The organism is Curtobacterium sp. PhB130 (assembly GCF_003755165.1).
Taxonomy (GTDB): Bacteria; Actinomycetota; Actinomycetes; order Actinomycetales; family Microbacteriaceae; genus Curtobacterium.
In genome coordinates this window covers 676437-904051 of record NZ_RKII01000007.1, presented here as the reverse complement: position 1 = coordinate 904051, position 227615 = coordinate 676437, and the positions used below count along the sequence as shown (strand labels likewise).

The window sequence follows — 227615 nt, the reverse complement described above, 5'->3', positions numbered from 1 at the left end:
GAATTGTCTCCGGACGTCCCACAAGTGGAACGCCACGGGGTCAATAAATTGGCATTGACAATGTGCACGCTGTTGAGTTCTCAAGGACCAGACGCGCCGAGCTTCTTCTCCCCTGGAGGAATGCCCGCTCGGGCAACTTCGGTACTGTACCACTACTTCAGTGGCGGTCGAATCGACCGGCTTCATTGGAGTGGGTGGTCCCGCTTGAGGTCGGCGTGGTCGGACTGCATCTTCCGGGGCTTTCGCTCCGGGTGACCGTCTCGGCTTCTCCGCCGCACCTTTGGGGTGACGAGTAAGAACTCTACGGGCGATCGGCGGATCCGGCAAACCGAGCGCGCACGACGGCGTGTCGCCCGGAACGACGGGGATCGTGTCTCGGGAACGACGAAGGGCCCGCCATCCGGGTGGATGACGGGCCCTCGGTCGAACGCAGAAGGAATGCTCAGCGACGCGCGATGACGGGGTTCTTCAGCGTGCCGATGCCGGAGATCGTGACCTCGACGACTTCGCCGTCGCGGATCTCCCCCACGCCCGACGGGGTCCCCGTGAGGATCACGTCCCCGGGCAGCAGGGTCCAGATCGCCGACACGAACTCGATGAGCGACGGGATGTCGTGCACCATCTCGCTCGTCGAGGCGACCTGGCGCAGGTCACCGTCCACACGGGTCTCGAGCCGGATGTCCGACGGGTCGATCTCGGTCTCGATCACCGGACCGAGCGGGCAGAACGTGTCGAACCCCTTCGCGCGGGTCCACTGGCCGTCCCGCGCCTGGAGGTCACGGGCGGTCACGTCGTTCGCGATCGTGTACCCGAGGATCACGCTGGCGAAGTCCTCACGCTTGACGTTCTTCGCGAGGGACCCGATCACGATGGCGAGTTCGCCTTCGTGGTCGACGCGTCCGATGCCCTCGGGCAGGCGGATCGGGTCGTCCGGACCGATCACCGAGGTGTTCGGCTTGAGGAACACCACGGGGTCGTCGCCCGAGACGTCGTCCATCTCGGCGGCGTGTTCGGCGTAGTTGAGCCCGACGCCGATCACCTTCGACCGCGGGATCACCGGGGCCAGGAGCTTCGCCTCGGACAGGGGCACCCGCTCCCCCGTGGTCTCGAACCCCTGGTACATCGGGTCCCCCGCGAGCACCACCAGAGCGCGCTCGTCGAGGATGCCGTACCGGGGGTCTTCACCCTTGCTGCTGAACCGTGCGATCTTCACCGTTCGACCCTACCGACGCCCGAGCCCGGATCAGGACGCGTCGGTCAGCTTGGTCATCCACCCGTGCGGGTCGGGACGACGGCCGGACTGGATGTCCGTGAGCTCTGCGCGCAGGGACATCGTGAGTTCGCCGGCACCGACGGTCGGCGAACCGATCGTGAAGCCGTCGCCGCGGAGCTCCGCGATCGGGGTCACCACGGCGGCGGTGCCGCACGCGAAGGCCTCGGTGATGGAGCCGTCCGCGACGCCGTCCCGCCACTCGTCGAGGGTCACCCGACGGCGCTCGACCTGCAGGCCGCGGTCCTCCGCGAGCTGCAGGATCGAGTCACGGGTGATGCCTTCGAGGATGGACGGGGAGTCCGGGGTGACGAGCGTGCCGTCGGACTTCACGAGCACGACGTTCATGCCGCCGAGCTCCTCGAGGTACTTGCCTTCTTCGGAGTCGAGGAACATCACCTGCTGGCAGCCGTGCTCGTACGCCTCTTGCTGCGGGAGCAGGGACGCCGCGTAGTTGCCACCGGTCTTGGCCGCACCCGTGCCGCCACGGCCCGCGCGGGCGTAGTTCGACGACAGCCAGATGGACACCGGCTTCGGCCCGGACGTGAAGTACGCGCCGGCCGGGCTCGCGATGCAGTGGTACGCCACCGCCTGGGCCGCACGGACCCCGAGGAAGGACTCCGTCGCGATCATGAACGGCCGCAGGTACAGGCTGGTCTCCGGCGCCGAGGGCACCCAGTCCACGTCGGTCTGCACGAGCTGGCGGATGGACTCGACGAAGACCTCCACCGGGAGCTCCGGCAGCGCCAGTCGCCGGGCCGACCGCTGGAAGCGACGGGCGTTGGCATCCGGGCGGAACGTCCACACCGAGCCGTCGGCGTGCCGGTAGGCCTTCAGCCCCTCGAAGATCTCCTGCGCGTAGTGCAGGACACTGGCGCTCGGGTCGAGCGAGAGCGGACCGTACGGGTGGATCGAGGCATCATGCCACCCGGCGTCGATCGTCCACTCCACCGTGGCCATGTGGTCCGTGAAGTGCTTGCCGAACCCGGGGTCCGCCAGGATCACGTCACGCTCCGCCTCCGCCCGACGCTCGGCAGACGGGGTGGTGGAGAACTCGAGCCCGAAGACGGTCTCGGGGTTCGCGGTCTCGGTGCTGGCGGTGTCGGTGCTCATCGGTGTGGCTCCCTTTCAGGCGGTGGTGGTGCGCTCCGTGGCCGCGGCGGCGATGGCGTCGCCGATCTCGGCCGTGCTGCGCTGCGATGTGCCCCGGTCAGCCAGGTCCGCTTCGACGGCCCGCGTCACCGCCGTCGCCAGGTCCCCACGACCGATGTGGTCGAGGAGGAGGGCGACGGAGAGGATGGCGGCCGTCGGATCGGCCTTCTGCTGACCCGCGATGTCCGGCGCGGATCCGTGCACCGGCTCGAACATGCTGGGGAAGGTGCCGTCCGGGTTGATGTTGCCCGAGGCCGCCAGACCGATGCCGCCGCTGATCGCGCCGGCCAGGTCGGTGATGATGTCGCCGAAGAGGTTGTCGGTGACGATGACGTCGAACCTAGCAGGCTCCCGCACCATGTGGATGGTGACCGCGTCCACGTGCTGGTAGTCCACGGTGACGTCCGGGTACTCCTGCCCGACGGCCGCCACGGTCCGCTGCCAGAGCGCTCCGGCGTGCACGAGCACGTTGCTCTTGTGCACGAGCGTCAGGTGCTTCCGTGGGCGCCGGTTCGCCAGGTCGAAGGCGTACCGGACCGTGCGCTCCACCCCGTACGCGGTGTTCAGGGAGACCTCGGTCGCGATCTCGTGCGGGGTCCCGACGCGGATCGCCCCGCCGTTGCCGACGTAGGGCCCCTCGGTCCCTTCGCGGATGACGACGAAGTCGACGGCCCCGGGTGCCGCGAGCGGCGTCACCACGGAGTCGTAGACCTTCGTCGGACGCAGGTTGACGTAGTGGTCGAACGCGAACCGGAGCTTCAGCAGCAGTCCGCGCTCGATGATCCCGCCGGCCAGGCGCGGGTCGCGGGGGTCCCCGCCGACCGCGCCGAGCAGGATCGCGTCGTGCGACGCCACGGCCGCCATGTCGTCCTCAGTGAGGATGTCGCCGGTCTCGAGGTACCGGGTGGCACCGAGCGAGAACGGGGTCTCGTCGATCACGAGGTCGTCCGGGGTGACGGCGTGCAGGACCTTGAGGGCCTCGTCGACCACTTCCGGTCCGATGCCGTCACCGCGGATGACCGCGAGCTTGAGCGTCTGCGTCATGTGGGTGCTCCCCTACAGCGTGATGTCGATCTCGCGGAGCGAGGAGGCGTCGATCGTCTTGCGGACGTGCTCGAGGATCTCCGCGGGCACCGGCGAGTCGACGGTGAGGACGCTGAGCGCCTGTCCGCCGGCGGCCTGGCGCGCGATCTGCATGGCGGCGATGTTGATGCCCGCCTCGCCGAACTCCTTGCCGTAGACCGCGACGATGCCCGGGCGGTCCGTGTAGTCCATGACCACGTGGTGCTTGTCGAGGGCGACCTCGACGTCGTAGCCGTTGATCTCGACGAGCTTCTCGACCTGCTTGGGGCCGGTGAGCGTGCCCGAGACGCTGATCGCCGGGCCGTCGGACTGGGCGCCGCGGATCGTCAGGACGTTGCGGTACTCCGGGCTGTCCGAGTCGGTGATGAGCCGGACGCTGACCCCGCGCTGCTCCGCGATGAGCGGGGCGTTGACGTAGGAGACCTGGTCGCTGACGACGTCCGTGAAGACGCCCTTCAGCGCTGCGAGCTTCAGCACGCTGACGTCGAACTCGGCGAGCTCGCCGTGGACCTCGACGTCGATGCTGGTGACCGGGGAGGTGGCGAGGGCCGTGAAGACCTGACCGAGCTTCTCGACGAGCGGGATGCCCGGACGCACGTACGGGTCGATGACGCCACCGGCGACGTTGACCGCGTCCGGGACGAGCTCGCCGCCGAGCGCGAGGCGCACGGACTTGGCGACCGAGACGCCCGCCTTCTCCTGCGCTTCGTCGGTGGAGGCGCCGAGGTGCGGCGTGACCACGACGTTCGGCAGGGACACCAGGGGCGAGTCCGTCGGGGGCTCGGACACGAAGACGTCGAGGCCGGCGCCGGCGATCTGGTTGCTGGTGAGCGCACGGTGCAGTGCGTCTTCGTCGATCAGGCCGCCGCGGGCCACGTTCACGACGAACGCGGTCGGCTTCATGATCGCGAACTGCTCGTCCGAGATCATGCCGAGGGTCTCCGGCGTCTTCGGCATGTGGATCGTGACGAAGTCCGCGCGCTTGAGCAGGTCGTCGAGGGAGACGAGCTCCACCCCGAGCTGCTGCGCACGGGCCGTGGTGACGTAGGGGTCGTACGCGATGACCGAGACGCCGAACGCCTGTAGGCGCTGGGTGATCAGGGCACCGATGCGGCCGAGGCCGATGATGCCGACCGTCTTCTCGTAGAGCTCGACGCCGGTGTACGCGGAGCGCTTCCACGCGCCGGCCGCGAGCGATGCGTGCGCCGCCGGGATGTGGCGCGCGAGCGACAGGATGTGACCGACCGTGAGCTCGGCCGCCGAGATGATGTTCGACGTCGGCGCGTTCACGACCATCACGCCGGCCGTGGTGGCCGCCTTGATGTCGACGTTGTCGAGGCCGACGCCGGCACGGGCGACGACCTTGAGGTTCGGTGCTGCGGCGATCGCTTCGGCGTCGACCTTGGTGGCGGAACGCACCAGGATGGCGTGCGCGTCGGCGAGGGAGGCCAGGAGTGCGGGGCGGTCGGTGCCGTCCACGTTCCGGATCTCGAAGTCGGGCCCGAGGGCGTCGACTGTGGCGGGCGAGAGTTCTTCGGCGATCAGGACGACCGGCTTCGGCACAGCTGCTGTTTCCTCACACGAGACGGGCGGTATCCCACCATCGTATCGACGCGAGCAGGCCGTTACGACCGCAACCGGGGGCTCTGTGGAGAACCACATGACGGACGGGAGGGTCGTGGCGGTGTCGCCACGAGCCTCCCGTCCGTCATGTGGTTCCGTCAGGAACCGATCCGCAGTGTCGAGGACACGTACTGCAGGAGCGTGAACCAGAGCGCGGAGACCGCGCAGAGCGCGGCGACGAAGACCACGACGGTCCGGACGAGCTCCATCCGCCGCGACACCAGCCACGCGGCGACGAACCCCGCCGGTGCGATCGCGACGTCGAGGACGAGGGCCGGCCACGGGGTGGAGGTCTCAAGTCCCGAGCCGCCGTTCTTCCGGACGAACTCGTTGAAGGCGGACACCGACTGCGTGACACCGACCAGGTTGCCGACGGCCTGCCAGGTGACGTAGGCGAGACAGACGGCGGCGACGATCCAGACCGCGAGCTTGCCGACGGTGAACACGCGCGGCTGCTCGGAGACGGCGGCGCTCATCCGAAGCTCCTGGTCAGGATGAAGGGCCACGGGATGAGGACGACCGCGCCCACGAGCAGCCAGATGAACTTCGTGCGGTTGCGGGTGCCCTGCCCGAGCCAGAGGGTCGCGGCGAACCAGAACGCCGGGGCCATGATCGCGAGGACGCGCATGATCTCCGACACGATGCTCGCGACGCCGGTGCCGGTGACCGTCAGGAGGCTCGCGCTGACGAGCCAGGCCACCGTGTAGAGCAGGTAGACGCCGCCGAAGACGCCCATGCCGACGAGCGCCCCGGAGCCGAGCGGCTCTTCGGTGTCGTGCTCGCGGCGCGCCTTCACCCGGACGGGGTTGTGGGCGGCGTCGACGTGGGTGGCGTCGTCCGCGTCGTCCCAGGAGAGGGCGGCTTCGTCGTCGTGGTCGACCGCGCCGTCCGGCGGGGACGCCGCGGCGCCGTCGTGTGCGGGAGGTGCCGGGGTCATGCCCTCGATTCTACGAGAGCACGGCGCGACGCGAGACCGCGAGGTCGCTCAGGCGTCGCCGCGGCTCAGGCGTCGGCGGCCTGGGACTCGAGGACCTCGGCGACGACGTCGCGCACCGCCGGGAACAGCGGGTGGCTCTCCATGAGTCCGGTGAGGATCTCGGTGAGCGCGTGTGCGGTCGCGCCGGAGCGGAGCAGCGCGTGCAGCTCGATCGACTCGGGGTCGTCCTGGTCGTCGAAGGCGAGGGCCACGCGGATCGCGCCGACGAGGTGCTCGACGGGCATCCCGCGTTCGGCGAGCTGCGCGGCCGGGCCGACGAAGCGTTCCCGCCGGCCGAGCTTCCGGAGCGGGTTCCGGCCGACGCGGACGGTGGTGTCCGGCAGGTGCGGGTTCGCGATGCGGGACAGGTTCGCGGCGACGTAGCGCGCGTGCTCGTCCGGGTCGAAGCCGTGCTTGGCGATGAGGAGCTCGGTGGTCTCCGCCAGGACGCCGTCGACCTCGGCGCGGACGGCGGTGTCCTCGAGGGCTTCGCGGATGAGCCGGATCCCGCGGACGTAGCCGTGGTAGGCGGCCGTCGCGTGGGCGGTGTTCACCGTGTAGAGCTTCCGCTCGACGAACGGCTGCAGGTCGTCGACCCACGTCACGCCGTCGATCTCCGGCGGCTCGGCATCGGAGGACGCGAACGGCGTGCGCTCGATGACCCACTCGTAGAAGGGCTCGAGGACCACGTCGAGGCCGCCGGACTGGCCGAGGACGCCGGACTGGTCCGGGACGATGCGGTCGATCGCGCAGTTCGCGAAGACCGCGGCGATGTCCCGGTCTTCGAGGATGGGCGCACGGCGGATGCTGGCGTGCAGCGAGTCCGTCGCGTTGTAGGCGTTCTCGCACGCCACGATCGTGACGTCGCCGCGCTCGAGCGGGCGGGCGGCGAGGCCCTCCGCGATCACCGGGGCCACCAGCGGCAGCGTGCGTGCACCGACCGCGGTGGTGACGACGTCGGCTTCCGCGATGGCCTGGATGACGCGTTCACGGTCGGTCTTGCTGCTCAGCGCACTGAACCCGTAGACCAGGTGCTCGACGGGCATGTCGCCGACTTCGTGCACGACGAACTTGCCGGCTTCGTTGAGGGCCGCGACCACACGTTCGTCGACGTCGACGAAGGTCAGCTCGTAGCCGCTCGCCACGAGGAACTGGCCCACGAAGCCGCGCCCGATCTTGCCGGCGCCGATGTGGACCGCTCGCTTCGTCACCGCCATCCGATGATCATCCCATGCCGATCGGTACGGTTCTGCCACGTCGTGAGCGGTGCGCGCAACGCCTGTCGTGCAACGCCCCGGGGGTCGCCGGAGGGACGCCGGTCCGCGGCGTCGGGGGTGGTGAAGAGATGGTTCATGTCGTTCGGGTCACATCGAGAAGCGGCGGTGCACGGGTGCACACCGCCGCCTCGTCGTCGAGTGGTCTGGGGAAGACTACCGCGCGGCGGAACCGTCGACGTAGTCCGAGTCCGACTGCTTCCACGCGAAGAGCTTGCGGAGCTCGCGGCCGGTGGCCTCGATCGGGTGGCCCTCGCCCTTCTCGCGCAGCGCCTTGAACTCCGGAGCACCGGCGTCCTGGTCGTCGATGAAGCGCTTCGCGAAGGTGCCGTCCTGGATGTCGGCGAGCACGGCCTTCATGTTCTCCTTCACCTCCGGCGAGATCACGCGGGGGCCGGAGACGTAGTCACCGAACTCGGCCGTGTCGGAGATCGACCAGCGCTGCTTGGTGAGGCCGCCCTCCCAGATGAGGTCGACGATCAGCTTGAGCTCGTGGAGCACCTCGAAGTAGGCGATCTGCGGCTGGTAGCCCGCCTCGACGAGGGTCTCGAAGCCGTACTGGATGAGCTGCGACGTGCCACCGCAGAGGACGGCCTGCTCACCGAACAAGTCGGTCTCGGTCTCCTCGGTGAAGGTGGTCTTGATGCCGCCGGAGCGGAGGCCACCGATCGCCTTGGAGTAGGACCAGGCGAGGTCCCATGCGCTGCCGGACGCGTCGACCTCGACGGCGACGATCACGGGGACGCCACGGCCGGCCTCGTACTCGCGGCGCACGGTGTGGCCAGGGCCCTTCGGTGCGACGAGGGACACGTCGACACCGGCGGGCGCCTCGATGTAGCCGTAGCGGATGTTGAAGCCGTGTCCGAAGACGAGGGTCGCGCCCTGCTTGAGGTTCGGCTCGATGTCGTCCTTGTAGACGATGCGCTGGACCTGGTCCGGCGCGAGGATCACGACGACGTCGGCCCACTTGGTGACCTCGGCGGGCGTGAGCACCTCGAAGCCGGCCTCTTCGGCCTTCTGGCGGCTCTTCGAGCCCTCCTTGAGGCCGATCTTGACCTCGACGCCGGAGTCGCGGAGGTTGAGGGCGTGGGCGTGGCCCTGCGAGCCGTAGCCGATGACCGCGACCTTCTTGGCCTGGATGAGGGACAGGTCGGCGTCGGCGTCGTACACGATGTCAGTCACGGTGCGTGATCTCCTTGGTAGTGGTTCGTTCGGAGCCGGGTGGCGCTCAGCGCACCCGGTCGGTGATGCTCTTGGGCCCGCGGCCCACACCGAGGAGGCCGGCGCGCGCCAGCTCCTTGATGCCGTAGGGCTCGAGCACGCGGAGGATCGCCTGGATCTTGCCGGGGTCGCCGGTCACCTCGACGATGAGCGAGTCGTTCGCGACGTCGACGACCTGGGCGCGGAACAGGTTCACTGCTTCGAGCACGGCCGAGCGCGTCTGGTTGTCGACACGGACCTTCACGAGCATGTGCTCGCGCTGGACCGACTGCGAGAAGTCGAGTTCGACGATCTTGATGACGTTGACGAGCTTGTTGAGCTGCTTGGTCACCTGTTCGAGCGGCAGGTCCTCGACGTCGACGACGACCGTGATGCGGGACAGTCCCGCGACCTCGGTGTTGCCCACGGCGAGCGACTCGATGTTGAAGCCGCGTCGGGCGAAGAGCCCGGCGACACGGGTCAGGAGGCCCGGCTTGTCCTCGACGAGGAGGGAGAGGACGTGGCTCATGCGGTTTCCCCCGTCATGTCGGCGTCTTCGTCGTCCCAGGTGGGTGCGATCGTCTGGGCGTACTCGATGGACGAGTTGCTGACCCCCTGCGGGACCATCGGCCAGACCATCGAGTCACGGCTCACGACGAAGTCGATGACGACCGGACGGTCGTTGGTGGCGAGGGCGAGCTGGATCGCGGCGTCGACCTCGTCCTCCTTCTCGACGCGGATGCCGAGGGCGCCGTACGCCTCGGCGAGCTTCACGAAGTCGGGGACACGGCGTGAGGAGTGGCCGGTCTCCAGGTCGGTGAACGAGTGACGGCCGTCGTAGAACAGCGTCTGCCACTGGCGCACCATGCCGAGCGAGGAGTTGTTGATGATCGCGACCTTGATCGGGATGTCGTTGATGACACAGGTCGCGAGCTCCTGGTTCGTCATCTGGAAGCACCCGTCGCCGTCGATCGCCCAGACCACACGGTCCGGTTCGGCGACCTTGGCGCCCATGGCAGCGGGGACCGAGTAGCCCATCGTGCCGGCGCCGCCGGAGTTCAGCCACGCGTTCGGGCGCTCGTACTTGATGAACTGCGCCGACCACATCTGGTGCTGCCCGACACCGGAGGCGTAGATCGCCTCGGGGCCGGTGAGCTCACCGATGCGGCTGATGATCGCCTGCGGTGCCAGCAGTCCGTCCTGCGGCGGAGCGAAGCCGAGCGGGAAGTCCGCGCGGACCTGCTCGAGCCGGCTCCACCACGTCGCGATGCTCGCGCGGGAGTCCGTGGGGATCCCCTGCCAAGCGTCGAGGAGGTCGACCAGCACGTCCTTCGCGTCGCCCACGATCGGGACGTCGGCGAAGCGGATCTTGGAGATCTCCGCCGGGTCGATGTCGACGTGCACGACCTTGGCGTCGGGCGCGAACTCGTCCACCTTGCCGGTGACGCGGTCGTCGAAGCGGGCGCCGAGGGCGATGATGAGGTCGCTCTCCTGCAGCCCGAGGACCGCGGGCACGGTGCCGTGCATGCCGGGCATGCCGAGGTGCTGCTGGTGCGAGTCCGGGAACGCGCCGCGGGCCATCAGCGTCGTCACGACGGGGGCCCCGGTGGCCTCGGCGAAGGCGATGAGCTCGGCGGTCGCACGGGAGCGGATCACGCCGCCGCCGACGTAGAGCACCGGACGGTTCGACTCCGCGAGGAGCTGGGCGGCCGCGGTGATCTGCTTGCCGTGCGCCTTGGTCACCGGACGGTAGCCGGGCAGGTCGACCTTCGGCGGCCAGACGTACGGCGCCGACTTCTGCTGGGCGTCCTTGGTGATGTCGACGAGCACCGGGCCCGGGCGGCCCGTCGTCGCGATCAGGTGCGCGGCGGCGAGCGTCGCGGGGACGTCGGCGGGGTCGGTCACGAGGAACGAGTGCTTCGTGATCGGCATCGTGATGCCGACGATGTCCGCTTCCTGGAAGGCGTCGGTGCCCATCAGCGTGGAGAACACCTGGCCGGTGATCGCGATGAACGGGACCGAGTCCATGTAGGCGTCGGCGATCGCGGTGACGAGGTTCGTGGCACCGGGGCCGGACGTGGCGATCGCGACGCCGACCTTGCCGGACGCAGACGCGTAGCCCTCAGCCGCGTGGCCGGCGCCCTGCTCGTGCCGGACCAGGATGTGCCGGATGGTCGTCGACGCCATGAGCTCGTCGTAGAAGGGGATGATCGCGCCGCCGGGCAGGCCGAAGACGTCGGTGATCCCGAGGTGCTCGAGCGTCCGCAGGACGGCTCCCGAGCCGGTCAGGACCTCCGGCGATCGACGTGCTCCGGTGGCCGCGGACAGCGGTGTGGCTTCCGTGGGCATGAAGGGTTCCTTGCCTTACGAGATGGCGGTGGTGCGGGTGTCGAACGCTAGCCCGTGACCGCGCCCTTGGCGGCGGACTGGACGAGCTTGGCGTACTTCGCGAGGACTCCGCGGGTGTAGCGCGGGGGCAGCGGTTCCCAGCCGTCACGGCGGGATTCCAGCTCGGCAGGGTCGACCAGTAGGTCGAGCGTGCGAGCCGCGATGTCGACACGGATGCGGTCGCCATCGCGCACGAAGGCAACTGGACCTGCGTCCACTGCTTCCGGTGCGATGTGGCCGATGCACAGGCCGGTTGTGCCGCCTGAGAATCTGCCGTCGGTCAACAGTAGTACATCCTTGCCGAGACCCGCGCCCTTGATGGCCGCCGTGATGGCGAGCATCTCGCGCATGCCCGGGCCGCCCTTGGGGCCCTCGTACCGGATGACGACGACGTCGCCCTTCTGGATCCGACCCTCGGTGAGGGCGTCCATGGCGGAGCGCTCGCGGTCGAACACCCGCGCGGGGCCCTCGAACACCGAGGCGTCGAAGCCGGCGGTCTTCACGACGGCACCCTCTGGTGCGAACGAGCCCTGCAGGATCGTCAGGCCACCGGTCTCGTGGATCGGGTTGTCGAGCTTGCGGAAGACCTCGCCGTCGAGCTCCGGCGGGTCGATCTCGGCCAGGTTCTCGGCGACGGTCTTGCCCGTCACGGTCATGCACTCGCCGTGCAGGAGCCCGGCGTCGAGCAGCGCCTTCATGATCACCGGGATGCCGCCGTTGCGGTCGACGTCGACCATGACGTACTTGCCGAACGGCTTCATGTCGGCCAGGTGCGGGACCTTGGAGCCGATGCGGTTGAAGTCGTCGAGGTCCAGCTCGACCTCGGCCTCGTGCGCGATCGCCAGCAGGTGCAGGACGACGTTGGTGGAGCCTCCGAGGGCCATCGCGACGGCGATCGCGTTCTCGAACGCCTCCTTCGTCAGGATCTGGCGCGCGGTGATGCCGTGCTTGAGCATGTTCACAACGGCCTCGCCGGAGCGGTGCGCGTAGTAGTCGCGGCGGCGGTCGGCGCTGGGCGGCGCGGCCGAGCCCGGGAGCGACATCCCGAGTGCTTCGGCGACCGACGCCATCGTGTTCGCGGTGTACATCCCGCCACAGGCGCCTTCGCCGGGGACGATCGCACACTCGATCTTCTTGAGCTCTTCTTCGCTCATGGTGCCGGCCTTGCAGGCGCCGACGCCCTCGAAGGAGTCGATGATCGTGACTTCCTTCATCGTGCCGTCGGCCTGCTTCACGTAGCCCGGCATGACCGAGCCCGCGTAGAGGAAGACGCTCGCGAGGTCGAGACGCGCGGCGGCCATGAGCATGCCGGGGAGCGACTTGTCGCAGCCGGCGAGCAGCACGGTGCCGTCGAGGCGCTCCGCGTTGACGACGGTCTCGACGCTGTCCGCGATGACCTCGCGCGAGACGAGGGAGAAGTGCATGCCCTCGTGGCCCATCGAGATGCCGTCCGAGACGGAGATGGTGCCGAACTGGAGCGGGTACCCGCCACCGCCGTGGACGCCTTCCTTGGCGCCCTGGGCGAGCCGGTCGAGGCTCAGGTTGCAGGGGGTGATCTCGTTCCAGGACGAGGCGATGCCGATCTGCGGCTTCTCCCAGTCCTCGTCCCCCATCCCGACGGCGCGCAGCATGCCACGCGAGGTGGTTGCTTCGATCCCGTCGGTGACGACTCGGCTACGCGGCTTGACGTCGATATCAGGCATGGAGCGAGTCTAGGACCGATTGGGATACCAATCGTGCACCTTCATGCATATGCATGGTTCCGATCATCGGACGGGAGGCTCGGCTCGGGTCTCAGCGCGTGGCCCGCAGGCGTGCGAGCTGCTTCAGGACGTCGGTCAGGGCAGCGGGATCGCTCACGCGGTACCCCGCGAGCGTCTCGCCCTCCCCCACCTTCACGCCGACGTCACCGGCACCCAGCACGCGGAAGGCGTCCTCGTCGGTGACGTCGTCGCCGGCGAAGAACACCCCGTCCGCGCCACGGAGGTCCCGCAGCCGGGCGATGGCGTCGCCCTTCGTGACGTGCCGGACGGCGAACTCGACGATGTCCTTGCCGCCACGCTCGAGGACGTCCGGGTCGGCGTCGTGCGCCGCCTGGCTGGCCGCGGCGTTCGCCTCGGCCGCGACCTCGGCGCTCACACGTCGGGTGTGCACGCCGTGCCCGGCGGGCTTGTGCTCGATGACGACACCGGGGAACCGTGCGCCCACTTCGTCGAGGGCGGCACCGATGCGGGCCACCCGTGCCTGCTCGTCCTCGGTCAGCGCGGCTTCGTCATGGCCGTCGACGCGCCACTCAACACCGTGCGAGCCGACGAGCGACATGTCGTCCGGGGCGTGCGTGACCCGCGCGAGGCTGCCGAGCGGCCGGCCGGAGACCAGCACCACCTCGGTGTCCTTCGCGCGCTGCAGCGTCAGCACCGCGGCCCAGCTGCCCGGCAGGGCGCCGACCTGGGACGGGTCGTCCGCGAACGGCGCCAGGGTGCCGTCGAAGTCCAACGCGACCAGCAGGCGGTCGGCCGCAGCCAGGTCCGCGAGGGCCGTGTCGAGCTCTGGGGTCGTCGTCTCGTCGACGTTGGTGGTCGTCTCAGGCATCACGGGCCTCCCGGGTGTCCTCAGCAGCACGCGCCTTCTGGGCGTCCTGGTCGAAGATCGACATGTTGTCGGTCTGGGCCTCGCGGTGACGGTCCGCGGGATCCGTCGCCGACGGGTCGATGCGGGCGTTCCGTGGGGCGTGGCGGTCGAGCGCTTCGAGGAACGAGCGCGACCAGCGGGCCACGTCGTTGTCCCGGACGCGCTTCCGGAGCGCGCGCATCCGCGTGGAGCGCTCGCGACGGGGCATCTCGATCGCGCGCTCGATCGAGTCCTTCATGGCGCCGATGTCGTGCGGGTTGATGATCACGGCCTGCTTGAGTTCGTCGGCGGCCCCGGCGAACTCGGAGAGGATCAGCACGCCGTCGTTGTCGAAGCGCGTCGCGACGTACTCCTTCGCGACGAGGTTCATGCCGTCGCGGAGGGCGGTGACGAGCATGATGTCGGCGGCCAGGTAGAGCGCGACCATCTCCTCGCGCGGGTAGCCGTGGTGCAGGTACGAGATCGGCTGGTGGCCGATCGTGCCGAGGTCGCCGTTGATCCGGCCGACGCTCAGCTCGATCTCGTCGCGGAGGGTCCGGTAGGTGTCGACGCGCTCACGGCTCGGGCTCGCGACCTGCACCAAGGTGGCGTCCTCGACCTTGATGCGGCCGTCCTCGATGAGCTCACCGAACGCCTTGATGCGGTGCCGGATGCCCTTGGTGTAGTCGAGCCGGTCCACGCCGAGGAGGACCGTCTTCGGGTTGCCGAGGCCCTCGCGGATCTCACGGGCGCGTTCCTGGACCTCGGGCTTCCGCGCGATGTCCTCGAAGCTCTCCGCGTCGATCGAGATCGGGAAGTGCCGGGCCTCGACGTGGCGCACCGTGATGCCCTTGCGGCTCCGCGGAGCCTGCGGGTCGTCGACGGGGACGTCGATCGTGGTGCCCTTGGTCGTGTAGCCCTTGATGTGCCGGACGGCACGGAGGAAGTCGCTGGCGTCGTCGTGGCGCTGGAAGCCGATCACGTCCGCGCCGAGCAGCCCGTCGAGGATCTGCGCACGCCACGGGAGCTGCGCGTAGATGCCGACCGGCGGGAACGGGATGTGGTTGAAGAAGCCGATCGTCACGTCCGGGCGGAGTTCGCGGAGGAGCGCCGGGACGAGCTGCAGCTGGTAGTCCTGCACCCAGACGATGCCGTCCTGCTCGGTGATCTCGGCGATCTGCTCCGCGAAGCGCTTGTTCACGCTCTTGTACGCGTTCCACCAGTCGCGGTGGTAGCTCGGGTGCTCGATCACGTCGTGGTAGAGCGGCCAGAGGGTGTCGTTGCTGAAGCCCTCGTAGTAGTCCTCGACGTCGGAACCGCTGAGCGGGACCGGGACGATGTGGATGCCCTCGTTGTCGAACGGCTCGACCTCGACGTCGGGCTGGCCGACCCAGCCGACCCAGGCGCCGTCGTTCGCACGCATCACCGGCTCGAGCGCGGTGACCAGTCCACCGGGCGAGTGCCGCCAGCCTTCGTTGCCGTCCTCGTCGACGACGCGGTCCACGGGGAGCCGGTTCGAGGCCACGACGAAGGAGTACTTGCTGGACGAACTGTGAGGTGCTGACACGGGTCGAAACTACCAGCGCGCCGACAGCGGATTCCCGGTGGATCCGCGGCTTCCCATATGCTGCATCCCGTGTCGGGGGGACACAGCGTGCCGGAGGGCGGTGCGCGGCTGCCCGGCCGGAGAGGAATCCGCCGTGAGCGACAACCCTGGCGTGCCCGGTCCGCCCGCACCTGGCTCTGGTGCCGGTCCTGCCGGTTCCGGTGCGAGCGATCCGTTCGGACGGCTGCTCCGGTCGATCGGGGGCCGTGACTGGCTCGCCGCCGTGCTCGCCGGCGTCGGCGCCTGGGTCGCGGCGTACGTCGTCGCCGGGATCTCGCTCCTGCTGACGGTGGCCGTGGCGGCCGCCGGCGGCTCGGGCGAGTCGTCCATCGGCGGCGCCACCCTGCCCGACTCCGGGTCGACGCTCGGCAGCGCCGCACCGGACGTGCAGAGCCTCCTCTCCGGCGTCAGCGTGCTGCTCGGCGCGCCCGCGCAGCTCGTCGCCCTCGCCGACTTCGGTCGCCTGCACCTCGCCGGGTCGATCCCGCTGCTCGGGGTCTCCGGTGCCGCGTCGCTCGGGTTCGTCCCCGCGCTGGTCCTCGCCGCACAGGTCGTCCTCGCGGTGGTGCTCACCCGCCGGGTCCGCAGCCGTGCCCTCGGGACCTGGCAGCTCGTCGTCACGTCGGTCGTCACCGGCCTCGTGCTCACCGCCTTCACCACGCTCGCCGGCCTCGTGCTCGCCATCCGCTTCCCGTCGTCGTCCGGCGTCGCGATCAGTGCCGTGCACGCCGTCGGCGTCGGCAGCATCCTCGGCGCGTTCGTCGTCGGTGCGCTGTCCGCGTTCCTCGCGAGCCCCGCGGTGCTCGCTCGCGGTCGGGTGCTCGCCACCCGGGTCCTCGGCACCGCCCGGGTGGCCGTGTTCCAGATCGGGGCCGTCGTCGTCCTCGTCGCGGTCGTCCTGATCGTGGTCGCCCTGGTCGCCCAGCCGTCGTGGGGCGCCGCGCTCCCGCTCGTCATCGGCAACCTGTCGATCGCCCTCGTCGCCCTCGGGTTCCTCGGCGGGGTCGGCGTCGCGGGCGCCGGTGGCGTCACGCAGACCGCGTCCGTGTTCAGCGGGTCCTCCGGCTGGCTCTGGCTCGTCGTGCTCCTCGTCCTGGTGACCGCGGTCGCCGCGGGACTCGCGCTCGCCGTCCGCCGCAACGACCGGGCACGCACGACGCTCGACTGGGTCGTCACGCCCGCGGTCTGGCTCGTCGCCGGACTGGTCCTCTTCGTGCTCGGAACCGGGGTGTTCTCGTACAGCGCGACCGGGTCGAGCGCCGTCTCCGGGACCGGGTCGATGGGCGTCGCACCGTGGACGCCGATCGTGTTCGCGCTGTGGGGCGGGGCGATCGAGGTCGTCGCGCGGTACCTCGCGCCGGTGCTCCTCCCCCTGCTCGGTGGTCGCGTGCTGCTGGTGACGTCACGGCTCGTCGGGTCGGACCCGCGGGCCGTCGCCGTGCCGTCGTGGTCGGCCACGCCCGGTGCCGCGGGCGGGGCTGCCGCTGACGGCGCTGCGACCGAGGGTGCTCCGGCCGGCTGGGGCGCCGGGACGTCCGCTCCGTTCGTCGGGGCGTCGGCGAGCGCCGCCGCGCCGATGTCGCCGCGGGCGAAGAAGGTCCTCGTCCGGTCCCTGATCGCCGGCGGTGCCGTCGTCGTCGTGATCGTCGCGGGCGCCGTCACCACCGGGGTGCTCCGCGCGAACGTCTGGGGACCGGCACCGACGGTCCGGAACTACGTCGACGCGATCGCACGCGGTGACGCCGCCACGGCCGAGGACATGAGCGAGGTCCCGGACGACGCCGCGATGCTCGACGCCACCGTCCTGAAGAGCGCGGAGAACCGTCCGAGCGACGTCCGCGTGGGCCGTGTCACCACCGCCGGGGACCGCGCCACCGCGACGGTCACCTACACGCAGGGCGGCAAGAACCGCTCCGGCCAGGTCGAGCTGCGCCGCACCGGGACGAGCTGGCTCGTGAAGGACGAGTGGCGCGTGACGACCCCGCTCGCGGACACCGTGTCGATCACCGCCGCGTCGGCGCTCGAGGGCGCTCCCGTGAGTGTCGGCGGGAAGCGGATCGGGAAGATCAGCGACGGTTCCTTCCGCTCGCTGGCGTACCCGGGCACCTACAGCGTGCAGGTCGGCGGGTCGAAGTACTTCACCGGCGGCACGAAGACGGTGTCCGTCGGCGCCTCCACCAGCCCGTACGTCGACTTCGAGCCGAAGGCCACGAAGCAGCTCACGACGGACGCGGAGGCGTTCGTCACGGACCAGATCACCGCGTGCGCCGCGAAGACCGACGTCTCCGCGCTGGACGGGTGCCCCTGGTACGGCCCCTACGACGCCGACGGCGCCGTGAAGTACCGGGTCACGACGATGCCGGAGCTCAAGGTCGAGACCTCGGGCTCCGGCAGCGTGCAGGTGACGAGCACGTCGGACGGGGTCGTCGCCTACGACTACAAGTCGTTCTTCGGCGACGCCGGTCACGACGAGGACTCCTTCGATGTCTACGAGTACCTGAAGGTCGAGGACGGCAAGCTCGTCGCCGGGTACTGAGCCCGTCAGTAGGCTCGGGCGCATGGTCAGCACACGCTCGTGGCGGAACGGTTCGGCATCGGAGCGGGACTTCCCGATCGAGCGGGTGTCGGACCTCGTCGCCGACGAGGACGTCGTCGTGTGGGTCGACTACACCGACCCCAGCGCCGCCGACCTCGAGCAGATCGAGCAGGAGCTCGGCATCCACGCGCTCGCCGTGGAGGACGCGGTGGAGCGCGGGCAGCGCCCGAAGCTCGACCGGTACCGTGACAGCCTCTTCCTCGTCGTCTACGACGTCAGCGGTCGGGACGACGAGGGAGAGCTCGTCACGCACGAGGTGAAGGCCTTCGTGACGCGGCGCGCCCTGGTCACGATCCACGGCGCCGACGTGGACGCGAGCGCGATGGAGCGGCGGCTCCAGGCGAACGTCGACATGTCGGACCACGGGGTCCCGTGGCTCGTGTGGGCGCTCCTCGATGCCGTGGTCGACCACGCCAGCGCCACGGTCGAGGCGATCGAGAAGGACATCGACACGCTCGAGGACGACCTCTTCGAGCGCGGTGATGCCCGCGAGAAGCAGATCCAGCGCCGCTCGTTCGGGCTGCGCAAGGCACTCGGGGTGCTCCGGCGGCTGGTGGTCCCGACGAAGGACAGCGTCGGGTCGCTGCTGCACGGCGACGCGGAGACGATCTCGGACGGGATCCGGCCGTACTTCCGGGACGTCGAGGACCACCTCGTCACCATCGCGGACTCGGTCGACCAGCTGCGGGACGCCGTGTCGAGCGTGCTGGACACGAACCTCAACCTGGCGTCGAACCGCCAGAACACGGTGATGAAGAAGGTGACGAGCTGGGCGGCGATCATCGCGATCCCGACCGCGATCACGGGGTTCTTCGGGCAGAACGTCACGTTCCCGGGCGAGGGGCAGTGGAGCGGACTGCTCGTCTCGGTCGCGCTCATCGTGGTGTCGTCGCTCGTGCTCTACCGGGTCTTCAAGGCCCGCGACTGGCTGTAGCCGCGGCACGCTGACGTCGCACGCTGACGTCGCACGGTGCGAGGCGCAGCCGCGCTACAGCGCGAGCGCCAGGACGCCGGCGACCACCGTGAGCGGGGCGACCACGCAGCCGAGCGCCATGTAGCGCCCCCACGAGAGCCGGATGCCCTCCGCCGACAGCCGCGCGTGCCAGAGCAGCGTCGCGAGCGAGGCCCACGGCGTGATGAGGCACCCGGCGTTCACCCCGATGAGGAGCGCCGCGTAGCGCAGCGCATCATGCCCGGCAGCGGGCTCGAGCACCAGGTACGCGGGCAGGTTGTCGATCGCGTTCGCCGCCACCGCGCCCGCTCCCCCGAGCAGCAGCAGCGACCCGGTCCCGGTGCCGCCGGAGAGCGCCCGGACGATCGGGTCGGTGATGCCGGTGGTGTGCAGGGTCTCGACGACGACGAACAGCCCGGCGGCGAACACCAGCGTCGACCACGGCACGCGTGACGGCCGGAGTTCGGACGGGGCCCGGAACGCCGCGACGACGACGAGCAGCGCTGCCGCGGCGAGCGCGGCGATCCAGACGGTGACGCCAGCGGTCAGCGCGATGACGAGCGCCACCAGGACGACCGACGCAGCGCCGAAGAACACCGGGTCGGACGGCCGACGGACCGCCACCGGCGTGTACCGGCCGAAGAGCTTCCCGCGGAACACGACGAGCAGCACGGCGCACGGGACGACGACGCCCGCGAGCGCCGGCCAGGCCATCAGCCCGGCGAACGGGATCGGCCCGTCGAGCCCGATCCGGTCCACGGCGAGCAGGTTCGTCAGGTTCGACACGGGCAGCAGGAGGGACGCGGTGTTGGCGAGCCAGACGGTCGTCAGCGCGAACGGCATCGGCGGCAGCCCGACCCGCCGGGCCAGCGCGATCACGATCGGGGTGAGCAGCACCGCGGTGGTGTCGATCGACAGGAACACGGTGCAGAGGACCGCGAGCACGACCACGGCGCCCCAGAGCCCGATCGTCCGGCCGCGACCGATCCGGGCGGCGACGTCAGCCAGGCGGTCGAAGACCCCGGCGTCGGCGGCGAGTTCGGACACGATGGTCAGCCCGAGGACGAACCCGAGGACGGGGAGCACCCGGTCTGCCAGCTCGGCGAGGTCGGGCAGCGGGAGCAGCCCGAGCGCGACACAGACGGCTCCGACGAGGAGCAGGGCTCCCCCGATGACGGCTTGACGCAATGTGTCTCCTCGGTGCGCGGCCGCGACCGGCGGCGCTCCAATGTACAGACCAGTACGGTGGTCGGGACGACGACAGGAGGAATCCGTGCGCAAGTTCTTGTTCAACGGTGCGGTGTGGAGTTCGATCATCAGCGGCTACAGCGTGCTGCAGACGACCAGGCGGGGTCCGCGCGACTGGCGCCTGGCGCTGACGTGGGTGGCGTGGCTCTCGACGACGATCGTGGCGATCGGCACGGTCGTCGAGGACGACCGCGCGGTCCGCGCGAAGCAGCCGTGATCTGAGGTCACCACGAGACGGACGGGAGGCCCGGTGCCAGCTGGCACCGGGCCTCCCGTCCGTCCGTGGTGGCGACCGGATCAGCGCGGACGGCCGCGCCGGCTCCCGCGCCGTCTACCGCTCCGACGGCCGGATCCCGGACGTCTGGATCGGCCCGGTGAACAGGGCGGCGCGGTCCTGCTGGTCCGGCGTGAACAGCGCCGAGTCCGACGCGGTCGACGCGCCTCGCCGCCGCGGCGTCGCGACCTCGTCCACCATGAGCACCCGCTGGACGGGCAGCGCGTCCGGGTGGGTGCGCTGGATCCAGTCGACGAGCTCCTCGCGGATGTAGCAGCGCAGGTCGAACAGCGACGGCGCGTCGTGGGACGTCGCGAGGACCCGGACGCGCACGTACCCCTGCACGGCGTCGGTCACCTGGAGCACCTTGACGCGCTTGTCCCAGAGCTCGGTGCGGTCGAGGATCCGGTCGAGCTCGACGCGCATCTCGCTGGGCCGCACCCGCCAGTCCAGGTCGAACTCCACCGCGCCGAGCAGTTCGCTGTTGGTCCGGGTCCAGTTCTCGAACGGCGTCGACGTGAAGTAGGTCGACGGCAGCACGAACCGGCGGTCGTCCCAGAGGTGCACGACCACGTACGTCAGCGTGATCTCCTCGATGCGGCCCCACTGGGTCTCGACCACGACGACGTCGTCGACGCGGATCGAGCCGGAGAACGCCAGCTGCATGCCGGCGAAGACGTTGCCGAGCGTGGACTGCGCCGCGAGCCCCGCGATGACCGAGATGAGCCCGGCGGAGGCGAGCACGCTGGCGCCCGCCGCCTCGACACCGGGGAACGTGAGCAGGATCGCGCCGACGCCGATGATGACGAGCACCGCGACCGTGAGCCGGCGGAGGATGAGCACCTGGGTCCGGATGCGCCGTGCGACGCGGTTGTCGGGGACGTCGACGCGGTACTTGTGGAGGCCGAGGCTCTCGAGGAAGATCGCGAGCCCGCAGGCGAACCAGGTGCCGACGCCGATCGTGACGACGAGGAACACGTGCGAGACGGTGTCCCGCCACGGATACGCATCGCTGTCCGGGATCGAGGACGCGAACGCCGTCCACAGCAGCGCGACGAGCAGCAGGGTCCTGGTGGGGTGCTTCGTGCGCCTGGACAACGAGGCCGCCCAGCGCTCGCGGCGGCCGAGCGCCCGGAAGACCAGGTGCAGGACGAGCGAGGCGACGGCGGTCACGAGCAGGGCGAACCCGACCGCGACGAGGAGTCGGAGGAGGATGTCCATCCCACCATGCAACCAACGGACAGGAGGCACGGTGCCAGCCGGCACCGTGCCTCCTGTCAGGGTGGTGCTGCTACTTCGACGACGTGAGCGAGTCCACGTAGTCCTGGTGCTCGGACGCCCACTTCGCGGTGATCGCCGGGTACTCGCTCGCCGTCGCCCCGCTGTTGACCAGCGCGTTCTCCAGCGAGTAGAGCGTGTCGGAGTCCATCGAGAAGTCCCGCATCCACTTCGACGCCTGCGGGAAGTCACTGGCGAAGTCCTTCTTGGCGATGGTGTGGATCTCCTCGTTCTTGCCGAGCGCGCCCTTCGGGTCCTTGAGGTCCTTGATCGGGAACGCGTCGTACGCCCAGTGCGGACGCCACAGGGTCACGACGACGTCCTCCTTCTTGGCGATCGCGGCCTTGAGGTCGGCGAGCATCGCCGGCGTCGAGCTCGTGATGAAGTCCATCCCGCCGAGGCCGTACTGCGGGATGACCTCGTCCTGCACGACCGCGGTCTCACCGGCGGCCGGCTCGATGCCGACGATCTTGTTCCCGAAGTCCGAGGCGTTCGCCTCGAGGTCCTCGATGGAGTCGATCTTCGAGTACTCAGGCACGGCGAGCTCGAGGGACGCCTGCTCGTTCCACGCGCCGAGGTCGGTCAGCTGGTCGCCGTACTTCTCCATGTACTGCTTGTGCGTGTTCGGCAGCCAGGTGTCGAGCACGACGTCGTAGTCCCCGGAGGACAGCCCCTGGTAGGCGGGTGCGACGTCCGCGTTGGTGAGCTGGACGTCGTAGCCCTTCTGGTCGAGGACGTACTTCCAGAGCTGGCTGGCGGCGGTGTCCTCGTCCCAGCCGTTGAACACGACGATGGACATCGACTTCTGGTCGCCGTTGTCGACGGTGCCGGATGCGCCGTAGTAGCCGGGCGGCATGCAGGCGGTCAGGCCGACGGCGGTCGCGGCGGCGAGGGCGAGGGTCGCGACGACCCGCTTGGTGCGCTTCATGGTGGGTTCCTTCCTCACGCGTCGACGGTCTGGCGGTCGGCGGCGGTCGCCTCCGCGGTGGCGGCGGTCTGGGCGGTCGCCGCGTTCGGCGTCGCGGTCACGGCCGGCTTCCGGCTGCGCTTCCACAGCCGGGAGGCTCCGCTCGCCCCGCCGCCGAGCGCTGCGGTCAGGCGGTCCAGCAGGATCGCCAGGACCACCACCGACAGACCGGCTTCGGCACCGAGACCGACGTCGATGCGGTTCAGCGACGCGACGATCTGCTCGCCGAGGCCGCCGGCACCGACCATGCCCGCGATGACGACCATCGATAGCGAGAGCATGATGACCTGGTTCACGCCGGCCATGATGCTGGCCTTCGCGAGCGGCAGCTGGATCTGGCGGAGGATGCGCCACGGGCTGGAACCGAACGCGGCACCGGCCTCGACGACCTCGCTCGGGACGCCGCGGATGCCGAGCTCGGTGAGCCGGACGCCCGGGGCCATCGCGAACACGATGGTCGCGACGATGCCGGGGACGACACCGACGCGGAACAGCAGCAGCGCGGGGATGAGGTAGACGAACGCCGGGGTCGTCTGCATGAAGTCGAGCACCGGCCGGATCACCCGGCTGGCACCGTCGGAGCGCGCGGCCCAGACCCCGAGCGGGATGCTGAACACCACGGCGAGCCCGGCGGCGACGATGACGAGCGCCAGGGTGTCCATCGCGTTGGTCCACTGCCCGACGCTGACGATGAACAGCAGGCCGATCGCGGCACCGAGGGCGAGCTTCCAGCCCTTGGCGACGAACGCGAGCGCGACGAGGATCAGCGTGATCACCCAGAACGGCGGCGTGGAGAGGAAGTACTCCATCCACGCGTCCATCCAGGTGAACACGTACCGGACGACGTCGAAGAAGCCGGACAGGTAGGTCGTGATCCAGTCGACGACCGCGGCGACCCACGTGCCGAGCGGCAGGTGGAAGTCCCCGAAGGAGTTGGTGCCGGGGGTGATCATGCGTTCGTCCCTTCCGTGGTGGCGAGCGTCTCGTCGAGGTCGTCGTTCGAGATGCGGGTCACCGGCTCGAGCGTCTGGATGGGGCTGGTCGTCGTCGGGACGTTGCCGAGCGCCGCGAGGAGCGTGACGCGCGGGACGACCCCGAGCAGGCGGCCCTCGGCGTCGACGACCGCGATGGGCAGCGGCGACTCGACGGCGAGCTCGAACAGGTCGGTGAGCGCGGTGTCCGGCGCGACCCGGGCGTACTCGGTGTTCACGATCGCGTCGAGGTTCGTGTCGCCGGCCTTGACCTGGCGCATCACGTGGCGGTCGCGGACCCAGCCGTCGAGGGTGCGGCCGCGGCCGGTGACGAACACTGCGGCGGTCTGCAGGTCCCGCATGACGCGGAGCGCGCCACGGGGTCCGGCCGTGACCGGCACGACGGCGCGCGCCGGCTCCATCACGCTCGCGGCGGTGAGCACGCGGGCGCGGTCGACGTCCTGCACGAACTGGGCGACGTAGTCGTTCGCCGGATCGGTGAGGATGTCCTCCGGGGTGCCGATCTGCACGATGCGGCCGTCACGCATCACCGCGATCCGGTCGCCGAGGAACATCGCCTCGTTGAGGTCGTGCGTGATGAAGACGATGGTCTTGCCGAGCCGCTGCTGCAGGTCGACGAGCTGCTCCTGCATCTCGCGGCGGATCAGCGGGTCGAGGGCGCTGAACGCCTCGTCCATGAGCAGGACGTCGGTCTCCGCGGCGAGCGCGCGGGCGATGCCGACGCGCTGCTGCATGCCGCCGGAGAGCTCGTCGGGCTTCGCGTCCGCCCAGGCCTCGAGGCCCACGAGGTCGATGACCTCCCGGGCCTTCGCGAGCCGTGCCGCCTTCCCGACGCCGTTCACCTCGAGGCCGTACGCGACGTTCTCGATGACGGTGCGGTGCGGCAGGAGCGCGAAGTGCTGGAACACCATCGAGACGCTCGACCGGCGGATGTCCCGGACCTCCTTCGCCGGGGCCTTCGTGATGGTCCGGCCGCCGATCTCGACCGAGCCCGCCGTCGGCTCGAGCAGCCCGTTCAGCATCCGGATGAGCGTCGACTTGCCGGAGCCGGAGAGGCCCATCACGACGAAGATCTCGCCGGGTCGGACGTCGAACGACGCGTCGATGACGGCCGCGGAGCCGAACTCGCGGACGTCGTCGCGCGATGCGCCGGCGGCGAGACGGCGGACGGCCTCGCCTGGGCGGCGGCCGAACACCTTGGTGACGTCACGGACGCGGACGGCAGGGGTCGCGCTCGGGTCCTCCGGTGTGCGGAGGTCCTGCGCTTCCTGGGGTGGTGCGATGGTCAACGGGACTCCTCGCGTGATCGCGGCGCACGGGCGCACGGCGACACGGTGTGGTTGCGAACGGGTCGTCCGGCACCCTGTTCGTCGTGACCGCGTCGAGCCCGGCGCGGAGCGCTGGGCGAGCGATCTCGCACGCGGGGGTCGTACTCGGGACGACCCCGGTCCGGCCGACCGTACGGCCCCCGCGGCAGCTGCTGCGGTGGACGCGTCCTGATCGTCGGTGTCCCTGAGGGGACGTTCAACGGTAACGACACTTGTCCCCCATCGCGAATCGAGGGTCCTCGTCGTGGCACCACGATTCCGCTGCACCTGTACCGTGACGGGAATGACAGCGCAGAACGACACCGGCGTGGACCGAGCGCCCGCGAACGACTTCTCGCACGAGCAAGAGGGCTACCAGCACGGTCTGAAGCCCCGGCAGTTGCAGATGATCGCCATCGGCGGCGCGATCGGCACCGGGCTCTTCCTCGGCGCCGGTGGACGGCTGCACACCGCGGGCCCTGCGCTCGCGGTCGTGTACCTGATCGCGGGCGTCTTCGGCTTCTTCATCCTGCGTGCGCTCGGCGAGCTCGTGCTGCACCGGCCGTCGTCGGGGTCGTTCATCTCCTACGCCCGCGAGTTCTACGGCGAGAAGTTCGCGTACGCGGCCGGCTGGATGTACTTCCTCAACTGGGCGATGACGTCGATCGTGGACACCACCGCCGTCGCCGTGTACCTGCACTACTGGTCGGCGTTCACCTCGGCGCCGCAGTGGCTCCTCGCGCTGATCGCCCTGCTCGTCGTGCTCGCCGCCAACATGGTCGCGGTGAAGCTGTTCGGCGAGCTCGAGTTCTGGTTCGCGATCATCAAGGTCGCCGCGCTCGTCGCATTCCTCGTGATCGGGCTCATCTGGCTGATCTGGGCGTTCCCGGTGGAGGCCGGCGGCCAGCAGGTGCAGACCGGGTTCTCGATCTGGGCGGACAACGGCGGGCTGCTGCCGAACGGACTGCTGCCGACCGTGCTCGTCGTGCAGGGCGTCGTGTTCGCGTACGCCGCGATCGAGCTCGTCGGCACCGCGTCCGGCGAGACGCAGAACACCGAGAAGGTCATCCCCCGCGCGATCAACTCCGTGGTCTTCCGCATCGCGGTCTTCTACGTCGGGTCGGTCGTCCTGCTCTCGCTCCTGCTGCCGTACACGGCGTACAAGGAGGGGCAGAGCCCGTTCGTCACGTTCTTCTCCTCGATCGGGAACCCGCAGGTCGGCGCCGTCGTCGGCTCGATCATGAACTTCGTCGTGCTGACCGCGGCGCTGTCCTCGCTGAACGCCGGGCTGTACTCGACCGGCCGCGCCCTGCACTCGATGGGCATGAACGGGTCGGCACCGAAGTGGACCACGAAGATGTCCCGCGGCGGTGTCCCCTACGCCGGCATCCTGCTCACCGCCTGCTTCACGGTGGCCGGCGTCGTGCTGAACTACTTCGTCCCGAGCCAGGCGTTCGAGATCGCGCTGAACATCGCGAGCCTCGGGATCATCACGGCGTGGGGCACGATCATCCTCTGCCAGATGCGCCTGCGCTCCTGGGCGAAGCAGGGTCTGGCGAAGGAGCCGACGTTCAAGCTCCCCGGCGCGCCGGTGACCTCGTGGCTGACCCTCGCGTTCCTGGCGTCCGTGATCGTGCTGATGGCGATCGACTACCCCGTCGGCACGTACACGATCGCGTCCCTCGTGATCGTGATCCCGCTGCTCATCGTCGGCTGGTTCCTGCAGCGCGACCGGATCCTCCGCATCGCGGCGCTCCGCCAGGGCGTGACCGGTCCGTACCCGATCACCGGCCGCGACCCGGCGAACCAGGTGCGCCGAGCGCCGGAGGACGACGACCAGCACTGAACACGTCCTCGGTTGTCCGCGCAGCGCGACGAGCGTCGCACGGTCGCCGGGAGGTCCGGCATCCGCCAGTACGATCAGCGGGTGCCGGACCTCTCTGCATCACCGACCCTCGACCTGCAGCTCACGTGGCGTGGGAGCGTCGGACGCGTCCGGGTGTTCCCGGACCGGGTGCACGCCGAGACGAGCTACGAGCGGGACGCGGTCACCGCGGTGCCGATGGACGCGGTGCGCGGCTGGCGCATCGAGCCGTGCGACTTCGATGCCGTGTGCGTCGAGTTCCTGACCCCGGACGACACCTACCGCGTGCTGCTCGACACGTCCGACGAGCAGGTCGCCGCCCTGGCGCTCCGTCGGGTGCTCGGCGCGCCGACACCCGCGTCGTCCTAGGCGGTCCACTCGGGTTCGGCAGCTGCCGCGTGCGCGTGCCGCTCGGCCCACACGGCGTCGAGTGCGGTCGTCTGCGCGGCGTCCAGCACGATCGACCCGACGGCGACGTTCTCCTCGAGGTGCTCGATGCTCGACGTCCCCGGGATGAGCAGGACGTCCGGTGCGTGGCCGAGGAGCCAGGCGAGTCCGACCTGCGCGGGCGTGACCCCGAGCTCCGCGGCGATGCGCTGCACGGCGGGCTCGTCCGCGACCTTCGGCAGCCCCGGGAACGCCCCGCCGAGCGGGAAGAACGGCACCCAGGCGATGCCCTCGGCGACGCAGAGGTCGAGCAGCTCCTCCGATCCGCGGGCGACCATCGAGTAGGCGTTCTGCACGCACACGATGCCGGCCGGGAGCGCCCGCCGGACGACGTCCGCCGACACCGCGCTGACGCCGATCGCGCCGATGAGCCCCTCGTCGCGCATCGCGGTCATCTCGGCGAGCTGGTCGTCGAGGTCGACGAGCTGCTCCCCCTCGGCGACGAGCCCCGGGCCGAGGTCAGCACGGCGGAGGTTCACCACGTCGATGCGATCGCGACCGAGGGTGCGGAGGTTCGCCTCCACCTGGGCACGGAGCTCGGCGGGCCGCTGTGCGAGGGCGAGCGGGACGGGAGCGTCGACCCGGACCGCGCCGACCTTGCTGACGACCGTCACGGCGTCGCCGCTGCCGAACGCCCGGCGGATCAGGTCGTTCGCCACGCTGTGCCCGTAGAAGTCCGCGGTGTCGACGTGGTCGACGCCGAGTTCGGCCGCCCGGTGCAGCAGGGCGACGCCGGCCTCCCGGTCGTCCGCGAAGCGCTCGAGCGCCATCGCGCCGTAGCCGATCCGGGCGACCTCGTGGGTGCCGAGCCGGGACGTGCCGCCCGGGCGGGTGTTCTCGGTGTGCTGCTGCATGGGTGCCTCCGGTAGGGTGACGGGAAGCGGAGGAACCTCCGCTTGACTGCAGCATAACCGGAGGAGCCTCCACTTTGTCCAGCCCCGGCACGACGCGACGCCCCCGCGCGGATGCGGCACGGAACCGCGCCGCGCTCGTCGACGCCGCACGAACCGCGTTCACCACGGCGGGCGAGGACGCCTCCCTCGAGGCGGTCGCCCGCGCGGCCGGGGTCGGCATCGGCACGCTGTACCGGAACTTCCCGACGCGGGAGGACCTCGTCGCGGCGGTCTACGGCGCCGAGCTCGACGCGGTGCTCGGCACCGTCGACGCGCTGCTCGCCGATCCACCGGCCGACCGCGCGCTCCGGGCGTTCGCGGACCGGTACGCCCGGTTCGTGGCGGCGAAGCGCGGCATGGCGGAGACCGTCCGGGTCGGCGCGATCCGCGGAGCGGCCGAGACGGCACACACGCGGGAACGCGTGAACGCCGCGGTGCAGCGGTTCCTCGACGCGGGGGCGCTCGACGGGACCCTCCGGAGCGACATGGTCGCGGACGACGTCACGGCGGCGCTCATCGGGGTGCTGCTCTCCACCCGGGACACCGAGGACCCGGAGCAGACCGGGCGGCTGCTCGACATCGTCGTCGGCGGGCTCCGCGCCCAGCCGTAGGCAGCCCGCGCTCAGCCCGCGTCGGGGGCGAACTGCGTCACGCGGAACGTCGCGCCCTGGGGGTCTTCGAGCTCCGCGGCCCGGGTCCAGTAGCCCTCCCAGGTCCCGAGGAGCCGGCCGCCGAGTTCCACCACCCGGTCCGCTGCGACGTCCCGGTCGGCGACGCTGAAGGACACGTGCCAGTCGTCGGGTCCGTCATCGATCCGAGCCAGCGCACCGACGACGTCCGCGAACCCCTCCGGCGCGCCGAACTGGCGCTCCCGGATGTCCGGGTCCGAGGTCGCCGCGAGGTGGTCGCCGTACCCGGGCAGCCGCACCATCACGCTCGGCCCCTCGTCCATGCCGGACACCTGCCAGCCGAACAGCTGCTCGTAGAAGACGAATGCCTCCTCTGGCTCGCGGGACCGCAGGTCGCTGAACACCCACCCGCCCGGGGCGTTGATGTGCTGCGACCCGAGCCGCTCCCGCGCCTGCCAGAGCGAGAACGCGGCGCCGCGGGGATCGATGCAGTCCGCACCGCGGCCCGCACTGCCACCGGGACCGGCGTCCCACCGCTCCCCCGCGCTGCCGCCGAGCGCGACGACCCGGGCGGCGGTCAGGTCGGCGTCGTCCACGGCGATGTACGTGGTCCAGGCCGCCGGGTCCTCGCTCGTCGTGATCGCGCCGACGTCACGGCCGTCGATCGTGGCGATCCGGTAGGAGCCCGGCGCTCCGGGCGGCATCCGCTCCTCCAGGTCCCAGCCGAAGAGCGCGCCGTAGAACGCGGCGGCGGCGTCCGGGTCCGGATGGCGGGCCTCGATCCAGCTCGGGACGCCCTGCGGGTAGCTGCGCGGTGTTGCATCGGTCATCGTCGGCTCCGATCCCGTCCGGGTGGTGTGCCCCGGTCTACACCGCTCCGCCGACACCGGTCGACTCGCCGTGCGGGGTCAGTCGTCGGTGTCGACGGTGTTCGTCACGACGTCCCCGGAGCCGGCGTCGATGCGGATGCTGTGCTTCGTGCCGGAGGAGTCGCGGACGTCACCTTCCCAGACGACCGTGCCGGCGTGGTCGTCGAGACCGAGCTCCGTGACCGTCCCTGCGACGGTGTCCTGCAGTCGGCCGGCGGCGTCGACCACGTCGATCTCGGCCGCGTCCACGAAGCGCTGGTTCTCGGCGCGGTCCTCGGCGTCGGAGTCGTCCACGCGCGGCGTGCCCGTGGTCTCCTCCCCGCTGGCGTCCGTGTGGACCTCGTGCTCGGCGTGGTCGGCCGTCACGACGAGGACCTCCCACGCGGTGCCGTTCTGCTCCTGCTCGACCGAGATCACCGTGCCGGAGCCCACGGCGTCTCGAGCGGTCGCGACGGCAGCGGCGAGGGCGTCGTTCGTGGCGGCGGTCGTCGTCGCGCCGCCGCTGCCCGCCGTGGCGGACGACGAGGCGCGGGACCCGGCGGTCGAACCGGAGTCCGAGTCGGTGCCGGCGCAGCCGGTGACGGCGAGTGCCCCGGCGAACAGGACGGCGGCGGAGACGGTGGCCCGGCGGAGGCGGGGCGTGGTGGTGAGGTTCATGGGACGAGCGTGCCGTGGGAGTGCTGAAGCAGACCTGAAGCCGCCTGTTCAGCCACCGAGTGCGATGCGCACGACGAACCGCGCGCCTCCCGTCGGAGCGTCCTCGACCGTCACCGTCCCACCGTGCGCCACCACCGCGTCCCGCACGATCGCGAGCCCGAGTCCGGAACCGCCGTCGTCCCGGGCGCGCGCCTCGTCGAGCCGGACGAAGCGGTCGAAGACCCGCTGCCGGTCCTCGGGTGGGACCCCCGCGCCGTCGTCGTCCACGACCAGCTCGGCGGTGCCACCCACCGCGCGGACGCCGACGGCGATGCCCGTGGACGCATGCCGTGCGGCGTTGTCGACCAGGTTCCGCACCACCCGTCCGAGGACCCGCTCGTCGCCGAGCACCCGGGCCGCGCCGATGCCCGAGCCGTCCACCCGGACGACACCGGCAGACCGGATCCGGGCGACCTCCGCGAGCGCGATGTCGTCGAGGTCGACCGGCCGACGCTCCCCGATGCCCCGTTCGTCGAGGCGGGAGAGCTCGAGCAGGCCGTCGACCAGGGCCGCGAGCCGGTCGTTCTCCGCCAGGACCACGTCGGTCAGCTCCGTCATCTCCATCCGGTCCGGGTGCGCCCGTGCCACCGAGGCGTGCTGGCGGACCGAGGCGATCGGCGACCGGAGTTCGTGCGACGCGTCCGAGACGAACCGCCGCTGCGCCGCCGCGGACCGCTCCAGGCGGTCGAGCATGTCGTTCATCGTCGCGGCGAGCCGGGCGACCTCGTCCCCGGTGTCGGGCACGAGGACGCGCGCCCCACGGGACGCACCGCCGACGTCCGCGACCTCGCGGCGGATCCGCTCCACGGGACGGAGCGACCGCCCGACGACGATCCACGTCCCGATCCCCATCAGCGTCACGAGCACCGGGACGCCCACCGCCAGCAGGGTCGTCACCGCCGTGGTCGCGGTGTCCGCCGCGTCGAGCGACGCCCCGAAGACCACGGTCGCCTCGGACCCACCGGGCAGGTCGACGTCGTCGGCGACGAGGAGCCAGCGTTCACCGTCGTGGTCGTACCGCGACTCGTCGGCGGTCGGGAGTGCGGGTGGGTCGGCGTCGTCGCCGTGGGCGATGACCTGGCCGCCATCGCCGACGACCTGCACGAGGACCTCGTCGTACCCGTCGACCGCGGAGGCGCCGTCGGCCTCGACGCGGGCGGACGCCTGCTCCAGCCCGCTCTCGGCGCTCGCCCGGACGCCGTCGACGAGGACCAGGCGCAGCACGACGACGAACGCGGCGGAGCCGATCACGAGCGCGGCGAGGACCAGGACGACCGCGGCGAGGGTGGTGCGCGCACGGACGCTCCGGGCCCGGCGGGCGTTCGGCCCGCCGGCGTTCGGCAGCCGGCGGCTCTTGCGCTCACGCATCGTCGGCCGTCAGCCGGTAGCCCGCACCCCGGACCGTCTCGATGCTCGCCCGCCCGAACGGCCGGTCGACCTTCCGCCGCAGGTGCCCGACGTACACCTCGACGATGTTCGGGTCGCCGTCGAAGTCGACGTCCCAGACGTTCTCGATCACCTGGCGCTTCGAACAGACCTCGCCGGCTCGGCGGACCAGGAACTCGAGCACCGCGAACTCCCGGCTCGTCAGGTCGAGCGAGACCTCGCCGCGCGATGCCGTCCGGGCGGCAGGGTCGAGGCGCAGGTCACCCACCGTGAGCACGCTCGGCCGGGCACGGGCCCCGCGCCGGACCAGCGCCCGGAGTCGGGCCACGAGCACCGGGTGCGAGAACGGCTTCGTGACGTAGTCGTCGGCGCCGGCGTCGAGTGCCTCGACCTGGTCCCACTCGCCGTCCTTGGCGGTGAGCATGAGGACGGGCGTCCAGTTCTCCTCCGCGCGGAGCTGCTCGCAGACGGCCCACCCGCTCATGCCGGGCATCATCAGGTCGAGGACGACGGCGTCGTAGGTGAACTCGCGCGCGTGCCAGAGCCCGTCGATGCCGTCGTGGGCGACGTCGACCGCCCACCCCTCGGCCTCGAGCCCACGGCGGATGCCGTCAGCGAGGCGGACCTCGTCGTCGACCACCAGCACACGCATGGTCCGTATTGTCCCGGGCGGCGCTGAAGCGCGGCTGAAGCGGACCGCGCCAGCGCGCGGCGTGGGCGCGGGCGCGGGCGGGTGCGCGGGCGTGCGCGTGCGCGGGCGCGGGTGCGGGTGCGCGGGTGCCCGGGCGCGGGCGCGCGCGTGCGCGTGCGCGTGCGCGTGCGCGTGCGCGTGCGCCGTCGGCTCAGACCAGCAGCAGGATGCCCGCGACGATCGAGGCGGCGGTGATCGCCAGCGCGACGAGCAGCAGCACGAGGTGCACCGTGTAGAACGTGGTCGGGCGACCGGCGGCATCACGGGCCCGAGTGTCCTTCGCGACCCGCTGGAAGAAGCGCGGCCAGGCGATCAGGTTGAACAGGGCACCGACGAACAGGACGACTGCGGCGAAGACGAACACCCCAGCAGCCTACCGAGGAGATCGGTGGTGCTCGGCCGCCCCCAACGCGGCCGAGTCCCACCGGCGATCACCACAGGGAAACGTAGCAATTGCTACAGACCCTACACGGCCGGAGGGTGCTACGCGACGTCCAGTGCGGCTTCGGCACGCGCGAGCACCGCGCGCTCCCGATCGCTGAGGGCTGCGCGGGAGCTCCGAGCGCCGTCGTTGATCTCGACGATGAGCCGGCTGAGGCGGGTCGCCGGGTCGTCCGACGCCGGGTACTCGTTGTCGGTGCCGAGCCGCGTGTGCAGGGGCTCGAGCGTCCGGATCGCGGACTCGACGGCGTTCGCACGCCGGGCGCGGGCGACGCGGTGCCCGATCACCAGGAGGAGCATCCCGGACGCGACGCAGATCACGGCGCCGGGCGTCGTGATGTCGTACGGCGTCGACAGGGCCCGCGTGACGGCGATGTCGCCACCAACGTGCGCGAGGTCCATCACCACGACGACGACCATCCGGACGACGCCGAACAGCCCGCCGACGACGAGCACCCACAGCCCGACGAGGTCGGTTCGGGTCCGCGCTTCACGGACGCGGAGGACGCAGATCACCCCGGTGGCGCCGAGGGCGACGCCGAGGTACAGCGTCTGCGCGATCGAGTACACCGCCGCGGCGGCGTGGTCACCCGCAACGAGCATGAACGTCGTCGTGGTCGGCGGCTTGTCCAGCACCACGAACGCGGTGACGATCACGACACCGACGACCGCGCAGGAGACGATGATCGCGTTCCGGAGCCAGGGGCCGGCGGCACCGACGGCCTTCGCCACACCCCACAGCAGCGTGCTGGTCCCCGCGATCATCAGGCAGTCGCTGATCACCGTCACGACGTTGAACCCACCGAACAGCGGGTCGAGCCAGCGGTACAACGGGTCGACGTTCGTGACGATCGTCGCGCAGAAGAGCAGGAAGGTGACGGCGAGGGTCCGGTCCTGCCCGCGCTGCAGCACGAACAGCGTCACGGCCCCGGCGACGAGCAGGACGGCCTGGACGACGGCGAGCACCGCCGTCACCCGAAGACTCCCCGGAAGGCGCTCGGCCGGTCACGGTGACCGCGGATGAGCTGTGCGAGGCGGTCGGCGAACAGCTCGGCTTCGCGCTCGAACTCGTTCTCGAAGAGCCCTCGGGCCATCGCTCGCTCGACCTTGTACTCCGGCAGGTCCGGGATGACGTCGCGGATGTACGCGGACTGCGCCGACGCTTCCTGGTGGTCGTGCAGGACGTGGCCGAGCTCGTGGCCGATCACGAACGACCGGAAGGTGCCGGACGAGGTCGGGGAGATCATGATGAGGTGCGCCCGCTCGAGCGTCGCAACGAACCCGCAGACCGGCTCGGACGCCAGGAACGCTTCTTCGCGCACGACGATCGGCTTCCCGACGATCTCGGCGGCGGCGGTGACGGCCTGGTCGACGTCCGCCCACCCCTCGGTGCGCCCACGTTCCCAGAACGCGTCGAGCCGCGCGGAGCCCCCGGCGTGCGTGCTCACGGGACGATCCCGCGCTGCGATTCCTCTTCGATCACCGCGGCGATGCGGCGGAGCGCCTCCGGGGAGAGCTCCCCCGGGAACGTCCGCGCAGCGAACCCGCTCACGCGTGCCGACCGGAGCGACCGCACGAGGGCGAGCTGTGCACTGATCCGCTCCGGGACGTCACTGTCCTCGAGCAGGAAGCGCTCGTCGACCTCGAAGAAGCCGGCGAGGAGCTGCAGGAGCTCGGTGTCGCGGTTCCGACGACCGGCGCCGGAGATCATGTACGTCCACTTCGCACGGGAGAGCGATCCGCCCCGGGCGTCGACGTACTCCTCGATCGCGGAGAACGGCACCGGCGCGCCGCGCTGCGACTCCTCGAAGTCGAGCAGGAGGTTCAGACGCCGCGCGAGCTCCGCCGCGTCGAGCGCTCCGCCCTTGGGCTCCCTGGTGATCATCGTTCCCCGATCCCCCTCCGGATACACGAGAACCCCTGCCGGAGCAGGGGTTCGGATCGTGGTGCACCCCCTCGGACTTGAACCGAGAACCCACTGATTAAGAGTCAGTTGCTCTGCCAATTGAGCTAGAGGTGCATGCACCGGTCACCCGGAGCTTGTCTTGGCTTGTGTGCCGCAACGGGAATCAACAATAGCATGGGATCCGCGTGCCCGTGACCACCGCCGGGCACCGACCGAACAGGAGCCCCATGACCGACCGTCTCGCCGCCGGCGACACCGCCCCAGACTTCACCCTGCAGGACCAGGACGGGGTGGAGCACACCCTCGGATCCCTGCGGGGACGCAAGGTCATCGTGTACTTCTACCCCGCCGCGTCGACCCCGGGCTGCACCACCGAGGCGTGCGACTTCCGCGACAACATGTCCTCGCTCCAGGCCGCCGGGTACGAGGTCCTCGGCGTGTCGAAGGACGAGCTGCCGGCGCTCAAGGAGTTCCAGCACGAGCAGGCCCTGACCTTCCCGCTGCTGAGCGACCCGGACCTGGCAGTGCACAAGGCCTACGGTGCCTGGGGTGAGAAGAACAACTACGGCAAGATCGTCACCGGCACGATCCGGTCGACGATCGTCGTCGCCGAGGACGGCTCCGTGCAGCTGCCGCTCTACAACGTCAAGGCCACCGGGCACGTGGCCAGCCTGCGGAAGAAGCTCGGCCTGGTCTGAACCCGGCCCACAGACGGACGGGAGGCCCGGTGCCAGCTGGCACCGGGCCTCCCGTCCGTCTGTGGTGACGACCTACTCGACGCGACGCGCCAGGGCGGTCGTCACCGACTTCGAGAGCACGAGCGTGATGGCGACGAGCGCCGGCAGGAGCAGCGCCCACCCGACGGCCGGGACGCGGAAGACCCCCTGGAACGCACCGATCGCCAGGGCTCCCTGCAGTACCTGCCAGACGATGATCCCGCTGCGCACCCAGGAGCGGCCACGCCAGAGGCCGACGAGCATCGACCCGAGCCACAGCGCCGCGATGGCGGTCAGGATCACGAGGGCGATGCCGGACGCGACGCTCGACGCCGGCGACACGAGCAGCTCCACGATGAGTGCGACGGTCGTGACCACGAGCGCGAGGAACTCCAGCGCGAGGACCACGAGCAGCCCGAGCATGGCCCGAGACCTCGGTTCGGGGGCCTCGGGTGAGTTCGAGGTGGGCTCAGACACAGTGATCCTCCAGGATTGCAACCCTTGATTTGGCCATACCAGTATGGAACGATGTTCGAGGTCGTTTGGACGGCACGATGTGGTGTGCGTCTCCCGTGGTTCGACGCTCTTCTCCCGAGCGTTCGCGGGCGTCGGACTCTCCCCGCACGGTTTCTCCTCCCCACAGGATCCCCCCGTACGTCACATGATCATGTGCAGAGTCCTCGAGCCCCGAACCACGGCCCCGGCCTGCCGTTCGAGCATCGACATCAAGGAGCACCACCACATGGATTGGCGTGACAAGGCTGCCTGCCTCACCGCGGACCCCGAGCTCTTCTTCCCCGTTGGGAACACCGGGCCGGCCGTGGACCAGATCGAGAAGGCGAAGTCGGTGTGCGCACGGTGCACCGTGACCGAGATGTGCCTGCAGTACGCCCTCGAGAACAACCAGGACTCGGGCGTCTGGGGCGGTCTCAGCGAGGACGAGCGTCGCGCGCTCAAGCGCCGCGCCGCTCGGGCTCGCCGCGCCTCCTGACGCAGCAGCAGTACTGACGACGACGCCCGCCGGGCCCTTCGGGGCGCGGCGGGCGTCGTCGTGCGCGGCGCGCCGCGCCGCGCGGCGGGCGCGGCGTCCCGCGCCGCGGTGGGCGGCCTCGCCGCCGGGCGGTGCGGCGCTTCGCACAACCAAAACCAGCCCGCACCACTCGATCCCGTGGTTCGGGCTGCGTTCGGTTGTGCGGGGTCACCGCGACCGCCTGGAGGACCGGTGCCAGCCCGCCGGGCGCGCGCCGAGCCTCCAGGCGGCCGGGTTGCACCCCACTACGAACGTCGCGCCCCCACGCACCGGGGCGCGACGTCCACGCGCGGGCGCGTATCCGCGCACGCTCCGCGCGAGCGGATACGGCACCGCCCCCCGGTGCCGGATCCGCGCCGCGGTGCCGCGTCTCCGCAGAACGCGGTGCGGCCTGCTCTGGGGCAGCGCGACCTCCTGGAGGCCCGATGCCAGCCCGCCGGGCGCGCGCCGGGCCTCCAGGCGCTCGGGTTGCACCCCACTACGAACGTCGCGCCCCCACGCGCCGGGGCGCGACGTCCACACGCGGGCGCGCCGCGCCGCGCTGCGCGACGGACATCACTCGCGCCGACGCGCGATCCGACAGCGCACCACCCGGTGCGGCGCGGTGCCTTTGCACAACTGAAAGCAGCCCGAACCACGGAATTCCGTGGTTCGGGCTGCTTTCGGTTGTGCGCCGCCGCCCGGCGCCAGCGCCGCCGCCCGCCGCGCGCCCCGCGGCGCCGCTACGCGGCCGCGGTCTCCCAGCGGAACGGGATCGAGATGGTGACCTCGGTGCCGCTGCCGGTCAGCGTGTGCCAGTCGATCGTGCCGCCGAGCTCGCCCTGGATGAGCGTGCGGACGATCTGCGTGCCGAGGCCCGAGCCGACCTTGCCCTCCGGCAGCCCGACGCCGTTGTCCCGCACCTGGATCGACAGGTGGTCGTCGGAGCGGCGGGCGACGATCTCGACCTCGCCGTCGCGGCCGTCGAGCCCGTGCTCCACCGCGTTCGTGACGAGTTCGGTGAGCCCGAGCGCGAGCGGCGTCGCGGCCTCCGACGGGAGCACCCCGAACTCCCCCGTCTTCTTCGGGTGGACCGTGGTGTTGTGGGAGGCGGCCACCTCGGTGACGAGCTTCAGGACGGAGTCGAAGACCTCGTCGAAGTCGACGTTCTGGCTGAGGCCCGTCGACAGGGTGTCGTGCACGACGGCGATGGCGGCGACGCGGCGCATCGCGTTCTGCAGTGACGTCCGTGCTTCGTCCGAGTGGGTCCGGCGCGCCTGGATGCGGAGCAGGGACGCGACGGTCTGCAGGTTGTTCTTCACCCGGTGGTGGATCTCCCGGATGGTGGCGTCCTTGGTGATGAGCTCGCGCTCCTGGTGCCGCATCTCGGTGACGTCGCGGCAGAGCACGACGGCGCCGATGCGCTCACCGTGGTCGCGCAGCGGGATCGAGCGGAGCGTCACGGTGACGCCCTTCGACTCGATGTCGGCTCGCCACGGGGCACGGCCGGTGACCACGAGGGGCAGGGACTCGTCGACGTCGAGCTGCTGCCCGAGGAGCTCGGTCGTCACCTCGGCGAGCGACTTCCGCTCGAGTTCGCCCTCGAAACCCATCCGGTTGAAGGCGCTGAGGCCGTTCGGGCTCGCGAACGTGACGATGCCGTTCGTGTCGAGGCGGAGCAGGCCGTCGCTCGCACGCGGCGCTCCACGACGCGGTCCGGCCGGCGCACCGAGGTCCGGGAAGTCGCCGGTCGCGATCATGCCGAACAGGTCGTTCGCACTCGCGGTGAAGTTGAGCTCCTGGCGGCTCGGCGTGCGCATCTCGTCCTGGTTGGAGTGCCGCGTGACGACCGCGATGGGACGGTCGGTCGTCTGCTTGCTCTTCGGGCTCAGGCGGCGCAGCACCGGGATCGCGCGGACGCGGGTCGGGGTGTCCTCGTACCAGTCCGGCTCGGCGGAGTCGACGACCTTCGAGCCAGCGAAGCTCTCGGTGACCTGCTCGCGCCATTCCTCGCGGATCTCCTGGCCGACGATGTCGCGGTAGAACAGCGTCGCCGCGGACGACGGTCGGGCGTGCGCGACGGCCACGAACGAGCCGTCCTCGGCGGTCGGCACCCACAGGACCATGTCCGCGAAGGACAGGTCCGAGAGGAGCTGCCAGTCCCCCACGAGCAGGTGGAGCCACTCCACGTCTGCTTCGGAGGATCGGCCTTGTGCGAGGACGAGATCACTGAGGGTCGACACCGGCCCAGTCTAGGTGCGACGGACTGTGGACAGATCTGCTCCGTCCACAGGCATCGAGCTTCGGAATTTCTCATGTTGCATACGCCTTACGCTCAGCCCACCAACGAAAGGGGCCGGGGTGGCGCGGGAAGCACAGCGGATCGAGGACGATGCGGGCGGGTCCACGCAGCCGGAGCAGGCGGCCGTCGGGTCGGCGGTGGTCGCCGCCACGGGACGGCTGTCGAGCGCGCAGGACCTGTCGAGCGCGCAGGACCCACCGAGTGCCGACGGGGCCTCCACGGCCGATGACGTCCTCCCCGATCCCGCGGAGACCGCGCGGGCGCTCGCCCTGTGCGTCGCGGAGATCCTCTCCGGTGCGCGGGAGGTCGACAGCATCGCCCGGTGGATCACCGAGGACGTGCAGCGCCACCTGCAGCAACGGGCAGCCTTCGCCGCGCGGGCCCGCTCCGTCGCCCGGCGTCGCAACCGACGGCCGTCGATCCGCGTCGGGAGCGTGCTGGTCTGCCGCCCGGTGGACGGCGTCGCCGAGGTGAGCGTCGTCGTGCACACCCGCTCGCATGCGCGCGCGGTCGCCATCCGGCTCGAGGAGCGTGCCGGCCGGTGGCGCGCGACGGCCATCGGCATGCTCTGACGGATCGGCTCGTGTCAGGTCGTTCCGGTCGGGGCGTGGGGCGCGGGGTGCACGGACGGGAGGCCCGGTGCCAGCCGGCACCGGGCCTCCCGTCAGGAGCGTTGTCGCGTCAGCCCTTCTTGGCGGCCTGACGACGGTCGGCGCGGTTGGTCGCGGCGGCCTGGCCGGTCGCCGTGGCGGCCGAACCGAACGCGGACCCCTTCTCGGCAACCGCTGCCGCCTCTTCCTCGGCCTGCGCACGCTGCGCGAGTGCCGTCGCGGCCTGCTCGAGGCGACCGCGTTCGTCGCGGACCTCGACCTCACCGTCGATCGACGGTGCCGAGAACTCGAGACCGGCGACTTCTTCCTCGGCGAGGCCCTTCGCCTCGATCACGGCGTTCTCGCCGTCGGACTGGACCTGCACCTCGAGGTTGAACAGGAATCCGACCGACTCTTCGCGGATCTGCCCCATCATGTTCTGGAACAGGGCGTAGCCCTCGCGCTGGTACTCGACGAGCGGGTCGCGCTGGGCCATCGCACGGAGGCCGATGCCGTCCTTGAGGTAGTCCATCTCGTAGAGGTGGTCGCGCCAGCGGCGGTCCACCACGGAGAGGACCACGCGACGCTCGAGCTCGCGCATCGCTTCGTCGCCGAGGGTCTCCTCGCGCTGCTGGTAGGCCAGCTTGGCGTCGGAGAGGATCTCGCGGCCGAGGAACTCCCGCGTCGCCTTGCCCTTCGAGCCGGCTTCGGTGATGACCTCGTCGATGGTGATCGAGATCGGGTAGAGCGTGCCGAGCTCGGTCCACATCGCGTCGAGGTCCCAGTCGTCCGGGGAGCCTTCGCCGGTGTGCGTGTCGATCACGTCGTCGATGACGCTCTTCAGGAACGACTGCGTGCGCTCATGGAGGTCGTCGCCTTCGAGGATGTGCCGGCGGTCGCTGTAGATCGCTTCGCGCTGGCGGTTCAGGACGTCGTCGTACTTGAGGACGTTCTTGCGGATCTCGGCGTTGCGGCCTTCGACCTGCGACTGTGCCGAACGGATCGCACGGCCGACGAGCTTGTTCTCGATGGCGAGGTCGTCCGGGACGTTCGAGCGGCCCATCAGGCTCTCGGCGGCACCGGAGTTGAACAGGCGCATCAGGTCGTCGGTGAGCGAGAGGTAGAACCGGCTCTCGCCCGGGTCACCCTGACGGCCGGAACGACCGCGGAGCTGGTTGTCGATGCGGCGCGACTCGTGGCGCTCGGTGCCGAGCACGTAGAGACCGCCGGCGTCGCGGACCTTGTCGCCCTCTTCCTCGACGACGGCCTTCTGGCTGGCGAAGACCTCGTCCCAGGCGGCTTCGTACTCGTCCGGGGTCTCGGTCGGCGAGAGGCCCTTGGCGTGCATCTCCTGCACGGCGAGGAACTCCGCGTTGCCGCCGAGCATGATGTCGGTACCGCGACCGGCCATGTTCGTCGCGACGGTCACGGCGCCGAGGCGACCGGCCTGGGCGACGATCGCGGCTTCACGCGCGTGGTTCTTCGCGTTGAGGACCTCGTGCTTGACGCCCTTCTTCGCGAGGAGCTTCGAGAGGTACTCCGACTTCTCGACGCTCGTGGTGCCGACGAGGACGGGCTGGCCCTTCTCGTGGCGCTCTTCGATGTCGTTCGCGACCTGCTCGAACTTCGCCTTCTCGTTCTTGTAGACGAGGTCCGTCTGGTCGAGGCGCTGCATCGGGCGGTTCGTCGGGATCGGGACCACGCCGAGCTTGTACGTCGACATGAACTCGGCCGCTTCGGTCTCCGCGGTACCGGTCATGCCGGAGAGCTTCTGGTACAGGCGGAAGTAGTTCTGCAGCGTGACGGTCGCGAGGGTCTGGTTCTCGGCCTTGACCTCGACGCCTTCCTTCGCCTCGATCGCCTGGTGGATGCCCTCGTTGTAGCGGCGGCCCATCAGGATGCGGCCGGTGTGTTCGTCGACGATGAGCACCTCGCCGTTCATCACGACGTAGTCCTTGTCGCGCTTGAACAGCGAGTCGGCCTTGATCGCGTTGTTCAGGAACGAGATCAGCGGGGTGTTCGCGGACTCGTAGAGGTTGTCGATGCCGAGGTAGTCCTCGACCTTCTCGATGCCGGGCTCGAGGACACCGACGGTGCGCTTCTTCTCGTCGACCTCGAAGTCCTCCCCTGCGGTGAGGCGCTTGGCGATCGAGGCGAACTCGGTGAACCAGCGGTTCGCTTCACCAGAGGAGGGGCCGGAGATGATCAGCGGCGTGCGGGCTTCGTCGATGAGGATCGAGTCGACCTCGTCCACGATCGCGAAGAAGTGCCCGCGCTGCACCATGTCGGCGGCCTGCCACGCCATGTTGTCGCGCAGGTAGTCGAACCCGAACTCGTTGTTCGTGCCGTAGGTGATGTCGGCGGCGTACTGCTCGCGACGCTCCGCAGGGGACTGGTTCGCGACGATGCAGCCCGTGGTCATGCCGAGCGCGCGGAAGACGCGGCCCATGAGCTCGGACTGGTACGACGCGAGGAAGTCGTTGACGGTGATGACGTGGACGCCGCGGGACGGGATGGCGTTGAGGTACGCCGCCGTCGTCGCGACGAGGGTCTTGCCTTCACCGGTCTTCATCTCGGCGATGTTGCCGAGGTGGAGCGCGGCGCCACCCATGAGCTGCACGTCGAAGTGCCGCATGCCGAGGGTGCGCTTCGCGGCTTCGCGAACGGCGGCGAACGCCTCGGGCAGGAGGTCGTCGAGGGTCTCACCGTTGGCGTACCGCTCGCGGAGCTCCTTGGTCTCGTCCTGGAGTTCCTCGTCGGTGAGGGTCGAGAAGTCGTCCTCGAGGTCGTTGATCGCCGAGGCGTACGCCTTCAGCCGACGCAGGGTGCGTCCTTCGCCGATGCGGAGGACCTTCTCCAGCACGTTTGCCACGTGAACTCCTTACAGGTCGTCGCGCGCGGTCGGCGCGTCCGATCAGCCAGTCATGCTAGCAACCCGGTCGAGCCTTGGGCTGTGAACACCGGCCCCGGACACGGGTGTGCGCGGCCCGCGAACGGACCGCGCACCCCCGGTTCGGGTGGTCCCGGACGCTCAGGCGAGCGCCGCGGCCGGTTCCTGAGCGGCGTCGGAGTCGGCGGCAGCGGTGCCGTCGAGCCCGATGACCCCGTAGTCCCAGCCCTTCCGGCGGTAGACCACGCTCGGTCGGTGGGTCTCGGCGTCGACGAAGAGGTAGAAGTCGTGTCCGACGAGCTCCATGAAGTAGAGCGCGTCGTCGACGGTCATCGGCGCTGCCTCGAACACCTTCTCCCGGATGACGACGGGCGAGTAGACCTCGTCCTCTTCCTCGTGCGGTTCCTCGTCGACGACCGTGACGGCACCGGTGGCGACGTCGTCGATGAGCTTGCCGTCGGCCGGGGTGACGTCCATGCCGTCGAAGGCCGTCCCCGCGGCTTCGGCCACCGAGGTCGGGCGGTGACGCCCACGGTGCACCTTCCTGCGGTCGCGCGCTCGGCGCAGCCGCTCCATGATCCGAGCGAACGCCAGGTCGAACGCGGCGTACTTGTCCGACGCCGCGGACTCCGCTCGGACGAGCGGCCCGGGACCGATCAGCGTCAGTTCGACCCGGTCCTCGCCCTGGTTGCTGCCGCTCTTCTCGTTGTGGCGGCTGATGCGCACCTCGAACGCGAGGGCGCGGTCGGCGAGCACGTCGATCTTGTCGGACTTCTGTTCGACGTAGGTGCGGAATCGGTCGGTGATCCCGACGTTCCGGCCCGTGATCGTCACGTCCATGGCGGCTCCCATCCAGACTCGGCGCGTCGCCTCCATCCGGCGATCGTCAACGCCTTGTCCCAGCGACGCTAGACCCGCCGGAGCACTCGCGTCACCGGTTCGCCGTGAGTCGTGCCGGACACCCACCGGATGCACAGAGGACACCGGGTGTTCACGCACGGGGCAACCCGGGCGGGTCGCGCCGCGCACTGGTAAGCGGCAGGCCCGCGTACGCGCGTACGCCACACCCGCGCACGCGCATGCCGACACCCGCGCACCCGCGCACCCGCGCACCGTCACGACTCGACGCTCGCCGTCGCGACGCAGCGCACGACCCGGCCACCGGCGGCACGGACGGCACGGACCGCCTCCGCCATGGTCACCCCGGTGGTGACGACGTCGTCGACGAGCACCACGTCACGCCCGGAGACCCCGACCGCCCGGAGCGTGCCGACCGTGGCGTCCACCCGCTCGAGCGCCGTCCGCTCCTTCTGGCCCGCGCCACGCGGCCGGGCACCGCGGAGTCCGACGCCGGGCGGCCCGGCAGCACGCTGCCGCCGCAGCCGCCCGGTCCGGCGGACACCCCCGCGAGCGAGGAGCAGCACCACGGTGTCGAACCCGCGCCGCCGCCGCCCACGCGGTGACGGCGGCACCCGGAGCACGAGCGTGCCCGGCGGGGCGTCCGCCAGCGCCTGGCGCACCAGCGCCCCGGTCGGCCGCCCGAGCGGCGCCGCCACGTCCACCCGCCCTCGGAGCTTCAGTTCGAGCACCAGGGTGCGAACCAGCCCCTCGTACTCGAAGGCCGCGTCGAGGCGGACACCCCCGACGAGCCGGACCCGACCCGGACGCCCGGCGAGGTCGGCGCGGCAGGAGTCGCACAGGGGCCGGTCGCGCGCACCGCAGCCGAGGCACGAGACGGGCAGGAACAGGGCGACGACGGCGAGGAACGCGTCGCGCCAGGGGTGTGGAGCGGTGGTCATGGGGCGATCCTCGCCGCGGGAGGCACCCGGCCGGGCGGATCGTGCGGAACGGTGGACGGGCCTCCCGGCCGGTGCTCCTGTGGAGGAGCGGCCGGTCAGCGCTGCGTGCCGAGCACCGACGCCGTGACGCCGGTGCGGTCCCAGCCGCCCCCGGTGGACTGCAGGACCTGCCCGTCGGCGGTCCGCAGGAGCAGCGTGCCCCCGCTGCCGCCGGCGATCTGCGTGGCCCGGCCGTCCGGCCGCTGCAGCACCGTCGACTGCCCGCCGATGGTGGAGCGGACGATGCTCGGACCGCTCGAGGTCTGCCCGAGGGACGCGACGTCGAGGTCGCTCACCCACGTCGCCCCGACCGCGGTGCCGGACGCCGCCTGCAGCCGCACCGGGGACCCGAGCGCCGTCGGTGTGCGGTCGGAGTCGCGGGTGATCGCCATCACGTACAGGGCGGGGCCGTCGTCGGTGTCGATGAGCGCGAGCGCCCGGGTGGAGTCGCGGGACACCTGGAACGACACGAGGTCGCCGTCCGGCAGCGTCGAGGACACCTGGTGCGGGTCGCCGCCGAGGCCGTACGCGGTGATCGCGCGCGTGTTCGTCGACTGCGCCGTCCACACGAAGCCCTGGTCGTCGATGGAGGGTGCGATGAGGTGGTCCCGCGCGTCGATGCGGAGCGGCTTCTTGCCGCTGCGGACCACGAAGACGCCGTCCGCGTCCCCGACCGCAGCGTCGGCACCGGACGCGCTCAGCGCGATCGACGTCGGGTCGAGCTTCGCGATCGCGTCACCGAGGCCGCTGCCGAGCTTCGCGACGTCGCCCGTGCCCGGTGCGGCGAAGCCGACGGCGCCGCCGTCCTCGACGAGGGGACGCGGGTCGACGTCAGGGTTGACGACGGCGCTGGTGCCGCTGGAGTCGGGCACCGAGAAGCTGGCGCCCTCGATGGTGAGCTCGACCGAGGAGATCGTCGCGACGGACGACAGCGACCGGGCGAGCTGCTCCCGCATCCGCACCTTGTCCACCGTGGTCGCCCGGAGCGCGTCGCTCGACAGGTCGACCTGCGCGCTGCCGTTGTCGACGGTGACGGCGTTCAGCGAGAGCTGCGTTCCCTCGGGGAACGAGGACACCACGGCGCCCTTCAACCAGTCGGCCGGTCCGGAGAGCAGCGCGCTGGCGATGCGGGTGCTCGTCGAGGAGCGAGCCAGGAACCAGCGCTCGTCGGGCACCAGGTAGCGGTACGTCGGGTCGTAGAAGTACAACGCGTGCGCCTGGAACACCTGCTCGAAACTGACCGGCGTGAGGATGACGCCGTCCGGCGCGTAGGCGATCCGCCACTCGCCGTCTTCCTTCACGAACTGGAAGGTCAGCGTCGAGGAGGTCGGGCGGACCGCCTGGGTGTACTCGCCGTCGGCGTCCACCGTGGCACTCGCGGTGAGCGTGTACGTGAGCTCCCGGGTGCCGGTGCGGTCGACCGCGCCGCTGCCCTGCCGGATCGTGACGCTCTGACGGGGATTCCACTTCTGGGCGAAGGAGTCGCTGAGGAACTCCCGGGCGATCGCGTAGTTGTCCTGCGCACCGGTCGCGGCGTCGATGAACTGCCGGAGGATCGTGTCCTGGTCGGCGCCGGGCGTCGGGCTGTTCGGGCGGAAGTCGACGCCGGAGACCGATTCGTCCTTGAGGCTCTGGCCGTCGCGGACGGGGCCTCCGGTCGGGATGGCGGCGCACCCGGCGAGCACCACGACCGCCACGGCGGCGAGGACTGCGGCGAGCGCGCGACGAGGACGTGTGCTGGTCATCGGGGGCCGCCTTCCCGGGGTCCGTCGTACGGTTCGTCGAGCTCCGGCAGCGGGATCGCCGACGTCGCCGTGGGCTCCTGGCCCTGCCGCGGCACGGTGAGCACGAAGGCCGAGCCCTCCCCCGGCCGGGACCACACGTCGATGCGGCCGCCGTGCAGGTTCGCGTCGCCGAGGCTGATCGCGAGTCCGAGCCCGGTCCCGCCGATCGTCCGCTTGCGGCTCGGGTCCGCGCGCCAGAACCGGTCGAACACCCGGGCGGCGTCCTCCGGCGGCATCCCGACCCCGTGGTCGCGGACGGCGATCGCGACGGTCCGGGCGTCGCTGTCCACGACGACGTGCACGGGCTTGGCGTCCCCGTGCTCGATCGCGTTGCCGACGAGGTTCCGGAGGATGCGCCGGATCCGCCTGGCGTCGAGCTGCATGGTGGTGTGGCCGCCGGGGGTCGCGAGCCGCAGGTCGACGCCGAGGCGGTCGGCGAGCGGCCGGAACTCGTCGACGATGTCCGCGGTCAACGACGCGGGTTGCACCGGCTCGGTCTCGAGCTCGACGGCCTGGGCGTCGTACCGGGAGATCTCCAGCAGGTCGGCGAGGAGCAGCTCGAACCGGTCGATCTGGTCGTGCAGGAGCTCGGCGGAGCGACCGACGGCGGGCTCGAAGGCGTGCCGGGCGTCGTAGAGGACGTCGCCGGCGAGGCGGATCGTGGTGAGCGGGGTCCGGAGCTCGTGCGAGACGTCGGACACGAAGCGCTGCTGCACCCGGGAGAGCTCGGCGAGCTGGGTGATCTGCCGGCTGACCGCGTCCGCCATGCCGTTGAAGCTCCGCGCGAGGGTGGCGACGTCGTCCTGCCCCTTGACGGGGATGCGTTCGTCGAGGCGTCCGGCGGCGATCTTCCGGCTGGTCTCGGCAGCACCGCGGATCGGCACCACGACGAGCCGGACCACGAGCGAGGTGACGAGGGCGATGAGCACGATGAGTGCGACACCGCCGATGGAGAGCGTCTGCGACACGAAGTCGAGGGTCTGCTGCGCGTCGGCGAGGTCGTAGACCAGGTAGAGCTCGTACTGGCCGGCGCTCGGGATCTGCAGCGTCGACCCGACTGCGAGGCCCGGTTCGCTCCGGCCCTCGTCCTCGAGCCGGACCGCCTGCAGGCTGAGGTTCCCGGAGTTCTTCCCGACGGCCTTCCGCAGTGAGTCGGTGATCACCGCGTCCGGGAAGTCCTGGCTCGCGATGTTCTGCAGCGTCTGCGCCGTCGACTGGTTCGGGGACCGCTCGATCGCGATGCTCGTGCCACCCGGGCTCGTCGTGTTCGACAGGATCGCCCGCTGCGCCTCGTTCTGCAGGGTCTCCAGCTCGGACTGGTTGTTGTCCTCCGCGGCGGTGGCCGCGTCGAAGATCCCCTGCGCGACGTTCGTCGCACGCGCCGACTCCGCCTCGATCTGGTCGCGGCGCTGCGCGTACACGTTGCTCGAGATGCTCAGCATCACCGCGGTGCCGATGATGGCGACCGCGAGTCCGGTGGTGGTGACGGTGATCGCGACCGACCGGAACATCAGCGACCGGCGCCACAGGTACGCGATGCCCCGCCAGCCCCGCCGTGCCCAGGTGCGCAGGCGGCGGCGCGCCCGACCGAAGGACGTCAGGCCGGACGATGCGGGCACGGTGCTCAGGCTCCCCCGGCGCGGTAGCCGACGCCGCGGACGGTGGTCACGATCCGCGGGTTGTCCGGGTCGTGCTCGATCTTCGCGCGGAGCCGCTGGACGTGCACGTTCACCAGGCGGGTGTCCGCCTTGTAGTGGTAGCCCCACACCTGCTCGAGGAGCATCTCGCGCGTGAACACCTGGTTCGGCTTCTCGGCGAGGGCGCGGAGCAGGTCGAACTCGAGCGGCGTCAGCGCGATGACGGCCTCGTCGCGGCGGACCTCGTGCCCGGGCACGTCGACCGTGAGGTCACCGACGTGCAGGACGGCCGCGTCGGAGGCGGTCGGGCGCAGCCGGGTGCGGATGCGTGCGACGAGCTCCTTCGGGTTGAACGGCTTCACGACGTAGTCGTCGGCGCCGTTCTCCAGGCCCGCGACGACGTCCGAGGTGTCGCCCTTCGCGGTGAGCATGATGATCGGCGTGCCGCTCTCCGCACGGATGCGCCGGCAGACCTCGATGCCGTCGATGCCGGGGAGCATCACGTCGAGGAGCACCAGGTCGGGCTTCGTCGCGTGGAAGGCGTCGACGGCGTCGTTGCCGTCGCCGCTGAACTCCGGCTCGTAGCCCTCGGCGCGGAGGACGATGCCGATCATCTCGGCGAGGGCCTGGTCGTCGTCGACGACGAGGATGCGCGGTGTCATGTGATGTGGACTCCGGGTGGCGTGCGGTGGTGCCGGGCAGGCACCTCTCGTTCACAGTAGCCGAGGGCCTGCCCGAACACCGCGCGCAGCGCGCACCCGCGTGCGAGCGCGCAGCGCGGGCAGCGCACAACGCGCGCGAGCGCGCAGCGCGGCCGGGGTCAGTACCGGTAGTGGTCCGGCTTGAACGGGCCCTCCACCGGCACGCCGATGTAGGACGCCTGCTCCGGGCGGAGCGTGGTCAGCCGCACCCCGAGCGCGTCGAGGTGCAGGCGCGCCACCTTCTCGTCGAGGTGCTTCGGCAGGACGTACACCCCGGTCGGGTACGCGTCGTGCCGGGTCCAGAGCTCGATCTGCGCCAGGACCTGGTTCGTGAACGAGTTGCTCATCACGAACGACGGGTGCCCGGTCGCGTTGCCGAGGTTCATCAGGCGCCCCTCGCTGAGCACGAGGATCGACCGGCCGGTGGGCAGGCGCCACTCGTGCACCTGCGGCTTGATCTCGATCTTCTCCGCGCCCGGCAGGGACTCGAGCCCGGCCATGTCGATCTCGTTGTCGAAGTGCCCGACGTTCGCGACGATCGCCAGGTGCTTGAGGCCGAGCATGTCGTCGACGCCGACGACGCCGAGGTTGCCCGTGCAGGTCACGACGATGTCGACCTCGCCGATGACGTCCGAGAGCCGTGCGACCTGGTAGCCGTCCATCGACGCCTGCAGCGCGCAGATCGGGTCCACCTCGCTGACGATGACGCGGGCACCCTGGCCGCGCAGCGCTTCTGCCGCGCCCTTGCCGACGTCGCCGTAGCCGACGACGAACACGACCTTGCCGCCGATCAGGACGTCGGTCGCGCGGTTGAGGCCGTCGGGCAGCGAGTGCCGGATGCCGTACTTGTTGTCGAACTTCGACTTCGTGACGGAGTCGTTGACGTTGATCGCGGGGAACTTCAGTTCACCGGTGCGAGCGAGTTCGTACAGGCGGTGGACGCCAGTGGTGGTCTCCTCGGTCACGCCCTGGATGTCCGCTGCGATACGGGTCCAGCGGTCCGAGGACTCCGTCAGCGAGGCCGCGATCGTGTCGAGCACGATCCGGTACTCGGCGCTGGCGTCCGGGCCGGCGTCCGGCACCCGGCCGGCCGCTTCGGCGTCGGCGCCCGTGTGCACGAGCATGGTGGCGTCGCCGCCGTCGTCGAGGATCAGGTTCGGGCCGGCCCAGTCAGCCCCGGCTTCGGCTGCTTCGGCGCTCCAGTCGAAGATCCGGTTGGTGCACCACCAGTAGTCCTCGAGCGTCTCGCCCTTCCACGCGAACACCGGGACGCCGGCGGGGGCGTCCGGGGTGCCGGTCGGGCCGACCGCCATCGCCGCGGCGGCTTCGTCCTGCGTGGAGAAGATGTTGCAGCTGGCCCAGCGGACCTGCGCGCCGAGCGCCGTCAGCGTCTCGATGAGGACGGCCGTCTGCACCGTCATGTGCAGCGACCCGGCGATGCGCGCACCGGCGAGGGGCTGCGACGCACCGAACTCCTCACGCAGGGCCATGAGGCCCGGCATCTCGTTCTCGGCGAGGCGGATCTGGTGACGACCGGCCTCGGCGAGGCCGAGGTCGGCCACGCGGAATGCTGCTGCGGCCTGGGTTTCGGTGGGCATGGGTCAAGTCTCCCACGGTGACCGTGAGCGACGTCACGGACGCGGGTCGCGCCTCCAGACCGGCCGGGAGGCTCGGATCACCCGGGTGGGCCGGCCTGCGCGGGCGGGTCGTCCGCTCAGTCGACCGCGCGCTCCTCGCGGAGCGGCTCACGGCGGATGACCTGCCAGCCCTGCGGGACCCGCAGGCGGGCGGCGTGTCGCGCGCAGAGGTCGTACCCGTGCGGTTCGACCCGGGTGGAGAGCGGTCCGACGACCACCATCGAGTCGCCGTAGTCGTACGTCAGCGTCGCCGAGGCGCTCGCCCCGCAGGCGACCTTGCTGCAGATCCGCACGTCCATACCGATGTCGACCCTACCGAACCCGTCCGTGTCCGTGCCGCCGCGTACGATGTGGGGATGCGCCGCAAGCCCCGACTCGTCACCCCGGTCGACCGCGCCCGGGGGCGCTCCCGGCACGGCCGCGGGTACCGCTCGAGCATCACCGGACCCGACCTCGCCCCGATCATCACCCGGGCAGAAGCGTTCGACCGCATCGTCGGCGACACCGCGCACTACCTGCTCGGCCTCTGGCCGGACGAACTGCACGGCGTCGTGTTCCAGGTCGCGGACATGCCGACCGACCCGACGCTGCCGGACCGGATGCCGCGCTGGCGCGTCGAGCACGACGCCCGCCGGGTGACCGTGTTCCGGATCCCGGTCGAGCGCGTCACGCGCTCCCCGGAGAAGGACGACACCGACCGGCGGGTGATCGTCGAGACCGCCGTGTTCCGCGCGGTGGCCGAGCTCATCGACAAGGACCCGTGGGACCTGGCTCCCGACCGCTACCGGCACTGGTGAGCGCCGGGGGCCGCGTCCGGGGTGGACGCGCACCGGCGCGTCAGGGGTAGACGCGCGCCGGCGCGTCAGGGGTAGACGCGCACCGGGGTGGAGACCTCGGTCGACGCGCGGATCGGGAACCCGGCGACGCCGTCCTGTCCCGCGTACGTGACCCCGGCGACGAGCCCCTTCGCACCGGTGATCGTGAGCTGTCGGCTGTAGGCCACGCCCACCGTCTCGGTCGATCCGCTCGGGACCTGCACCGTGGACCGGTCGTCGCCGGAGCGGATCACCACGGAGGCGTCCTCGGTCGTCGGGTTGACGATGTTCAGCAGGCCACCGTCACCGGGGGCGACGGCGGTCGTGGTGGTCGCGCCGAGCGGCTCTGCGGACGCGAACCAGCCGAGGTCGGTCTGCTCACCGTCGGTGGTCGTCGTGGTGCGGGCGCCCGCGACCACGGGCACGGTCGAGCTGACCGTGAACGAGTAGCGCCCGTCCGGGAAGTCGTCGAGCGCCACGTCGGTGACCACGCCGGGCTCGGCGGTGGTGTTCACCGTGGTGCCGCCCCCGTCCGCGGTGGTGATGCCGAGCGTGACCCTGGCGGCCGTCGTGCCGGGGACGAAGAGCCGCACGATCGGGGCGGCGTCGGCGGTGTCGTCGCCGCGCTGCGCGTCCTCGGCGCCGCGGAGGACGACACCGGGGATGACCTGGCTCCGCGCGGGAGCAGCGCCGCCGGAGACGATGTCGAACCCGCCGGGGGTCAGCGTCCGGACGACGGTCTCCTGCATGTGGGCGACGATCTGCCCACCGGAGGACGCCACGTGCACGACGGTCGAGCCCTGGTCGGAGACGAAGCCGGAGAGCGGCACGACCTTCTGCGAGTTCGGCGCGACGACGATGCCGGTGGTGCCGGGCGCGCTGACCGTGCCGGTGGCGTCGAAGATCGTCAGGTCGACGGTCGCGTTGACGTCGGTCGGGTTCGCGAGGGTGATGAGGCTCGTCCGCCCGGTCTCGGTCGAGCCGCCGACGAGCCAGGTCGACTGGGTCGGGTCGTCGCAGGACGCGGCGGCGACGCCGACGAGGTCCCCGCTCGACACGCTCTGGTAGCTCGACCCGGCGACCTGCGGCGTGGTCTTCCCCGCCGGGGCCGTGAGGAGGGTCGGGTCGCTGCTGCCGGTCGACGACGCGGCGAGGTCGGACCGCTCGACGGTCCGGCCGGTCGTCGCGGTGGCGACCGTGGCGGTGCCGACGGTGCTCGCGGTCGTCGCGTCGTTGCCGGCGTCGTCGGAGAGCCGCAGCGCGCTGCCGGCGCAGACGCGCTCGGCGTCGGCGGCGACCGGGGTGACGGTGCGGCCGGCCGGCTGCCCGGGGGCCTCCGTCGTGCCGATGGCGTTCGCGGCGGCGATGGTGCCGGCCGCGACGAGCACGGCGATCGCGGTCGCGGTGCCGCGCAGGATCCAGCGGCGAGCGGGGGTGGTCATTCGTCGCGCTCCTCGTCGAAGGTGGTCGCCGGTTCGTCGGCCTCGAGCACGTTCGAGGTCGCCCGACGGCGGCGCGGTGCGGTGGGGACGGCGAGGAGCGCGGCTGCACCGAACACCACGCCGAGGACCACGAGGTAGAGGGCGTGGGTGGCCTTGGCGGCGGCCGAGCCGGTCCCGGTGCGGTCGACGTCGCCCTCGTAGTGGAACAGCGACCCGGTGGTGGTCTCGCCGATGCTCGTGAAGAGCGCGTTCTGGCCGATGGCCCCGGCTGCACGGTCGTGGACCTGCTGGGCGAGGTCGTCCTCCGGGGCGTCGTCGAGCAGCACGAAGCTGATCCCGAGCTCCTTGAGCGCCGGCCTCGGGTCGTAGCCGCTGCGGCTCGCGAGGTTGCCCGCGAGCGTCGCCAGGCGGGAGCCGGCGGGGCTCAGGGAGAGTGCGGTGGCGTCGAGCGTCGACTGGTCGTCGAGCGTCGAGCCCTGCCCGCGTTCGAGCGACACCGCGAGGGAGCCGTCGGTCTGCGGGTCGACCACGAGCGTGCCGACGTCCGGGTTCGCCTGCGCCTCGGCGTTCACGTACGCGCTGAGGACCCGCCCGGTGGTCGGCTCGATGACCGCGTTGCCGAGGTAGAACGCGGCGAAGGCCGGTGCGACCGCGACGCCGGCGAACACCGTCGCGACGAGGCCGACGACGGGCGCCTGGCGCGGAACCGTGTCGATGCCGATGCAGGCGGCCACGACGATCGCGAACCAGTACACGCTCAGCCCGCTGCCCGGCCAGACGATCGTGGTCGTCGCGCCGACGCCGGTCACAGTGAGGTGCGTGGCACCGAACGCGGTGGCGAACCCGAGCAGCGCGGCGATCAGGGCGAACCCGGCGACCGACCAGCGGTGTCCGAGCATCGACCCGATGGCGGTCGCGGCGATCGGGAGCGCCAGGACCGCCAGGGCGATCGGCAGCGCGGCGACGACGACGTCGAGCGGCGTGCTGACCGGCAGCCAGCCGTTCCAGTCGGGCAGGGGCTGGCCGATGGCGAGCTGCAGCGCGGAGGGTGCACGGGTGGCGGAGGGGACGCCCGGGTCGGCGAAGACCGCGAGCGGGTTGCCCCTGGCGACCTGCGCGAGCACGAGCGGCACGAAGAGGACCGCGGCGGGCACCGGGATGAACACCCGGCGGTGGGCGTGCCGCCAGCCGACGGCCAGCGCGACGAGCCACCCGACGAGCAGGACCGGCAGGAGCGACGGCGCGGACGCGGCGACCCCGGCGAAGAGCAGCGACGCACCGGAGGCCGAGGCCCACGAGCGGTGCGCCTCGAGCACCGTGAGGAACAGCCAGGGCAGGAGCACGTGCGCGATGACCGCGCCGATGTGCCCGGTCGTGACGCCGCCGACGAGCGCCGGGGCGATCGTGTAGAGCGCCGCGCCGATCACCGGCACCCACGTGCGGGTCGTCAGCTTCCGGACGACGAACCAGGCGCCGAGCGCCGAGACCGGGAACGAGAGGAGCACCACGATGACCACCGCGGTCGACGGGGACCAGAACGTGATCGACCCGAGGACTGCGAGGACCGCGGCGAAGGGGTCGCTCGGGCCGGTGAACCCGGTGCCGAGCGTGTGCCAGCCGTAGCCGACGTTCTGCCACAGTTGCGACACGGTGGTCGACAGGGGCAGCAGCCCGCCGCCGGTCAGCGCGGGCGAGCCGAGCAGCGGGAAGAGCGTGACGACGCTGAGGAGCGCCGCCGCGAGCACGACCCAGATGCCGCCGTCCCCGAGGAAGGACGCGCGGGCGACCGGGGCGTCCTCCACCCGGGCGAGCTCGACGTCGCGGGAGGTGGTCCGGTGCTCGTGGACCCGCCGCCAGCTGACGCGCAGGGGTTCGACGGCGGCCCAGCCGAGCTGCTTCGTGCGGGCGAGGGACTTCCGCGAGCGTCCGGCTCCACCGCCGAAGGCGACGGCGAACGCGGCCGCGAGCTCCCCGGACACGGCGGCGGGGTGCTTCGCGACGAGGTGCCCGATGGCGCGGCCGATCGCGAAGGGCACGAGCGTCAGCCAGTGGATCCAGAGGACCCCGGCCGGCGCGTACGTCATCCGGCGGTGCAGCTGGGCCTGGCGGTGCAGGCGGACACGACGACCCTCGGAGACGCGCTTGCGGCCGAACTCCTCGATCGGGCCGGCGCTCGTCGCGCGCGCGTCCGGGACGACGGCGACACGGTGGCCGGCGAGACGGACGCGCACGCAGAAGTCGAGTGCGGCGTCGACGTCCGGCAAGGCCTGGTCGAACCCGCCGAGGGCGACCCAGACCGAGCGACGGACGAGCATCCCACCGGCGGCGACCGCCAGGACGTCGGTGTGCCGGTCGTGCTGGCCCTGGTCGAGCTCGTCCTGCACGAGGGTCAGGGAGCGACCGAAGCGGGTCATGCTCTCGCCGAACGCGCGGATGCGCGCGGGGTCGGTGTCGGACACGAGCTTCGGGCCGGCAATCGCGACGGACGGGGCGATCTCGACGGCGGCGAGCATCTCGGCCAGCGCGGTCGGGGCCGGGGCGTTGTCGTGGCCGACGAGCCAGAGCCACTCGTCCACGGCCTCGTCGGACTCGGGGTGCGGCGCGGCCTTCTCGCCGACGGCGACGGCATCGCCGAACGAGCGGCCCGCCGGGATGCGGGTCAGCTGGGCGGATCCCCCGAACTCCAGCTGGGCGGTCGACCCGTCGGTGGAACCGACGTCGACGACGACCAGGTTCTCGGGGTGGCGGGTCTGGTTCGCGAGGGCGGCCAGCGTCCGGTCGAGGTGGTCCGCCCCGTTCGCAACGACGAGGATCGCGGTGACACGGGGCTGAGCGGAACTGGGCTGCATGACGGGCGTCACTCTACGGTCTGGAGGCCCGGCAGCAGTCCGACGGATCGGCGTGCCGTGAACCTGTGGCCGGGATCAACGCCCGGTGCACGCCTAGGCGCGCTTGCGGAGCTTGCGGCGCTCACGCTCGGAGAGGCCGCCCCAGATGCCGAAGCGCTCGTCGTTCTCGAGTGCGTACTCCAGGCACTGCGACCGGACCTCGCACGAGGTGCAGATCTTCTTCGCTTCGCGCGTCGAGCCGCCCTTCTCGGGGAAGAAGGCCTCCGGGTCGGTCTGCGCGCAGAGGGAGTCCGCCTGCCAGGCGAGCGGGTTCTCCTCGTCGTCGGTCTCCGGACGTCGGACGCCGGGGACGCCGAGCGCCACGGGGTCGACGTGCCAGTCTTCCGGAACTCCGGCGTGGAAGTCGGAACCGCTCACCCTGATCACCCCTTGGTTCATCTCGCTCGGTCGTCATCTCGGGACCCTGCCGTGATGTCGTTGCCTGTAATTACATCCGTGTGATTCCCTGGAGTCAAGTCGCGGATCATAGAAGGCACTGACCGTTCCGGCGTGTCATGTCCCCCATTCGGGCGTGTCGCGCCGGTTCTGTCGGCACCTCGGGGGACAGTCGGCGCGGGCGGTGGCGCCGCGCCCGCGCCCGCGGTGCGCCCGCGGTGGGCGCGCGCCCGCGGTGGCCCCGCGCCCGCGGTGCGGACTGGCTTCGCGTAACCGGAAGCAGCCCGAACCACGAACGTCCGTGGTTCGGGCTGCTTCCGGTAGTGCGACGCCGCGGGCGCGATCCCGTGCTCAGCCGACGCGGCGGCGGGCCTCCCACGCGCTGGTGACCATCTCGTCGAGCGTGTGGCGCATCGCCCAGTCGAGGTCGCGGGCCGCTGCCTCGCCGGTGGCGACGATGCGCGCCGGGTCGCCCGGACGACGCGGGGCCACCTCGGGCTCGAACGCGATGCCGGTGCCCCTGGCCATGGCGTCCATGATCTGCCGGACGCTCACGCCGTCGCCGCTGCCGAGGTTGTAGGCGCGGTCGAGGGTCTCCCCCGCCTCGAGCTTCGCCGCCGCGATCGCGTGCGAGTGCGCCAGGTCGGCGACGTGCACGTAGTCGCGCACGCAGGTGCCGTCGGGCGTCGGGTAGTCGTCACCGTTGATCCGCGGGGTGCGGCCGGCGAGCAGCGCGTCGAAGACCAGCGGGAAGAGGTTGTGCGGGCTGGCGTCGTAGAGGTCCGGCTCCCCCGACCCGACCACGTTGAAGTAGCGGAGCGACGTCGTGGTGAAGCCGCGTGCGACCTCCATGTCCCTGAGGAGCCACTCGCCGATGAGCTTCGACTCGCCGTAGGGCGACTCCGGGTTCTTCGGCGTGGACTCGACGACGGTCTCGACGTCCGGCGTGCCGTAGACCGCGGCGCTCGAGGAGAACACGACCTTGTCGACGCCGGTGTCCGCCATCGCGCGGAGGAGCGTCGCCATGCCGGTGACGTTCTGCTCGTAGGTGTGCAGCGGGCGCTCGACGGAGACGCCTGCGTACTTGTAGCCCGCGACGTGGACCACGCCGGTGACGCCGTGCTCACGGATGGTGCGGGCGAGGAGGTCGCCGTCCAGGATCGTGCCCTCGACGAAGGGCACGTCGTCGGGCACGAACGCCCGGAACCCGCTGGAGAGGTCGTCGAACGCGACCGTGTCGATGCCGGCCGAGCGCAGCGCCCGGACGACGTGGGATCCGATGTACCCGGCACCGCCGGTGACCAGCCAACTCATGTCCGCCACGCTAGCGGACGGGCGGGCGCGGGCAGCCGCGCGACCCGTGCGCGATCCCGCACGGGGTCTACACGCCGGTGGCGATGAAGACGGTCGAGGTGAGTCCGCTCGTCGAGTCCGCCTCCACCGTGACGTCGCCCTCGTCCGGCGTGATGAAGCACGACTCGCCCTGGCGCAGCAGCGTCGCGGACTGCGCGCCGACGAGGGTCACGACACCCTCGGTGCAGATCGCGATCGAGGGTCCGGCCAGTGGGGCGACCCCGCCGGTGCTCAGGCCGACCGGGCGGCCGTCGCCGGTGACGCGGACGAGCGCGAAGCCCACCCCCTGCGGGGCGAAGCGGTCGACGCCGACGGCGAGCTGCTCCGGCTCGAGCACGGGTGCCGGGTACGCGGTGAAGTCCAGGACGCGGAGGAGCTCCGGCACGTCGACGTGCTTCGGCGTGAGGCCTCCGCGGAGCACGTTGTCCGACGGCGCCATCAGCTCGATGCCGAGACCGTCGAGGTAGGCGTGGATGTTCCCGGCCGGCAGGTACATCGCCTCGCCGTGACGGAGGGTCACGCGGTGCATCAGGAGCGACACGACGATGCCGGGGTCACCCGGGTACGACTCGGCGAGCTCGGCGGCCGTCGCGGTGTTCGGGGAGTGCTCGGCGGCGTCCTGCGCGAGGTGGCTCACCGCGTCGACGATCGCGAGCGCCGAGGGGTCGGCGGTCTCGAGCCACCGGACGGTGTCCTCGAGGCCCTGCTGCAGGTGTGCGGTGAGGGGGCCGAGGCGGCCGCTGCCGGCGTCGAGCGCCGCGACGTCGGCCATGGTCTCCTCGACCGGGCGGAAGCCGCTCAGCGCCTCGAACCGCTCGCTGAGCGCGACGACGAGCTCGGGCTTCGGGAACGGGTCCTTGTAGTTGCGCGCCGGGTCGTCGATCGGGACGCCCGCCGCCTCTTCGCGGTCGAAGCCCTCACGGGCCTGCTCGGGCGTGGGGTGCGCCTGCAGCGACAGCGGTGCCGCCGCGGCGAGGAGCTTCAGCAGGAACGGCAGCCCGGTGCGGTCCGAGCCGAGCGCGGTCTGCGGCTCCGCGGCGATCCAGTCGAGGACCGTGTCGGCGCCGCCGACCATCGCGGGGTTGACGACGACGCTCGGGCTGCCCGGGTGGGCGCCGAGCCAGAGTTCGGCCTGCGGGGCGCCCGTGACCGTCCGTCCGAGGAGCTCGGGGATCGCGGTGACGGAACCCCAGGCGTAGTCACGCGGGGTGTTGGTGATGCCGAGGAACATGTGCAGAGCGTATCGGCCGGGCGCACCGCGTTAGCCTGGACCCCGTGACGAACACCTGGCCGTTGGCCCGCGGAGCCGTGCCCGAGCGGGAGGCCTTCGCCTTCGGCGCCACCGTCCTCTTCGTCGTGTTCGCCGGTGACGCCGTCCCGAACACGCTCACCTGGTTCGGCGCGGCCGCACTCTGGGCCCTGGCGGCGGTGTGGGGCATCACGATCACCGTCCGCGCGAAGCCGACGATCGCCCGGACGCCGCGGGCGCTCTGGATCTTCCTCGGCTGGTGTCTGGTCTCGGTCGTCTGGTCGCACTGGTGGGCCGCGACGCTCGCCAGCATGGCCGCGCAGGTGCTCTGCGCGCTCGTCGCGTTCGTGATCGCCTCCACGCTGACGTGGCGCCGGATCCTCGACGCGGTGAGCCTCGCGATGCGGTGGGTGCTGATGCTCTCGCTGCTGTTCGAGGCCGCCGTCGCGGTGTTCGTCCGGCACCCGATCGCGCCGATCTGGACCCACTACGGCGACCGGGACATCCCGGACGCGTTCTACTTCTCCCGTGCCGAGCTCTTCACGGGCGGCCGCATCCAGGGGCTGCCCGGCAACGCGAACCTGCTCGCGATGGTCGCGCTCCTCGCCGCCATCGCGGTCGCGATCCAGCTCGCCGAGGGCAGGATGCGCCGCAACCAGTCGATCGGGTGGCTCGTCGTCGCCGCCGCGGTGTTCGTCCTGACGCGCTCGTCGACGGTGATCGTCGCCGCGGCCGTCGTCGCCGTGGTGTTCCTGCTGGCGGTGTGGATCCGCCGGGTCCCGACCGAGCGGCGCACCCCGCGGTACCTGCTGCTGACCGGGGTCGCCGTGGTGATCGTCGTCGCGGGCGTGCTCGGTCGCGGTGCGATCGCCGGTGTCCTCGGCAAGAGCTCGGACTTCACCGGCCGCGGCGAGATCTGGACGAAGGTCCTCGGGCTGATCGACGTGCACCCGGTCGTCGGGTGGGGGTGGATCGGCTACTGGTGGCCGGACGTCTCGACGCTCGCCGACCTGGCGCACCGGAAGGGCGTGACGTACCTGCAGGCGCACGACGCGTACCTGGACGTGTGGATGCAGACCGGGCTGATCGGGCTGCTCCTCTTCGCGATCTACGTCGTGACGACGCTGTACCGCTCGTGGGCGTGCGCCACCCGGGTCGGGTTCGACTCCGGACTCCGGCCGCGGCCCTTCGACCCGGTGTCGCTGCTGCCCCTGCTGGTCGTCGTCGCGCTGCTCGTGCAGTCCTTCGCCGAGTCGAGGCTGCTCTACCAGGGCAACTGGATCCTCTTCGCGCTCATCGCGATCAAGTCGCGCATCGTGCTCGTCGGCGAGGAGCCGGTGTCGGTCGGCGACGGCCCCAGGACTCCCCCGGCGAAGCGCGAGTTCCGCTGGGCCGCGACGCGCTGACGCCGACCGGCTGACGCGGTCCCGCCGACCAATGACCGCTGGTCAGCGGCGGTCGAGCAGGACGCTGCACGGCAGGGTGGCACCCCACGGGGCCGTCCGCACCTCGACCGACCCGGCCGGGTCAGCACGGCAGACGTCGAGCTGCGCGGTGATCTGCGGTGCCCAGAGCGGACCGTCGTCGCGACGGGTGTTGCCGGGCGCGACGGACGACACCGCGGCGGCGACGACCACCGCGATCGCAGCCCACCCCACCACCGCGGCGACAGCCGTGCCGACCCGGCCGGCGGTGCGGCCGGCCGCCCGCGCCCCGCGTGCCGGGATCCGGACGGACCAGTTCCGCCGGTCGATCAGGACCGACGCCGCGACGACGACCGCGGACACGAGCAGCATCGCCGCCGCGGCCGCGTAGCGGAGCGGCGCCGACGCGGTGAAGTCGGTGACGGGCAGTTCGCCCCAGCGGAGGTCAGCGGACTCGTTGGCGACGAGCGCCGCGGTCCAGACGACGACGGACCCGGCGGCGAGCGCGGCGACGAGGACGCGGGCCCGCCACTGCCCGAGGACGACGGCCGCCACGAGCACGACGGCGATCGCCACCAGGGGCCAGACGAGGACGCCCCAGCCGTGGTGCACCGCAGCGGTCGCGACCGAGCTGAGGTCCCAGGTCCACGCGCCGGCGAGCGGCTGCAGGAGGTACCCGTGCACGACGTCGGCGACGGTGGGGTGCCCGGGGCGGGAGATGCGCGTGTCGGTCAGCGCGGAGCCGACCTGGACCGCGCCGGCGAGCACCGTGACGACCGTGACCGGCAGGGCCAGCAGTCGGGCACGTCCGCGCCACCACGCGAGGACGAGCAGCGGCGCGAAGAACAGCGTCTGCGGCTCGGTCAGCACCGCGCCGAGCGCGAGCGCCGCGACGGCCGCGGACCCCCACCACGTCCGTGCCCGGTACGAGAACAGCCACGGGACCAGCAGGAGCATGTACCAGTGCAGGTTCGCGGCGTTCCCGCCGACCTCGTACGGCGCGATCGGCAGCACGACCGGCACGGCCGCGAGCACCACGCGCAGCGGCCACGCGGGCACGACGTCGCGGGCGAGCAGGAACACCGCGGCGGCGACCACCCCGACGATGAGACAGGACGCCGCGGAGACGGTCACCGCGTAGTCCTCGACCGGGCGGCGGAAGCCGAGGTCGACGACGAGTCGGGGCAGCAGGTGCAGGTACCCGGCGTACGGACGGAACAGTGAGCCGGCCTCGCCGTACGCGAGGCGTTCGCGGAGGAACACCCCGCCGTCCTCGGCCCACACGGTCCCCCGCGTCGTAGGCCCGAGCCGGTACCAGGCGAGCGCGGTCGCGGCGACGGCGACGACCACCGCGGCGAGCGCCGTCAGCAGGGTCCTCCGAGCGCGCTCCATCGCGGATCGACGTTACCCGAGATATCGCACCTCGCGATATGCAGGGGCGCGATACACACCGGGGGTGCGAGAGGATGGTCCGGTGACGGACGGCAGGGTGACGCGGCGAGCGCTCGCACGCCGGTACCTGTCCGCCTGGATCGGCTTCTCGGCCGGCGGGCGCTTCAGCCAGGCCCTCGCGACCGTGATCCTGCTCTTCGCGTTCGGGCAGCCCACCGTCCAGGCGCTCGTCGGCAGTGCCGGCACCTGGGCCATCACCGTGACGCTGGTGGTCCTCGCCGGCCTGAGCCTCCTCGGGCAGCGCTACCGGATCGAGTGGCACGGCGTCCTCCCGCTCTCCCTGATGGCCTTCGTCGGCTACTGCGCGCTGAGCGTGTTGTGGAGCCAGTACTCGTGGGTGGCGCTCCGCGGGTTCGTGGCGACGGCGTGCTTCATCGGCCTCGGCCTGTACCTGGCGCTCGGCCGCGACCTGGTGCAGGTGATCCGGGCGTCCGGCGACGCGTTCCGGATCCTGCTCGTCGTGGCCCTCGGCCTCGAGGTCCTCTCCGGCCTGGTGCTCGACGTCCCGATCCCGGCCTTCGGCATCCACGGCGACATCGCGTACGGCGGCCCGATCCAGGGCATCGGCGGCACCCGCAACTTCATGGCGTTCGTCGCGGCGATGGCGCTGGTGACGTTCGTCGTGGAGTTCCTCACCCGATCGGTGACGATGTGGCGTGCGCTCGGCTCGACCGCCCTCGCGGTGATCGCCCTGATGCTCTCCCAGTCCCCCATCTCCGGCCTCGCGATGATCGCCCTCGCCGTGACGGCGCTCGCGCTGTGGTCACTCCGGCACGCTCGCGCGTCGACCCGTCCGGTGGTGAACGGGGTGCTCGGGGGTGCCGTCGTGCTGATGCTCGTCGTCGCGGTGCTCTTCCGGCACCGGGTGCTCGCCGAGATCGGTGCTGCCGGCGGGACCGCGACCCGGCTCGGCCTGTGGTCCCAGATCCGCCTGCTCACCGAGCAGTACCCGATGCAGGGCTGGGGCTGGGTCGGCACATGGCCGCACGAGCCGGTGTTCCCCTTCGTCACGCTCGTCGACCCGGACGGCGCGCGGTTCACCTCCGGCCTGAACGCCTTCGTCGACGCCTGGCTGCAGATCGGCCTGGCCGGGGCCCTGATCCTCCTGATCACGGCGCTCCTCGCCTTCGGTCGCGCCTGGGTCACCGCGACGACCTTCCCCGGCGTCGCCTACGTCTGGCCGGCCGCGGTGCTGGTGCTCCTCGGCGTGACGAGCGCGGCGGAGAGCTACCTGCTGCACGGTGCCGGGCTGATGGTCTTCACGACGGTGCTGGTCGTCGCGGCACGACGTCGGTCGTGGCGTCGGCACCTCCCGCGCTCCGAACACCTCTCCTGAGCCGCTAGCGTGGCCGGGTGCACCCCCGACTGCTCGAACGGACCGCCATGTGCGTGGTCGCGGCCGTCTTCACGGCGCTCAACCTGCTGCTGAAGCTCCCGTGCTCGGTCCCCGGGCCGGCCGACGTGCCCCGCGGCGCGTTCGTGTCGCAGTACGGCTGCTGGTCCGATGTCGCCGCGCTCTGGAACAACCGCCAGCTCGCCGGACACGTCTTCCCGTACGTCACGGGCTCCGAGCTCGGCAACGGGACCGTCGAGTACCCGACCCTGACGGGGGTCTGGGTGTGGCTGACCGGGTTGCCGGTGGGCTCGGCGCGCGGGTTCCTCGTCGTCACCGCGGTGGTCGCCGCGGTCCTCGCCGTCGTCGTCACCCTGCTGCTCGTCCGGGTCGCCGGCCGGCGCGCCTGGATCTGGGCGGCGACGCCCCCGCTCGCGCTGTACGCGGTCTACAACTGGGACCTCCTCGCGGTGGTCTGCACGGTCGCCGGGGTCGTCGCGGTGCTCCGCGCACCGGCGTCCTGGTCGCCGCTCGTGCGGTACACGGTGGCCGGTGCGGCGTTCGGCCTCGGGGGTGCGTTCAAGCTGTACCCGCTGATGTTCCTCGCCCCGCTCGCCGTCGCCGCGCTGCTGGACGCGGACGCCGCACTCGGTGCCCGGGTCCGCCGCACGGCCGCCGCGCTCGGCGCCGGGATCGGGGTGCTCCTCGCCGCGAACGTGCCGTTCATGCTGATCAACTTCCCCGGGTGGGCCTCCGTCATCCGGTTCCAGGCCGACCGACCGATCGGGGCCTCGACCCTGTCGATCTGGTACTACGGCTTCCTGCCGTGGTCTGGCGACCTGGACGGACCGTTCCAGCACACGATGAGCGTGATGTCGACGGCCGCCACCGCGATCGGCATCCTCGTCGTGCTCGCGGTCACCGTGGTCCTCGGGCTCCGACGCGGGACCACGCCCTGGGTGCAGTCCGCCGCGGCGCTCCTGGCGGTCTACATGGTCGCGAACAAGGTCGCGTCACCGCAGTACGTGCTGTGGCTGCTGCCGTTCCTCGTGGTGCTGCGCATCGGGGGCTGGTGGATCGCGGCGTACCTCGTCGCGGACGTCTGCGCGGTGGTCGGGTTCTTCCGGAACACGTACTACACGGCGCTCGGCGCCGGGATGCAGACGTGGGCGTACCAGGCGATGACGGTCGGCATCTGGGGACGTGCGGCACTGCTGGTGGCGTTCGTCGTGCTGTTCCTGCGCGCCGAGGTCGTCACCCCGCCACTGCTGCGCGGAGCGGACGAGCAGCCGCAGGCCGACGACCAGCAGGGCGACGAGCAGCAGCTGGACGGGCAGCCGCCTACACGCGGACGGCGGAGCGCCCGAACCGTCGCTGCAGCCCCCACTGCGTGACCCGGAGCATCGCCTCGACGACGATGGCCTGACTCATCTTGGAGACCCCGCGCACGCGGTCCCGGAACCGGATCGGCACCTCGACGATCCGCCCGCCGAGGTCGTGCACCCGCAGCGTCATGTCGACCTGGAAGCAGTAGCCCTTCGAGTCGATCTCGTCGAGCGCCATCCGGGCGATCGCGTCCGAGCGGTAGACCCGGAAGCCGGCGGTGATGTCCCGCACGTCGATCCGCAGCATCCACCGCGCGTAGGCGTTCCCGCCGCGACTGAGCGCCTGGCGGTACCAGGGCCAGTCGACGACCGAGCCACCGGGGGTCCAGCGGGACCCGATCGCGAGCATCACGTCCTCGGAGCCCTGCACCGCGTCGATCAGCGCCTGGAGCCGGTCGGCCGGGTGCGACCCGTCCGCGTCCATCTCCACGAGCAGGTCGTACCCGTGCTCGAGTCCCCACCGGAAGCCGGCCACGTAGGCGGTGCCGAGCCCGAGCTTCCCGGTGCGCCGCAGCAGCCGCACGCGGTCGTCCCGCGCGGCGATCGCCTCGACGACGTCCCCGGTGCCGTCCGGGCTGGCGTCGTCCACGACGAGCACGTGCGCGTTCGGGACGGCGTCCAGCACCGCGGCGACGATGTGCGCGACGTTCTCGGCCTCGTCGTAGGTGGGGACGATGACCAGGGCCGTACCAGGGGTCATCGGTTCGTGATGCGGTGCTTCACCTTGGCCGCGACGCTCCGCGGCCCTTCGGTGCGCAGGTAGTGCGCGACCCGGCCGATGTCGTAGCGGACGCCGTACAGCTTCTGCCGGTCCGGCACGCGGACCCGCATCTCGTGCGGCGCGGGCAGCCCGGCCTGGGCGCGGACGGTCTTGTCCGCCGCACGGACCGGGTTCCGGCAGAACTCGACGAGCGGCTCGAGCACGTTCTGCCAGGTGAAGTCCTGTCGCACCCGGGTGACGTTCTCCAGGTAGGTGGCACGGGCGTCGTCGTCGAAGAGCACGGTCTCGAGGGCGTCGGCGATCGCGGTGGCGTCGCGCTCGTGCACGACCTCCCCCAGGTGCTCCTGCGCCACGAGCTCGGCGAACGAGTCCCCGTCCGTCGTCACGATCGGCAGGCTCGCCCAGAGGTAGTCGAGGATGCGCGTGCGGAACGAGAACGTGGTCTCGAGGTGCTCGTAGTGCGTGGAGACGCCGGCGTCGGCCTCGGCGAGGTACGCGCCGCGCTCCTCGTACGGGATCCACGACTCGTTGAAGAAGACGTTCTTGCCGGTGAGCCCGAGGTCCTCGGACTCCTTCCGCACCTTCGCGACGATGTCCATCTCGGGGACGTCGGGGTTCGGGTGCTGGACGCCCATGAAGAACAGCCGGACGTTCGGTCGACGCTCGGCGAGCTCGCCCATCGCACGGACGAGCGTGATCGGGTCGAACCAGTCGTAGATGCCGCCGCCCCAGACGACGAGCTTGTCGTCCGGGCCGATGCCGGGCACGACGCCCTTGACGACGTTGTGCGTGTGCACGGGCGGGGTGGCGGACAGGCCGAACGGCACGACGCCGATGAGGCTCCGGAGCTCCGGGTCGCGCGAGTAGGTCCTGGCGTTGATGCGCCCGGACCCGGCGAGCTGGCCGAGCCAGAACAGGCGCTGCCGCTCGGAGGCGCAGATGAAGTAGTCGCCGAGCTCGAGCTGGTGGTTCAGCGTGTCCGAGGCGTCGAGGATCTGGCGGTCCCAGGCATCGACGTCCTCGCTGCGGCCCTGCTCGAGCTGCTCGAGGTGCAGCGGGTCGTAGACGTCGACCACGAGGATCTTCGCCGTCGACTCGAGCACCGGGAACAGGCGGAGCGCGTGGCCCTGCACGATGATGACGTCGGCCCAGGCCTCGTGCTCGACCATCTGGCGCGGGTGGCGGTGCGGGACCGTCACGACGTCGTAGGCGGGGTCGATCTGCACGGAGCGGGTCAGGCTGATGACGCGGACGTCGTGCTCGCCGGAGAGCTCCTTGGCCATGTTCGTGGCGCGGATCGCGGGGCCGGCCATCTTCTCGCCGATGGCGTCACCGGTGACGATGAGGATGCGGCGACGCTGCCCGACCTCGAGCACGCCGAGCGAGTGCACGATCTTGTCGTACCCGGCGAGGTAGTGCTCGATCGGGTACGCGGGCTCGTCGCGGTTGCCGAAGAGCCCGAGGAGCTCCCGGTCGCTGCGCACGCGGGTGGCCTGGACGAGGCGGCGGGACTCCGTCATCGAGGGCAGTTCCTCGACGAAGCGGTCGATGCCGAACACGCCGGCCATCGTCGTCTTCGACACCGGCATGGTCGGCTCGGCGTCGTTGCCGGGGCGACGGATGTCGAGCGAGGCGGAGTCGAGCTCGCCCCGGCCGACGGCGCGACGGACCGCGAGGGCCAGCGCACCGGGCAGTGCGGTGCGCAGCTGCTCGTCGCCGAGGTTCTTGTAGAGCGTGAAGAGGGCGTTCCGCTCGAGCAGGTACGTCTCACGGAAGTCGCCGAGCTTGTTCATCGACGCGTGGTGCTTGTGGAACGCGACGGACTTCGGCTGGTAGCGGAAGCGCCAGCCGAGCAGGTTGAGGCGCCACCCGAGGTCGACGTCCTCGTAGAACATGAAGTAGCGGTCGTCGAAGCCGTCGAGCTGCTCGAACAGGTCAGCGCGGATGAACATCGCGGCGCCGGTGCCGAACAGGACGTCGGTCTCGTTCTCCCAGCGGCCGGTGTCGGGCGAGCCGGCGAACGGCTTGTAGCCCATGCCGTACCAGGTCATCGCCGCTTCGGTGAAGTCGACGTTGACGCCCTCCCAGTCGAGGACCTTGCTGGCGACGGCGCCGATGTCGCGACCGGACGCGAAGGTCGCCATCGCCTCGCGGATCCAGCCGGGGTCGGGGCGCGCGTCGTTGTTGAGGAACGCGACGTACTCACCGGTGGTGTTCGCGACGCCGAGGTTGCAGCCGCCGGTGAAGCCGAGGTTGCCGCCGGACTCGACGAGCGTGAAGGGGAGGTCCGACGCCTTGAGGCGGCCGACGTGCTCCGGACCGGAGTCGTTGTCGACGACGATGATCTCGAGGCGGTCCGCCGGCCAGTCCTGCTCGGTCAGACCGACGATGCTCGTGAGGGTGTCGTCGGTGCCCTTGTAGTTCACGAGGACGACCGAGACGACCCCCGTCCTGCGCTCGCTCACTCGAACCCTTTCGTCACACGGATGTTTCCCGCACGGTTCGGCCCAGAGCGGACCGTCACGACCGGCGTCGTGCGGTGAACACCCTACAAGGCCGGGCCGTGAAGACGGACCGGACACGGACCGGGATCGAGACCCGGACCCACCGGCAGGGAGACCCGGACACGGACGGCCAGCGACACCGGGCGCCGAGAGGACTGGGGCATGATGGACGGATGCCCGCTCCGCTCTCCCCCACCGGGACCGAGACCCCCGGGACCGAGGCCGTCCACCCGGACGACCGCGGTGCCGGTCTCTACCGCGCCCTCGCTGCCGGCGACCGTCGTGTCGGCCCGCGCGGCACCGTCGCCTTCGCCGTCTCCACCGCCGACGTCGACTCCGGCGCCGGTGACGTGTACGTCGCGCTCGGACTGGGCAAGTACCTCGAGCGGCTCGGGTGGGGCGTCCAGCTCTGGCCGATGGAGCAGTGGGACACCCCGGTCCCCGAGGACGTCACGGTCCTGGTGTCCATGGTCGAGTCGTTCGTGCCCGGGCTGGTCCCGGAGCACACTGCGCTCGTCGCCTGGGTCCGCAACTGGACCGACACCTGGGCGGACCTGCCGTACCTCGACGAGTTCGACGCCGTGTGGGCGTCCTCGACCCGTGCGGTGGAGCGGATGGCCGCGAAGCACCGTCGCCGCGTGTCGCTGATGCCGATCGGCGTCGACCTCGAGCTCTTCGACGGCACGCAGCCGCAGAACGGCACGCAGCACCAGCCGCAGGACACGCACCAGGGCACGCACCCGATCGACGTCGTCACGACCGTGAACTTCTGGGGCGCCGAGCGCCTCGGCACCGCCGCCATCGACGTCCTCGCCGAGTCCCGCGACGTCGTCTGGTACGGCGCGAACCGGGAGCACCTGGTCCGGTCCGAGCGCATCGACCACCGCGGCATCGCGTCCTTCTTCGACCTCCCCGCGGTCTACGCGTCGAGTGCGTTCGTCGTCGACGACCTCATCCCGCCCGCCCGGAAGTACGCCACGCACAACTCCCGGCTGTTCGAGGGCCTGGCCTCCGGCGCGCTCGTCGTGACGAACTGCGCCGACGGTCTCGCGGACCTCGGCCTCGAGGACGTCCCGACCTACCACGACGGCCCGTCCCTCGTCGACGCGGTCGGCGAGCGGGACGACGAGCTGGTCGCACGCCTCCGTGCGGTGGTCGTCGAGCGGCACTCGTACGCGGCACGCGCGGCGGTCGCGGACGCCGCCCTCACCGAGATCGTCGCGGAACGCGCGGGTCGGCCGGGTGCCCACCGCGGCGCCTTCCTGACCTGGACGACGCACCTCCGCGAGCAGCTGCGCCGGACCGAGCGCGAGCGCGACACGCACCTGTCGGGTGTGCACGACATCAACGGCCGGCTCATCACCGCCATCGATGACGCCCAGCGCGCCGCCGCGGCCTCCGACGCCACGATCCGCGCCCTCAGCGAGGAGCGGGACCGTCTGGCACGACGCCTCGACGAGGTCACCCGCAGCCGCACGTTCCGCCTGGCGGAGCGCATCGCCCGCATCACCGGCCGACGCTGACCCGGACCGGCAGGACCGGTCACCACGCGCCATGGGCGCGACCACGGACAGACGGGAGGCCCGGTACCAGCTGGTACCGGGCCTCCCGTCCGTCACGTGGTGAGGATCACCGCATCACTTGACCGTGAGCGTCTGGCAGACGCTCACGTTGGCGCCCGCCCCCGTGTTGATCGCGAACGCGCACACCTTCGTGGACCCGGAGGCCTTGCCGGTGAGCGTCGTCGAGAACGCGTGTCCCGAACCGAACGCGCTGTAGGTCGTCGCGAGCGACGCCTTCGCCTGGTCCGCCGCGATCGACGCCGCAGCGGTGTCGTTCAGGTAGACGTGCACGCGGATCGCGTCCTTGGTGTCCGGGTCGATCGCCCAGCCACGGACCTTGACCTGCCCGGTGGCCGGCGAGGAGACCTCGTCGAGCAGCAGGGTCGGGGACCCGGTCGCCGCGGCGACCTTCTGGCAGGTGCTCGTGTTCGATCCGCCGCCGGTGTTCTTCCCGATCGCGCACACCGTGTGCGTGCCGGGGCCGACACCGCTGAGGGTCTGCGTGAACGCGTGGTTCGCGCCGTACCCGGGGTAGGTCGTCGCGAGCGACGCCTTCGCGGTGTTCGCGCTGCCGGTCGCCACGGTCTTGCCGTCCACCGTGTAGGTCATCGCGACCGCGGACACGGTGTCCGGGTCCACGGCGGAACCGCTGATCGCGATCTTGCCGAGACCGGCCGATGCCGCCGAGTCGATGCCGACCTTCGGCGAACCCGTCGGGGTCGAGAACGACTTGCAGATGCTGGCGTTCGAGGTGCCGGCACCGACGTTGATCGCGATGATGCAGAGCGTGTGCTTCCCGGCGGAGATGCCCGGACGCTCGAGGCGGTAGGCGTGCTGGTCACCGTAGCCCGGGTAGGACGCGTTCAGGTTCGCCTTCGTCCCGTCGGCGGCGATCGAGGTGAGCGCCTTGCCGTCCAGGTAGAAGTGGACGCGGACGGTCCCGGTCGAGTCGGGGTCGATGGTCCAGCCGCGGGCGAGGAGCGTGCCCGGCGACTTCGAGGCGACCTCGTCGACCGCGAGCCACGGGTAGCCCGTCGGCTTCTTCACGGACTTCGACCCGATCTGCTTCCAGACGCCGGACGAGGTGTCCTTCGCCCAGGCCGTGATCGTGTGGGTCCCGCCCGCGACGCCCTTCCAGGTGCCGGTGTAGCCGTGGTTGTCGCCGTAGCCCGGCTTGACCTTGCCGACGTCGGCGCGCTTCGCGTTCGCGGTCAGGGTGCTGACGGCCTTGCCGTCGACACGGATCTGCACGGAGATCGACGCGTTCGTGTCCGGGTCGATCGCCCAGCCCCGGAAGGACAGGGTGTCCGCGGCGACGCTGGCGGCGTCGAGCGTGCCCATCGGCGTCCCGGACGGGACCGTCACGTCGCGGCAGTTCAGCAGCGAGTTCGCGCCGGCGCCGGTGTTGATGGCGAAGGTGCAGAGGTTGTGCTTGCCGGCACTGACCCCGGTGAGGGTCGTCGTGAACCCGTGCGCGGTGTTGTTCGCGCCGAGGCGGCTGGCCAGGTCGGAGCGGGTGTTGTCGGCGGCGTCCGTCGACTTGCCCTTGCCGTCCAGGTAGTACGCCACGCGGATCGGGGCGGTGGTGTCCGGGTCGGCGGCCCAGCCGCTGACCGTGATCTGCCGGTAGCCGGCGGTCGCGGAGTCCACGCTGCCGATCGGCGACGACCCACCGGTCGGCGAGCCGAACCAGTCGGTGTACATCCGCCAGAAGTTCCGGTTGCCGTACGCGGAGCAGCTGTCGCCGGTGCCGTAGAGGTTCGACAGGGCGGCGGCGTTCGGGGTGTACGGGGTGTAGATGTACAGCCCGGCCGTCGCCTGGTTCTTGATGTAGACGGTCTTCGTCCCGCACTTGCCGTTCGGGTTGTAGAGGATCGCGTTGTTGCGGCCGGCCTGGTACGCCCACGAGGTCGGGCTGGCCTGGTAGCGCTTGAACTGCAGCGCCGCCGCGTAGACCTGCTGGCCGAAGCCGTAGTACGCCGGGTCACACGGAGCGGTGTCCGGGCAGGCGAAGCCGGTGGCGTGCAGGTACATGTACGACGTCGGCTTCGACGTCGTGACGATCCCCTGCTCCTTCTCGAGCAGGACGAGGAGCACCTTCTGGCTGATGCCGCACGCGGCGCCGACCTGCGCGATGACCGTCGCGGCGGACTTGCTGCCGCCGGCGATCGCCGCGCACCGGCCGGAGACGGCCTTGATCGCGCTCATGTTCTGCGTGAAGTTCTTCAGGCAGGCCGGCCCCCCGGATGCCTGCTTGCAGCTCGGTGCCGCGCTGTTCAGGAACGACTGCACGCTCGAACCGCTCATCGCGGAACCGTTGTAGAAGTTCGCGTCGCTGATGATGTTGCCCGGGTCGAAGCCCGCAGCGGTGGCGGCTGACGCGGACTGCGTCGTCGTCGCCTCGGAGACGATCGTGCCGAGGGTCAGCCCGCTCGCGGCGACGGCGAAGGACGCCAGCAGCGCGAGCGTGGCCCGGAATCGGGGCCGAGACGCTGATCCGTCTCGGTCCCTGGTCATGAACAGTCGCATCACGGCACCTCCGCCGTCATCGGGTCGGATGTCGTCGACTGCGTGCCGACGGTGTACTTGAGCGTGACCGACCAGTTCCCGGTGCTGATCTGCCCCGCGGGGAACGTGGCCTGCGCGCAGCTCACGGACGAGGCGCTCGCGGACGGCGCGCTCGTCGTGGTGCGGGTGGTGCCGCCGTTCTTCGCGGTGAAGGTGCAGGTGCCCTTCGCGTTCGTGGTGCCGGAGACGAGTCCGGCGGTCTGCAGGGTCTTCGAGCCGGCGTCCCAGGACGCGAACGTCACGATCGCCGTCGCCGGGAAGTCACCGGGGTCGGTGTCCGCCTGACCGGTCGAGCCGGTCCCCGGGAAGTCGCCGAGGTCGGTGTCGTCGTCGGAGGGCTCCGACGCGACGGCCGAGGGGCTCGTCGACGTGCTCGCGGACGAGGTGGCCGTGGGTGCGACCGTCGCCGACGAGGTCGGCGTCCGGGACGCCGACTTGGTGGGTGAGGGAGAGGGGTCGTCGCCGCCGGCGGAACAACCCGCCGAGAGGAGACTGAGTACACCGACCACCGCAAGCGCAGCGATCGGCCGAGACACGTGGTGCATGCTGCGGGCCGTCCTGTGGATGTTGACAAGGGTCCGGGTTGCGTCAACGGTAACCCCAAAGTCGAGCCTGAGGGTTGGATCTGCGCGCTTTCACCCCCGCACGGGGCGCACGGGACGCCCCGGGAGGGGTGAGTATGCTGTTCCGGTCCTGCCCCCACGAACGAAGAGACGCATGGTCGATCAAGCCCGCATGGCGACGCTCGCCGAGGAACCCCTCGTCGTGATCGGTGCTCCTCGGAGCGCCATCCGTGGAACGTGGCGGGAGCTCCGGGACGTCTTCGCGCAGCGCGAGATGCTCGGCATGCTCATCCGCCGCGACCTCAAGGCGCGCTACAAGGACTCGGCACTCGGCTTCGTGTGGACGCTCGTCCGGCCGCTGACGCAGCTCCTCATCTACTACTTCGTGATGGGCCAGATCCTCAACGCCGCGAAGGGCATCGACAACTTCGCGATCTACGTCTTCACGGGACTGACGGCGTACACGCTGTTCAGCGAGATCGTCGCCGGGTCCACCGGATCGATCGTCGGCAACAGCGGGCTGATCAAGAAGGTCTACGTCCCGCGCGAGGTCTTCCCGCTCGCGAGCGTCGGCGCCGCGATCGTGAACTACGCGATCCAGTTCGCGATCCTCATCGCCGCGACCGTGGTCCTCGGGATGTTCCCGTGGCACGGCGGACTGGTCTACCTGGTCCCGTCGCTCCTCGTCATCCTGGTGTACGGCTCCGCGGTCGGTCTCGTGCTCTCCGCGCTCAACGTCTACCTGCGCGACGTGCAGTTCGTCATCGACGTCGGCCTCATGGTGCTGCTGTGGGGATCGCCGATCGTGTACTCGTACTCGATGGTCGTCGACCGGCTGCACATCGGCTGGCTGCTCGCGATCTACACGAACAACCCGCTGACGCTCTCGGTGCTGGGACTCCAGAACGCGATCTGGCTGCACAAGCCGGGCATCGTCGACTACCCGGACCACCTCATGATGCGCCTGCTCATCGCACTGGTGATCGGGCTGTTCTGCCTCCTCGGCGCGCAGCGGGTCTTCTCCCGCCTGCAGGGCAACTTCGCACAGGAGCTCTAGACCATGGCCATCAGCACCCCGGTCGCCACGACGACCGCCACGGAGCCGGAGCGCCCCGAGGTCATCGTCGTCGACCACGTCACCAAGCGCTTCACCGTCCGCAAGGACAACACCATCCGCGAACGCATCGTCACGCTCGGACGCGCCGGCCGGAAGCACCGGCAGGACTTCTGGGCGCTCGACGACGTCAGCGTCACGATCCGCGCCGGGTCCACGGTCGGCCTCATCGGCCAGAACGGCTCCGGCAAGTCGACACTGCTCAAGGCGATCGGCGGCATCATCCAGCCGACGTCCGGCACGGTGTCCCGCCGCGGTCGCCTCGCCGCGCTCCTCGAGCTCGGCGCCGGCTTCCACCCGGACCTCTCCGGCCGCGAGAACGTCTACCTCAACGCGAGCCTGCTCGGCCTGAGCCGCAAGCAGACCGACGAGCGGTTCGACGACATCCTGGCGTTCTCCGGGATCGGCGACTTCATCGACACCCAGGTGAAGTTCTACTCGTCCGGCATGTACGTGCGACTCGCCTTCGCGGTCGCCGTGCACACCGACCCCGACGTGCTCCTCGTCGACGAGGTCCTGGCCGTCGGCGACGAGGCGTTCCAGCGCAAGTGCCTCGACCGCATCCGCACCTTCCAGGAAGCGGGCAAGACGATCATCATCGTCACCCACTCCCTCAGCCAGGTGCAGGAGATGTGCGACCGCGTCGTCCTCCTGAACAAGGGCAAGGTCCTGCACGACGGCGACCCGATCGGCGCGGTCAGCATGTTCCGCGACGTGCTCGAGGAACGCCGTGCTGGCGAGCTCAGCAAGGACGTCGCCGTCGGCCGTGGCACCGTGCTCGGCGCGACCGTGCACGCCGAGGGCAAGGGCACCCGCGACGGTGTGTACCCGGGCGACGACCTCGTGGTGGACATGGAGTTCGAGCACCTCGACGGCGTCACCGACTGGGAAGCCGCGGTCCAGATCAACAACACCGCCGGCCAGGTCGTGTTCGGCACCACCACCGGCATCATGGGGGTCCACCTGCCGCCGCTGCACGGCCGGAAGAAGCTGCGCATCCGGATCGCGGACACCGCGTTCGGCACCGGCAAGTACTTCATCAACGTGTCGATGATGGACTCCGCCGGGCGGCACCTGCACGACCTGCCGGAGTGCGACTCGTTCGAGGTCCCGGCCTTCGGCAACGCCGTCGGCACGGTCTACGCCGAGCCCTCGCTCGAGGACGTCGACTGACCCGGACCGCGGTCGTCGTCGTCAACTGGAACCACGCCGACCTGACCGTCCGGGCCGCGCGCGCCGTCCTCGCCGACGGTGCCGCCGACGACGTCGTGGTCGTCGACAACGGCTCCTCCGACGACTCGGTCGCGGTGCTCCGGCGCGAGCTGCCGGATGCCACGATCGTGGTCCGGGAGCACAACGGCGGGTTCGCCGCGGGGGCGAACGCGGGCATCACTGAGACCGGTGCGGACATCGTGGTGCTCCTCAACAACGACGCGGTCCCCGCTCCGGGGTTCGTCGGGGCGCTCCGTGACCACCTGACGCACGCGGCGCCGGAGGTCGCGGCCGTGACGGGCCGCATCGTGCTCGCCGGACGCTGGGCGAGCCTCCCGTCCGGTGCCCAGCCCGGGCCGGACCAACGCGCGCTGGCCGGGCACGACGGCCGCCTGTGGGTGCCGTCGCCGGACGGGTCCGTCCGCCTCAACTCGACCGGCGTCCGCGTCGACCGGGTCGGCAACGGCTCCGACCGCGACTGGCTGGCGCCCGCGGACACCGTCGCCGCGACCACCGTCTTCGGTTTCTCCGGCGGGGCGAGCGCGCTCCGGCGCAGTGCACTCGAGGACGTCGGCCTGCTCGACGAGTCCCTGTTCATGTACTACGAGGACACCGAGCTCGCCTGGCGCCTCGCACGGCGCGGGTACCGCGTCGAGTACGTTGCCGACGCCGTCGTCGAGCACGACCACTCGGCCTCCTCCGGCGTCCGGAGCGACCTGTTCGTGTACCGGAACGCACGGAACCGCGTCCTCGTCGCGCTCTGGCACGCACCGTGGCCGGTCGTCGGACGCGCCCTCGTGCGCACGGCGGGCCGTGCGCTGCGTGGCCTGTCGGGTGCGTCCGGTGCGTCCGGTGCGTCCGGTGCGTCCGGTGGTCCGGGCGGATCGGACCGACGGGAGGCCCGGCTCGTCCTGGCAGCGCTCGGTGACGTCGTGCGCCACCTCCCCCGGCACCTCGCGCGCCGTCGGGCCGAGTCCGCTCGCGCAGTCGTGCCCAGCAGCCGGGTGGACACGGGGGCATGAGCCGAGCGCGATACGCTGGGTCGTCGTCCGTCGACGGCCCCGGCCCTGCTCCCGGCCCGGGCTCTGCCCACGGCCCCGCCCACGGCCCAGCCCACGGCCCCGCCCGGAAGGAACCACGCGTGCCGCAGCTCACCGTCCTCATCGACGGGACCGCCGTACCGCGGAACCTCGGGGGCGTCGGCCGCTACGTCGAGGGCGTCGTGTCGCACCTGCTGGGCGCCGATCCCGCGCTCACCGTGCACCTCGTGGTCCGGAGCGAGCACGCCGCGCACTTCCGCGGTGTCGCTCCCGGGGTCACCGTGCACGTCGCACCGGCGTGGATCCGCTCCGTGCCGCTGCGCTTCCTCTGGGAGCAGACGGGGCTCGTCGCCCTCGCACGCCGACTGCACGCCCGGGTGCTGCACTCCCCGCACTACACGTTCCCGTTCGCCTGGCGCGGCGGCTCGGTCGTCACGCTGCACGACGCCACGTTCTTCTCGAACCCGGAGTGGCACTCCCGGCTGAAGCGCACGTTCTTCACGTGGTGGAGCCGCCGGTCGCTCCGGAGCCGACCGATCGTCGTCGTCCCGAGCGAGGCCACCAGGACCGAGGTCCGGCGCGCCGTCCCGCGGATCACGGCCGACGTCCGGGTCGCGCACCTCGGCGTCGACCGCGCGGTCTTCCACGCGCCGGACGAGGCCGAGGTCGCCGACGCCCGGATCGCCGCCGGGCTCCCGGACGACGCCGAGTGGATCGCGTTCCTCGGCACGATCGAGCCGCGGAAGAACGTCACAGCACTCCTCGACGCCTACCGGACCGTCCGCGCCGAGCGTGCCGCCGCCGGGCAGGACACCCCGTGGCTCGTGCTCTCCGGGGCCCGCGGCTGGGACGACCAGGCGATCGCCGCCCTCGACGCGCTGCAGCCCGACGACCACGTGGTCGAGGCGGGCTACCTGCCGCTCGAGGACCTCTCCGGCTTCCTCGGCGGTGCCGAGGTCGTCGTGTACCCGAGCCTCGGCGAGGGTTTCGGCCTGCCGGTGGTCGAGGCGATGGCCGCCGGCGCGTGCGTCCTGACCACGCGGCGGCTCTCGCTGCCCGAGGTCGGCGGCGACGCCGCGGTCTACACCGACGTGTCCGCTCCCGCGATCGCCACGGCGCTGGGCACCCTGCTCGCGGACACGGCGCTCCGCGACGAGCACCGGCGTCGTGCCGTGCTGCGGGCGGACGACTTCACGTGGGATGCGACCGCGCGGGTGCACGTGGGCGCGTACGGTGCCGCGGCGGCTTCGTCGCGGGGCTCGTCTTCCTCGTCGTCGTCGTCGTCATCGTCGTCGTCGTCTTCGTCGTCGGCCGGGGGCTCTCGATGAGCGCGCGGCCCCGTGTCGCGGTCCTCACCGTGACGTACAACACCGGCGAGACCATCCGGCCGTTCCTGGAGAGCGCCGCGCTGGCCTCCGACGGTCCGCTGCCCGTCGTCATCGCGGACAACGGCTCCGACGACCTCGACGCGCTCCGGGCGATCGCCGAGGCACACGGCGCCGTCGTGGTCTCCTCGGGCAGCAACCGCGGCTACGGCGGCGGGATCGACGCGGCCTTCGCGGCGCTCGACGACGTCCTGCCCGACGAACGACCCGAGTTCATCCTGGTCACGAACCCCGATGTGGTGTTCCGCCCCGGCAGCGTCGACGAGCTCGTCGCCGCCGCCGACCGGCTCCCCCGTGGCGGGTCGTTCGGGCCGCAGATCCTCGACGAGCACGGCGAGACGTACCCGTCCGCCCGGCAGCTCCCCTCGCTCCGGACGGGGCTCGGCCACGCGGCGTTCTCCCGCTTCTGGCCGGGGAACCCGTGGAGCCAGCGGTACTGGTCGACGACCCAGGTCGTCGAGCGGGACGCCGGCTGGCTCTCCGGCGCATGCTTCCTCATCCGCACGTCGCTGTTCCGGCAGCTCGGCGGGTTCGACGAGTCCTACTTCATGTACTTCGAGGACGTCGACCTCGGGCAGCGGGTCGGACGCTCCGGGCACGCGAACGTCTACGTCCCGAGCGCCACGGTCGTGCACACCGGTGCCCACTCCACCTCGTCGAACCGTCGACGCATGGAGGTCGAGCACCACCGGAGCGCGTACCGCTTCCTGTCCCGGAAGTACCGGGCGTGGTGGCTGTGGCCGCTCCGCGTGGTGCTGCGCACCGGCCTCGCGGTCCGCGCGCGCTGGGTCACGCGCAAGTAGCGGCGCGCGCGGCGCGCGGCGCACGCGGCGCGCGGCGGCGCCGCGGCCGCCGGCGGTTCGGCATGCCTGCGCACAACTGCAACCACTCCGAACCACGGATTCCCGTGGTTCGGAGTGGTTTTGGTTGTGCGGCGTATCCGCGGCAATGCCGTGGGCTGCGCGCGGCCGGCGGCCGCGCCGCGGCGCGCCGCGTCAGCGCCGGCGGCGGAGCCGCTCGCGCTCGGCGCGCGCGGCCTCGACGAGCACCGCAGCGCGGGCATCGAAGGAGTGCTCGGCGGCGATCCGCGCGGCGACCGCGGCCCGCTCCGCGGGCGACGGCCACGCGTACGCGGGGTCGAGCAGCGCGGCGAGCGACTCCCGCGACGACGCGACCGCCAGCGTGGGGACCTCGAGCACGTCGGCGAGCCCCGCGACGGGGTCCGTGACGACGACCCCGCCCGATGCCAGCACGTCGAACACCCGGTTCGAGAGGAAGCCCCCGGCCGCCATGTCCGGCCAGTGGTCGTTGAGCACGACGCGGGCGTCGCGGTAGGCCGCCGCCACCGCTGTCCGGGAGAGCGAGGACTCCCCCGCCATCGCGGCCGGCAGCACGTCGGCCCAGCCCGGCCCGTGCACCCGGAGGTCCGCCCCGAGCGCCACCGCGTCGGACACGATCCGCCGCTCGGCACCGCGGGTCGACCCGACGAACACGACGCGCCCGGCGTCCGCCGACGCTCCCCGGGCACCCGGCGTGAACACCGCCGGGTCCGTGGCCTGCAGCAGGGTCCGCACCGGGACGCCCGCACGTTCGGCGGCCGCGGCGGCCCACACCGGACCGGCGGCGAACACGGCGTCGAAGGAGCGGAGTTCGGCGTCCGCGACGTCGTCGGGGTGGCTGATCACCCAGAGGAGGTTGACGGACGCGGGGTTCGGCGGCACCCGGTCGAGACCGCGGATCACCAGCGTCACGTCGTCCTCGGCGTCGTCGTCCCGGACGTGGGCGTCGCGGCGGTCGACGCGCACGTGCTGTCCGAGCCGCTCGAGCGCCTCGGCAAGCTCTGTCGCGAAGTGCACGTCGCCCCAGCCGTCGCCCTCGGGTCCGGCGGGAGCGGCGATCTTGAGCGCCCACGACAACTCCGTGTCGGCACGCGAGCGGTCCGCCGACGGCGACACCGGACGCGCGCCCCACGGCGGGAGCGGCGGTCCGGCGACGACGGCGCCGTCCTGCGCTCCGCGGTCCCGCCACGCGGTGAACGCGTCGACCGTGGCCGCGTCGATCGTCCGCCCGGCCTCGGCGTTCCGCCGCACGGACCAGACGAGGCGCACGTTTCCGGCGATCCGGTCGGCAGCGGCGCGGGTCCAGGCCGTCAGCGTCATCCGCTCGTCCGGGAGGCACGGTGCCGGCAGGAGCGCGGCCCGCGGCATCGAGACCACGGGCTGGTCCGCTGCGAAGACCGGCACGACCGGGATCGTGTCGAGGTCGTCCGGGTCCGCGGCGCGGTCGGTCCGGCTGCCGTCGTCGGTCCGGCTGGCGCCCTCGGTCTGGCGGCCGTCGTCGGTTCGGCGGCCGTCGTCGCTCCAGGGCAGCGCGCCCGGGCGGAGCAGCAGGGCACCGTCCCGTCGGCCGCCGTCGGGCATCCGCACCCGGGCCTGGACGACCTGGCCGGACCCGGCAGCGGCGAGCACCTGGAGGTCCTGGTCGGTCACGCCCACCGTCGAGTCGACGACGACGAGCACCCGGCCGACACCAGCGGCCACCCCGGCGTTGATCGCCGAGCCGATGCCGTCGACCGGGTCGGGACGCACCCAGGGCACGCCCCGCTGCTGGAGGTCCCGCGGTGACGCGTCGGCCACGTACCCCACCGCCCGGACGTCGACGTCCGGGCCGAAGGCGAGCCGAGCGGCAGCGACCATCGCCGGCAGCGCCGCGTACCGGTCCGAACGGCTGACGAGGAGCACCGTGACCCACTTGTCGGAGGCCACCGGCGTGCTCTGCCACCCGGCCACGCGGACGACGGACGCCGCCGTGTCGGACACGGGTCGGGCCTCCAGACCGGAGTCGGAGACCGTCGTGTCCGCACGGCGGCGTCGGAAGAGCGCCACGGGGCGTGTCAGGAAGCGAGCAGCTGCTGGAGGTAGACGCCGTACCCGCTCTTGGCGAGCGGCGCGGCGAGCGCGGCGAGGGCCGCGTCGTCGATCCAGCCGTTCCGCCAGGCGATCTCCTCGATGCACCCGATCTTGTGGCCCTGGCGGTCCTCGATGACCTTGACGTACTCGGACGCCTGCATCATCGACTCGAACGTGCCGGTGTCGAGCCAGGCGGTGCCGCGGTCGAGGACCTCGACGCCGAGCGTGCCGGCCTCGAGGTAGCGCTCGTTGACCGTGGAGATCTCGAGCTCGCCACGCGCACTCGGCTCGATGGTCTTCGCGATCTCGACCACGTCGTTGTCGTAGAAGTACAGGCCGGGGACGGCGTAGTTCGACTTCGGCTCGGCCGGCTTCTCCTCGATGGAGACGGCGCTGAAGTCGTCGTCGAACTCCACGACGCCGTACGCCTTCGGGTCGGCCACGTGGTACGCGAAGATCGTGGCGCCCTGCACCTCGGTGTTCTTCTGCAGGCTCGTGCCGAGGCCGGTGCCGTGGAAGATGTTGTCGCCGAGGACCAGCGCGACGCTGTCGTCCCCGATGAACTCCTCACCGATGACGAACGCCTGCGCGAGGCCGTCCGGGCTCGGCTGCACGGCGTACTGGATGTCCATGCCGAGGGACGAGCCGTCGCCGAGCAGGGCACGGAACTGGTCGTTGTACTCGGGGGTGGTGATGACCAGGACCTCACGGATACCGGCCATCATCAGCGTCGACAGCGGGTAGTAGACCATCGGCTTGTCGTAGATCGGCATCAGCTGCTTGCTGATGCCCTTGGTGATGGGCCAGAGGCGCGTGCCGGAACCGCCGGCCAGGATGATGCCCTTCATCGGGTCTCCTTCTTACTTCTTCGTCCGGAGGGACTCGGTGTAGGCGACGCACTCTTCGTACGTCGGCAGGAGGCCCTGCTCGGCGGCGTCGAGGAGCGTCGGGGCGCTGGTGTCCTTCTCGGACAGGACGGGCTCGCCGATGCCGTCCGGCAGCTCCAGGCCCACGGTCGGGTCGAGGATGCTGATCCCCTTCTCGCGCTGGGGGTCGTAGTGGGCGCTGACGAGGTAGTTCACGGTGCTCTGGTCCTCGAGCGCGACGATCGCGTGGCCGAGGCCCTCGGAGAGGTACACGGCGCGGCGGTCGACGTCGTCGATGCGGACGGAGTCCCACTGCCCGAACGTCGGCGAACCGACGCGGATGTCGATGATGTAGTCGATGAACGCACCGCGCACGGCGGTGACGTACTTCGCCTGGCTCGGGGCGACGAGCGCGTAGTGGATCCCGCGCGCGACGCCGCGCGACGAGATCGACATGTTCACCTGGCGGAGGTCGAGGGGGTGGCCCACCGTGTCCTCGAGCACGTCGGCACGGTACGCCTCGAGGAAGGCTCCTCGTGCGTCGCCGTGCTGGACGGGGGTGAACTCCCACGCGCCTTGGATCTTCAGTTCGCGGATCTGCACCGGGGCAGCCTACCGCAGCACTCCAGGCGCCTTCCTGGTCAGCAGACGGACCGTCAGGACGAGGGTGAGCGCGAGCACCACGACGGCGAGCACGGTGACGACCCGGGCGACGACGAGGACCGCGCTCGACCCCGCGACGGGTGCCTGCAGGTCGAGGATGGCGAACCACACCCACGCGGCCGGCAGGGTCCACACGACGGTGAGCACCGAGGACGCGATCCGGCCGAACCCGGTGAGGCCGATCGCCATCGGGATCGCGAGCACCGGCATCACGGCGAGGAGGTACCGGGCGTGTGCCGAACCGCCGCTCATCGTGAACCGGACCTGTGCGACGACGACGAGCAGGACGACGGCGGCGAGCATCGCGGCGACGAGCCAGTCGGCGCGGGTGGAGGACGCGCGGGCGGGCGTTGCGCCGCCGCGGGCAGCGCTGCCGCGGCCCGCGCTGCCGCGGCCCGCGCTGCCGCGGCCCGCGCTGCCGCGGCCCGCGCGTCGGACGATGCCGACCACCGCGGCGGCGAGCGCCAGCGCCAGCGGGCCGAGCAGCAGCAGCCAGGTCCAGGCGCCGTCCTCGGCGAGGTGCCCGAGGAACACCGAGAACAACCCCGTCCAGAAGTCGTGGTCGGTGAGCACCTGGGATGCGGAAGCGGTGTGCCGGTGCAGGTGCTCGGCGGCCCACTCCGGGTGCGACCCCTCGGCGTTGCCGGTGAGTGCGATGTTGCGGAGGTAGAACCACCCGGCGGCGAGGACGGGCACCAGCGCCGCGACGGCTGCGGCGACGAGGCGCCCCCACCCGTCCCAGAAGCGGGAGCCCGGCGCCGAGCGCGAGCCCGGCGCCGAGAGGACCAGGGCGACGACGACCGCGACGACGAACACCGCGAAGGACGCCCGGCTCAGCATGCCGAGCCCGGTGACGACCCCCGCGACGACGACCAGGCGCGTCGAGAGGCCCCGGCGGAGCGCGGTCGCGCCGACGGCGATCGCGAGCGCGGCGAGGATCGTGTTCGGCAGGTCGTTGTAGACCGCGCCCCCGACGAGCAGCAGCATGCTCGTGCAGGCGATGACGATCGCGGCGACGGCACCGACGGCCGGTCGGCGCGGCACCACGCGGAACCCGGCGAACCCGGTGGCGAGGACGGCTCCCCCGGCGAGCAGCGCGTTCACCGAGCGCCCGGCGAGCACCGCGGCGTACGGGTGTCCGCCGTCCCAGAGCGGCCCGACGACCGGGGCGACGAGCGCGTAGAACAGCGGCGGGTGCTGGGCGACCCACTGCACCGGCGGGACGATGCCGAAGGGCGGCCGGATGGCGAGTCCCTGCTCGAAGACCGGCAGGTGCCCGTGCCAGAGCCCGATCGCGTAGTCGAGGTGGGCCGTCTCGTCCGCGGTGTTCAGCGGGGCGGCACTCCAGCCGACCGCGAGGGAAGCGAGGACGGCGAAGACGGCGGCGGTGATGACGACCGCCGTGGGCAGCCGTGGCAGGAAGCGTCGCACGGTGAGCGATTCTCCCACGGGTCCATCGGTCGTTCGCTTAGGCTGTCATGGCCTCCTCGCACCTGGAAGCCGTGCGCCCGCATCCCGAAACGAGATACCGCAGCCCCGTGAAGCTCTTCATCCAGATCCCCTGCCTCAACGAGGAGAACACCCTCGCCAGCGTCCTCGAGACGATCCCGACGCAGATCGACGGCATCGACGAGATCGAGGTCCTGGTCATCAACGACGGCAGCACCGACCGCACGGTCGAGGTCGCCCGGGAGCACGGTGTCCACCACTTCGTGCACCACACCACGAACATGGGCCTCGCCCGTTCGTTCCGCGACGGCGTCGACTACGCCCTGCTGCACGGTGCCGACATCGTCGTGAACACCGACGGTGACAACCAGTACCCGCAGGCGCAGATCGCGGAGCTGGTCCAGCCGATCCTGCGGAAGGAAGCCGACATCGTGATCGGCGACCGGCAGACCCGCACGATCGAGCACTTCTCCGGCTTCAAGAAGCTCATGCAGCGCTTCGGGTCCTGGGTGGCCAGCCGAGCGGCGGGCCTCGACCTGCCCGACGCGGCCAGCGGCTTCCGCGCGTACACGAAGTACTCGCTGATCCGCCTGAACATCGTCACACGCTTCAGCTACTGCATGGAGACCATCGTGCAGGCCGGCTACAAGCGGCTCGCGATCGCGTCCGTGCCGATCACGACGAACCCGAAGACACGCGAGTCCCGGCTGTTCAAGAACATCTGGCAGCACATGTTCCAGTCCGGTTCGGCGATCGCCCGCGTCTACCTGATGTACCGCCCGATGGCGCTCTTCGCCTGGGTGGCCGTGGTCCTCGGCGGACTCGGGGCCTGGCCGTTGATCCGGTACCTCGTGCTCCTCTGGACGAACACCGGCGGGAACCACCTGCAGTCGATCATCCTCGGCGTGGTGCTGCTGATCACGGCGGTGCTGTCGCTGGTCATCGGCGTCGTCGCCGACCTCACCCGGTTGAACCGCACCCTCGCCGAGGAGCAGCTGGACCTGCAGAAGCTGCAGCGGTATGGCGACTGAGGCGCGGACGCTCTCGATGAGCACCCGCGCCGCCCTCTGGATCCGTCGTCCGGGGGCCTGGGTGGAGATCGCGTCGTGGGCCGCGCTGGTGGCCTTCGTGCTCTTCACGATCGGGCCCGCCCTGCTCGGGCACGGCACCTTCCTGAACACCGGACTGCTCAACCGCTTCACCCCGTGGGCGGACACGTTCCAGTCGACGACGCAGTCGAGCAACGTGTTCGACAGCGACACGATCGACAGTGCCGCACCGCAGGTGTCGCTGCTGGTCCGTCTCGCGCAGGAAGGCGTGTTCGGCGCCTGGAACCCGTACGTCGCCGGCGGCACCGAGCTCGGCGGCCTGCCCGACTCCGGCGCGTGGTCCCCGCTCTCCCTGCCGTGGTGGGTCCTGCCCTTCTCGTACGCACCGGGCGCCGTGAAGCTGCTCGAGATCGTCGTCGTGACGGTCGGCATGGCGCTGCTGCTCCGCCGCTGGGGCGTCCCGCGCGCCGGCTGGCCGATCGCCGCGATCGTGTACTCGGCCTCGGGGTTCATGGTCGCGTGGACGAACTGGCCGCAGACCCGCGTCGCGGCGTTCATCCCGCTGCTGTTCTGGGCGATCGACCGTGCCGCGACCGAGCGGAAGCTCCGTGACGTCGTCGCCGTCGGGGTCGCGCTCGCGTGCATGCTCCTCGGCGGGTTCCCCGCGATCGTCGGGTACGCCCTGTTCACGGGGGGCATCTACTTCGTCGCGCGCAGCATCGTCGCGCTCCGGAGCGTCCGCGGGGTGCTCGTCAGCGCGGCGATCGCGGTCGGCGGCATCGTGTTCGGCCTGTTCCTCTCCGCGTGGCAGCTCCTGCCGTTCGCGGTGAACGCGGCGAACGTCATCGACTTCGGCGCCCGGGCGCAGTCCGGCGGCGGTGGGACCCTCGGGTACCTGTCGCTCGTCAGCTCGTGGGTGGCCGACATCGCCAACGACGAGAGCCGCGGCGACGCCTGGAGCGGTCGCAACCCGGTCGAGACGGCGTCGTTCGTCGGCATCGCGGTGGTCGTCCTGATCGCAGCGGCGCTGCTCGTGCGCCCGCGGGTGCAGCGCGCGGCCGGCATCGTCTGGATCCTCCTCGGCCTCCTCGCCCTCAGCGTGGTGCTCGTCTACGTCGGCGGCCCGGTCCTCGCGGCGATCCGTGAGCTCCCCGTCTTCGACTCGAACCCGATCGGGCGCATGCGCTGCATCGTCGGGTTCCTCGCGGCCGCACTCGCCGGCATCGGGTTCGGGCGACTGGTCGAGCCCGAGCACCTGCTCGACGAGCTCCGTCGGCTCCGCTCGTCGCGACCGCTCGCCTGGATCGGTCGCGGCCTGGTCGTCCTGATCGTGCTCGCCGCGGCGGCCGGCGTCGCCTACCAGACGCGGATGGCGCTCTACTCCGTCCCCGTCCCGCACCTGCACGAGCTGAAGGTGGACGTCGTCCGCACCGCGGTGATCGGCGCGCTCACCGCCCTGGCGATCGCGCTGGTCTGGTTCTTCCGGTCCCGCGTCCTCGCGGCGGTCGCCGGCGTCGGGGTCATCGCGATGGTCGTCGTCCCGGCGATCTCCTCCGTCCAGGCGTGGTGGCCGATCGCCCCCGTCTCGACCTTCTACCCGTCGACGCCGGCGCTGAAGTACCTGGAGAACCACCTCACCGACCAGGAGCGCTTCGCCACCGCAGGCCAGGCCGGGTTGCCCGGTTCGGCGTCGTACTTCCAGATCCGCTCCCTCACCGGGCACACCTTCCAGACGCAGGAGTGGAAGCAGCTCATGACGGCGATCGACCCGGACGTCTACGTCACACCGACGTACTCGTCGCTGCGGCCGACGAACCTGCCGTCGACGATCTCCTCGCCGCTCCTGGACCGTCTCGCGGTGCGCTACGTGATCTCCGACCCGTCGGCGCCCCTCGTCGGCCAGGCCGACCCGAGCACGCCGTCGACGGCGTGGGCCGACCTCACGAAGGCGAACCCGTCGGTCGACTCCCCGAGCAACACCGGGCCGATCAACGGCATCGAGTTCACCGGTCCCCCGGCGCCGACGAACTCTGCCGACGGCATGGACCTCACCGTGTCGATCGTCGCCGACGACACCGGCAAGACCCTCACATCCACCGAGACCTGGGTCCCCGGGCTCGGCGGTGGTCGCGCGGTGGCGCTCGAGGGCGACGACATCCCGGCGTCCACGTCGTGGCACGCGGAGATCACGGTCACCGGCCAGGACAAGCGCGTCCCGATCGGCACGGACGCGGACGGCAAGGCCGCGATCACCGTCGTCCGTCCGGAGGCCGGTGACGACGTCACGGTCGCGCACACCGGCGACGCGACGATCTACGAGCTCGGCGGCACCGACGACCGGGTCCGCTGGGCGTCGTCGCAGACCGTCGTCCAGAAGGCCGCAGACCGGGTCGACACCCTCGACGACCCGGCCACCCCGGCGGACGAGGTCGTGTTGAGCAAGCCGACGAAGCACACGGCGGGTGGCGGCGACGCCGAGCTCGACGTGGACTCGAGCGACCCGAACGCGACCACGGTCGACGTGGACGCGGAGCAGGGCGGCTGGGTCGTGGTCGAGGACTCGCTGCAGCGCCCCGGCTGGAGTGCGACCGTCGACGGCAAGTCGACCCCGCTCGTCGCCGCCGACCACGCCGGCGGTGCCGTCTGGGTGCCGGCGGGCAAGCACACCGTCGCCGTCTCGTACACGGTCCCCGGTCTGTCGGCCGGCCTGGTCGCGACCATCGGCTCGGTCCTCGTCGCGATCGTGGTCGGCGTGCTCGTGGTGGTGCTCGGCCGACGCCGCCGCCGCGCGGGACCCGGCGCCGAGCCGACCGGCAGCACTGAAATACTCGATTGACAGACGCTCCCCCTACAATCGGGAATCGATCCAACGCCAACGGCAACCCAAAGGAACCAGACCACGTGAAGATCCTCGTCACCGGCGGAGCCGGATTCATCGGCTCGAACTTCGTCCGCCGCACCCTGCAGGACGCCTACCCGGGGCTCGAGGGCGCCGAGGTCGTCGTCTACGATGCCCTGACGTACTCGGGCAACCTCGAGAACCTCGCACCGGTCGCGGACTCCCCCCGCTACACGTTCGTGCAGGGTGACATCACCGACGCCGAGAAGCTCGACGAGGTGATCCCCGGCATCGACGCGATCGTGCACTTCGCCGCCGAGTCCCACGTCGACCGCTCCGTCCGTGACTCCGGGATCTTCGTCGAGACCAACGTCGTCGGCACCCAGCGTCTCCTCGACGCCGCGCTCCGCCACGGCACCGCGCGCTTCGTGCACGTCTCCACCGACGAGGTCTACGGCTCCATCAGCGAAGGCTCGTGGGCCGAGGACCGTCCGCTCGAGCCGAACTCGCCGTACTCGGCGTCGAAGGCGGGCAGCGACCTCCTCGCCCGCAGCTACCACCGCACGCACGGGCTGAACCTCTCGATCACGCGCTGCTCGAACAACTACGGGCCGTACCACTTCCCCGAGAAGGTCATCCCGCTGTTCGTCACGAACCTCATCGACGACAAGCACGTCCCGCTCTACGGCGAGGGCAACAACATCCGCGACTGGCTGCACGTCGACGACCACACCCGCGGCATCGCGATGGTGCTCGTCAAGGGCCGCGCGGGCGAGATCTACAACATCGGCGGCGGGACCGAGCTCACGAACAAGGAGCTCACCGAGATGCTGCTCGAGGCCACCGGCAAGGACTGGTCCTACGTCGACCGCGTCGCCGACCGCCTCGGCCACGACCTCCGCTACTCGGTGGACATCTCCAAGATCCAGGCCGAGCTCGGCTACGAGCCGCAGGTCCCGTTCGAGCAGGGCCTCGCGGACGTCGTCCAGTGGTACCGCGACAACCGCGCCTGGTGGGAGCCGCTCAAGGAGCGCGCGGCGCTCGCATGACCCGGTACCTCATCACCGGCGCCGCCGGCATGCTCGGCCAGGACCTCCAGCAGGCCCTCGCCGGCCGTGACGTCACCGCGCTCTCCCGCGCCGACCTCGACATCACCGACCAGGACGCCGTCTCCGCGGCGGTCGCCGGCCACGACGTCGTGATCAACGCGGCGGCGTACACGAAGGTCGACGACGCCGAGTCCGACGAGGCAGCGGCCTTCGCGGTCAACGCCCGCGGCCCGGAGGTCCTGGCCACCGCCGCGGTCGCCGCCGGCGCGAAGCTCGTGCACGTGTCCACCGACTACGTCTTCGACGGCAACGGCACCTCGCCGTACGCCGAGGACGAGCCGACCGACCCGATCGGCGCCTACGGCCGGACGAAGGCGGCCGGCGAAGCAGCGGTGCGCGCGATCGCCCCGGACTCCTCGTTCATCGTGCGGGCCGCGTGGCTCTACGGTGCCGGCGGTCCGAACTTCGCGAAGACGATGATCCGCCTCGCCGGGTCGCACGACACCGTGAGCGTCGTCACCGACCAGATCGGGCAGCCGACCTGGACGGGTGACCTGGCCCGCCAGATCGTCGCGCTCCTGGACGCGGACGCTCCGGCCGGCATCTACCACGGCACGAACGGCGGCGAGGGGTCCTGGCTCGACTTCACGAAGGCGATCTACACCGAGGTCGGCCTCGACCCGGAGCGGGTCCTGCCGACCGACAGCTCGGCCTTCGTGCGTCCGGCTCCGCGCCCCGCGTACAGCGTGCTCGGCCACGACGCCTGGACACGCGCGGGGATCGCCCCGATGCGCGACTGGCGCGAAGCACTGCACGCGGCAGCCGAGGCGGGCGTGCTCAGTTCCTGAGACCCCCACCAGGCTCCGACCGGGAGGCCCTGCTCACGTCCGCCACGCGCGGCACGCGAGCAGGGCCTCCCGTCCGTTGCCCTGCCAGGCGCCGCTCTCCGGTCGAGACGCCGCCGAACGGCCCAGACGCCGCCCCGGCCGGCGGCGTCTCGCGAACTGGGCGGCGTCTCGCGAGCTCGGCGGGGTCTCGCCAAGTCGGCTGCGACTCGCGAGCTCGGCTGCGGTCAGCGGGTGACGGTGCGGAGGCGCTCGTCCAGCGGCTCGACGGCTGCCGCGGGACGGAAACGGTCGGCCGCGGCGGACGCGGCGGCCCGGCGCTCGGCGAGGAGCGCATGGTCGGCGGCGAGCCCGCGGATCGCGGCGGCGAGCGCGTCGGCGTCGCCAGCGGGGACGGCGACGACCGCGTCGCCGAAGGCCCGGCGCTGCGGGGCGGTGTCGCTCGTGACGACGGCGAGCCCGGCTGCCGCGCACTGGTAGACCTTGTTCGGGACGACCTTGAGCGCCTTCGGGGTGGTGCCGGTGATGCCGATGCCGACGTCGTGGCCGGCGACCAGGGCGGGCAGGTCGGCGGCGTCCACCCACGGCAGCCACTCGGTCGGAGCGCCCCCGGCGGCCCGTGACTGCGCCTCGTCGAGGTCCTGGCCGCTGCCGATCATCGTGACCAGGACGCTGCCGTCGTCGGGCAGTGCGCCGATTGCCCCGCCGATCGTGCCCGCACCCTGCAGCGGGGTGAAGAGCCCGTAGAAGACCACGCGGAGCGGGTGGTCGGCGGGTCGCTCCACCGCGTGCGCGCCGGCGTCGTACCAGTTCTCGGTGGCGCCGACCGGCACGACCACGGCCTTCTCCCGGAGCGCTGCCGGGACGAGGTCGCGGTGCTCGTCGGTGTCCAGGACGACGACGTCCGCGATGGTGAGCGCGGCGCGGTCGAGGAACCGCAGGAGGCGCTGCTTGAGGCCGCCGTCGCCGACACCGCGGTCCTGGGCGGTCGTCGCGGCGAAGATCAGGTGGTCGAGGACGATCGGGGTGCGCGGGAACAGCAGGCGTGCGAGCCACACGTCGAAGTGCCCCATGTAGCCGACGAGGACCGCGTCCGGACGGCCGGAACGGCGCACACGGAGCGCCTTGCCGACGAGGGCCGACCAGCTGCGGGCCAGGCGTCCGGCCATCGACAGCGCGCCCGAGCGGGACCCGAGCATCGCGACGCGGTCCTTCGTGGACAGGCCGAGCGGGACGTTCGCCTCGGCCACGACGTGCCCCCGTGCACGGAGGCCGTCGGCGAGCACTCGCACCCGAGGGTGATCTGCCGCCTGGTATGTTCCGAAGGCCAAGATCCGCACGTGGGCCGCCCTTTCTCCGTGGTCGCGCGCGCCATCCCGGTCCTGGCGCACCCGATCAACCCTAGGTGAGAATGACCGACCTCCCCCAGCCCGCGAAGCGCTCCCGGACCAAGACCGTCGTCCGTGTCGTCGGCCTCGTCGTGGCCCTCGCGCTCTGCATCGCCTTCCTCGTGCCCCGCGCCGGTGACATCGCCGAGGCGTTCACCCGGCAGGAGCCGCTGACCCTGGTCGCCGCACTCGTCGCCGGCGCGCTCGCGACGTACATCACGTTCCTCTCGTGGCGCGCGCTGATGTCCGGCGCCGGCCACCACATCCCGATCGGCGCGGCGCAGCGGGTCTTCTTCCTCTCCCAGATCGGCAAGTACATCCCGGGGTCGGTGTGGCCGATCGTGGCGCAGGCGGACCTCGGACGCGAACACCGGGTGCCGGCGGCGCGCAGTGTCGCTGTGGGGATGCTCACGCTCCTCATCAGCTGTGGCGCGGGCGTCTCGGTCGCCGCCGTGACGATCCCGTTCGTGCAGCCGGACGCCTTCGCGCGCTACTGGTTCGTCGTGCTCCTGGTCCCGATCGTGCTCGCCGCGCTGCACCCGGCAGTCCTCCGGTTCGGGCTGCGCCTGGCGTCGAAGGTCACCCGCCGCGACCTCGGCACCATCGACCTCGGCATCGGCGCGATCGCCCGGGCGTTCGGCTGGGCGGCGCTGGCATGGGTCGTGTTCGGCGTGCACATCGTGCTCGTGCTCGCACCCCTCGGGCACGTCGACCTCCGCGTCACCACGCTGACGATCGGTGCCTACGCCCTGGCCTGGCTCGTCGGGTTCCTGGTGTTCTTCCTGCCGGCCGGGCTCGGCGGGCGCGAGGCCGTGCTCACCGCGCTCCTCACCGCCGGCGTCCCGCTCGGCGCGTCCGCAGCGGTCAGCGTCGCCGTGATGTCCCGCGTGCTGCTCACCGTCGTCGACCTCGTCTTCGCCGGCGCCGCGGTGCTCGGCGAGCGACGTCGTCGTGCCGCGACCCGCGCCCGCACTCCGGGAACTCCCTGACCCCGCTGGTACGCTCTGGCGACGCGCCGGGCAGCCATCCCGCACGACCTTCGAGGAGCAACACCAGATGACCACTCTCCGCGTGATCGTCGACCAGGTGGTCGCACCGGTCCCCGGTGGCATCGGCCGCTACGCGGAGGAACTCACCCGGCAGCTCATCCAGACGGCACCCGCCGGCTGCGACGTGGAAGCCGTGGTCTCCGCCGTCTCCCCGGCCGAGGTCGAGCACCTGCGCACCCTGCTCCCCGGCCTCTCCGGTCTCGACCGCCTGGCGCTGCCCCGCCGTGAACTCGCGCTCGCCTGGCAGGGCGGTGTGGCCCGCGGCGCATCGCACGGCATGGTGCACGCCCCGAGCGTCCTCGCGCCCCTCGTGAAGCACAACCGCTTCCAGGAACCCGGCCGGCAGACGGTCGTCACGGTGCACGACACGGTCCCGTGGACGAACCCGGAGACCCTGACGCCGCGCGGCGTGCACTTCCACAAGGCGATGGTGAAGCGGGCGTACAAGTACGCCGACGCCGTCGTCGTCCCGACCCACGCGGTCGCCGGGCACCTCAACGAGATCCACCGGTTCGACGACCGGCTCCGGGTCATCGGCGGTGCGCCGAGCGGCCGGCTCCGGATCCCGGTGGACGCCGACCTCCGTGCCGAGCGGCTCGGCCTCCCCGAGCGCTACGTCCTCGCCGTCGGCACCCTCGAGCCCCGGAAGGGCCTGTCGTACCTGATCGAGGCGATGGCGCACCCGGACGCCCCCGCCGACATCCCCCTCGTGATCTCCGGCCCCGACGGCTGGGGCGACGTCGACGTGATCGGCACCGCCGAGCGCGCCGGGCTCGCACCGGACCGCGTGAAGGTCCTCGGCCGCGTCGACGACCCGGACCTCGCCGTGGTCTACGACCGCGCGAGCGTGTTCGTGTTCCCGAGCCTCGCCGAGGGCTTCGGCCTCCCCGTGATCGAGGCGATGAGCCTCGGCACCCCCGTGGTGCACTCCGACGACCCCGCGGTGCGGGAAGTCGCCTCGGACGCCGGTGTGACGGTCGCTCGGGACCCCCGTGCCGGCTACCCGGAACGGCTCGCGCAGGCGATCTACCAGGTCGTCAACGACCCGTACCTCGCCGGGCAGCTCGCCGTCGCGGGCCCGGACCGGGCGCGGATGTTCGACTGGAACGACTCCGCCATCGAGACCTGGCAGCTGCACGCCGACCTCTGATCCGCCGCGGCTCGTCCCCCGACGCGGTCGCAGCGGGTCGTCCCCGACGCGGTCGCACCGCCTCGGTGTCAGGCGCCGAGGGAGTCCCGCAGGCGCGCGGCCTTCTCCTCGACGAGGCGCTCGAGGCCGTCCGCGTACTCCGTGAGCCGCGCGGCGACCGCGGGCTCGGCGGAGCCGATGATCCGCGCCGCCAGGAGCCCGGCGTTCGCGGCACCGTTGATCGCCATCGTCGCGACCGGGATGCCGGCGGGCATCTGCACGATCGACAGCAGCGAGTCGAGGCCGTCGAGGCGTGCGAGCTGCACCGGGACACCGATCACCGGCAGGGTCGTCATCGACGCCACCATGCCCGGCAGGTGCGCTGCTCCGCCGGCCCCGGCGATGACGACGCGGATGCCGCGCTCGGCCGCACCGCGCGCGAACCGGGTCATCTTGTCGGGCGTCCGGTGTGCCGAGACGACGTCCGCCTCGAAGGGGATCCCGAGCTCGGTGAGGATCTCCGCAGCCGCACGCATGGTGGGCCAGTCGGAGTCGGAACCCATGATGATCGAGACGAGCGGCGGGGTGGAGGCGGCGGTGTCGGTCACGGGACGAGCCTAGCGGTGCTGCACCGTGCCTCCAGGGCGGTGGTGACGCTCGCCGAGGAGCACCCGCGACCACGCGTCGCCGTCGGCGCCGAGCGTCCGTTCGGACGTCACCCAGCGGGTCGCCCGCTCCGGGGCGCGACCGGACTCGACCGCGGTGCGGACCGCGTCCCGCCACGCCGCGACGTCGTCGGGGACGAGGACCGCGCCGTGCTCCCCCGCCAGCCGGTACGACGGCCGGTCGGACACGACCGCGGGGAGCCCGAGGGCGGTGTACTCGAGGAACTTGAGGTCGCTCTTGGCGCGGTTGAACTCCTCGTCGCGGAGGGGTGCGACGCCCGCACGCCAGCGCGTCCGGTGGTCGACGAGCCACCGGGCGAACGCCGGGTAGTGGCCGTCGGGGACCTCGACGCGGCGGTACCAGTCCGGGCCGTCGTCCTCGGTGACGCCGATGACCTCGAGGCGGATCGGGGTGCCGTCCGGCGCGGTGAGGTCGTCGAAGACGTCGCGGAGGAGCTCGAGGTCGGCGGCGTGGGTGAGCGTGCCCATGTAGAGGACACGGTGCTCGGGACCGCCGTCGTCCGGCTGCGCCGCTGTGTCGGGTGTGCTGTCGGCTGGCTCGGGGACCCAGAGCGTCGGGTCGAGCGCGTTCGCGACGACCACCACGTCCCGGGCGATCGGCCGCACGACGTCCGCGAGCTCCGGCGTGCTGACCACGACGACGTCCGCGCCACGGACCAGCGCGTCGATCGACGCCAGGCGGTCCGGGTCGTACTCGGCGCGGGCCAGCCGGTCGCGGCCGGACGCGGTGAAGAAGTCATCGTCGACCTCGGCCACGACGGGTACGCCCCGGTCGGCGGCCGCGGCCAGGAACGGCGCGACACTCGCGACGGGGAGGATGTCCCGCTGGACGAGCACCGCGACGTACGGCCGCTCGTCCGAACCGTCGACGAAGGTCTCCGGGTCCACCTGGTGCACCTCGGCCGTCCCGCTCGCCGCGAGCTGCTCGGTTCGGCGGACGACGCGGACGTGGGCGGAGGCCGGGTGCGCCCCACCACCGCCGGCGACGACGTACCCGACGAGCGGGAGCGGAGGGGGCGGCGGTGTCGGTGCCGCTGCCGGTGCGTTCTCGGGTGCACCGCCGGGGGTGATCCCCCGACGGACGCGTCCCGCGACGCGGCGGAGTCGTCCGGCGGCACGGCGGAGGGGGTCTGACATGCGGCCATTCTCCCGGAGGAGGACCACCGGCGGCGTCAGCGCACCGTCAGGGTCGCGCACCCGAGCGACGTGTTCCCGCCCTTGCCGATCCCTACCGCCGTCATGCACACCGTGCGCCGGCCGCTCGGTGCCACCAGCACCGCGGCGAGTCCGTGCCGCGTCCCCACCGCGTACGCGGCGTCCACGTCCGTGCGTGTCCCCGAGGCGGCGAACGAGCCCGCGGCCTTCCCGTCCACGCTCACCCGGACCGTGACGGCCGACCCGGTCGCGTCCCGGTCGAAGGCCCACCCGCGGACGGTCACCCGCCGGTGCGCCGAGGACCGGACGCTGTCGCGGTGCGCGGCCGGCGCTGCTGCCGGCACGGTGACGGAGCGGCAGGTGGACTTCCGGTCGGTACCGGAGCCGACGTTCTTCGCCACGGCGCAGACGGTGTGCTTCCCGGCTCCCCCGGGGACGGTGCCGGTGTAGCCGTGCGCGGTGCCGGTGTGCCAGACGCCGTCGACGTCGGCGCGCCGACCGTTCGCCGTCAGGGTCCGGGCGGTCCGGCCGTCGACGGTGATCGCCACGCTCGTCGACGCCGACGGCTGGTCGGCGTCGAAGGCCCAGCCGACGACGCCGATGCCGCCGGCCCGGACCGACACCGAGTCGAGCTGCCCGTACGGGTCGTGCCGGTACACCGTCGCCGTCCGGCACCCGAGCGCGGTGTCCGGGCCGGTGCCGACGTCGACGGCGGTGACGCAGACCTTCCTGGTGCCCTCGGTCGCGGGCACGGTGACGTCGAAGCCGTGCGGCGCGCCGACGCCGTACGCCGTGTCGACGTCGGGCCGGCTGGCGGCCGCGGCGACCGCTCCCACGGCCACACCGTCGACGGTCGCCCGGACGGTGACCGGATGCGTCGGGTCGTCCTCGTCGAACGCCCACCCGCGGATCCGCAGCGCGGCCACGGTCCCGGTGAGCGACTCGAACGCGCCCTGCGGTGCGAGCGCGGCCGCGGGGACGCCGAGGACCGCGTTGGCGACTAGGGCCTGGGCGAAGGCCGAGTACCACTTCCCCGCGGCCGGGGCGCCGTTGCAGGTGCCGTCGCTCGCGCCGGGGGTCTTCACCCAGAGCAGGGCGTCGAGCGCCGTGCCGTCGGTGGCGACCCGGGGCGAGGTGCCGAGGCCGGCGCCGGGTCCGTTGCACCAGGTGCCGCGCCAGCCCTGGCCGTTGCGGGACGTGTCGATGACGTAGTGCGAGTTCCCGGTGGCCGCCGAGACCTTCTGCGCGTACGCCTGCTCCTGCGCCGTCGGGTAGTAGTTCGCGACGTTCGTGAAGAAGCCGCGGGCGTTCTGCACGCCGGCGCTGTTCAGCCGCGCGGCCATGGTGGCAGCCGGGACCCAGTTCGAGTTGCCGGCGTCGAGGTACGCGGGGACCCCGGCGGCGGTGAACGCGGCGACCTCACGGGCGAGGATCCGGTAGCGCTGCTGGTCGAGCGTGGTGCTGCACGCGGCGTTGCTGAGCATCGCGAGCGAGTCCGGCTCGACGATCACGGCGGCGCGCTTGCCGGCGACCCGGGCGACGACCTGGTCCACCCATGCGTCGTAGGTCGTCTCGACGAAGCCGCCGGCCGAGTACCCGCCGCAGTCCCGGGACGGGATCGCGTAGGTGACGAAGACGGCCGTGGTGCCGGTCTGCGCGGCGCCGGCGACCGCGGTGTCGATGGTCTTCGTGAGCGTCGTCCCCTGTGCCCACTCCCCGAGCCAGGTCGCGACGGGGTACTGGGCGATGGTCGACGCCGCCCGGGCGCCGGCGGGGTCGGTGGTGGCGAGAGCGGTGGCGGCCTTCGCGGCCTCGCTCGTGGGCGAGCGGTACTGGCCGGCGCCGTAGAGGGACGCGGCGGACGCCTGGCGCATCGCGGCAGCGGTCGTCGCGGCAGCGGTCGTCGCGGCAGCAGCCGTCGTCGTCGCGGCAGCAGCCGCAGCCGTCGCGGCAGCTGCCGAAGCCGTCGCGGCCGTCGCGGCCGTCGCAGCCGTCGCCGGCGGGGCCGCCGCAGACTCCGCGACGATCACGCCACCGGCGACCACGAGGGTCGTCGCGAGTGCGACGGCAGCACGGAACGGACGACGGCGCATGCGCTGGACCCCCTGGGGACGACGCCGTGGGACGGCACCCCCTGCAGGCGCCTCGGCCCATCCATGGCAACACGCGTCGTCGACGGCGACCACCGCCCAGTGCGGGTGCCACCCGAGGGGGTGTCCCCCGATCGGCGGACCAGTCGTCCGCCGATCGGGGTGTCCCCGACCCGCGGACTAGTCGTCGAAGTGCGACGCAGCCGACCGCGCCCGGTACACGACGTCCTCGACGTCGTCCCCGACCACCGTCACGTGCCCGATCTTCCGCCCGGGTCGGGGCGCCTTGCCGTAGAAGTGGTACTTCGCCTCCGGGAACGCCTCGAGCGCCGCCGGGTACCGCGCGGCGAGGTCGCCGTCGGCGGGTCCCCCGAGCACGTTGATCATGACCGCCACGGGGGCGTGCATCCCGGTCGCCCCGAGCGGCAGGTCGAGCACGGCACGGAGGTGCTGCTCGAACTGGCTGGTCGTCGCACCGTCGATCGACCAGTGCCCGGTGTTGTGCGGGCGCATCGCGAGCTCGTTGACGAGGATCCGCTCGTCGTCGGTCTGGAACAGCTCCACCGCGAGGACGCCGGTGACGCCGAGCTCCTCGGCGACGCGGACCGCGATCGACTCGGCGAGGTCGGCCAGGCGACCGGCGCTGTCCGGTGCCGGGGCGATCACCTCGGCGCAGACGCCGTCGCGCTGCACCGTCTCGACGAGCGGCCAGGCGACGATCTCGCCGGAGGGACGGCGGGCCACGGACTGCGCGAGTTCCCGGGTGAACGGGACGAGTTCCTCGACGAGGAGCGCCTGGTCGCCGCCCGCTTCGGCGACGGCGGTGAACCAGTCCTCGACCTCGGCCGGGTCGGACACCACGCGGACGCCCTTGCCGTCGTAGCCGCCGCGGGCGGTCTTCACGACGGCGCGGCCGCCGTGGTCGGCGATGAACGCGCGGAGCTCGTCCGGGTCCTGCACCGCGGCCCAGTCGGGCACCGGGATGCCGAGCTCGGTGAGGCGGGTGCGCATCTCGATCTTGTCCTGCGCGACGCCGAGCGGCGCGGGACCGGGTCGGACGGCGACACCGGCGTCGACGAGTGCGCGGAGGACGTCCTGCGGCACGTGCTCGTGGTCGAAGGTGACGACGTCGACGTCCCGCGCGAACGCCAGGACCGTCTCGGCGTCGTGGTAGTCGCCCTCGGCGGTGGCCGCGATCGCCGCGGACATGCCCGGCCCCTCCGCGAGCACCCGGATGTCGATGCCCAGTTCGACGGCTGCGGGGACCATCATCCGCGCCAGCTGTCCTCCGCCGATGACCCCGACCCGCAACGCCATGCTGAGTGTTCCTTCCGTCGCTCTCATCGTCCGACGAGCGCGAGTTGTCTACAATCCTCTTCGTCCGGTGTTCGACCGGGGAAGTGCCGGGACACCGGCCAGCCACAACTCTACGGATCCTGGAGACCTCGTGCGGCGACTCATTGCGCAGCTGGCACGCTTCGGCGTCGTCGGGGCGATCGGCTTCGTCGTCGACACCGGGCTGTTCAACCTGCTGCGTGCCACCGTGCTCTCCCCGGACGACGTGCACGCGGGGCCGTTCATCGCGAAGGTGATCTCCACGATCGTGGCGATCTTCGTGAACTGGATGGGCAACCGCTACTGGACCTTCCGTGACCAGCGCCGCTCGGTCGCCACCCGTGAGGGCATCGAGTTCGTCGTCGTCTCCCTCGGCGGCATGGTGATCTCGCTCGGCTGCCTCGGGCTCTCGCACTACGTGTTCGGCTTCACGTCGGCGCTCGCGGACAACATCTCCGGCAACGTGATCGGCCTGGTGCTCGGTACCGCGTTCCGGTTCTGGCTCTACAAGGTGTGGGTCTACCACCCCGACCGGACCGAGCGGCAGCCCGCGGACGAGACGACCGGGACGACGAGCACCACCGGCACCACCGGCACCACCAGCACCACCAGCACCACCGGCACCACCAGCACCACCCCGACGAGCGCAGCGCCCGCGACGGCCACCACCGAGCGATGACGGTACCGCCCGTCGCGCGCCGGGAGCGCGTCGCGATCGCCGTGCTCACCGCCGCCTTCGGGCTCTGGCTGGTGCTCTGGGCGGTCGTCGTCCCGCCGTTCCAGGCCCCCGACGAGACCGCGCACTTCGGCGCGGCGGTGCACGTCGCCACCGGCGGTGGTTGGCCGGCTCCCGGCACGCTGCACGTCTCGAACGCCCTGGTCGCGGCGCAGGCCGAACAGGCGGCGGGACCGTCCTCGACCTGGTCGACGATGAGCGAGCTGCTCGCGGCGAACCCCGGCGACTCGGCGACCGTCGACCAGATGACCCAGCACCCGCCGACGGCCTACGTCCTCGACGCCGCGGTCCTCCGCATCGTGCACTTCGGGTCCCTCCGCTGGGACCACGCCCTCCTCGCGCTGCGCCTGTTCGACGCCGTGCTCGTGGCGCCCCTCGCCCTGCTCGCGTGGGCGACCGTGCGGCGCCTCACCCGCTCACCGCGGGCGGCGCTGGTGGGCGGCCTCGCGCTCTTCGCCACGCCGCAGCTCGCCTCGATCGGCGCGTCCGTCACCAACGACGCGCCGGTGATGCTGTTCGGCGGGGTCGTCGTGTGGCTCGCGACCCGGCTCCTCACCGGCGACCTCCGCCGGCGCACGCTCGTGGCGCTCGGCGTGGCGCTCGGGCTGCTCGTCTCGCTCAAGGCGACCGGGCTGCCGGCGATCCCGTTCGTCGCCCTCGTCGTCCTCGTCGCCGGCGCCGGCACGCTGTCGCTCGGTGTCCGGGCCCTGCGGGCGCTCGGGGCCCTGGCGATCGGCGGCGCGCTCGGCGGCTGGTGGTGGCTCCGGAACCTGCTCGTGTACCACGTGCTCCAGACCGACGGGTACTCCTCGATGCGGCCGCCGCGGGCATTCCCGCCCGGTGAGCACCCCACCGTCGGGCACTTCCTCGACGTCGCGTGGGGCACCGTCGCGAGGACGTTCTGGGGCAGCCCCGGCATGCGCGCGCAGGTCAGCATCGGCGACCTGCTGACCGCCGTCCTGACCGTGGTGACCCTGGCGGTCGTGGTCGTCTGGGCGTTCCGCCGCGGCCCCGAGCGGACCGCCGTCGTCTGCCTCGCCGTGTTCCCGGCGCTCCTCGTCGCGCTGCAGATGCAGAACAGCGTCGAGTCGTACCTGACGACGACCGAGGTCGCCGCGACGCAGGGCCGCTACTACTTCCCCGGGATCGTCGCGCTCATCGCGATCAGCGCGGTCGCGTGGCGCCGCATCCCCCGGTCCACCGGCGGCCGCCGCGCGCTGGCCGTCGGCATCGCCGCCGCCGCACCGGTGGTCGGGCTCTACGGCCTGTCCGTCGTCGCGAGCTGGTTCTGGAACGCGGCCCGCTTCCCGGTCACCGCGGCCGGCATCGCCCGGTTCGAGGCGTCCGGCACCGTGCCGTTCGCCGCCGTCGTGGTCCTCGCGGTCCTCGTCGCGGCCGGCCTGGTGCTGACGGTCACGGCCGTCGCCCGACGCGGGGTCTCCACCCAGCGCGCCTTCCGTCCGTGACCTGACCGACGGGAGGCCCGGTGCCGGTCCCGTGGACCGGCACCGGGCCTCCCGTCGGTTGCTGTCAGGACCCCCTCCGGGTCAGCGACCCATCCCGCGCCGCGAGCGGGTCAGCGACCCATCCCGCGCCGCGAGCGGGTCAGCGACCCATCCCACGGTACGTGAAGCCAGCGGCGGTCCAGGCCTCGCGGTCCAGGCAGTTCCGGCCGTCGACCACGACGGGGCTCGCCACGAGCGCCGCAACGGCGGCCGGGTCGAGCTCCCGGAACTCGGTCCACTCGGTGAGCACGAGGACCAGGTCGGCGTCCTGCAGGGCCGCGGCCGCGGAGTCGACGTAGGCGATCTCCGGGTGGATGCGGGCGGCGGTGCCGTTCGCCTCCGGGTCGTACGCGGCGACCGTCGCGCCGAGCTCCAGCAGGCGCGCGGCGATGTCGAGCGCCGGGGAGTCGCGGACGTCGTCCGAGTTCGGCTTGAACGCCAGGCCGAGGACGGCGACGCGCTTGCCCGCGACGTCGCCGCCGTCGCCCGCGACGTCGCCGCCGAGGAGCTCCTGGGCGAGGGTCACGACGTGCGCGCGGCGGCGCAGGTTGATCGCGTCGACGTCCGCGAGGAACTCGAGCGACTCCCCCACGCCCAGCTCGGACGCGCGGGCCTGGAACGCGCGGATGTCCTTCGGCAGGCAGCCGCCGCCGAAGCCGAGACCGGCGTTCAGGAACTTCCGGCCGATGCGGGCGTCGTGGCCGATCGCGTCGGCGAGCGCCGTGACATCGGCGCCGACGACCTCGGCGATCTCCGCCATCGCGTTGATGAACGAGATCTTGGTCGCGAGGAACGCGTTCGCGCTGACCTTGACGAGCTCTGCGGTCGCCAGGTCGACGACCAGGCGCGGGGTGCCCTCGGCGAGCGTGGTGGCGTAGACCTCGTCGAGGACGGCGACGGCCGCTTCGCCCTCGGCGCCGGCCGGCACGCCGTAGACCAGGCGGTCCGGGGAGATCGTGTCCTGGACGGCGAAGCCCTCACGGAGGAACTCCGGGTTCCAGACCAGCGTCGCACCGGGTACGCGCTCGGCGACCTCACCGGCGAGCCGCGCGGCGGTCCCCACGGGGACGGTCGACTTGCCGACGATGAACTCCCCGGCGGACACGTGCTCGGTGAGCGCGGCGACTGCGGCGTCGACGTACTTCAGGTCGGCGGCACCGGTCGGGCCCTGCGGGGTGCCGACGGCGAGGAAGTGCACGCGTGCCCCGGCGACCTCGGCCATGTCGGTGGTGAAGCGGATGCGGCCGGAACCGATCGCCTCGGCCAGGATCTCCGGGAGACCGGGCTCGAAGAACGGGGCGTCCCCGGCTGCGAGTCGTTCGATCTTCACCGGGTCGACGTCGACCGCGACGACCTCGTGTCCGAGTTTGGCCATGGATGCGGCGTGCACGGCACCGAGGTACCCGCAGCCGATGACAGAGATACGCACGGGAAGACGGTACCGGGTTCTCGGCGCCGTTGCCTGCGCGCCCGGCGCTAGCCGCCGACGGGCCCCCACGACGGCCGGTCCGGGCCGCCGACGATCTCGTCCCAGTCCGGCTCCCGATGGCGCCGTCGGGCCTCGTACGCCTCGACCATGTCGTGCAGCACCGCGACGACGAGGTCGGCGTGCGGGACGTCCGCGAGCACCACGGCGGGGTCGTCACCGGGGAACACGAGCACGTCGCCGGAGCGGAACAGCCCCTGCAGGCCCCGGCGGCGCACGGTGACGTCGTAGCCCCGCGAGTGCAGGAGCTCCTGCCGCGTCCGGGTGCCGAGGCCGCGCACCACGACGAGCCGTCTCGTGGTCACGACGTAGCGCTGCGTCAGCCAGCGGACCAGGGGCACCAGTCCGCCGAACAGGACGAGGACGAGCACGAGCAGCGCGATCGCCACGTTGATCCACGCGAGCTGCGCCCGGAACACGCCGAACCCGAACCCGCCGGCGACCGCGACGACCACGACGAACACCGCCGGGCGCACCAGGCTCCGCGCGTGCGGCCGCAGGCGTGCGACGACGCGTTCGGGCGGGGGCTCGGCGGTCATGGCGTCATGCATACCGCAGGTGGGTGACGTCCCCCACGGCGACGCCCCTGGTCGAGCCGTCCTGATCCCGGATCGTGATGCGGCCCTCGTCGTCGATGCCGGTGGCGTCGGCCTCGACCACGGAACCGTCCGGCAGCTCCAGGCGCACCCGCGCGCCGATCGTGCCGCAGCCGGCGCGGACGTGCGACCGGACCGCCTCGGCAGCCGCGCCGCCGCCGGCGAGGGCGACCACCGCCTCCCGGACGCCCGTCCAGAAGGCGGACAGGACCGCGTCTGCCAGCGTGCCCGCGTCGCCGGTCGCGCCGGACGCGAGCAGGGAGGTCGACGTGGGGGTCGGCAGATCGGCTTCGGGAATGGTCAGGTTGACGCCGGCGCCGACGACGACGGAGCCGTCGGCGGCGACCTGGCAGAGGATGCCGCAGATCTTCCGGCCGTCGACCAGGACGTCGTTGGGCCACTTCACGGTCGTCCTGGAGGCTCGGCTCGTGTCCGCAGCGTCGGGCACGTCGTCCGGTGCCTGGTCGGGCACGTCGTCCGGCACCGGCTCGAGTGCCGCGCGCACCGCGTCCCGCATCGCGGCGCCCGCCACGAGCGGCAGCCAGCCGCGGTCCCGGTCGTCGAGCGGCGCACGGACCAGCAGGCTCGCCGCGAGGGTCTGCCCGGCCGGCGCCGTCCACGTGCGGTCGAGGCGGCCGCGCCCCGCGGTCTGGTCGAGCGTCACGACCACGCTGCCGTCCGACAGGGTCGGGGCCGCGTCCAGCAGGTCCGCGTTCGTCGATCCGGTGGTCGGCCGGAGGTCGAACACGGCGCCGGTGGACTCGACTGCGGCGCGCGAGGCCGGGAACGCGGGTGTGGACATGCACGCAAATGTACGGGCAGGAACCGTGGGGGTCCTCCAACCGGCGGGCACAGCCGCCCCGGTAGGGTGAGCGGGTGACTTCAGGCGACACCCCCGATCTCTCCACGACGGCCGGCCGGCTCGCCGACCTCCGCGTCCGGTACCACGAAGCCGTGACCGCCGCGGGCGAAACCGCGATCGCGAAGCAGCATGCCAAGGGCAAGATGACCGCGCGCGAGCGCATCGAGCTGCTCCTCGACGAGAACTCCTTCGTCGAGCTCGACGAGTTCGTCCGGCACCGCACGCACGCCTTCGGCATGGAGTCGAAGCGGCCCTACGGTGACGCGGTCGTCACCGGGCTCGGCACGATCCACGGCCGGCAGGTCGCGGTCTACGCCCAGGACTTCACCGTCTTCGGCGGCTCCCTCGGCGAAGTCGCCGGCGAGAAGATCGTCAAGGTGATGGAGCACGCGCTGAAGACCGGCGTGCCGATCATCGGGATCCTCGACTCCGGCGGCGCCCGCATCCAGGAAGGCGTGGTCGCGCTCGGCAAGTACGGCGAGATCTTCCGCCTCAACACGCAGGCGTCCGGGGTCATCCCGCAGATCTCCATCGTGATGGGCCCGGCAGCCGGCGGTGCGGTGTACTCCCCCGCCCTGACGGACTTCGTGATCATGGTCGACAAGACCAGCCACATGTTCGTCACCGGCCCCGACGTCATCAAGACCGTCACCGGCGAAGACGTCGGCTTCGAAGAGCTCGGCGGCGCGCAGACCCACAACGCGGTCTCCGGTGTCGCGCACTACCTCGCTGACGACGAGAACGACGCGCTCGACTACGCCCGCTCGCTGATCGGGTTCCTGCCGGACAACAACCTCTCCGACGCCCCGGCCTACGACGTCGCACCCGAGCTCGAGACCACCGACGCCGACCGCGAGCTCGACGTCGTCATCCCGGACTCCACGAACCAGCCGTACGACGTCACCCAGATCATCGAGCACATCGTCGACGACGGCGACTTCCTCGAGGTGCAGCCGCTCTTCGCGCCGAACATCCTCATCGGGTTCGGCCGGGTCGAGGGCCGCACCGTCGGGATCATCGCGAACCAGCCGCAGGCCATGGCCGGCACGCTGAACATCGACGCCGGCGAGAAGGCCGCGCGCTTCGTGCGGTTCTGCGACGCCTTCGGGATCCCGATCCTGACGCTCGTCGACGTCCCCGGCTACCTTCCCGGCACCGACCAGGAGTGGACCGGGGTCATCCGCCGCGGCGCGAAGCTCCTCTACGCCTACGCCGAGGCCACCGTGCCGCTCGTCACCGTCATCACGCGCAAGGCCTACGGCGGCGCGTACATCGTGATGGGCTCGAAGCAGCTCGGCGCGGACATCAACCTGGCGTGGCCGACCGCGGAGATCGCCGTGATGGGCGGCCAGGGCGCCGTGAACATCCTGTACCGCTCGGAGATCAAGCGCGCCGAAGAGGCCGGCGAGGACGTCGCTGCCGTCCGCTCCCGGCTCGCCAACGAGTACACGTACAACGTCGCCTCGCCGTACCTCGCCGCGGAGCGCGGGGAGCTCGACGGGATCATCCAGCCGCACGCCACCCGTGTCTCGGTGATCAAGGCGCTGCGGGCACTGCGCGGCAAGCGGGCGACGCTGCCGCCGAAGAAGCACGGGAACATCCCGCTGTGAGCGGCCGTCACGCCGCAGCGGTCCCCGCGGGGGCGCCCACCCCGGTCGCCGACGTGCAGGTCGTCTCCGGCGACCCCACCCCGGAGGAACTCGCGGCGGTCGTCGCCGTGCTGCAGCGGCAGGCCGACGAGGCCGCGGCTGCCGGGCGTGCCCAGGTCGAGGTCTCGCCGCGCGTCGGGTGGGAGACCTCCGCTCGTGGGCTGCGGAAGCCGCTGCCGCACGGGCCCGGCGCCTGGTCGCGTTCGCTGCGCTGAGCCGCTTGCGTCCCGGCGCGCGCTCCCCCCTGGTGGGATCCGTCCCCCGATGTACCCCTGAACTGGTGGACCGCATCGCCGTTGCAGGGTGCACTTCCTGGTCGGTCTCCCCTCACACGGGGGGCACAGTTTCTGGATGGGGACCGAAAAGGTCGGAATTGTCCCCCATAATGACGACTGACACGAGGCTTGGTAGTCGGCATAGTTACTGGTGTTCGGTGTCCTTCAACGAAAGACATCGCCGGACGGTGACCGACTAGGGTACGACGTCACTGTCCGCTGCGAGCCAGGGCGATATTCGGGTTGTCGCTCTGCCTCGGGTCGTGAACGGGCCGGTCGGGTTTCCTGACCGGCCCGTTCCCCGTTTCCGGGCGCTCGCGCCGCTGCCGCCGCGTGGTGCTGCCGCTGCCGCCGCCGCGTGGTGCTGCCGCTGCCCCGCCCGCCCCGTGGTGCTGCCGACGCGGAACGACACCGTCGCTGTCGTACGACAGCGGTCCTGTCGCTCCCGCGCGTCCGCAACAGTTGCGCACGCCCGACACCGACGAACTCGCTGTCGTACGACAGCCGCGTTGTCGCTCCTTGCGCACGCAACGATCGACACGGCGCCAGTCGATCGACTTCTGCGGTGTCGGAACATGCGGACGGATCAGCTGCGTCCGCATGCATCGACATCGCGCCAGTCGATCGACCGCTGCCGTGTCGGAACATGCGCACGCAAGCACACGGCAGCACGGCAGACGGGCACCCGGGCGCGCCCGGCGCGGCCTACGCGGGCTCGTGCCGCGGGATCTCGAGCCAGAGCGCCACGGAGTCGTCCTCGTCGCCGTCGTCCTCGTCGTCGTGGAGTCCGGCGCCGAGCGCTGCCGACTCGCTCGCCTCGCCGTCGAGCCGCAGCCCGACGACCGTGACCGCGGCGCCCGAGCCCTCGGGGACCGTGCGCACGATGACGTTGTCGGCGTCGTGCGCCTGCCGGAGCGCGTCCGCCAGGCGCCCGTGGATGCGACGGATGTCGTCGACCTCGAGCTCGTCGAGCCCGCCGTCATCGTGCAGCTGGACGACGGCCCCGCGACGGCGCAGGCGCATCACCTCGTCGCGGACGTCGTCGGAGAGCAGGGAGCGTCCGCGGATCTCGTCACGGATGGCCTGTTCGAGGTGCAGGCACTCGGTCCGCTCGGCCTCGCTGAGGTCGCCGCAGGAGTCGATGATCCGCTGCAGCATCGGCAGCGCCATCCGGGTGGTCTGGCTGAGGCGGAACTGGCGCTCGAACACGTGGGCGTCCTGCGCGGCCTGCCAGTCGGCGGTCTCCTGTTCGGCGCGGACGAAGTCCCGGGTGATCCGGGTGGCGCGGTTCATGGCCGCGGCGAACGCCGTCGCGACGAGGACCCAGGAGATGCTGCCCAGCACGCCGAGGGAGCCGAGCGCGCCGACGCCGGCCCAGGCGACGGTGTGCAGCGCGAGGAAGCCCACGCCGACCCAGGCGAACGGCCCACGCCCCCGGACGACGAGGATGACCATCAGCGTGCCGACCGCGGCGATCCACCACGTGGCGTACCCGGGTGCGTCGCCGAGCTCCACGACGGGTGCGGCGACGACGGGCATGACGACGGCCGTGGCCAGTGAGAAGCAAGCGGCCCACACCGGCAGCGCACGGCCCTTGACGAACAGCACGACGCCCGTCGCGGCGGCGTAGAGCGCCATGCACGCGACGACCGGCCCGGCGTCGGACACCCGCGTCAGCGTCGTCGCGGCGAGGACGAGGTGGTAGACCGAGAACAGCGCCGCCAGGCCGGTGGCGATGCCGGCCGGGATGGAGACCTTCACGCGGACACCCCCGGCGCACCCGACGAACCGGACGACGTCGACGCCGCCCCTGACAAGGGCGCGGACGCTTCCGGTGCCGGCCAGGTCAGCGTGATCCGGGTACCGGCTCCGGGCGCGGTGGTGATCTCCGCGAGGCCGCCCGCCGTCGCGACCCGCTCGATGATGGAGCGGCGGACGCCGAGCCGCTCCGCAGGGATGGCCGCGACGTCGAAGCCGGCGCCGTCGTCCCCGATCTCGACGCGGACGACACCGCTGCGGTCCTGCTCGACGGTCACCCACCGGGCGACGTCCGCTCCGGCGTGCTGCACGCTGTTCACCGCGGCCTGCAGCGCGGCGGAGGCCATCGCGTCCGCGACTGCCGCCGGCAACCGACGGGAGCCGAGCGCCCCACTGCGGACCGTCACCGGGGCGGCGAGCGCCGACACCGCCGAGGTGATGCGCTGCCGCAGTTCGACGAGAGGGACGGGAGGGACCTCGCCCGGGCCGTCGGACGCCGCAGCGGCGAGGTGGTCGATCGCGTTCCGGGCCATCCGGGCGGAGAGCGTCTTCGCCTCCACGGTCTCGGCACGCGCGGCGGAGAGCAGCGTCGTGAGGACGCTGTCGTGCACGATGGCGTCGACCTGCACCCGCTCGACCTCGGTCGCGTGCTCACGGATCGCCCGGGAGTACCGCCGCACCGCCGTCGCCTGCGCGGTGTCGACGGCGGCCGCAGCACGTCGGAGCACGACGATGAGCACGAGCGCCGCACCGCCGAGGATCGCCGTGTACACGCCGTCGAGGAGCGCGCGGGTGATGCCGACCTCGCCGCCGGCCGGCGTCAGACGGATCACGATGTAGACCGCCGGCACGAGCGCGTTGTACACGGTCGCCCGCCACGTGGCGAACCCCATGGCGGCGGCGATCGTGCCGACGTTGCACAGCCACCACGGCCACGGCAGCTGCGTCGACGGCAGCGCGTCGCGCACCGTGGACGGCCACGTGACCAGCACGACGAGGAACAGGACGGCGCAGATGATCTGCGCCGGCTGCGCGAGCCGCTGCACGAAGGCGGAGACGCCGACGAGCAGGAAGGACGCCCCGACGGCGAGTGCGGAGACGGGTCCCCACACCGGGTCGAGGTACGGCAGCTGCGCGACCACCGACGGCGCGAAGGCCGCGCCGAACCCGATCGCCGCGACGGCGAGCAGGATCGCGAAGGCGCGCTCGGTGGACCCCTGCGTGATCGTCGCCCGGACGCTCCGCGCGGGGTCGGCACCGAACGGCGAGACCTCGGTCGTCATGGTCGTGACCGCGTCAGCGCCCGTCGCCGTCCGGGTCGATCCCGGAGTCGAGGCCCGGCAGGATGCCGTCCTCCACAGCGCGACGGAGCAGGTCGACCTTGGTCGGTGCGGGACGCCCGACCTCGACGTACTTCACGCGGATGCGGTCGAGGTACTCGCGCGCCGTCGAGTAGCCGATGCCGAGCTGCTGTGCGGCGAGCTTCAGCGGGAGTCCCGATGCGTAGAGGTGCAGGATCTCGCGCTCACGGCGCCCGAGCTGGGCCTTCGCGAAGTCCCGGTCGGCGTCGATCGCGCTCGCCCACTCGAGGTTGTTGAGCACGTCACCGCGCGCGACGGTCGCGACGGCGGCCATCACGGTCTTCGTCGCGGAGGACTTCGGGATGACGCCGGCGGCCCCCGCCGCCAGTGCCTCTCGCACGTTCGCGACGCGGTCGGCGATGCTGTGCACGAGCACGGCCGAGCCGGTCCCCTGCACGCCCTTGACGTTCTCGGTCACGGTCGAGCCGTCTCCGAGGGACAGGTCGAGGACGACGACGTCGACTTCCCGCCCGTCGAGGTTCGCGATGTACTCCGGCACGCTCGCCGCGGTCAGCACGACCTCGAAGCCCTCGTTCTGGCATGCGGCCTGGATGCCGAGCCGGACGGACTCGTGGTCGTCGACGATCGCGACGCGAACCGGCCTCGTGGTGAGTCCGGTCGTCCCTGGTGTTGTGGTCGTGTCTGCTGGCACGGTGACCTCTCGTTCCGACGCGCCCGGCCCCTGAAACCGGACTGCCGTCAGAGGCAAGGATACCCAGGTCGGACCCAGGTTCCGTCCCCGCCGCACAAGAGGCCGCTACGCGATCGGCACCAGGCGCGCGACGGCCTCCACGTGGTGGGTGTGCGGGAAGAGGTCGAAGGCCCGCAGCGCCTCGAGCCGGTAGCCGAGATCGGCGAACGTGGCGACGTCCCGGGCAAGGGCGACGGGGTCGCAGGCGACGTACACGACCTGCGCCGGCTGGAGTGCGGCGATCTGCACCACGACCTCTCGCCCGGCACCGGCGCGCGGCGGGTCGAGCACGATCGTGCCCGCGCGGTACCGCTGCTTCTCGGCGGCGGTCGCGGCGGACACGGTGCGGGCGAGCCAGCGGTCGACCCGTCCGGTCTCGGCGCGGGCACCGATCCACTCGGCGAGGTTCTCCTGCGCGTGCTCGGTGGCGCGCCCGGAGCTCTCCACGCTCGTGATGCGGGCCTTCGGGCCGACCAGGTCGCCGAGCGCCGCCGCGAGCAGCCCGACACCGCCGTAGAGGTCCAGGTGCGTGCCGTCGGCGTCGAGACGGTCGCGGTCGACGAGGTCCTGCACGGCTCCGGTCAGCACCTCGGCGGCACGGTGGTGCACCTGCCAGAAGCCGTTGTCGTCCACCTGGAACGTCCGTTCGCCGACGGTCTCGGTCACGATCGTGGGGGTCTGCGTGTCGATGACGAGGCGCGCGCCCTCGGAGTCCGACGGCGCGACGACGTCGACGACGGACGCGCCGGGCATCGAGCCGCGTCCGAGCGGGGCGCTCGCCTGCACGGCGGCGGTCGCGAGCGGGAGCGCGGTCACCGGGACGACGTCGTGGGAGCGGGCCGCGAACGGTCCGGGGGTGCCGTCCTCGGCGACGTGCAGGCGGACGCGGGTGCGCCAGCCGAGGCCGTTCGCCTCGTCGTCGCCGGGTGCCGCCTCGACGACGACGTCGTGCCCGAGCACCTCCGCGAGGTCGATGTGCCCGAAGCGTGCGAACGAGTCCACGAGCACGTCGTGCTTCAGGGTGCGCTGGTGGGCGAGTGCGATGTGGCCGAATTCGGCGCCGCCGGGGCGCTCCGCCGGGTCGCGGTCGAGACCGGCTTCCGGCCAGACGTGGTCGACGCGGTGCTCGCTCGGCGTGATGACGCTGACCGTGTCGGCGCGCCAGAACGACTTCTTCCGGTCCTCCGTCACCCGCGCGACGACACGCTCCCCCGGGATCGCGTCCGAGACGAACACCACCCGCCCGTCGTGTCGTGCCACCGAGATCCCGCCGTGGGCGATCCCGGTGACGTCGAGCTCGAGCAGCGTTCCGACCGATTCACCCATGGTTCGATGTTCCCATGCGTCTGTACCTCGCGAGTACCTCCCCCGCCCGCCGGGCCCTCCTCGCCCAGTCCGGGATCGAGCCCGTGCTCGTGTCACCGGGGGTCGACGAAGACGCCGTCGGGGCGGCCGCCGCGGCGGAGCTCGGCCGTGACCTCACCGGTCCGGAGCTCGTCTCGCTGCTGGCGGTCGCGAAGGCATCCGCCGTCGCGGACGCCTCCGTCGCCGGGTCACCGGTCGACGGCTTCGTGTTCGGCGGGGACTCCGCGTTCGAGGTCGACGGGCACCTGTACGGCAAGCCGCACGACCCGGCCGTCGCGCGGGACCGGTGGCGGCAGATGCTGGCCGCCGGCGGCGGCACGCTCTGGAGCGGCCACTGTGTGCTCGACCGGCGCCGGGACCTGGACCCGACCACACACCGGCCTGGAGGCTCGGATCCGGCCAGCACCGAGCCTCCCGTCCGGCACGTTGTCGGCCCCGTGGCCACCGTGCCGCTCCTGGGGGACGTCGCGCCCGGCGGATCCGCCCTGGCCGTCGACGGCGACCGCGTGGTCGCGGTCGACAGCGCGGTGCTCACCTTCGCCGACGACGTGTCCGCGGACGAGATCGACGCGTACGTGGCGACCGGCGAGCCGCTCGAGGTCGCCGGCGCGTTCACCATCGACGGGCGCGCCGCGGCGTACATCACCCGCATCGACGGTGCACCGTCCGCCGTCGTCGGGCTGTCGCTGCCCGTGCTGCGGTCCATGCTGCTGCGCGGCTTCGGCGTCTCCTGGCACGACCTCTGGGCGCTGTAGACATCCACCTGCATTTGCCCGGCTTTCTTGTCGATGCCGGTCAATTCGACCTGCTCCGGCGCGAATACGCTGATGTGTCATGCCCCGTATCAGCAAGGTCCTCATCGCGAACCGCGGCGAGATCGCCGTCCGCATCATCCGTGCGGCCCGCGATGCTGGCAAGGCCTCGGTCGCGGTCTACGCCGACCAGGACCGTGACGCCCTGCACGCCCGCCTCGCTGACGAGGCGTACGCGCTCAACGGCACCACGAGCGCCGACACGTACCTGGTGATCGACAAGATCATCTCGGTCGCCCGCCGCTCCGGTGCCGACGCCGTGCACCCCGGCTACGGCTTCCTCGCCGAGAACGCCGACTTCGCCCGCGCCGTCATCGACGCCGGGCTGACCTGGATCGGGCCGTCGCCCGAGTCCATCGAGCGTCTCGGTGACAAGGTCTCCGCGCGCCACGTCGCCGAGAAGGTCGGCGCGCCGCTCGCCCCCGGCACCATCGAGCCCGTGCAGGACGTGTCCGAGGTCTTCGACTTCGTCGACCAGGTCGGCCTGCCCGTCGCGATCAAGGCCGCGTTCGGCGGTGGCGGCCGTGGGCTCAAGGTCGTGCGCGACCGGTCCTCGGTCGAGGAGCTCTTCGAGTCGGCCACGCGCGAGGCGATCGCGGCCTTCGGTCGTGGCGAGTGCTTCGTCGAGAAGTACCTCGACAAGCCGCGCCACGTCGAGACCCAGTGCCTGGCGGACGAGCACGGCAACGTCGTCGTGGTCTCCACGCGCGACTGCTCGCTGCAGCGCCGCCACCAGAAGCTCGTCGAGGAAGCCCCCGCGCCGTACCTGACGCCCGCACAGGAGTCCGCGCTGTACTCGGCGTCGAAGGCGATCCTGCGCGAGGTCGGCTACGTCGGTGCCGGCACCTGCGAGTTCCTCATCGGGGCCGATGGCACGGTGTCCTTCCTCGAGGTGAACACCCGCCTGCAGGTCGAGCACTGCGTGTCCGAAGAGGTCACCGGCATCGACCTGGTGCGCGAGCAGTTCCGCATCGCCGAGGGCGGCGTGCTCGACTACTCCGACCCGATCCCGCGCGGTCACTCGTTCGAGTTCCGCATCAACGGCGAGGACCCGGGTCGCAACTTCTTCCCGGCACCCGGCCCCGTGCACGTGTTCCACGCGCCGTCCGGCCCCGGCGTCCGCGTCGACTCGGGCGTCGTGTCCGGCGACGTCGTGTCCGGCTCGTTCGACTCGATGCTCGCGAAGCTCATCGTCACCGGCGCCACGCGTGCCGAGGCGCTCGAACGCTCGCGGCGCGCACTCGCCGAGTTCGAGGTCGCCGGACTGCCGACGGTCATCCCGTTCCACCGCGCGGTCGTGTCGGACCCGGCGTTCGCCACTCCCGACGACGTCCCGTTCAGCGTGTACACGCAGTGGATCGAGACCGACTTCGACAACGACATCCCGGCGTGGAGCGGTTCCCCCGAGGAGCTGCCGGCGCCCGCGTCCCGCGACACCGTCGTGGTCGAGGTGCAGGGCAAGCGCATCGAGGTCACCATGCCGTCGATCGTCGGCGGCGGGGCCGGCGCGGCCGCAGGTCGTCGTCCGGCCGGACCCTCCGCTCCCCCGCGTCGTCGCACCTCGGCCGTCCGCGGCGGCCGCACCGTCTCCGGGTCGTCCGTGGCGTCGCCGATGCAGGCCACCGTCGTGAAACTCGCGGTCGCCGAGGGTGACACCGTCGTGAAGGGCGACCTGCTCGTGGTGCTCGAGGCCATGAAGATGGAGCAGCCCGTGCAGGCGCACAAGGACGGCGTCGTCACCGGGCTGAACGCCCCCGTCGGCCAGACGATCTCGTCCGGCCACGTGCTGCTCGAGCTCGCGTAGCGCGCTGCGCGCGCTGCGCGCGCGGGCGCGCTGCGCGCCGCGGCGCCCCGTGGTGCCGTTCGGCAGCGCACCACCGAAACCGGTTCGAACCGCGGATCTCCGTGGTTCGAACCGGTTTCCGTTGTGCGGTGACGATCGACATCGTTCAGCGCACCGTGCGGAACGAGCGTTCGACCATCGGGACCCCGCACGAGCGGAGCAGAGCGCGGAGGAGTTCTGCGTCGTTCGCCTCAGTCCAGCCGAAGCGTCCGATGCCGTTCACCCCCGGAACCCGACGGAGTCGGTCCTCGCGCCGCTTCTCGGCGTAGACGACATCGGCCGCAGTGGTGCCCGCGTCGCGCATCGACGCGTCGGTGTACTTCGCTCGGCCGTCGAACTCGAGCACGATGCCCTGCTCCGGGAACCAGAAGTCGACGCGCGCGACGAACCCCGCATCGTCGTGGAACTCGCGCTGGAGCTCGGGCCGCGGTGCCCCGACCTCATCGAGCGCGACCCGGGCGACCGACTCCCCGGGAGAACCGCTCAGTGCGTCCGCGAGCTCGATCGCGGCGGTGGCGCGAGCACGACCGTGCACCGCCGATCGCCCTGCGAGCTCCGTGGTGAGCGCAGCCCGATCGACGCCGCGTCGGAGAACCACGTCGAGGATCGGGACGGACAACCGCAGTTCGTACGCGATGGCGATGTCGATCGCCGTCACCACGATGTCGGTCACGCGCCGCCCCGTCGTCGTCATCCGGACGGTCTGCAACGAGCGGTCCTGTCCGGGATGTTTCCGCACGGACCGGAGCGACTGGGTCGTGGTCCGCTGCGTGTCGATCACCTCCACCACATCCGGGAACTCACCCCGCCAGGGGAGCCCGTGGAGCGCGGCCGCCGAGGCGTGCGACACGATCAGTCGTTCGGAGAGTCGACCGTGGACCGCTCGGACCCGCGCGACGTGTCTCGTGCCCGGGTCCGCTCGACGCCAGGCGTCAGCGTCGACATAGCGCGCAGGTGCCAGGCGGAGCAGCCGGCCGGTGTCCGCCGCGGCGCTCAGCCGTGCACCGCGGCGCCCGGTCGTGTCCGCAGCCCCACCCACGAGGATCTCGAGACGTTCCATCCCCGCATCGTCTCGGGGACCGCTCAAGACGGGTGCTCGCGCGCCCGATCTGTGCACAACCTCGGCGGGCCGACCCCTTGTGGAGGACTCCCCCACGCGTCCTCGGCGCGGAGCTCGAACAACCAAAAACGGCTCGAACCGCGGATGACCGTGGTTCGAGCCGGTTTCGGTTGTGCGCTGCCAAGACGCACCGCGGCCGGCACGTCAGCGCCGGGCGCGGCGCGCGGCAGCAGCGCAGCGCAGCGCGCTACGAGACGCGGGGGCGGATGTCGGCGGCGAGGGCGTCGACGAGCGACTGGGCCTCGGCGGGGGTGGCCGCGACCGTGTCGATGTAGACCTTCACCTTGGGCTCGGTGCCGCTCGGACGGACGATGACCCGCGCCTCCCCGGCGAGGTCGTAGCGCAGGATGTCGGACGGCGGGAAGCCCTCCACGCCGGACTGGTAGTCCGTCGTGGCGAGGACCTCGATGCCGCCGAGCGACGTCGGCGGTGCGTCCCGGAGCGCGGACATGATCGCGCCGATGCGGGACAGGTCGTCGACGCGGGTCGCCACCTGCCCGGACGCGAACGCGCCGAACTCCGCCGCGAACGCCTCCAGCTGCCCGGCGATGCTCGACCCCGATGCCGCCAGCGACGTGGCGAGCGAGAGCAGTTCGAGCGCCGCCGAGATGCCGTCCTTGTCGCGGACCACCTGCGGGTCGACGAGGTAGCCGAGCGCTTCCTCGTACCCGAAGAGCAGGTCGGGCACGCGGGAGACCCACTTGAAGCCCGTCAGGGTGTCCCGGTACCCGAGGCCGTGCCGGGCAGCGACCCGGGACAGCGCCGGCGACGACACGATCGACGCCGCGAGCACCCCGGACCGCCCGGCCTCGACCGCCCGCGACGCAGCGCGCCAGCCGAGCAGCCAGCCCACCTCGTTGCCGGACAACCGCCGGTACTCGCGCGGACCGGACCGGGGGGCACCCACCGGGATCGCCAGGGCGAGCCGGTCGGCGTCGGGGTCGTTCGCGATCACCAGGTCCGCGCCGACCGCGACACCGCGGGCGATCGCGAGGTCCATCGCGCCCGGCTCCTCCGGGTTCGGGAACGACACCGTCGGGAACGCCCCGTCGGGCTCGATCTGTTCCGGCACGACGGCCGGTTCGGCGAACCCGGCCGCGGCGAACACCGCCCGGGCGGTCTCCCACCCGACGCCGTGCATGGCCGTGTAGACGACGGACGGCTGCGATGCGACCGGGAGGGCCGGTGCGGGCACGATCGCGGCCGTGGCGGCCACGTAGGCGTCGAGGACGGCAGCCGGGGCGACCGTGTAGTCCGTCGCGCGCGGCAGGGCGGCGATGGACCCCGCGGCGACGGCGTCGATCGCGGCCGCGATGGCGCCGTCGACCGGCGGCACGATCTGCGATCCGTCGTCGTCCCCGCCGAGGTACACCTTGTAGCCGTTGTCCCGCGGCGGGTTGTGGCTCGCGGTCACCATCACGCCGGCACCGACGTCGAGGTGCCGGACGGCGAACGCCAGCACGGGCGTCGGGAGCGCGGACGGCAGCAGCGTGACGTCGAGGCCGAGGCCCCGCATCACCTCGGCCGAGTCCCGGGCGAAGACGTCCGAGTTCACCCGGCCGTCGTACCCGATGACGACGCTCCGCTGCCGGCCGGTGTCGATGAGGAACCGCGCGAGACCGGCGGCCGCCTGGGTCACCACGACCCGGTTCATCCGGAGCGGACCCCAGCCGAGCTCGGCGCGGAGCCCGGCGGTGCCGAACTCCAGCCGCCCGGCGAACCGTTCGGCAAGGACCGACAGGGCTTCCTCGTCGCCCGACGACGCGCGCGCGACCACGGCGTCGAGCGAGCCCTGTGTTTCGAGGTCCGGGTCCTGCGCGAGCCACGCCCGCGCGACGTCGAGCACGTCCGTGGTCACAGCGCCGCCACCACGCGTGCGAGCAGGTCCGCGATCACCGGCTCGGCCTCCCGCCCGGCCTCGAGCACCTCGGCGTGGGACAGCGGGGTCTTCTGGATGCCGGCGGCGAGGTTCGTGATGAGCGAGAACCCGAGGATCTCCATGCCGGCCTGGCGGGCGGCGATCGCCTCGAGCGCGGTGGACATGCCGACGATGTGGCCGCCGATGGTCTTCGCCATCTGGACCTCCGCCGGGGTCTCGTAGTGCGGACCGCGGAACTGCGTGTAGACGCCTTCGTCGAGGGACGGGTCGATCGTGCGGGCGACGGCGCGGAGCCGCGCCGAGTACAGGTCGGTGAGGTCGATGAAGGTCGCGCCCTCGAGCGGGCTGTCCGCGGTGAGGTTGATGTGGTCGCTGATGAGCACGGGCGTGCCCGGCTTCCAGTGCTCCTTGATGCCGCCGGCACCGTTCGTCAGCACCATCGTGGTGGCACCGGTCGCGGCGGCGGTGCGGACGCTGTGCACGACACGACGGACTCCGTGGCCCTCGTAGTAGTGCGTCCGGGCCCCGATCACGAGCGCGTGGCGCCCGTCGGGCAGGCGGATCGAGCGCACCGTGCCGGAGTGCCCGGGGACGGCGGAGGCGCTGAACCCGGGGACCTCGGCGGCGGGGATCTCGGAGACGGTCTCGCCGACGAGGTCGGCGGCCTTCCCCCACCCGGATCCGAGTGTCAGGGCGATGTCGTGCCGCTCGATGCCGGACTTCGCTGCGATGACGGCTGCGGCATCACGGGCGACGTCGAACGGGTCGACGGCGGGGTCGTTGAGCGGGTTGGAGTCGGTGGTCGTGCTGGCCATGGGCCAATGCTACGGGTCACCGAGCGCAGCGCCGCGCGCCCCGCTCCGGGGCACCCAGCGCAGCGCCGTGCGCCCCGCTCCGGGGCCCCCAGCGCAGTTCCGTGCGCCCCGCTACGGCGCCGGTGCCTCGCCCAAGGACCGCTCGACGGCGGCCGTGATCTCGCTCTGGTCGAAGTGGTTCCGGATCACGATGACCTCGGCGTAGGTGTCCCCGATCGCCTCGACGAACTCCTGCGAGGTGAGGATCACGTTCGCGTCGTCGGACACCGCGCGCACCGAGGCGACGTCGGCCGCCACGACCTCTGCCGTGAGCCCGAGCGCCGACAGGGCCTTCTCGGCGTTCACCTTGAGGATCGCGCTCGACCCGATGCCCGCGCCGCAGATGGTCACGATCTTCATGCCGACACCCCCATGATCGAGCGGATCTCCGCTGCGGACCCGGCCGCGGCGAGCCGGGACGTCACGGAGGCGTCGTTGAACAGGTTCGCGATCTCGCCGATGGACTCGAGGTGCGTCCCGACCCCGGCGACGGCGAGCCCGAGCACCACCGAGACGGGGTCGTTGTGCGGGTGCCCGAACGACACGGGCGTGGACAGCGTCACGACGGCGAGGCCGTCCCGGAGCACCGACGATCCCGGCCGTGCGTGCGCGAACGCCAGCCCGGGCGAGATCACGATGTACGGCCCGTGTTCCTCCACCATGGCGATCATGGCGTCGGTGTAGGCGTCCGTCGCCGCTCCCGACGCGACGAGGGCGCCACCGGCGAGCCGGAGCGCGTCACGCCACGTCGGCGCGGACGCACCGAGCACGACGGCGTCGTCGGAGAGCGGCGGCAGACCCATGCGATCAGGCCTCCGCGTAGCCGGACGTGATCAGCGCGATGATCTCCTCGCGGTCCTCGAGCGGCAGGAACGAGCCGAGGGCGGCGTTGATCTGGAACGCGGCGAGGTCGTCGAGGTCGTACCCGAACGTGCCGGCGAGGAGTGCCAGCTCCTTGGTGAGCGTGGTGTTGCTCATCAGGCGGTTGTCGGTGTTCACGGTGACCCGGAAGCCGAGCTGGTAGAGCACGTCGAACGGGTGGTCGGCGAGGTCGTCGCCCCACGCGGCGATCGCGCCGGTCTGCAGGTTCGAGGACGGCGAGAGCTCGAGCGGGATCTCGCGGTCACGGACCCACGAGGCGATCTCCCCGAGGGACGCCAGCGTGGAGCCGTCACCGGCGTCGGAGAGGGTGACGTCCTCGAACAGGCGGACACCGTGGCCGAGGCGGAGCGCGCGACCGTCGACGAGGGCCGAGCGGATCGAGGCGAGCCCGTCGGCTTCACCCGCGTGCACGGTGACGGGGAAGAGCTCGGAGGCGAGGTAGTCGAACGCGGCGCGGTGGTTCGAGGCGGGGAACCCGGCTTCGGCTCCGGCGATGTCGAACCCGACGACGCCGCGGTCACGGTGGCGGACGGCGAGCTCGGCGATCTCGAGCGCGCGGTCGGCGTGGCGCATCGCGGTGACGAGCTGTCCGACGCGGATCGCTCCGCCGGCGGCGTCGACCGCTTCCTCGATGCCGGCCTGCACGGCCTCGACCGTCTCGTCGAGGGTCAGCCCGCCCTGCAGGTGCTGCTCGGGCGCCCACCGGATCTCGCCGTACACGACACCGTCGGCGACGAGGTCCTCGACGAACTCCCGCGCGACGCGGGTCAGGCCGTGCGCCGTCTGCATCACGCTCGTGGTGACGTCGAACGTCTTGAGGTACTCGACGAGCGACCCGGAGTTCGACTGGTCCGCGAACCACTGGCCGAGCTCGGCGGCGTCGGTGGTGGGGAGCGCGATGCCCGCCGCGTCGGCGAGCTCGATGATCGTCGCGGGGCGGAGGCCACCGTCGAGGTGGTCGTGCAGCGAGACCTTGGGCAGGTCGTTGATCACGGCGCCCGCGTCGGGCAGTCGGTACGTGGGTGCGGCGTCGGCGCTCATGTCCACCAGGCTATCGGTGGTCACCCCCGCCTCGCAGGCGACGTCCCACAGGTTCGTGGAGAACTGCCTGGAGGCTCCCTACATGTGGACAGACGACCTCACGTCAGGCGCTCACGCACGATCGGCCCCCGCGCCGGAGCGGACGATCCGATCGACCAGGCCCCGTCGAGCACCTCGAGCGCACGCGGGATCCGCGATTCCTCGTCGGTGTGCAGCGTCCAGAGCGGCTGCCCCTCGGTCACGGTGTCGCCGGGCTTGACGTGCAGCTCGATGCCGGCCCCGGCCTGCACCGGGTCCTGCGCACGGGCACGACCGGCGCCGAGCCGCCAGGCGGAGACACCGAACGGCAGCGCCTGCTGCTCGACGAGCACGCCGGACGACGGCGCCGTGACGACGTGCTGCTCGCGGGCGACGGGCAGCGCGGCGGCCGGGTCCCCGCCCTGCGCCCCGATCATCCGGCGCCAGGTGTCCATCGCGCGGCCGTCGGCCAGCGCCGCAGCCGGGTCGGCGTCCGGCAGCCCCGCCAGGCGGAGCATCTCGGAAGCGAGCGAGAGCGTCAGGGACACCACGTCCGCCGGGCCGCCGCCCTCGAGGACCTCGATCGACTCCCGCACTTCGAGCGCGTTGCCGATCGTCAGCCCGAGCGGGACCTCCATGTCGGTCAGCAGCGCCGAGGTCGCGACCCCGGCGTCCTTGCCGAGGTCGACCATCGTCTGCGCGAGCTCCCGGGACGCTTCGTACGTGGGCATGAACGCCCCCGACCCGAACTTCACGTCGAGCACGAGCGCACCGGTGCCCTCGGCGATCTTCTTCGACATGATGCTCGACGCGATGAGCGGGATGCACTCGACGGTCCCGGTGATGTCGCGGAGCGCGTAGAGCTTCTTGTCCGCGGGTGCCAGGCCCGAGCCGGCCGCGCAGATCACGGCCCCGACGTCGTCCAGGATCTCGAGGAGCCGGTCGTTCGACAGCGATGCCTGCCACCCCGGGATCGACTCGAGCTTGTCGAGCGTGCCGCCGGTGTGGCCGAGCCCGCGCCCGGAGAGCTGCGGCACGGCGACCCCGAACGACGCCACGAGCGGCGCGAGCGGCAGGGTGATCTTGTCGCCGACCCCACCGGTGGAGTGCTTGTCCACGGTCGTCTTGCCGAGCGAGGAGAACGACATCCGCTCCCCCGACGCGATCATCGCGAGCGTCAGGTCCTTGATCTCCCGGCGCTCCATCCCGTTCAGGAAGATCGCCATCGCGAGTGCGGCCATCTGCGGGTCCTCGACGTACCCGCGGGTGTACGCGTCGACGAGCCAGTCGATCTCCGGCGTGCTCAGCGCGGAGCCCGAGCGCTTGGTGCGGATGAGGTCGACGGTGTCGAACGGTTCGACGGCCATGGTTCAGTGCTCCTGCTGGTACGTGACGAGGGTGCGGGGTCCGAAGGCATCCGGCAGGACCTCGTCGATGGTGCGGATGCCGGAGACGGTCTCCAGCAGCATGCCCTCGGCCGAGTGCTCGAACAGCAGCTGCCGGCAGCGGCCACACGGCATCAGGGTCGCGCCGTCGCCGTCCACGCACGTGAACGCGACGAGCTTGCCGCCGCCGGTCATGTGCAGCTGCGAGACGAGCGAGCACTCCGCGCAGAGTGTCACGCCGTAGGACGCGTTCTCCACGTTGCAGCCGGACACGATCCGGCCGTCGTCGGTGAGCGCAGCTGCCCCCACCGGGAACGACGAGTACGGCGCGTAGGCGTGCCGCATGGCAGCCGTGGCCGCGTCGCGGAGCGACGCCCAGTCGCGTTCGGACGGGAGGCTCGTGGCGGGGTCCTCCCCGGCGGTGGCGGCGACCGCGTGGTCGGCCGCAGGGCCCGTTTCGGTCATGTGCCGTGCCTCCCGGCTAGCTCTTGGTGTACGGCTTGCCGGACGCGGCGGGACCACGCGACTGCCCGACCAGGCCGGCCACCGCGAAGATCGTCACCACGTAGGGCAGCATCAGCAGGAACTCGCTCGGGACGGGCGAGTTGATCGACCCGAGGACGTTCTGCAGGTTCGACGCGAAGCCGAACAGCAGCGCCGCGAGCGTCGCCTTGATCGGGTCCCAGCGGCCGAAGATGACGGCGGCGAGGGCGATGTAGCCCGCGCCGGCGGTCATGTCCTTGGCGAACGGTCCGACGGAGCCGAGCGTGAAGTACGCGCCGCCGAGGCCGGCGATCGCGCCTGCCAGGGAGACGTTCCAGAAGCGCGTGCTGAGCACGTTGATGCCGACCGTGTCCGCGGCCTGCGGGTGCTCGCCGACCGCACGGAGGCGCAGGCCCCAGCGCGTCTTGAAGAGCGCGAAGGTGACGACGGCCACTGCGACGTAGGCGATGTACACGATGACGTTCTGCTCGAAGAACACCGGGCCGATGACCGGGATCTGGTGCAGCACCGGGATCGGCAGCACCGGGAACCGGATGCCGACGTTGAGCGTCTGCTCGGCGGGCGAGAGCACCTGCGAGTAGAGGAAGCCGGTCAGGCCGGACACGAACGCGTTGATGACGACGCCGACGATGACCTGGTCGACGAGGTACTTGATGCTGAACGCTGCGAGGACGAACGACACGAGCACCCCCGCGACGAGGGCACCGATGAGGCCCACCCACGCCGAGCCGGTGAGCGAGCCGATCATCGCGGAGACGAACGCGCCGGCGAGGAACTGGCCCTCGATCGCGATGTTGACCACACCGACGCGCTCCGAGATCACGCCGCCGAGGGCACCGAACACCAGCGGGACGCTGAGCCCGAGGGCACCGACGAGGAGCCCGGGCACCGGGATCGTCGCACCGGCCGCGGCCCATGCGAGGAACCCGACCACGAAGAACAGCGCGAACAGCGAGGTCACCCAGAGCGGGGTCTTCTCGTAACGGCTGGCCTGGACGAACGCGTACACGGTGGCCAGGGCGAGCACCACGATGACGACGATGCCGGTGCCGGTGGCGGGCAGCGGCACGTCGGGCAGCTGCACGAAGTCGCCGGCGTTCGCGAGCCGGAACGTGGCGTCGCCGGCACGGTGCAGGAACCCGAAGAACACGAGTGCGACGACCGTGAACACGGCGAACGCGATCGGGAGCTTCCAGCTGCGGGTGGACTCGACGGCGCGGTCGGCCGTCGGGGCGGGCATGGCCGCTGTGGGGCTGAGGGTGCTCACGCGGCGACTGCCTTCCGCTCGGACTTCTTGGAGCTCTTGCGGCGCGCGCCCGGCTGCGGGATCCGGAAGATCGCGCGGACGAGCGGCGGGGCCGCGATGAACAGGACGATGAGGGCCTGGATGACACCGACGATGTCGATCGGGATGCCGTTCGCGGCCTGCATGGCGTAGCCGCCGTTCTTCAGGACGCCGAACAGGATCGCCGCCCAGAAGGTGCCCCACGGCTTCGAGCGGCCGAGGAGCGCGACCGTGATCGCGTCGAAGCCGATGCCGGCGTCGATGTTCGAGGTGAAGCCGCTCGTGACGGCACCCTGCACCTGGTACGCCCCGGCGATGCCGACGAGCGCACCGGAGATGACGAGCACCCAGATGGTCAGCGACGGCACGCTCATGCCGGCGACCCGAGCCGCACGCGGGTTCTCACCGATGGTGCGGAAGCGGAAGCCGAGCGAGGACTTGTTCACGAGCCACCACACGACGACCACGGCGATGAGCGCGACGACGAAGCCGAGGTCGATGCCGAAGCGCGGGCCGAACAGTGCCGGGAGCACCGCGGAGTCCTTCATGGCGGGTGAGATCGGGTTCGGGCTGCCCGGTGCCTGCAGCAGACCGGGGGTCCGGAGGAGGTAGCTGACGAGGTAGAGCGCGACGTAGTTGAGCATGATCGTCAGGACGACCTCGTTCGCGCCCGTCCGCGCCTTCAGCACACCGACGATGCCACCCCAGACCGCGCCGCCGACGATGCCGGCGATGATCGTGAGCGGGATGTGGATCGCCGCGGGCAGGTCGACGGCGAAGCCGACCCAGCCGGCCGCGGCCGCGCCCATCAGGATCTGTCCCTGGCCGCCGATGTTGAACAGGCCGGCGCGGAACGAGATGGCGATGCCGAGACCCGCTGCGATGAGCGGCACGGCGTAGTCGATCGAGCGGGTGATCGGGGCGATCGCCTGCGCGAAGGAGCTCGCACCGAAGTTGATGACCGAGCCCTGGAAGAGCGAGGCGTACGAGCCGCCGACCGCGGTCCAGATCGCGCGGAACGTGTCGCCGGGGCGGGCGAAGAAGTAGCCGGCCGCCTGCTGCACGGCGGGGTCCGTGATGGCGATGAGGATGCCGCACGCGACGAGTGCGAGCACGATCGCCAGGACCGTGACGAGCACGGAGCCGTTCATGATGCCCTGCAGGGCGGCCTGCATGCGCTCGGTGCCGGTGCGGTCGCCCGCGCGGCGCTCGGTGTCGTCCGCGGAGTCGGTCATCAGGCGGGGGCCGCCCTCGACGTCCTGGATGCGGTCGTCGGTGGGCAGGGTGTTCTCTTCGGGGGGCGTGGGGGTGCTCACGCTGCCAGCTCCGTTCCTTCGGGCAGTTCTCCGGCCATCATCAGGCCGAGGACGTCGCGCGGGGTGTCCGCGGGGACGATGCCGATGATCGCGCCGCGGTACATCACCGCGATCCGGTCGGCGAGCGCCACGACCTCGTCGAGCTCCGTGGAGACGACGATGACCGGGACGCCGGAGTCGCGGGTGGCGACGATGCGCTTGTGCACGAACTCGATCGACCCGACGTCGATGCCGCGGGTGGGCTGCGCCGCGACGAAGAGACGCAGGTCGCGGCTGAGTTCGCGGGCGAGGACGATCTTCTGCTGGTTGCCGCCGGACAGCCGGCCGGCCGCGGTGGTGCGGCCGGGGGTCCGGATGTCGAACTCGGCGATCTTCTCGTCGGCGAAGGCGTCGCGCTCCGCGGCCCGGATCGTGCCGGCGCGGACGAACTCGCTGTGGTCGGCGCGGTCGAGCATGAGGTTCTCGGCGATGGTGAACTCGCCGACGAGCCCGTCTTCCTTGCGGTCCTCGGGGACGAAGCCGACACCGGCGTCGAGCACCTGCTTGACGCTCCGGCCGGTGAGCTCCTTGCCGTCGAGCGTGACGTGCCCGGTGCGGATCGGCTCGAGTCCGATGATCGCCTCGGTGAGCTCGGTCTGGCCGTTGCCCTGCACGCCGGCGATGGCGAGGACCTCGCCGCGCCGGACGGTGAAGGAGACGTCGTCGACGAGCACGATGCCGGACGGGTCGGTGACGGTGACGTTCTGGACGACGAGCGCGTCCTCGCCGCCGGCGGAGGGCTCCTTGTCCACGACGAGGGAGACCGCGCGGCCGACCATGAGGGCGGCGAGCTCGTTGTTCGTCGCGGTCGGGGATGCCTCTCCGACGACCTTGCCGAGCCGGATCACCGTGATGCGGTCGGCGACTTCGCGGACTTCACGGAGCTTGTGGGTGATGAAGACGATGGCGGTGCCGGCTTCGCGGAGCTGGCGCATGATGCCCATCAGCTCGTCGGTCTCCTGCGGGGTGAGGACGGCCGTCGGCTCGTCGAACACGAGCACGGAGGCGTCGCGGGAGAGTGCCTTGATGATCTCCACGCGCTGCTGCACGCCGACGGGCAGGTCCTCGACCCGGGCGTCGGGGTCGACGTCGAACCCGAAGCGCTCGGAGATCTCGCGGACGCGCTTGCGGGCGCCGGCGAGGTCGAGTCGGCCGCCGAACGTGGTCTGCTCCTGGCCGAGCATCACGTTCTCGGCGACGGTGAACACGGGCACGAGCATGAAGTGCTGGTGCACCATGCCGATGCCGGCGCGCATCGCGTCGCCGGGGCCGTCGAAGTCCTGGACGACGTCGTCCAGGAGGATCTCGCCCTCTTCGGCCTGGTACATGCCGTAGAGCACGTTCATCAGGGTGGACTTGCCCGCACCGTTCTCACCGAGGAGGCAGTGCACCTCGCCCGGTTCGACGGTGAGGGAGATGTGGTCGTTCGCGACCAGGGGGCCGAACCGCTTGGTGATGCCGCGGAGTTCCAGCTTCATGTCGGGAGTCTATTTCTGTCGTGGTGCTGCGGAGCGCATGGGAATGCGGGCGGAGGAGAACTCCCCCGCCCGCATCGGTGGTGCTACTTGACGGTCGCCTTGGTCTCGACCTTGATCGAGCCGTCGATGATGCCGGCCTTGATCGTGTCGAGCTCCTTGGACAGGCCCGAGTCGACCTTCGACGCGTAGTCGTGGAACGGCGCGATGCCGACGCCGTCGTTCTTCAGCGTGCCGACGTACGGGGTCTTCGAGAAGTCGCCCTTGGCAGCCTGCTCGACGACGTCCTTGGTCGCGGGGCGCATGCCCTTCTCGACGGACGTCAGTGCGATGTCCTTGTAGCGCGGGTCGGCCTCGTAGAGGTCGCTGTCCGCACCGATCAGGACGGAGCCGTTGTCGGCGTCCTTGATGGCTTCCGCGGCGCTCTGGTAGATCGGGCCACCGACGGGCAGGATCACGTCGGCGTTCTGGTCGAGGAGGGTCTGCGCGACCGACTTCGCCTGGGTGCCGGCCTCGAAGCCACCGGTGAAGGAGCCCTTCTGGCTGTCGACGTCCCAGCCCTTGACCTGGACGTCCTTGCCCTTCTTCTCGTTGTAGTACTTCACGCCGTCCGCGAAGCCGTCCATGAAGATGGTGACGGTCGGGATCTGCATGCCGCCGAAGGTGCCGACGACGCCGGACTTCGAGTAGGACGCCGCCGCGTAGCCGGCGAGGAACGCCGCCTGCGAGGTGTCGAACGTGATCGGCTTGACGTTCTTGGCGTCGATCGAGTTGTCGTCGATGATCGCGAAGTCGGTGTCGGGGTTCGCAGCGGCCTGCTTCTTCGTGGCGTCGGCGAGGTTGAAGCCGACCGTCACGATGAGCTTGCAGTTCTGGTTGACGAGCTGCTCGATGTTGGAGTCGTAGACCGTGGAGTCCTTCGACTCGGCCGACTTGTAGGTCGCGCCGAGGTCCTTGGCGGCGTCCTTCAGGCCCTCGTAGCCGAGCTGGTTGAAGGACTTGTCGTCGAAGCCGCCGGAGTCCGACACCATGCAGGGGCGGAAGCTGGTGGTCTTCGCCGACGAGGTGTCGGACGGAGCGGCGGAGCAGCCGGCCAGGACGGCGACGGTGCCGAGGAGCGCGAGGCCGCTGAGTGCGATCTGACGGGTACGAGATGACACGGGTTGGTTCCTCCGGGGAGCAGGGCCCGGTCACTGCGCACCGGGCGATCGTGGCGACAGTACACGACCGCCTGGTCGGTACAGAACGCCCTCGGAGCCGCCTGTGGATCAGTTACGAGATCGCGACCGCGCCGTAACGCGGCCGTAACGCGACGACGTGCTCGGGACCCCAGTTGTGGGGGTTTGGTGATGGAGCGCTACAGGACGTCGTCGCGGCCGCTGATCTTCAGTGCATCCACCACCCCCTTGACCCGCTGGGCGTTCGCGCTGGTCGTCACGAGCAGTGCGTCCGGGGTGTCCACGACCACGATGTCCTCGACCCCGATGAGCGAGATCAGGCGCTGGCTGTGCGACACCACGATCCCGCTCGAGGAGTCCGCCAGGATCCGGGCACCGTCGCCGAGCACGGCGAGGTTGTTCGTCCGGCCGCCGGACTGCAGCTTCGCGAGGGACGCGAAGTCGCCGACGTCGTCCCAGTCGAAGTCGCCGGGCACCACGGCCATCCGGCCGGCAGCCGCCGCGGGCTCCGCCACCGTGTAGTCGATCGCGATCTTCTTCAGCGCGGGCCAGATCCGGTCCACGACGACCCCGCGCGCCGAGGTGTCCCACGCGGCGGCGAGCTCTTCGAGGCCGGCGAGCAGCTCCGGCTCGGCCCGACCGATCTCCGCGAGGATGACGTCCGCCCGGGCGATGAACATGCCGGCGTTCCAGAGGTAGGAGCCGTCCTCCAGGTACCCCCGGGCCGTGTCCAGGTCGGGCTTCTCGACGAAGGACCGCACCGAGTGGGCGTTCGGGGCGCCATCGACCCCCAGGCCCTCACCGTCGGCGTGGATGTACCCGAAGCCGATCGCCGGCTCGGTCGGGGTGATGCCGATCGTGGTGACGTACCCGGCACGGGCGACCGCCACGGCCTCGCGCACCGACCGGCGGAACCCGCGGGCGTCGCCGATGACGTGGTCGGCCGCGAACGACCCGATGACGACGTCGGGCTCCCGACGACGGAGGATCGCGGCCGCGAGACCGATCGCCGCGGTGGAGTCCTTCGGCTCGCTCTCGAGCACGACGTTGTGGTCGTCGATGCCCGGCAGCTGCGACTCGACCGCGACGCGGTGCGCGCGGCCGGTGACCACCATGATCCGCGACTCCCCCGCGAGCGGTGCGAGCCGGTCCCAGGTCTGCCGGAGGAGCGAGGTGCCCGATCCGGTCAGGTCGTGCAGGAACTTCGGGGCGTCGGCGCGCGAGAGCGGCCAGAGGCGCGATCCGATCCCGCCGGCGGGGATGATCGCGTAGAAGTCTTCGAGGGGGGCTGCCACCCGCTCACCGTACCGGTCGGGGGTCGTCGTTCCTGGGTGCGCACGACGGGATCGCCCGACGGGTGCGCGCCCGGTGCGGCAAACCGCACGGTGAGTTCACCCGCGCCCACCGTCCCGTTCACCGTCGGGTCCCCCGCACCGTCACGTGGCGCGCGGAGCATGGGCACCGCCATGAACGCACGCAGCGTGGAGCGCGGCTCGGCCCAGAGGACCGTCGCCGTCGTGACCGAGAGCTTCCTGCCCACCCTCAACGGCGTGACCACGAGTGTCCTCGCGGTCCTGGACCACCTCGAGCGCCGGGGCCACCGCGCGGTCGTGATCGCGCCGGACACCCCGTGGCTCGCGAGCCGTCGTTCCCGGACCGACCTGGAGCGGTACCGCGGGTTCGACGTCCACCGGATCCCCGCCGTCGCGTACCGGCAGTTCCCGGTCGCGCTCCCCCACCCCGTCCTCGACACCATCCTCGCCGCCTCCGGCGCCGACGTGCTGCACGCCGCGAGTCCGTTCCTGTTGGGTGGGCGCGCGATCACGGCAGCCGGGAGGCTCGGCATCCCCTCCGTCGCCGTCTTCCAGACCGACGTGGCCGGGTTCGCCCGCCGCAACGGCCTGGCAGCGACCACGCCCCTGGTCCGCCGGGTGCTCGGGCGCATCCACGCCGGGGCGTCGCTGACGCTCGCCCCGTCGTCCGCTACCGCGGCGATGCTCGCCGCGGACGGCGTGCCGCGCGTCGCCAGGTGGGGTCGTGGCGTCGACACCGTCCTCTTCCACCCGGACCGACGGTGGTCCGGCCCGGTGCGCGCCCTGCGGCGGCGACTCGCTCCGCACGGGGAGACCATCGTGGGCTACGTGGGCCGGCTCGCACCGGAGAAGGAGGTCGAACGGCTCGCCGAACTCGGTGGCATCCCCGGGATCAGGGTCGTGGTCGCAGGAGGGGGACCCTCCCGTCCGGCTCTGGAGCGACGGCTCCGTCACCTGGACGCGACCTTCACCGGTCCCCTGCGCGGCGACCCGCTGGCCGACGTGTACGCGGCGCTCGACGTGTTCGTGCACACGGGCCCCGCCGAGACGTTCGGGCAGACCCTGCAGGAGGCGCACGCATCCGGGCTCCCGGTCGTCGCCCCGGCGGCCGGCGGCCCGCTCGACCTCGTGGCACCCGGACTCGACGGCGAGCTCTACGACCCGGACGTGCCGCAGGCGCTCCGGGCGGCCGTGGTCGGGCTGCACCTCGACCGTGCACGCGCGGATCGGATGGGATCCGCCGGCCGGCTGCGCGTCGAGGGCACCACGTGGGAGGCGATCGGCGACGAACTGCTCGCACACCACGACACCGCCAGGACCATCGGCGCGCCGCCCGCGGGGCGCGGGATTCTCACGGGGTGGAACGAGAACGTCAGTGCGCGGTCGTAGGATGGACGTGTTCCACACGAACATGACGGCAACGGCTCGCCGATCGGCGGGCCTGTCCTACGGGAAGGCGAGCTCATGGCCGAGCAGACCGCAGGGGGTACGGCGACAGCCGCCCCGCAGGTGACGATCGATGCGCCGCGCGCATCACGGACGCCACAGGGCACCCTGTACCGCGGCAGCACCGGGATGTGGTCCTGGGTCCTGCACCGCGTGACCGGTGTCGCGATCTACTTCTTCCTGCTCGTGCACATCCTCGACACGGCCCTCGTCCGCCTCTCCCCAGAGGCGTACAACGCCGTCATCTCGACGTACAAGACGCCGATCATGAACCTCGGCGAGATCGCCCTCGTGATGGCGATCGTCTTCCACGCGTTCAACGGGCTGCGCATCATCCTGATCGACTTCTGGTCCAAGGGGCCGAAGTACCAGCGGGCGATGTTCTGGATCGTCATCGTGCTCTGGGCCGTGGCGATCGCGGGCTTCCTGCCGCGCCAGCTCATGAACCTCGTCGCCGACTTCCACTGATCAGGGGCTGACCATGACCACGCAGACCATCGCGCCCCCTCGCAGTGCCGAGGCCGCACGCCGCACCACCAACTGGGAGAAGTGGGGCTGGATCTACATGCGCGGCTCGGGCGTCCTGCTCGTCGTGCTGATCTTCGGCCACCTCTTCGTCAACATGGTGGCGGGCGAAGGCGTCAAGCAGATCGACTTCGCGTTCGTCGCCGGCAAGTGGGCGAGCCCCTTCTGGCAGGTGTGGGACACCCTGATGCTGTGGCTCGCGCTGATCCACGGCTCGAACGGCATGCGCACCATCGTCAACGACTACGTGTCGAAGCCGGCCGTCCGGAAGACCCTGCTCATCGCGATCCTCGTCGCGTGCGTGCTGCTCATCGTCCTCGGCACCCTGGTGTGCTGGACCTTCGACCCGTGCCCCGCCGGCGCCGCCGCCGCGGACCTGCCGTCGTTCTGCCCCGCGCAGTAGCCCCGGCCCAGCACCGCAGCCCGCACCCGCTCCCCAACGGAAAGACACCGTGACCGACATCACCGTCCATCACCACCAGTTCGACATCGTCATCATCGGCGCGGGAGGCGCCGGCATGCGGGCCGCGATCGAAGCGGGGCCGAAGGCGAACACCGCCGTCATCTCGAAGCTGTACCCGACGCGCTCCCACACGGGTGCGGCGCAGGGCGGCATGGCGGCAGCGCTCGCGAACGTCGAAGAGGACTCGTGGGAGTGGCACACCTTCGACACGATCAAGGGCGGCGACTACCTGGTCGACCAGGACGCCGCCGAGATCCTCGCGAAGGAAGCGATCGACGCGGTCATCGACCTCGAGAACATGGGGCTGCCGTTCAACCGCACGCCAGAGGGCAAGATCGACCAGCGTCGCTTCGGCGGCCACACCCGTGACCACGGCAAGGCGCCGGTGCGCCGGGCCTGCTACGCCGCGGACCGCACCGGCCACATGATCCTGCAGACGCTGTTCCAGAACTGCGTGAAACTCGGCGTGAACTTCTTCAACGAGTTCTACGCCCTCGACCTCATCATGGTGGACGTCGTCGGCGACGACGGCGTCACCCGCAAGCAGCCGGCGGGCGTCGTGGCGTTCGAGCTCGCGACCGGTGAGCTGCACGTGTTCCACGCGAAGGCGATGATCTTCGCGACCGGCGGCTTCGGCAAGATGTACAAGACCACCTCGAACGCGCACACCCTCACCGGTGACGGCGTCGGGATCGTCTGGCGCACCGGCCTCCCGCTCGAGGACATGGAGTTCTTCCAGTTCCACCCGACCGGGCTCGCGGGCCTCGGCATCCTCCTCACCGAGGGCGCCCGTGGTGAGGGCGCGATCCTCCGCAACGCCTCTGGCGAGCGCTTCATGGAGCGGTACGCCCCCACCATCAAGGACCTCGCACCGCGTGACATCGTCGCCCGGTGCATGGTGCAGGAAGTGGCCGAGGGCCGGGGTGCCGGTCCGAACAAGGACTACGTGCTCCTCGACTGCACGCACCTGGGTGCCGAGGTCCTCGAGACCAAGCTCCCCGACATCACCGAGTTCGCGCGCACCTACCTCGGCGTCGACCCGGTGGTCGAGCCCGTTCCGGTGATGCCGACCGCGCACTACGCGATGGGTGGCATCCCGACGAACACCAACGCCGAGGTCCTCTCCGACAACGACACCGTCGTCCCCGGCATGTACGCCGCCGGCGAGTGCGCATGCGTCTCGGTGCACGGGTCGAACCGCCTCGGCACGAACTCGCTGCTCGACATCAACGTCTTCGGGAAGCGCTCCGGCAACAACGCCGCCGAGTGGGTGCAGACCGCCGAGTTCCTCCCCCTCCCCGAGGACCCCGCCGCGAACGTCCGCGGGATGCTCGAGCAGCTGCGTGCCTCGACCGGCACCGAGCGGGTCGCCGCCCTCCGCAAGGAACTGCAGGAGGAGATGGACAAGAACGCGCAGGTGTTCCGCACCGACGAGTCCCTCGCCCGCGTCACGGAGACGATCCACACGCTCCGCAACCGGTTCATGAACGTCTCGGTGCAGGACAAGGGCAAGCGGTTCAACACCGACCTGCTCGAAGCCGTCGAGCTCGGGTTCCTGCTCGACCTCGCCGAGGTCGTCGTCTACTCCGCCCGGAACCGCAAGGAGTCCCGCGGCGGCCACATGCGCGACGACTACCCGAAGCGCGACGACGAGAACTACATGCAGCACACCATGGCGTACCTGACGGGCGATCCGCACTCGTCACTCGCCGACGACCACATCACACTCGACTGGAAGCCGGTCGTCGTGACGCGGTACGAGCCGATGGAGAGGAAGTACTGATGACCGACACCCTGGTCTCCGACGCACCCCGCACCGATGCGGTGGACGCCCCTCCCGGCTCCTTCCCCGTCACCGTGATCATCCGGCGTTTCGACCCGGACGTCGACGACGAGCCGCGCTGGCAGGACTTCGACGTCATGATGCTGCCGACCGACCGCATCCTCGACGCCCTGCACAAGATCAAGTGGGAGCAGGACGGGTCGCTGACCTTCCGTCGCTCCTGCGCGCACGGTGTCTGCGGTTCGGACGCGATGCGCATCAACGGCCGCAACCGTCTGGCGTGCAAGACGCTGATCAAGGACCTCGACGTGTCGAAGCCGATCTACGTCGAGGCGATCAAGGGCCTGCCGCTCGAGAAGGACCTCGTCGTCGACATGGAGCCCTTCTTCAAGTCCTACCGCGAGGTCCAGCCGTTCCTCCAGCCCGCGAAGGCGCCGGAGCCCGGCAAGGAGCGCGTGCAGTCCGTCGCCGACCGTGCCCGCTTCGACGACACCACGAAGTGCATCCTCTGCGCCGCGTGCACGTCCTCGTGCCCGGTGTTCTGGACCGACGGCCAGTACTTCGGTCCGGCCGCGATCGTCAACGCGCACCGCTTCATCTTCGACTCGCGCGACGACGCCGCGAACGTGCGCCTCGACATCCTCAACGACAAGGAAGGCGTGTGGCGCTGCCGCACGACCTTCAACTGCACCGACGCCTGCCCGCGTGGGATCCAGGTCACCAAGGCCATCGCCGAGGTCAAGCAGGCCGTCATGCGCGGTCGGGCATAGACGGCCAGGAGACCAGGAACGGCATAGGTCCGACCACTAGGCTCCCGCTCATGACGTTCGCGGACACGCGCCCCATCCTCGACCAGCTCGGCTACACGATCCGGTACGTGCAGCTCCCCGGAGAGACCCTGCACGAGCCGCCAGTGGAAGGTGCGCTCCGCATCGTCCCCGCCGACGCCCCGGACACCTTCGCGCTCGAGGTCGTCGACTACGGCACGGCCCGTCGTCTCGCGACCGCGCGCGGGGAAGCCGACGCCGTCGAGATGCTCCGCCGCTTCCTGAACCGGCCGTTCCCGGCGCCGCGGGACATCCAGCGGTACGAGCTCGACGGGCTCCGCGAGCGCGCCGCCTCGACGTACCCGCAGCTCGCACAGCAGGTCGCGCAGGCCGGCCCCGACGGACTGACGATCCAGATCCCGGCCGGTGTCCCGGTGGACCGCATCGGTGGCCCGGACGGCTACCTGCTGCACCCGCTCGACACCCCGATGCCGTCGCGCTCGCTCCCGCCGCACGTCGCCGCTGCACCCGAGGTGCACCGCTACGTCGTCGACCGCCCGTTCCTCGTGACGGTGCGGTTCGTGCAGCCGTGGTTCGACCAGCCCGGTGGTGCGCTGCGGTTCCAGATCGCCGACCCCTCGCTCACGGTGCGCGACCTGGTCGTCGACGGCGCCCTGGTCCGCGTCCGCGCGGTCTGACGCTCCCCGCGCAGGCGCCGCCCGCGCCCGCGCCCGCGCGCCCCGCGCGCCCCGCGCGCCCCGCGCGCCCGCGCGCCCCGCGCGACCCGCGCGCCCGCGCGCCCGCACGCCCGCACGATTCGTGCGAAGGAAGTCGAAACGCGCGTCGGCAGTCGAAAGTTCCGACTGCCGACGCGCGTTCTCGCTTCCCATCGCGCGCGTTGTGGGTGCTTCCGCTCAGCCGCGGCCGGGCTGGTCGAAGCGCTGCCCCTCCGGCTTCGGCGGCAGGAGCGAGAAGACGAGCAGGATGATCCCGCCGACACCGGGGACGAACCCGAGGAACCAGAACGGCCCCGCGAGGTTCGCGTCGTGCAGCCGCCGCCAGTACAGGGCGATGCCCGGCACCAGGACCGCCAGACCCCAGATCGCGAAGAGGATCGCGGCGATGATGTACAGCGCCGACGGTCGGTCGATCACCGTCGAGACGCTGTACCCGGTCGAGACCGTCGTGCGGTCGGAGGTCGCGATGCCGATCCCCAGCAGGATCCCGAGCACGATGTAGACGATGGCGTTCGCGAGCGCCCACCACCAGAACTCACTGCGGCTGGCACGCCCGTCGAACCGGGCGTACTTCTTGAAGAAGCGTCGGACGGCGTTGCCGAACGAGATCCCGTACCACGGTGCCCAGAGCGGCGGCTCGCCTCCGGGCCCGGTCGGCGCAGGCGCGCCGTACTGTGGCGTGTGCCCCGGTTCGGGCTGCTGCCCGTACGGGTTCTGGGACGGATACTGATCGCTCACGGTGACCCCCTGCTCGTCGACGGATACTCCTTGCAGAGTCAATCAGAACGGGGTCGCGGTGGACCGCTCGAGTCTTCCGGCTACCCGAGGTCCGGTCGGTCGTAGCGCTGGCCCTGCTGGTTCGAGGGCATCAGCGACAGGATCACGCACGCGATCCACCCGAGCACCGGGATGATGAGCAGCAGGGCGAGCAGGCCGCTGTAGTTCGCGTCGTGGAGCCGGCGCACCAGGAGCGCGATCCAGCCGACCAGCGTCGCGAGGGCCCAGGCTCCGGTGAACAGCCCGTCGAACAGGCCGTCGTCGCCGACGTTGCCCGTGCCCGCGATGCCGTCGAACGCGCCGCCGACGATGCCGAGCGCAGCGTTGCCGATGACCCACCACAGGGACCAGAACCAGAACTCGCTGCGGCTCGCGCGTCCGTCGAAGCGGACGTACTTCTTCCAGAACCGGACGAAGGCCTTCGGGAACGCGATGCCGTACCAGGGCGCCCAGAGCGGCGGTTCACCCTGCGGCGGACGCGGCTGCTGCCCGTACGGGTTCTGCGCGTACGGGTTCTGGCCGTTCGGCTGCCCGTACGGGTTCTGGCCGTTCGGCTGCCCGTACGGGTTCTGTCCGTTCGGCTGCCCGGACGGGTTCTGTCCGCCGTACTGGTTCGGTCCGCCGTACTGGTCGCTCACGGGGAAGCCCTTCGTCGATCACCTGATGAGACGCACAGAGTCAACCACACCCCTGCCGCCCCGATCGTCATCCCTGCGGACGATCGAACCGCTGCCCGTTCGGGTTCGGCGCCAGCATCGCCATCACCCAGAGCACGATCCAGCCGAGGGTGTTCACGAAGAAGAACGCGAAGAACCCGCTGAGGTTCACGTCGTGCAGCCGACGGACCATCAGCGCGATGTTGCCGACCGCCGTGCCGAGGAACCAGGCTGCCCAGAGCCAGATCGGGATGAGCCACCAGATCGAATCCGTGTGGAGCTGACTGGTCGTCCGGCCGTACACGTCGGTACTCATCTCGCGGGTGCCCGTCGTCGTGACGATGACCGCCACCGCGGCACCGAGGATCGCGGCGATGATCGCGTTCGTCAGGAACCACCACCAGAACTCGCTGCGGCTGGCACGCCCGTCGAAGCGGCCGTACTTCCGGAAGAACCGGCCGATCGCGTCGCCGATGCCCGCGCCGTACCAGGGTGCCCAGAGCGGCGGGACGCCGGCCTCGTCGAGCGGGATCGGACGCGGCGGCTGCCACCCGGGCTGCTGCTGCCACCCGGGGCCCTGCTGCCACGCGGGCGCCTGCTGCTGCTGCGGCCACCCCGGCGCCTGCGTGCCGCCCGGCGCCTGCTGCCCACCCGGCGCCTGCTGCGCCCAGCCCTGCTGCCCGGACCACTGCGGCTGCGGCGGCTGCTGCCCGTTCGGCCGGCCGTTGCCCCAGCCCTGGTTGGTCCCGTCGTCGCTCATCAGCGCCTCCCCCGATCGTCGGCGTCCAGTCTGGCAGGTCGGAGGTCAGGGGATGAGCGCGAGCTTCCCGCCGGGGTGTCCGGGCTCCAGGAGCTCGGCGGCATCGCGGGCGTCCGCGAGCGGGAACGTCCGGGCGACCGGCACCTCGAGCTGCCCCGCCGCCGCCAGGTCGATCAGCCGCTGCCGCACCGAGTCGCGGAACGCCTTGCTCTCCGGCTGCACTCCCCCGACGGCGGCGAAGCCGTCGGCCGCGGCCCGGCCCGGCGCGGCGATCGTGACGATCCGGTCGCGGTCCGCCACGAGTGCCAACGAGACGTCGACCGCCTCGTCCGTGCCGACGGCGTCGATGGCCACGTCGATGCCGTGGGGTGCGAGATCACGGAGACGAGCCTCCAGTCCGTCGCCGTAGGCGATCCACTCGCCCCCGTACCGGCGGACGGTGTCCGCACCACGTTCCGAAGCCGTGCCGATCACGCGCGCGCCCAGCGGGCGCAGCTGCTGCAGGACACTCACGCCGACCGCGCCGGATGCGCCGTGCAGGAGCACGGTGTCCCGTCCGGAGGCTCGGGTCACCCGGATCACGTCAGCTGCGGTCGTGCCTGCCAGCAGCAGGTTCGCCGCCTCCGGGAAGCCGAGGGAGGCCGGCTTGGCGAACACGTCGGCGGCAGGCACCGTGAGTTCCTCGGTCCAGCCGCCGGAGACGCGGAACGCGAGGACCTCGTCGCCGACGGCTCCGCCGCCGGACGCGATCTGTGTGTCCGGGCCGATCGCCGAGATGACCCCGGCGACCTCGTAGCCGATCGGCATCGGGTACGCGTCGGCCTGCGCTGCCCGAGTGTGCTTCGTGTCGGCGGGGTTCATCCCGGCAGCTCGGACCGCGATCGTGACCTCGCCCGGGCCGGGCGGACGGACGTCGGTGTCGATGTACTCGAGGACCTCGCTGCCGCCGGGACGCGGCGCAACCCACTGCTTCGTCATGGACCGGACGGTAGTCCCGCTCACCGCCAGTCCCACGAGAACTTCCAGCCGAGGGCCGCGAGCGCCTCCGGATCGAGTTCGGGATGCCGCTCCCGCATCTGCGCGACGAACACGTCCCTGCCGCGAAGGAGTGCGGTGTCCGGCCGAAGCGCTGAGGGTTGGGCACTCGCCGTCAGCAACGACCGCGACCAGGCTGGCCACCGATAGCCTGGAAGCGTGACCTTCGCTTCGCTTCGAGCCGATCTCGATCGGTCCGGATTCTCCACACAATTCGTGTCGCTTCCGGGCGACGAGCGTCCGCTCCCGCCGCTCGAGGGGGCTCTCCGGGTCCAGCCGGTCGAAACCGGTTTCGAGCTCCAGAGCGTCGACTACGGACAAGCCCGGACGATCGGTCACGCGTCCGACGAGCTCGGCGCCGCCGAACTCGTGCGGGCGTTCCTCAGGCGTCCCGTTCCTGCTCCGCGCATCTTCGAGCGGGACGAGTTCGACCGCCTCGTGAGCAATTCGGAGCGGTACCTGCCAGAGCTCACGGACCGGATCCGCTCGTCCGGTGGACGCGTCCTGATCCAGATCCCCCCGATGATCCCCGTCGACCGGATCGGTGGTCCGGACGGTTGGCTGCTCAATCCGTTCGGTGCCTCGTTCGAGTCGAGGTCGTTGCCACCGACCGCGCTCTCGGCTCCGTCGACGGTCCACCAGTTCGTCACCGAACGTGACGTCCTCGTCGGGGCACAGCTCACGCTGCCCTGGTTCGGCCAGCCCGGCGGTGCGATCCGGTTCACCATCGCAGACGAGGGCGCCACCATCCGTGATCTCCTGGTCGATGGCTCCCTCCGGAAGATCCAGATCGGCTCAGACCGGAACTGACGTCGAAGCCGAGCGGACGCTCGGGCGGCCGGACCGGGCCGGTCGGCCGGATCCGGTTCAGGCGGACAGCGAGGCGGCAGCGAACGCGCCGCGGGAGTCCTCGTCGAGGGCACACGGTTCGATCCGGTCGATCGGTACGCGCGCGACGGTTGCGAACTGCACCGCTCGGGCCATGGGGAGCGCCCCACCGAACCGAGCGCGGTGTTCTTCCCCGCGGACAGTCCAGCGCACGAGCACGGTGCGCCCCTCGGGCACCGCGGTGAACCCCGCCGGGAGTTCGCGCTCCCGGTTCAACAACCAGTCCCCGAGCCCGAGCCCCGATCGGGCCCGGAGCGCCTCGGCTGCAACCGTCACGATCCACCGTTCCGCATCGGAGACGTCGTTGAAGACCGTGCCCGTGTCGCGGCCGGCGCCACGGTCGCCTCTCCACTCGACCACGCCGTCAGGAGTGAGGGTGTACCGGTCGAGCGTCTCGAGGTCACCGAACTCGACCCGGTCGGGCTCGACCTGGACTCGATCGAATTCGGCTCGCGACAGGACGTCGCGCATGAGATCGAGTTCCGAGAACTCGACGAGGGCAGATTCGGTCACAGGAGGATCTTCAGTCGCTTGAGTTCGGAGACGGAGACGAACGTCGGCGGGTCCCCGGGCGTGAAGAAGCGGACCTGGAGGCCGCCTCCCGGGTGTCCGAACGCCGGTGCGATCTCGCTGACCTCGATCTTCAGACCATGGCCCTCGAACGCAGCAGCGTCGAAGTCGAACTTCGAGTACGCGTCGCTGAGGTTCGACGGTGGCAGCGCACGTTCTTCGAACGAGTTCCCGGGGAACGACAGGAAGTCGCCGGAGTCCTTGCCGAGGCGATCGAGCTGTGATCCGTACTGCTGCACGAACGCGTCCGGATCGGTCCAGTCGACACGGTGGCCCGCGACGGCACCGCCGTTGCCCGGGTACTCCGGAGCGTAGGAGTTCCAGTCGTCGTTCCAGTCGACGTAGCGGTCCTCCCAGTCCTCTCGCGTGAGGTAGTTGCCGTCGGCGTCCTTGCCGTAGAGGCCGTTCGGGTTGCCCCAGTCATCGACGAGTGCGCGGACGTCGTCGCTCATCCCTGCACCGGTGTAGGTCGGGTCGTCCGGCGCCCGGTACTTCGAGCCGAGATCATCGAGGTGCAGGTGCGGATCGCCGTAGTCCGCCCGCTCCGGGTTGCCGCGGACCGACTCGTCGCGCTCCCAGCCGGGACCGCTCGCGTCGTCGGAGAACACCGGGTCGGTCGACCGGTCGTAGTGGTGCGCGGGAGGAGCCGCGGGGTCGCCGTGGGCGCCCGTGCCGTCGCCCGTGCCGTCGCCCGTGCCGTCGCCCGTGCCGGGATCGTGGTCCTGTCCCGTTCCACTGTCCGCGTCCGAGCCGTGCCCGGCGCCGCCGTCGGCATCGGAACCGTGTCCAGTGCCAGCACCGTCGCCATCGGCCCCGTGACCGCTGCCACCGCCGTGCTCGGCATCCGTCCCGTGCCCGGAACCACCACTGCTGCCGGAGTCACCCCCGTGCCCACCGGACGAGCCCGATCCGGACCCGGACCCGGAGTCCGACCCGCCGCCGTGCTCGGTCGCGGTCCCCGACTCCCCGTGCCCACCGGCACCCACGAGCTCCGGCTCCCGCACCGGCGGGGCCTCGACCGTGGACCCACCGTTGTGGGCGTTCACCGGCGCCTCGACGCTCGGCTCCGACCGCACCGGCGGCACCTCGGCGTCGCTGCCGTGGTGCCCGTGCAGGAAGTCCCCGAGTCCGGTCTTGAAGTCCGCGATCTTGCCCGTGAAGCCGGACATGTCGCCGAGCCCGGACGACACCAGGCCCTTGAGGTCGCCGAGCTTCGGCAGCACCGACGTGAGCCCCTTCGACGCCCAGGCGCCCGCGTCGACGAGGTCCAGGAACTTGCCCGCCTTGCCGACGGTGCCGGCGACTTCGCCCACCTTGCCGAGCGCACCGACCTTGCCGACCTCGCCCGCGACGGGGATGAGCAGGGAGCCGATGCCCCACACGGCCTGTCCCGCAGCGCGGCCCGGGTCGTCCGCCCAGGCGTCCCACCCGACGGTGGCCTTGCCGAGGCCCTTCCAGGCGTCGCCGGCGTTGCCCCAGCTCCACGAGTTGTCCGCGGCGCTGTAGCCGATGAGCGATCCCATGCCCTTCCAGGCGCTGGTGAGGGTGTCGAGGTGCCACCCGGTGCCGTCGATGCCGACGAGCTGTCCGAGGCCCTGGACGGTGCCCCAGATCCCGTCGACGACGACGCCCTGCAGCAGGTGCGGGACGAAGTACAGCGTCTTCTCGCCGCAGCTCTCCTTCCGGGCCTCGGCGGTCCCCCACGGCAGCTCCGTGCCCATCGGGAGTTCCTTGTACCCGTAGCCGAGCTTGTCGTCGGGGTCGTTGCCCGTCATCGCGTGCAGCGCGGCCAGGCCGGAGAGTCCGCGGATCGTGTTCGCGCAGGTGCGCTCAGCCGCCTGGTAGGCGACGACCTGGTTCGCGACGCCGTTGATGATGTCGTTGTTCTCGCCGTTGAGGGTCTCGTCCTCGTCCCAGGCGCCGTCGTGCTGCTTGACGTCGGCGTGCAGCTGGTTGCCCCGCGTGACGTAGGTCTTGAGCTTCGCGACGATCGGGGTGACCTCGGTCACGAAGTCGTCGAGCGCCTTCGCGACGGTGTCCAGGTCGTCGCCGAACGCGGTGCCCTGCGGCACGATCGGGTTCATCGCGTCGAAGAGCTGCTGGTCAGCCGGCCCCTCGTACGACTGCGAGATCGGCGTCCACGCACTGTGGATGTCGGCCGTGCCGTCGCGCACCGCCGACGCGACGGTCCGCAGGTTCCCGGCTCCCGCCGTGATCCCGGAGAGGTCGACGTCGGTGTACGGGATCTCCCCGACCTTGACGAGTCCGCTCATCGCGCTGTGGTTCCCCCTGCTAGTTCGCGCCCGGAGCGCCGTCGAACGCGGAGAAGTCCCCGTTCGACGCCGCGGACACGGCGTTCGACTGCGTCGTGGCCGCCATGGCCTCGTCGCCCTCGTTGATGGCGGCGGTCGCCCCGGAAGCCCCGAGGAGCGATGCGCGCACCCGGTTCTGGATGCCGGTGAGCGTGGCCTTGCGGTGCTCGAAGAACCCCGCGATGGCCTCGCCGATCACCTGCGACTGCGCGGCTGTCGCGGCCGCCTGCACGACCGTGTCGACGCCCTTGACCGATCCGTCCTCGGAGCCGCCGAGCGCGGTCGACATCGTCGTCGTCCGGTCGGCGACCGCGGTGAGGACACGCTCGACCCCCGCGGGGTCGACCCGCCATCCGTTCGCCATCGTCAGCCGATGTTGCCGACGGCGGACTTCGCCTTGCTGATCGCCGACTGCGCCGACTCGTCGTTCGACTGCAGCGAGCTGCGGAGCGTCGCGATGATCGACTTGACCTCGTTCGCGACGGAGTTCCAGCGCTGTTCCTTCGCGTGGTACTCGTCCGAGACGCCGTCGGCCTGGTAGTCGGCCATCGCGGCCTTCACGTCGCTGTCGCGCTGGGCGATCAGCGACTCGAGCTGCGACGCGACCGCGTTGAAGTTGTCCTGGGCGTTCTGCGATGCGGCGACGTCGTAGTCACGACGGTCTGCCTGGTTGCCACCGTTGCTCATGATCTGTTTCCCCTCGTGAGATCAGGCGCGGCCGCTGAAGCGGGCCGCGTCGAAGTTGGCACTGCCCTCGGCCGACGTCGTCGACTGGGCCATGTCCTGGTCGCCTTCCTGGAAGGAACGGTCCATGCCGGACACACCCTGCAGGACGCTCGCGAGCGCTCCGTTCAGCTCGTTCGCGATCGAGTCGGTCTGCCCCTTGAAGCGGTCGAAGGCGGCGCGACCGGCACCGTTGAACCGGCCCTGGAGCGGCTCGGCGGAATCCGCGAGCCGGTGCACGAGCGTGCCCAGGTCGCCGGATGCGTTGGACGTCTGCTTGGTCAGGTTGGTGAGCACCTGAGCCCCCATCGCGAACTTCATCGCATGCCTCTTTCTGTCGTTCCCCACCCCCGGTCCGGGGGACGCCGGATGCAACGCAGCCTAGACCAACACCGGGCGTGTTGCACCCGACACCGTTCTCGATCCCGGAGGTCGCCGGTCTCTGCCATGATCGGACGAGCCGATGGGAGGTGGGGGCGATGTCGACGATCGTGGTGGAGACCGTGGTACCGGTCCTCACGTGCGGCCGGTGCGGGGCGGCGACGACGCACGGGCAGCGGTTCTGCACGGACTGCGGCGTGCTGATCGGCCGGACCGTCGGGTCGGTCGAGTTCGACCCGTTCCGCGGTGTGGTCCCCGCGTCCGCCGGCGCGGTCGCGGCGGCGCGCGGCCTCGACGTGCTCGTCTGCCTGATCGGGGCGGCACTCGGCGCCGGCCTCTTCCTCCTCGCCCACACGGCGGTCCCCCGCTCGGACGCGGTCGGCACCTCGATCGCCGGAGCCGTCCTCGGCTTCGTCGTGACGGCCGTCGCGGTGGTGATCCGAGCCTCCAGGACGGGTCGTGGACCCGGCGGACTCGTGATGGCGACCCGCGTCGTCGACGGTGACGACGCGCTCGCATGCGGCCCGGCTGCCGCCGTCGGACGGCTGCGGGGTCGGCACCGACCCCGCGACGGGGGCCCGTGGGCCCGCGCCACGGGCACCGTCACCGCGTCGCTCCGTGCGGGTCGCGACCCGCTGTCGCCGGCCCTCGACCAGCTCGGCATGACGTACGGGGCAGCGGCGGCTGCGGGGGTCCGGCCCCACACGCCCACCCCGACGGGAGGACCGGTGCCGGTCGGTCTCGACGCCACGCGTCTCGCGGGCGGTCCCGTCCCGTCCGTGCCCACCTCCGGCGTCGACGCCGACCCCGTCCCGCTGGACGCCACCGTGCTCACCTTCGACACCGGTGCCGTGCACTGGTTCCGCACGACCTGCGTCGTCGGCCGGAACCCCGAGGCAGAAGCGGGCGTGACGACGATCGCGGTGCCCGACCTGTCCCGCACGCTCTCGAAGACCCACACCGCGCTCGTGCAGGAGAACGGTGTCGTCCGCATCCGTGACCTGGCGTCCACCAACGGCACCACCGTCGTGCACACGGACGGCTCGTTCGACGACCTCGTCCCCGGAGCGGACGTCGTGCTGGAACCCGGCGCGACCGTCCGGATCGGTGACCACGCGTTCCGGCTCGACCGGGTCGGTGGTGCCGCATGAGCCGGTCACGCGGGCACGACCCGGACGCGCACCTGGTCGCGAAGCACCCCCTCGCCGACTCGGTCGGGGACGGCTCGGTGCGCATCGAGAGCCGCGCGGCGGTCGTGCACCTCGGCGTCGGGCGGCTCGACCTGCTCGGCCGGGCGGCGGCCGAGGGCGCTCGCCCGATCCTCGTCACCGACGGACTCTCCCGGCTCACCGAACCGTTCCGGCAGTACCTCGTCGACACCGGCGGTGCCTGGGTGGTGCGCGGGCAGGACGGGCTGCGCAACGGCCTCGACGGTCGGCGGCTCGACGCCTTCACCGACGCCGTCGTCCTCGGACCGCCGACGTCGGTCGACGACGTCGCCGTGCCGTACCTCCGGCCGGAACCGGCGGACGCGGAACAGCTCGTCGTCTCGGTGTCCGTGCGGCACCGTGCGGCAGCGGAGACGATCCTCGGCAGCACGGCCGAGCTCGTCGCGACGGAGCTCGCCGGCGCAGCGCCCACCGGCTGGGGCACGCACGAACCGGCCGGTCGCCCGTGGAGCCGGCACGACCTGACCGCGGCGGCGCGCGACCGGATGCCGACCTCGACGCGCTTCGTCGTGATCGGCCCCGGCTCGGCGTCGACGGTGACCGCGCAGCGCACCGACCACGGGGTCGAGGAACTGACGACCGGGCTGGTGTCCGCGGGGCCGATCGGCGACCCGGTGACAGCGATGCGGATCGCCGCGGTCCCGCAGGTGCTCGGGCGCCTCGCGGCGACGCAGCTCCCGCTGTTCGCACTCGTGATGCGGCGACCCGGACGCTCCGACCTGCTGCAGTCCCCCGTCCTGCAGGCGCCGCCGGCTCCGGTCGCGATGCTCCTCGGCGCGCCGGCCGTCCGCGACCTCGGCCTCGACCCCGCTGCGATGGCGGAGCGCTTCGGCGCCGTCGTCGCCGGACGCCCGCGGATCCCGGCGCTCGTGCTGCCGTTCGGCCGGCGCTCCGACCGCGACCCGGTGCGCGAGCTGGCCGACGTGCTCGACGACATCGGGTTCAGCCGGGTGGCGGACGCGACCGAGATGGACCAGACGACACGAGAGCGGGTGCACCGTGCCACGGAACAGTGACGCCGTCCTGCTGGAGAGCGTCGCGACCCACCGTCGGCGACTCCGGCAGGCCTTCGTGCTCGGGCGGCTCGCGGACCGCCGGCAGGTCAACGACAACGTCCGGCGGTTCATCGGCAGCGTGGTGCTCGCCGCGGTGGTGGGGGTCGGGTGCCTCGGGTACTCCTTCGTGACCACCGCCCTCGCGAAGCAGGCCGCGCAGCAGGCGACGACGAGCGGCATCGTCAGCTCGACCGCCCCGTCGACGTCGACCAGCACCGGCTCGACCAGCACCGACCCGACCAGCACCGACGCCCCGGAGGCACCGTGACCGACTTCACCCGAGTGACCGTGGTCGGGGCCGCTCGCCGTGCCGACGTCGTCGTCGCGTCCGACGAGCCCTTCGCGGGGCTGCTCCCCCGGTTCGTCGACATCCTCGACGAGCCGGTGGCGGACAGCGCGCACCCGGTCACCCTGGTGCGCATCACCGGCGAGGAACTCTCGCTCGGCGCCGGCGCATCCGACCAGTCGGTGGCCGACGGTGAGGTCCTGCACCTGGTCCGTCGCGCCGACGCACCGCCGCCACCCGAGGTGAGCGACGTCACCGACGTGGTCGCGGAGTCGCTCGGCCGCCGGGACGACACCTGGGGCGACGCCGCACGGCAGTCCGTCGCCGCGGCCGCCGTCGGCACGGCATCGAGTCTCCTGGGGTCGCTGGCGGTCATCGCGCTGAGCGCGCGATGGGTGCTGCGTGCGGCACAGGACCAGGCCCCGTCGCCCGTCGTCCTGCCCGCGGTCGTCCTCGGCGCCGCGCTCGTCCTCGCGCTCGCGGCCGTCGTCGCCGGGCGTGCCGGTGCCCGGTGGACGGGGATCGTCCTGACCGCAGCGTCCGCGGGCATGGCGCTGCCCGTCGGCCTCGCCGGTGCGCCGCTGATGGCCCGCGCCGCCGACGGCGCGGCGATGCTCGCCGCGTTCGTCGTCATCTGGGCGTGGATCGCGCTCGGCATCGGCCTCGGGATCGGACAGCGGATGCGCACCGTCGGGCTCGCCGCGGTCGTCGGCGTGGTCCTCCCCGCCGTCGGTGTCCTCACGTGGCTCACCCCGGCCGTGCCCGCGGCCGGCTGGGGCGTCGTCGCCGTGGCCTCCCTCGTCGCCTGCGGCCTGCTGCCGTCCGCCGCGATGTCCTCCGCCGGGCTCACCGGGCTCGACGACCAGGTCGGCGCCGGCGGGCTCGTCGGTCGCCCGCGCGTCGTCTCCGCGCTCGACGACGCCTACCGCTCGCTCGACTGGGTGACCGCCGCCGTCGCCGCACCGCTCGCGATGGCGGGTGCCGCACTCCTCGGCGCCGAGGACCCGTGGGCGATCGCGCTCGGTGTCGTCACGGTCGTCGTGACCGCGCTCCGCACCCGGGCGTTCCCGCTCGCGCTGCAGGGTGTGCTGCTGTGGTCCGCGGTCACCGTCGCCGCGGTCGTGGGGCTCCTCGACCACGCGACGGCGTCCCCGACGATCGTCGTGCTGGTGCTCGCGGGGCTGGCCGTCGTGGCCGCGCTCCTCGCCGGCATCCGGCCCGCCGCACACCAGCGCGCACGGCTCCGCTCCATCGGCAACGCGCTCGAGACGATCGCCGTCGTGGTGGCGCTCCCGCTGCTGCTCGGGACCTTCGGGCTGTTCGCCGCACTCCTGGAGACGTTCTGAGCATGGTCGACCTCCGCGACGCCGGCCCCGCACTCGTCCGGGCGTTCTTCGGCAGCACCGCCGGGGGCGCCCGCGAACTCGACGACGCGCACCGGGCCATCCGGCAGGGCGTGCCCACCAGCCGCCGGATCGCGTTCACCTCGCTCGCCGGCGGGACGGGGTGCTCGGCGACCGCGGCCGCCGTCGCCACGGTGCTCGCGCGGCGGCGTCCCGGGCGGGTGCTCGGGGTCGACGGCGCCGCCGGCAACCGGTCGCTCGCCCGGTACGCGGGGACACCGCTCGAGGGCGCGACGCCGCCGTCCGCGCTCCGGGCCGGGGCCCGTGCGTCGTGGGAGGCCACCGACGGGCTGGCGCTCGCGCCGTCCGGACTGCACGTGCTGCGGGTCGGCGGCGTGGGGCCGGGTCACGGAGCCTTCCCCGACCGGGCAGCCTCGCCCGAGCGTGGGGCGTTCCCCGACCGGGCGGCCTCGCCCGACGAGTGGGCCGACGCCGTCGACCCGATCGCCCGGTTCTTCGACGTCGTCGTCGGTGACTGGGGCCGACGGTCGCCGTTCGTCGACCTCGGCGCCGTGGCCGAGGACGCACACGTCGTCGCACTCGTCTGCGCCGCCGACCGTGCCGCGATCGAGGCCGCGGTGTCCCACGCGGACGCCGTCCGCGCCCACGCCACGGGGACCGAGGTGGTCGTCGTCCCGGTCGACGTCACCGGCGAGGGACAGCGCGCCGCACGCACCGCGGAGACCTGGGACCACGTCCGTGTGCTCCCCGTGCCGCACGACCCCGCCGTGACCGACCCGCGCCGGGTCCGGTCCGCCGCGCTCCGCACCGGTCTCGTCCACCTGACGGCCGCACTCGTCGACGCGGCCGTCGACGCCACCCGACGCCCGACGGGAGCACCCCGGTGAACCGCATCGTCCACCGCCCGGCGCGGATCACGACGCCGCTCGTCCGCCCCGACGCCGAACAGCTCGCGCCGCCGCCCCAGCTCCCCGAGGGTCCGAGCGGCGGGCTGCCGCTGCAGTCCCTGTTGCCGGTGGTCGGCGCGGTGTCGTCCGTCGTCATGATGGTCGTGCTCCGCGGGAACAACCCGGTGCTCATGGTCGTCGCAGCACTGGTCTTCGTCGTGGCGCTCGTCGGCGGGCTCGGCATGGCGTTCACCCAGCGCGGGAACGCCGTGCGCAACCGTCGCACCCAGCGCGAGCGCTACCTGGACTACCTCGAAGAGCTGCGGAGCGACCTCCGGGACCGCGCCCGCGAGGTCCGTGAACGCGCCGAGCACGTCGACCCCGCGCCGGAGACCCTCACCCGCCTGGTGCGGGACCCCGCCCGGCTCTGGGAACGCCGACGGCAGCACGGGGACTTCCTGCGTGCCCGGGTCGGCACCGGCGACGTGCGGTGGCTCGACCTCACCGTGCCCGCCGACCAGAACCCCGTCCAGCCGCTCGACCCGCTGATGCTCGTCGAGCTCGAGCAGGTCGCCGAGCACTACGGCACCGTCCGTGCGATGCCGGTGTCGGTCGCGCTCGACGACGCCGGGGACGTCTCGGTCGTGGGCGACCGGGCCGCCGTGCTCGACGTCGCCCGCGCCCTCGCCGCCCAGCTGGCCGCGATGCACTCCCCCGACGACCTCCAGCTCGCCGCCGCGTTCCCCGCGGACCGCGACGAGGACTGGGCGTGGTTCGACCTCTTGCCGCACACCCGGATGGACCGCACCTTCGACGGCCCGCTGCACGCGCGCCGCGTCGCTCCGGACGTCACGGCGCTCGCCCGGGTGCTCGGCGCCGAGCTCGGCGAACGCGCCCGGACCGCCGCGATGTGGCGCCGCTCCGGCGAGTCCGCCAAGCGGAGCGACATGCCGCGCCTGGTCGTCTTCGCCGACGAGCACGGTGACGTCGCGGTCCCGCTGCCCCTGCCGGAGGGCGAGTCCCGCCCGGAGGACCTCCGGACCACCGTCGTGCACCTGGTGTCCGACCGCCTGCACGAACCCTCCGACGTGCGGGTGCGCATCACCGCGACGAGCACCGAGGACGGTCGGACCGACCTGCACGTGGTCGACGCCCGCGACGTCGCCGAGGGCGAGCCCGCACCGGTGCAGTCCGCCGTGTGCGACCGCGTCGAGCCCACGGTGATGACCGCCGTCGCACGCGGGCTCGCACCGCTCCGGCTGTCCGCCGACGCCGAGGAGCGGACCGAGTCCTCGGCCGCCATCGGCATCGCCGAGCTCATCGGCACCGACGACGTGACCGCGCTCGACACCGCCAGGACCTGGCGTCCGCGGGCGCCGCGCGACTTCCTGCGGGTGCCGATCGGCGTCGACGACTTCGGTGCGCCGCTGCTGCTCGACCTCAAGGAGTCCGCACAGCTCGGCATGGGGCCGCACGGCATCTGCATCGGCGCGACCGGCTCCGGCAAGAGCGAGATGCTCCGGACGCTCGTCCTCGGGCTCGCGGTCTCGCACCCGCCCGAGGACCTCACGATGATCCTCGTCGACTACAAGGGCGGCGCGGCGTTCGCCCCGTTCGCCCGGTTGCCGCACGTCGCCGGGCTCATCGACAACCTCGCCGACGACCCGCAGCTGACCCGGCGCGCACGCTCGAGCATCGCGGGTGAGGTCCGTCGCCGTCAGGAGCTCCTCCGTGACGCCGGGTCGTCGCCGTCGATCACGCACTACCGCGAGCTGCGCACGCGCCGCCCGGAGCTGCCGCCGATGCCGCACCTGGTGCTCGTGATCGACGAGTTCGGCGAACTGCTCACCGCGGAGCCCGACTTCGTCGACCTGCTGCTCACCATCGGCCGCATCGGGCGCTCGATCGGCATCCACCTGCTGCTCTCCAGCCAGCGCATCGAGGCCGGCAAGCTCCGCGGACTCGACACCTACCTGTCCTACCGGCTCGGCCTCCGCACGTTCTCCGAGGCGGAGAGCCAGGTCGTGCTCGACACCGGCGACGCGTTCCACCTGCCGGCGGTCCCCGGGTACGGCTACCTCAAGGTCGACACCAGCGTCTACACGCGCTTCCGCGCCGGCTACGTGTCGGGTCCCGTGGAGGACGCCGCGCCGTCGCCGAACGACGTCGAGACGACGCCGGAGCCGTTCGAGCTGCCGGTCTACAACACGCTCACGGTCGAGGACGACTCACCGGCCGAGGCCACCCTGGACTCCCCCGACGTCGGTCGCAGCGTCGTCGACGAAGCGGTCGAGCGGCTCGGTGAGGGCGAGGGCAGCACCACGCCCGTGTGGCTCCCGCCGCTGCCGACCCGCCTGGCGCTCGGCGCCGTGCTCGACGCCAACGCGCCCGCGGACTCGACCGGCCTCCGGCTCCCCCTCGGGCTGCTCGACGACCCGGTCCGGCAGCGGCAGGCGGCCTGGCAGGTCGACCTGACGCTCGGCGGTGGGCACGCCGCCGTGATCGGGGCGCCGGGTTCCGGTCGCACCACGTTCCTCCGGACGGTCGCGACGTCGATCGCCCTGACGAAGACCCCGCGGCAGGTGAGCGTCTACGGCATGGACCTCGCCGGCGGCGGGCTCTCCCGCATCGAGGGCTTCCCGCACGTCGGTGGCGTCGCGACCCGGTCGGACCGCAACCGGCTGCTGCGGCTCATCGAGGAACTGCAGGCGATGATCCGGCAGCGCGAGACCGTGTTCCGCGTGCACGGGATCGACTCGCTGCCGATGCTCCGTGCGCGCCACGCCGAGGGCCGCGTCCCCGAGCTCGGCTCCGCGGACGTCGTCCTGCTCGTCGACGGCTTCTCCGCGATGCGCACCGAGTTCGAGGAGCTCGAAGACGCCTTCGGGGACCTCCTGCAGCGCGGCGGCAGCTTCGGCATCCACGTCGTCGTCGCGCTCACCCGCTGGAACGAGCTGCGGCTCGCCGTCCAGCCGCTCATCGGGCAGCGGTTCGAGCTGCGGCTGAACGACCCCGCCGACTCGACGATCGCCCGTGCGGCGGCGGCGACGCTCAAGGCCGGCGAGCCGGGCCGTGCGCTCACCGGCGACGAGCTGTTCGCCCAGATCGCGCTCCCGCTCCTCGACGACGTGGACGACGACGACATCGGGGACGAGCTCGACGCCCTCGCCCGCCGTGCCGCCGCGTCGTGGGAGGGCCCGGCCGCAGCGCCGATCCGGCTGCTCCCCGAGTCGTTCGACCCCGCCGAACTGCCCGATCCGCTGGACACCCCGGACACCGTGCCGTTCGCGCTGCGGCAGGACACGATGGGCATCGTCGCGTTCGACCCGGCGCTCGACCAGCACCTGCTCGTCTTCGGTGACACCGCCAGCGGCAAGACGGCGCTCCTCCGTGGTCTCGCCGCGGGGTTCATGGACCGCGCGACACCGGACGAACTCGTCCTGGCGTTCATGGACGTGCGCGGCGGCGCTGCGGCCGGGACCCCGGACGAGTACCTCGGCGGCCACGCCGCGAACGGTCGGGACGCCCGGGCCCTCGCGACGGCGATCGCCGGCGAGCTCGAGGCCCGCGCGGCCGGCACCACCACCGGCCCACGTCCGCGGATCGTCGTGCTCGTGGACGACTACGACATCGTCGCGTCCGCGGGCACCGACCCGCTCTCCCCGCTGCTGCCCTACCTGCCCTCGGCCAGGGACCTCGGGCTGCACGTGGTGCTCACCCGCCCGGTGGCCGGCGCCGCACGTGCGATGTACGACACCGTCCTGCAGTCCGTCCGGGACGCCGGCGCGACAGGGCTCGTGATGAGCGGCGAACGCTCGGAGGGCCAGATCTACCCGAAGGTGTACGCCGAGCAGTTCCCCGCCGGCCGCGGCCGTCTGGTCCGCCGTGGCACCGCGCCGCGCATCATCCAGGTGGCGCACTTCCCGACGGCCGACCAGAGAGGCGGCACCGATGCCCCGTGACCTCGTGATCGTCTCGAACGCGGCACCCGACCTGGCGGCGTTCGTCGTGGCCGGTGCCGACATCGCCCCCGACCTGCGACTGCGCACCCTCGACGGCGCCGCGGTGACCGAGATCGTCGACCGGTCCGGCACCGCCGTGCTGAGCATCGCGCTCCCGGAGCTGCTCGAGGCCCCAGGCGAACCCGCCCGGCTCCTCCCCGCGACCACCGACGACCCGGTGTGGTGGACCGAAGCGTGGGCGCCGTGGGGCCCCGCCGGCGACGTCGGTGTCCGGGTGGCACGCGCCTTCGCCGACGCGATCGGCGGCCGCTGCGTCGTGGAGGACGGCTCGTGAGCGACCTGCCCCCGACCTCCGCGCCCCTGCCCCCGATGCCCGGCTCCCGGCGCGCCGCGGCGGCCCGGTCCCGCACGATGATCGTCACCGGTGCCGCCGGCGGGGTCGGCACCACCACGGTCGCGGCGCTCCTCGTCGACGCGATCGGTGGTCGGATCGGCGCCGTGGTGCAGGCGAGCGACCACGCCACCGGCGACCTCGCGGCCCGGATCGCGACGCTCGACCAGGCGACGTCGCGGCACGGCGTCCACGACATCGGGGTGCACCCCGCCGCGGCAGCCGCACTCGCCGCACCGTCCGAGAACGCGGTCGTCGTGGTGATGGCGGCCACGCCGGACGGCATCGAGGCCGGCCTCGAGGCACTCGCCGCCGCGGGGTCACCGGCGTCGCAGCCCGTGGCCGTGGTCGTCGACCGTGCTCCCCGTGCCGCCGGCGTCGACGACCGGGTCCTCCGCGACGCCGGTGCGTCCGTCGTGGTCCTGCGTCGCGACGAGCACCTCGCGCGCCCGGGCCGGGTGTCCGCGCAGCGGCTCGCCCCGGCCACGACGGCGGCGGTCCGCGACCTCCTGACGCTCCTGGGCTGGTAGCGCCGGCAGCGTGCGCGAGACGCCGCAGCCTGTGTGAGACGCCGCCGAAGACCGCGGCGTCTCGCGTGGCGAGCGGCGTCTCGTGGCGGTGGACGCCACCACCACGACGGACGGGAGGCCCGGTGCCAGCTGGCACCGGGCCTCCCGTCCGGAGGGGTGGACGCTACGAGCGCGCGGAACGCACCCGCTCGGCGAACGCCGCGTGCAGCGGGTGCTCCGCACCCAGACCGGTGATCTCGGTCACGACGTCCGCGTCGGACTTGTCGGAGCCGAGCAGCGCCTGCAGCTCGACGCTCTGCTCGTCGTCCGCGACGTCGAAGCGGAGCGCCGCGCCCATCGCGTCGAGGAGCGCGATCGGCTCGGTGCCGTCCTCGGCGAGGGCGGCAGCGGGCGAGACGAAGCGCTCGTCGCGGGAGAGCTTGCGGAGCGGCTGCCGGCCGACGCGCGTGACGGTGTCCGGGAGGTGCACGTTCTCGAACCGGGCGATGATCGCCTGGACGTAGGCGCGGTGCACCTCGGGGTCGAGCTCGTGCCGACGGATCAGCAGGTCGCTCGTCTCGGCGAGCACGGACTCGAGCTCGGACCGGACCGCGGGGATCGCGATGGCGTCGGAGATCTTCTCAGCCCCGGCGACGAAGCCGTGGTACGCGACGGTGGCGTGCCCGGTGTTCACCGTGAAGAGCTTGCGCTCGATGGACGCGGCGAGCCCGTCGACGTAGTGCGCGCCGGGGAGCTCCGGCTCGGTCCCGCCGAACGGGGTGCGGTCGATCGCCCACTCGAAGTAGGTCTCGACGGTGACGTCGAGGCCGGCGCCCTCGGGCTGGGCCGGGACGATGCGGTCAACGGCGGTGTTCGCGAAGACGGCCTTGGCGAGCGCGGCGTCACGGACGTCGGCGGGCAGCGCGTCGACGATGAACTCGCGGAGGCGGTCCGTCGCGTTCAGCGCGTTCTCGCACGCCATCACGGCGATCGGGGCCGCGTCGGCGTCCCGCTGCTGGAGCGCTGCGGCGATCACCGGGGCGATGAACTTCAGGACGTTCGGTCCGACGGCGCACGTGACGATGTCGGCGGCGGCGATCTCGGCGACGACGGCCGGCTCGTCCTGCGCACTGTTCAGGGCGCGGAAGTTCGAGACCACGTGGTCCTGCGCGCCGGCACCGACCTCGTGCACGGTGTACGAGTCGGCAGCGGCCAGCGCGTCGATGAGGGGCGCCGCGACGTCCGCGAAGACGACCTCGTAGCCCGCCTCGTGCAGGAGCAGTCCGACGAAGCCGCGGCCGATGTTGCCCGCGCCGAAGTGGACGGCGGTGCGGTGGTCGATGGAGGTCACTCGTTGACCTCGCCGAGGATCGCCAGGATCGCGGCGGTGTCGGGGGCGTCGGTGAGCTTCTGGACCTCGTCCTCGTCGGAGAACACGATCGCGATCTTCGAGAGGATGTCGAGGTGCTCGTTGTTCACGCCGGCGATGCCGACGACGAAGCGCACCTCGTTGCCGTCCCAGTCGATCGGCGACGCGTACCGGATGAACGACAGCGCCGAGGACTTGATCGCGTCCTTGGCGTCGTTCGTGCCGTGCGGGATGGCGAGGAAGTTGCCCATGTACGTCGAGACGCTCTTCTCACGCTCGAGCATCGCCGGGTAGTACTCGCCGGTGACCGCGCCTGCTGCCTCGAGGATCTCGGCGGCCTCCTTCATCGCTTCCGACTTGGTCGGCGCGGTGTCCTCGGTGTGGATCCGGATCTGGCTCTCCTGCAGGACGGGCATCGGTGTTCTCCTTGGTTCGTGGACGTGGTGGAGGGGGCGGGCCTTCGCCCGCCCCCTCCGATACTGCACTTCGTTACTGGTTCTTGAGCTGGTCGACGACCTGGTCGTACTGCGGCGCGTTCATGAAGTTGCCGACCGACACGTGCTGTGCGTTCGGGTTCTTCTGCTTGGCGCGGTCCGTCAGTTCTTCCTGCGTGATGATGAGGTCCTCGTCACCCGACAGGTTCGCGATGGCCTTGTTGACGACGGTGACGCCCTCGATGCCGGCCTTCTTGATCTTGTTGCGGAGGACGCTCGCACCCATGGCGCTCGAGCCCATGCCCGCGTCGCAGGCGAACACGACGTTCTCCACGCGGGTCGTCGTCGCGGTGCCGGCGCCGACACCGCCCAGGGCGGCCTCGGACTCCTGCTCGTTGGCGGGGCTGTTGTTGCCGAACAGGCCGGCGGTCGCGGCGTTGGCGTCGCGGCCCTTGGTGGCCTGCATCTTGTCGAACGCGGCGGTCATGTCGCCGCCACCGGTCGCCAGGTCGCGCTTGCGGGTCGCGATGAGGAAGAAGGACGCCACCGCGAAGGAGACGGCCGCCGAGAAGATCACGGACAGGATGACGCCGACGAAGCTGTCCTTCGCCGTCGCACCGAGCACCGCGAAGATCGAACCGGGGGAAGCCGGGGCGACGAGGCCGGAGTGGAACGCGACGTTCGTCGCGACACCGGTCGCACCACCGAGGATGACGGCGATGAAGAGGATCGGCTTCTGCAGCACGTACGGGAAGTAGATCTCGTGGATGCCGCCGAGGAACTGGATGATGATCGCGCCGGGAGCGGTCGAGCGGGCGATGCCGACACCGAAGAAGGTGAAGGCGAGGAGGATGCCGAGACCCGGGCCGGGGTTCGCCTCGAGCAGGAACAGGATCGACTTGCCGGACTCCTGGACCTGCTGCGCACCGAGCTGGTCGAGCACGCCGTGGTTGATCGCGTTGTTGAGGAAGAAGACCTTCGCCGGCTCGATGATGACGCTGGCGAGGGGCAGGAGCGAGTGCTGCACGAGGAAGTTCACCGCGTCGCCGAGGCCCTCGGCGATGAGCTTGAACAGCGGCGCGAGCCAGAAGAACCCGATCATCGCGAGCACGAAGCCGAGGATGCCGGCCGCGTAGTTGTTCACGAGCATCTCGAAGCCGGGCTTGATCTTGCCGTCCCAGATGCGGTCGATCTGCTTGATGAGGTACGCGCCGAGCGGCCCGCAGATCATCGCGCCGAGGATCATCGTGGTGCCCGAGGCGCCGATGATGACACCCATGGTCATGATCGACCCGACGACGGCGCCGCGGGTCTCGTAGACCATCCGGCCACCCTGGATCGCGATCGCGAGCGGGATGAGGTAGGTCAGGATCGGGCCGACGAGGCCGACGTTCGCGACGCCGCCCGTCTCACCGAAGCCGCCGAGGATGCCGACAGGCGTCCACCCGGTCTCGATGAAGAAGGCGGTGATGATGCCCCACGCGATGAAGATCGCGATGTTGGGCATGACCATGCCGGAGAGGAACGTGCCGAACTTCTGAACGGCGACGCGTGCGCCACCCCGCGACTTGGCGGGGGCGTCGGGCGCTGCAACGGACGACGTTGTCATGTGCGGTGACTTTCTGTGTGGTGGTGCTGCTGCGTGGAGGGGACGGGTTGTGGAGCAGGGGGCCTAGGCGGCGTGCGCGGCCGCGGCGGCGGACTTGGCGGCCGCCGCCGTGGACGCGGCGAGTGCCGCCCGGGCCATCTCGCGGGCTTCTTCGAGGGTGTGCTTGCCGAGTTCGGCACGCACGTCGGCGAGGGCCGCGGGGGTCATGGAGAGGGTGGTGGCGCCGAGGCCGACGAGCACGACCGCGAGGAGCGGGTCGGCCGCGGCCTCACCGCAGATCCCGACGGGCTTGCCGGCGTCGGCACCGGCGCTGCCGAGCTGCGCGACGAGGCGCAGGACGGCCGGGTGCCACGGGTCCTGGTACGACGCGACGGTGCCGAGCATGCGGTCGGCGGCCATCGTGTACTGGGTCAGGTCGTTCGTGCCGATGGACACGAAGTCGGCGGACTGGAACACCTGCTCGGCCATCAGCGCGAGGGAGGGGACCTCGGCCATCACGCCGGCGGTCCGGATCCCGAGCTCCCGCGCGAGGTCGACGAAGTACTCGGTCTCCTCGGCGTCGGCGACCATCGGGGCCATCACCCAGAGGTCCGCCTCGGTCTCGGCGTCCGCCCGGGCGAGCGCCGTCAGCTGGTCGCGGAGCACCTCGGGGTGGTTCCGCAGGGCGCGGAGTCCGCGGCGACCGAGCGCCGGGTTCTCCTCGTCCTTGTCGGTGAGGAAGGGCAGCGGCTTGTCGGCACCGGCGTCGAGCGCGCGGACGACGACCTTCCTGCCCGGGAACGCGGCGAGGAGCTGCCGGTAGGACTCCTGCTGCTCGTCCACCGTCGGGGCCTTCGGGGAGTCGAGGAAGAGGAACTCGGTGCGGAAGAGCCCCACGCCCTCCGCACCGAGAGCGACGGCGCCGCCGGCGTCGGCCGGGCTGCCGAGGTTCGCCAGGAGCGGCACGACGTGGCCGTCCGCGAGGGCACCGGCGGTGAGCGGTGCGGCGGCTGCGGCGAGGCGGTCGGCGATGCGCTGTTCGACGTCCGCGACGAGCGATGCGGACGGGTCGGTGACGACGGTGCCCGCTGCGGCGTCCACCACGACGGCGACGCCGTCGGTGAGGTCGTCGGCACCGGTGACACCGACGATCGCGGTGATGCCCTTGGCACGGGCGAGGATCGCGGTGTGCGAGGTCGGGCCGCCGTCACGGGTGACGAGGGCGAGGACCTTGTCGAGGTCGAGGAGTGCGGTGTCGGCCGGCGCGAGGTCGCGGGCGACGAGCACGAAGGGGGTGTCCGACTCGGGGACGCCGGGTGCGTGGACGCCGCGGAGCTTCGCGATGATGCGCTGGGCGACGTCGTCGAGGTCCGCCGCGCGCTCCCCCATGTAGCCGCCCATCGAGACGAGCAGGTCGCGGAACTGGGCGAACGCTTCGTACACGGCACGCTCGGCGTTGGTGCCGCCGTCGATGCGTGCGTGCACGTCGTCGAGGAGCGTCGGGTCCTGCGCCATCAGCGCCTGCGCTTCGAGCACGGCCTGGGCGTCACCGCCGGCGAGCTGTCCGCGCTTGTTGAGGTCCTCTGCCACCGCGGCGAGCGCGGCGTGCACCGCCTGCTTCGCGTCGTCCGCCGAGCCTTCGAGCGCCGCGGTCGACGGTTCGCCGAGCGGGTCCGCCATCCGGAGCACGGGGCCGTGGGCGACGCCGCGGCCGACGCCGGTTCCGAGCAGTTCGGACATTCGAGACTCCTTCATCTCACGCGCGCTTGCGGTGGGGTGGTTCGGTTCGGTGCAGATGCGACACGAAACGGACCACGTCCGTGCGGCTGAGCAGCACACTACATCGATCCGCGTTGACAAACAAACACATCCGGGGATAAAAATGCACGAACGGATGCCCGTTTTCGTCTGACCGGCCCCCACTTCGGGCGTCGACCGACCGGTTCTCCTCCGTCCATGTCCGTTCGGTTCCGAGTACACCTGCGGACAGCACCCCACACGACACCCCTCCGAGACACCGAGGTCCGATGTACGCACCAGAGCGCCACCAGCGCATCGTCGAGCAGGCGCGCGCCGCCGGCCGGGTCGACGTCAAGGACCTCGCCGAGCTCCTCGAGGTCACCCCGGAGACGATCCGCCGCGACCTCACCTCGCTCGAGCGTCGCGGACTCGTCCGTCGCGCCCACGGCGGCGCCATCCCGGTCGAGCGGATCACGCTGCACCCGGGCGTCGGCGACCGCGGCGGGATCAACCAGGCCGAGAAGATGGTGATCGCCGAGGCCGCGCTCGAGGAACTGCCGGAGAACGGCTCGATCATGATCGACGCCGGCACGTCCACGATCTGCCTCGCCGAGATGCTCCCGCCGGACCGTGGCCTCACCGTGGTCACCCACTCGCTCCCGGTCGCGATGGCCGTCGCGAACCGCCCGGGCATCGACCTGCACCTGCTCGGCGGCAACATCCGGAGCGACTCGCTCGCCGGCGTCGGCACGTGGACGCACCAGCTGATCGGCATGGTCAGCGTCGACGTCGCCTTCATCAGCATCAACGGCATCACGCCCGAGCGCGGCCTGACGACGCACAACATGGCCGAGGCCGCCGTGAAGTCCGCGATGATCAAGGCCGCGCGCCGGAGCATCCTGCTCGCCGACCACACGAAGTTCGGCCGCGAGGAGTTCGGCCGCGTCGCACCGCTCGCCGCGATCGACACGATCATCACCGATCCGGCGGTCAACCTGGACCTCGTCCGCGAGGTCGAAGCGGCCGGCACCGAGGTCTTCTGGCCCGGCCGACCCTGACCGTCCCGGTCCCCGTGACCACCCGCTCGCTACCATGAGCCAACCACCCCATCGAAGGAGTTCATCGATGTCCGAAGCCACCCGCACCGTCACCGTCGCCAGCGGATCCGGTCTGCACGCCCGTCCGGCGTCGCTGTTCGTCCAGACCGTCACCGCGTCCGGCCACCAGGTCACGATCGCCAAGGGCGACAAGTCGGCGAACGCCGGCAGCATCCTCGGGCTCCTCGGCCTGGGCGTCGAGAACGGCGACGAGGTGACGCTGACCGTCTCCGGCGACGACGCCGAGACCACGGCGGACAGCCTGGTCGACTTCCTGAAGACGGACCACGACGCGGCCTGAGCGCACCGGTCGCGACCACGACGCGGCCTGAGCGCACCGGTCGCGACCACGACGCGGCCTGAGCGCACCGGTCGCGACCACGACCGGACGGGAGGCCCGGTGCCGGCTGGCACCGGGCCTCCCGTCCGTTCCGTGGCCGTGTCGACGGCCGCGCCCGGTCTGGTCCCGGGCCGCGCCCGGCCGGGTCGGGGCCTGTCGGCACCCGCCGATAGGGTGTTCTGCATGACTCGCCTGCGCCTCGCATCCGTGAACGTGAACGGCATCCGTGCCGCCTTCCGCAAGGGCATGGGCGACTGGCTGGCCACGCGCGACGTCGACGTCCTGGCCCTGCAGGAAGTCCGTGCGTCGACGGACGACATCACCGCGCTCCTCGGCGACGAGTGGGACGTCGTGCACGACCCCGCCACGGCGAAGGGCCGCGCGGGCGTCGCGATCGCCTCGAAGCACAAGGCGCACATCCACCGCGTCGAGCTCGGTCCGACGGAGTTCGACTCCGCCGGCCGCTGGCTCGAAGCGGACTACGAGATCGGCGGCACCCTGGTGACCGTCGTCTCCACGTACGTGCACTCGGGCGAGGTCGGCACCGAGAAGCAGGACGAGAAGTGGAAGTTCCTCGACGCCATGACGGAACGCCTGCCGAAGGTCCGTGCGCACAACCCGCTCGCGGTCGTCGTCGGTGACCTCAACGTCGGCCACGACGAACGCGACATCAAGAACTGGAAGGGCAACGTCAAGCGTGCCGGCTTCCTGCCGCAGGAGCGCGCGTACTTCAGCCGCTTCTTCGGGGCGGACGGCGAGCCGGTGAGCGGTGCTGACGGTTCGACGGGCCCGGGCCTCGGCTGGGTCGACGTCGGCCGTGCGCAGGCGGGCGACGTGGACGGCCCGTACACGTGGTGGTCCTGGCGCGGCCAGGCCTTCGACAACGACACCGGCTGGCGCATCGACTACCAGATGGCCACGCCCGACCTCGCCGCGAAGGTGAGCTCGTACACGGTCGACCGCGCAGCGGCGTACGACCAGCGATGGTCCGACCACGCCCCCGTGGTCGTCGACTACGAGCTCTGACCCTCCCCACACGTCTCCTCCAGCAGTTCAGGACCACCTCATGACCAAGCCCCGCATCTTCTCGGGCATCCAGCCCTCCGCCGGATCCCTCCACCTCGGCAACTACATCGGCGCCCTCATGCAGTGGAGGGACCTGCAGGACGAGCACGACGCGATCTACTGCGTCGTCGACATGCACGCCATCACCTCCCCGCAGGACCCGGAAGCGCTCCGCGAGAACACCCGGCGCACCGCGGCGCAGTACATCGCGGCGGGGATCGACCCGACCAAGTCGACGCTGTTCGTCCAGTCGCACGTGCCGGCGCACGCGCAGCTCGCCTGGGTGCTCAACACCATCACCGGCTTCGGCGAGGCGAGCCGGATGACCCAGTTCAAGGACAAGTCGGCGCGGCAGGGTGCGGAGTCCGCCTCGGTCGGCCTCTTCACCTACCCGATGCTGATGGCCGCGGACATCCTGCTCTACGACGCGCAGGTGGTGCCCGTCGGGGACGACCAGCGCCAGCACGTCGAGCTGACCCGTGACCTCGCGAACCGCTTCAACTCCCGGTTCGGCGACACGTTCGTGGTCCCCGACGCCCGGATCCTCAGCGACACCGCGCGCATCTACGACCTGCAGGACCCGACCAGCAAGATGAGCAAGTCGGCCGCGTCCGACTCGGGGCTCGTGCTGCTGCTCGACGAGCCCAAGCGCACCACGAAGAAGATCAAGTCCGCGGTGACCGACACCGAGCGGGAGATCCGCGCCGACCGCGCGGAGAAGCCCGGCGTCACGAACCTGCTCTCGATCCTGTCCGCGTTCACCCGGACGCCCGTCGCCACTCTCGAGGCCTCGTTCGCGGGCAAGGGCTACGGCGACCTCAAGGGCGAGGTGGCCGACGCCGTCGTCGCCGAGCTCGAGCCGGTCCGCACCCGCACGCTCGAACTGCTCGACGACCCGGCCGAACTCGACCGGCTGCTCGCCGTCGGGGCCGACCGGGCGTCGGCGATCGCGGAGGACACGCTCGCCCGCGTCTACGACCGCATCGGCTTCGTGCCGCGTCCCCGGCGCTGACCGTGCTGCCCGTCACGCTCACCTCCGACCGGGTCCGCCTGGACGTCCCGACGCGCGCCGACACCGTGGCGATCACCGACGGGTGCCAGGACCCGGACGTCATCCGCTGGACGACCATCCCGACGCCGTACCGTCCGCAGGACGCCAACGCGTTCGTCGATGCGCTCGTCGGGCCGGGGTGGGCGTCCGACCGGGAGTACACGTGGGCGATCCGTCGCCACGGGTCCACCTGGCTCGAAGGGGTCGTGTCGTACCGCACCGAGCGGCGGGACATCGGCTTCTGGCTCGCGCCGTCCGCCCGCGGGCAGGGGCTCGTGCACGATGCGGTGTCGCTCGTCGTGGACTGGGCGTTCGCGCAAGGTGCTCCCGACGTGTACTGGGAGTGCTACGTGGGGAACGCCGCGTCGGCGAACGTCGCACGGCGGGCGGGGTTCGCGTACACCGGCACCGGGGACGCCAACATCCCGAACCGGGACGGCTCCCCGGCGACGGCGTGGAAGGGGCTCCGGCGTGCCGACGGCGCCCCGGCGTCCGACCTGCCGTGGCCGGCGGAGTCGTACGCCGCGGGTGGGGGTCTCGCATGAGCTCCGCATCCGCGGCCGCTTCGGGCGATTCTGGCGCTTCGGGCGCTTCTGGCGCCTCGGCCGCTGAAGTGCGGGCGATGCGACGCGGCCTCGAGCTCGCGGCGCTCGGTCCCGTGCTCGGTGACCACGCGCGCGTCGGCGCCGTCGTCCTCTCCCCCGACGGCGAGACCCTCGCCGAGGGCTGGCACAAGGGCGCGGGGACCCCGCACGCCGAGGTCGACGCGATGGCGAAGGTCGCCCCCGAGGAGCTCCGCGGCGCGACCGTCGTCGTGACCCTCGAACCGTGCAACCACACCGGACGCACCCGCCCCTGCTCGGTCGCCCTCATCGAGGCCGGCGTCGGTCGGGTCGTCTACGCGATCGACGACCCGGGCCCGGCCGTGCACGGGGGCGCCGACCGGCTGCGCGCCGCCGGGGTCGACGTCGTCTCTGGTGTCCTCGCGGACCAGGCGGCCGCGTTCCTCGAACGCTGGCTCACCTCGGTCCGCCATGGGCGTCCGTGGGTCACCGTCAAGTGGGCCTCGAGCCTGGACGGCCGCGCCGCCGCGGCCGACGGTTCGAGCAAGTGGATCACCGGGGCCGCCGCTCGCCAGCACGTGCACGAACAGCGTGCCGCCCACGACGCGATCGTCGTCGGGACCGGGACCGTGCTCGCCGACGACGCCTCGCTCACCGCACGCGGCGACGCCGGCGAGCTGCTCGCCGACCAGCCGCTCGCCGTCGTGCTCGGCGACCGCCCGGTGCCCGCCGACGCCGCGGTCCGCCGGCACCCGCGCGGTTTCCTCCAGCTCCCGGGACACGACCTCCACGCCGCGCTCCGGGCGCTCGGCGAGCAGGGCATCCGGACCGTCTTCGTCGAGGGCGGCCCGACGGTCGCCTCGGCCTTCATCGCCGCCGGACTCGTCGACGAGGTCCTCGTCTACGTCGCACCCGTGCTCCTCGGCGGCCCCCGTGTTGCGCTCGGTGACATCGGCGTGGGAAGCATGAACGAGCGTCGGCGGTTGGACGTACTATCGACCACCAGCCTCGGCCCTGACCTGCTGGTGCGCGCACGACCCGTCCACGCCGACCCCGCTCGACGTCACGGCGAGCACGCTGACGACGGGGCCCGTAACGACCGGAGTACCCCATGACCGACGCGCTGACCTCCCCCACCCCGGGCAGTCCGGTCCAGTTCGAGGTGTCCACGAACGTGCCGACCACCCACGGCACGTTCGAGATGCGCGCCTACCGGGACCTCGTGACCGGGGCGGAGCACGTCGCCATCATCGGCGCGCTGCCCGACGGGTCCGCGCCCACCGACGGTGCGCTCGTGCGCGTGCACTCGGAGTGCCTCACCGGAGAAGCGTTCGGGTCGCTGAAGTGCGAGTGCGGCCCGCAGCTCGACGCCGCGCTCGACACCATCGCGACCGAGGGCGGGGTCGTCGTCTACCTCCGCGGGCAGGAAGGCCGGGGCATCGGCCTGATCAACAAGCTCAAGGCCTACCGCCTGCAGGAAGACGGGCTCGACACCCTCGACGCCAACCTCGCGCTCGGGCTCCCCGCCGACTCGCGTGCGTACGGCGGCGCAGCCGGCATCCTCGCCGACATCGGCATCGGGCGGGTCCGGCTGCTCTCCAACAACCCGGAGAAGCGTCGGCAGCTCGAGGAGCACGGCATCGTCGTGGACGCCCTCGTCCCGCTCGTCGTCGGCATCTCCGCGCAGAACGCCGGGTACCTGGACACCAAGCGCGACCGGATGGGCCACACGCTGCCGGCACACCTCGAAGCGGGCGCACACAACTGATTCGCAGGTTCGCGACATCCGTCGTACACTGTTGACCTCCCGTCACAAGCGGTCCACCACCAGCCGAACGCACCCGATCGACCCGTCGCGCCACCCCGCGAACCGAATCGGTGTCCGCAGTTCGGTACCGCTCGCGTCGTCCGACGACGCACTGTTCGGAGTCCTCCCCGCCTCATGTCCGCCTCACCGGCAGCACCCGCCTCAGCGCACGCCCCCGCCCCGAAGACGAACCCGCGCTCCCGCGTCGTCGTCGCGAGCCTCATCGGCACCTCGATCGAGTTCTACGACTTCTACGTCTACGCGACGGCCGCGGTCCTCGTCTTCCCGACGCTCTTCTTCCCGAACGAGGACCCCACCGCATCGCAGCTGTCGTCGTTCGTGACGTTCGCGCTCGCGTTCTTCGCCCGTCCCGTCGGGTCGGTCATCTTCGGCCACTTCGGTGACCGCATCGGTCGCAAGACCACCCTCGTCGCGTCGCTGCTCGTGATGGGCACCGCCACGTTCCTCATCGGCTGCCTGCCGACGTTCGACTCGATCGGCATCTGGGCCCCGGTCCTCCTCGCCGTGATGCGCTTCGCCCAGGGTGTCGGCCTCGGCGGCGAGTGGTCCGGCGCGGCGCTCCTCGCGACGGAGAACGCGCCGAAGGGCAAGCGCGGCGTCTTCGGGTCGATGCCGCAGCTCGGCGCCCCGATCGGCTTCCTCCTCGCCAACGGCCTGTTCATCGCGATCAACGCCGCGATGCCCGCCGGCGCCGACGGCAGCCCGAACCCCGAGTTCCAGGCCTGGGGCTGGCGCCTGCCGTTCCTGCTCTCCGCCGTGCTCGTGCTCGTCGGCCTCTACGTGCGCTTCCGGCTCGTCGAGTCGACGGTGTTCCGTGGCGTCCAGGAGTCCGGCACCGTCGCGAAGGTCCCGCTCGGCCGCGTGTTCCGCACCTCGTGGAAGGCGCTCATCGTCGGCACCTTCGGCATGGTCGCCACCTACGTGCTCTTCTACTTCATGACCACGTTCACGCTGTCCTACGGCACCACCGGCTCCACCGCGTCGGCACTCGTCCCCAAGGTCGGGCTCGGCTACTCCCGCGGTGAGTTCCTGACGCTGCTCATGATCGGCGTCGTGTTCTTCGGCATCTTCACGCCGATCGCCGGCATCCTGGCCGACAAGTTCGGCCGCCGGAAGACCCTCATCCCGACCACGATCGGCATCGCGCTGTTCGGCCTGACGTTCCAGTTCTGGTTCGCCGCCTCCACCGGACCGATCACCGTCGTGACGTTCCTCATCGTGGGGCTCTCGCTGATGGGCCTGACGTTCGGTCCGATGGGCGCCCTGCTCCCCGAGCTGTTCCCGACGAACGTCCGCTACACCGGTTCGGCGATCGCGTACAACGTCGCGTCGATCCTCGGTGCATCGCTCGCGCCGACGATCGCCCTGGCGCTGTGGAAGCCGGACGGGAACATCTTCCTCGTCGGGCTCTACCTCACCATCGCGGCGGTCGTCACCCTCGTCGCGCTGCTCTTCATCCGCGAGACCCGCGGCAGCGACTTCGGCGACACCGGGGCCGCACACGCCGGGGTCCCCGCCGACGCCGGCGCGTCGGACGGCCACGTGCACACGTCCGGCAGCCTCGCGCCGTAGTCGCGCCCACCCGCGGACGGGAGGCCCGGTGCCAGCTGGCACCGGGCCTCCCGTCCGTCCGCCCGCCGGCCGGCCTGCCGCGGCCTGCCCGCGTGCCCGCCTGCCTACCCGCCCGCCCGCGTTCCGTCCCGACTCGAAACGACAACGTCGCTGTCGTACGACAACGGTGCTGTCGTCCGTTGCTCGGGCGGTCTGTTGCGCGGTCCCCGCACCGACAGAGGCGCTGTCGTACGACAACGGTGCTGTCGTTCCGAGTCGGCACCTCCCGCCACCGCCGCCCGCGCCGCGCCCGCCCCGCCCCGTCCCCGCGCCCGCGCCGTCCCCGCGCCCGCGCTGCCCATCCCCGCGCCCGCGCCCGCGTCCGCGCCACTCTTGCGACACCGCACCAGTCGATCGACTCCCGTCGTGTCGGACCATGCGCACGCAGACGCTGCTTCCGCATGATTCGACACCGCAGAAGTCGATCGACTTCTGCCGTGTCGGAAAGCGCCCGCGAACCCGTCCGCACCGCGCCCGCACCGCGCCCGCGCCGCGCCCGCGCCCGCGCCCACCCTGCGCGTCAACTCAGGTTGACAGACGTCGGCGCGTCAATGTAGGTTGACACGCATGGACCGGCCGACGATCACGAACCTCGCAGCAGGGGCGGCAGGAGACGACCCGTTCTCCGCGCTGGCCAGCGTGCGCGAACTGCGTCGTGAACTCGACCGGACCGAGGAACTCGCCGCCCGCCGCGCCCGGAACGCCGGCGCCTCGTGGCAGGAGATCGCGACGCTCCTCGGTGTCAGCCGACAGGCAGTGCACAAGAAGTACGGCAGAAACTAGGACACGATGAGCTCCCCCTTCGCCCGCCCGAAGAAGACCGACGGACCCCGCGCCACCTTCGGCCGCCTGCTGTCCTACCTGTTCGAGAACAAGCCCGCGATGGTCGTCATCATCGTGCTGAGCATCCTCGGCGCGGGCGCGTCCCTGGCGCAGCCGCTCCTCGTGAACCAGGTGGTCACGGCCGTGCAGCACGGCAACACGCTGAGCATGCTCGTGTGGGCGCTCGTGGTCCTGGTGATCGTGTCGGGTGTCCTCAACGGCGTGCAGCACTTCCTGCTCCAGCGTGCGGGTGAGGGCGTGGTGCTCTCGACGCGCCGCAAGCTCATCGCGCGGATCCTCAACCTGCCGATCTCCGAGTTCGACACGCGTCGCACCGGTGACCTCGTGTCCCGGGTCGGCAGCGACACGACGCTCCTCCGAGCGGTCCTCACGCAGGGGCTGATCGAGTCGATCGGCGGCATCCTCACCTTCCTCGGCGCGATCATCGCGATGGCGATCATCGACCCGCTGCTCCTCGGCATCACCGTCGCGATCGTCATCGTCGCGATCGTCGTCGTCGGCGGACTCAGCCGCCGCATCCGCATCGCCTCGAAGGCCGCGCAGGAGAAGGTCGGCGACCTCACCGCGGCCGTCGAGCGGGGCATCGGCGCCGTCCGCACCATCCGCGCCGCCGGTGCCACCGAGCGTGAGGTGCGCGAGGTCGACACCCACGCGACAGAGGCGTACAAGCGCGGCCTCGACATCGCGAAGATGTCCGCGTTCGTCGTCCCCGTCGCGAGCATCGTGATGCAGGTGGCATTCATCGCCGTCCTCGGCGTCGGCGGCGCCCAGGTCGCGGCCGGCACCATCACGATCGCCACGCTGATCACGTTCATCCTGCTGCTCTTCATGATGATCATGCCGCTCGGCCAGGCGATGGGCGCTGCGGTCGCCGTGGCCCAGGCGCTCGGCGCGCTCGGCCGGATCGAGGAGATCCTGCACCTGCCGACCGAGGACCAGGACGACGCGGCCGTCCGACCGGCCGCAGCGGTCGCGACCGACGACGCCATCACGTTCGAACACGTGTCGTTCCGGTACGCCCGGTCCGGCGCGTCGGGCCCCGACGGTGCGGTCGCGTCGTCCTCGACCGACGAGCGGCCGGGAGGCCCTGGTCGCCTCGACGAAGCCGCTGACACCGAGCAGGCGGTGCTGCACGACGTGTCGTTCCGCGTCCCGCACGGCGCGCGTGTCGCACTCGTCGGCCCCTCCGGCGCCGGCAAGTCGACGACCTTGGCCCTCATCGAGCGCTTCTACGACCCGACGGACGGCGTGATCCGCCTCGGCGGCATCGACGTCCGCGGGCTCGACCGCGACGAGCTCCGTGCCCAGATCGGCTACGTCGAGCAGGACGCCTCCGTGCTCGCCGGCACCATCCGCGCGAACCTGCTGCTCGGGTCGCCGAACGCCACCGAGGACGACTGCGTCCGGGTGCTCGAGGCCGTCAACCTCGGTGAGGTCCTGCACCGCGACCCCCGCGGCCTCGACGCCCAGGTCGGCGAGGACGGCGTGATGCTCTCCGGCGGTGAGCGTCAGCGCATGGCCATCGCCCGGGCGCTGCTCGCCGCTCCCCCGATCCTGCTGCTCGACGAGTCCACGTCCTCCCTCGACGGGGTGAACGAGCAGAAGATGCGCCTGGCGATCGACGCCGTGGCCGAGGACCGCACCCTGCTCGTCATCGCGCACCGGCTGTCCACCGTCGTCGACTCGGACGTCATCGTCGTGCTCGAGCACGGACGGGTCGTCGGCATCGGCACCCACTCGGAGCTCGTCGAGTCGACGCCGCTCTACCGGGACCTGGCGAAGCACCAGCTCCTCGTCTGACACGCACGAACACCGTCAGCCGCGACGGCCGTCCGCCGCTGCCGGCCCGGTGCGCGCCCGGCTCAGAGCTGGGCGCCGCCGGGGTTCGCGAGTCCCTCGTCCATGTCGCTCGGTTCGACGTGTCCACCGGCTGCCCGGATCTCCTCGAGCGCGGCGGCACTCCGCGCAGGGTCGACCCCGACGACCAGGTCCGTGTACACGACGACGTCGAGTCCGGCACTGAGGCCGTCCTGCGCGGTCGCGAGCACGCAGTGGTCCGTGGCGATGCCGACGACCCCGATCTCGTGGACCTGGTGGTCGAAGAGGACGTCGGCGAGGTCTTCCCCGGACTCCGTCGTGCCCTCGAACGCTGAGTACGCGGGCTCGCCCTGCCCCTTCACCACGTGGACGTCGACCGACTCGGTGTCGAGGTCGGGGTGGTACTCCGCACCGGGGGTACCCGCGACGCAGTGCACCGGCCAGGTGGTCTCGAAGTCGGGGGCGTCGACCGTGGCGAAGTGTCCGCCGTTGTCGTCGTCGCCGTGGTGCCAGTCGCGCGAGGCGACGATGAGGTCGTACTCCTCGGCGTGCCGGCCGAGGAAGGCGGTGATCCGTGCTGCCGTCGCGGCGCCGCCCGCCACGGCGAGCGCACCGCCCTCGGTGAAGTCGTTCTGCACGTCCACCACGATGAGTGCCCTGGTCATGCTCCGATCCAACCCCGGTCAGCTGTTGGTGAGCTTGGCTCCGCACGAGTACGTCGCCGCGGTGACTGCGTCGAGCGCGGGCAGTGCCGCCGCCCGGGAGGACCCGATGGCGTAGAACGCGAACGTCAGCTTCGTGCCGTCGGCGGCGTCGATGTACCCGCCGAGGGTGTTCGCGCTGTCGATCCACCCGGTCTTGGCGTGCACCTTGCCGCGGGCGACGGCGTTGGCGCCCGTGAACCGGCTCGCGAGGGTGCCGGACACCCCGGAGACCGGGAGCGCCTGCGCCAGGGTGCCGAGCCCCTTCGCGCCGGACGCGACCTGCACCATCAGGTGCGCGACGAAGTTCGGCGAGACCGCGTTCGACGCGCTCTCGCCCGAACCGTCCTTGATCACGATGCCCGTGGGGTTCGTGCCGTAGGTGGCGAGGGCCTTCTGGTAGACGCCCGTGAGCGAGGCCGCCGACCCGTTCGAGCCGGACTCCTTGGACGAGATCCGCGCGAGCATCTCGGCGAGGGTGTTGTCCGAGTTCGGGATCATCTGCCCGATGAGCGTCGAGACCGGCTGCGATGACACCTGCGCGATGGTGGTCTGGCTGGTGGTCGCACGCTTCACGATGGTGGCGTTGGCGGCGCCGACCACACCGGCGTTGGCGAGCGCCGTCCGGAAGGCCGTGCCGGCACGTCCGACCGGGTCTTCGGACCGGGGCGAGGTCGCAGCGGCGGGGTTTGCGCGGTCGCCGTCGACCATCAGCGCGGTGACCTCGGGCTGGTACCCGATCGTCCGCTCGCTGACGGGCCACGTCGGGTCCCAGGCGTCCGCGTCGTTCCAGTAGGTGTCGTCCGTGACGATGGACTTCACCGGCGTGCTGCCGAGCTTCGCCTTGACCTGCTGGGCGAGCTGGGCGAGGGTCGGCGCCCCCGGGTACACCGTGGCACCGCCGACGGACAGGGTGGCGTCACCGTGCCCGACGATGGCGATCGTGCCGTTGCCCTCGTCGGTGACGGTGGTCGGGATCGTGTGGCTGCCGCCGAGCACGGCCAGCGCGGTCGCCGTCGTGAGGGTCTTCATCACGCTGCCGGTCTGGGCCGCGGTGTCGCCGTTCCGGGAGAAGAGCATCTCCCCGGTGCTGGCGTTCATCACGTAGCCCTCGAACTTGCCGAGGCCCGCGGCCGACGCGACGCCCGCGATCGAGCACGTGCGGAGCGCGGACGGCCCGGGGGCGTCGGTCGGCACGGCGCGTGCCGGTGCGGTCGCGGAGGGCGTGGCCTCCGGTGTCGCGCTGCGCGTGGCCGTGCTCGACGCACTCGGCGACGCGGCCGCGACGGGTGCCTCAGTGGCGGTCGGGGCGGTGGCAGCGGCGACCGCGACCGCTCCCCCGGACCCGAGCACGAGGACGGCTGCGAGGGCGCCGATCGCCCACGGCATCGGCTTGCGCGCGATCGAGCCGCGGATCGCGGTGAACGCGCCGCGGAAGCGGTCGGGGAGGGACGGTTGCGGAGACATCGGAAGCGATCCTACGGAACTGCGGGAGGAGCCTCCAGGCCGGGTTGCCGACTGTGGAACCGCGACCCGCGCTACCGGGCTGTGGAGGAGTCGTCCGCCGCGTACCGGACGCCGACCTGGCGACGGGCCTCGTCCATGGCTGCCATCACCGCGATCGTCTGCGCGATCGGCATCGCACCGCCGGAGCGGTCGCCGGACGCGATCATCGACTCGAACGCGCGGACCTCGTGGCCGTAGCCGGCGAGTTCCTCCCGGCTGTCGTACTCCTCGACGACGGCGCCGTCACGGTCGCGGAGCCGCCACGTGGTCGGGGTGTACCAGGTCGCGTCGATGTCGATCCGGCCGTCCTCACCGATGATCGACGCGGTGTTCGGGCTGCGGACGTCGAGCGCGAAGTGCACCGTCGACTGCGTCCCGCCCTCGTGCGTCATCACGATGCCCATCTGCGTGTCGACGCCCTGGTCGCTGAGCGTGCCCGCTGCGGCGACGGCGACCGGCGCACCGAGCACGTCGACCGCGAAGGAGACCGGGTAGACGCCGAGGTCGAGGATCGCCCCGCCGCCGAGCGCCGGGTCGTTCAGCCGGTGCGACGGGTCGCGCGGCAGGTCCTGGTGGTGGGTGGCCTCGACGACGCGGGGCCGACCGATGCGGCCCTCCGCGACGAGTTCGCGGATCATGGTCATCTGCGGGAGGAAGCGCGTCCACATCGCCTCCATCACGGCGACGTCGCGGTGGCGAGCGGCGTCGACGACGCGGCGGGCCTCCGCCGCGGTGATCGTGAACGCCTTCTCCACGAGCACGTGCTTGCCGGCCTCGATCGCGAGCAGGGCGTCGTCCGCGTGCCGCGCGTGCGGCGTCGCGACGTACACCGCGTCGACGTCGGGGTCGGCCACGAGGTCCTCGTAGCTGCCGTGCGCCCGCGGGATGCCGTACTCGGCGGCGAACGACTCGGCGCTCGCCTGCGTCCTGCTGCCGACGGCGACGAACTCGACGCCCGCCGCAGTGCAGTCGCCCACGAAGGAACGCGCGATGCCGCCCGTCCCGATGACTCCCCATCGAACCGTCATGTCCCCTGTCTACCAGCCCGCTCCTCCACAGCACTGCCGCACCGTCGTCTGTCCACATGCAGCGGTTCGCTATGGACTCCACTGCTGATTGCCAGCTAGCGTGCTGCCACGTCCCCCGACCGGGGGTCGCCGCTCCCAGATCAGGAAACCCATGCGCCGACTCGCGTCCACTTCCCGGTTCCTCTCCATCGCCGCCGCTGGCGCGGCCCTCGTCGTGACGTCGACCGTCGTCGGTGCCGCTCCCGCATCGGCACACGGGTGGGGCTCCCCCGGACACGGGCACGACCCGGATGCCGGGCTGACGCCGCGGACCTCGTTCACGATGGCGGCCGACGGCTCCTCCGGCACCACCCAGGGCGGTGAGGGCATCCCGAACATCGACTCCGTGAAGAAGACGATCGCGACGTACTACGGCGACCCGGGCACCGGCATCGCGAACACGACCGACTCCCCCTACATCCGCGAGATGCGGTCCATCGTGGACCGGCAGACGAAGCAGCTGCGGCAGATCCACGACCGTGCCGTGCGGCGCGGGGAGAAGCCGGCGATCGTCCTCGACGCCGACGACACCACCCTGTGGACGTACGACATGGAAGTCGCGGACATGCACTTCGTGTTCGACCCCGCGGAACAGGACGTCTGGGTGCAGGACCAGCGCTTCGCCGCCACCCCGTCCATGGTCGGCTTCGTGAACACCGCGGCGAAGATGGGCTTCACGGTGTTCGGGCTGACCGGCCGGAACGACGACCAGAAGGCCGCCACCGTCGCGAACCTGACCAAGGTCGGGTACCAGGGCTTCACGAGCGCCAACTTCTTCACCAAGTGGACCGGGGTCGGCGCGAGCACGCAGCCGTCCTACATCTCGTGCGCCGCCGCGTCGTGCACCACCGTCGAGTACAAGGCCCTCACGCGCAAGCACATCGAGCAGGACCTCGGCTACGACATCACGCTCAACGTCGGCGACCAGTGGAGCGACCTGCAGGGCGGGTACGCGGACCGGAACCTGAAGCTGCCGAACCCCACGTACTACCTGCCCTCGACGGACCTGCCGGGCGTCTCCGAGCCGTCGCTGTCGCCGTGGACGCACTTCAGCATGGCGGCCGACGGGTCATCGGGTGCGAACCAGGGCGGTGAGGGCATCCCGAACATCGACTCCGTGAAGAAGACGATCGCGACGTACTACGGCGACCCGGGCACCGGCATCGCGAACAAGACCGACTCCCCCTACATCCGCGAACTGCGCTCGATCGTCGCACGCCAGGCGCCGGTCATCGCCGCGCAGTGCGCCGTCGGCCGGCACCAGCACCGGAACCCGGCGATCGTGCTCGACGCCGACGACACCACCCTCTGGACCTACGACATGGAGGTGGGCGACATGCACTTCGTGTTCGACACCGCCGAGCAGGACGTCTGGGTGCAGGACCAGCGCTTCCCCGCCACCCCGTCGATGACCTCGCTCGTGTCGATCGCCCAGCGCTCCGGCTGCACCGTCATCGGCCTGACCGGACGGAACGACGACCAGAAGGCGGCGACCATCGCGAACCTGCAGAAGGTCGGGTACCCGCAGTTCGCCGCGGAGCAGCACGGCACGCAGACGTACTACACGAAGTGGACGGGCGTCGGCACGAGCACGCAGCCGTCGTACGTCACCTGCGCCACGGCGAAGTGCACGACGGTCGAGTACAAGTCGCAGACCCGGGCGCACATCGAATCCCGGAGCGGCGGACACTACGACGTCGTCGCCAACCTGGGCGACCAGTACAGCGACCTGCTGGGCGGCTCAGCGGACCGAGCCGTGAAACTGCCGAACCCGACGTACTACCTGCCCTGAGCAGTCGTAGCGTCGGACGAGACGGGGAGGGCGAGCGCGAGGAGGCGTCAGCAGTGAGTGGTCCAGAGCCGTGGTGGACGGACGCAGTGGTCTACCAGGTCTACCCGAGGAGCTTCGCCGACGGCAACGGCGACGGAGTCGGGGACCTCGCCGGGCTCCGGCAGCACCTCGACCACATCGCTGACCTCGGCGTCGACGTGATCTGGCTCTCCCCCGTCTACCGGTCCCCGCAGGCCGACAACGGGTACGACATCAGCGACTACGAGGACATCGATCCGCTGTTCGGCACGATCGACGAGTTCGACGCGCTGCTCGTCGAGGTGCACCGCCGCGGGATGAAGCTGGTGATGGACCTCGTCGTGAACCACTCGAGCGATCAGCACCCGTGGTTCCGCGCCGCCAAGCTGTCGCGCGCGTGCCCGAAGCACGACTGGTACATCTGGCGGGACCCCGTCGACGGCCACGAGCCGAACGAGTGGCGCGCCGCGTTCGGTGGCCCGGCGTGGAGCTGGGACCCCGGCACCGGGCAGTACTACCTGCACATGTTCACGCCCCAGCAGCCGGACCTGAACTGGGACAACCCGGACCTCCGCGCCGCGGTCTACGCCATGATGAACGGCTGGCTGGACCGCGGTGTGGACGGCTTCCGGATGGACGTCATCAACCACATCGCGAAGGACCCGGCGTCGCTGTCGGACGGCAGCGCCGGCTACGTGATGCAGCCCCGCATCCACGACCACCTGCAGGAGATGCACGAGCGGGTGTTCGCCGGGCGGGACGCGCTCCTCACCGTGGGCGAGATGCCCGGCGTCACCGTGGCGGACGCGGCACTGTTCACCGACCCGGAGCGCCGTGAACTCGACATGGTGTTCCAGTTCGAGCACGTCGGCCTCGACCACGGCCCGGACACGAAGTTCGACAACCGTCCGTTCGACCTGCCGGCGCTGAAGACCTCGCTGGCCCGCTGGCAGACCGGGCTGGCGGAGTCCGGCTGGAACTCGCTCTACCTCGCCAACCACGACCAGCCCCGCCCGGTCTCGCGGTTCGGTGCCGCCGCGGTCGCCGCCGCTGCCGGGTTCGACGCCGATCCGTTCACGCTCCGGTACGAGTCCGCGACCCTGCTCGCCACCGTCCTGCACCTGCACCGCGGCACCCCGTACGTGTACCAGGGCGACGAGATCGGCATGGTGAACGCAGGGTTCGAGCGGATCGAGGACTACCGGGACATCGAGTCGCTGAACTGGTTCCGAGGCGCCGTGGGGCGCGGAACGTCCATCCCGGACGCCCTCGACGCGCTCGCGTTCCGCAGTCGGGACAACGCCCGGACGCCGATCCCCTGGGACGACTCTGCGCCCGCAGGCGGATTCTCGGCCGTCACCCCGTGGATCGGCATGGGGCAGGGCTGGCCGTCGATCACCGTCGCGGCCGACCGAGCCGCCGGCGACCGCTCGGTGTTCGACCACCACCGTCGGCTGATCGACCTCCGTCACGCGTCCCGGACGGTGCGGCTCGGCGAGTTCGCGCTGCTCGAGCCCGACCACCCGTCGCTCTGGGCGTTCACCCGGACGCTCGTCGACGAGTCCGAACCGCCGCTCGTCGTGGTCGCGAACCTGTCGTCGTCCGTGGTGATGCTGCCCGCCGCGATCAGCAGTCGGCTCGAGACGCTCGTGCTCGGCAACCTCGGCCGACCGGAGGTCGCCGACGAACTCCGGCCGTGGGAAGCCCGCGTGCACGAGTTCGGCCCGGCCTGACACAGCGGCGGGATCTCCATCCCGAGGGGGACGTGCCGCCCCGGCGGGCTGCCGTACCGTGGCCGCCGTGATCGAAGTCGACCATCTCACCAAACGCTACGGTCCGAAGCTCGCCGTCGACGACGTCTCGTTCGTCGTACGGCCGGGCAGCGTGACCGGCTTCCTCGGCCCGAACGGCGCCGGGAAGTCCACCACGATGCGCATGATCATGGGGCTGGACCGGCCGACCGCCGGCCGTGCCACCGTGAACGGGCGCCCCTACCGCGAGTTCCGCGACCCGCTCCGCCAGGTCGGGGCGCTGCTCGAGGCGAAGGCGGTGCACTCCGGACGGAGCGCGTACAACCACCTGCTCTCGCTCGCGGCGACGCACGGCATCCCGAAGTCCCGCGTGCACGAGGTGATCGACATGACCGGGCTGGACTCGGTCGCCCGCAAGCGCGTCGGCGGGTTCTCGCTCGGCATGGGGCAGCGACTCGGGATCGCCGCGGCGCTCCTCGGCGACCCACGCACCCTCATCCTCGACGAGCCGGTCAACGGGCTCGACCCCGACGGTGTGGTGTGGGTCCGGCAGCTCGCCCGGCGCATGGCCGCCGACGGCCGCACGGTCTTCCTCTCGAGCCACCTGATGAGCGAGATGGCGCAGACCGCCGACCGCGTCGTCGTCCTCGGCCGCGGGCGGGTGCTCGCCGACGCCCCGATCGCGGAGTTCGTCGCCGGAGCCGGCACCGCCGGCGGTGGAGGCTCCCGCGTCGTGGTCCGCACCCCGATGCCGGACCAGCTCTTCGCGGCGATCGGCCCGGCCGCCTCCGCGGTCACCCCGCGTGACGACGGCTCGTTCCTCGTCGTCGGTCCGGACGCGGCCGCCGTCGGCACCATCGCCGCGCAGGCCGGCGTCGTCCTCCACGAGCTCACCCCGGTGGGCGCGAGCCTGGAAGAGGCGTACATGGCCCTCACCCGCGACGACGTCGAGTACCGATCGGAGGGCACCCGATGAGCGCCACCACCGCCACCACCACCCTGCCGGCGAACACCGGCCTGAGCTTCCCCCGCCTCGTCCGGAGCGAGTGGATCAAGCTCCGCAGCATCCGGTCCACGGTCTGGTGCTACGCCATCCTGGTCGTCCTGACCATCGCGATGGCGGTGCTCATCGGCACGTTCGTGAACCAGGACGGTGCCGCGATGCCGACCGACGCCGCGAACGCCACCACGGTGAGCGTGAACACCGCGAGCGTGTCGATCACGGCCCTGGTGGTCGGGGTCCTCGGCGTCCTCATCATCACCGGCGAGTACGGCACCGGACAGGTCCGTTCGACCTTCACGGCCGACCCGGGGCGGATCGGCGTGATCCTCGCGAAGGCGTTCGTGCTCGCGCTGGCGACCTTCGTCGTGAGCGTCGTGTCGACGTGGATCGGTGTGCTGATCGCGACGCCGCTGCAGGCGGCGAACGGGATCCGCCCGGACCTCGCCGACCCGGCGGTGTTCCTGCCGATCCTCGGCTCCTCGGTCTACGTCACGCTGCTCGCACTCCTCGCGTACGGCATCGGGCTGCTCGTCCGGTCGAGCGCCGGCGGCATCGCGATCACCCTCGGCATCCTCCTGGTGTTGCCCGTCATCCTGTCGATCTTCGCCGGGCTGACCGGTGCGCAGTGGATCGCCGACGTCGGCCGGTTCCTGCCGTCGGACGCCGGCGGGCAGCTCTTCACGTACGCCTCGCCGGCCGCCGAGACCGGTGCCACGACGGGGCTCGTGCTGAACGGTTGGGGCGGGTTCGCCGTGCTGGCCGCGGAGGTCGTCGCCGTCGGCGCGGCCGCCATCGCGGTCGCGCGTGCTCGCGACGTCTGAGCACGCCGCGAGGAGTACCACCAGAAAGCGACAGTGGTCGGGAGCGCAGCTCTCGACCACTGTCGCTTTCGTGCACCAGTCCGTGAACTGGTCGCGACCAGAACCGGCCTGGAGGCTCGGGTCGGCCCCGCACCGCGCCTCCCGTCCGGTGGGTGGCCGGATTCCGGACCGGTCCGGCGTCGGAAGGGGCTTGCGGGTGTGACCGAACGGGACGACCATCACCGCATGGACATCGATCCGGATGACCACCGCGCCGCACTCGCACGGGCCCAGGCGCACGCGGTCGCGTGGATCGAGAGCCTCCCCGATCGCCCGGTCGCACCGTCGCAGGACGTCGACGCGATGACGGCGGCGTTCGGTCGTCCCCTGCCGGACGGCCCGACCGCGGCGGCCGACGTCGTCGACGAGCTCGCGACCCTCGCCGAGCCCGGACTGATGGCGATGCCGTCCGGCCGGTTCTTCGGATGGGTGATCGGCGGGACCCTCCCGGCGTCGATGGCCGCGGACTGGCTCGTCAGCGCGTGGGACCAGAACGCCGCGATGCGGTACCCGACTCCCGCGACCGCCGCCATCGAGGACGTGGCCGGTGGATGGCTGCTCGACGTGCTCGGGCTGCCGGCGGGCTCGGACGTCGGGTTCACCACGGGAGCGACGATGGCGAACTGGACCGGCCTCGCCGCGGCACGCGCAGCGGTCCTCGACGCGGTCGGCTGGGACGTCAACGTCGCCGGGCTGATCGGCGCTCCCCCGGTGACGGTGCTCGTCGGCGCGGAACGGCACACTTCGCTGGACCTCGCGCTCCGGTACCTGGGCTTCGGCGCGCCGACGCTCGTGGACGCGGACGACCAGGGCCGGATCCTCGTCCCGGCGCTCCGCGCACACCTGGAGTCGGTGGAGGGACCGGTCATCGTGTGTCTCCAGGCCGGCAACCTGCACTCCGGCGCCTTCGACCCGATGCGCGAAGCCGTCGCCGTGGCGCACGACCACGGCGCCTGGGTGCACGTCGACGGGGCGTTCGGGCTCTGGGCCGCCGCGAGCCCCACCCTGCGGCCGATGCTCGACGGCGTCGAGACGGCGGACTCCTGGGCGACCGACGCCCACAAGACGCTCAACGTGCCGTACGACTGCGGTCTGGCGATCGTCGCGCGGCCGTCGGTCACGCGTGCGGCGCTCGGGACGCAGACGGCCTACCTGATCCGCGACCCCTCCGACGCGTCGGAGCCCTTCGACCTGGTCCCGGAGATGTCCCGCCGCGCCCGCGGGGTGCCGGTGTGGGCGGCGCTCCGACAGCTCGGACGCAGCGGGGTCGTCGACCTGGTGGAGCGGCTCGTGGCGAACGCGCAGGCCCTCGCCGCCGGACTGTCCCGGCTGCCGGGCGTCGCGGTGCTGAACGACGTCGTCTTCACCCAGGTCTGCCTGACGTTCGGGTCCGACGAGCACACCCGGGCCGTCACGCAGGAACTCATCCGGGAGGGCGCGGTCTGGATGTCCGGATCGCATTGGCAGGGCAGGGACGTCCTGCGGATCTCGGTGAGCAACTGGTCCACCGATGACGACGACGTGGCGTTCTCGATCGCCGCGGTCGAGCGGGCGATGGCCGCCGCGACCTGACCACGGGAAAGGGCCCCGATCCGCTTCTGCAAGCGGATCGGGGCCCTTCTTCGTGGAGCCGCCTGTCGGAATCGAACCGACGACCTATTCATTACGAGTGAATCGCTCTACCGACTGAGCTAAGGCGGCGGACGCTCCGTTCCCGGAGCGGCACGGGACACGACTATACAGGTTCAGACCAGCGAGCGCGAAACGAGCGCGCCGAGCTCGTCGAAGGACCGCTGGAGGTCGTCGACGAGGTGCGATTCGGCCGGTGACTCCGACCACTCCCACCACGCGTGCCGGAGGGTCGCGAGCGACACGAGGGACGCCAGCCGCGCCCGACGACGCAGTGCACGCTCGTCCGTGGCGAGGGTCGGGTCGTCGCGGGTGAGCCGCCGGGCGATGACGTCCTCGAGCTCCGCCTGGAACTCCTTCATCGACGCCATCCGCTGGCTGAACAGCTCCGGGTTGGCGCGGAGGACCTGCTGGCGTTCCTCGATCAGACCGCGTTCCTCGATCAGTTCCTCGGTCGAGTGCACCAGGAGCGCACCGACGTCGGCGAGGAGGTTCCCCGAGGGACCACCGGCTGCGAAGGCATCGAGCGCATCGTCGGCCGGCAGCGTCGGGTCGTCCCCGAGGATCGCCTGTTCCTTGCTCGGGAAGTAGTTGAAGAAGGTCCGCGGGGAGATGTCCGCGCGGCGCGAGATCTCGTCCACCGTGACGGCCGCGAGGCCCCCTTCGACCGCGATCCGGAGCGCAGCCTGCTGGATGGCGAGTCGGGTGGCGCGTCGCTTCCGTTCACGCAGGCCGGGTTCTGCATCGGGCATGGGGCGATTGTCGCACGCCGGCCCCGCAGCGCGCCCGGACCGCGTCGCTCGGCGCGCGTGGCGGCGCTGTGCCCGGGCGGCGCTGCTCAGCGGAGTGCGCGGACGATCGTGACGAGCAGCGCTTCGAGGGCGAGCAGTGCGGCGACGTTCGCGGCGATGCGGGTCCGCGCGAGGGCGACTGCGTCCAGCACCTCGAGCGCAGCGGCCGGCGGGACCGACCCGAGCGCCCGGTCGAGGTCGTCCTGCATCGCGAGGTTCACCGGTTCGCCCGGTGCGCCGAGCCCGAGCAGCAGGAGGTCGCGGTAGAGCGAGGAGACGTCGACGAGGATCCGGTCCAGCCCGTCGCGCAGGCTCCTGGTGGCGCGACGCTTCTGGTCCTCTTCCATCGCGCGCAGCTGGGACCGCAGGGCCGGCGGGATCGTGCCGCCCGGTTCGACGCCGAGCGACCGGAGTGCGGCGTCGCGTTCTTCCGAGTCGCGCTCCTGCGTGATCGCCTTGGCGTCTTCGTCCGCGACGGCGAGGAGCTCGGCTGCGGCCGTCACGGCTTCCCCGACGCTCCGGATGCGGAGCACGGTCTGCAGGGTGCGGCGTCGGCGGTCGCGTGCGTCGGAGCTCGTCGCGAGGCGCTGCGCCATGCCGATGTGGCTCTGGGCCTGCCGCGCGGCGTCGGTCGCGAGGGCGCGGTCGACCCCGGTGCGGGCGACGATGAGGTCGGCGACGGACTCGATGCCGGGTACCCGGAGGCGCACCGAACGGACGCGGGACCGGATCGTCGGGAGGAGGTCCGCTTCACTCGGCGCACACAGGATCCACACCGTGCGCTCCGGCGGTTCCTCGAGCGCCTTGAGCAGCAGGTTCGATGTGCGCTCGGTCATGCGGTCGGCGTCCTCGATGATCACCACGCGCCACCGGCCCACCGACGGTGAGTAGTACGAGGAGGTGACGAGCTGCCGGATCTCGTCGATGGTGATGATGACGCGCTGCGTGGTCAGGACGGAGACGTCGGGGTGGGTGTGCGCGGTGATCTGGCGCAGCGTGTGGTCGTCGTCCGGGCCGGATCCGACGAGGGCCGCGGCGAACGCGGTCGCGACGTTGGAGCGTCCCGATCCGGGCGGTCCGGTGATCAGCCACGAGTGGGTCATCCCGCCGGTGCCGTCCGGTGATTCAGCGGCGTTCCGGAGCGCGGCGACCGCTTCTTCCTGCCCGGTCAGGCCGTCCCACACGCTCACGAGGACATCCTGTCAGGGACCACCGACGTGCCACGACCACGGTGCGGGCACGGACGCCGGTCCGTCACGCGTCGATCCCGACGAGCGGTGCGAGGCCCGCGCGGATCGCCCGCTGGACGTCGCCCGCCGGGGCAGCCGCGTCCACGACGAGGAACCGCGACGGCTCCGCTTCGGCCATCCCGAGGAACGCCGAACGGACGGTCTCGTGGAACGCCGCCGCCTCGGACTCGAGCCGGTCGAACGTGTCGCCCCGGGCGGCGGCGACGCGGGCACGTCCCTCGGTCACGTCGAGGTCGAGCAGGACCGTGCGGTCGGGGACGAGTCCGTCCGCGGCCCAGTCGGAGACGCTGCGGACCTGCTCGGCACCGAGGCCGCGCGCGACCCCCTGGTACGCCACCGACGAGTCGATGTAGCGGTCCTGCAGCACGATGTCACCGCGGGCGACGGCGGGTCGGACCACGGTCTCGATGTGGTGCGCCCGGTCGGCCGCGTAGAGCAGCGCCTCGGCACGCGCTGACACGTGGCCGCGCTCGTGCAGCACGATCTCGCGGATGCGGAGCCCGAGGTCGGTGCCACCGGGCTCACGCGTCCGCACCACGGTTCGGCCGTTCGCTTCGAGCCACGCCGTGAGCAGTTCGGCCTGGGTGGTCTTCCCAGCGCCGTCACCGCCCTCGAGCGTGATGAAGCGCCCGGTCACTTCTTCTTGGCCGGAGCGCGCCGGGTGGTCGTGGTCTTCTTCTTGACCGGACCCTTGGCGCGCTTGTCCGCGAGCAGCTGGACCGCACGCTCGAAGTCCACCGTCTCGACCTCTTCACCACGCGGGATGGTGGCGTTGGTCTCACCGTCGGTCACGTACGGACCGAACCGGCCGTCCTTGACCTTGATCGGCTTGCCGGAGACGGGGTCGGCCTCGAACTCCTTGAGCGCGGCGCTCGCGGCACGCTTCGCGCCGTACTTCGGCTGCGCGAAGAGCTCGAGCGCGCCGGCGAGGTCCACGTCGAAGATCGCGTCTTCGCTCGGGAGCGTCCGGGTGTCGGTGCCCTTCTTGAGGTAGGGCCCGTACCGGCCGTTCTGCGCCGTGATCTCGGCGCCCGACTCCGGGTCGGTCCCGACGGTGCGGGGCAGGTCGAGGAGCTTCAGCGCGGTCTCGAGGTCGACGCTCTGCGGGTCCATCGACTTGAAGAGGGACGCGGTGCGCTCCTTCGGCGCCGCGGCCTTCTTCGTCGTCTTCTTCTTCGCGGGTGCGTCGGCCACGGCCGTGGCGGTCTTGCTCGTCGCCTTGGCCTTCGTCGTCGTCGCGGCGGGCTCGATGACCTCACCGGTGGACGGGTCAGCCGTCGGCTCGGGCTCCGGGGTGCGCTCGGTCACGTACGGCCCGAAACGGCCGTCCTTCGCGAGGACTTCCTTGCCGGTCTCCGGGTTGATCCCGACGACGCGGTCGCTCACCACCGGTGCCTCGACGAGCTCGCGCGCCTTCTCGGCGGTGAGTTCGTCCGGTGCGAGGTCTTCCGGCACGTTGACGCGGCGCGGCTTCTCGGGGTCGTCGCTCGGCGTCTCGATGTAGGGCCCGTAGCGCCCGATGCGGAGCGTCAGGCCCGGGGAGAGCTCGACGGAGTTGATCTCGCGCGCGTCGATCTCACCGAGGTTGTCGATGACCGTGCGGAGCCCGCGCTGGTCGCCGCCACCGAAGTAGAACTCCTTGAGCCAGTCGACCCGGTCCTCTTCGCCGCTGGCGATGCGGTCGAGGTCGTTCTCCATCTCGGCGGTGAAGTCGTACTGCACCAGGTCGCCGAAGTAGTCCTCGAGCAGCCGGACCACGCTGAACGCGATCCAGTTCGGGACCAGCGAGGTACCGCGCGGGGTGACGTAGCCGCGGTCGACGATCGTCGAGATGATCGCCGCGTACGTCGAGGGACGGCCGATGCCGAGCTCCTCGAGCGTCTTCACCAGGCTCGCTTCGGTGTAGCGCGGGGGCGCCGACGTGTCGTGGCCCTTCGCCTCGACCTCGTCGACACCGAGGTGGTCACCCTCGGTCATCGACGGGAGCTTGGTGTCCTTGGCGTCCGCAGCCGCCGATGCGCCCTCGTGACGCTCTTCGTCACGGCCTTCTTCGTAGGCGTTGAGGAAGCCGCGGAAGGTGATGACCGTGCCGGACGCGGTGAACTCGACATCGGTGCCGGCGGCGGTCGACGCGATGCCCTCGACGGACTCCGACGACGTGATGCCGAGCACGACCGAGGCGGTCGAGCCCTTGGCGTCGGCCATCTGCGACGCGACCGTGCGCTTCCAGATCAGGTCGTAGAGCTTCCAGTCGTTGCCGCGGAGCACCTTCTCCATCTGCGACGGCGTGCGGAACACGTCACCGGCGGGACGGATGGCCTCGTGGGCTTCCTGGGCGTTCTTGCTCTTGCCCGCGTAGCTGCGGGGCTTGTCCGGCACCGTGTCGGCGCCGTAGAGGTCCGCTGCCTGCTTCCGGGCGGCTGCGATCGCCTGCTGCGAGAGCGACGCGGAGTCGGTTCGCATGTAGGTGATGTGGCCGTTCTCGTAGAGCGACTGCGCGACGCTCATCGTCTGCCTGGCGGAGAACCGGAGCTTGCGCGCCGCTTCCTGCTGCAGGGTCGACGTGGTGAACGGTGCGGCGGGGCGACGCGTGTACGGCTTCGAGTCGACGCTGCGGACGACGGCGTCCCCGGCACGCTCGAGGACACCGGTCAGCGCGGTCGCCGACGCTTCGTCGAGGCGGACCGCCTCGGACGTGGTGTTGCCGCGGTCGTCGAAGTCACGACCGGACGCGACGCGGGTGCCGTGGATCCGGGCCAGGCGTGCCGGGAAGGCGCCCTCGCCGGCCTTCTCGAACCGGGCGGTCAGGTCCCAGTAGTTCGCAGAGACGAACGCCAGGCGTTCGCGCTCACGGTCGACGACGAGCCGGGTGGCGGCGGACTGCACGCGGCCGGCGGAGAGGCCGGGACCGACCTTGCGCCAGAGGACCGGCGACACCTCGAAGCCGTAGAGGCGGTCGAGGATGCGGCGGGTCTCCTGCGCATCGACGAGCGCGGTGTCGAGCTCGCGCGTCGCTTCCTGCGCTCGCTGGATCGCTTCCTTGGTGATCTCGTGGAAGACCATCCGCTTGACGGGGACCTTCGGCTTCAGCACCTGCAGGAGGTGCCACGCGATGGCTTCGCCTTCGCGGTCCTCATCAGTTGCGAGGTAGAGCTCGTCGGCGTCCTTGAGGGCACGCTTGAGTTCCGCGACGGTCTTCTTCTTCGCGTCGGACACGACGTAGTACGGCTCGAACCCGTTGTCGACGTCGACGGAGAACTTGCCGAGCGAACCCTTCTTCAACTCGGCGGGGAGGTTCTTGGGCTCGATGAGGTCACGGATGTGCCCGACTGACGCCTGGACCTCGTATCCGTCACCGAGGTATTGCGCGATCGTCTTCGCCTTCGCGGGGCTCTCGACGATCACGAGCTTCTTCGTGCCTGGCACGTGACTCCTTGATCGATGGTGCTGTCGGCCCTGGGACGACGTGCATCCGGGTCGACCGGGACATCGATGACCGGCGGGCCGACAGGCACACCATACACACAGTGTCGGGGATGCCCGCGGGAAGACGGCCGTCCGGGCACCTGCGGTTCTGAGGAAGGACCGGCGACGGCGACCGCCCGGACGCCGAACGGACCGGAGCGGGCGACGACCGCGACGCGGACGACCGCCCCGGAGCGCTCGCACGCACCCGGGACCGCGCCGTTGCCGCGGGCCACACGGGCCGCGGCCACGCACACCTCGTCGGGGAGCAGCCCGGCCGCGGCCGCGGCACCGGCGAGCGCTGCCGCGTCGGCAGCGCCCTGAGCGCGCACCGACGCCGTCCGGACCCCCGCTGCGGCGAGCACCGACCCGAGGACCAGCGAGACGACCGCGACCAGCGCGACGACCACGACGGTCGCCGACCCGCGCTCGCGCGTCCCCGCCGACCCGCGCTCGCGCGTCCCCGCCGACCCGCGCTCGCGCGTCCCCGCCGACCCGCGCTCGCGCGTCCCCGTCGTCGCCGTCGCCGCCGTCGCCGTCGCCGTCGCCGTGACCGTGACCGCGGCCGTCGTCCGCGCCACGGTCAGCCCCCACCGTCGGCCGCGCAGCCGGTGCCGCGCAGCGTGAGCCCGGCGAACGGCCCCGACCCCGTGCCGCGCGTGACCGTCACGCAGACGAGCCCGTCGGCACGCGTCACCCCGACCACCGCCCCCGGTGCGAGGCGATCGACCGCTGATCGTCCGGCGGCGTCGTCGTCCCGTCCCCAGGCGCGCGCCGCGGTGGCGGCCGCGACCTGGAGCCGGCCCTGCGCGTCGACGAGGAGGACCCCGGCGACGGCGAGCGTGAGCACGACGGCCACCGCCGGCAGCGCGACCGCGAACTCGACCGTGACCGCGCCCCGGTCAGCGGCCCGGTCAGCGGCCCGGTCAGCGCCTCGGTCAGCGTCCCGGTCCGCGCCCCCGCGGCGCGACGGCACCGTGCGGTCACGAGGTGAGCGCACCGCGGACGAGTTCGGTGAGGATCGACTGGACCTCTCCCGAGCGCATCACCGCGACGAGCACGCCGGCGAACGCGACGGCGGCCAGGATCACGACGGCGTACTCGGCGGTGGCGGACCCGCGGTCGTCCGAGAGCCGCGTGCGCAGCCGGTGCAGGAGGAGCGGAGGATGTGGTTGCAGTGCCATGGGTGGTGTCCCTTTCTCGTTGTTGTCGGTGCACACGAGCCTCGCGGTCGGCGCGCCGCCGGACCGGGCGGGAACGAGACCAGTGGAGAGGTCAGCCGAACCCCACGACGGTGGAGGAGAGGATGCCGATCACGACCGGCACCACCCCGACCAGGACGAACGCGGGCAGGACGCACACCCCGAGGGGAACGACGAGCCGCACGCCGAGCCGTTCCGCCGCGGCGAGCGCGTCCGCCGCGTCGTCGTCCCGCAGGTCCTCCGCCGCTGCACGGAGCAGGGCGGCCGCAGGGACACCGGCCCGTCGCGCCAGGCCGAGCGTCTCCGCGAGCCGGTGTCGTTCGGCGGCACCGAGCGGGCGGTCACCGAACGCGTCCTCGACGGCCGAGCGCGCCCCGGACCACGCGCCCCCGCCGGACAGCGCCACCGCCCACGCGTCGAGGACGACACCGGGGATGCGACCGTCGGGCTCGGCGGCGCGGACCAGGCGAGCGGACCAGACACGGCCGACGGCGACGAGTGCCGCGCCGGTGAGGAGGCAGGCCCACCCGACCGGGGACCCGAGGAGCACGGAGGCGGTGTCGATTCCCCACAGCGCGCCGAGCACGAGCCCCAGCAGGGGCAGCGCGAGGACGACGTTCGCACTGGTGCGGGGGCCGGCGAGCGCCACCCGGACGGCGCGTTCACCGGCGGCCGCGCGTCGGAGCGCCGCGGCGAGCGCACGGAGTGTCGGCGCGATCGGCGCACCGGTCCGCGCGGCGACCGCCAACACCGCCCGGACGTCCGCTCGAGCAGGATCCCCGGCACCCGACCCCGGACCGGCAGCAGCAGCACCAGCAGCGGCACCGACACCAGCAACGACACCGGCACCGGCACCGGCACCGGCACCGACGAGCACCCACGCCCGCGGCGGCGGCACCCCCGCCGCGACGAGCGTGGCCACCCGGTCGAGGACCCGCGCCGCACCGACCGCGTCGAACACCGGAGACCGAGCGGACCCCGCGCCCGTGCCCCTCACCCGTGCCGCGCCGCCGCGAACCCGCCACCGCCCGCGACCCGGCCACCGCCCGCGGACCCCGCCACCCGCTCGACCGCCAGCTGCCCGGCCGGGTCGACCACGAGCCTCCCGGCCGCCACCAGCTGCCGCACCCCGCGCCGCCGCTCGACGTGCAGCACGAGGTCGAACGCGCTCACCGCCTGCCGGGCGAGGGCGGACGGCTCGAGGCCGGCCAGCGCGCCGAGCGCCTCGAGCCGCGCCGGCACGTCCTCGATCCCGTTGGCGTGCAGCGTGCCGGCGCCCCCGTCGTGCCCGGTGTTCAGTGCGGACATGAGCTCGCGGACCTCGGCGCCGCGGCACTCCCCCACGACGACCCGGTCCGGTCGCATCCGCAGGGACTCCCGGACGAGCCGGTCGAGCCCGAGCGCGCCCGCCCCCTCGGTGTTGGCCTGCCGGGACTCGAGCGCGACGACGTGCGGGTGGTCGATCCGGAGCTCGGCGACGTCTTCCACGGTGACGATGCGCTCGTCGTGCGGCACGAGCGCGAGCATCGCCGCGAGCAGCGTCGTCTTCCCGCTGCCCGTCGCACCGGACACGAGCACGTTGTGGCGCTCGCGGACGGCGTCCGCCACGATGCCCGGTCCGACCCGGTCGAAGGTCCCGGAGCGCTCGAGGTCGGCGATGGTCGGCCGCTCCGCGCGTGGGAGCCGGATCGAGATCGCGGTGCCACGGACGGCGATCGGCGCGAGGACGACGTGGACCCGGATGCCGTCGCCGTGCCGGACGTCCGCGATCGGTGTCGTCTCGTCGACGTGTCGGCCCCCGGATGCGACGAGCCGGCCAGCCAGCTCCCGCGTGCGTGCTTCGCCGAGGACGATCCCACCGTCGACGAGCCCGTCGCCGCGGTCCGCCCAGACGCCGGCGCCGCCCTGCACCAGGACATCCGTCACCGTGTCGTCGGCGACGAGGTGCGCGAGTTCCTCGAACTCGACGAGGTCGACGCCCGGCCGGATCCGGACGGCGGCACGGACACCCCGCGCGCCGCGCTCCCCGCGTGCACTGCGCACCCCGTGCGGGATGCCGGGAACAGCCGGAACAGGGAGGAACGGCGACGACGATGCGCGGTGACGGTGCATCCGGAGCACGCTAGGGCGCAGCGCGAGCCGATCGACCGGGACGCCGTCTCTTGGGGACGAGGACCTCCCGTCCCCAGCAGTGCGCACTTTTGTCCCCCGATCGGAGCCGACGTACCCCGCTCCTCCACACCGGGGCGACGTCCCGACCGCGGCACGGATCGGCCCGGGCGGCAGCCGTACCGTCGGCCGATGCCGTCTCCGAGCGTGCGCGATCCCCATACGAAAGCATGGACCGGTCTGTCCACCACAGGGTGGACACGGAGCCGCGCTGCCGCACGGACACGCGGATCGGACGCACAACGGGCCGGCCGCCGACGTCATGACGTCAGCGCGACCGGCCCGGGAAAAAGAAGAGGCGGCACCGGTTGGGGGGAACAGGTGCCGCCAAGACAACGGAGGATTGGGGGGAATCCGATCCGATGCCACCGGAAACGAGTCCGGCGGGAACCACTGTACCCCACAACACGACCACCAGGGCAACCCCGGCGCGCCGGATCCGCCGTCCGCCCAGAGCGAATCCCGGCGGACCCGGAGGGGTAGTCTCCGACTGCAACGAAGGACGCAACGACGCGAAAGGACATCGATGTCCACTCCGACCACGGTCGACCCCAGCAACGACGGCACAGCAGCAGAGGCCCCGACGTTCCCGCCACCCCCGGAGTTCGTGGCCGACGCCGTCGCGCACGAGGACCTCCACGAAGCCGCGAGCACCGACCGCCCGGCCTTCTGGGGCGAGCAGGCACGGACGCTCCTGGACTGGCGGACGCCGTTCACACAGACGCTCGACTGGTCGAACGCCCCGTTCGCGAGCTGGTTCGCCGACGGCGAGCTGAACGTGGCGGAGAACTGCCTCGACCGGCACGTCCGCGCGGGGAACGGCGACCGGGTCGCGATCCACTTCGAGGGCGCTCCTGGCGACACCCGGCGGATCACCTACGCCGAGCTGACCGCCGACGTCCAGCGTGCGGCGAACATGCTGCAGGACCTCGGCGTCACGCGGGGCGACCGTGTGGTCGTCTACATGCCCCTCATCCCCGAGGCCGTCGTGACGATGCTCGCCGTCGCCCGCATCGGCGCCGTGCACTCCGTCGTGTTCGGCGGGTTCAGCGCGGAGAGCCTCCGCGCCCGCATCGAGGACGCCGAGGCGAAGCTCGTGGTCACCGCGGACGGCGGCTGGCGCCGTGGGGCGGTGTCCCCGCTGAAGCCGGCGGTGGACGAGGCCCTGCAGGGCGAGGGCACCGACAGCGTCGAGCACGTGCTCGTCGTGAAGCGCGGCGGCAACGAGATCGCCTGGGACGACGAGCGCGACCTGTGGTGGCACGACGCCCTCCAGCAGGCGGACCCGCACCACGAGGCCGAGGCCTTCCCCGCGGAGAACCCCCTCTTCATCCTCTACACCTCGGGCACGACCGGGAAGCCGAAGGGCATCGTGCACACCTCCGGCGGGTACCTCACGCAGGCCGCCTACACGCACAAGAACGTGTTCGACATGCACCCGGAGAAGGACGTCTACTGGTGCACCGCCGACATCGGCTGGATCACCGGGCACACCTACGTCGTCTACGGCCCCCTGGCCAACGGCGTCACCCAGGTCCTGTACGAGGGCACGCCGGACGAGCCGAAGCCCGGCCGCTGGTGGGACCTCGTCGACGCCTACGGGGTGACGGTCCTCTACACGGCACCGACCGCGGTGCGCGCGGCGATGAAGGCCGGCCGGAAGGTCCCGGACGAGCACAGCCTCGAGAGCCTCCGCCTGCTCGGCAGCGTCGGCGAGCCGATCAACCCCGAGGCGTGGCACTGGTTCCGCCAGGTGATCGGCCACGACCGCACGCCGATCGTCGACACGTGGTGGCAGACCGAGACCGGCGCGATCATGATCTCCGCCCTCCCGGGGGTGACGAAGCTGAAGCCCGGTGCCGCGCAGACGCCGCTGCCGGGGATCGTCGCCGAGATCGTCGACGAGGAGGGCAACCGCGCCGACCCGGGTGAGAGCGGCTACCTCACGATCACCGAGCCGTGGCCGTCGATGGCGCGCGGCATCTGGGGCGACCCGGACCGCTTCGTGGAGACGTACTGGTCCCGGTTCGAGGGCCGCTACTTCGCCGGCGACGGCGCGCGGCTCGACGGTCAGGGCGACATCTGGGTGCAGGGCCGCGTCGACGACGTGATGAACGTGTCGGGGCACCGGCTCTCGACCGCCGAGATCGAGTCGGCACTGGTCGGGCACGAGGGCGTCGCCGAGGCGGCCGTCGTCGGTGCCGCGGACGAGACCACCGGGCAGGCGATCGTCGCGTTCGCGATCCTCACGGCGGAGGCCGCGGAGGGCGTCGACCGTGACGCCGTGGCCGCGGAGCTCCGCTCGTGGGTGGGACAGCGGATCGGGGCGATCGCGAAGCCCCGGCAGATCGTGATCGTGCCGGAACTGCCGAAGACGCGGTCGGGCAAGATCATGCGCCGGCTGCTCCGCGACGCGGCGGAGGGCCGTCGCATCGGCGACACGACGACGCTGGCCGACCCGACGATCATGGCGACCATCGCGGATCTCATGTAGACCGCGGAACGCGAGTGGGGCCTCCCGTCCGATCCGGACTGGAGGCCCCACTCACGTCACACGCGTTGCTGACGGTCCGTCAGGCGGTGAGCTCCACCACCAGCTCGACCTCCACGGGCGCGTCCAGCGGGAGCACCGCGACGCCCACAGCGCTCCGCGCGTGGATGCCGGCGTCGCCGAACACGTCGCCGACCAGGGTCGACGCGCCGTTCGCGACGCCGGGCTGGCCGGTGAAGGACGGGTCGGACGCGACGAACACCGTCACCTTGACCACGCGGGCGACCCGGTCGAGCGAGCCCGCGACGGACTGCACGGCGGCGAGCCCGTTGAGCGCCGCCTGTCGGGCCTGTGCCGTGGCGGTCTCGGCGTCCACGGTCGCACCGACCTTGCCGGTGACGGGCAGCGCGCCGTCGACGAACGGCAGCTGGCCGGCCGTGTAGACGTACGAGCCGGTGACGACCGCGGGGACGTACGCGGCCACCGGGGCGGCGACGGCCGGGATCGTGAGGCCCAGTTCGGTCAGCCGGTCCGCGATGCTCACGCGTCGGCCGCCGGGCGCTTCAGGTAGGCGACGAGCCCGCCTTCGGGGCCGGTGACGACCTGGACGAGCTCCCACCCCTGTTCCCCGAAGTTGTTGAGGATGGCGGTGGTGTTGTGGATGATCAACGGGGTCGTGAGGTATTCCCAGCGCGTCATGCGGTTCCTTGCCAGCCTTCGAGTCGGGGGTGTCGTTTAGGCTGCATCCTATGTCTGCCCAGAAGACGTCTGCCTCGCGGACCAAGCCCGTCTCTGCAGTCGGCGCCTTCATCGGATTCGTCGGCTTCAGCGTGCTCGCCGGCCTGCTGGTCACGATCGGTGTCACCCCCGCGATCGCGGTCGCCGGTGTCACGACGACGTCGACCATCGGCGTGTTCGAGTCCCTGCCGGAGTACATCGAGATCGGTGACCTCCCGCAGCGCAACGAGCTGTACGCGTACCAGAACGGCAAGTCGGTGCGTCTGGCGACGGTCTACGACCAGAACCGCCAGGAACTCAAGTTCGACCAGATCAGCGACCAGCTGAAGAACGCCGCCATCGACGGCGAGGACAAGCGCTTCTACGACCACGGCGGGGTCGACATGACCTCGCTCGTCCGTGCCGGTGTGGGCAGCCTGGCCGGCGGGCTCGGCGAGTCGGGTGGTGGCTCCACCCTGACGATGCAGCTCGTCCGCAACATCAAGATGCAGCAGGCCCTCGAGCTCCCCACGCAGGAAGAGCGCGAGAAGGCCTACAACGACGCCGTCGAGCAGACCATCCCCCGCAAGCTCGAGGAGATGAAGCTCGCGATCGGCCTCGCGAAGAAGTACACGCACAAGGAGATCCTCACCGGGTACCTGAACATCGCGTTCTTCGGTGACGGGACCTACGGCGTGCAGGCGGCGGCGCAGCACTACTTCAACAAGGACGCCACGAACCTCTCCCCGCAGGAAGCCGCGTCGATCCTCGCGATCGTGCAGTCGCCGAACACCCGCAACCTGTCGGACCCGAAGTACTACGACGCCAACGTCGCGCGCCGCGACGTCATCCTCAAGTCGATGTACGCGCAGAAGCACCTGACGAAGGCGGAGTACGACGCGGCCATCGCCTCGAAGCCGGCGGACTACGTGCACCTCACCGAGCCGACGCAGGGCTGCAAGGCCGCCGTCGGTGACGGTGCCGGCTTCTTCTGCGACTACGCGGTCAAGGTCGTCAAGGAGATGTCCCAGCTCGGCGGTTCCGCGAAGGAACGCGCCACCGCGTGGCGCAACGGCGGCTACAAGATCCAGACCACGCTCGACGTCGGACTGAACGCGCAGCAGAAGCAGCTGCTCAACGTCCACGACCCGAAGACCGAGACGGCCTTCGCGCTCGGCTCGACGATGAACTCGGTCGAGGCGTCCACCGGGCGCATCCTCACGATGGCGCAGAACAAGGACTACGACCAGGCGCTGAAGTCCGCGTCGACATCGACCTCGATCAACTACGCGACGGACTACAAGTACGGCGGCTCCGGCGGCTTCCAGACCGGCTCGACGTACAAGGTCTTCACGCTGCTCGACTGGCTCAAGGAAGGCCACGGCCTCAACGAGAGCGTGAGCGGCGCACCGCGCCTGATGTCCTCCGGGTGGACGGAGTGCGGCCAGCCCTACTACGCCGGCGGGTACACGCCGAAGAACGACAGCCCGGGTGAGAACGGCAACTACACCGTCGCCCGCGCCACCGCGCTCTCCGTGAACGTCGCGTTCCTCAACATGGCGCAGAAGCTCGACCTCTGCGACATCAAGAAGACCGCCGAAGACCTCGGCGTGCACCGCGCCGACGGCGGCGAGCTGAAGTCGAACCCGACCTCGGTCCTCGGCATCAACGAGATCGCGCCGCTGACCATGGCGTCCGCATACGCGACGATCTCCAACGGCGGCACCTACTGCAAGCCGATCGCGATCGACAACATCACCGACGCGAACGGCAAGAGCCTCGGCGGCCAGCCGAAGGAGTGCTCGCAGGTCCTCGACCCGACCGTCGCCGCGACCGCTGCCTACGCCATGCGCGGCACGATCCAGTACGGCACCGCGGTCGGTGCGCAGACGGCCGACGGCACGCAGATGTTCGCGAAGACGGGCACCACCGACGAAGCGGACCAGATCTGGCTCGTCGGCGGCAGCACCAAGGTCGCGACCGCGTACTGGCAGGGCAACACCGACGGTGGGAAGACCAACCTCCGCCACTACTACAGCGGCGCCGGCGGCTCCTACGCCAGCGCGCGTGCCGATGTCTGGCGACAGGCGATGACCCCGATCAACGCGCAGTACCCGGGCGAGGCCTTCCCGGCCCCGACCGCCAGCGCGATCCGCGGCAACAGCGTCGCGGTGCCGAACCTCGCGGGGAAGACCACGGACGAAGCACGCTCGCTCGTCGCGTCCGCCGGCTTCACCTACGTCGACGGCGGCACGCAGGCCGGTGCCGGAACGGCAGGGACCGTCTCCTCGACCTCCCCGGCGTCGGGCTCGCTCCTGTCCAAGGGCTCGAGCGTGACGGTCTACACGACCGACGGCTCACAGGCCGCGGTGCCGAACGTCGCCGGCAAGTCCGTCGAGGACGCCCGGTCGCAGCTCGGTGACGCTGGCTTCACGAACGTCGCGGTGTCCGACTCGTACCAGAAGGGCAACGGCAAGCAGGAGTGCCGCGTCGCCTCGGTCGACCCTGGTGTCGGCTCGAACGCCGCCAAGTCCGCCGAGGTCACCGTGACGCTCTTCGGCGACAAGGACGGCAAGGCACCGGAGAAGTGCCAGTGACCCGAGGCGGTCGCGCTGCAGCGGGGGTCCTCGCTGCCGGCGCGGTCACCGGTGCGGCCGCGGCCGCATGGGGGTCGCTCGTCGAACGCCGGCGTTTCGGGATCCGCTGGGAGACCGTTCCGGTCCTGCCGCCGGGTTCCCGTGACGTCGTGGTCCTGCACCTCTCGGACATCCACATGGCCCCGTGGCAGGCGGACAAGCAGCAGTGGCTGCGGGACCTCAGCCTCGTCGAGCCGGACTTCGTGGTGAACACCGGGGACAACCTCGGGCACCCGACGGCGAACGCCGCGGTCGAGTACGCGCTCGAGCCGTTCCGCGGCGTCCCCGGTGCGTTCGTGTACGGCTCGAACGACTTCTACGGCCCCTCCCCCCGGAACCCGCTGAAGTACTTCGGTGGCCCGAGCAGCATGCACGCGAAGGCGAAGCCGGTCGACCTCGACGTCGAGCGGCAGACGGCGTACTTCGAGTCGCTCGGCTGGCTCGACCTCAACGACAAGGCGCACGCGATCGAGGTCCGCGGGTCCCGCTTCGAGCTCTTCGGCACGTCCGACGCGCACCGCGACTGGGACCGCCTCGACCTGCTCCCGACGAACGTCGACGAGATGCGCGGCGAGGTCCCCTGGTCCGAGGACGAGGACGGCCCCGCGCCGGTGTCGATCGGCGTCACGCACGCCCCGTACCGCCGGGTGCTCGACGCCTTCGTGCGCCAGGGCGCCGACGTGGTCTTCGCCGGCCACACGCACGGCGGCCAGGTCGCCGTCCCGGGCTTCGGCGCGCTCGTCACGAACTGCGACCTCCCCCGCGAGTACGCCGGCGGACTGCACCGCTGGCAGAACCGGACGCACTGGTCCTGGCTCGAGGTCTCCGCGGGCCTCGGCACGTCGATCTACGCGCCGGTGCGGTTCGCCGTCCGTCCCGAGGCCGTCGTCGTCACGCTGACCGCCCGGACCGCCTGAGCCATCGGGCGCTCCGGCGCGGGGTTCGGGGGCGACTCGCCCGGCTGACGACGAAGTGGCGTGAGCACCCCCGAACATCCGCTAGACTTCTGCAGGTCGCTTCACGGAGTGGCCAACACACCTCGGGGTGTGGCGCAGCTTGGTAGCGCGCCTCGTTCGGGACGAGGAGGTCGCAGGTTCAAATCCTGTCACCCCGACAGATGAAGGCCCGGATCCACACGGATCCGGGCCTTCGCCGTTCCTGGGGTGCGGGTGGGACGTACGTCCGAGGACACACGGCACGGCGCCCGGACCTGCCGGGACGGCTCCCCCGCTAGCCTGGCAGCGCCATGCAGATCCCCGACCAGCTCACGCCCGTCCTCGTCCGGATCGGTGCGATGTTCCCCGAGCTCCGGGACGACCCCGTGATGGCCGCGAGCCTGTTCGAGAACGTCACGTCGATGCTCACCGACGCCCACCGCCGCTACGCCGCCGGGCAGGAGTCGTCCATCACGAGCGACCAGCTCCTCGCCGACGAGCACCTGGCAACCGGCGCCCTGCACGCCGAGCACATGCAGCACCCCGCCGGCGCGATGCTCGCGGCCGAGGTGCTCTTCGACGAGTACCTGCCCGTGTTCGTCGACGAGGTCGGCGCGACGACCCCCGCCGAGCTGCTCCGTGCCTCCAGGGCGCTGCACGCGGGCATCTGGAGCCGTTTCCCGGCCGGAGCGGTGGCGTACACGGAGGCGCTCCGCCAACGCGTCACGACGGCGAACCTGGACTCCCGGGCGCACATCGCCCGCGACCTACACGACCGGGTCGCGCACGGCATCCTCGCCGGCCTGCAGCGCATCGACCTCGCGCTCCTCACCGATCCCCCGGCGCCGCAGCGCACGGCGCAGCTCGAGGCGGCGGCAGCGCAGCTCCGGAGGGCGCTCGGGGACGTGCAGAACCTCGCCGTCGCGCTGCACGCCCGCGTCGGCGACGACCTGCTCGACGCCGCGCTGGCACGGCACGTCGCGGACCTGTTCCCGGACACCGAGCGCGTCACGATCGCATCGCACGGCACGCCGGGGGTCCTCGTGAACTGGCGGGCCGAGGAGTCGCTGACGATCCTCCTCGAGGCGCTCACGAACTGGTGGAAGCACGCACGTGACGCCGCGGCGCACGTCCGGTTCGACTGGCAGCCGGACAGGCTCACGGTCACCGTGCACGACGACGGCCCGGGCTTCGACGGCACCACGCACGCCGAGGGCCGCCTCGGTCAGTCCACGATGCGGGAGCGGGCGGCCCTCATCGGCGCCGGCCTCGACGTGGCGAGCGCGCCCGGCGCCGGCACCACGGTGACGCTCGTCGTCCCGCGGAGCACGCTGTGAGCGGTGCGGGTTCGATCACCCACGTGGCGATCGTCGACGACCACCGGCTCTTCCGCGAGGGCCTCGCCACGATCCTGGCGTCCGTCCCGACGATCCGGGTGGTCGCGCACGGTGAGCGCCCGTCCGACGTGCTGGACGGGCCCGAGGCCGCCGCTGTCGACGTGCTGCTCCTCGACGTCGAGCTCGACGGTCCCCCGGCCCGCACGACCATCGCGACCGTGCGGCGGAACCACCCGGGCATCGCCGTCGTGGTCCTGACCATGCACCGGGACGCGGTCCTCCGCCGTGCGCTCCTCGACGCCGGCGCGGTGGACTTCGTGACGAAGGACACCCCGAGCCGCGAACTCGTCGAGCGCATCGTCCGGGCGAGCACCGGACCGGCGGCCCCCGTGACGTTCCCCGTGGACGTGATCACCGACGCCCGTGCCGGGTCACCGCTCAGCGACCGGGAGGTCGAGGTCCTCCGCCTCGTCGCCGCGGCACGCTCGAACGCCGAGATCGCCGGCGACCTCGGCCTCGCGGTCGGGACGGTGAAGCGCCACGTCTACAACGTGTTCCGAAAGCTCGACGTCACCAGCCGGGTCGGGGCCGTGGCGACGGCCACGCGACTCGGCCTGCTCGGCTGACCCGAGCCTCCAGGCCGGATCGCCGGAAGGCCGGCGCGACGCCGCGTCGGCGCGCCGCCGCGACCGTCGAGTGCGCAGACAACGCGGACTTGCGTCCCCGGACTCGACGTCTCCTGCGCACTCGATCCCGAACCAGCGCGAGCACGGCCCGCGTCACCGGCCCAGCCGTCCGCGTCAGCCGCCCACGCCGCCGGCGTCAGCCCCGGCGTCAGCCCACCGCGACGGACGGCCGCACGAGACGACCCGCCTCGTGCAGCGACGCGACCACGTCGAGCGCCTGGTGCCGGTACCGCGCCTGCGCTGCGCCCGGCGCCACGATGACGCCGTTCGCGCCCGTGGACTCCACCAGCGCGTTGATCTTGTCCGCGACCTGGTCGGCCGAGCCGTACGCCTGTCGCTCGGTGCGGGCCGCGATGAACCGGCGCTCGAGGTCGGAGAACTCGTAGGCCCGCGCCTCCTCCATCGAGACCGGCTCGGGCTTCGCACCCTGGCGCATCCGGATGAAGGAGATCATCCCCGGGGCGCTCTGTTCCTCGATCACCGCGGGGTCCTCGTCCGTGACGACCTGCACGCCGATGAGCGCGTTCGGCTCCGAGCGGAAGCGGGAGGGCCGGAACGAGTCCCGGTAGAGCGCCAGCGCCGCCTCGGTGTTGTCGGACGCGAAGTGGTGCGCGAACGCGAACGAGATGCCGAGCGCACCCGCGACCTGAGCGCTGTAGCCGGAGGAGCCGAGCAGCCAGAACTCCGGGACGTCCCCGTAGCCGGGCACGGCACGGATGCGGGAGAGCGGGTTCTCCGCGTCCATCCCGGTGAAGAACCCGATCAGGTCCGCCAGCCGCTCGGGGAAGTCGTCGACGTCGAGCCGGTCGGTGCGGCGGAGTGCCATCGCGGTCGCGCCGTCGGTGCCCGGCGCACGGCCGAGTCCGAGGTCGACGCGGTCGCCGTAGAGCGCACGGAGCGTGCCGAACTGCTCAGCGACGACGAGCGGCGCGTGGTTCGGGAGCATCACGCCGCCGGAGCCGATGCGGATCGTGTTCGTGGCGGCGCCCACGGCGCTCAGGAGCACGGCGGGAGCCGACGAGGTGATGCCCGGCATGCCGTGGTGCTCGGCGACCCAGAAGCGCTCGTAGCCGAGTTTCTCGGCGTGCACCGCCATGTCGATGGAGCCCTGCAGGGCCTCGGTGTTGGACTGGCCGTACTCACGGGTGGCCAGGTCGAGGACGGACAGGTGCACGGATGCGTCGCTCATGTCCTCGCCAACGCCGCCCGGCCGGCGTTCATTCCGTGGTGCGTCGACCCGGACGGGAGGCCGGGGTCAGGCCCGTCAGGCCAGGCCGGGTCCGTCAGGTCGGGCCCGTCAGGCGCGGCCGAGTCCGTCAGGCCAGGTCGCCGTCGAGCCGGCCGCCGGACTCCGTCAGGTAGCAGTTCGCGCAGAGCGACTCGTACTCCACGTCCACGCCGTCGATCGCGACCTGCGATCCGTCGAACACGAACCGTCCGTCGACCTTCCGCGCGTTGAAGACCGCCTTGCGGCCGCAGCGGCAGATCGTCTTGAGCTCTTCGAGGGAGTGCGCGAGCTCGAGGAGCCGCCGGCTGCCCGGGAACGCCTCGGTCCGGAAGTCCGTGCGGATGCCGTACGCGATCACCGGGACCTCATCGAGGACCGCGATGCGGAGCAGGTCGTCGACCTGGCGCGGGCTGAGGAACTGGGCCTCGTCGACGAGCACGCAGCTCACCGAGCGGACCATGCCGTCGAGCCGCTCCGACTCGGGATCCCGGGCGCCCGCTGCCGTCACGGCCGCGCGGACGTCGTCCTCGGCGGCGAACACGATGTCGACCTGCCGCGTCACGCCGAGCCGGGACACGATCTCGCGGTCGCCCTTGGTGTCCACGGACGGCTTCGCGAGGAGCACCCGGTGCCCGCGCTCCTCGTAGTTGTACGCGGCCTGCAGCAGCCCGGTGCTCTTGCCGCTGTTCATCGCCCCGTAGCGGAAGTACAGCTTCGCCACTAGGAGAGGAAGCCGTCCTCCGCCGCACGACGGATCAGATCGGACTTCTTCGACGCCGGACGACCGACCTTGGCGTACTTCTCACGCACGCGCCGCAGGTAGGTCTTCGCGGTCTCGTACTGCACGTTCATCTGCGATGCCACTTCGTTCGTGGAGTAGCCCGAGACGTACAGGCGGAGCGCTTCTTCCTCGCCGTGGCTGAGCTTCGGCCGCTGGTGCGCCGTCGCACCGGTCGGGAGCGGGCGCCACTCGCGCTGCGACGGGGTCTCCCGCTCGACGCCCATGACGTCACGGGCGACGTCCATCACCTCACGCATGGGGAGGGACTTCGACAGGAACGCTGCAGCACCGGCCGCGAGGGCACGGTCGCGGGACTCGCGGGTGTCGAGGCTGGAGAGCACGATGACCTTCGCACCGGCGGCGCGGCAGGTGCGGACACGGGCTTCGATCGAGACGGGTTCCTTGAGCTGGAAGTCGAGGAACACCAGGTCGGTCGGGAAGCTGTCGCTGTGCACCATCTCGAGCCAGGAGTGCGCGGTCAGGGCCAGGTCGAAGTCGAACGCGTTCACGGCGATCCAGCTCGACAGGCTGTCCAGCAGCACTTCGTGGTCGTCGAGGATGGCCAGACGCACCCGGCGTGATCCGGGGTTCGGCAGGGCGGGCGAGCCCTCCGTCAGCCTGTTCGGGTCAGTGCTGGTCATACGAGAACCTTAGTGCGAGGGAGGATGGTCGGACGGAGACGTCGAGGTCGGGGAACGTGACGCGGAGGACGGCGAAGTAGGGGTCGAACGTCCGGTGGATGCCGATGTCGGAGTCCGCGACGGCGACGTCGAACGCGACCGAGACCCGGCGGCCGGCCGCGTCCCCTGGGCCGGTGTCGACGCCCCGTGTGACCGCGGCGGAGAAGCCCGCCGGGTCGACGGTGGAGGCGCGGAGCACCGCCCGGACGAAGGTGCGGAGCACGGTGCGCTGGTCGGCGTCGAGCGTCGCGATGAGGCCGTCGGGGTCGTCGACCCGGGCGCTCGGGCCGCCTTCGACCCGGACCGCATGCTCGAACCACGTCCGGTCGGCGTCGGCGACCATGACGCGCCGGATGCCGTCCGCGATCGCACGGGCACGGGCACGGTCGGCGTCGGTGATGGTCTCACGGGTGCGGAGCTCGGCGAAGAACGGGGCGACGTCCCGCGCCAGGATCGTCGAGCGGTCCTGCTGCACGCTCGCCGCGATGCCGTCACGCTCCGCGCGCTCGACGGAGTACGAGCCGGCGCGGATCTGCACACGCTCGGCCAGGCCGGCGAAGGTCCACGCGAACACACCGGACGCGGCGGTCAGGACGAGCGTCGGCGCCGCCGCGAGGAAGGCCGAGACCGACAGCGGGACGTCGTGCGGGAACACGGACGCCGCGAGCCCCCACGCCACGCCGTCGACCACCGCGAGCACGACGCCGCCGACCACCAGGTCGCCCCACGGCCGGTACGGCGCGACCATGACGATGCCGGTCGCGGTGAGCAGGGACATGAAGTCGTTCAGGGCGCTGCGGTCCGGGCCCCACTGCGCTGCGACGCTCGTGACGGCGGCCACCGCGAGCAGGGCGACGTGCGCGGCGAACGCCCATCGCGGGAACGGGGCGCGGAACGGGCTCGAGGCCGTGACGACCACCGCGGTCGAGGCGGCGAGCAACAGCACGGTGAGCGCGCTGAGCGTCGGGCTGCCGACGACGTCGCGGTCGAAGACGGACACGGCGATCGCCCAGACCAGGCCGACGGCGCCGAGGACGACGGCCAGCGGCCGGGACCCCATCACGCCGAGGGGGTCGTACTGCTGGGCGGTCCGCCCGGTCACGATGCCGCTCCGTCGCCGTGGCCGGCCGTCGGCACCGAACCGGTCAGCGCCGGGTACGGCACGGACATCATCACGCTGGTCCCGGTGCCGGGCGAAGACCACACCTGCACGTCACCGCCGACACGGCCGATGCGCTCCCGCACCGAGTTGCGGAGCCCCATCCGGTCCGCACCGGTCTCCTGCTCGTCGAACCCACGGCCGTCGTCCACCACCATCACGGTGCAGGCGACACCGTCGTCGAACACGCTCACCTCGGCCGAGTCGGTCCCGGCGTGCTTCCGGACGTTCGCCAGGCACTGCCCCACGGCGCGCACCAGTGCCGTCACCGCCGCGGGGTCGAGTCGTCCGACCGCGGCGGGGTCGCCGGTGACCGTGACGTCGAGGCCGAGTGCCCGGTGCTCCTCGACCACGTGCTCGAACGCGTGCACCGCGGCACCCGTGGCCCCGGCCGGTTCGGCGGCGAGCCACTCCTTGCCGGTGAGCATCGCGACGTCGGCCTCGACCGTGCGGGCGAGCTGTTCGTCCATGGGACCGTCCGGGGCGAGCGCGATCGCGCCGAGGTGGTTGAGGACGGTGTCGTGCAGGATCGCGGCGGCCTCGGCCTCGACGCCGGCGCGGTAGGCGGACACGTGCTCTTCCCGCGCGGAGCGCAGGAGCTCCGGCTGGACGCGCTGCGACCGCGCCGTGCTCCGTCCGGCCGCGAGCACGATGGCCGCCACGAACGCCAGGGTCACCCAGGCGAGCACGAGCGGGTGGTACGAGTCGCCGGACTGGATGTTCGCGATCGTCGTCGCGAGTCGCCCGACCCCGAAGCCGGCGATGGACCAGAGCACCACCCGTCCGGGCACCGCACCCGCACCGCCCACGAGGACCAGCGGCACGACGACCAGGGACATCAGGTACGACGTCGCCCACGGCTCGGGGATCTCCCGCGCGACCACGAGCGCGAACCACCAGGCGCACACCCCGCCGACGACGAGGAAGGCCACCGCGGATCGCCAGGTGCCGAACTGCACGTGCACGCCGATCATGCCGAGCATCGGGAGGAGCGCGGCGACGGCACCGATCACGTGCACGTCGGGGTCGGCGATCCGGAAGAGCAGGAGCGCGACGACCGCGGCGCCGAGCGAGCCGATCGCCGCCGCGTGGAACGCCCGGACCGTCGACCACGCGTTCACTCGCGGAGCGAGGTGCGTGGGGATGCCGAGCACGGTGGTGGTCCTTCCGGGGAGCCAGGAGGCGCCGCCCACGATCAAACCACCAACGGAGAGGCCGTGTACCCCGGATCGGGCACCGGGCGACGACAGAGTCGATGATACCGGCCACGGACGGGGTCCGGTGTCCCCCGAACGCGGACCGACGGGTCCTCAGAACAGCGTGGGCACGCCGTTCGTGATGCCCGCACGCGCGGCGGGCCGCAGGGCGGCGGTCCGTCCGTCGTGGCGGGCGTCCCATGTCCGGTCTGCGCGCTTGAGCGGCGAGATGCCCGCGGCGCGATCGCTCCCGGGACCCGACGCAGGGTCCGTCCCGGGGCCGCTCCCCTGGCTGAACCCCATCGACCCCGTCGCGGGATCGACACGGCCGAGCCCGACCCCGTGCGCCCGCATGATCGGCCGCACCCGCTCCCCGAGCCAGCGCCGGTAGTCCTTCGGCGGGTACGTGTTGTCGAGGTACATCGCCCGGTACCGCGCGACGAGGTCCGGGTGGGTCCGCGCCAGCCAGTCCATGTACCAGGGCTTCACGCCCGGCTTGAGGTGGAGCGCCGAGTACATCACGCTCGTCGCACCGGCCGCAGCGGCGCGGCCGATGGCGTCGTCGAGGTGCGCCGTGGTGTCGGTGATGTAGGGCAGCACCGGCATCAGGAACACCGAGCACGACAGACCGGCGTCCCGCACGGCCCGGACCGTCGCCAGCCGCGCCGTCGTGGTCGGGGTGCCCGGTTCGACGGACTGCTGGAGTTCGTCGTCGTAGACCGCGATCGACATCGCGAGGTCGACCGGCACCACCTTCGACGCTGCCACCAGCGCCGGGATGTCCCGCCGCAGGAGCGTCCCCTTGGTCAGGATGCTGAACGGCGTGCCGGACTCCGCCAGGGCCGCGATGATGCCCGGCATCAACCGGTACTTCCCCTCGGCCCGCTGGTACGGGTCGGTGTTGGTCCCGAGCGCGACGGGGTGCCGGTCCCAGCTCGGCTTCGCGAGCTCACGCCGCAGGACGTCGGCGACGTTGGTCTTCACGACGATCTGCTGGTCGAAGTCCGAGCCGCCGTCGAACTCGAGGTAGGTGTGGGTCGGCCGTGCGAAGCAGTACACGCAGGCGTGCGAGCAGCCGCGGTACGGGTTGATCGTCATCCCCCACGTGCCACCGTCGATCGCGCCGACACGGTTCAGCGCCGACTTCGCGAGGACTTCGTGGAAGGTCACACCGGCGAACTCCGGCGTCGTCACGCTCCGGACGAACCCGCTGTTCGACTCGAGCCCCGGGAGCATGTCCGCCCCCGACGCGTCGATCGCCTGCCCGTCCCATCGCATGCCCTCATTCGAACACACGTTCGAACAGAGCGCAAGACGACCACGGGGTCAGTGGTGCAGGCCGAGCACCTTCGCCGTGCGCTCCAGCGTGGCGTCCGCCAGCGCTGCGTCCTCGCCGAGGTCCTGGCCGTAGGTCGGCACCATCACGCGGACGGCGTCTTCCCAGCGGTCCCACCGGTCCGGGAAGCACTTCCGCAGCAGCCCGAGCATGATCGGCACCGCGGTCGAGGCCCCCGGCGACGCGCCGAGCAGACCCGCGATGGACCCGTCCGCAGCCGTGATGACCTCTGTCCCGAACTGCAGGACCCCGCCCTTGTCCTTGTCCGGCTTGATGACCTGGACCCGCTGCCCGGCGATGATCTTGTGCCAGTTCTCCGGCTGCGCAGCGGGCATGAAGTCCCGCAGGGCGTCGAACTTCGTCGACTTCGAGGCGAGCAGCTGACCGACGAGGTACCGGACCAGGTCGAAGTTCGAGAACGCGACGCTGAGCATCGGGCGCAGGTTGTGCGGGCGGATCGAGCGGAACAGGTCGAGCATCGAGCCCTGCTTGAGGAACTTCGGGCTGAACCCCGCGTACGGACCGAACATCAGGGACGCGCTGCCGTCGACGATGCGGGTGTCGAGGTGCGGCACCGACATCGGCGGAGCGCCGACGCTGGCCTTGCCGTAGACCTTCGCGGAGTGCTTCTGCACCACCTCGGGGTCGTCGGTGCGGAGGAACTCGCCCGACACCGGGAAGCCGCCGTACCCGCGGATCTCCGGGATGCCGGACTTCTGCAGCAGCTGCAGGGCACCGCCACCGGCGCCCACGAACACGAACTTCGCCGCGATCTTCTGCTTCGACCGGCCGACCTCGTTGAGGACCTCGAGCGCCCAGCCGTCGAACTCCTTGCCACGCTTGATCGCGGTGACCTGGTGGTTCGGCTCGAACTCGACGCCGTCCACCTCGAGCTGGTCGAACAGCTGCCGGGTGAGGGACCCGAAGTCGACGTCCGAACCGGCTGCGGAGTACGTCGCCGCGATCGGCTGATCCTTCTTGCGACCGGGGATGAGCGCCGGCGCCCACTTCCGGATCTGCTCGGCGTCGTCGCTGAACTCGAGGCCGGCGAAGAGCGGGTGGTCCTTCATCGCCTCGTACCGGGCACGCATGTACTCGACGTTCTCCGCACCCCAGACGAAGGAGATGTGCGGCGTCGGGTTGATGAAGCTCTTCGGGTCGGGCAGCGTGCCGGTCTCGACGAGGAACGACCAGAACTGGCGGGACACCTGGAACTGCTCGTTGACGTTGACGGCCTTGGTGATCTCGACGCGGCCGTCGGGCAGCTCGGGCGTGTAGTTCAGCTCGCAGAGCGCGGAGTGCCCGGTCCCCGCGTTGTTCCACGGGTTCGAGGATTCCTGCGCCACACTGCCGAGCCGCTCGTAGACGCGGATCTTCCAGCTCGGCTCGAGCCGGTGGATGATCGCACCGAGCGTCGCGCTCATGATCCCTCCCCCGACGAGGACGACGTCGATGGGGTCCACCTGCTTCACTGCCACCCGACGATCCTACTGGCGTCGCGTCGTCGACGCTCCCAACAAACGGACGGGAGGCCCGGTGCCAGCTGGCACCGGGCCTCCCGTCGGTCGGGTGGTTACGCCGCGACCGCGCGACGTGCGACGACGACCTCGGCGATCTGCACGGCGTTCAGCGCCGCACCCTTCCGCAGGTTGTCGTTGCTGACGAACAGCGCCAGACCGTGCCCCTCGGGCGCGGACTGGTCGGCACGGATCCGGCCGACGAAGGTCGGGTCCTGCCCGGCCGCCTGCAGCGGGGTCGGCACGTCGGAGAGCTCCACACCGGGGGCGCTCGCCAGGATCTCGGTGGCGCGCCGAGCGGACAGCGGCTCGGCGAACTCGGCGTGCACCGAGATCGAGTGCCCCGTGAACACCGGCACGCGGACGCAGGTGCCGGCGACCAGCAGGTCCGGGAGCTCGAGGATCTTGCGGCTCTCGTTGCGGAGCTTCTTCTCCTCGTCCGTCTCGCCCAGGCCGTCCTCGACGATGCTGCCCGCGAGCGGGACGACGTCGAACGCGATGGGGCGGACGTACTTCACCGGGTCCGGGAAGGTCACCGCGGAACCGTCGTGGGTCAGACGTGCCGTGTCCTGCTCGAGCGCGGCCCTGGCCTGTCCGAGGAGCTCGTCGACGCCGGCGAGACCGGAGCCCGAGACCGCCTGGTACGTGGTGGCGACGAGACGACGGAGACCGGCCTCGGCGTCGAGCACCTTCAGGACCGGCATGATCGCCATCGTCGTGCAGTTCGGGTTCGCGATGATCCCCTTGCCCGCCTGGTCGATGGCGTGCGGGTTGACCTCGCTGACGACGAGCGGGACCTCGGGGTCCATCCGCCAGGCGCTGGAGTTGTCGATGACGAGCGCACCGGCAGCGGCGAACTTCGGCGCCAGCGCACGGGACGCGGTGGCGCCGGCCGAGAACAGCGCGATGTCGATGCCCGCCGGGTCGGCGGTCTCGGAGTCCTCCACCACGATGTCCTGCCCGCGGAAGGACAGGGTCGTGCCGGCGGACCGGGCGCTCGCGAAGAAGCGGACCGTCGTGGCGGGGAACGCGCGCTCCTCGAGCAGACGGCGCATCACGGCGCCGACCTGGCCGGTGGCGCCGACGACGGCGATGGTGAGGTCGGACATGGGTGCTCCTGCTCTCGTCGGCTCAGCGGCCGGTGCCGGCGTACACGACGGCTTCGTTGTCGGCGTCGAGGCCGAACGCCTCGTGCACGACGCGCATCGCGTCGTTGAGGGTGTCGGCGCGGGTGACGACCGAGATGCGGATCTCCGACGTGGAGATCATCTCGATGTTGATCGACGCCTGGTGCAGCGCACGGAAGAGCTCGGCGGACACACCGGCGTTCGTCCGCATGCCGGCACCGACCAGGGCGAGCTTGCCGATCTGGTCGTCGTACTGGATGCTCTCGAAGCCGATGTCCGCCTTCGCGACGCCGAGCGCGGTCAGGACGTTCTGGCCCTGGTCCTTCGGCAGCGTGAACGAGATGTCGGTGCGCCCGGTCGACGCCGCCGACACGTTCTGCACGATCATGTCGATGTTCGCGCCGGAGCGGGCCACGATCGTGAAGATCTCGGCCGCCTTGCCCGGCTGGTCGGGCACGCCGACCACGGTGATCTTGCCCTCGGAGAGGTCTCCGGCGATGCCGGTGATGATCGGTTCTTCCACGGTTTCCCCCTTCGCAGGGTTGTAGACGATGGTGCCCTCGGCGTTGCTGAACGACGAGCGGACGTGGAGGGTGACGCCGTGCCGACGGGCGTACTCGACGGCACGGATGTAGAGGACCTTGGCGCCGGACGCTGCGAGCTCGAGCATCTCCTCGCTCGTGATGCGGTCGATCTTGCGCGCCTTCGGCACCACGCGGGGGTCGGCGGAGAAGATGCCGTCGACGTCGGTGTAGATCTCACAGATGTCGGCGTCGAGCGCGGCGGCGAGGGCGACGGCGGTCGTGTCGGAGCCACCACGGCCGAGCGTGGTGATCTCCCCCGTCGTGCGGTTGAAGCCCTGGAACCCGGCGACGATCGCGACGTGCCCGGCATCGAGTGCTTCACGGACACGCTTCGGCGTGACGTCGACGATGCGCGCCTTGCCGTGCTGCGCGTCGGTGAGCATGCCCGCCTGGCTGCCCGTGTAGGAGGAGGCTTCGACCCCGAGGCTCTTGATCGCCATCGCGAGCAGCGCCATCGAGATACGCTCCCCCGCGGTGAGGAGCATGTCGAGTTCACGGCCGGCCGGGATCGGCGTGACGGAGTGCGCCAGGTCGACGAGTTCGTCGGTCGTGTCACCCATCGCGGAGACCGCCACGACGACGTCGTTGCCCGCCTTCTTCGTCTCCACGATCCGTTTGGCGACGCGCTTGATGCTCTCGGCGTCCGCGACGGACGATCCACCGAACTTCTGCACGATCAAGGCCACGGGCGGGTACTCCTGGAGGACGGGTCCGCGACCGAGCGCGGCTTCGACAATCGTAGACGGTGTTTCGGGGATGTTGCGTCTGAGCGGCCCCGCACGCAACGATCCTGCGTGGGGTCCTCGGCTCGGCGCCTGCTCTGGTGTCGGCGCTGCCTCAGCCGCCGACGAGCCGGCGGCCCTCGAAGGCACGACCGAGGGTGACCTCGTCCGCGTACTCCAGGTCGCCGCCCACCGGCAGGCCAGACGCGAGACGTGTGGTCCGGATGCCCATCGGGACGAGCAGCCGGCTGAGGTAGGTCGCCGTGGCCTCTCCCTCGAGGTTCGGGTCGGTCGCGATGATCACCTCTTCCACGGTGCCGTCGGCCAGACGCGTCATCAGCTGCTGGATGCGGAGGTCGTCCGGGCCCACGCCGTCGATCGGGCTGATCGCGCCACCGAGCACGTGGTACAGCCCGCGGAACTCGCGGGTGCGCTCGATCGCGGCGACGTCCTTCGCTTCCTCGACCACGCAGATGGTGGCCGGCTGGCGGCGGGGATCGCGGCAGATGCTGCAGCGCTCCGACTCGGTCACGTTGCCGCAGATCTCGCAGAAGCGGACCCGCTCCTTGACGTCCGCGAGGAGCTCGGAGAGCCGGGACGGGTCGAAGGACTCGTTCTGGAGGATGTGGAACGCGATGCGCTGCGCCGACTTCGGGCCGATGCCGGGGAGGCGGCCGAACTCGTCGATGAGGTCCTGGACGATGCCGTCGTACATCAGCTGCCCTCGCTCAGGGAGGTCTCCTCGATGAACTGCGCGCCGAGGATCTCACGCACCACGGCCTCGCCGTAGCGGCCGGGGACCGGGGCGCGGCGGACCTGCTGCTGCTGGGCCGGCGGCTGCTGCCGGGCCGGCTGCTGCTGCTGCTGCTGCTGCTGCTGCTGGGCAGGCTGCTGCTGCTGCTGCTGCTGCTGGGCAGGTTGCTGATGCGCTGGCTGCGTCGGCGCGGGGGCGCCGCCGCCGGGGCCGGGATCGGGGAACGGGGCGCCGTCGTCGAACGGTGCGTCGTCGAGCGGGTAGTCGTCGACCGGGACGGGAGGCTCGTCCCGCGCCGGCGGTGCAGCCTGCGCCGGGCGCTTGCCGGCCTGCAGGGCGTCGATCGCCGCCTGCACGTCGGCCACCGGGCCCGAGGTCGGGACCGGGGTCTGGGCGGGTGCACCCGCGGGAGCGACGGTGTCGCCGGGGGCGGTCGAGCCCATCGGTGCGGCCCAGGTGGGCTCCACGTCGTCCGGCACGGCGCCCGCGGTGGGGTCGGTCGCGGGGATCGTGGCGACGGCCCACTCGGTGACGGGACCCGAGGAGGTGCTCGGCGCGGGGGCCGGTGCTTCCGGTGCGGGCGCACGGTCCTGCTGGGGCGCGTCCGAGTTCGGCGCGGCCTGGCTCGGCGCGGGCTGCTGCGGCGCGTCCTGCTTCGGTGCGTCCTGCTTCGGTGCGTCCTGCTTCGGCGCGTCCTGCTTCGGTGCGTCCTGCTTCGGTGCGTCCTGCTTCGGCGCGTCCTCGGGCGCGGCGGACTGGCGCGGCGGCGCCTGGTCTGCAGCTGCCGGCGTCAGCGCGGCTTGATCCGGCGCGGCCGTCACCGGGGCGTCCTGGCTCGGCGCCGTCGTTGTCGGCGCGGTCGTCGTCGGCGCGGCCTGCTGTGGCGCGGGCTGGCTCGGGGCGTCGTTCTGCGGGACGGCCGGACGCTGCTGGCCTGCTCCCCCCGGACCACCGGGGCCGCGCGCGACGAACTTCACCCGGAAGCCGAGGAGGTCCTGGATCGCGGCGCGCACCAGTTCGCTGACGCTCGTGGTCGGGTCGGACATCTCCTTGAAGGAGGCGACGTCCTGCTGGCTCGGGAACGTCAGCGTGAGCACGTCGTCGCGGAGCGCGGTGACCTGCGCCGTCACGACCACGGTCCACGCGGAGCGCTTGGCACGCTGGACGTGTTCGAGCACCTGCGGCCAGGTGTCCCGCATCTGCTGCAGCCCGACTGCGGCGATCGGCTGCACGACGGGCTCGGAACCGATGACGGTGCCCTGCCCGGTCGAGGACGCCGCCGCGTGCTCGCTCGGCTCGGACGTCGTCCGTTCCGGAGCCGGCTGCTGGCGTTCCGGGCTCTCCGGGGCTTCGGGAGCGCTCGGCGCGACGGCCGCCCAGGAGGCTGCTGCGTCCTGCGCGGCGTTCTTCGTGGGGGCGTTCGTCGCCGGCGCGTTCGTGACCGGGGCGTTCGTGGCCGGGGCGTTGACCGTCGGCGCGGGCGTCACCGGTGCCTGGGCCGCCGGAACCTGCGCGGACGTCGTCTGCGCCGGGGTTCGCGGTGCCGTGGCTGCGATCGGCGACGGTGCCTGCGCCGCAGGAGCCGTGCGCGCCGACTGCGTCGACTCGACTGGACGAGACGGCGCCGTCTCGTGGTGCCCACCGGCGTCGCCGACGCCCACGCGGCGTTCGAGCCGCTCGACCCGGGCGAGTGCGCCGCGCTGGGTGTCGTCCGCCTCGGGGACGAGCATCCGCGCGATCATCAGCTCGAGGTGCAGCCGGGGCGAGGTCGCTCCGGTCATGTCGGTGAGGGCACGGTTCGCGATGTCGGCACCGCGGGAGAGCCCGTTCGCGCCGAAGACCCCGGCCTGCCGCGTCATCGTGTCGAGCTCTTCCGGGGACACACCACGCAGGACCGCGCCGGCGCTCTCGTTCGTGGCGGCGACGACGATGAGGTCGCGGAGACGCTCGAGGAGGTCCTCGACGAAGCGCCGCGGGTCCTGGCCGGTCTGCACGACACGGTCGATCGCCGCGAACGCGGAACCCGGGTCGGCCACGGCGAGCGCGTCGACGACGTCGTCGAGGAGCGCGCTGTCCGTGTAGCCGAGGAGCGCGACGGCACGGTCGTACGCGATCGCGCCGTCTTCGCTGCCCGCGATGAGCTGGTCGAGCAGGGACAGGGTGTCGCGGACGGACCCGCCGCCGGCACGGACGACGAGCGGCAGCACACCCGGTGCGACGGACACGGACTCCTGCCCGCAGAGCTGCTCGACGTACTCGAGCATCACGGCCGGCGGGACGAGCCGGAACGGGTAGTGGTGGGTGCGCGACCGGATCGTGCCGATGACCTTCTCGGGCTCGGTCGTCGCGAAGATGAACTTGACGTGCTCCGGCGGTTCCTCGACCAGCTTGAGCAGCGCGTTGAAGCCCTGCGGCGTGACCATGTGCGCTTCGTCGAGGATGAAGATCTTGTAGCGGTCGCGCGCCGGGGCGAACACGGCGCGGTCGCGGAGGTCACGCGCGTCGTCGACACCGTTGTGGCTGGCGGCGTCGATCTCGATGACGTCGAGCGAGCCGCTGCCGCCGCGCGCGAGTTCCACGCAGCTCGGGCAGACGCCGCACGGGGTGTCGGTCGGCCCCTCTGCGCAGTTCAGGCAGCGCGCGAGGATGCGCGCCGAGGTCGTCTTGCCACAGCCACGCGGCCCGCTGAACAGGTACGCGTGGTTGACCCGGTTGGTCCGGAGGGCGGTGCGGAGCGGGTCGGTGACCTGCGACTGCCCGATGAGCTCGGCGAAGTTCTCAGGCCGGTAACGGCGATACAGGGCGGTGACCACGCGACAAGGGTAGCCGGGACCGCCGACACCGCCGTCCGGAACTCTCCCGCAGCGGAACCGGTTACCCGCACAACGAAAAGACTCCTCACGCACCCCGCGTGGATCAGCGCTGCCCCGGTTACCCGCACAACGAAAAGACTCCTCACGCACCCCGCGTGGATCAGCGCTGCCCCGGTCACCCGCACAACGAAAAAGACTCCTCACGCACCCGCCAGAGCCCGGTTACCCTTGCTGCGTTTCCGCCCTGGGGGAGTTGGCCTGGATGGCGTCACGTGAGGAGCCGCGGAAGAGTCTACCGGACACGAGGAGCATCATCGAACACATGAAGATCGCCATCGCCGGAGGACACGGCCAGATCGCCCTCCTCCTCGCCCGTCTCATCGTCGACGCCGGACACGAAGCCGTCGGCATCGTCCGAAACCCCGCCCACGTCTCCGACGTGGAGCAGACCGGTGCGACCGCGATCGTCGCCGACCTCGAGCAGCTCGACGACGACCAGCTCGCGCTCCGGCTCCGTGGCGTCGACGCCGTGGTGTTCGCCGCCGGGGCCGGGCCGAACAGCGGCGCCGAGCGGAAGCTCTCGGTGGACCGGGACGCGGCGATCCTGCTCGCCGACGCCGCCGTGCGCCTCGGCATCGACCGCTACGTGATGATCTCCGCGATGGGTGCGGACGCGTACGACCCGGAGCTCGCCGTCGTCCCGGCGAAGAACGACGCCGCCGTGTTCCAGGTGTACCTGCGTGCCAAGGCCGAAGCGGACGCCAGCATCCGGTCGCGGCGGTTCCGGTGGACGATCGTCCGCCCGGGTGGCCTCCTCGACACCCCGCCGCAGGGCACCGTCACCGTCGGCACGACCGTCCCGCGCGGTTCGATTCCCCGCGCCGACGTGGCGGCGGTCGTGATGCACGCGCTCCTCGACGAGACCGCCCTCAGCGCGCAGTTCGAGGTGACGAGCGGCAACACCCCGATCCCGGCGGCCCTCGGCGCCCTCGGCTGACCAGCGCGCGGGAAGTACTCGGCGAAAGCGACAGTTCGCGGCGGTCAGACGTCGCAGCACTGTCGCTTTCCGGGACCTCTCCGCGCAAGCGCCAGCCCGCCCCGCCCGCCCCGCCCGCTACAGCGCGACCGCGGCGGACTGCCGGGCGATCTCGAGTTCCTCGTTGGTGGGGATGACGAGCACCGCGACCCGGGACGAGTCCGTCGAGATGAGCCGGGCGTCCTTCGAATGCAGCTCGTTGCGGTCGTTGTCGACCTCGATCCCGAGGTGCCCGAGGCCCGCCAGGACCCGCCGACGCAGCAGCGCGTTGTTCTCCCCCACGCCCGCGGTGAACACGACGGCGTCGAGCCCGCCGAGCTGCGCGGTGTACGCCCCGACGTAGCGACGGATCCGGTGCCGGTACACGGCGAGCGCCGCCTCTGCCGTCTCGTCGCCGTCGATCGCGTTCGCCTGGACGTCCCGCATGTCGCCGTTGCCGGTCAGCCCGAGGAGCCCTGACTGCTTGTTGAGCATGTCGTCGAGCTCGTCGAACGACAGTCCGGCTTCGCGGTGCAGGTGGATGAGGACGGCCGGGTCGAGGTCGCCGGAGCGGGTCCCCATCACGAGCCCTTCGAGCGGGGTCAGTCCCATCGAGGTCTCGATCGAGCGACCGCCGTCGATCGCCGCGGCGGACGCACCGTTGCCGAGGTGCAGCACGATCGTCTTCAGCTCGGACAGCGGACGCTGGAGGAACACCGCGGCCTGCTCGGAGACGTACTTGTGGCTGGTGCCGTGCATGCCGTACCGGCGGACGCCGTACTTCGCGGCGAGGTCCGCAGGGATCGCGTAGGTGTACGCGTGCGGCGGCATCGTCTGGTGGAACGCGGTGTCGAACACGGCCACGTGCGGCACGTCGGAGAAGACCTGCTTCGCCGCGCGGATCCCCTCGAGGTTCGCCGGGTTGTGCAGCGGCGCGAGGCTCGACAGGTCGTCGATCTGCTGCTCGACCTGGTCGGTGACGACGGTGGCCGTGTCGAAGGTGGTCCCGCCGTGCACGACGCGGTGTCCGACGACCGCCGGCGGGTGCTCGTCGAAGGACGGCCCGACCTTCGCGAACGCGTCGATCATCGCTTGGAACCCGGCAGCGTGGTCCGGCACCGACGCGGCGTCGTTCGAGGACGACTCCCCCGTCAGAGCGTTCGTGTGCTTCCAGGCGCCGTTCGACTCACCGATCCGCTCGACGAGTCCGGACGCCAGGGTGCGCTCCCCCTCGAGTTCGATGAGCTGGTACTTGAACGAACTCGATCCGGAGTTCACGACGAGTGCGGCGGTCACGGTGGCTCGCTTTCTGTGGATGGCTCGGGAGAGCCGGTCTGGAGGCTCGGGGTGCGTCCGGCGGTCAGGCCGCGTCGGACGCGGTGCCGGCCTGGATGGCCGTGATCGCGACGGTGTTCACGATGTCGCTGACGAGCGCCCCGCGGGACAGGTCGTTGATCGGCTTGCGGAGGCCCTGCAGGACGGGGCCGATCGCGACCGCGCCGGCGGAGCGCTGCACGGCCTTGTAGGTGTTGTTGCCGGTGTTGAGGTCCGGGAAGATGAACACCGTCGCGTGCCCGGCGACCGGCGAGTCCGGCATCTTCGTGCTCGCCACGGTCGGGTCGGCGGCGGCGTCGTACTGGATCGGGCCCTCGACGAGCAGGTCGGGGCGACGCTCGCGGACGAACGCGGTGCCGGCACGGACCTTGTCCACGTCGGCGCCGGAGCCGCTGTCGCCGGTCGAGTAGCTGAGCATCGCGACGCGGGGGTCGATGCCGAACTGTGTCGCGGTCTCGGCGGAGGAGATGGCGATGTCGGCGAGCTGCTCGCTCGTCGGGTCCGGGATGACCGCGCAGTCGCCGTAGACCAGGACGCGGTCGGCGAGTGCCATCAGGAACACGCTCGACACGATCGACGTGTCCGGACGGGTCTTGATGATCTCGAACGACGGTCGGATGGTGTGCGCGGTCGTGTGCTTCGCGCCGGAGACCATGCCGTCCGCGAGCCCGAGCTGGACCATCATCGTCCCGAAGTAGGAGACGTCGGTGACGGTGTCGCGGGCGAGCTCGATGCTCATCCCCTTGTGGGCGCGGAGCTTCGTGTACTCCTCGGCGAAGCGCTCCCGCAGGTCCGAGTCGAACGGCGAGACGAGCTGTGCGGCGTCGAGGTCGAGGCCGAGCTCGGTCGCCCGGGCGCGGATGGCGGCCGGGTCGCCGAGGATCGTGAGCTCGCAGACCTGCCGCTGCAGCAGCGTCGACGCGGCACGGAGGATGCGGTCGTCGTCGCCTTCGGGCAGGACGATGCGCTTGCCGTACTCGCGCGCCCGGTCGAGCAGCCCGTGCTCGAACATCAGTGGCGTGACGACGCCGGACGGGGTGACCTGCAGGCGTGCGAGGAGCTCGTCGGCCTGCACGTGCCGCTCGAACAGCGACAGCGCGAGGTCGGCCTTCCGCGGGGAGTCCGCCGCGAGCCGACCGCGCGTCTGGGTGATGCGGAGCGCGGTGTCGTACGTGCCGAGGTGGTTCGTCGCGATCGGGAGCGAGCTCGACAGCCCCTCGAGCAGGCGGGTGATCTGCGGCGCGGTCTCGAACCCGCCGTTCAGGATCACGCCCGCCAGGCTCGGGAACGTCTCCGACTGGTTGGCGAGGAGCGTGGCGATGAGGACGTCGTTGCGGTCACCGGGGACCACGACGATCCCGCCCTCGATCAGCCGCGGGAGCACGTTCTCCATGCTCATGCCGGCGACGACGGTGCCCAGGGCTTCACGGTCGAGCAGCGCTTCGTCGCCGCGGACGATCGTGGCGTCCGTGGCCTGGAGCAGCGCCCGCACGGTCGGTGCGACGAGCACGGCGTCTTCGGGGATGGCCCACACCGGGGTGTCCGGGTGGTCGTCCTGCACCGCGGCGGAGACGCTGGCGCAGATGGCGGGCATCGCGTCCGGGTCGGCACGGTTCACCACGATGCCGAGCAGCTGGGCGTGCGCGCTCCGGAGTTCGCTCGTGGTGACGTCGGCGACCTGGCCCATCTCCTCCGCGCTGCGGGCGGCGCGGTCGGCGGCGTTCCGACCCCCGAGCACCAGCAGCACCGGCGCACCGAGGTTCGTGGCGACCTTGGCGTTGAACGAGAGCTCGGTGGGGCTGCCCACGTCGGTGTAGTCCGAACCGAGCACCACGACCGCGTCGTACTGCCGCTCGACCTGGGCGAAGCGGCTCACGATCGTGGCGAGTGCTGCATCGGCGTCCGCGTGCACGTCGTCGTAGGTCACCCCGACGGCGTCGTCGTAGGACTGGTTCGCGCCGGTGTGCTGGAGCAGCAGCTCGAGCACGTAGTCGGGTTCTTCCACGGAGCGGGCGACGGGGCGGAACACGCCGACGCGTCCGACCGTGCGGGCGAGGGTCTCGAGGACACCGAGCGCGACCGTGCTCTTGCCCGTGTGTCCTTCTGCTGACGTGATGTAGATGCGGGTCGACACGGTTCCAGGGTAGCCACGGCCACGTCGCGCCCACTGGGAACGGACACACCTGTGGACGACCGTGGTCATCCACACCCGCGAAGACCTGTACCATGGGGTGTCGTCATCGAGAGATGGCACCAGGAGAATTCGCCTAGTGGCCTATGGCGCACGCTTGGAAAGCGTGTTGGGTGCAAGCCCTCGGGGGTTCGAATCCCCCATTCTCCGCGTACCGATCGAAACCAAGCACAACGGCCCGATCGAAACCCAGCACAACGGCCCGATCGAAACCAGCACCACCCGAAAGCGCACGAGTCCCCCGGACCGTGCGCTTTCGCCGTTCCTGAGCGGATCCGCCGGGTTGACACGTCACCGGTCCCCCACCCTGCGGACCCGTCTGCACCCCGTTCGCCGTGGACGGACCCGAAAGGGTGGACAGACCTGTCGCGATCGCCCCGAGGTCCCCTATGCTGACCGCACGGCACGCCCGAACGACGGTCGAGCCGAGTGCATCGACGGCAGGGGCGCCGTCCTGTGGGACGTCCTTCGGCGTGCCCGGGCACCCGAGGGGACGAGGAGACGGCCGTGGGGGAAGCGACCGCGCCGGCGACGGCGAGGAGTGATCGGATGACGTACGACGTCGTCCTGCGCCCTCGTGCCGCGCTGGTCCGCTCCACTGCGCTGAGCATCGTCTTCTCCGCCGTGCCGCTCGCCGTCGCCCTCGTCTGGATGTCGTTCCCGCTGCGGCTGTGGGCGCTCGTCGCGTCCGTGGTGGTCGTCATCGCGATCGTCGTCGGCGTGGTGTTCGTCCGGCTCCGGTCGGCCTTCGTCGGCCTCGGCCCGGACGGCGTCACGGTGCGCGGTGTCGTCGCGGCACGCCGGACCTTCTCCCGCGAGCAGGTGTCGAGCATCGTCCTCGCGACCACGTTCGGCAGCTCCGTGGACCGCACCGCCCGCGAACTCGTGGCCTTCGACGCCGATGAGCACGTGCTCTTCCGGATGCGCGGCGACGTCTGGGGCGACCAGGGGCTCGACCGTGTCGTCGACGCCCTCGGCGTCCAGGTCACCGAGATCACCCGGCCGATGCCGGCGCGGGACTTCGCCCGCCGGTACCTCCCGGGCCGCCGCACCCACTAGCCGTCGCACCCACTAGCCGTCACCGCCGCGCTGCGCCGGGCAGCGCGCTACCGTCGCCGTCGCAGGGTGGAGAAGATCCCCTGCACGACCTCCTTCGCGATGGTGCCGCCGAGTCCTCCCCCGAGCAGGTCCGACAGCGGGTCGTCCGCCTTCCGCGATGACGTCGTCCGCCGCGTCGAGGTCGTCCGAGACCGCCGCGACTGCGCCGCGCGCTCGGCCTTCTCGAACTCCCGCTGCGTCCGCTCGTACTCCTTCTGGGCCGCCGCACGCTCCCGCTCCTCCTGCTTCGCCTGCGCTGCCGCTTCCTTCGCGGCCGCGGCGGCGGCACGCGCAGCCTCCTTCTCGGCGTCCGCCGCTGCGGTCGCGGCGGCCTCCTGCGCCTCGGCGGCGGCGGACTGCGCGGCGGCGGCCTCCATCCGGCGGGCGAGCATCTCGTGCGCCGAGTCGGGGTCGACGCGGGTGCCGTAGGTGGCGAGCAGCGGGGACGAGGCGACCCGGGCCTCCATCGCGGCCGACGGCATCGGGTCCATGGACCCCTGCGGCGCGCGCAGCCGGGTCCACGCGACCGGGGTGGGCGCGCCCTTCTCGTTCATCACGGTGACGATCGCCTCACCGGTGGCCAGGGAGGTGAGGACCTCGCCGAGGTCGTAGTCGCTCGTCGGGTACGTCGACACGGTCGCGCGGAGGGCCTTCGCGTCGTCCGGGGTGTGCGCGCGGAGCTGGTGCTGGATCCGGGAGCCGAGCTGTGCCAGCACGTCGTTCGGCACGTCCTTCGGGGTCTGCGTGACGAAGAAGATCCCGACGCCCTTCGACCGGATGAGCCGCACGGTGCGGACGATCTGCTCGGTGAAGTCCTTCGACGCCCCGCTGAAGAGCAGGTGCGCCTCGTCGAAGAAGAACACGAGCTTCGGCTTGTCCTGGTCGCCGACCTCCGGCAGCTCGTTGAACAGGTCCGCGAGGAGCCACATCAGGAACGTCGAGAACACCTCGGGCTGGTCCTGGACCCCGGGCACCTCGAGCAGGCTCACGATCCCGCGGCCGTCCGGCGCGGTCCGCAGGAAGACCTGCGTGTCGATCTCCGGCTCGCCGAAGAACGCGTCGGCGCCCTTGTCGGCGAAGGTGATGAGCTCGCGGAGGATCACCCCCGCCGTCTGCTTCGACAGGCCACCGAGCTCCGCCAGTTCCGGCTTGCCCTCGTCGCTGACCAGGAACGTCAGGACGCTCCGCAGGTCCGCGAGGTCGACGAGGGGCAGTCCGGCCCGTTCGGCGTAGTGGAACACCAGCCCGAGCGAGGACTCCTGCGTGTCGTTCAGCCCGAGGACCTTCGACAGCAGCAGCGGCCCGAAGCCCGACACGGTCGCCCGGATCGGCACGCCCGTGCCCTGCCCGCCGAGCGAGTACAGCTCTGCCTCGCTGGCGGCTGGGGTCCAGTCCTGCCCGATGCCGGCGGTGCGGGCGAGGAGCTTCTCGTTGCCCTGCCCCGCGACGGCGAGCCCGGACAGGTCCCCCTTGATGTCCGCGGCGAACACCGGCACCCCGTTCGCCGCGATCTGCTCGGCGAGGACCTGGAGCGTGCGGGTCTTGCCGGTGCCGGTCGCGCCGGCGACGAGCCCGTGCCGGTTCAGCATCCCGAGCGGGATCCGCACCTGCACGTCGGGGCGTGCCTCCCCGTTCACCAGGGCGCCGAGTTCGAGGGCGCTGCCCTCCACGGCGTAGCCGTCCCGGATCGCGGCGATCGCCGCGTCCCCGAGTGGGCCGCTCACGCCGTTGGTCGGGTCCGCGCCGCCGGTCGCCTCCACGCCGTTGGTCGGGTCCGCGCCACCGGTCGCCTCCACGCCGCCGGGAGGCTCGGTGCCGGTCGTCGAAGCCGCCGCCGGTCCCGGGGCGGTCGCGTCAGCCGGCTCCGCTGCCGCCACGTCCGCGACGGCGGGTTCCGCGACGGGGGCGAGTGGTGCCTCCAGGCCGGAGGGAGCCGGCGACGCTGCGACCGCCGGTTCCGCGTCGGGCACGAGGGGTGTCTGCGCCAGTGCCACGGCGAGTTCCTCGGCGCGCGCGGCGGCTTCGTCTGCGAGGCGCCGCGCTTCCTCGGCGGCGACCCGTGCTGCCTCGGCTGCCGCCCGTGCCTGCTCCACCGCGTCGCTCATGGGCACAGCCTATGGACGCGGACGCTCCCCGTCCGGGGTCCACCACGAGACCGACCGACTCGGAACGACGACATCGTCGTCGTACGACAGCGACCTCGTCGTTCCGAGTCAGTCACCGCCGCGCCCCGCGTCAGTGCGTCAGCGCCGGCACCGACCGCGGGCGGACGACCAACCACAGGAGCAGGATCGCGACCGCCGAGGTGCACGCCATCACCGCGGCCATCGGCGCCGCCTGCGAGATGCCGAGCCACCCGACGATCGGCGAGATCAGCCCTGCCACGCCGAAGTTCAGCGCGCCGAGCACCGATGCGGCGGTCCCGGCCTCTTTCCCGTGCGCCGCGAGGCCGATCACCTGGACCAGCGGGAACGAGAACCCGCACGCCGCGATGAAGAACCACAGCGGCACGAGGACCCCGACGAGCCCTGCCCCGAGCAGGTCCAGCACGATGATCGCCGTCGCGGCCAGGAACAGCGTCGCCGTCGAGCACGCCAGGATCCACTGCGGCCCGACGCGCTGCGCCAGCCGGGAGGAGATCTGCACCCCGACCACGACCCCGACGGAGTTCACGGCGAAGAGCAGCCCGTACTGCTGCGCGTCGAGCCCGAAGACGTCCTGGAACAGGAACGGTGACGCGCTGAGGTACGAGAACAGTCCGCTGAAGACCATCGCCCCGATGAGCGCGACCCCCACGAAGATCCGGTCCGAGAACAGCGCCCGGTACCGCTGGCCGATGGTGGCGTGCCCGGCCTCGTGGCGGCGTGCCGGCGGCAGCGTCTCGACGATGAGCAGGATGGACGCGATGACGACCGCCAGGCCGTAGCAGGCCAGGAAGACGAAGATGCCGCGCCAGCTGACGAACCGCAGCATCTGCGAGCCGATGAGCGGGGCGAGGATCGGCGCGAGGCCGTTCACCATCGCCAGACGGGACAGCATCAGCACGAGGGGCTTGCCGCCGAACAGGTCGCGGACCGTTGCCATCGCGACGACACCGCCGGCAGCTGCGCCCATGCCCTGCAGCACGCGGAACACCGCGAGGACCTCGATGTTCGGGGCCATCGCGGCGCAGATCGACGCGGCGACGTGCACGGACGTGGCGATGATCAGCGGCAGCCGTCGGCCGACCTTGTCGCTCCACGGGCCGACGAGCAGCTGCCCGACCGCGAAGCCGAGCGTGGTGGCGGTGAGCGTGAGCTGGACGGCGCCGTCGGTGACGCCGAACTGCTCCTTCAGCGACGGGAACGCCGGCAGGTACAGGTCGATCGTGAACGGACCGAGCGCGGTGAGCGCTCCGAGCACGAAGACGTAGACGAGGCGCTGCGCCCGGGACAGGGAGTCCCCGGGGTGCAGGATGACGGTGAGCGAACCAGTGGTCGCGGGCGCGGTCACAACAGGGTCCTTCGACGATGAGGGGCGGTGGGGAGGGGTGATCGCGGGATCGCTCGAATCGATTCGTCCGCGCGTTCATCCTACGGGCCACAACGAGCCGCGCCGACACCCGTTGCCGGGCGTTGCCGCGTGTCGGTTCCCCGGCTTGCTCGCCGGGCGTGCACCTGCGGTACCGTCGGAGGGCTCGGGGCTCCGGGCGGATCAGCACGGAAGAGGGGGTGGGCGTCATGGTGGACGCTCGGATCCTGCACACGACGGCAGCGCTGCGCGAGGCGATCCTCCGACTCGCCGCGGACCGTCCCGTCTCCGAGATCACGGTCGCGGACGTCACGCGCGCCGCCGGGATCAACCGTGCGACCTTCTACTCCCACGCCGTGTCGCCGGGGTCGCTCCTCGCCGACGTGCTCACCCCGGAACTCGACCGGATCCGTGACGACGACTCCGAGGCACGTCGGGCGGCGTACGAGCGCGGCGCCGACCGTGACGAACTCGCGGCGATCACCCGCAAGGGCATCAACGCCGTCGTCGAACACGTGGTGCTGCACCGCGAGATCTACGTCCGGGCACTCCCCGACCCGAACGACGCCTCGTTGCACCGGCTGCTCGTGGAGCACTTCACGGTGTCGAGCGCGCTGCACATCCGGGAGCTCGACGCGGCCTCCCGGCCCGAGCTCCTCGACGACGTCGCCGCGGGCTTCGTCGCGCAGGGCTTCGTCGGGGCGATCGAGGCCTGGCTCGCGGGCACGCGGCGCTCCCGGAAGGCCCTGGTCGACACCATCACGCGGTCCTTCCCCGCGTGGTGGAGCTGACCCGCGCGGTCCTTCCGCGCGTAGGCAGTTGTTCCGCGCGTAGGGAGTCGTTTCGCGCGTAGGCAGTCGCTTCTTTCGACCGACTACGCGCGATTCCGCTTTCCAGCGCGCGCGTGATGGGTGCGAACGCGCGTGGTCAGCGGCCTGGAGGCGCGGTGCCGGGCCGACACGGGCCTCCCGTCCGGTGGGACCGCGACCAGTGCACCCGGGTCGCGTCAGCCCGGGGCGCGACCAGTGCACCCGGGTCGCGTCAGCCGTCGGCCGGCTTCTCGCCCCGCTGCAGTGCGGTGACCGCGTCGACGGAGTGCTCCACGAGCGCCGCGTCGGTGTCCCCGGTGACGCGGTAGTCCGCGGAGACGCCGTCCCCGCCGGTGCCGCTCGCCGGCAACCGGTCTCCGAGCCCGACGACCACGACTCCGGCGTCGTGCGCTGTCTGGAGCTCCCCGGTCAGTGCCGAGGCGTCCTCGGCCTGGACGAGCAGCGCCTTCGCGCCGGTGCGGACGAGTTCCCGGACGGCCGTGCGCTGCGACGCGACCGGGTCGGCGGCCGTGGCGACGCGCACGTCGGGGCGGAAGCCGGCCTCGGTCAGCTCGGTGCGGAACTCCGCGGGCAGGGTGTCCGCGTCCGAGGCCTGCAGGACCACACCGACCACGGCGTGCTGGTCGAACCCGCCGTCGGAGCTGGTGAGGTCCGTGCTCTTGACCGGCGTCGGAGCCTGCGACGTGGTGCCGGTGCACCCGGCCAGCACGGCGACGGCACTCACCGCCAGTGCGGCGGCGGCCAGGATGCGGCGCACGGTTCCTCCTCGATACGGGTCTGCCACGCTACCCGGTCGTCGCAGCGGACGACGGCGGGGCCGACGACGGCGCGCCCGACGACGGCCCGCCCGACGACGACCCGCCCGACGACGACCCGCCCGACGACGGCCCGCCCGACGACGACCCGCCCGACGACGGCGGCGGCACCGGCCCGAGCCGCCGCACCGCGAACAGCCCGACGAGCGCGATGACGATCATCGCCGCGAAGACCGACGCGAACGCGAGCGCGTCCTCACGGCCCCCGACCGCCGTGAACAGGATCCCCGCGACCGCGAGCCCGACCACGCTGCCGGAGGCGTCCGCGATGGTCAGGGCGGAGCTGGCGAACCCGTCGTCGCCCTCGCTGGAGAACCGGAGCGTCAGCATCGACGTCCGCGGGTACGCGACGCCCATCCCGGCACCGCCGACGAACCAGCCCGCGACGAGCACCCACACCGGCAGGTCCGCGACTGCCACGGCCAGAGCGGCGACGAGGCTGACCAGGGCCAGCCCGAGTCCGACGCCGAAGGCACGGGCGGCGGTCAGCCGGCGCTCCCCCATCCGCCCGTGCACCCAGCTCGCACCGGCCCAGCTGAGCGCGGCGACGGTGAGCGCGAGCCCGGCGGCGGACGGCGAGAGCCCGTGCTGCGCCTGGAGCAGGAACGGGACGTAGGCCTCGCTGCCGAAGAACCCGGCGGCGAGGACCCCGCGGAGCAGGACCACGGACGGCAGCCCGGGGCCGGCGGTGAACGTGCGGCGTGGCAGGAGCGGACGGAGCGCGAACCACGCGCCGACGAGCCCGACGACGACCGCGACGGCCCCCAGGGCGACGGGCAGGTCCGGCGCCACGTTGAGGAGCAGGACGGCCACGGCGGCGGCGACCGACCACACGATCCGGCTCCGCTGCCACGGTGGCCGGAGCGCGGCGGCCGGCGCGTGCAGGTGCCGGAGCGTCGGGACGAGCAGGGAGAACGCGACGACGGCGATCACGAGGGCCCCGGCGAAGACCCAGTGCCAGCTCGCGAGCTCGGTGACGAAGCCGGCGAGCGCCGGACCGATCAGGGCGGGCACCACCCATGCCGCGGCGAAGCCGGCGAAGACCGGGCCGTGCAGGTCCTCCGGGAAGATCCGGGCGACCAGCACGTAGAGGACGACGTCGATCGCGCCGGCGCCGAAGCCCTCGACCAGACGCCCGGCGAGGAACACCGGCATCGTCGGGGCGAGCATCACGATCGCCGTGCCGACGGCGAAGAGCGCGGCGGACACCCATGCGACCACCCGGCCTCCGGCTCGGTCCGTCCAGTTGCCGGCGAGCACCATCCCGGGCACGCCGGCGGCCAGGGGCGCGGCGAAGCTCAGCGAGTACAGGGTCTCGCCGTGCAGGTCCCGGCTGATCTCCGGCATGACCGTGGTCATGGCGAGGTTCTGGAACGCGGCGACGGCGACGATGGCGACCATCCCGATGGTCGGGAGGGCGTACCCCCTGCTGAACAGGGTCGTCCTCGTCGCCGTCGTGGTCACCGCATCAGGCTAGCGGCGGAGCGGGCCGCCGCGCCCGCCGGTTCCACCGCACGAGGCTAGCGGCGGAGCGCCTGTCGCACGTCCTCGACCAGGTCGCCGGCGTCCTCGATGCCGACCGACAGCCGCACGACGTTCTCCGGGACGGCGAGCTCGGTGCCCTTCACCGACGCGTGCGTCATCTCGCTCGGGTACCCGATGAGCGACTCAACCCCGCCGAGCGATTCGGCGAGCGCGAACAGCTCGGTGGACTCCGCGAACCGCTTGGCTGCGTCGGGCCCGCCGGCGAGCGCCACCGAGAGCATCCCGCCGAAGCCGCGCATCTGCTTCGCCGCGACGTCGTGCCCCGGGTGGTCGCTGAGGCCCGGGTAGTAGACGCGCTCGACGGCGGGGTCGCCGACGAGCGCCTCGGCCACGGCCTGCGCGTTCTGCGAGTGCCGCTCCATCCGGATCGGCAGCGTCTTGATGCCGCGGATCGTCAGCCAGGCGTCGAAGGGGGACGAGATCGCCCCGCCGCCGAACTGCAGGAACGCCACCTTGTCGGCGAGCTCCTGGTCGCGCAGGACGATTGCGCCACCGACGACGTCCGAGTGGCCGCCCAGGTACTTCGTGGTGGAGTACGCGACGACGTCGGCGCCGAGCGACAGGGGCTGCTGGAGGTACGGCGACGCGAAGGTGTTGTCGACGACCACGAGCGCGCCGGCGTCGTGCCCGAGGGCGGCGAGCGCCTCGATGTCCGCGATCTTCATGAGCGGGTTCGTCGGCGTCTCGACCCAGAGCACGGTCTGCGCCGGTGCGTCCTGCAGCGCGGCGCGGACCAGGTCGAGGTCGCTCATGTCGACGACGACGAGCTCGACGCCCCACGGCACGTGCAGCCGGTTCACCAGGCGGTGCGTGCCGCCGTAGACGTCGTTGCCCATCACGACGCGGGCGCCGGGCGACAGGGCGGCGCGGAGCAGTGCGTCCTCGGCCGCGAGGCCGGACGCGAACGAGTACGCGGCGACGCCGCCGTCGAGGTCCGCGAGCATCGTCTGCAGCGAGTCCCGCGTCGGGTTGCCGGAGCGGGAGTACTCGTAGCCGCCCCGCATCTCCCCGATGCCGTCCTGCACGTACGTGGACGTCAGGTGGAGCGGCGGGATCACGGCGCCGGTGGCGCCGTCGGGCTCCTGTCCGGCGTGGACGGCTCGGGTGCTGAACTCGGTCATGGTGCGTTCTCCAGGTCGGACGGGAGGCTCGGATCGCGTCGGCCGCGCACCGCTCGCTGGGTGCGCTGCCGCGCTCACTCGGACAGGTCGGCTTACTCGGACAGGTCGGCTTACTCGGACTGGTCGGCTTACTCGGACAGGTAGGTGAGCAGGTCGTGGCGGGTGAGCACGGTCACCGGCTTGCCGTCCTCGACGACGAGCAGCGCGTCCACGCTCTCCAGTGCGCGACGAGCGGCGGACACCGACTCGCCGACGCCGATGAGCGGCAGCGGGTCGCCGACGAAGCCGGTCAGCGCGTCCGCCATCTTCGCCGCCCCGGTGAAGACCTGCTCGAGCAGGTCCTTCTCGGCGACGGCACCGATGACCTCGCCGATGACGACGGGCGGCTCGGCGCTGAGGACGGGCATCTGCGAGACGCCGTACTTGGTCATGATGTCCACGACCTCGCGCACCGTGTCGGACGGGTGCGCGTGCACGAGGTCCGGCAGGCGGCCGTCCTTGCCGGCGATGAGCGAGCCGACGGTACGGGCGTCGTCGGTCTCGGCGAAGCCGTAGGAGCGCATCCACCGGTCGTTGAAGATCTTGCCGAGGTACCCGCGGCCGCCGTCCGGCAGGAGCACGACGACGACGTCGTCCTCCGTGAGGTCGCGTGCAGCTCGGAGCGCCGCGACGACCGCCATGCCGCTGGAGCCGCCGACGAGCAGCCCTTCTTCGCGGGCGAGCCGCCGGGTCATCGCGAACGAGTCGGCGTCCGACACGGCGATGATCTCGTCCGGGATCTCCGGGTCGTACGCGGTCGGCCAGAAGTCCTCGCCGACGCCCTCGACGAGGTACGGGCGACCGGTGCCACCGGAGTAGACGGAGCCCTCCGGGTCCGCGCCGACGATGCGGACGCCGCCGTTCGAGACCTCTTTCAGGTACTTGCCGGTCCCCGAGATGGTGCCGCCCGTGCCGACACCCGCGACGAAGTGGGTGATGCGTTCCTCGGTGTCGCGCCAGATCTCCGGACCGGTGGTCTCGTAGTGGCTGCGCGGCCCGTTCGGGTTCGCGTACTGGTTCGGCTTGTACGCGCCCGGGATCTCCCGCACGAGGCGGTCCGACACCGAGTAGTACGACTCCGGGTGCTCCGGCGGGACCGCGGTCGGCGTGACCACGATCTCGGCGCCGTACGCCGTGAGGACGTTGCGCTTGTCCTCGCCGACCTTGTCCGGCAGCACGAAGACGCACCGGTAGCCGCGCTGCTGGGCGACGAGCGCCAGGCCGACGCCGGTGTTGCCCGACGTGGGTTCGACGATCGTGCCGCCCGGACGCAGGTCACCCGACGCCTCGGCGGCGTCGATGATCCGCGTGGCGATGCGGTCCTTCGAGGAGCCACCGGGGTTCAGGTACTCGACCTTGACGAGCACGGTGGCCCGGACACCCTCGGTGACACGGTTCAGCTTGACCAGCGGGGTGTCGCCGACGAGGTCGACGACGGAGTTCGCGTAACGCACGCGGACGAGTCTAGGCGGCGCACCCGAGTCCCTCCGGAGCGTGACGATCGACTACGACGCGAGCGAGGAGGGCACCCCTGTGGGCGCGACGTGGGCCGTCACCGCTGCCGAGACCTCGGCGCGACGGCGGTCGATGACGTCGCCCATGTCGCGCGCCAGCGCGGGGGTGGACCGCACGATCTGGTCGAGGGCGGTGGCGGGCACGACCAGCGCCGCGACCTCGGTGAGGGCGACGGCGGTGGTGAGCGGTGCCTCCCGGGTGAGTGCCGTCTGCCCGATGTGGTCGCCGGCCTCGACGCGGGTGGCGGGGAGGTCCGGGCTCGCCGGTCCGGGTCCGCCGGTCCGGATCCGCCGGTCCGGGTCCGCAGGTGGGTCCGCAGGTGGGTCCGCCGGTCCGGATCCGCCGGTCCGGATCCGCGCGTCCGGATACGCCGGTCCGGGTCCGCGGGTCCGGGTCCGCCGGGCCGGGTCCGGCTCGGCCTGGAGGCTCGGCCCGCGCCCGCCCCGCCCCTTCCCCCGGCGCGTCAGGCGTCCAGGGCGTCGACCGGTGCGTTCTGCTGTCGGTGCAGCGTCGCGTACGTGCCGTCCCGTGCGATGAGTTCGTCGTGCGTGCCCTGCTCCACGATCTGCCCGTGGTCGAGCACGAAGATGACGTCGGCATCGCGGATCGTCGAGAGTCGGTGCGCGATCGAGATCGTCGTCCGCCCACGTGCGGCCGCGTCGAGCGCGGTCTGCACGACGCGCTCGGAGATCGAGTCCAGCGCACTCGTCGCCTCGTCGAGCACGAGCACGGGCGGGTCCTTGAGCATCACGCGCGCGATGGCGATCCGCTGCTTCTCGCCGCCGGACAGCCGGTAGCCGCGCTCCCCCACGATCGTGTCGTACCCGTCGGGGAAGGACGCGATCGTCTCGTGGATGTTCGCCGCCCGCGCGGCGCGCTCGAGTTCTTCGAGCGTGGCGCCGGGCTTGGCGTACCGGAGGTTGTCACCGATCGTCGCGTGGAACAGGTACGTCTCCTGGGAGACGATGCCGACGTGCCGCATCAGGTCCTCGTGCTCGAGGTCCCGGACGTCGGCGCCGGCGAAGCGGACCGAGCCCCGCGTCGCCTCGTAGAGTCGCGGAACGAGGTACGAGACCGTCGTCTTGCCCGCGCCGGAGGGTCCGACGAACGCCGCGAACTGGCCCGGCTGCAGCTCGAAGGACACCCCGCGGAGCGTCGGCTTGTCGGCTTCGCCGTCCGGGTAGGTGAACGTGACGTCGTCGAAGGCGACGTGTCCCACCCGGGACTCATCGACCTTGCGCGCGGTCGGCGAGTCCGTGATCGCCGGCTTCAGGTCGAGGTACTCGAAGATGCGGGCGAAGAGTGCACCCGAGGTCTGCAGGTCGAGGACGACCCTGAGGAGCCCCACCGTCGGGAACAGCAGCCGGGACTGCACGGTCGTGAACGCCACGATCGTGCCGGCCGTGATCGGGATGCCGCCGAGGATCAGGTACGCGGCGACGAGGTAGATGATCGCCGGGATGATCGACAGGAAGATCTGCACGATCGCGAAGAACCACTGCCCGGACATCTGCTGGCGCACCTGCAGCGCGATCTGGTTCCGGTTCTCGTCGCCGTACCGGTGCGTCTCACTGCGCTGCTGGTTGAAGCTCTTCGCGAGCAGGATCCCCGAGACGCTCAGGGCTTCCTGCGTGATCGCGGTCATGTCGGAGAGCGACTCCTGCGTCTGTCCGGCGATCTTGGCGCGGACCTGCCCGACCTTCCGCTGGGCGATGACGAGGAGCGGCAGCAGAACCACCGCGACGAGGGTCATCTGCCAGCTCAGCAGCAGCATCGCGACGACCGCGGCGATGACCGTCACGGTGTTGCCGAGCACCGAGGAGATCGTGTTGTTCAGGACACTCGCGACCCCACCGACGTCGTTCTGGAGGCGGGACTGGATGACGCCGGTCTTCGTGCGGGTGAAGAACGCCAGCTCCATGCGCTGCAGGTGCGCGAAGAGCCGCATCCGCATGGCGCCCATCACCTTGTTGCCGACCGTCGCCGTCAGGTAGGTCTGCCACACGCCCACCCCGGCGCTCGCGATCCAGAGCACCACCATCGCGGTGACGAGCTCGGCGAGCACCGGGACGTCCGGCGTGCCGGACTTCGGGAACAGCCCGAGGTCGAACGCCTTCTGCGTCAGGAGCGGTGGGATCACGGACAGCGCGGCACCGATGAGCACCAGCACGGTCGTGAAGATGATCGCCCGACGGTGCGGGACGAACAGCCCGGCGATCCGCTTGAGCAGGTGCGGGATCTGCGGAGCTTCGGCGTTCGCCGCCTTCTGCGCGTCGAAGTCACCGCTCGAGATCCGGCCGCCGCGGCCACCACCGCCACCGCCACGCATCCCCGGCATGCTCATGCGAGCTCCTTCCGCCCGGCGCGACCCGGACGGTCCGCTCACCCGAGCAAATGTAGCCCCGCCGTGGGACATCGGCCCCTCCGCTGGACCGATCTGTGGAATTGACCCCTGTTCGGGGCCGTGCGAGCATGACCCGTCCCGTTCCACGCACCACGAGGTCCCATGCCGTCCGCGCCGTCCCGCCCCGACCCGTCCACCGTCACGTCGCTCCGGCACCAGCTCACGCGCCGCAAGCCGATCGACCAGCTGCAGAGCGAAGCGGCCTCGGGTGTGGACGGCGAGCCGCTCCGACGGACCCTGGGCGTCTGGCACCTCACGATGATCAGCGTGGGTGCCACGCTCGGCACCGGCATCCTCGTGGTCCTCGGTACCGCCGTCCCGCTCGCCGGGCCCGCAGTCTGGATCTCGTTCGTCGTCGCCGGGGTCGCCGCCCTGCTCTCCGCACTGTCGTACGCCGAGATGGCCGGAGCCGTCCCGACGTCCGGGTCGAGCTACTCGTACACCTACGCCACCATGGGCGAGGGCATCGCCTGGGTGTGCGGCTGGTGCCTCGTGCTCGAGTACGCGGTGTCCGTCGCCGCGGTCGCCGTCGGCGCGAGCGAGTACGTCGACGAGACCCTCCGGGTGTTCGGGCTGCACCTGCCCGCCGCGCTCTCGGCGCCCCCGGGTGACGGTGGCGTCGTCAACCTGCCAGCGGCGGCACTCGTGCTCATCGCCACCGCCGTCCTGCTGCCGGGAGCCCGCGAGAGCGCCTGGGTCAACACCCTGATGGTGATGGTGAAGATCGCGCTCCTCGTGTTCTTCGTCGTCGTCGCGTTCAGTGCGTTCCGCGCGGGGAACTTCGAGCCGCTCGCACCCATGGGTGCCGCGGGCGTCACCGCGGCCGCGTCCCGGCTCTTCTTCTCCTACATCGGGTTCGACGCCGCGTCCACCGCCGGCGAAGAGGCGAAGAACCCCCGCCGTGACCTCCCCCGCGCGATCATCGGCTCGATCGCGCTCATCACGGCGCTGTACATCCTGGTCGCGATCGCCGCGATCGGTGCCCGGCCGTGGACGTCGTTCTCCTCCACCGAGGCGTCGCTGGTCCGCATCGTCGTCGACGTCACGGGGCAGCCGCTCGTCGCGCTGGTGTTCTCGATCGGCGCCGTGATCGCCATCGCCAGCGTGGTGCTCACCGTGCTCTACGGCCAGACACGGATCCTCTTGACGATGGCGCGCGACGGACTGGTGCCGAAGGTCTTCGGCCGGGTTTCGCACCGAACCGGGACCCCGATCGCGAACACCCTGATCGTCGGTGTCGTCGTGACGATCGTCGCCGCCCTGGTGCCCCTCGGCGAGCTCGCGGACGCGACGAGCATCGGCACCCTCGTGGCCTTCGCGCTGGTGAACGTCTCCGTGATCATCCTGCGTCGCTCGCAGCCCGGGCTCGAGCGTTCGTACCGTGTCCCGTTCTTCCCTGTCGTCCCGATCCTCGGCACGCTCAGCTGCGCCCTGCTCGCGGTGTTCCTCGGCGCGGGCACGTGGATCGCATTCGCCATCTGGATGCTCGCTGGCGCCGCGCTCTACGCGCTCTACGGCCGCCGCCACAGCACGCTGCCCTGACCCCGCCGCCCTCCGCGCGCCACTCATCGGGTCGACACCCCGTGCTGTCGGAACAGCGCGCGGAGCCGCTCCGGGTCGACGAGGTGCCACCAGGTCACGCGGACGAAACCCCGCACCTGGGGAAGCGCACGTACCCGGTCCTCACGTACCTTCTCGGCCCAGACCGCGTCGGCCCCGTTGCGCCCGTGCAGCATCGACGCGTCTTCGTACTTCTGGCGCCCGTCGAACTCGACCACGATGCCGAGCGACGGCATCCAGAAGTCGACGCGCACTGTGGCTCCGTCGTCGAATCGGAACTCGTGCTGCGGCTCGGCGCGGTCGAACCCGAGCTCGGACAACCGCGCGGCACAGTACGACTCACCGACGGATTCGTGGCGCACATCGCTCACTGACATCACGCGCTCCACATGGCGACGGCCACGGACGACGAGCTGCTCAGCCGAACTCGTCAGAACCGCACGGTCGACACCACCGCAGAGCGCAGCGTCGAGCAGCACCACCGCCGCGACGAATGGTGCGTCCAGGATCGCTCCGAGCGCCGTCTCGACCGCATCCGCCACCTCCACACCCAGGAAGCTGTCCGGCGGCGCACGTCGCTCACCGAGCGACGGTACGGGCCGCCGCACGCTGACGCCGGCGATCTCGTGACGGGAGAACCCCCGTGGGGACACCTGCACCCGCTCGGGCCAGGGTCCGATGTGCGCCAACCCGCGGACCGCAGCGGCTGACAGGTGCGACAGTGCCACCCTCGGTGGGAGCTTCGGCGCCACCGCCTGGACCAGCAGGAGGTGGCGGCCGCGAGCGTCGAGCCCGTCCCAGTCATCCGGACGGACGTACACGCCCGGCGACACTCTCCGGAGCAGACCGTTCGCAGCCGAGCGTTGGAGCTGTCGCGCCGTCGTGCGGTCCGAGGAGGCACGGAGGAGCCGGGCGGGATGCGCGGGGTCGAGTTCCATGCACCGAGCGTCGCTGAGCCTCGCCCCGGAGAACGTCCACTGACGCGATCGGTGGACAACTCAATCGATGAGCGCTCGTGTGGAGGACTCGTTCACGCTGCGGAAGCGACACCGAGCGGAGTTTTGCGCCGCGCTTTCATGTACTCGATGTCGCACGCCCCAATGCGCCCGCATCGAGCGACATCTCGCGGTGCAAAGCGCGGCGCGAAACCACGTGCGATGTCGCTTTCGTCGAACACGCCACCCGCTCCCCGCCGCGCGCCCGCCGCGCCGCGCGCCCGCCCCGCGCACCCCAGCGCACACGACGAAGGCCGCCACCCCGAGGGGCAGCGGCCTTCGTGACCGAACGGTCGGAACTACGCGAGCTCGATCGTGGCGCCAGCGGCCTCGAGGGCAGCCTTCGCCTTGTCGGCCGTCTCCTTGTTCGCACCCTCGAGGATCTTCGCGTCGGCGGTCTCGACGAGCGCCTTGGCCTCGCCCAGGCCGAGCGACGTGAGGCCACGGACCTCCTTGATGACCTGGATCTTCTTGTCACCAGCGGACTTGAGGATGACGTCGAACTCGGTCTTCTCCTCAGCGGCCTCGACCGGAGCGGCAGCGCCGGCCGGAGCGGCAGCGGCGACCGGGGCGGCCGCGGTGACCTCGAAGACCTCTTCGAACTTCTTCACGAAGTCCGAGAGCTCGATGAGCGTGAGCTCCTTGAAGGCCTCGATGAGCTCGTCCTGCGAAAGCTTCGCCATGATTTTCTCCTACTACTCAGTACGTGATGTGGTTGTGGAACGCGTGCCTGATCAGGCCGCGGACTCCTGCTTCTCGCGGAGGGCGTCCACCGTGCGGACGGCCTGCGAGAGGGGTGCGTTGAACAGGTACGCAGCACCGAACAGCGAGGCCTTGAAGGCGCCGGCGAGCTTGCCGAGCAGAACTTCACGGGACTCGAGGTCGGCGAGCTTGTCCACCTCGGTCGCGGTGAGCGGGTTACCGTCGAAGTAACCGCCCTTCACCACGAGCTCGGGGTTCGCCTTGGCGAATGCACGCAGCGACTTCGCTACGGCGACGGTGTCACCGTGGACGAAGGCGAGAGCGGAC

Annotated in this window: 196 protein-coding genes, 4 tRNA genes, 1 other RNA gene and 1 pseudogene (1 of these 202 only partly in view); 72 read left to right on the top strand and 130 right to left on the bottom strand. The window is 71.6% G+C overall.

The window, feature by feature from the left end; genetic code table 11:
- Window positions 1-442: 442 nt before the first annotated feature.
- The 13 genes from EDF24_RS10065 to otsA form a co-directional block, all read right to left on the bottom strand.
- On the bottom strand, window positions 443-1213 hold the full coding sequence (locus EDF24_RS10065) for a fumarylacetoacetate hydrolase family protein (RefSeq protein WP_123656202.1): 771 nt from the start codon (window positions 1211-1213) through the stop codon (window positions 443-445).
- A gap of 30 nt (window positions 1214-1243) precedes the next feature.
- Window positions 1244-2383: a branched-chain amino acid aminotransferase gene (locus EDF24_RS10060; RefSeq protein ID WP_123702545.1), complete on the bottom strand. Its 1140-nt coding sequence runs from the start codon at window positions 2381-2383 to the stop codon at window positions 1244-1246.
- Window positions 2384-2398: 15 nt separating this feature from the next.
- Window positions 2399-3466 carry a 3-isopropylmalate dehydrogenase gene (locus EDF24_RS10055; protein WP_123702543.1) on the bottom strand — a complete coding sequence of 356 codons (1068 nt, stop codon included), beginning with the start codon at window positions 3464-3466 and terminating at the stop codon, window positions 2399-2401.
- 12 nt (window positions 3467-3478) lie between these two features.
- Window positions 3479-5068, bottom strand: a complete 1590-nt coding sequence (gene serA / locus EDF24_RS10050; protein ID WP_123656199.1) for a phosphoglycerate dehydrogenase — start codon at window positions 5066-5068, stop codon at window positions 3479-3481.
- Between the two features lie 158 nt (window positions 5069-5226).
- The gene (locus EDF24_RS10045) at window positions 5227-5604 is read right to left on the bottom strand and encodes a hypothetical protein (protein ID WP_123702541.1); all 378 of its coding nucleotides are present in this window, start codon (window positions 5602-5604) and stop codon (window positions 5227-5229) included.
- Complete coding sequence (locus EDF24_RS10040) at window positions 5601-6065, bottom strand: hypothetical protein (protein ID WP_123656197.1); 465 nt, start codon at window positions 6063-6065, stop codon at window positions 5601-5603. Before EDF24_RS10040 ends, EDF24_RS10045 begins: the two co-directional genes overlap by 4 nt.
- Window positions 6066-6130: 65 nt before the next feature.
- On the bottom strand, window positions 6131-7321 hold the full coding sequence (locus EDF24_RS10035) for a mannitol-1-phosphate 5-dehydrogenase (protein ID WP_123656196.1): 1191 nt from the start codon (window positions 7319-7321) through the stop codon (window positions 6131-6133).
- A gap of 213 nt (window positions 7322-7534) precedes the next feature.
- The gene (gene ilvC / locus EDF24_RS10030; RefSeq protein ID WP_123656195.1) at window positions 7535-8560 is read right to left on the bottom strand and encodes a ketol-acid reductoisomerase; all 1026 of its coding nucleotides are present in this window, start codon (window positions 8558-8560) and stop codon (window positions 7535-7537) included.
- A 46-nt stretch (window positions 8561-8606) separates the two neighbouring features.
- Window positions 8607-9107 carry an acetolactate synthase small subunit gene (gene ilvN, locus EDF24_RS10025; RefSeq protein WP_123656194.1) on the bottom strand — a complete coding sequence of 167 codons (501 nt, stop codon included), beginning with the start codon at window positions 9105-9107 and terminating at the stop codon, window positions 8607-8609.
- A complete protein-coding gene (locus EDF24_RS10020) occupies window positions 9104-10927 on the bottom strand; it encodes an acetolactate synthase large subunit (protein ID WP_123702539.1) in 1824 nt (607 codons plus the stop codon). Before EDF24_RS10020 ends, ilvN begins: the two co-directional genes overlap by 4 nt.
- Before the next feature lie 47 nt (window positions 10928-10974).
- Window positions 10975-12669: a dihydroxy-acid dehydratase gene (ilvD, locus tag EDF24_RS10015; protein ID WP_123656192.1), complete on the bottom strand. Its 1695-nt coding sequence runs from the start codon at window positions 12667-12669 to the stop codon at window positions 10975-10977.
- A 91-nt stretch (window positions 12670-12760) separates the two neighbouring features.
- Window positions 12761-13558, bottom strand: a complete 798-nt coding sequence (otsB, locus tag EDF24_RS10010) for a trehalose-phosphatase (RefSeq protein WP_123656191.1) — start codon at window positions 13556-13558, stop codon at window positions 12761-12763.
- On the bottom strand, window positions 13551-15143 hold the full coding sequence (otsA, locus tag EDF24_RS10005) for an alpha,alpha-trehalose-phosphate synthase (UDP-forming) (RefSeq protein ID WP_123656190.1): 1593 nt from the start codon (window positions 15141-15143) through the stop codon (window positions 13551-13553). Before otsA ends, otsB begins: the two co-directional genes overlap by 8 nt.
- A 133-nt stretch (window positions 15144-15276) precedes the next feature.
- Here otsA and EDF24_RS10000 point away from each other — a divergent pair, with 133 nt between their 5' ends.
- Both EDF24_RS10000 and EDF24_RS09995 read left to right on the top strand, forming a co-directional pair.
- Window positions 15277-17718, top strand: a complete 2442-nt coding sequence (locus tag EDF24_RS10000) for a hypothetical protein (RefSeq protein ID WP_123702535.1) — start codon at window positions 15277-15279, stop codon at window positions 17716-17718.
- A gap of 22 nt (window positions 17719-17740) precedes the next feature.
- Entirely contained in the window at window positions 17741-18712 is a 972-nt protein-coding gene (locus EDF24_RS09995; RefSeq protein ID WP_123656188.1) for a magnesium transporter CorA family protein, read from the top strand.
- 54 nt (window positions 18713-18766) lie between these two features.
- Here the strand turns inward: EDF24_RS09995 and EDF24_RS09990 are convergent, their stop codons facing one another.
- Window positions 18767-19918 (bottom strand): SLC13 family permease, encoded by a 1152-nt coding sequence (locus tag EDF24_RS09990; protein ID WP_123702533.1) that lies wholly within the window; start codon window positions 19916-19918, stop codon window positions 18767-18769.
- Between the two features lie 85 nt (window positions 19919-20003).
- On the opposite strand from EDF24_RS09990, the gene EDF24_RS09985 reads away from it, so the two are divergent.
- On the top strand, window positions 20004-20195 hold the full coding sequence (locus tag EDF24_RS09985) for a hypothetical protein (RefSeq protein ID WP_123656186.1): 192 nt from the start codon (window positions 20004-20006) through the stop codon (window positions 20193-20195).
- 114 nt (window positions 20196-20309) lie between these two features.
- Here the strand turns inward: EDF24_RS09985 and EDF24_RS09980 are convergent, their stop codons facing one another.
- From EDF24_RS09980 to EDF24_RS09965, 4 genes are all read right to left on the bottom strand, one after another.
- Window positions 20310-21473, bottom strand: coding sequence for a mechanosensitive ion channel family protein (locus tag EDF24_RS09980; protein ID WP_123702531.1), 1164 nt, complete (start codon window positions 21471-21473; stop codon window positions 20310-20312).
- A gap of 70 nt (window positions 21474-21543) precedes the next feature.
- Window positions 21544-22458 carry a glycine betaine ABC transporter substrate-binding protein gene (locus EDF24_RS09975; protein WP_123702529.1) on the bottom strand — a complete coding sequence of 305 codons (915 nt, stop codon included), beginning with the start codon at window positions 22456-22458 and terminating at the stop codon, window positions 21544-21546.
- A 14-nt stretch (window positions 22459-22472) separates the two neighbouring features.
- A complete protein-coding gene (locus EDF24_RS09970) occupies window positions 22473-23450 on the bottom strand; it encodes a proline/glycine betaine ABC transporter permease (protein ID WP_123656183.1) in 978 nt (325 codons plus the stop codon).
- Entirely contained in the window at window positions 23447-24772 is a 1326-nt protein-coding gene (locus EDF24_RS09965; protein WP_123702669.1) for a glycine betaine/L-proline ABC transporter ATP-binding protein, read from the bottom strand. Before EDF24_RS09965 ends, EDF24_RS09970 begins: the two co-directional genes overlap by 4 nt.
- A gap of 328 nt (window positions 24773-25100) precedes the next feature.
- Between EDF24_RS09965 and EDF24_RS09960 the strand changes: the two genes are divergently transcribed.
- Together EDF24_RS09960 and EDF24_RS09955 are read left to right on the top strand one after the other, a co-directional pair.
- On the top strand, window positions 25101-26642 hold the full coding sequence (locus EDF24_RS09960; RefSeq protein WP_123702527.1) for an amino acid permease: 1542 nt from the start codon (window positions 25101-25103) through the stop codon (window positions 26640-26642).
- A gap of 81 nt (window positions 26643-26723) precedes the next feature.
- Window positions 26724-27029, top strand: coding sequence for a hypothetical protein (locus EDF24_RS09955; protein ID WP_123656181.1), 306 nt, complete (start codon window positions 26724-26726; stop codon window positions 27027-27029).
- On the opposite strand, the gene EDF24_RS09950 is transcribed toward EDF24_RS09955, so the two are convergent.
- Window positions 27026-27961, bottom strand: coding sequence for an aldo/keto reductase (locus EDF24_RS09950; protein WP_123702523.1), 936 nt, complete (start codon window positions 27959-27961; stop codon window positions 27026-27028). The two genes, EDF24_RS09955 and EDF24_RS09950, sit on opposite strands and share 4 nt — an antisense overlap.
- 74 nt (window positions 27962-28035) lie before the next feature.
- Here EDF24_RS09950 and EDF24_RS09945 point away from each other — a divergent pair, with 74 nt between their 5' ends.
- On the top strand, window positions 28036-28611 hold the full coding sequence (locus EDF24_RS09945) for a TetR/AcrR family transcriptional regulator (protein ID WP_123702521.1): 576 nt from the start codon (window positions 28036-28038) through the stop codon (window positions 28609-28611).
- Between the two features lie 11 nt (window positions 28612-28622).
- Here the strand turns inward: EDF24_RS09945 and EDF24_RS09940 are convergent, their stop codons facing one another.
- The 9 genes from EDF24_RS09940 to EDF24_RS09900 form a co-directional block, all read right to left on the bottom strand.
- Window positions 28623-29459, bottom strand: a complete 837-nt coding sequence (locus tag EDF24_RS09940) for a VOC family protein (protein WP_123702519.1) — start codon at window positions 29457-29459, stop codon at window positions 28623-28625.
- A 78-nt stretch (window positions 29460-29537) separates the two neighbouring features.
- The gene (locus EDF24_RS09935; protein ID WP_123702517.1) at window positions 29538-30155 is read right to left on the bottom strand and encodes a PepSY domain-containing protein; all 618 of its coding nucleotides are present in this window, start codon (window positions 30153-30155) and stop codon (window positions 29538-29540) included.
- Window positions 30156-30203: 48 nt separating this feature from the next.
- Entirely contained in the window at window positions 30204-31562 is a 1359-nt protein-coding gene (locus tag EDF24_RS09930) for a cell wall metabolism sensor histidine kinase WalK (protein WP_123702515.1), read from the bottom strand.
- Complete coding sequence (locus EDF24_RS09925) at window positions 31555-32232, bottom strand: response regulator transcription factor (RefSeq protein WP_123702513.1); 678 nt, start codon at window positions 32230-32232, stop codon at window positions 31555-31557. The genes EDF24_RS09930 and EDF24_RS09925 overlap by 8 nt, the downstream gene beginning before the upstream one ends.
- A 190-nt stretch (window positions 32233-32422) precedes the next feature.
- Window positions 32423-32635, bottom strand: a complete 213-nt coding sequence (locus EDF24_RS09920) for an SCO4848 family membrane protein (RefSeq protein ID WP_123656174.1) — start codon at window positions 32633-32635, stop codon at window positions 32423-32425.
- 119 nt (window positions 32636-32754) lie between these two features.
- Complete coding sequence (locus tag EDF24_RS09915; RefSeq protein ID WP_123702511.1) at window positions 32755-33687, bottom strand: hypothetical protein; 933 nt, start codon at window positions 33685-33687, stop codon at window positions 32755-32757.
- Complete coding sequence (locus tag EDF24_RS09910; protein ID WP_185021622.1) at window positions 33684-34160, bottom strand: ImmA/IrrE family metallo-endopeptidase; 477 nt, start codon at window positions 34158-34160, stop codon at window positions 33684-33686. Before EDF24_RS09910 ends, EDF24_RS09915 begins: the two co-directional genes overlap by 4 nt.
- Window positions 34157-34597 carry a hypothetical protein gene (locus tag EDF24_RS09905; protein WP_123656171.1) on the bottom strand — a complete coding sequence of 147 codons (441 nt, stop codon included), beginning with the start codon at window positions 34595-34597 and terminating at the stop codon, window positions 34157-34159. The genes EDF24_RS09910 and EDF24_RS09905 overlap by 4 nt, the downstream gene beginning before the upstream one ends.
- 59 nt (window positions 34598-34656) lie before the next feature.
- Window positions 34657-34732: transfer RNA gene (locus EDF24_RS09900), tRNA-Lys, on the bottom strand.
- A gap of 113 nt (window positions 34733-34845) precedes the next feature.
- On the opposite strand from EDF24_RS09900, the gene bcp reads away from it, so the two are divergent.
- Window positions 34846-35316 (top strand): thioredoxin-dependent thiol peroxidase, encoded by a 471-nt coding sequence (gene bcp, locus EDF24_RS09895; RefSeq protein WP_123656170.1) that lies wholly within the window; start codon window positions 34846-34848, stop codon window positions 35314-35316.
- A gap of 72 nt (window positions 35317-35388) precedes the next feature.
- Here the strand turns inward: bcp and EDF24_RS09890 are convergent, their stop codons facing one another.
- Window positions 35389-35811, bottom strand: coding sequence for a hypothetical protein (locus tag EDF24_RS09890; protein WP_132050292.1), 423 nt, complete (start codon window positions 35809-35811; stop codon window positions 35389-35391).
- A gap of 265 nt (window positions 35812-36076) precedes the next feature.
- Between EDF24_RS09890 and EDF24_RS09885 the strand changes: the two genes are divergently transcribed.
- Window positions 36077-36325: a WhiB family transcriptional regulator gene (locus tag EDF24_RS09885; protein ID WP_017888820.1), complete on the top strand. Its 249-nt coding sequence runs from the start codon at window positions 36077-36079 to the stop codon at window positions 36323-36325.
- Window positions 36326-37086: 761 nt separating this feature from the next.
- Here EDF24_RS09885 and EDF24_RS09880 read toward each other — a convergent pair.
- Entirely contained in the window at window positions 37087-38586 is a 1500-nt protein-coding gene (locus EDF24_RS09880) for a sensor histidine kinase (protein WP_123656168.1), read from the bottom strand.
- 118 nt (window positions 38587-38704) lie between these two features.
- Between EDF24_RS09880 and EDF24_RS09875 the strand changes: the two genes are divergently transcribed.
- Complete coding sequence (locus EDF24_RS09875; protein ID WP_260233402.1) at window positions 38705-39217, top strand: Rv3235 family protein; 513 nt, start codon at window positions 38705-38707, stop codon at window positions 39215-39217.
- Window positions 39218-39326: 109 nt separating this feature from the next.
- Here the strand turns inward: EDF24_RS09875 and secA are convergent, their stop codons facing one another.
- The 8 genes from secA to EDF24_RS09835 form a co-directional block, all read right to left on the bottom strand.
- Complete coding sequence (gene secA / locus EDF24_RS09870) at window positions 39327-42107, bottom strand: preprotein translocase subunit SecA (protein WP_123702505.1); 2781 nt, start codon at window positions 42105-42107, stop codon at window positions 39327-39329.
- Window positions 42108-42266: 159 nt separating this feature from the next.
- Entirely contained in the window at window positions 42267-42965 is a 699-nt protein-coding gene (gene hpf, locus EDF24_RS09865) for a ribosome hibernation-promoting factor, HPF/YfiA family (RefSeq protein WP_123702665.1), read from the bottom strand.
- A 275-nt stretch (window positions 42966-43240) separates the two neighbouring features.
- Window positions 43241-43924, bottom strand: a complete 684-nt coding sequence (locus tag EDF24_RS09860; RefSeq protein WP_123702503.1) for a phosphoribosyltransferase family protein — start codon at window positions 43922-43924, stop codon at window positions 43241-43243.
- 95 nt (window positions 43925-44019) lie between these two features.
- On the bottom strand, window positions 44020-45708 hold the full coding sequence (locus EDF24_RS09855; RefSeq protein WP_123702501.1) for an LpqB family beta-propeller domain-containing protein: 1689 nt from the start codon (window positions 45706-45708) through the stop codon (window positions 44020-44022).
- The gene (mtrB, locus tag EDF24_RS09850) at window positions 45705-47366 is read right to left on the bottom strand and encodes an MtrAB system histidine kinase MtrB (protein WP_243698416.1); all 1662 of its coding nucleotides are present in this window, start codon (window positions 47364-47366) and stop codon (window positions 45705-45707) included. Before mtrB ends, EDF24_RS09855 begins: the two co-directional genes overlap by 4 nt.
- Window positions 47367-47371: 5 nt before the next feature.
- Entirely contained in the window at window positions 47372-48046 is a 675-nt protein-coding gene (gene mtrA / locus EDF24_RS09845) for an MtrAB system response regulator MtrA (RefSeq protein WP_123656163.1), read from the bottom strand.
- A gap of 158 nt (window positions 48047-48204) precedes the next feature.
- Window positions 48205-49683 (bottom strand): adenosylhomocysteinase, encoded by a 1479-nt coding sequence (ahcY, locus tag EDF24_RS09840; protein ID WP_123702499.1) that lies wholly within the window; start codon window positions 49681-49683, stop codon window positions 48205-48207.
- Window positions 49684-49799: 116 nt separating this feature from the next.
- Window positions 49800-50021, bottom strand: coding sequence for a DUF3499 family protein (locus EDF24_RS09835; protein ID WP_123702496.1), 222 nt, complete (start codon window positions 50019-50021; stop codon window positions 49800-49802).
- Window positions 50022-50078: 57 nt separating this feature from the next.
- Between EDF24_RS09835 and EDF24_RS09830 the strand changes: the two genes are divergently transcribed.
- Window positions 50079-50519, top strand: coding sequence for a metallopeptidase family protein (locus EDF24_RS09830; RefSeq protein ID WP_123656161.1), 441 nt, complete (start codon window positions 50079-50081; stop codon window positions 50517-50519).
- A 65-nt stretch (window positions 50520-50584) separates the two neighbouring features.
- On the opposite strand, the gene EDF24_RS09825 is transcribed toward EDF24_RS09830, so the two are convergent.
- From EDF24_RS09825 to manA, 5 genes are all read right to left on the bottom strand, one after another.
- Window positions 50585-51979, bottom strand: a complete 1395-nt coding sequence (locus EDF24_RS09825; protein WP_123702494.1) for a DUF5719 family protein — start codon at window positions 51977-51979, stop codon at window positions 50585-50587.
- Window positions 51976-54828 carry a glycosyltransferase family 2 protein gene (locus EDF24_RS09820; protein ID WP_123702491.1) on the bottom strand — a complete coding sequence of 951 codons (2853 nt, stop codon included), beginning with the start codon at window positions 54826-54828 and terminating at the stop codon, window positions 51976-51978. The genes EDF24_RS09825 and EDF24_RS09820 overlap by 4 nt, the downstream gene beginning before the upstream one ends.
- 93 nt (window positions 54829-54921) lie before the next feature.
- Entirely contained in the window at window positions 54922-55266 is a 345-nt protein-coding gene (locus EDF24_RS09815; RefSeq protein WP_395867778.1) for a WhiB family transcriptional regulator, read from the bottom strand.
- Window positions 55267-55614: 348 nt separating this feature from the next.
- Window positions 55615-56577 carry a UDP-glucose 4-epimerase GalE gene (galE, locus tag EDF24_RS09810; RefSeq protein WP_123702489.1) on the bottom strand — a complete coding sequence of 321 codons (963 nt, stop codon included), beginning with the start codon at window positions 56575-56577 and terminating at the stop codon, window positions 55615-55617.
- 67 nt (window positions 56578-56644) lie between these two features.
- Window positions 56645-57847 carry a mannose-6-phosphate isomerase, class I gene (gene manA / locus EDF24_RS09805; RefSeq protein ID WP_123702487.1) on the bottom strand — a complete coding sequence of 401 codons (1203 nt, stop codon included), beginning with the start codon at window positions 57845-57847 and terminating at the stop codon, window positions 56645-56647.
- Window positions 57848-57891: 44 nt separating this feature from the next.
- Here manA and EDF24_RS09800 point away from each other — a divergent pair, with 44 nt between their 5' ends.
- Window positions 57892-59271, top strand: coding sequence for an O-antigen ligase (locus tag EDF24_RS09800; RefSeq protein ID WP_123702485.1), 1380 nt, complete (start codon window positions 57892-57894; stop codon window positions 59269-59271).
- Between the two features lie 42 nt (window positions 59272-59313).
- Here the strand turns inward: EDF24_RS09800 and EDF24_RS09795 are convergent, their stop codons facing one another.
- Window positions 59314-60681, bottom strand: a complete 1368-nt coding sequence (locus EDF24_RS09795; RefSeq protein WP_123702483.1) for a hypothetical protein — start codon at window positions 60679-60681, stop codon at window positions 59314-59316.
- Between the two features lie 82 nt (window positions 60682-60763).
- On the opposite strand from EDF24_RS09795, the gene EDF24_RS09790 reads away from it, so the two are divergent.
- Window positions 60764-62077 carry an exopolysaccharide production protein gene (locus EDF24_RS09790; RefSeq protein ID WP_123656154.1) on the top strand — a complete coding sequence of 438 codons (1314 nt, stop codon included), beginning with the start codon at window positions 60764-60766 and terminating at the stop codon, window positions 62075-62077.
- A gap of 17 nt (window positions 62078-62094) precedes the next feature.
- Window positions 62095-63468 carry a hypothetical protein gene (locus tag EDF24_RS09785; protein WP_148070869.1) on the top strand — a complete coding sequence of 458 codons (1374 nt, stop codon included), beginning with the start codon at window positions 62095-62097 and terminating at the stop codon, window positions 63466-63468.
- Here EDF24_RS09785 and EDF24_RS09780 read toward each other — a convergent pair.
- On the bottom strand, window positions 63416-64159 hold the full coding sequence (locus EDF24_RS09780; protein WP_123702479.1) for a polyprenol monophosphomannose synthase: 744 nt from the start codon (window positions 64157-64159) through the stop codon (window positions 63416-63418). The two genes, EDF24_RS09785 and EDF24_RS09780, sit on opposite strands and share 53 nt — an antisense overlap.
- Window positions 64156-66645 (bottom strand): glycosyltransferase, encoded by a 2490-nt coding sequence (locus tag EDF24_RS09775; RefSeq protein ID WP_123702477.1) that lies wholly within the window; start codon window positions 66643-66645, stop codon window positions 64156-64158. Before EDF24_RS09775 ends, EDF24_RS09780 begins: the two co-directional genes overlap by 4 nt.
- 212 nt (window positions 66646-66857) lie before the next feature.
- On the opposite strand from EDF24_RS09775, the gene EDF24_RS09770 reads away from it, so the two are divergent.
- The gene (locus EDF24_RS09770) at window positions 66858-68207 is read left to right on the top strand and encodes a glycosyltransferase (protein ID WP_123702475.1); all 1350 of its coding nucleotides are present in this window, start codon (window positions 66858-66860) and stop codon (window positions 68205-68207) included.
- 114 nt (window positions 68208-68321) lie between these two features.
- Here EDF24_RS09770 and EDF24_RS09765 read toward each other — a convergent pair whose 3' ends face one another.
- Complete coding sequence (locus tag EDF24_RS09765) at window positions 68322-70763, bottom strand: hypothetical protein (protein WP_148070868.1); 2442 nt, start codon at window positions 70761-70763, stop codon at window positions 68322-68324.
- An 11-nt stretch (window positions 70764-70774) separates the two neighbouring features.
- On the bottom strand, window positions 70775-71350 hold the full coding sequence (locus tag EDF24_RS09760) for a hypothetical protein (RefSeq protein ID WP_123656148.1): 576 nt from the start codon (window positions 71348-71350) through the stop codon (window positions 70775-70777).
- Between the two features lie 181 nt (window positions 71351-71531).
- Here EDF24_RS09760 and EDF24_RS09755 point away from each other — a divergent pair, with 181 nt between their 5' ends.
- From EDF24_RS09755 to EDF24_RS09735, 5 genes are all read left to right on the top strand, one after another.
- Complete coding sequence (locus EDF24_RS09755) at window positions 71532-72434, top strand: ABC transporter permease (protein WP_123656147.1); 903 nt, start codon at window positions 71532-71534, stop codon at window positions 72432-72434.
- A 3-nt stretch (window positions 72435-72437) separates the two neighbouring features.
- Window positions 72438-73664 carry an ABC transporter ATP-binding protein gene (locus EDF24_RS09750; protein ID WP_123656146.1) on the top strand — a complete coding sequence of 409 codons (1227 nt, stop codon included), beginning with the start codon at window positions 72438-72440 and terminating at the stop codon, window positions 73662-73664.
- Window positions 73583-74725 carry a glycosyltransferase family 2 protein gene (locus EDF24_RS09745; protein ID WP_123702469.1) on the top strand — a complete coding sequence of 381 codons (1143 nt, stop codon included), beginning with the start codon at window positions 73583-73585 and terminating at the stop codon, window positions 74723-74725. The genes EDF24_RS09750 and EDF24_RS09745 overlap by 82 nt, the downstream gene beginning before the upstream one ends.
- Window positions 74726-74844: 119 nt before the next feature.
- A complete protein-coding gene (locus tag EDF24_RS09740) occupies window positions 74845-76071 on the top strand; it encodes a glycosyltransferase family 1 protein (protein ID WP_123702467.1) in 1227 nt (408 codons plus the stop codon).
- Window positions 76068-76931 carry a glycosyltransferase family 2 protein gene (locus EDF24_RS09735; RefSeq protein WP_123702662.1) on the top strand — a complete coding sequence of 288 codons (864 nt, stop codon included), beginning with the start codon at window positions 76068-76070 and terminating at the stop codon, window positions 76929-76931. Before EDF24_RS09740 ends, EDF24_RS09735 begins: the two co-directional genes overlap by 4 nt.
- 192 nt (window positions 76932-77123) lie before the next feature.
- Here the strand turns inward: EDF24_RS09735 and EDF24_RS09730 are convergent, their stop codons facing one another.
- From EDF24_RS09730 to EDF24_RS09715, 4 genes are all read right to left on the bottom strand, one after another.
- Window positions 77124-78947 (bottom strand): glycosyltransferase, encoded by a 1824-nt coding sequence (locus tag EDF24_RS09730; protein WP_148070867.1) that lies wholly within the window; start codon window positions 78945-78947, stop codon window positions 77124-77126.
- 74 nt (window positions 78948-79021) lie between these two features.
- Window positions 79022-79885: a glucose-1-phosphate thymidylyltransferase RfbA gene (rfbA, locus tag EDF24_RS09725; protein ID WP_123656143.1), complete on the bottom strand. Its 864-nt coding sequence runs from the start codon at window positions 79883-79885 to the stop codon at window positions 79022-79024.
- Window positions 79886-79897: 12 nt separating this feature from the next.
- Complete coding sequence (locus EDF24_RS09720) at window positions 79898-80506, bottom strand: dTDP-4-dehydrorhamnose 3,5-epimerase family protein (RefSeq protein ID WP_123656142.1); 609 nt, start codon at window positions 80504-80506, stop codon at window positions 79898-79900.
- A gap of 9 nt (window positions 80507-80515) precedes the next feature.
- Window positions 80516-81997: a glycosyltransferase family 39 protein gene (locus EDF24_RS09715; RefSeq protein ID WP_148070866.1), complete on the bottom strand. Its 1482-nt coding sequence runs from the start codon at window positions 81995-81997 to the stop codon at window positions 80516-80518.
- Window positions 81998-82104: 107 nt separating this feature from the next.
- Here EDF24_RS09715 and EDF24_RS09710 point away from each other — a divergent pair, with 107 nt between their 5' ends.
- From EDF24_RS09710 to rfbD, 4 genes are all read left to right on the top strand, one after another.
- Window positions 82105-83046: a glycosyltransferase family 2 protein gene (locus EDF24_RS09710; RefSeq protein WP_123656140.1), complete on the top strand. Its 942-nt coding sequence runs from the start codon at window positions 82105-82107 to the stop codon at window positions 83044-83046.
- Window positions 83036-85900 carry a hypothetical protein gene (locus EDF24_RS09705; protein WP_123702461.1) on the top strand — a complete coding sequence of 955 codons (2865 nt, stop codon included), beginning with the start codon at window positions 83036-83038 and terminating at the stop codon, window positions 85898-85900. Before EDF24_RS09710 ends, EDF24_RS09705 begins: the two co-directional genes overlap by 11 nt.
- Before the next feature lie 65 nt (window positions 85901-85965).
- Window positions 85966-86952 (top strand): dTDP-glucose 4,6-dehydratase, encoded by a 987-nt coding sequence (rfbB, locus tag EDF24_RS09700; RefSeq protein ID WP_123702459.1) that lies wholly within the window; start codon window positions 85966-85968, stop codon window positions 86950-86952.
- Window positions 86949-87800: a dTDP-4-dehydrorhamnose reductase gene (rfbD, locus tag EDF24_RS09695; RefSeq protein WP_123702457.1), complete on the top strand. Its 852-nt coding sequence runs from the start codon at window positions 86949-86951 to the stop codon at window positions 87798-87800. The genes rfbB and rfbD overlap by 4 nt, the downstream gene beginning before the upstream one ends.
- 224 nt (window positions 87801-88024) lie before the next feature.
- On the opposite strand, the gene EDF24_RS09690 is transcribed toward rfbD, so the two are convergent.
- The gene (locus tag EDF24_RS09690; protein ID WP_221181366.1) at window positions 88025-89083 is read right to left on the bottom strand and encodes a glycosyltransferase; all 1059 of its coding nucleotides are present in this window, start codon (window positions 89081-89083) and stop codon (window positions 88025-88027) included.
- Between the two features lie 125 nt (window positions 89084-89208).
- On the opposite strand from EDF24_RS09690, the gene EDF24_RS09685 reads away from it, so the two are divergent.
- Both EDF24_RS09685 and EDF24_RS09680 read left to right on the top strand, forming a co-directional pair.
- A complete protein-coding gene (locus EDF24_RS09685; protein ID WP_123656136.1) occupies window positions 89209-90174 on the top strand; it encodes a lysylphosphatidylglycerol synthase domain-containing protein in 966 nt (321 codons plus the stop codon).
- A gap of 67 nt (window positions 90175-90241) precedes the next feature.
- Window positions 90242-91384: a glycosyltransferase family 1 protein gene (locus EDF24_RS09680; RefSeq protein ID WP_123656135.1), complete on the top strand. Its 1143-nt coding sequence runs from the start codon at window positions 90242-90244 to the stop codon at window positions 91382-91384.
- Window positions 91385-91452: 68 nt separating this feature from the next.
- Here EDF24_RS09680 and purE read toward each other — a convergent pair whose 3' ends face one another.
- The 4 genes from purE to EDF24_RS09660 form a co-directional block, all read right to left on the bottom strand.
- Complete coding sequence (gene purE / locus EDF24_RS09675) at window positions 91453-91971, bottom strand: 5-(carboxyamino)imidazole ribonucleotide mutase (RefSeq protein ID WP_123656134.1); 519 nt, start codon at window positions 91969-91971, stop codon at window positions 91453-91455.
- Between the two features lie 9 nt (window positions 91972-91980).
- Entirely contained in the window at window positions 91981-93186 is a 1206-nt protein-coding gene (locus tag EDF24_RS09670; protein ID WP_148070864.1) for a glycosyltransferase, read from the bottom strand.
- 35 nt (window positions 93187-93221) lie between these two features.
- The gene (locus tag EDF24_RS09665; protein ID WP_123702453.1) at window positions 93222-95297 is read right to left on the bottom strand and encodes a glycoside hydrolase family 6 protein; all 2076 of its coding nucleotides are present in this window, start codon (window positions 95295-95297) and stop codon (window positions 93222-93224) included.
- A gap of 177 nt (window positions 95298-95474) precedes the next feature.
- Window positions 95475-96638, bottom strand: coding sequence for a 5-(carboxyamino)imidazole ribonucleotide synthase (locus EDF24_RS09660; RefSeq protein WP_311316794.1), 1164 nt, complete (start codon window positions 96636-96638; stop codon window positions 95475-95477).
- A gap of 103 nt (window positions 96639-96741) precedes the next feature.
- Between EDF24_RS09660 and EDF24_RS09655 the strand changes: the two genes are divergently transcribed.
- Complete coding sequence (locus tag EDF24_RS09655; RefSeq protein WP_123702451.1) at window positions 96742-97308, top strand: GtrA family protein; 567 nt, start codon at window positions 96742-96744, stop codon at window positions 97306-97308.
- Window positions 97305-98831 carry a DUF2142 domain-containing protein gene (locus tag EDF24_RS09650; protein ID WP_123702449.1) on the top strand — a complete coding sequence of 509 codons (1527 nt, stop codon included), beginning with the start codon at window positions 97305-97307 and terminating at the stop codon, window positions 98829-98831. Before EDF24_RS09655 ends, EDF24_RS09650 begins: the two co-directional genes overlap by 4 nt.
- Window positions 98832-98970: 139 nt before the next feature.
- Here the strand turns inward: EDF24_RS09650 and EDF24_RS09645 are convergent, their stop codons facing one another.
- The 3 genes from EDF24_RS09645 to EDF24_RS09635 are packed head-to-tail and all read right to left on the bottom strand — an operon-like array spanning window position 98971 to window position 101754.
- Window positions 98971-100299 carry a UDP-glucose/GDP-mannose dehydrogenase family protein gene (locus EDF24_RS09645; protein WP_123702447.1) on the bottom strand — a complete coding sequence of 443 codons (1329 nt, stop codon included), beginning with the start codon at window positions 100297-100299 and terminating at the stop codon, window positions 98971-98973.
- 47 nt (window positions 100300-100346) lie between these two features.
- Complete coding sequence (locus tag EDF24_RS09640) at window positions 100347-100895, bottom strand: PH domain-containing protein (protein WP_165931557.1); 549 nt, start codon at window positions 100893-100895, stop codon at window positions 100347-100349.
- A gap of 4 nt (window positions 100896-100899) precedes the next feature.
- Entirely contained in the window at window positions 100900-101754 is an 855-nt protein-coding gene (locus tag EDF24_RS09635) for a biotin--[acetyl-CoA-carboxylase] ligase (RefSeq protein WP_123702445.1), read from the bottom strand.
- A gap of 74 nt (window positions 101755-101828) precedes the next feature.
- Between EDF24_RS09635 and EDF24_RS09630 the strand changes: the two genes are divergently transcribed.
- Window positions 101829-103424 carry an acyl-CoA carboxylase subunit beta gene (locus EDF24_RS09630; RefSeq protein ID WP_123656125.1) on the top strand — a complete coding sequence of 532 codons (1596 nt, stop codon included), beginning with the start codon at window positions 101829-101831 and terminating at the stop codon, window positions 103422-103424.
- Entirely contained in the window at window positions 103421-103678 is a 258-nt protein-coding gene (locus EDF24_RS09625; RefSeq protein ID WP_243698413.1) for an acyl-CoA carboxylase subunit epsilon, read from the top strand. Before EDF24_RS09630 ends, EDF24_RS09625 begins: the two co-directional genes overlap by 4 nt.
- A 765-nt stretch (window positions 103679-104443) precedes the next feature.
- Here EDF24_RS09625 and EDF24_RS09620 read toward each other — a convergent pair.
- The 4 genes from EDF24_RS09620 to EDF24_RS09605 form a co-directional block, all read right to left on the bottom strand.
- Window positions 104444-105499 (bottom strand): hypothetical protein, encoded by a 1056-nt coding sequence (locus tag EDF24_RS09620; protein WP_260233401.1) that lies wholly within the window; start codon window positions 105497-105499, stop codon window positions 104444-104446.
- Complete coding sequence (locus EDF24_RS09615; protein WP_123702443.1) at window positions 105496-106779, bottom strand: sensor histidine kinase; 1284 nt, start codon at window positions 106777-106779, stop codon at window positions 105496-105498. Before EDF24_RS09615 ends, EDF24_RS09620 begins: the two co-directional genes overlap by 4 nt.
- Before the next feature lie 13 nt (window positions 106780-106792).
- Entirely contained in the window at window positions 106793-107509 is a 717-nt protein-coding gene (locus tag EDF24_RS09610; RefSeq protein ID WP_123656123.1) for a response regulator transcription factor, read from the bottom strand.
- A 105-nt stretch (window positions 107510-107614) separates the two neighbouring features.
- On the bottom strand, window positions 107615-108874 hold the full coding sequence (locus EDF24_RS09605) for a class I SAM-dependent RNA methyltransferase (protein ID WP_123702441.1): 1260 nt from the start codon (window positions 108872-108874) through the stop codon (window positions 107615-107617).
- A 14-nt stretch (window positions 108875-108888) separates the two neighbouring features.
- On the opposite strand from EDF24_RS09605, the gene EDF24_RS09600 reads away from it, so the two are divergent.
- The gene (locus EDF24_RS09600; RefSeq protein WP_123702439.1) at window positions 108889-109668 is read left to right on the top strand and encodes a nucleoside triphosphate pyrophosphatase; all 780 of its coding nucleotides are present in this window, start codon (window positions 108889-108891) and stop codon (window positions 109666-109668) included.
- Window positions 109669-109747: 79 nt separating this feature from the next.
- The gene (locus tag EDF24_RS09595) at window positions 109748-111529 is read left to right on the top strand and encodes a biotin carboxylase N-terminal domain-containing protein (RefSeq protein ID WP_123656120.1); all 1782 of its coding nucleotides are present in this window, start codon (window positions 109748-109750) and stop codon (window positions 111527-111529) included.
- Between the two features lie 145 nt (window positions 111530-111674).
- Here EDF24_RS09595 and EDF24_RS09590 read toward each other — a convergent pair whose 3' ends face one another.
- From EDF24_RS09590 to EDF24_RS09530, 13 genes are all read right to left on the bottom strand, one after another.
- Complete coding sequence (locus EDF24_RS09590; protein WP_123702437.1) at window positions 111675-112628, bottom strand: hypothetical protein; 954 nt, start codon at window positions 112626-112628, stop codon at window positions 111675-111677.
- Between the two features lie 247 nt (window positions 112629-112875).
- Window positions 112876-114546 (bottom strand): phospho-sugar mutase, encoded by a 1671-nt coding sequence (locus EDF24_RS09585; RefSeq protein WP_123702435.1) that lies wholly within the window; start codon window positions 114544-114546, stop codon window positions 112876-112878.
- Window positions 114543-115382 (bottom strand): purine-nucleoside phosphorylase, encoded by an 840-nt coding sequence (locus tag EDF24_RS09580; RefSeq protein WP_123702433.1) that lies wholly within the window; start codon window positions 115380-115382, stop codon window positions 114543-114545. The genes EDF24_RS09585 and EDF24_RS09580 overlap by 4 nt, the downstream gene beginning before the upstream one ends.
- A 111-nt stretch (window positions 115383-115493) precedes the next feature.
- Window positions 115494-115781 (bottom strand): PTS sugar transporter subunit IIB, encoded by a 288-nt coding sequence (locus EDF24_RS09575; RefSeq protein WP_123656116.1) that lies wholly within the window; start codon window positions 115779-115781, stop codon window positions 115494-115496.
- Window positions 115778-116224, bottom strand: a complete 447-nt coding sequence (locus tag EDF24_RS09570; protein WP_123656115.1) for a PTS sugar transporter subunit IIA — start codon at window positions 116222-116224, stop codon at window positions 115778-115780. The genes EDF24_RS09575 and EDF24_RS09570 overlap by 4 nt, the downstream gene beginning before the upstream one ends.
- A 4-nt stretch (window positions 116225-116228) precedes the next feature.
- Window positions 116229-117344: an adenosine deaminase gene (locus EDF24_RS09565; RefSeq protein ID WP_123656114.1), complete on the bottom strand. Its 1116-nt coding sequence runs from the start codon at window positions 117342-117344 to the stop codon at window positions 116229-116231.
- A 98-nt stretch (window positions 117345-117442) separates the two neighbouring features.
- A complete protein-coding gene (locus EDF24_RS09560; RefSeq protein WP_123656113.1) occupies window positions 117443-118729 on the bottom strand; it encodes a thymidine phosphorylase in 1287 nt (428 codons plus the stop codon).
- A 3-nt stretch (window positions 118730-118732) separates the two neighbouring features.
- Window positions 118733-119212, bottom strand: coding sequence for a cytidine deaminase (locus tag EDF24_RS09555; protein ID WP_123656112.1), 480 nt, complete (start codon window positions 119210-119212; stop codon window positions 118733-118735).
- A gap of 16 nt (window positions 119213-119228) precedes the next feature.
- Window positions 119229-120518: an ABC transporter permease gene (locus EDF24_RS09550; protein WP_395867757.1), complete on the bottom strand. Its 1290-nt coding sequence runs from the start codon at window positions 120516-120518 to the stop codon at window positions 119229-119231.
- Complete coding sequence (locus EDF24_RS09545; protein WP_123702658.1) at window positions 120515-121771, bottom strand: ABC transporter permease; 1257 nt, start codon at window positions 121769-121771, stop codon at window positions 120515-120517. The genes EDF24_RS09550 and EDF24_RS09545 overlap by 4 nt, the downstream gene beginning before the upstream one ends.
- A gap of 77 nt (window positions 121772-121848) precedes the next feature.
- A complete protein-coding gene (locus EDF24_RS09540) occupies window positions 121849-123369 on the bottom strand; it encodes an ABC transporter ATP-binding protein (RefSeq protein WP_123656111.1) in 1521 nt (506 codons plus the stop codon).
- An 83-nt stretch (window positions 123370-123452) separates the two neighbouring features.
- Complete coding sequence (locus EDF24_RS09535; protein ID WP_123656110.1) at window positions 123453-124526, bottom strand: BMP family protein; 1074 nt, start codon at window positions 124524-124526, stop codon at window positions 123453-123455.
- A 197-nt stretch (window positions 124527-124723) separates the two neighbouring features.
- Complete coding sequence (locus EDF24_RS09530; RefSeq protein ID WP_123656109.1) at window positions 124724-125839, bottom strand: mannose-1-phosphate guanylyltransferase; 1116 nt, start codon at window positions 125837-125839, stop codon at window positions 124724-124726.
- Between the two features lie 171 nt (window positions 125840-126010).
- On the opposite strand from EDF24_RS09530, the gene EDF24_RS09525 reads away from it, so the two are divergent.
- The 6 genes from EDF24_RS09525 to EDF24_RS09500 all read left to right on the top strand — a co-directional run bounded on the left by EDF24_RS09525 (window position 126011) and on the right by EDF24_RS09500 (window position 131539).
- On the top strand, window positions 126011-127246 hold the full coding sequence (locus EDF24_RS09525) for a glycosyltransferase family 1 protein (protein WP_260233400.1): 1236 nt from the start codon (window positions 126011-126013) through the stop codon (window positions 127244-127246).
- Window positions 127247-127321: 75 nt separating this feature from the next.
- Window positions 127322-127771 carry a succinate dehydrogenase, cytochrome b556 subunit gene (sdhC, locus tag EDF24_RS09520; protein WP_123656107.1) on the top strand — a complete coding sequence of 150 codons (450 nt, stop codon included), beginning with the start codon at window positions 127322-127324 and terminating at the stop codon, window positions 127769-127771.
- Window positions 127772-127784: 13 nt separating this feature from the next.
- Window positions 127785-128231 (top strand): succinate dehydrogenase, hydrophobic membrane anchor protein, encoded by a 447-nt coding sequence (gene sdhD / locus EDF24_RS09515; protein WP_123656106.1) that lies wholly within the window; start codon window positions 127785-127787, stop codon window positions 128229-128231.
- Between the two features lie 49 nt (window positions 128232-128280).
- Window positions 128281-130074: a succinate dehydrogenase flavoprotein subunit gene (sdhA, locus tag EDF24_RS09510; protein WP_123656105.1), complete on the top strand. Its 1794-nt coding sequence runs from the start codon at window positions 128281-128283 to the stop codon at window positions 130072-130074.
- The gene (locus EDF24_RS09505; RefSeq protein WP_123656104.1) at window positions 130074-130844 is read left to right on the top strand and encodes a succinate dehydrogenase iron-sulfur subunit; all 771 of its coding nucleotides are present in this window, start codon (window positions 130074-130076) and stop codon (window positions 130842-130844) included. Before sdhA ends, EDF24_RS09505 begins: the two co-directional genes overlap by 1 nt.
- Before the next feature lie 50 nt (window positions 130845-130894).
- Entirely contained in the window at window positions 130895-131539 is a 645-nt protein-coding gene (locus tag EDF24_RS09500) for a TNT domain-containing protein (RefSeq protein WP_123702429.1), read from the top strand.
- A 216-nt stretch (window positions 131540-131755) separates the two neighbouring features.
- Here the strand turns inward: EDF24_RS09500 and EDF24_RS09495 are convergent, their stop codons facing one another.
- From EDF24_RS09495 to EDF24_RS09480, 4 genes are all read right to left on the bottom strand, one after another.
- Complete coding sequence (locus EDF24_RS09495; RefSeq protein ID WP_123656102.1) at window positions 131756-132316, bottom strand: DUF805 domain-containing protein; 561 nt, start codon at window positions 132314-132316, stop codon at window positions 131756-131758.
- Between the two features lie 80 nt (window positions 132317-132396).
- Complete coding sequence (locus tag EDF24_RS09490; RefSeq protein ID WP_123702427.1) at window positions 132397-132993, bottom strand: DUF805 domain-containing protein; 597 nt, start codon at window positions 132991-132993, stop codon at window positions 132397-132399.
- 67 nt (window positions 132994-133060) lie between these two features.
- Window positions 133061-133771, bottom strand: a complete 711-nt coding sequence (locus EDF24_RS09485) for a DUF805 domain-containing protein (RefSeq protein WP_123702426.1) — start codon at window positions 133769-133771, stop codon at window positions 133061-133063.
- 45 nt (window positions 133772-133816) lie between these two features.
- Complete coding sequence (locus EDF24_RS09480) at window positions 133817-134749, bottom strand: NADP-dependent oxidoreductase (protein ID WP_123702424.1); 933 nt, start codon at window positions 134747-134749, stop codon at window positions 133817-133819.
- A 273-nt stretch (window positions 134750-135022) separates the two neighbouring features.
- Here EDF24_RS09480 and EDF24_RS09475 point away from each other — a divergent pair, with 273 nt between their 5' ends.
- Entirely contained in the window at window positions 135023-135616 is a 594-nt protein-coding gene (locus EDF24_RS09475; protein WP_123702422.1) for a TNT domain-containing protein, read from the top strand.
- 57 nt (window positions 135617-135673) lie between these two features.
- Here EDF24_RS09475 and EDF24_RS09470 read toward each other — a convergent pair whose 3' ends face one another.
- The 5 genes from EDF24_RS09470 to EDF24_RS09450 are packed head-to-tail and all read right to left on the bottom strand — an operon-like array spanning window position 135674 to window position 139620.
- Window positions 135674-136207, bottom strand: coding sequence for a hypothetical protein (locus EDF24_RS09470; RefSeq protein ID WP_123702420.1), 534 nt, complete (start codon window positions 136205-136207; stop codon window positions 135674-135676).
- Window positions 136204-138537, bottom strand: coding sequence for a TNT domain-containing protein (locus tag EDF24_RS09465; protein WP_123702418.1), 2334 nt, complete (start codon window positions 138535-138537; stop codon window positions 136204-136206). Before EDF24_RS09465 ends, EDF24_RS09470 begins: the two co-directional genes overlap by 4 nt.
- Window positions 138538-138556: 19 nt before the next feature.
- Window positions 138557-138940: a DUF6507 family protein gene (locus EDF24_RS09460; protein ID WP_123656095.1), complete on the bottom strand. Its 384-nt coding sequence runs from the start codon at window positions 138938-138940 to the stop codon at window positions 138557-138559.
- Between the two features lie 2 nt (window positions 138941-138942).
- Window positions 138943-139263, bottom strand: a complete 321-nt coding sequence (locus EDF24_RS09455; protein ID WP_123656094.1) for a pore-forming ESAT-6 family protein — start codon at window positions 139261-139263, stop codon at window positions 138943-138945.
- Between the two features lie 21 nt (window positions 139264-139284).
- On the bottom strand, window positions 139285-139620 hold the full coding sequence (locus EDF24_RS09450) for a WXG100 family type VII secretion target (RefSeq protein ID WP_123656093.1): 336 nt from the start codon (window positions 139618-139620) through the stop codon (window positions 139285-139287).
- A gap of 158 nt (window positions 139621-139778) precedes the next feature.
- Between EDF24_RS09450 and EDF24_RS09445 the strand changes: the two genes are divergently transcribed.
- From EDF24_RS09445 to EDF24_RS09415, 8 genes are read left to right on the top strand one after another with little or no spacing between them, the layout of a single operon-like run.
- Window positions 139779-140831, top strand: a complete 1053-nt coding sequence (locus EDF24_RS09445) for an FHA domain-containing protein (RefSeq protein WP_123702416.1) — start codon at window positions 139779-139781, stop codon at window positions 140829-140831.
- Entirely contained in the window at window positions 140828-141925 is a 1098-nt protein-coding gene (locus EDF24_RS09440; RefSeq protein WP_123656091.1) for a DUF6177 family protein, read from the top strand. Before EDF24_RS09445 ends, EDF24_RS09440 begins: the two co-directional genes overlap by 4 nt.
- Window positions 141909-142232 (top strand): hypothetical protein, encoded by a 324-nt coding sequence (locus EDF24_RS19160; protein ID WP_165931556.1) that lies wholly within the window; start codon window positions 141909-141911, stop codon window positions 142230-142232. The genes EDF24_RS09440 and EDF24_RS19160 overlap by 17 nt, the downstream gene beginning before the upstream one ends.
- Window positions 142229-143596, top strand: coding sequence for an EsaB/YukD family protein (locus tag EDF24_RS09435; protein WP_185021620.1), 1368 nt, complete (start codon window positions 142229-142231; stop codon window positions 143594-143596). The genes EDF24_RS19160 and EDF24_RS09435 overlap by 4 nt, the downstream gene beginning before the upstream one ends.
- Window positions 143597-143598: 2 nt before the next feature.
- Window positions 143599-144501 carry a hypothetical protein gene (locus EDF24_RS09430; protein ID WP_123702412.1) on the top strand — a complete coding sequence of 301 codons (903 nt, stop codon included), beginning with the start codon at window positions 143599-143601 and terminating at the stop codon, window positions 144499-144501.
- Window positions 144498-148463 (top strand): type VII secretion protein EccCa, encoded by a 3966-nt coding sequence (eccCa, locus tag EDF24_RS09425; RefSeq protein WP_123702410.1) that lies wholly within the window; start codon window positions 144498-144500, stop codon window positions 148461-148463. Before EDF24_RS09430 ends, eccCa begins: the two co-directional genes overlap by 4 nt.
- The gene (locus EDF24_RS09420) at window positions 148453-148797 is read left to right on the top strand and encodes a hypothetical protein (RefSeq protein ID WP_123702407.1); all 345 of its coding nucleotides are present in this window, start codon (window positions 148453-148455) and stop codon (window positions 148795-148797) included. The genes eccCa and EDF24_RS09420 overlap by 11 nt, the downstream gene beginning before the upstream one ends.
- The gene (locus tag EDF24_RS09415) at window positions 148794-149384 is read left to right on the top strand and encodes a hypothetical protein (protein WP_123702405.1); all 591 of its coding nucleotides are present in this window, start codon (window positions 148794-148796) and stop codon (window positions 149382-149384) included. Before EDF24_RS09420 ends, EDF24_RS09415 begins: the two co-directional genes overlap by 4 nt.
- Before the next feature lie 163 nt (window positions 149385-149547).
- On the opposite strand, the gene EDF24_RS09410 is transcribed toward EDF24_RS09415, so the two are convergent.
- The 4 genes from EDF24_RS09410 to ptsP form a co-directional block, all read right to left on the bottom strand.
- A complete protein-coding gene (locus tag EDF24_RS09410; RefSeq protein ID WP_123702656.1) occupies window positions 149548-150705 on the bottom strand; it encodes a mannitol-1-phosphate 5-dehydrogenase in 1158 nt (385 codons plus the stop codon).
- Between the two features lie 5 nt (window positions 150706-150710).
- The gene (locus EDF24_RS09405) at window positions 150711-151148 is read right to left on the bottom strand and encodes a PTS sugar transporter subunit IIA (RefSeq protein ID WP_123656084.1); all 438 of its coding nucleotides are present in this window, start codon (window positions 151146-151148) and stop codon (window positions 150711-150713) included.
- A 73-nt stretch (window positions 151149-151221) separates the two neighbouring features.
- Entirely contained in the window at window positions 151222-152775 is a 1554-nt protein-coding gene (locus EDF24_RS09400; protein ID WP_165931554.1) for a PTS mannitol transporter subunit IICB, read from the bottom strand.
- A 63-nt stretch (window positions 152776-152838) separates the two neighbouring features.
- Window positions 152839-154494 (bottom strand): phosphoenolpyruvate--protein phosphotransferase, encoded by a 1656-nt coding sequence (gene ptsP, locus EDF24_RS09395; protein ID WP_123702403.1) that lies wholly within the window; start codon window positions 154492-154494, stop codon window positions 152839-152841.
- A gap of 287 nt (window positions 154495-154781) precedes the next feature.
- Between ptsP and EDF24_RS09390 the strand changes: the two genes are divergently transcribed.
- The 10 genes and pseudogenes from EDF24_RS09390 to EDF24_RS09345 all read left to right on the top strand — a co-directional run bounded on the left by EDF24_RS09390 (window position 154782) and on the right by EDF24_RS09345 (window position 164692).
- Window positions 154782-155552: a DeoR/GlpR family DNA-binding transcription regulator gene (locus tag EDF24_RS09390; protein WP_123656082.1), complete on the top strand. Its 771-nt coding sequence runs from the start codon at window positions 154782-154784 to the stop codon at window positions 155550-155552.
- Between the two features lie 67 nt (window positions 155553-155619).
- Window positions 155620-155892, top strand: a complete 273-nt coding sequence (locus tag EDF24_RS09385) for an HPr family phosphocarrier protein (protein WP_123656081.1) — start codon at window positions 155620-155622, stop codon at window positions 155890-155892.
- 222 nt (window positions 155893-156114) lie between these two features.
- On the top strand, window positions 156115-156957 hold the full coding sequence (locus EDF24_RS09380; RefSeq protein WP_123702401.1) for an exodeoxyribonuclease III: 843 nt from the start codon (window positions 156115-156117) through the stop codon (window positions 156955-156957).
- A gap of 40 nt (window positions 156958-156997) precedes the next feature.
- Window positions 156998-158008: a tryptophan--tRNA ligase gene (gene trpS, locus EDF24_RS09375; protein WP_123702399.1), complete on the top strand. Its 1011-nt coding sequence runs from the start codon at window positions 156998-157000 to the stop codon at window positions 158006-158008.
- A 2-nt stretch (window positions 158009-158010) separates the two neighbouring features.
- Entirely contained in the window at window positions 158011-158592 is a 582-nt protein-coding gene (locus EDF24_RS09370; RefSeq protein WP_185021619.1) for a GNAT family N-acetyltransferase, read from the top strand.
- 77 nt (window positions 158593-158669) lie between these two features.
- Window positions 158670-159725: a bifunctional diaminohydroxyphosphoribosylaminopyrimidine deaminase/5-amino-6-(5-phosphoribosylamino)uracil reductase RibD gene (gene ribD / locus EDF24_RS09365; protein ID WP_185021618.1), complete on the top strand. Its 1056-nt coding sequence runs from the start codon at window positions 158670-158672 to the stop codon at window positions 159723-159725.
- Window positions 159726-159736: 11 nt separating this feature from the next.
- Window positions 159737-160378: pseudogene (gene ribA, locus EDF24_RS09360) on the top strand (GTP cyclohydrolase II); the annotation flags it as partial.
- A gap of 174 nt (window positions 160379-160552) precedes the next feature.
- On the top strand, window positions 160553-162010 hold the full coding sequence (locus tag EDF24_RS09355; RefSeq protein ID WP_123702391.1) for an MFS transporter: 1458 nt from the start codon (window positions 160553-160555) through the stop codon (window positions 162008-162010).
- A gap of 606 nt (window positions 162011-162616) precedes the next feature.
- Window positions 162617-162832 (top strand): hypothetical protein, encoded by a 216-nt coding sequence (locus EDF24_RS09350; RefSeq protein ID WP_123656074.1) that lies wholly within the window; start codon window positions 162617-162619, stop codon window positions 162830-162832.
- Window positions 162833-162838: 6 nt separating this feature from the next.
- Entirely contained in the window at window positions 162839-164692 is a 1854-nt protein-coding gene (locus tag EDF24_RS09345; RefSeq protein WP_123702389.1) for an ABC transporter ATP-binding protein, read from the top strand.
- 62 nt (window positions 164693-164754) lie between these two features.
- Here the strand turns inward: EDF24_RS09345 and EDF24_RS09340 are convergent, their stop codons facing one another.
- The 3 genes from EDF24_RS09340 to EDF24_RS09330 all read right to left on the bottom strand — a co-directional run bounded on the left by EDF24_RS09340 (window position 164755) and on the right by EDF24_RS09330 (window position 167945).
- Entirely contained in the window at window positions 164755-165375 is a 621-nt protein-coding gene (locus tag EDF24_RS09340; RefSeq protein ID WP_123656072.1) for an isochorismatase family protein, read from the bottom strand.
- Between the two features lie 18 nt (window positions 165376-165393).
- Window positions 165394-166878, bottom strand: a complete 1485-nt coding sequence (locus EDF24_RS09335; protein WP_123702387.1) for a D-alanyl-D-alanine carboxypeptidase/D-alanyl-D-alanine-endopeptidase — start codon at window positions 166876-166878, stop codon at window positions 165394-165396.
- Window positions 166879-166949: 71 nt separating this feature from the next.
- A complete protein-coding gene (locus EDF24_RS09330) occupies window positions 166950-167945 on the bottom strand; it encodes a Gfo/Idh/MocA family protein (RefSeq protein WP_123702385.1) in 996 nt (331 codons plus the stop codon).
- Between the two features lie 151 nt (window positions 167946-168096).
- Between EDF24_RS09330 and EDF24_RS09325 the strand changes: the two genes are divergently transcribed.
- From EDF24_RS09325 to EDF24_RS09305, 5 genes are all read left to right on the top strand, one after another.
- Window positions 168097-169776: an HAD family acid phosphatase gene (locus EDF24_RS09325; RefSeq protein WP_123702383.1), complete on the top strand. Its 1680-nt coding sequence runs from the start codon at window positions 168097-168099 to the stop codon at window positions 169774-169776.
- A 53-nt stretch (window positions 169777-169829) separates the two neighbouring features.
- On the top strand, window positions 169830-171527 hold the full coding sequence (locus tag EDF24_RS09320; protein ID WP_260233399.1) for an alpha-glucosidase: 1698 nt from the start codon (window positions 169830-169832) through the stop codon (window positions 171525-171527).
- Window positions 171528-171594: 67 nt separating this feature from the next.
- Window positions 171595-172521: an ABC transporter ATP-binding protein gene (locus EDF24_RS09315; protein WP_123656068.1), complete on the top strand. Its 927-nt coding sequence runs from the start codon at window positions 171595-171597 to the stop codon at window positions 172519-172521.
- Entirely contained in the window at window positions 172518-173369 is an 852-nt protein-coding gene (locus tag EDF24_RS09310; protein ID WP_123702381.1) for an ABC transporter permease, read from the top strand. The genes EDF24_RS09315 and EDF24_RS09310 overlap by 4 nt, the downstream gene beginning before the upstream one ends.
- Window positions 173370-173594: 225 nt before the next feature.
- On the top strand, window positions 173595-174980 hold the full coding sequence (locus EDF24_RS09305; protein ID WP_123702379.1) for a pyridoxal-dependent decarboxylase: 1386 nt from the start codon (window positions 173595-173597) through the stop codon (window positions 174978-174980).
- Between the two features lie 53 nt (window positions 174981-175033).
- Here the strand turns inward: EDF24_RS09305 and EDF24_RS09300 are convergent.
- The 10 genes from EDF24_RS09300 to EDF24_RS09255 form a co-directional block, all read right to left on the bottom strand.
- A tRNA-Thr gene (locus EDF24_RS09300) sits at window positions 175034-175109 on the bottom strand.
- Window positions 175110-175153: 44 nt separating this feature from the next.
- Window positions 175154-175789, bottom strand: coding sequence for a TetR/AcrR family transcriptional regulator (locus EDF24_RS09295; protein ID WP_123656060.1), 636 nt, complete (start codon window positions 175787-175789; stop codon window positions 175154-175156).
- A gap of 86 nt (window positions 175790-175875) precedes the next feature.
- On the bottom strand, window positions 175876-177018 hold the full coding sequence (locus EDF24_RS09290) for a DNA polymerase III subunit delta' (protein WP_123656059.1): 1143 nt from the start codon (window positions 177016-177018) through the stop codon (window positions 175876-175878).
- 64 nt (window positions 177019-177082) lie between these two features.
- A complete protein-coding gene (tmk, locus tag EDF24_RS09285) occupies window positions 177083-177715 on the bottom strand; it encodes a dTMP kinase (protein ID WP_123702377.1) in 633 nt (210 codons plus the stop codon).
- On the bottom strand, window positions 177712-180504 hold the full coding sequence (topA, locus tag EDF24_RS09280) for a type I DNA topoisomerase (protein WP_123702375.1): 2793 nt from the start codon (window positions 180502-180504) through the stop codon (window positions 177712-177714). Before topA ends, tmk begins: the two co-directional genes overlap by 4 nt.
- Entirely contained in the window at window positions 180480-181124 is a 645-nt protein-coding gene (locus EDF24_RS09275; RefSeq protein WP_123702373.1) for a pilus assembly protein TadG-related protein, read from the bottom strand. Before EDF24_RS09275 ends, topA begins: the two co-directional genes overlap by 25 nt.
- Before the next feature lie 2 nt (window positions 181125-181126).
- A complete protein-coding gene (locus EDF24_RS09270) occupies window positions 181127-181519 on the bottom strand; it encodes a TadE family type IV pilus minor pilin (RefSeq protein WP_123702371.1) in 393 nt (130 codons plus the stop codon).
- A 7-nt stretch (window positions 181520-181526) separates the two neighbouring features.
- Window positions 181527-181727, bottom strand: coding sequence for a DUF4244 domain-containing protein (locus tag EDF24_RS09265; RefSeq protein WP_123702369.1), 201 nt, complete (start codon window positions 181725-181727; stop codon window positions 181527-181529).
- A 91-nt stretch (window positions 181728-181818) separates the two neighbouring features.
- The gene (locus tag EDF24_RS09260; protein ID WP_123702367.1) at window positions 181819-182706 is read right to left on the bottom strand and encodes a hypothetical protein; all 888 of its coding nucleotides are present in this window, start codon (window positions 182704-182706) and stop codon (window positions 181819-181821) included.
- Between the two features lie 32 nt (window positions 182707-182738).
- Window positions 182739-183857: a TadA family conjugal transfer-associated ATPase gene (locus tag EDF24_RS09255; protein WP_123702652.1), complete on the bottom strand. Its 1119-nt coding sequence runs from the start codon at window positions 183855-183857 to the stop codon at window positions 182739-182741.
- A gap of 583 nt (window positions 183858-184440) precedes the next feature.
- On the opposite strand from EDF24_RS09255, the gene acs reads away from it, so the two are divergent.
- On the top strand, window positions 184441-186408 hold the full coding sequence (gene acs / locus EDF24_RS09250; RefSeq protein WP_123702365.1) for an acetate--CoA ligase: 1968 nt from the start codon (window positions 184441-184443) through the stop codon (window positions 186406-186408).
- 79 nt (window positions 186409-186487) lie between these two features.
- On the opposite strand, the gene EDF24_RS09245 is transcribed toward acs, so the two are convergent.
- Both EDF24_RS09245 and EDF24_RS19155 read right to left on the bottom strand, forming a co-directional pair.
- Entirely contained in the window at window positions 186488-186949 is a 462-nt protein-coding gene (locus tag EDF24_RS09245) for a RidA family protein (RefSeq protein WP_123702363.1), read from the bottom strand.
- Window positions 186946-187104, bottom strand: coding sequence for a hypothetical protein (locus EDF24_RS19155; RefSeq protein WP_165931552.1), 159 nt, complete (start codon window positions 187102-187104; stop codon window positions 186946-186948). Before EDF24_RS19155 ends, EDF24_RS09245 begins: the two co-directional genes overlap by 4 nt.
- A 50-nt stretch (window positions 187105-187154) precedes the next feature.
- Here EDF24_RS19155 and EDF24_RS09240 point away from each other — a divergent pair, with 50 nt between their 5' ends.
- The 5 genes from EDF24_RS09240 to EDF24_RS09220 all read left to right on the top strand — a co-directional run bounded on the left by EDF24_RS09240 (window position 187155) and on the right by EDF24_RS09220 (window position 192656).
- Window positions 187155-189719, top strand: coding sequence for a transglycosylase domain-containing protein (locus EDF24_RS09240; RefSeq protein WP_123702361.1), 2565 nt, complete (start codon window positions 187155-187157; stop codon window positions 189717-189719).
- On the top strand, window positions 189716-190675 hold the full coding sequence (locus EDF24_RS09235; protein ID WP_123702359.1) for a metallophosphoesterase: 960 nt from the start codon (window positions 189716-189718) through the stop codon (window positions 190673-190675). Before EDF24_RS09240 ends, EDF24_RS09235 begins: the two co-directional genes overlap by 4 nt.
- Window positions 190676-190798: 123 nt before the next feature.
- Window positions 190799-190872, top strand: a tRNA-Pro gene (locus tag EDF24_RS09230).
- Between the two features lie 132 nt (window positions 190873-191004).
- Window positions 191005-192030 carry a sensor histidine kinase gene (locus EDF24_RS09225; protein WP_123702356.1) on the top strand — a complete coding sequence of 342 codons (1026 nt, stop codon included), beginning with the start codon at window positions 191005-191007 and terminating at the stop codon, window positions 192028-192030.
- Window positions 192027-192656, top strand: a complete 630-nt coding sequence (locus tag EDF24_RS09220; RefSeq protein ID WP_123702354.1) for a response regulator transcription factor — start codon at window positions 192027-192029, stop codon at window positions 192654-192656. Before EDF24_RS09225 ends, EDF24_RS09220 begins: the two co-directional genes overlap by 4 nt.
- A gap of 208 nt (window positions 192657-192864) precedes the next feature.
- On the opposite strand, the gene EDF24_RS09215 is transcribed toward EDF24_RS09220, so the two are convergent.
- The 12 genes from EDF24_RS09215 to ffs form a co-directional block, all read right to left on the bottom strand.
- Window positions 192865-193905, bottom strand: a complete 1041-nt coding sequence (locus EDF24_RS09215; RefSeq protein ID WP_123702352.1) for an LLM class flavin-dependent oxidoreductase — start codon at window positions 193903-193905, stop codon at window positions 192865-192867.
- Between the two features lie 127 nt (window positions 193906-194032).
- Entirely contained in the window at window positions 194033-194665 is a 633-nt protein-coding gene (locus EDF24_RS09210) for a thymidine kinase (RefSeq protein ID WP_123656045.1), read from the bottom strand.
- Complete coding sequence (locus EDF24_RS09205) at window positions 194665-195366, bottom strand: response regulator (RefSeq protein ID WP_243698407.1); 702 nt, start codon at window positions 195364-195366, stop codon at window positions 194665-194667. Before EDF24_RS09205 ends, EDF24_RS09210 begins: the two co-directional genes overlap by 1 nt.
- Window positions 195353-196507 carry a hypothetical protein gene (locus tag EDF24_RS09200; RefSeq protein WP_123702350.1) on the bottom strand — a complete coding sequence of 385 codons (1155 nt, stop codon included), beginning with the start codon at window positions 196505-196507 and terminating at the stop codon, window positions 195353-195355. Before EDF24_RS09200 ends, EDF24_RS09205 begins: the two co-directional genes overlap by 14 nt.
- On the bottom strand, window positions 196504-197718 hold the full coding sequence (locus EDF24_RS09195; RefSeq protein ID WP_123702348.1) for a sensor histidine kinase: 1215 nt from the start codon (window positions 197716-197718) through the stop codon (window positions 196504-196506). Before EDF24_RS09195 ends, EDF24_RS09200 begins: the two co-directional genes overlap by 4 nt.
- A 156-nt stretch (window positions 197719-197874) precedes the next feature.
- On the bottom strand, window positions 197875-199038 hold the full coding sequence (locus EDF24_RS09190) for an Rv2578c family radical SAM protein (RefSeq protein WP_123702346.1): 1164 nt from the start codon (window positions 199036-199038) through the stop codon (window positions 197875-197877).
- Window positions 199039-199086: 48 nt separating this feature from the next.
- On the bottom strand, window positions 199087-200574 hold the full coding sequence (locus tag EDF24_RS09185) for a malate:quinone oxidoreductase (RefSeq protein ID WP_123656041.1): 1488 nt from the start codon (window positions 200572-200574) through the stop codon (window positions 199087-199089).
- A 95-nt stretch (window positions 200575-200669) separates the two neighbouring features.
- Window positions 200670-201722, bottom strand: a complete 1053-nt coding sequence (locus EDF24_RS09180; protein ID WP_123702344.1) for an aspartate-semialdehyde dehydrogenase — start codon at window positions 201720-201722, stop codon at window positions 200670-200672.
- 22 nt (window positions 201723-201744) lie between these two features.
- The gene (locus EDF24_RS09175; protein ID WP_123656039.1) at window positions 201745-203010 is read right to left on the bottom strand and encodes an aspartate kinase; all 1266 of its coding nucleotides are present in this window, start codon (window positions 203008-203010) and stop codon (window positions 201745-201747) included.
- A gap of 151 nt (window positions 203011-203161) precedes the next feature.
- Entirely contained in the window at window positions 203162-203761 is a 600-nt protein-coding gene (gene recR / locus EDF24_RS09170; RefSeq protein ID WP_123656038.1) for a recombination mediator RecR, read from the bottom strand.
- On the bottom strand, window positions 203761-206613 hold the full coding sequence (locus EDF24_RS09165) for a DNA polymerase III subunit gamma and tau (RefSeq protein WP_123702342.1): 2853 nt from the start codon (window positions 206611-206613) through the stop codon (window positions 203761-203763). Before EDF24_RS09165 ends, recR begins: the two co-directional genes overlap by 1 nt.
- Window positions 206614-206801: 188 nt before the next feature.
- An RNA gene (gene ffs, locus EDF24_RS09160) (signal recognition particle sRNA small type) lies at window positions 206802-206898 on the bottom strand.
- A gap of 37 nt (window positions 206899-206935) precedes the next feature.
- Here ffs and EDF24_RS09155 point away from each other — a divergent pair.
- Window positions 206936-207610, top strand: a complete 675-nt coding sequence (locus EDF24_RS09155) for an NAD(P)H-binding protein (RefSeq protein WP_123656036.1) — start codon at window positions 206936-206938, stop codon at window positions 207608-207610.
- Window positions 207611-207727: 117 nt separating this feature from the next.
- Here the strand turns inward: EDF24_RS09155 and EDF24_RS09150 are convergent, their stop codons facing one another.
- On the bottom strand, window positions 207728-208924 hold the full coding sequence (locus tag EDF24_RS09150; RefSeq protein WP_123656035.1) for an acetate/propionate family kinase: 1197 nt from the start codon (window positions 208922-208924) through the stop codon (window positions 207728-207730).
- A gap of 64 nt (window positions 208925-208988) precedes the next feature.
- Window positions 208989-211097, bottom strand: coding sequence for a phosphate acetyltransferase (gene pta, locus EDF24_RS09145; RefSeq protein ID WP_123702340.1), 2109 nt, complete (start codon window positions 211095-211097; stop codon window positions 208989-208991).
- Window positions 211098-211219: 122 nt separating this feature from the next.
- Between pta and EDF24_RS09140 the strand changes: the two genes are divergently transcribed.
- Window positions 211220-211304: transfer RNA gene (locus tag EDF24_RS09140), tRNA-Ser, on the top strand.
- Between the two features lie 399 nt (window positions 211305-211703).
- Window positions 211704-212213 carry a hypothetical protein gene (locus EDF24_RS09135; protein WP_123702338.1) on the top strand — a complete coding sequence of 170 codons (510 nt, stop codon included), beginning with the start codon at window positions 211704-211706 and terminating at the stop codon, window positions 212211-212213.
- A 47-nt stretch (window positions 212214-212260) separates the two neighbouring features.
- On the opposite strand, the gene EDF24_RS09130 is transcribed toward EDF24_RS09135, so the two are convergent.
- Window positions 212261-214357, bottom strand: a complete 2097-nt coding sequence (locus EDF24_RS09130) for a helicase HerA-like domain-containing protein (RefSeq protein WP_123702336.1) — start codon at window positions 214355-214357, stop codon at window positions 212261-212263.
- A 130-nt stretch (window positions 214358-214487) separates the two neighbouring features.
- Window positions 214488-215744: a multidrug effflux MFS transporter gene (locus EDF24_RS09125; protein ID WP_123655464.1), complete on the bottom strand. Its 1257-nt coding sequence runs from the start codon at window positions 215742-215744 to the stop codon at window positions 214488-214490.
- A 227-nt stretch (window positions 215745-215971) separates the two neighbouring features.
- Between EDF24_RS09125 and EDF24_RS09120 the strand changes: the two genes are divergently transcribed.
- Complete coding sequence (locus tag EDF24_RS09120) at window positions 215972-216553, top strand: TetR/AcrR family transcriptional regulator (RefSeq protein ID WP_123655465.1); 582 nt, start codon at window positions 215972-215974, stop codon at window positions 216551-216553.
- A gap of 250 nt (window positions 216554-216803) precedes the next feature.
- On the opposite strand, the gene EDF24_RS09115 is transcribed toward EDF24_RS09120, so the two are convergent.
- The 6 genes from EDF24_RS09115 to EDF24_RS09095 form a co-directional block, all read right to left on the bottom strand.
- The gene (locus EDF24_RS09115; protein ID WP_123702332.1) at window positions 216804-217349 is read right to left on the bottom strand and encodes a substrate-binding domain-containing protein; all 546 of its coding nucleotides are present in this window, start codon (window positions 217347-217349) and stop codon (window positions 216804-216806) included.
- A gap of 28 nt (window positions 217350-217377) precedes the next feature.
- A complete protein-coding gene (locus EDF24_RS09110; protein ID WP_148070862.1) occupies window positions 217378-218871 on the bottom strand; it encodes an MFS transporter in 1494 nt (497 codons plus the stop codon).
- A gap of 56 nt (window positions 218872-218927) precedes the next feature.
- Window positions 218928-220073, bottom strand: a complete 1146-nt coding sequence (locus tag EDF24_RS09105) for a cystathionine gamma-synthase (RefSeq protein ID WP_123702328.1) — start codon at window positions 220071-220073, stop codon at window positions 218928-218930.
- 128 nt (window positions 220074-220201) lie between these two features.
- Window positions 220202-221566, bottom strand: coding sequence for a cystathionine beta-synthase (locus EDF24_RS09100; protein ID WP_123702326.1), 1365 nt, complete (start codon window positions 221564-221566; stop codon window positions 220202-220204).
- 51 nt (window positions 221567-221617) lie between these two features.
- On the bottom strand, window positions 221618-221770 hold the full coding sequence (locus EDF24_RS19150) for a hypothetical protein (protein WP_185021617.1): 153 nt from the start codon (window positions 221768-221770) through the stop codon (window positions 221618-221620).
- Window positions 221771-222090: 320 nt separating this feature from the next.
- Window positions 222091-223965 (bottom strand): ABC transporter ATP-binding protein, encoded by a 1875-nt coding sequence (locus EDF24_RS09095; protein ID WP_123655973.1) that lies wholly within the window; start codon window positions 223963-223965, stop codon window positions 222091-222093.
- A gap of 168 nt (window positions 223966-224133) precedes the next feature.
- On the opposite strand from EDF24_RS09095, the gene EDF24_RS09090 reads away from it, so the two are divergent.
- Window positions 224134-225573 carry an amino acid permease gene (locus EDF24_RS09090; RefSeq protein ID WP_123702324.1) on the top strand — a complete coding sequence of 480 codons (1440 nt, stop codon included), beginning with the start codon at window positions 224134-224136 and terminating at the stop codon, window positions 225571-225573.
- A 23-nt stretch (window positions 225574-225596) separates the two neighbouring features.
- On the opposite strand, the gene EDF24_RS09085 is transcribed toward EDF24_RS09090, so the two are convergent.
- From EDF24_RS09085 to rplJ, 3 genes are all read right to left on the bottom strand, one after another.
- The gene (locus EDF24_RS09085; protein WP_123702322.1) at window positions 225597-226529 is read right to left on the bottom strand and encodes a hypothetical protein; all 933 of its coding nucleotides are present in this window, start codon (window positions 226527-226529) and stop codon (window positions 225597-225599) included.
- 356 nt (window positions 226530-226885) lie between these two features.
- Window positions 226886-227269 carry a 50S ribosomal protein L7/L12 gene (gene rplL / locus EDF24_RS09080; RefSeq protein WP_123655472.1) on the bottom strand — a complete coding sequence of 128 codons (384 nt, stop codon included), beginning with the start codon at window positions 227267-227269 and terminating at the stop codon, window positions 226886-226888.
- A 51-nt stretch (window positions 227270-227320) separates the two neighbouring features.
- A protein-coding gene (gene rplJ / locus EDF24_RS09075; protein ID WP_123655473.1) for a 50S ribosomal protein L10 crosses the window boundary here: on the bottom strand, window positions 227321-227615 show its 3' portion. 221 nt of this gene lie beyond the right edge of the window; 295 of the gene's 516 nt are visible here — the last part of the coding sequence; its start codon lies beyond the right edge, outside the window — the gene reads right to left on this strand; its stop codon occupies window positions 227321-227323.

Coding starts and splice junctions, on each gene's coding strand:
- EDF24_RS10060 (WP_123702545.1), bottom strand. CDS start 2,383: ATGAGCACCGACACCGCCAGCACCGAGACCGCGAACCCCGAGACCGTC.
- EDF24_RS10055 (WP_123702543.1), bottom strand. CDS start 3,466: ATGACGCAGACGCTCAAGCTCGCGGTCATCCGCGGTGACGGCATCGGA.
- EDF24_RS10045 (WP_123702541.1), bottom strand. CDS start 5,604: ATGAGCGCCGCCGTCTCCGAGCAGCCGCGCGTGTTCACCGTCGGCAAG.
- EDF24_RS10040 (WP_123656197.1), bottom strand. CDS start 6,065: ATGACCCCGGCACCTCCCGCACACGACGGCGCCGCGGCGTCCCCGCCG.
- EDF24_RS10035 (WP_123656196.1), bottom strand. CDS start 7,321: ATGGCGGTGACGAAGCGAGCGGTCCACATCGGCGCCGGCAAGATCGGG.
- ilvN (WP_123656194.1), bottom strand. CDS start 9,107: ATGAGCCACGTCCTCTCCCTCCTCGTCGAGGACAAGCCGGGCCTCCTG.
- EDF24_RS10020 (WP_123702539.1), bottom strand. CDS start 10,927: ATGCCCACGGAAGCCACACCGCTGTCCGCGGCCACCGGAGCACGTCGA.
- ilvD (WP_123656192.1), bottom strand. CDS start 12,669: ATGCCTGATATCGACGTCAAGCCGCGTAGCCGAGTCGTCACCGACGGG.
- otsB (WP_123656191.1), bottom strand. CDS start 13,558: ATGCCTGAGACGACCACCAACGTCGACGAGACGACGACCCCAGAGCTC.
- EDF24_RS09995 (WP_123656188.1), top strand. CDS start 17,741: ATGGTCAGCACACGCTCGTGGCGGAACGGTTCGGCATCGGAGCGGGAC.
- EDF24_RS09980 (WP_123702531.1), bottom strand. CDS start 21,473: ATGGACATCCTCCTCCGACTCCTCGTCGCGGTCGGGTTCGCCCTGCTC.
- EDF24_RS09975 (WP_123702529.1), bottom strand. CDS start 22,458: ATGAAGCGCACCAAGCGGGTCGTCGCGACCCTCGCCCTCGCCGCCGCG.
- EDF24_RS09970 (WP_123656183.1), bottom strand. CDS start 23,450: ATGATCACCCCCGGCACCAACTCCTTCGGGGACTTCCACCTGCCGCTC.
- EDF24_RS09960 (WP_123702527.1), top strand. CDS start 25,101: ATGACAGCGCAGAACGACACCGGCGTGGACCGAGCGCCCGCGAACGAC.
- EDF24_RS09950 (WP_123702523.1), bottom strand. CDS start 27,961: ATGCAGCAGCACACCGAGAACACCCGCCCGGGCGGCACGTCCCGGCTC.
- EDF24_RS09940 (WP_123702519.1), bottom strand. CDS start 29,459: ATGACCGATGCAACACCGCGCAGCTACCCGCAGGGCGTCCCGAGCTGG.
- EDF24_RS09935 (WP_123702517.1), bottom strand. CDS start 30,155: ATGAACCTCACCACCACGCCCCGCCTCCGCCGGGCCACCGTCTCCGCC.
- EDF24_RS09930 (WP_123702515.1), bottom strand. CDS start 31,562: ATGCGTGAGCGCAAGAGCCGCCGGCTGCCGAACGCCGGCGGGCCGAAC.
- EDF24_RS09925 (WP_123702513.1), bottom strand. CDS start 32,232: ATGCGTGTGCTGGTGGTCGACGACGAGGTCCGCCTCGCTGACGGCATC.
- EDF24_RS09905 (WP_123656171.1), bottom strand. CDS start 34,597: ATGATCACCAGGGAGCCCAAGGGCGGAGCGCTCGACGCGGCGGAGCTC.
- bcp (WP_123656170.1), top strand. CDS start 34,846: ATGACCGACCGTCTCGCCGCCGGCGACACCGCCCCAGACTTCACCCTG.
- EDF24_RS09885 (WP_017888820.1), top strand. CDS start 36,077: ATGGATTGGCGTGACAAGGCTGCCTGCCTCACCGCGGACCCCGAGCTC.
- hpf (WP_123702665.1), bottom strand. CDS start 42,965: ATGGACGTGACGATCACGGGCCGGAACGTCGGGATCACCGACCGATTC.
- EDF24_RS09860 (WP_123702503.1), bottom strand. CDS start 43,924: ATGACCACCGCTCCACACCCCTGGCGCGACGCGTTCCTCGCCGTCGTC.
- EDF24_RS09855 (WP_123702501.1), bottom strand. CDS start 45,708: ATGACCAGCACACGTCCTCGTCGCGCGCTCGCCGCAGTCCTCGCCGCC.
- mtrA (WP_123656163.1), bottom strand. CDS start 48,046: ATGACACCGCGCATCCTCGTCGTCGACGACGACCAGGCCCTCGCCGAG.
- ahcY (WP_123702499.1), bottom strand. CDS start 49,683: ATGCCCACCGAAACCCAGGCCGCAGCAGCATTCCGCGTGGCCGACCTC.
- EDF24_RS09835 (WP_123702496.1), bottom strand. CDS start 50,021: ATGGACGTGCGGATCTGCAGCAAGGTCGCCTGCGGGGCGAGCGCCTCG.
- EDF24_RS09830 (WP_123656161.1), top strand. CDS start 50,079: ATGCGCCGCAAGCCCCGACTCGTCACCCCGGTCGACCGCGCCCGGGGG.
- EDF24_RS09825 (WP_123702494.1), bottom strand. CDS start 51,979: ATGACCACCCCCGCTCGCCGCTGGATCCTGCGCGGCACCGCGACCGCG.
- EDF24_RS09820 (WP_123702491.1), bottom strand. CDS start 54,828: ATGCAGCCCAGTTCCGCTCAGCCCCGTGTCACCGCGATCCTCGTCGTT.
- EDF24_RS09815 (WP_395867778.1), bottom strand. CDS start 55,266: ATGAACCAAGGGGTGATCAGGGTGAGCGGTTCCGACTTCCACGCCGGA.
- galE (WP_123702489.1), bottom strand. CDS start 56,577: ATGAGTTGGCTGGTCACCGGCGGTGCCGGGTACATCGGATCCCACGTC.
- manA (WP_123702487.1), bottom strand. CDS start 57,847: ATGTTCCTCGGCATCACCAACACCCCGCGTGACTACGCCTGGGGTTCC.
- EDF24_RS09795 (WP_123702483.1), bottom strand. CDS start 60,681: ATGGAGCGCGCTCGGAGGACCCTGCTGACGGCGCTCGCCGCGGTGGTC.
- EDF24_RS09780 (WP_123702479.1), bottom strand. CDS start 64,159: ATGACCCCTGGTACGGCCCTGGTCATCGTCCCCACCTACGACGAGGCC.
- EDF24_RS09770 (WP_123702475.1), top strand. CDS start 66,858: ATGCCCGCTCCGCTCTCCCCCACCGGGACCGAGACCCCCGGGACCGAG.
- EDF24_RS09765 (WP_148070868.1), bottom strand. CDS start 70,763: ATGACCAGGGACCGAGACGGATCAGCGTCTCGGCCCCGATTCCGGGCC.
- EDF24_RS09755 (WP_123656147.1), top strand. CDS start 71,532: ATGGTCGATCAAGCCCGCATGGCGACGCTCGCCGAGGAACCCCTCGTC.
- EDF24_RS09750 (WP_123656146.1), top strand. CDS start 72,438: ATGGCCATCAGCACCCCGGTCGCCACGACGACCGCCACGGAGCCGGAG.
- EDF24_RS09735 (WP_123702662.1), top strand. CDS start 76,068: ATGAGCGCGCGGCCCCGTGTCGCGGTCCTCACCGTGACGTACAACACC.
- rfbA (WP_123656143.1), bottom strand. CDS start 79,885: ATGAAGGGCATCATCCTGGCCGGCGGTTCCGGCACGCGCCTCTGGCCC.
- EDF24_RS09705 (WP_123702461.1), top strand. CDS start 83,036: ATGGCGACTGAGGCGCGGACGCTCTCGATGAGCACCCGCGCCGCCCTC.
- rfbD (WP_123702457.1), top strand. CDS start 86,949: ATGACCCGGTACCTCATCACCGGCGCCGCCGGCATGCTCGGCCAGGAC.
- EDF24_RS09685 (WP_123656136.1), top strand. CDS start 89,209: ATGACCGACCTCCCCCAGCCCGCGAAGCGCTCCCGGACCAAGACCGTC.
- EDF24_RS09680 (WP_123656135.1), top strand. CDS start 90,242: ATGACCACTCTCCGCGTGATCGTCGACCAGGTGGTCGCACCGGTCCCC.
- EDF24_RS09670 (WP_148070864.1), bottom strand. CDS start 93,186: ATGTCAGACCCCCTCCGCCGTGCCGCCGGACGACTCCGCCGCGTCGCG.
- EDF24_RS09665 (WP_123702453.1), bottom strand. CDS start 95,297: ATGCGCCGTCGTCCGTTCCGTGCTGCCGTCGCACTCGCGACGACCCTC.
- EDF24_RS09660 (WP_311316794.1), bottom strand. CDS start 96,638: ATGAGAGCGACGGAAGGAACACTCAGCATGGCGTTGCGGGTCGGGGTC.
- EDF24_RS09650 (WP_123702449.1), top strand. CDS start 97,305: ATGACGGTACCGCCCGTCGCGCGCCGGGAGCGCGTCGCGATCGCCGTG.
- EDF24_RS09640 (WP_165931557.1), bottom strand. CDS start 100,895: ATGACCGCCGAGCCCCCGCCCGAACGCGTCGTCGCACGCCTGCGGCCG.
- EDF24_RS09635 (WP_123702445.1), bottom strand. CDS start 101,754: ATGTCCACACCCGCGTTCCCGGCCTCGCGCGCCGCAGTCGAGTCCACC.
- EDF24_RS09615 (WP_123702443.1), bottom strand. CDS start 106,779: ATGACGACCGAGGTCTCGCCGTTCGGTGCCGACCCCGCGCGGAGCGTC.
- EDF24_RS09605 (WP_123702441.1), bottom strand. CDS start 108,874: ATGGGTGAATCGGTCGGAACGCTGCTCGAGCTCGACGTCACCGGGATC.
- EDF24_RS09600 (WP_123702439.1), top strand. CDS start 108,889: ATGCGTCTGTACCTCGCGAGTACCTCCCCCGCCCGCCGGGCCCTCCTC.
- EDF24_RS09595 (WP_123656120.1), top strand. CDS start 109,748: ATGCCCCGTATCAGCAAGGTCCTCATCGCGAACCGCGGCGAGATCGCC.
- EDF24_RS09590 (WP_123702437.1), bottom strand. CDS start 112,628: ATGGAACGTCTCGAGATCCTCGTGGGTGGGGCTGCGGACACGACCGGG.
- EDF24_RS09580 (WP_123702433.1), bottom strand. CDS start 115,382: ATGGCCAGCACGACCACCGACTCCAACCCGCTCAACGACCCCGCCGTC.
- EDF24_RS09575 (WP_123656116.1), bottom strand. CDS start 115,781: ATGAAGATCGTGACCATCTGCGGCGCGGGCATCGGGTCGAGCGCGATC.
- EDF24_RS09570 (WP_123656115.1), bottom strand. CDS start 116,224: ATGGGTCTGCCGCCGCTCTCCGACGACGCCGTCGTGCTCGGTGCGTCC.
- EDF24_RS09565 (WP_123656114.1), bottom strand. CDS start 117,344: ATGAGCGCCGACGCCGCACCCACGTACCGACTGCCCGACGCGGGCGCC.
- EDF24_RS09560 (WP_123656113.1), bottom strand. CDS start 118,729: ATGGCCGTCGAACCGTTCGACACCGTCGACCTCATCCGCACCAAGCGC.
- EDF24_RS09555 (WP_123656112.1), bottom strand. CDS start 119,212: ATGACCGAAACGGGCCCTGCGGCCGACCACGCGGTCGCCGCCACCGCC.
- EDF24_RS09545 (WP_123702658.1), bottom strand. CDS start 121,771: ATGACCGACTCCGCGGACGACACCGAGCGCCGCGCGGGCGACCGCACC.
- EDF24_RS09540 (WP_123656111.1), bottom strand. CDS start 123,369: ATGAAGCTGGAACTCCGCGGCATCACCAAGCGGTTCGGCCCCCTGGTC.
- EDF24_RS09525 (WP_260233400.1), top strand. CDS start 126,011: ATGAACGCACGCAGCGTGGAGCGCGGCTCGGCCCAGAGGACCGTCGCC.
- sdhC (WP_123656107.1), top strand. CDS start 127,322: ATGGCCGAGCAGACCGCAGGGGGTACGGCGACAGCCGCCCCGCAGGTG.
- sdhD (WP_123656106.1), top strand. CDS start 127,785: ATGACCACGCAGACCATCGCGCCCCCTCGCAGTGCCGAGGCCGCACGC.
- EDF24_RS09505 (WP_123656104.1), top strand. CDS start 130,074: ATGACCGACACCCTGGTCTCCGACGCACCCCGCACCGATGCGGTGGAC.
- EDF24_RS09500 (WP_123702429.1), top strand. CDS start 130,895: ATGACGTTCGCGGACACGCGCCCCATCCTCGACCAGCTCGGCTACACG.
- EDF24_RS09485 (WP_123702426.1), bottom strand. CDS start 133,771: ATGAGCGACGACGGGACCAACCAGGGCTGGGGCAACGGCCGGCCGAAC.
- EDF24_RS09480 (WP_123702424.1), bottom strand. CDS start 134,749: ATGACGAAGCAGTGGGTTGCGCCGCGTCCCGGCGGCAGCGAGGTCCTC.
- EDF24_RS09465 (WP_123702418.1), bottom strand. CDS start 138,537: ATGAGCGGACTCGTCAAGGTCGGGGAGATCCCGTACACCGACGTCGAC.
- EDF24_RS09460 (WP_123656095.1), bottom strand. CDS start 138,940: ATGGCGAACGGATGGCGGGTCGACCCCGCGGGGGTCGAGCGTGTCCTC.
- EDF24_RS09455 (WP_123656094.1), bottom strand. CDS start 139,263: ATGAGCAACGGTGGCAACCAGGCAGACCGTCGTGACTACGACGTCGCC.
- EDF24_RS09450 (WP_123656093.1), bottom strand. CDS start 139,620: ATGAAGTTCGCGATGGGGGCTCAGGTGCTCACCAACCTGACCAAGCAG.
- EDF24_RS09445 (WP_123702416.1), top strand. CDS start 139,779: ATGTCGACGATCGTGGTGGAGACCGTGGTACCGGTCCTCACGTGCGGC.
- EDF24_RS09440 (WP_123656091.1), top strand. CDS start 140,828: ATGAGCCGGTCACGCGGGCACGACCCGGACGCGCACCTGGTCGCGAAG.
- EDF24_RS09430 (WP_123702412.1), top strand. CDS start 143,599: ATGGTCGACCTCCGCGACGCCGGCCCCGCACTCGTCCGGGCGTTCTTC.
- EDF24_RS09420 (WP_123702407.1), top strand. CDS start 148,453: ATGCCCCGTGACCTCGTGATCGTCTCGAACGCGGCACCCGACCTGGCG.
- EDF24_RS09405 (WP_123656084.1), bottom strand. CDS start 151,148: ATGCCCGTCCTGCAGGAGAGCCAGATCCGGATCCACACCGAGGACACC.
- EDF24_RS09400 (WP_165931554.1), bottom strand. CDS start 152,775: ATGACAACGTCGTCCGTTGCAGCGCCCGACGCCCCCGCCAAGTCGCGG.
- ptsP (WP_123702403.1), bottom strand. CDS start 154,494: ATGTCCGAACTGCTCGGAACCGGCGTCGGCCGCGGCGTCGCCCACGGC.
- EDF24_RS09390 (WP_123656082.1), top strand. CDS start 154,782: ATGTACGCACCAGAGCGCCACCAGCGCATCGTCGAGCAGGCGCGCGCC.
- EDF24_RS09385 (WP_123656081.1), top strand. CDS start 155,620: ATGTCCGAAGCCACCCGCACCGTCACCGTCGCCAGCGGATCCGGTCTG.
- EDF24_RS09380 (WP_123702401.1), top strand. CDS start 156,115: ATGACTCGCCTGCGCCTCGCATCCGTGAACGTGAACGGCATCCGTGCC.
- trpS (WP_123702399.1), top strand. CDS start 156,998: ATGACCAAGCCCCGCATCTTCTCGGGCATCCAGCCCTCCGCCGGATCC.
- ribD (WP_185021618.1), top strand. CDS start 158,670: ATGCGACGCGGCCTCGAGCTCGCGGCGCTCGGTCCCGTGCTCGGTGAC.
- EDF24_RS09355 (WP_123702391.1), top strand. CDS start 160,553: ATGTCCGCCTCACCGGCAGCACCCGCCTCAGCGCACGCCCCCGCCCCG.
- EDF24_RS09350 (WP_123656074.1), top strand. CDS start 162,617: ATGGACCGGCCGACGATCACGAACCTCGCAGCAGGGGCGGCAGGAGAC.
- EDF24_RS09345 (WP_123702389.1), top strand. CDS start 162,839: ATGAGCTCCCCCTTCGCCCGCCCGAAGAAGACCGACGGACCCCGCGCC.
- EDF24_RS09340 (WP_123656072.1), bottom strand. CDS start 165,375: ATGACCAGGGCACTCATCGTGGTGGACGTGCAGAACGACTTCACCGAG.
- EDF24_RS09335 (WP_123702387.1), bottom strand. CDS start 166,878: ATGTCTCCGCAACCGTCCCTCCCCGACCGCTTCCGCGGCGCGTTCACC.
- EDF24_RS09330 (WP_123702385.1), bottom strand. CDS start 167,945: ATGACGGTTCGATGGGGAGTCATCGGGACGGGCGGCATCGCGCGTTCC.
- EDF24_RS09325 (WP_123702383.1), top strand. CDS start 168,097: ATGCGCCGACTCGCGTCCACTTCCCGGTTCCTCTCCATCGCCGCCGCT.
- EDF24_RS09310 (WP_123702381.1), top strand. CDS start 172,518: ATGAGCGCCACCACCGCCACCACCACCCTGCCGGCGAACACCGGCCTG.
- EDF24_RS09305 (WP_123702379.1), top strand. CDS start 173,595: ATGGACATCGATCCGGATGACCACCGCGCCGCACTCGCACGGGCCCAG.
- EDF24_RS09295 (WP_123656060.1), bottom strand. CDS start 175,789: ATGCCCGATGCAGAACCCGGCCTGCGTGAACGGAAGCGACGCGCCACC.
- EDF24_RS09265 (WP_123702369.1), bottom strand. CDS start 181,727: ATGGCACTGCAACCACATCCTCCGCTCCTCCTGCACCGGCTGCGCACG.
- EDF24_RS09255 (WP_123702652.1), bottom strand. CDS start 183,857: ATGCACCGTCACCGCGCATCGTCGTCGCCGTTCCTCCCTGTTCCGGCT.
- acs (WP_123702365.1), top strand. CDS start 184,441: ATGTCCACTCCGACCACGGTCGACCCCAGCAACGACGGCACAGCAGCA.
- EDF24_RS19155 (WP_165931552.1), bottom strand. CDS start 187,104: ATGACGCGCTGGGAATACCTCACGACCCCGTTGATCATCCACAACACC.
- EDF24_RS09240 (WP_123702361.1), top strand. CDS start 187,155: ATGTCTGCCCAGAAGACGTCTGCCTCGCGGACCAAGCCCGTCTCTGCA.
- EDF24_RS09225 (WP_123702356.1), top strand. CDS start 191,005: ATGCAGATCCCCGACCAGCTCACGCCCGTCCTCGTCCGGATCGGTGCG.
- EDF24_RS09215 (WP_123702352.1), bottom strand. CDS start 193,905: ATGAGCGACGCATCCGTGCACCTGTCCGTCCTCGACCTGGCCACCCGT.
- EDF24_RS09205 (WP_243698407.1), bottom strand. CDS start 195,366: ATGACCAGCACTGACCCGAACAGGCTGACGGAGGGCTCGCCCGCCCTG.
- EDF24_RS09190 (WP_123702346.1), bottom strand. CDS start 199,038: ATGCGATGGGACGGGCAGGCGATCGACGCGTCGGGGGCGGACATGCTC.
- EDF24_RS09180 (WP_123702344.1), bottom strand. CDS start 201,722: ATGTCCGACCTCACCATCGCCGTCGTCGGCGCCACCGGCCAGGTCGGC.
- recR (WP_123656038.1), bottom strand. CDS start 203,761: ATGTACGACGGCATCGTCCAGGACCTCATCGACGAGTTCGGCCGCCTC.
- EDF24_RS09155 (WP_123656036.1), top strand. CDS start 206,936: ATGAAGATCGCCATCGCCGGAGGACACGGCCAGATCGCCCTCCTCCTC.
- EDF24_RS09135 (WP_123702338.1), top strand. CDS start 211,704: ATGACGTACGACGTCGTCCTGCGCCCTCGTGCCGCGCTGGTCCGCTCC.
- EDF24_RS09130 (WP_123702336.1), bottom strand. CDS start 214,357: ATGAGCGACGCGGTGGAGCAGGCACGGGCGGCAGCCGAGGCAGCACGG.
- EDF24_RS09120 (WP_123655465.1), top strand. CDS start 215,972: ATGGTGGACGCTCGGATCCTGCACACGACGGCAGCGCTGCGCGAGGCG.
- EDF24_RS09105 (WP_123702328.1), bottom strand. CDS start 220,073: ATGACCGAGTTCAGCACCCGAGCCGTCCACGCCGGACAGGAGCCCGAC.
- EDF24_RS09095 (WP_123655973.1), bottom strand. CDS start 223,965: ATGCCGGGGATGCGTGGCGGTGGCGGTGGTGGCCGCGGCGGCCGGATC.
- EDF24_RS09090 (WP_123702324.1), top strand. CDS start 224,134: ATGCCGTCCGCGCCGTCCCGCCCCGACCCGTCCACCGTCACGTCGCTC.
- EDF24_RS09085 (WP_123702322.1), bottom strand. CDS start 226,529: ATGGAACTCGACCCCGCGCATCCCGCCCGGCTCCTCCGTGCCTCCTCG.
- rplL (WP_123655472.1), bottom strand. CDS start 227,269: ATGGCGAAGCTTTCGCAGGACGAGCTCATCGAGGCCTTCAAGGAGCTC.